This is a genomic window from Bacillus sp. THAF10 (assembly GCF_009363695.1).
Taxonomy (GTDB): Bacteria; Bacillota; Bacilli; order Bacillales; family Bacillaceae_I; genus Sutcliffiella_A.
Genome location: NZ_CP045403.1, coordinates 3,460,858 through 3,691,543, shown reverse-complemented (window position 1 = coordinate 3,691,543; position 230,686 = coordinate 3,460,858). Strand labels below are relative to the sequence as shown.

The 230,686-nt window shown below is 39.6% G+C and carries 194 protein-coding genes, 4 pseudogenes and 1 riboswitch (1 of these 199 cut by a window edge); of the genes and pseudogenes, 144 read left to right on the top strand and 54 right to left on the bottom strand.

What is annotated here, in order from left to right:
- The first annotated feature begins 165 nt into the window (after positions 1-165).
- From FIU87_RS21610 to FIU87_RS18855, 4 genes are all read left to right on the top strand, one after another.
- Positions 166-294: a hypothetical protein gene (locus FIU87_RS21610; RefSeq protein WP_301538639.1), complete on the top strand. Its 129-nt coding sequence runs from the start codon at positions 166-168 to the stop codon at positions 292-294.
- A gap of 79 nt (positions 295-373) precedes the next feature.
- Positions 374-1,447: a serine hydrolase domain-containing protein gene (locus tag FIU87_RS18865; protein WP_152446009.1), complete on the top strand. Its 1,074-nt coding sequence runs from the start codon at positions 374-376 to the stop codon at positions 1,445-1,447.
- Positions 1,448-1,569: 122 nt separating this feature from the next.
- A complete protein-coding gene (locus FIU87_RS18860; RefSeq protein WP_152446008.1) occupies positions 1,570-1,857 on the top strand; it encodes an AAA family ATPase in 288 nt (95 codons plus the stop codon).
- A gap of 88 nt (positions 1,858-1,945) precedes the next feature.
- Positions 1,946-3,223, top strand: coding sequence for a helix-turn-helix domain-containing protein (locus FIU87_RS18855; protein ID WP_152446007.1), 1,278 nt, complete (start codon positions 1,946-1,948; stop codon positions 3,221-3,223).
- A 1,966-nt stretch (positions 3,224-5,189) separates the two neighbouring features.
- On the opposite strand, the gene FIU87_RS18850 is transcribed toward FIU87_RS18855, so the two are convergent.
- Positions 5,190-11,828, bottom strand: coding sequence for a 5'-nucleotidase C-terminal domain-containing protein (locus FIU87_RS18850; protein WP_172971118.1), 6,639 nt, complete (start codon positions 11,826-11,828; stop codon positions 5,190-5,192).
- 1,071 nt (positions 11,829-12,899) lie between these two features.
- On the opposite strand from FIU87_RS18850, the gene FIU87_RS18845 reads away from it, so the two are divergent.
- The gene (locus FIU87_RS18845; protein WP_301538638.1) at positions 12,900-13,136 is read left to right on the top strand and encodes a tautomerase family protein; all 237 of its coding nucleotides are present in this window, start codon (positions 12,900-12,902) and stop codon (positions 13,134-13,136) included.
- Positions 13,137-13,182: 46 nt separating this feature from the next.
- Here FIU87_RS18845 and FIU87_RS21305 read toward each other — a convergent pair whose 3' ends face one another.
- The 4 genes from FIU87_RS21305 to FIU87_RS18825 all read right to left on the bottom strand — a co-directional run bounded on the left by FIU87_RS21305 (position 13,183) and on the right by FIU87_RS18825 (position 14,852).
- Positions 13,183-13,419 (bottom strand): hypothetical protein, encoded by a 237-nt coding sequence (locus tag FIU87_RS21305; RefSeq protein ID WP_152446004.1) that lies wholly within the window; start codon positions 13,417-13,419, stop codon positions 13,183-13,185.
- A gap of 290 nt (positions 13,420-13,709) precedes the next feature.
- On the bottom strand, positions 13,710-14,138 hold the full coding sequence (locus FIU87_RS18835; RefSeq protein ID WP_152446003.1) for an Imm26 family immunity protein: 429 nt from the start codon (positions 14,136-14,138) through the stop codon (positions 13,710-13,712).
- Positions 14,139-14,306: 168 nt separating this feature from the next.
- Positions 14,307-14,558, bottom strand: coding sequence for a hypothetical protein (locus FIU87_RS18830; protein ID WP_152446002.1), 252 nt, complete (start codon positions 14,556-14,558; stop codon positions 14,307-14,309).
- Positions 14,559-14,852, bottom strand: a complete 294-nt coding sequence (locus FIU87_RS18825) for a hypothetical protein (protein ID WP_152446001.1) — start codon at positions 14,850-14,852, stop codon at positions 14,559-14,561. It lies immediately after the preceding gene.
- Positions 14,853-15,200: 348 nt separating this feature from the next.
- Here FIU87_RS18825 and FIU87_RS18820 point away from each other — a divergent pair, with 348 nt between their 5' ends.
- The 14 genes and pseudogenes from FIU87_RS18820 to FIU87_RS18760 all read left to right on the top strand — a co-directional run bounded on the left by FIU87_RS18820 (position 15,201) and on the right by FIU87_RS18760 (position 33,369).
- Complete coding sequence (locus tag FIU87_RS18820; RefSeq protein ID WP_152446000.1) at positions 15,201-16,307, top strand: SLAP domain-containing protein; 1,107 nt, start codon at positions 15,201-15,203, stop codon at positions 16,305-16,307.
- Positions 16,308-16,467: 160 nt separating this feature from the next.
- A pseudogene (locus FIU87_RS18815) lies at positions 16,468-17,937 on the top strand (IS1182 family transposase); the annotation flags it as partial.
- A 592-nt stretch (positions 17,938-18,529) separates the two neighbouring features.
- Positions 18,530-19,600, top strand: a complete 1,071-nt coding sequence (locus tag FIU87_RS18810) for a CdaR family transcriptional regulator (protein WP_152445998.1) — start codon at positions 18,530-18,532, stop codon at positions 19,598-19,600.
- A 124-nt stretch (positions 19,601-19,724) separates the two neighbouring features.
- A complete protein-coding gene (locus FIU87_RS18805) occupies positions 19,725-20,867 on the top strand; it encodes a glycerate kinase family protein (RefSeq protein WP_152445997.1) in 1,143 nt (380 codons plus the stop codon).
- A gap of 12 nt (positions 20,868-20,879) precedes the next feature.
- A complete protein-coding gene (gene ilvC, locus FIU87_RS18800; protein WP_172971117.1) occupies positions 20,880-21,866 on the top strand; it encodes a ketol-acid reductoisomerase in 987 nt (328 codons plus the stop codon).
- Between the two features lie 178 nt (positions 21,867-22,044).
- On the top strand, positions 22,045-23,385 hold the full coding sequence (locus tag FIU87_RS18795) for a GntP family permease (protein WP_253905465.1): 1,341 nt from the start codon (positions 22,045-22,047) through the stop codon (positions 23,383-23,385).
- A 128-nt stretch (positions 23,386-23,513) separates the two neighbouring features.
- The gene (locus FIU87_RS18790) at positions 23,514-23,885 is read left to right on the top strand and encodes a VOC family protein (RefSeq protein WP_152445994.1); all 372 of its coding nucleotides are present in this window, start codon (positions 23,514-23,516) and stop codon (positions 23,883-23,885) included.
- 238 nt (positions 23,886-24,123) lie between these two features.
- Positions 24,124-24,261, top strand: coding sequence for a thiopeptide-type bacteriocin (locus tag FIU87_RS21135; protein ID WP_172971116.1), 138 nt, complete (start codon positions 24,124-24,126; stop codon positions 24,259-24,261).
- A gap of 91 nt (positions 24,262-24,352) precedes the next feature.
- Positions 24,353-27,304, top strand: coding sequence for a lantibiotic dehydratase (locus FIU87_RS18785; RefSeq protein ID WP_152445993.1), 2,952 nt, complete (start codon positions 24,353-24,355; stop codon positions 27,302-27,304).
- Positions 27,291-28,274 carry a hypothetical protein gene (locus FIU87_RS18780; RefSeq protein ID WP_152445992.1) on the top strand — a complete coding sequence of 328 codons (984 nt, stop codon included), beginning with the start codon at positions 27,291-27,293 and terminating at the stop codon, positions 28,272-28,274. The genes FIU87_RS18785 and FIU87_RS18780 overlap by 14 nt, the downstream gene beginning before the upstream one ends.
- The gene (locus tag FIU87_RS18775; protein ID WP_152445991.1) at positions 28,271-29,332 is read left to right on the top strand and encodes a hypothetical protein; all 1,062 of its coding nucleotides are present in this window, start codon (positions 28,271-28,273) and stop codon (positions 29,330-29,332) included. The genes FIU87_RS18780 and FIU87_RS18775 overlap by 4 nt, the downstream gene beginning before the upstream one ends.
- On the top strand, positions 29,329-30,897 hold the full coding sequence (locus FIU87_RS18770) for a YcaO-like family protein (protein ID WP_152445990.1): 1,569 nt from the start codon (positions 29,329-29,331) through the stop codon (positions 30,895-30,897). The genes FIU87_RS18775 and FIU87_RS18770 overlap by 4 nt, the downstream gene beginning before the upstream one ends.
- A 12-nt stretch (positions 30,898-30,909) precedes the next feature.
- Positions 30,910-31,971, top strand: a complete 1,062-nt coding sequence (locus FIU87_RS18765) for a hypothetical protein (protein WP_152445989.1) — start codon at positions 30,910-30,912, stop codon at positions 31,969-31,971.
- Positions 31,972-31,989: 18 nt separating this feature from the next.
- Positions 31,990-33,369, top strand: a complete 1,380-nt coding sequence (locus tag FIU87_RS18760) for an MATE family efflux transporter (protein ID WP_152445988.1) — start codon at positions 31,990-31,992, stop codon at positions 33,367-33,369.
- A gap of 54 nt (positions 33,370-33,423) precedes the next feature.
- Here the strand turns inward: FIU87_RS18760 and FIU87_RS18755 are convergent, their stop codons facing one another.
- Together FIU87_RS18755 and FIU87_RS18750 are read right to left on the bottom strand one after the other, a co-directional pair.
- Positions 33,424-34,323 carry a helix-turn-helix domain-containing protein gene (locus FIU87_RS18755; protein WP_172971115.1) on the bottom strand — a complete coding sequence of 300 codons (900 nt, stop codon included), beginning with the start codon at positions 34,321-34,323 and terminating at the stop codon, positions 33,424-33,426.
- A 417-nt stretch (positions 34,324-34,740) separates the two neighbouring features.
- Positions 34,741-35,307, bottom strand: coding sequence for an MEDS domain-containing protein (locus FIU87_RS18750; protein ID WP_152445986.1), 567 nt, complete (start codon positions 35,305-35,307; stop codon positions 34,741-34,743).
- Between the two features lie 297 nt (positions 35,308-35,604).
- Here FIU87_RS18750 and FIU87_RS18745 point away from each other — a divergent pair, with 297 nt between their 5' ends.
- Entirely contained in the window at positions 35,605-36,363 is a 759-nt protein-coding gene (locus tag FIU87_RS18745) for a transposase (protein WP_152445985.1), read from the top strand.
- A 115-nt stretch (positions 36,364-36,478) separates the two neighbouring features.
- Here FIU87_RS18745 and FIU87_RS21485 read toward each other — a convergent pair whose 3' ends face one another.
- From FIU87_RS21485 to FIU87_RS18715, 6 genes are all read right to left on the bottom strand, one after another.
- Positions 36,479-36,688 (bottom strand): hypothetical protein, encoded by a 210-nt coding sequence (locus FIU87_RS21485; protein ID WP_152445984.1) that lies wholly within the window; start codon positions 36,686-36,688, stop codon positions 36,479-36,481.
- A 367-nt stretch (positions 36,689-37,055) separates the two neighbouring features.
- On the bottom strand, positions 37,056-37,703 hold the full coding sequence (locus FIU87_RS18735) for a C40 family peptidase (RefSeq protein ID WP_152445983.1): 648 nt from the start codon (positions 37,701-37,703) through the stop codon (positions 37,056-37,058).
- 156 nt (positions 37,704-37,859) lie between these two features.
- Positions 37,860-38,345, bottom strand: a complete 486-nt coding sequence (locus FIU87_RS18730) for a hypothetical protein (RefSeq protein ID WP_152445982.1) — start codon at positions 38,343-38,345, stop codon at positions 37,860-37,862.
- A gap of 271 nt (positions 38,346-38,616) precedes the next feature.
- Positions 38,617-39,438 carry a phosphotransferase enzyme family protein gene (locus tag FIU87_RS18725; RefSeq protein WP_152445981.1) on the bottom strand — a complete coding sequence of 274 codons (822 nt, stop codon included), beginning with the start codon at positions 39,436-39,438 and terminating at the stop codon, positions 38,617-38,619.
- Between the two features lie 462 nt (positions 39,439-39,900).
- Positions 39,901-41,265: a sensor histidine kinase gene (locus FIU87_RS18720; RefSeq protein WP_152445980.1), complete on the bottom strand. Its 1,365-nt coding sequence runs from the start codon at positions 41,263-41,265 to the stop codon at positions 39,901-39,903.
- Positions 41,255-41,947, bottom strand: a complete 693-nt coding sequence (locus tag FIU87_RS18715; RefSeq protein ID WP_172971114.1) for a response regulator transcription factor — start codon at positions 41,945-41,947, stop codon at positions 41,255-41,257. Before FIU87_RS18715 ends, FIU87_RS18720 begins: the two co-directional genes overlap by 11 nt.
- Positions 41,948-42,124: 177 nt before the next feature.
- Between FIU87_RS18715 and FIU87_RS18710 the strand changes: the two genes are divergently transcribed.
- From FIU87_RS18710 to FIU87_RS18700, 3 genes are read left to right on the top strand one after another with little or no spacing between them, the layout of a single operon-like run.
- Positions 42,125-43,006 (top strand): S8 family serine peptidase, encoded by an 882-nt coding sequence (locus tag FIU87_RS18710; RefSeq protein ID WP_152445978.1) that lies wholly within the window; start codon positions 42,125-42,127, stop codon positions 43,004-43,006.
- 22 nt (positions 43,007-43,028) lie between these two features.
- The gene (locus FIU87_RS18705) at positions 43,029-43,604 is read left to right on the top strand and encodes a hypothetical protein (protein WP_152445977.1); all 576 of its coding nucleotides are present in this window, start codon (positions 43,029-43,031) and stop codon (positions 43,602-43,604) included.
- A gap of 29 nt (positions 43,605-43,633) precedes the next feature.
- Positions 43,634-43,906 (top strand): DUF3986 family protein, encoded by a 273-nt coding sequence (locus FIU87_RS18700; protein ID WP_152445976.1) that lies wholly within the window; start codon positions 43,634-43,636, stop codon positions 43,904-43,906.
- Positions 43,907-43,953: 47 nt separating this feature from the next.
- Here the strand turns inward: FIU87_RS18700 and FIU87_RS18695 are convergent, their stop codons facing one another.
- From FIU87_RS18695 to FIU87_RS18660, 8 genes are all read right to left on the bottom strand, one after another.
- Positions 43,954-44,178 (bottom strand): hypothetical protein, encoded by a 225-nt coding sequence (locus tag FIU87_RS18695; RefSeq protein WP_152445975.1) that lies wholly within the window; start codon positions 44,176-44,178, stop codon positions 43,954-43,956.
- Between the two features lie 309 nt (positions 44,179-44,487).
- Positions 44,488-44,796, bottom strand: a complete 309-nt coding sequence (locus FIU87_RS18690; RefSeq protein WP_152445974.1) for a DUF2651 family protein — start codon at positions 44,794-44,796, stop codon at positions 44,488-44,490.
- Positions 44,797-45,010: 214 nt separating this feature from the next.
- Complete coding sequence (locus FIU87_RS18685; protein WP_152446657.1) at positions 45,011-45,475, bottom strand: helix-turn-helix domain-containing protein; 465 nt, start codon at positions 45,473-45,475, stop codon at positions 45,011-45,013.
- Positions 45,476-45,613: 138 nt separating this feature from the next.
- A complete protein-coding gene (locus FIU87_RS18680; RefSeq protein WP_152445973.1) occupies positions 45,614-47,569 on the bottom strand; it encodes a cell wall-binding repeat-containing protein in 1,956 nt (651 codons plus the stop codon).
- Between the two features lie 147 nt (positions 47,570-47,716).
- Positions 47,717-48,562: a rhomboid family intramembrane serine protease gene (locus FIU87_RS18675; RefSeq protein ID WP_152445972.1), complete on the bottom strand. Its 846-nt coding sequence runs from the start codon at positions 48,560-48,562 to the stop codon at positions 47,717-47,719.
- A gap of 201 nt (positions 48,563-48,763) precedes the next feature.
- Positions 48,764-48,964 (bottom strand): hypothetical protein, encoded by a 201-nt coding sequence (locus FIU87_RS18670; RefSeq protein ID WP_152445971.1) that lies wholly within the window; start codon positions 48,962-48,964, stop codon positions 48,764-48,766.
- Between the two features lie 148 nt (positions 48,965-49,112).
- Positions 49,113-50,036: a S66 peptidase family protein gene (locus FIU87_RS18665; RefSeq protein ID WP_152445970.1), complete on the bottom strand. Its 924-nt coding sequence runs from the start codon at positions 50,034-50,036 to the stop codon at positions 49,113-49,115.
- 280 nt (positions 50,037-50,316) lie between these two features.
- Positions 50,317-51,030 (bottom strand): MerR family transcriptional regulator, encoded by a 714-nt coding sequence (locus FIU87_RS18660; RefSeq protein ID WP_152445969.1) that lies wholly within the window; start codon positions 51,028-51,030, stop codon positions 50,317-50,319.
- A gap of 577 nt (positions 51,031-51,607) precedes the next feature.
- On the opposite strand from FIU87_RS18660, the gene FIU87_RS18655 reads away from it, so the two are divergent.
- From FIU87_RS18655 to FIU87_RS18645, 3 genes are all read left to right on the top strand, one after another.
- Entirely contained in the window at positions 51,608-52,426 is an 819-nt protein-coding gene (locus tag FIU87_RS18655) for an Imm26 family immunity protein (RefSeq protein WP_152445968.1), read from the top strand.
- A 346-nt stretch (positions 52,427-52,772) separates the two neighbouring features.
- Positions 52,773-53,258 (top strand): hypothetical protein, encoded by a 486-nt coding sequence (locus tag FIU87_RS18650; RefSeq protein ID WP_152445967.1) that lies wholly within the window; start codon positions 52,773-52,775, stop codon positions 53,256-53,258.
- A 107-nt stretch (positions 53,259-53,365) separates the two neighbouring features.
- Complete coding sequence (locus tag FIU87_RS18645) at positions 53,366-53,809, top strand: hypothetical protein (protein WP_152445966.1); 444 nt, start codon at positions 53,366-53,368, stop codon at positions 53,807-53,809.
- Between the two features lie 150 nt (positions 53,810-53,959).
- On the opposite strand, the gene FIU87_RS18640 is transcribed toward FIU87_RS18645, so the two are convergent.
- Complete coding sequence (locus FIU87_RS18640) at positions 53,960-55,309, bottom strand: cell wall-binding repeat-containing protein (RefSeq protein ID WP_172971112.1); 1,350 nt, start codon at positions 55,307-55,309, stop codon at positions 53,960-53,962.
- 156 nt (positions 55,310-55,465) lie between these two features.
- On the opposite strand from FIU87_RS18640, the gene FIU87_RS18635 reads away from it, so the two are divergent.
- Both FIU87_RS18635 and rbsK read left to right on the top strand, forming a co-directional pair.
- Positions 55,466-55,648 (top strand): hypothetical protein, encoded by a 183-nt coding sequence (locus FIU87_RS18635; RefSeq protein WP_152445964.1) that lies wholly within the window; start codon positions 55,466-55,468, stop codon positions 55,646-55,648.
- Positions 55,649-55,898: 250 nt separating this feature from the next.
- Entirely contained in the window at positions 55,899-56,804 is a 906-nt protein-coding gene (rbsK, locus tag FIU87_RS18630; RefSeq protein ID WP_152445963.1) for a ribokinase, read from the top strand.
- A gap of 431 nt (positions 56,805-57,235) precedes the next feature.
- Here rbsK and motB read toward each other — a convergent pair whose 3' ends face one another.
- From motB to FIU87_RS18600, 6 genes and pseudogenes are all read right to left on the bottom strand, one after another.
- Positions 57,236-58,030, bottom strand: coding sequence for a flagellar motor protein MotB (gene motB / locus FIU87_RS18625; protein WP_152445962.1), 795 nt, complete (start codon positions 58,028-58,030; stop codon positions 57,236-57,238).
- Positions 58,023-58,817: a flagellar motor stator protein MotA gene (motA, locus tag FIU87_RS18620; RefSeq protein ID WP_152445961.1), complete on the bottom strand. Its 795-nt coding sequence runs from the start codon at positions 58,815-58,817 to the stop codon at positions 58,023-58,025. Before motA ends, motB begins: the two co-directional genes overlap by 8 nt.
- Positions 58,818-59,358: 541 nt before the next feature.
- A pseudogene (gene lsrF, locus FIU87_RS18615) lies at positions 59,359-60,141 on the bottom strand (3-hydroxy-5-phosphonooxypentane-2,4-dione thiolase); the annotation flags it as partial.
- 34 nt (positions 60,142-60,175) lie between these two features.
- The gene (locus tag FIU87_RS18610) at positions 60,176-60,532 is read right to left on the bottom strand and encodes a cupin domain-containing protein (protein ID WP_152445959.1); all 357 of its coding nucleotides are present in this window, start codon (positions 60,530-60,532) and stop codon (positions 60,176-60,178) included.
- 21 nt (positions 60,533-60,553) lie between these two features.
- Positions 60,554-62,113: an autoinducer-2 kinase gene (gene lsrK / locus FIU87_RS18605; RefSeq protein WP_152445958.1), complete on the bottom strand. Its 1,560-nt coding sequence runs from the start codon at positions 62,111-62,113 to the stop codon at positions 60,554-60,556.
- A gap of 1 nt (position 62,114) precedes the next feature.
- The gene (locus tag FIU87_RS18600) at positions 62,115-63,059 is read right to left on the bottom strand and encodes a sugar-binding transcriptional regulator (RefSeq protein ID WP_152445957.1); all 945 of its coding nucleotides are present in this window, start codon (positions 63,057-63,059) and stop codon (positions 62,115-62,117) included.
- 256 nt (positions 63,060-63,315) lie between these two features.
- On the opposite strand from FIU87_RS18600, the gene FIU87_RS18595 reads away from it, so the two are divergent.
- The 10 genes from FIU87_RS18595 (at position 63,316) to rarD (ending at position 75,445) form a co-directional block, all read left to right on the top strand.
- Positions 63,316-64,824, top strand: a complete 1,509-nt coding sequence (locus tag FIU87_RS18595; RefSeq protein ID WP_152445956.1) for a sugar ABC transporter ATP-binding protein — start codon at positions 63,316-63,318, stop codon at positions 64,822-64,824.
- Positions 64,821-65,852 carry an ABC transporter permease subunit gene (locus FIU87_RS18590; RefSeq protein WP_152445955.1) on the top strand — a complete coding sequence of 344 codons (1,032 nt, stop codon included), beginning with the start codon at positions 64,821-64,823 and terminating at the stop codon, positions 65,850-65,852. Before FIU87_RS18595 ends, FIU87_RS18590 begins: the two co-directional genes overlap by 4 nt.
- Positions 65,824-66,825, top strand: coding sequence for an ABC transporter permease (locus FIU87_RS18585; RefSeq protein WP_253905464.1), 1,002 nt, complete (start codon positions 65,824-65,826; stop codon positions 66,823-66,825). Before FIU87_RS18590 ends, FIU87_RS18585 begins: the two co-directional genes overlap by 29 nt.
- Positions 66,812-67,858: an autoinducer 2 ABC transporter substrate-binding protein LsrB gene (gene lsrB / locus FIU87_RS18580; RefSeq protein WP_152445954.1), complete on the top strand. Its 1,047-nt coding sequence runs from the start codon at positions 66,812-66,814 to the stop codon at positions 67,856-67,858. Before FIU87_RS18585 ends, lsrB begins: the two co-directional genes overlap by 14 nt.
- Before the next feature lie 484 nt (positions 67,859-68,342).
- Complete coding sequence (locus FIU87_RS18575; RefSeq protein ID WP_216647509.1) at positions 68,343-69,752, top strand: S8 family serine peptidase; 1,410 nt, start codon at positions 68,343-68,345, stop codon at positions 69,750-69,752.
- A gap of 186 nt (positions 69,753-69,938) precedes the next feature.
- On the top strand, positions 69,939-71,015 hold the full coding sequence (locus FIU87_RS18570) for a bifunctional glycosyltransferase family 2/GtrA family protein (RefSeq protein WP_152445953.1): 1,077 nt from the start codon (positions 69,939-69,941) through the stop codon (positions 71,013-71,015).
- Positions 71,016-71,068: 53 nt separating this feature from the next.
- Positions 71,069-72,853, top strand: a complete 1,785-nt coding sequence (locus tag FIU87_RS18565; RefSeq protein ID WP_152445952.1) for a hypothetical protein — start codon at positions 71,069-71,071, stop codon at positions 72,851-72,853.
- 252 nt (positions 72,854-73,105) lie between these two features.
- Positions 73,106-73,666 (top strand): C1q-like domain-containing protein, encoded by a 561-nt coding sequence (locus tag FIU87_RS18560; protein ID WP_152445951.1) that lies wholly within the window; start codon positions 73,106-73,108, stop codon positions 73,664-73,666.
- Between the two features lie 284 nt (positions 73,667-73,950).
- Positions 73,951-74,418 carry a GNAT family N-acetyltransferase gene (locus FIU87_RS18555; RefSeq protein ID WP_152445950.1) on the top strand — a complete coding sequence of 156 codons (468 nt, stop codon included), beginning with the start codon at positions 73,951-73,953 and terminating at the stop codon, positions 74,416-74,418.
- 91 nt (positions 74,419-74,509) lie between these two features.
- On the top strand, positions 74,510-75,445 hold the full coding sequence (gene rarD / locus FIU87_RS18550) for an EamA family transporter RarD (RefSeq protein WP_152445949.1): 936 nt from the start codon (positions 74,510-74,512) through the stop codon (positions 75,443-75,445).
- Between the two features lie 202 nt (positions 75,446-75,647).
- Here the strand turns inward: rarD and FIU87_RS18545 are convergent, their stop codons facing one another.
- Complete coding sequence (locus tag FIU87_RS18545) at positions 75,648-76,346, bottom strand: nucleotidyltransferase domain-containing protein (protein ID WP_152445948.1); 699 nt, start codon at positions 76,344-76,346, stop codon at positions 75,648-75,650.
- Between the two features lie 253 nt (positions 76,347-76,599).
- Between FIU87_RS18545 and FIU87_RS18540 the strand changes: the two genes are divergently transcribed.
- The 6 genes from FIU87_RS18540 to FIU87_RS18515 all read left to right on the top strand — a co-directional run bounded on the left by FIU87_RS18540 (position 76,600) and on the right by FIU87_RS18515 (position 82,542).
- Positions 76,600-77,577, top strand: a complete 978-nt coding sequence (locus FIU87_RS18540; RefSeq protein ID WP_152445947.1) for an HD domain-containing protein — start codon at positions 76,600-76,602, stop codon at positions 77,575-77,577.
- Positions 77,578-77,604: 27 nt separating this feature from the next.
- Positions 77,605-77,985: a nuclear transport factor 2 family protein gene (locus FIU87_RS18535; protein WP_152445946.1), complete on the top strand. Its 381-nt coding sequence runs from the start codon at positions 77,605-77,607 to the stop codon at positions 77,983-77,985.
- 327 nt (positions 77,986-78,312) lie between these two features.
- Complete coding sequence (locus FIU87_RS18530) at positions 78,313-78,879, top strand: RNA polymerase sigma factor (protein ID WP_152445945.1); 567 nt, start codon at positions 78,313-78,315, stop codon at positions 78,877-78,879.
- The gene (locus FIU87_RS18525) at positions 78,857-80,278 is read left to right on the top strand and encodes an anti-sigma factor family protein (RefSeq protein ID WP_152445944.1); all 1,422 of its coding nucleotides are present in this window, start codon (positions 78,857-78,859) and stop codon (positions 80,276-80,278) included. Before FIU87_RS18530 ends, FIU87_RS18525 begins: the two co-directional genes overlap by 23 nt.
- Positions 80,279-80,525: 247 nt before the next feature.
- Positions 80,526-81,092 carry an RNA polymerase sigma factor gene (locus tag FIU87_RS18520; RefSeq protein ID WP_253905463.1) on the top strand — a complete coding sequence of 189 codons (567 nt, stop codon included), beginning with the start codon at positions 80,526-80,528 and terminating at the stop codon, positions 81,090-81,092.
- A complete protein-coding gene (locus tag FIU87_RS18515; protein ID WP_152445942.1) occupies positions 81,073-82,542 on the top strand; it encodes an anti-sigma factor family protein in 1,470 nt (489 codons plus the stop codon). The genes FIU87_RS18520 and FIU87_RS18515 overlap by 20 nt, the downstream gene beginning before the upstream one ends.
- 71 nt (positions 82,543-82,613) lie before the next feature.
- Here the strand turns inward: FIU87_RS18515 and FIU87_RS18510 are convergent, their stop codons facing one another.
- The gene (locus tag FIU87_RS18510; RefSeq protein WP_152445941.1) at positions 82,614-82,871 is read right to left on the bottom strand and encodes a hypothetical protein; all 258 of its coding nucleotides are present in this window, start codon (positions 82,869-82,871) and stop codon (positions 82,614-82,616) included.
- A gap of 571 nt (positions 82,872-83,442) precedes the next feature.
- Between FIU87_RS18510 and FIU87_RS18505 the strand changes: the two genes are divergently transcribed.
- Positions 83,443-84,210 (top strand): class I SAM-dependent methyltransferase, encoded by a 768-nt coding sequence (locus FIU87_RS18505; protein WP_152445940.1) that lies wholly within the window; start codon positions 83,443-83,445, stop codon positions 84,208-84,210.
- 83 nt (positions 84,211-84,293) lie between these two features.
- On the opposite strand, the gene thrS is transcribed toward FIU87_RS18505, so the two are convergent.
- On the bottom strand, positions 84,294-86,198 hold the full coding sequence (gene thrS / locus FIU87_RS18500) for a threonine--tRNA ligase (RefSeq protein ID WP_152445939.1): 1,905 nt from the start codon (positions 86,196-86,198) through the stop codon (positions 84,294-84,296).
- A gap of 1,364 nt (positions 86,199-87,562) precedes the next feature.
- On the opposite strand from thrS, the gene FIU87_RS18495 reads away from it, so the two are divergent.
- Positions 87,563-88,177, top strand: a complete 615-nt coding sequence (locus FIU87_RS18495) for a hypothetical protein (RefSeq protein ID WP_253905462.1) — start codon at positions 87,563-87,565, stop codon at positions 88,175-88,177.
- A 421-nt stretch (positions 88,178-88,598) separates the two neighbouring features.
- On the opposite strand, the gene FIU87_RS21130 is transcribed toward FIU87_RS18495, so the two are convergent.
- A complete protein-coding gene (locus FIU87_RS21130) occupies positions 88,599-88,775 on the bottom strand; it encodes a hypothetical protein (RefSeq protein ID WP_172971111.1) in 177 nt (58 codons plus the stop codon).
- Positions 88,776-88,815: 40 nt separating this feature from the next.
- Positions 88,816-88,913, bottom strand: a riboswitch (cyclic di-GMP riboswitch).
- Between the two features lie 205 nt (positions 88,914-89,118).
- Between FIU87_RS21130 and FIU87_RS18490 the strand changes: the two genes are divergently transcribed.
- Positions 89,119-89,538: a DUF4064 domain-containing protein gene (locus FIU87_RS18490; protein WP_152445938.1), complete on the top strand. Its 420-nt coding sequence runs from the start codon at positions 89,119-89,121 to the stop codon at positions 89,536-89,538.
- Between the two features lie 49 nt (positions 89,539-89,587).
- Here FIU87_RS18490 and FIU87_RS18485 read toward each other — a convergent pair whose 3' ends face one another.
- The gene (locus FIU87_RS18485; protein WP_216647507.1) at positions 89,588-90,646 is read right to left on the bottom strand and encodes a YecA family protein; all 1,059 of its coding nucleotides are present in this window, start codon (positions 90,644-90,646) and stop codon (positions 89,588-89,590) included.
- 246 nt (positions 90,647-90,892) lie between these two features.
- On the opposite strand from FIU87_RS18485, the gene FIU87_RS18480 reads away from it, so the two are divergent.
- Together FIU87_RS18480 and FIU87_RS18475 are read left to right on the top strand one after the other, a co-directional pair.
- The gene (locus FIU87_RS18480; protein WP_152445936.1) at positions 90,893-91,213 is read left to right on the top strand and encodes a hypothetical protein; all 321 of its coding nucleotides are present in this window, start codon (positions 90,893-90,895) and stop codon (positions 91,211-91,213) included.
- 545 nt (positions 91,214-91,758) lie between these two features.
- Positions 91,759-95,043 (top strand): pullulanase, encoded by a 3,285-nt coding sequence (locus tag FIU87_RS18475; RefSeq protein ID WP_253905461.1) that lies wholly within the window; start codon positions 91,759-91,761, stop codon positions 95,041-95,043.
- Positions 95,044-95,457: 414 nt separating this feature from the next.
- Here the strand turns inward: FIU87_RS18475 and galE are convergent, their stop codons facing one another.
- Positions 95,458-96,471: a UDP-glucose 4-epimerase GalE gene (gene galE, locus FIU87_RS18470; protein WP_152445935.1), complete on the bottom strand. Its 1,014-nt coding sequence runs from the start codon at positions 96,469-96,471 to the stop codon at positions 95,458-95,460.
- 395 nt (positions 96,472-96,866) lie between these two features.
- On the opposite strand from galE, the gene FIU87_RS18465 reads away from it, so the two are divergent.
- From FIU87_RS18465 to FIU87_RS18455, 3 genes are all read left to right on the top strand, one after another.
- The gene (locus FIU87_RS18465) at positions 96,867-97,946 is read left to right on the top strand and encodes an acyltransferase family protein (protein ID WP_152445934.1); all 1,080 of its coding nucleotides are present in this window, start codon (positions 96,867-96,869) and stop codon (positions 97,944-97,946) included.
- Between the two features lie 129 nt (positions 97,947-98,075).
- Positions 98,076-99,433, top strand: a protein-coding gene (locus FIU87_RS18460; protein ID WP_152446459.1) for an IS1182 family transposase whose coding sequence is annotated in 2 segments (ribosomal slippage) — positions 98,076-98,649 and positions 98,649-99,433 — 1,359 coding nt in all. Because the reading frame shifts where the segments join, the coding sequence is not laid out codon by codon here.
- A 312-nt stretch (positions 99,434-99,745) separates the two neighbouring features.
- On the top strand, positions 99,746-100,228 hold the full coding sequence (locus FIU87_RS18455; RefSeq protein ID WP_152445933.1) for a VanZ family protein: 483 nt from the start codon (positions 99,746-99,748) through the stop codon (positions 100,226-100,228).
- Between the two features lie 38 nt (positions 100,229-100,266).
- On the opposite strand, the gene FIU87_RS18450 is transcribed toward FIU87_RS18455, so the two are convergent.
- Positions 100,267-101,646 carry a Glu/Leu/Phe/Val family dehydrogenase gene (locus FIU87_RS18450; RefSeq protein ID WP_152445932.1) on the bottom strand — a complete coding sequence of 460 codons (1,380 nt, stop codon included), beginning with the start codon at positions 101,644-101,646 and terminating at the stop codon, positions 100,267-100,269.
- 299 nt (positions 101,647-101,945) lie between these two features.
- A complete protein-coding gene (locus FIU87_RS18445) occupies positions 101,946-103,568 on the bottom strand; it encodes a sensor domain-containing protein (protein WP_152445931.1) in 1,623 nt (540 codons plus the stop codon).
- 179 nt (positions 103,569-103,747) lie between these two features.
- Between FIU87_RS18445 and FIU87_RS18440 the strand changes: the two genes are divergently transcribed.
- The 7 genes from FIU87_RS18440 (at position 103,748) to FIU87_RS18410 (ending at position 112,623) form a co-directional block, all read left to right on the top strand.
- Positions 103,748-105,664, top strand: a complete 1,917-nt coding sequence (locus FIU87_RS18440) for an EAL domain-containing protein (protein ID WP_152445930.1) — start codon at positions 103,748-103,750, stop codon at positions 105,662-105,664.
- Positions 105,665-105,827: 163 nt separating this feature from the next.
- Positions 105,828-106,781 (top strand): carbohydrate ABC transporter permease, encoded by a 954-nt coding sequence (locus tag FIU87_RS18435; RefSeq protein ID WP_152445929.1) that lies wholly within the window; start codon positions 105,828-105,830, stop codon positions 106,779-106,781.
- Positions 106,781-107,608 (top strand): carbohydrate ABC transporter permease, encoded by an 828-nt coding sequence (locus FIU87_RS18430; protein WP_152445928.1) that lies wholly within the window; start codon positions 106,781-106,783, stop codon positions 107,606-107,608. Before FIU87_RS18435 ends, FIU87_RS18430 begins: the two co-directional genes overlap by 1 nt.
- A gap of 75 nt (positions 107,609-107,683) precedes the next feature.
- Positions 107,684-108,952 (top strand): ABC transporter substrate-binding protein, encoded by a 1,269-nt coding sequence (locus FIU87_RS18425; RefSeq protein ID WP_152445927.1) that lies wholly within the window; start codon positions 107,684-107,686, stop codon positions 108,950-108,952.
- An 87-nt stretch (positions 108,953-109,039) separates the two neighbouring features.
- Positions 109,040-110,833 carry a sensor histidine kinase gene (locus FIU87_RS18420; protein WP_152445926.1) on the top strand — a complete coding sequence of 598 codons (1,794 nt, stop codon included), beginning with the start codon at positions 109,040-109,042 and terminating at the stop codon, positions 110,831-110,833.
- Entirely contained in the window at positions 110,814-111,566 is a 753-nt protein-coding gene (locus tag FIU87_RS18415) for a response regulator transcription factor (protein WP_152445925.1), read from the top strand. Before FIU87_RS18420 ends, FIU87_RS18415 begins: the two co-directional genes overlap by 20 nt.
- 19 nt (positions 111,567-111,585) lie before the next feature.
- A complete protein-coding gene (locus FIU87_RS18410; RefSeq protein ID WP_152445924.1) occupies positions 111,586-112,623 on the top strand; it encodes a Gfo/Idh/MocA family protein in 1,038 nt (345 codons plus the stop codon).
- Between the two features lie 223 nt (positions 112,624-112,846).
- Here the strand turns inward: FIU87_RS18410 and FIU87_RS18405 are convergent, their stop codons facing one another.
- Together FIU87_RS18405 and FIU87_RS18400 are read right to left on the bottom strand one after the other, a co-directional pair.
- Positions 112,847-113,719 carry a general stress protein gene (locus FIU87_RS18405; RefSeq protein WP_152445923.1) on the bottom strand — a complete coding sequence of 291 codons (873 nt, stop codon included), beginning with the start codon at positions 113,717-113,719 and terminating at the stop codon, positions 112,847-112,849.
- A 147-nt stretch (positions 113,720-113,866) separates the two neighbouring features.
- Positions 113,867-114,400, bottom strand: a complete 534-nt coding sequence (locus tag FIU87_RS18400) for a hypothetical protein (RefSeq protein ID WP_152445922.1) — start codon at positions 114,398-114,400, stop codon at positions 113,867-113,869.
- 310 nt (positions 114,401-114,710) lie between these two features.
- On the opposite strand from FIU87_RS18400, the gene FIU87_RS18395 reads away from it, so the two are divergent.
- A complete protein-coding gene (locus FIU87_RS18395; RefSeq protein ID WP_216647505.1) occupies positions 114,711-114,998 on the top strand; it encodes a hypothetical protein in 288 nt (95 codons plus the stop codon).
- Positions 114,999-115,117: 119 nt separating this feature from the next.
- Here FIU87_RS18395 and FIU87_RS18390 read toward each other — a convergent pair whose 3' ends face one another.
- Entirely contained in the window at positions 115,118-115,543 is a 426-nt protein-coding gene (locus tag FIU87_RS18390) for a hypothetical protein (RefSeq protein ID WP_152445920.1), read from the bottom strand.
- 227 nt (positions 115,544-115,770) lie between these two features.
- Here FIU87_RS18390 and FIU87_RS21125 point away from each other — a divergent pair, with 227 nt between their 5' ends.
- The 3 genes from FIU87_RS21125 (at position 115,771) to FIU87_RS18380 (ending at position 118,247) form a co-directional block, all read left to right on the top strand.
- Entirely contained in the window at positions 115,771-115,917 is a 147-nt protein-coding gene (locus FIU87_RS21125; protein ID WP_172971110.1) for a YwzD family small protein, read from the top strand.
- Positions 115,918-116,079: 162 nt separating this feature from the next.
- Positions 116,080-117,114: an SEC-C metal-binding domain-containing protein gene (locus tag FIU87_RS18385; RefSeq protein WP_152445919.1), complete on the top strand. Its 1,035-nt coding sequence runs from the start codon at positions 116,080-116,082 to the stop codon at positions 117,112-117,114.
- Between the two features lie 275 nt (positions 117,115-117,389).
- The gene (locus FIU87_RS18380) at positions 117,390-118,247 is read left to right on the top strand and encodes a processed acidic surface protein (RefSeq protein WP_152445918.1); all 858 of its coding nucleotides are present in this window, start codon (positions 117,390-117,392) and stop codon (positions 118,245-118,247) included.
- 37 nt (positions 118,248-118,284) lie between these two features.
- Here the strand turns inward: FIU87_RS18380 and FIU87_RS18375 are convergent, their stop codons facing one another.
- The gene (locus tag FIU87_RS18375; protein ID WP_152445917.1) at positions 118,285-118,713 is read right to left on the bottom strand and encodes a YwpF family protein; all 429 of its coding nucleotides are present in this window, start codon (positions 118,711-118,713) and stop codon (positions 118,285-118,287) included.
- Positions 118,714-118,969: 256 nt separating this feature from the next.
- On the opposite strand from FIU87_RS18375, the gene ssb reads away from it, so the two are divergent.
- The 3 genes from ssb to FIU87_RS18360 all read left to right on the top strand — a co-directional run bounded on the left by ssb (position 118,970) and on the right by FIU87_RS18360 (position 120,818).
- A complete protein-coding gene (ssb, locus tag FIU87_RS18370) occupies positions 118,970-119,443 on the top strand; it encodes a single-stranded DNA-binding protein (RefSeq protein WP_152445916.1) in 474 nt (157 codons plus the stop codon).
- A gap of 307 nt (positions 119,444-119,750) precedes the next feature.
- Positions 119,751-120,218, top strand: a complete 468-nt coding sequence (locus FIU87_RS18365; RefSeq protein WP_152445915.1) for a hypothetical protein — start codon at positions 119,751-119,753, stop codon at positions 120,216-120,218.
- Between the two features lie 72 nt (positions 120,219-120,290).
- Positions 120,291-120,818: a VanZ family protein gene (locus FIU87_RS18360; protein ID WP_172971109.1), complete on the top strand. Its 528-nt coding sequence runs from the start codon at positions 120,291-120,293 to the stop codon at positions 120,816-120,818.
- Positions 120,819-120,831: 13 nt separating this feature from the next.
- Here FIU87_RS18360 and FIU87_RS18355 read toward each other — a convergent pair whose 3' ends face one another.
- The 3 genes from FIU87_RS18355 to FIU87_RS18345 all read right to left on the bottom strand — a co-directional run bounded on the left by FIU87_RS18355 (position 120,832) and on the right by FIU87_RS18345 (position 126,072).
- On the bottom strand, positions 120,832-123,645 hold the full coding sequence (locus FIU87_RS18355) for a DEAD/DEAH box helicase (RefSeq protein ID WP_152445913.1): 2,814 nt from the start codon (positions 123,643-123,645) through the stop codon (positions 120,832-120,834).
- Complete coding sequence (locus tag FIU87_RS18350; protein WP_216647503.1) at positions 123,638-125,161, bottom strand: hypothetical protein; 1,524 nt, start codon at positions 125,159-125,161, stop codon at positions 123,638-123,640. The genes FIU87_RS18355 and FIU87_RS18350 overlap by 8 nt, the downstream gene beginning before the upstream one ends.
- Positions 125,162-125,535: 374 nt before the next feature.
- A complete protein-coding gene (locus FIU87_RS18345; RefSeq protein ID WP_172971108.1) occupies positions 125,536-126,072 on the bottom strand; it encodes a BsuPI-related putative proteinase inhibitor in 537 nt (178 codons plus the stop codon).
- A 167-nt stretch (positions 126,073-126,239) separates the two neighbouring features.
- Here FIU87_RS18345 and FIU87_RS18340 point away from each other — a divergent pair, with 167 nt between their 5' ends.
- The 4 genes from FIU87_RS18340 to FIU87_RS18325 all read left to right on the top strand — a co-directional run bounded on the left by FIU87_RS18340 (position 126,240) and on the right by FIU87_RS18325 (position 129,263).
- Complete coding sequence (locus FIU87_RS18340) at positions 126,240-126,929, top strand: N-acetylmuramoyl-L-alanine amidase (protein ID WP_253905459.1); 690 nt, start codon at positions 126,240-126,242, stop codon at positions 126,927-126,929.
- 253 nt (positions 126,930-127,182) lie between these two features.
- Positions 127,183-127,500: a hypothetical protein gene (locus tag FIU87_RS18335; RefSeq protein WP_152445909.1), complete on the top strand. Its 318-nt coding sequence runs from the start codon at positions 127,183-127,185 to the stop codon at positions 127,498-127,500.
- Between the two features lie 16 nt (positions 127,501-127,516).
- Positions 127,517-128,134, top strand: a complete 618-nt coding sequence (locus FIU87_RS18330) for a class D sortase (protein WP_152445908.1) — start codon at positions 127,517-127,519, stop codon at positions 128,132-128,134.
- A 358-nt stretch (positions 128,135-128,492) separates the two neighbouring features.
- Positions 128,493-129,263: a tyrosine-protein phosphatase gene (locus tag FIU87_RS18325; protein WP_152445907.1), complete on the top strand. Its 771-nt coding sequence runs from the start codon at positions 128,493-128,495 to the stop codon at positions 129,261-129,263.
- A 239-nt stretch (positions 129,264-129,502) separates the two neighbouring features.
- Here the strand turns inward: FIU87_RS18325 and FIU87_RS18320 are convergent, their stop codons facing one another.
- The gene (locus tag FIU87_RS18320; RefSeq protein ID WP_152445906.1) at positions 129,503-130,426 is read right to left on the bottom strand and encodes a polyisoprenyl-teichoic acid--peptidoglycan teichoic acid transferase TagU; all 924 of its coding nucleotides are present in this window, start codon (positions 130,424-130,426) and stop codon (positions 129,503-129,505) included.
- A 194-nt stretch (positions 130,427-130,620) separates the two neighbouring features.
- On the opposite strand from FIU87_RS18320, the gene FIU87_RS18315 reads away from it, so the two are divergent.
- The gene (locus tag FIU87_RS18315; protein ID WP_152445905.1) at positions 130,621-131,430 is read left to right on the top strand and encodes an SGNH/GDSL hydrolase family protein; all 810 of its coding nucleotides are present in this window, start codon (positions 130,621-130,623) and stop codon (positions 131,428-131,430) included.
- Positions 131,431-131,493: 63 nt separating this feature from the next.
- Here FIU87_RS18315 and FIU87_RS18310 read toward each other — a convergent pair whose 3' ends face one another.
- Entirely contained in the window at positions 131,494-131,868 is a 375-nt protein-coding gene (locus FIU87_RS18310) for a hypothetical protein (protein ID WP_152445904.1), read from the bottom strand.
- Between the two features lie 272 nt (positions 131,869-132,140).
- On the opposite strand from FIU87_RS18310, the gene FIU87_RS18305 reads away from it, so the two are divergent.
- Entirely contained in the window at positions 132,141-133,421 is a 1,281-nt protein-coding gene (locus FIU87_RS18305) for a nucleotide sugar dehydrogenase (protein ID WP_152445903.1), read from the top strand.
- Between the two features lie 139 nt (positions 133,422-133,560).
- Entirely contained in the window at positions 133,561-134,724 is a 1,164-nt protein-coding gene (gene wecB / locus FIU87_RS18300; protein WP_301538637.1) for a non-hydrolyzing UDP-N-acetylglucosamine 2-epimerase, read from the top strand.
- Between the two features lie 23 nt (positions 134,725-134,747).
- Here the strand turns inward: wecB and FIU87_RS18295 are convergent, their stop codons facing one another.
- Positions 134,748-135,524, bottom strand: coding sequence for a WecB/TagA/CpsF family glycosyltransferase (locus tag FIU87_RS18295; protein ID WP_152445902.1), 777 nt, complete (start codon positions 135,522-135,524; stop codon positions 134,748-134,750).
- A 171-nt stretch (positions 135,525-135,695) separates the two neighbouring features.
- Here FIU87_RS18295 and FIU87_RS18290 point away from each other — a divergent pair, with 171 nt between their 5' ends.
- The 4 genes and pseudogenes from FIU87_RS18290 to tagH all read left to right on the top strand — a co-directional run.
- Positions 135,696-136,862 (top strand): CDP-glycerol glycerophosphotransferase family protein, encoded by a 1,167-nt coding sequence (locus FIU87_RS18290; RefSeq protein ID WP_172971107.1) that lies wholly within the window; start codon positions 135,696-135,698, stop codon positions 136,860-136,862.
- A gap of 33 nt (positions 136,863-136,895) precedes the next feature.
- The gene (locus tag FIU87_RS18285; RefSeq protein ID WP_152446651.1) at positions 136,896-138,074 is read left to right on the top strand and encodes a CDP-glycerol glycerophosphotransferase family protein; all 1,179 of its coding nucleotides are present in this window, start codon (positions 136,896-136,898) and stop codon (positions 138,072-138,074) included.
- Positions 138,075-138,126: 52 nt separating this feature from the next.
- Positions 138,127-138,951: an ABC transporter permease gene (locus FIU87_RS18280; protein ID WP_152445900.1), complete on the top strand. Its 825-nt coding sequence runs from the start codon at positions 138,127-138,129 to the stop codon at positions 138,949-138,951.
- A 26-nt stretch (positions 138,952-138,977) separates the two neighbouring features.
- A pseudogene (gene tagH, locus FIU87_RS18275) lies at positions 138,978-139,766 on the top strand (teichoic acids export ABC transporter ATP-binding subunit TagH); the annotation flags it as partial.
- 72 nt (positions 139,767-139,838) lie between these two features.
- Here tagH and FIU87_RS21120 read toward each other — a convergent pair.
- Positions 139,839-140,552 (bottom strand): hypothetical protein, encoded by a 714-nt coding sequence (locus FIU87_RS21120; protein WP_172971106.1) that lies wholly within the window; start codon positions 140,550-140,552, stop codon positions 139,839-139,841.
- A gap of 94 nt (positions 140,553-140,646) precedes the next feature.
- On the opposite strand from FIU87_RS21120, the gene FIU87_RS18260 reads away from it, so the two are divergent.
- From FIU87_RS18260 to FIU87_RS18235, 6 genes are all read left to right on the top strand, one after another.
- Complete coding sequence (locus tag FIU87_RS18260) at positions 140,647-141,408, top strand: SGNH/GDSL hydrolase family protein (RefSeq protein ID WP_152445896.1); 762 nt, start codon at positions 140,647-140,649, stop codon at positions 141,406-141,408.
- 140 nt (positions 141,409-141,548) lie between these two features.
- The gene (gene tagD, locus FIU87_RS18255; RefSeq protein ID WP_152445895.1) at positions 141,549-141,947 is read left to right on the top strand and encodes a glycerol-3-phosphate cytidylyltransferase; all 399 of its coding nucleotides are present in this window, start codon (positions 141,549-141,551) and stop codon (positions 141,945-141,947) included.
- Positions 141,948-142,014: 67 nt separating this feature from the next.
- Entirely contained in the window at positions 142,015-144,159 is a 2,145-nt protein-coding gene (locus FIU87_RS18250) for a bifunctional glycosyltransferase/CDP-glycerol:glycerophosphate glycerophosphotransferase (protein WP_152445894.1), read from the top strand.
- Positions 144,160-144,659: 500 nt separating this feature from the next.
- The gene (locus FIU87_RS18245) at positions 144,660-146,513 is read left to right on the top strand and encodes a cell wall-binding repeat-containing protein (RefSeq protein ID WP_152445893.1); all 1,854 of its coding nucleotides are present in this window, start codon (positions 144,660-144,662) and stop codon (positions 146,511-146,513) included.
- A gap of 238 nt (positions 146,514-146,751) precedes the next feature.
- On the top strand, positions 146,752-149,028 hold the full coding sequence (locus tag FIU87_RS18240) for a cell wall-binding repeat-containing protein (RefSeq protein ID WP_152445892.1): 2,277 nt from the start codon (positions 146,752-146,754) through the stop codon (positions 149,026-149,028).
- A 146-nt stretch (positions 149,029-149,174) separates the two neighbouring features.
- On the top strand, positions 149,175-150,509 hold the full coding sequence (locus tag FIU87_RS18235) for a cell wall-binding repeat-containing protein (RefSeq protein ID WP_152445891.1): 1,335 nt from the start codon (positions 149,175-149,177) through the stop codon (positions 150,507-150,509).
- A 38-nt stretch (positions 150,510-150,547) separates the two neighbouring features.
- Here the strand turns inward: FIU87_RS18235 and FIU87_RS18230 are convergent, their stop codons facing one another.
- Positions 150,548-151,267, bottom strand: coding sequence for a PIG-L deacetylase family protein (locus FIU87_RS18230; protein ID WP_152445890.1), 720 nt, complete (start codon positions 151,265-151,267; stop codon positions 150,548-150,550).
- A 69-nt stretch (positions 151,268-151,336) separates the two neighbouring features.
- On the opposite strand from FIU87_RS18230, the gene FIU87_RS18225 reads away from it, so the two are divergent.
- The 11 genes from FIU87_RS18225 to FIU87_RS18175 all read left to right on the top strand — a co-directional run bounded on the left by FIU87_RS18225 (position 151,337) and on the right by FIU87_RS18175 (position 173,127).
- The gene (locus FIU87_RS18225) at positions 151,337-152,446 is read left to right on the top strand and encodes an acyltransferase family protein (RefSeq protein ID WP_152445889.1); all 1,110 of its coding nucleotides are present in this window, start codon (positions 151,337-151,339) and stop codon (positions 152,444-152,446) included.
- Positions 152,447-152,627: 181 nt separating this feature from the next.
- Positions 152,628-156,953 carry a S8 family serine peptidase gene (locus FIU87_RS18220; protein WP_172971105.1) on the top strand — a complete coding sequence of 1,442 codons (4,326 nt, stop codon included), beginning with the start codon at positions 152,628-152,630 and terminating at the stop codon, positions 156,951-156,953.
- Positions 156,954-157,160: 207 nt separating this feature from the next.
- Positions 157,161-161,747 carry a cell wall-binding repeat-containing protein gene (locus FIU87_RS18215; RefSeq protein ID WP_152445887.1) on the top strand — a complete coding sequence of 1,529 codons (4,587 nt, stop codon included), beginning with the start codon at positions 157,161-157,163 and terminating at the stop codon, positions 161,745-161,747.
- Between the two features lie 226 nt (positions 161,748-161,973).
- A complete protein-coding gene (locus tag FIU87_RS18210) occupies positions 161,974-164,052 on the top strand; it encodes a cell wall-binding repeat-containing protein (RefSeq protein ID WP_152445886.1) in 2,079 nt (692 codons plus the stop codon).
- Between the two features lie 59 nt (positions 164,053-164,111).
- On the top strand, positions 164,112-164,864 hold the full coding sequence (locus tag FIU87_RS18205) for a hypothetical protein (protein ID WP_152445885.1): 753 nt from the start codon (positions 164,112-164,114) through the stop codon (positions 164,862-164,864).
- Between the two features lie 14 nt (positions 164,865-164,878).
- On the top strand, positions 164,879-167,167 hold the full coding sequence (locus FIU87_RS18200; protein ID WP_152445884.1) for a SpoIID/LytB domain-containing protein: 2,289 nt from the start codon (positions 164,879-164,881) through the stop codon (positions 167,165-167,167).
- Between the two features lie 499 nt (positions 167,168-167,666).
- Positions 167,667-169,103 carry an oligosaccharide flippase family protein gene (locus tag FIU87_RS18195; RefSeq protein WP_152445883.1) on the top strand — a complete coding sequence of 479 codons (1,437 nt, stop codon included), beginning with the start codon at positions 167,667-167,669 and terminating at the stop codon, positions 169,101-169,103.
- Positions 169,104-169,115: 12 nt separating this feature from the next.
- Positions 169,116-170,225 (top strand): glycosyltransferase, encoded by a 1,110-nt coding sequence (locus FIU87_RS18190; protein WP_152445882.1) that lies wholly within the window; start codon positions 169,116-169,118, stop codon positions 170,223-170,225.
- A complete protein-coding gene (locus FIU87_RS18185) occupies positions 170,222-171,355 on the top strand; it encodes a glycosyltransferase (protein WP_152445881.1) in 1,134 nt (377 codons plus the stop codon). The genes FIU87_RS18190 and FIU87_RS18185 overlap by 4 nt, the downstream gene beginning before the upstream one ends.
- A 12-nt stretch (positions 171,356-171,367) precedes the next feature.
- Complete coding sequence (locus tag FIU87_RS18180; protein ID WP_152445880.1) at positions 171,368-172,285, top strand: glycosyltransferase family A protein; 918 nt, start codon at positions 171,368-171,370, stop codon at positions 172,283-172,285.
- A 44-nt stretch (positions 172,286-172,329) separates the two neighbouring features.
- On the top strand, positions 172,330-173,127 hold the full coding sequence (locus tag FIU87_RS18175) for a glycosyltransferase family 2 protein (protein ID WP_152445879.1): 798 nt from the start codon (positions 172,330-172,332) through the stop codon (positions 173,125-173,127).
- Between the two features lie 22 nt (positions 173,128-173,149).
- Here FIU87_RS18175 and FIU87_RS18170 read toward each other — a convergent pair whose 3' ends face one another.
- Positions 173,150-173,524: a hypothetical protein gene (locus FIU87_RS18170; protein ID WP_152445878.1), complete on the bottom strand. Its 375-nt coding sequence runs from the start codon at positions 173,522-173,524 to the stop codon at positions 173,150-173,152.
- A gap of 285 nt (positions 173,525-173,809) precedes the next feature.
- Here FIU87_RS18170 and FIU87_RS18165 point away from each other — a divergent pair, with 285 nt between their 5' ends.
- The 7 genes from FIU87_RS18165 (at position 173,810) to FIU87_RS18135 (ending at position 182,244) form a co-directional block, all read left to right on the top strand.
- Entirely contained in the window at positions 173,810-175,114 is a 1,305-nt protein-coding gene (locus FIU87_RS18165) for an O-antigen ligase family protein (protein WP_216647501.1), read from the top strand.
- A 12-nt stretch (positions 175,115-175,126) separates the two neighbouring features.
- The gene (gene galU, locus FIU87_RS18160; RefSeq protein ID WP_152445876.1) at positions 175,127-176,017 is read left to right on the top strand and encodes a UTP--glucose-1-phosphate uridylyltransferase GalU; all 891 of its coding nucleotides are present in this window, start codon (positions 175,127-175,129) and stop codon (positions 176,015-176,017) included.
- A gap of 28 nt (positions 176,018-176,045) precedes the next feature.
- Complete coding sequence (locus FIU87_RS18155; RefSeq protein ID WP_253905458.1) at positions 176,046-177,356, top strand: UDP-glucose dehydrogenase family protein; 1,311 nt, start codon at positions 176,046-176,048, stop codon at positions 177,354-177,356.
- Between the two features lie 75 nt (positions 177,357-177,431).
- Positions 177,432-177,932, top strand: coding sequence for a hypothetical protein (locus tag FIU87_RS18150; RefSeq protein WP_152445874.1), 501 nt, complete (start codon positions 177,432-177,434; stop codon positions 177,930-177,932).
- Between the two features lie 36 nt (positions 177,933-177,968).
- A complete protein-coding gene (locus FIU87_RS18145) occupies positions 177,969-180,023 on the top strand; it encodes a S8 family serine peptidase (RefSeq protein WP_152445873.1) in 2,055 nt (684 codons plus the stop codon).
- Between the two features lie 163 nt (positions 180,024-180,186).
- Positions 180,187-180,951: a glycosyltransferase family 2 protein gene (locus tag FIU87_RS18140; RefSeq protein WP_152445872.1), complete on the top strand. Its 765-nt coding sequence runs from the start codon at positions 180,187-180,189 to the stop codon at positions 180,949-180,951.
- 234 nt (positions 180,952-181,185) lie between these two features.
- Positions 181,186-182,244 (top strand): glycosyltransferase family 4 protein, encoded by a 1,059-nt coding sequence (locus FIU87_RS18135; RefSeq protein WP_152445871.1) that lies wholly within the window; start codon positions 181,186-181,188, stop codon positions 182,242-182,244.
- A gap of 136 nt (positions 182,245-182,380) precedes the next feature.
- Here the strand turns inward: FIU87_RS18135 and FIU87_RS18130 are convergent, their stop codons facing one another.
- Together FIU87_RS18130 and FIU87_RS18125 are read right to left on the bottom strand one after the other, a co-directional pair.
- A complete protein-coding gene (locus FIU87_RS18130; protein WP_152445870.1) occupies positions 182,381-183,361 on the bottom strand; it encodes an LCP family protein in 981 nt (326 codons plus the stop codon).
- 24 nt (positions 183,362-183,385) lie between these two features.
- Entirely contained in the window at positions 183,386-184,018 is a 633-nt protein-coding gene (locus FIU87_RS18125) for a YigZ family protein (RefSeq protein ID WP_152445869.1), read from the bottom strand.
- A 356-nt stretch (positions 184,019-184,374) separates the two neighbouring features.
- Between FIU87_RS18125 and FIU87_RS18120 the strand changes: the two genes are divergently transcribed.
- The 22 genes and pseudogenes from FIU87_RS18120 (at position 184,375) to raiA (ending at position 202,954) form a co-directional block, all read left to right on the top strand.
- Positions 184,375-185,517, top strand: a complete 1,143-nt coding sequence (locus tag FIU87_RS18120) for a sensor histidine kinase (protein ID WP_152445868.1) — start codon at positions 184,375-184,377, stop codon at positions 185,515-185,517.
- Positions 185,518-185,542: 25 nt separating this feature from the next.
- Entirely contained in the window at positions 185,543-186,262 is a 720-nt protein-coding gene (locus FIU87_RS18115) for a response regulator (protein ID WP_152445867.1), read from the top strand.
- Positions 186,263-186,308: 46 nt separating this feature from the next.
- A complete protein-coding gene (locus FIU87_RS18110; protein ID WP_152445866.1) occupies positions 186,309-186,674 on the top strand; it encodes a hypothetical protein in 366 nt (121 codons plus the stop codon).
- A gap of 132 nt (positions 186,675-186,806) precedes the next feature.
- Positions 186,807-187,649, top strand: a complete 843-nt coding sequence (locus FIU87_RS18105; RefSeq protein ID WP_152446650.1) for a DegV family protein — start codon at positions 186,807-186,809, stop codon at positions 187,647-187,649.
- Positions 187,650-187,719: 70 nt separating this feature from the next.
- Positions 187,720-189,210 carry an ATP-dependent helicase ComFA gene (locus FIU87_RS18100; protein ID WP_152445865.1) on the top strand — a complete coding sequence of 497 codons (1,491 nt, stop codon included), beginning with the start codon at positions 187,720-187,722 and terminating at the stop codon, positions 189,208-189,210.
- 28 nt (positions 189,211-189,238) lie between these two features.
- A complete protein-coding gene (locus FIU87_RS18095) occupies positions 189,239-189,910 on the top strand; it encodes a ComF family protein (RefSeq protein ID WP_172971102.1) in 672 nt (223 codons plus the stop codon).
- 61 nt (positions 189,911-189,971) lie between these two features.
- On the top strand, positions 189,972-190,382 hold the full coding sequence (locus FIU87_RS18090) for a TIGR03826 family flagellar region protein (RefSeq protein ID WP_152445863.1): 411 nt from the start codon (positions 189,972-189,974) through the stop codon (positions 190,380-190,382).
- Between the two features lie 40 nt (positions 190,383-190,422).
- Positions 190,423-190,710: a flagellar biosynthesis anti-sigma factor FlgM gene (gene flgM / locus FIU87_RS18085; RefSeq protein WP_367643898.1), complete on the top strand. Its 288-nt coding sequence runs from the start codon at positions 190,423-190,425 to the stop codon at positions 190,708-190,710.
- Positions 190,711-190,724: 14 nt separating this feature from the next.
- Complete coding sequence (locus tag FIU87_RS18080) at positions 190,725-191,189, top strand: flagellar protein FlgN (protein ID WP_152445862.1); 465 nt, start codon at positions 190,725-190,727, stop codon at positions 191,187-191,189.
- 12 nt (positions 191,190-191,201) lie between these two features.
- Positions 191,202-193,064, top strand: coding sequence for a flagellar hook-associated protein FlgK (gene flgK / locus FIU87_RS18075; protein ID WP_152445861.1), 1,863 nt, complete (start codon positions 191,202-191,204; stop codon positions 193,062-193,064).
- Between the two features lie 9 nt (positions 193,065-193,073).
- A complete protein-coding gene (flgL, locus tag FIU87_RS18070) occupies positions 193,074-193,952 on the top strand; it encodes a flagellar hook-associated protein FlgL (RefSeq protein ID WP_152445860.1) in 879 nt (292 codons plus the stop codon).
- 274 nt (positions 193,953-194,226) lie between these two features.
- Positions 194,227-194,820, top strand: a complete 594-nt coding sequence (locus FIU87_RS18065; protein WP_152445859.1) for a DUF6470 family protein — start codon at positions 194,227-194,229, stop codon at positions 194,818-194,820.
- A 12-nt stretch (positions 194,821-194,832) separates the two neighbouring features.
- On the top strand, positions 194,833-195,270 hold the full coding sequence (gene fliW, locus FIU87_RS18060; protein ID WP_152445858.1) for a flagellar assembly protein FliW: 438 nt from the start codon (positions 194,833-194,835) through the stop codon (positions 195,268-195,270).
- Between the two features lie 15 nt (positions 195,271-195,285).
- Entirely contained in the window at positions 195,286-195,513 is a 228-nt protein-coding gene (csrA, locus tag FIU87_RS18055; RefSeq protein ID WP_152445857.1) for a carbon storage regulator CsrA, read from the top strand.
- 166 nt (positions 195,514-195,679) lie between these two features.
- On the top strand, positions 195,680-196,735 hold the full coding sequence (locus FIU87_RS18050; protein WP_152445856.1) for a flagellin N-terminal helical domain-containing protein: 1,056 nt from the start codon (positions 195,680-195,682) through the stop codon (positions 196,733-196,735).
- Positions 196,736-197,073: 338 nt separating this feature from the next.
- A pseudogene (locus FIU87_RS21480) lies at positions 197,074-197,187 on the top strand (flagellin); the annotation flags it as partial.
- A 405-nt stretch (positions 197,188-197,592) separates the two neighbouring features.
- Positions 197,593-199,164, top strand: a complete 1,572-nt coding sequence (locus tag FIU87_RS18040; protein WP_152445855.1) for a DUF4046 domain-containing protein — start codon at positions 197,593-197,595, stop codon at positions 199,162-199,164.
- Positions 199,165-199,222: 58 nt separating this feature from the next.
- Positions 199,223-199,570, top strand: coding sequence for a flagellar protein FlaG (gene flaG, locus FIU87_RS18035; RefSeq protein ID WP_152445854.1), 348 nt, complete (start codon positions 199,223-199,225; stop codon positions 199,568-199,570).
- A 12-nt stretch (positions 199,571-199,582) separates the two neighbouring features.
- A complete protein-coding gene (locus tag FIU87_RS18030) occupies positions 199,583-201,337 on the top strand; it encodes a flagellar hook-associated protein 2 (RefSeq protein WP_152445853.1) in 1,755 nt (584 codons plus the stop codon).
- A 19-nt stretch (positions 201,338-201,356) separates the two neighbouring features.
- Entirely contained in the window at positions 201,357-201,758 is a 402-nt protein-coding gene (gene fliS / locus FIU87_RS18025) for a flagellar export chaperone FliS (protein WP_152445852.1), read from the top strand.
- Entirely contained in the window at positions 201,758-202,114 is a 357-nt protein-coding gene (locus tag FIU87_RS18020; protein ID WP_152445851.1) for a flagellar protein FliT, read from the top strand. The genes fliS and FIU87_RS18020 overlap by 1 nt, the downstream gene beginning before the upstream one ends.
- Before the next feature lie 279 nt (positions 202,115-202,393).
- A complete protein-coding gene (gene raiA / locus FIU87_RS18015) occupies positions 202,394-202,954 on the top strand; it encodes a ribosome hibernation-promoting factor, HPF/YfiA family (RefSeq protein WP_152445850.1) in 561 nt (186 codons plus the stop codon).
- Between the two features lie 155 nt (positions 202,955-203,109).
- Here raiA and FIU87_RS18010 read toward each other — a convergent pair whose 3' ends face one another.
- A complete protein-coding gene (locus tag FIU87_RS18010) occupies positions 203,110-204,585 on the bottom strand; it encodes a cell wall-binding repeat-containing protein (protein ID WP_152445849.1) in 1,476 nt (491 codons plus the stop codon).
- A gap of 246 nt (positions 204,586-204,831) precedes the next feature.
- Here FIU87_RS18010 and secA point away from each other — a divergent pair, with 246 nt between their 5' ends.
- The 7 genes from secA (at position 204,832) to FIU87_RS17975 (ending at position 213,598) form a co-directional block, all read left to right on the top strand.
- Positions 204,832-207,342 (top strand): preprotein translocase subunit SecA, encoded by a 2,511-nt coding sequence (gene secA / locus FIU87_RS18005; RefSeq protein WP_152445848.1) that lies wholly within the window; start codon positions 204,832-204,834, stop codon positions 207,340-207,342.
- A gap of 142 nt (positions 207,343-207,484) precedes the next feature.
- A protein-coding gene (prfB, locus tag FIU87_RS18000) for a peptide chain release factor 2 (protein WP_152445847.1) occupies positions 207,485-208,583 on the top strand; the annotation gives its coding sequence in 2 pieces (ribosomal slippage) (positions 207,485-207,556 and positions 207,558-208,583; 1,098 coding nt in all).
- Between the two features lie 213 nt (positions 208,584-208,796).
- Positions 208,797-209,666, top strand: a complete 870-nt coding sequence (locus tag FIU87_RS17995) for a YitT family protein (RefSeq protein WP_172971101.1) — start codon at positions 208,797-208,799, stop codon at positions 209,664-209,666.
- Positions 209,667-209,710: 44 nt separating this feature from the next.
- Positions 209,711-210,064 carry a cytochrome c551 gene (cccB, locus tag FIU87_RS17990; RefSeq protein ID WP_301538636.1) on the top strand — a complete coding sequence of 118 codons (354 nt, stop codon included), beginning with the start codon at positions 209,711-209,713 and terminating at the stop codon, positions 210,062-210,064.
- Positions 210,065-210,633: 569 nt separating this feature from the next.
- Positions 210,634-211,320 (top strand): cell division ATP-binding protein FtsE, encoded by a 687-nt coding sequence (gene ftsE / locus FIU87_RS17985; RefSeq protein WP_152445845.1) that lies wholly within the window; start codon positions 210,634-210,636, stop codon positions 211,318-211,320.
- On the top strand, positions 211,310-212,203 hold the full coding sequence (gene ftsX, locus FIU87_RS17980) for a permease-like cell division protein FtsX (protein WP_152445844.1): 894 nt from the start codon (positions 211,310-211,312) through the stop codon (positions 212,201-212,203). The genes ftsE and ftsX overlap by 11 nt, the downstream gene beginning before the upstream one ends.
- Positions 212,204-212,281: 78 nt before the next feature.
- Positions 212,282-213,598 (top strand): murein hydrolase activator EnvC family protein, encoded by a 1,317-nt coding sequence (locus tag FIU87_RS17975; protein ID WP_152445843.1) that lies wholly within the window; start codon positions 212,282-212,284, stop codon positions 213,596-213,598.
- A gap of 75 nt (positions 213,599-213,673) precedes the next feature.
- Here the strand turns inward: FIU87_RS17975 and FIU87_RS17970 are convergent, their stop codons facing one another.
- Positions 213,674-214,117 (bottom strand): CHRD domain-containing protein, encoded by a 444-nt coding sequence (locus FIU87_RS17970; protein ID WP_152445842.1) that lies wholly within the window; start codon positions 214,115-214,117, stop codon positions 213,674-213,676.
- A gap of 419 nt (positions 214,118-214,536) precedes the next feature.
- On the opposite strand from FIU87_RS17970, the gene FIU87_RS17965 reads away from it, so the two are divergent.
- The 12 genes from FIU87_RS17965 (at position 214,537) to FIU87_RS17915 (ending at position 228,155) form a co-directional block, all read left to right on the top strand.
- Positions 214,537-216,015, top strand: a complete 1,479-nt coding sequence (locus FIU87_RS17965) for a S41 family peptidase (protein ID WP_152445841.1) — start codon at positions 214,537-214,539, stop codon at positions 216,013-216,015.
- Between the two features lie 91 nt (positions 216,016-216,106).
- Positions 216,107-217,303, top strand: a complete 1,197-nt coding sequence (locus FIU87_RS17960; protein WP_152445840.1) for a PDZ domain-containing protein — start codon at positions 216,107-216,109, stop codon at positions 217,301-217,303.
- A gap of 228 nt (positions 217,304-217,531) precedes the next feature.
- Positions 217,532-219,151, top strand: coding sequence for a spore germination protein (locus tag FIU87_RS17955; protein ID WP_152445839.1), 1,620 nt, complete (start codon positions 217,532-217,534; stop codon positions 219,149-219,151).
- The gene (locus tag FIU87_RS17950) at positions 219,148-220,350 is read left to right on the top strand and encodes a Ger(x)C family spore germination protein (protein WP_152445838.1); all 1,203 of its coding nucleotides are present in this window, start codon (positions 219,148-219,150) and stop codon (positions 220,348-220,350) included. The genes FIU87_RS17955 and FIU87_RS17950 overlap by 4 nt, the downstream gene beginning before the upstream one ends.
- Before the next feature lie 2 nt (positions 220,351-220,352).
- The gene (locus FIU87_RS21300; protein ID WP_216647499.1) at positions 220,353-220,586 is read left to right on the top strand and encodes a hypothetical protein; all 234 of its coding nucleotides are present in this window, start codon (positions 220,353-220,355) and stop codon (positions 220,584-220,586) included.
- A gap of 47 nt (positions 220,587-220,633) precedes the next feature.
- Positions 220,634-221,740 carry a GerAB/ArcD/ProY family transporter gene (locus tag FIU87_RS17945; RefSeq protein ID WP_152445837.1) on the top strand — a complete coding sequence of 369 codons (1,107 nt, stop codon included), beginning with the start codon at positions 220,634-220,636 and terminating at the stop codon, positions 221,738-221,740.
- Between the two features lie 152 nt (positions 221,741-221,892).
- Positions 221,893-222,972 (top strand): endospore germination permease, encoded by a 1,080-nt coding sequence (locus FIU87_RS17940; RefSeq protein WP_152445836.1) that lies wholly within the window; start codon positions 221,893-221,895, stop codon positions 222,970-222,972.
- A gap of 4 nt (positions 222,973-222,976) precedes the next feature.
- Positions 222,977-224,443 (top strand): spore germination protein, encoded by a 1,467-nt coding sequence (locus tag FIU87_RS17935; RefSeq protein WP_172971100.1) that lies wholly within the window; start codon positions 222,977-222,979, stop codon positions 224,441-224,443.
- Entirely contained in the window at positions 224,443-225,609 is a 1,167-nt protein-coding gene (locus FIU87_RS17930) for a Ger(x)C family spore germination protein (protein ID WP_152445834.1), read from the top strand. Before FIU87_RS17935 ends, FIU87_RS17930 begins: the two co-directional genes overlap by 1 nt.
- A 322-nt stretch (positions 225,610-225,931) precedes the next feature.
- Entirely contained in the window at positions 225,932-226,366 is a 435-nt protein-coding gene (locus FIU87_RS17925) for an SRPBCC family protein (RefSeq protein ID WP_367643897.1), read from the top strand.
- A gap of 52 nt (positions 226,367-226,418) precedes the next feature.
- Positions 226,419-226,787, top strand: coding sequence for a DUF2750 domain-containing protein (locus FIU87_RS17920; protein WP_152445833.1), 369 nt, complete (start codon positions 226,419-226,421; stop codon positions 226,785-226,787).
- Positions 226,788-227,144: 357 nt separating this feature from the next.
- Positions 227,145-228,155 carry a DUF1646 family protein gene (locus tag FIU87_RS17915; protein ID WP_152445832.1) on the top strand — a complete coding sequence of 337 codons (1,011 nt, stop codon included), beginning with the start codon at positions 227,145-227,147 and terminating at the stop codon, positions 228,153-228,155.
- Positions 228,156-228,197: 42 nt separating this feature from the next.
- Here FIU87_RS17915 and FIU87_RS17910 read toward each other — a convergent pair whose 3' ends face one another.
- Positions 228,198-229,055, bottom strand: a complete 858-nt coding sequence (locus FIU87_RS17910; RefSeq protein ID WP_152445831.1) for a MurR/RpiR family transcriptional regulator — start codon at positions 229,053-229,055, stop codon at positions 228,198-228,200.
- A 173-nt stretch (positions 229,056-229,228) separates the two neighbouring features.
- On the opposite strand from FIU87_RS17910, the gene gnd reads away from it, so the two are divergent.
- Complete coding sequence (gene gnd / locus FIU87_RS17905; RefSeq protein ID WP_152445830.1) at positions 229,229-230,125, top strand: phosphogluconate dehydrogenase (NAD(+)-dependent, decarboxylating); 897 nt, start codon at positions 229,229-229,231, stop codon at positions 230,123-230,125.
- An 18-nt stretch (positions 230,126-230,143) separates the two neighbouring features.
- On the top strand, positions 230,144-230,686 hold the 5' portion of the coding sequence (locus tag FIU87_RS17900) for a GntP family permease (protein WP_152445829.1). It continues 801 nt past the right edge of the window; the window shows 543 of its 1,344 coding nt (coding positions 1-543); its start codon is at positions 230,144-230,146; its stop codon lies off the right edge, out of view.

The window sequence follows — 230,686 nt, the reverse complement described above, 5'->3', positions numbered from 1 at the left end:
TTTGTAACCATAAAAAGCAATGAAAATTGTAGAATAAAAATGGTTTGGAAATTTGATAAAAATTATATAAATTTGATAGATTAATCGCTCAAAAATCGATAATTTTCTCAATACAGAAAAGGTGTAATATTCCATATAATTAACTTAAGAAAGGTGGTGATAAACATGGAATTAGTTACAAGTGATTTAGTAGTATCTCCACAAGGAATGACTGGTCATATTGATCCGGGAAACGGAGGAAGTGGTGATAGAGGTGGTGGCGCTCGTCCTTATCCACCTGAAATAACCCGATAAGCTATTTAGAAAAAAGAAGAATAAATTATTGTTTTTCTATTATTATATTTTGTACTGAAAATTATTTAATGGGAGTTACATGATGAAAAAACCTCTGGGATTCATTCTGTTGCTTTGTTTAATCTTAATTGTAAGTTACCATTTTTTCACCAAAAAAGCCTCCAGCACGGTGGAAATTCCCTATCCTGAAGAAACCTGGGAAATTGCAAAAAAGGATGAATTGATTTTTCCTGAGGACAGGAAACAAGGCCTATTACATGCACTGGAAAAACGACCAGAGATATATACCATGCTTGTCATCAAGGAAGGAAAGGTCGTAGTGGATTACGGACATGGGTTAAATTCTAATGACTCGATTTATTCCGTTAATTCGATAACAAAAAGTGTTGTTTCTATCCTCATGGGAATGGCTATACATAACGGGCATATTGAAGATGTAGATCAGCACATTGAAGATTTCATCCCCGAGATTAAGGATATGGAAAATTACGGAACGCTTAAAACCCTTACCATAAAAGACTTATTGACGATGAGGTCTGGTCTTGAATGGAATCAAGACTTTGAAGTTGCAAGGTTTGGAGAAAGAGATATGATTGATTATGTTTTAACTAAACCATTTGTTCAAGAGCCTGATAAACTATTCACTTATAGCTCAGGAACAGCGGATATTTTAGCCATCATTTTAGAACGAGCAACTGGTCAAGGATTGTTAGAGTATGCAGAAGAAAATCTCTTTAGTCAATTAAAAATAAAGAAATACGAATGGGAAAAACATGGCGAGTACCATAGAGGTGGGAGAGGACTGTATATTACCCCTTATGATTTGGCTAAAATAGGCTACTTAATGTTACACGATGGCATTTGGAAAGAACAAAGACTCTTGCCAGAAGGTTGGGTAGAGGAAAGTACAAAAATTTATTCAAAGCATAGGGGCCCATACACAGACGGATATGGCTACCAATGGTGGGTAGGTAAGTATGCCGGTGGAATGGAATACTTCTTTGGCTATGGTGATAAAGGGCAAAACTTATTTATCATACCTGAAGAGGACTTAGTCGTCGTTTTTACAGCGCGAATTCTTGACAATGATGATAGCATTTACTTTGCACTAATGAGAAACTACTTGATTGACTATATAGAAATAAAGCAGTGAAGAGGTAGAGACGAATGATTGGGCTTTCACTAACAAAATAGTTAAGTCAAATGAAGATATCTTAAGTGCACGAGATGAATGTTTGACAATTATTCAAAACCTTAATCGTAATTTCGAAATGAATGAGCCTAATTTCTAGCTTTCAAAAAGATAAAGATTTGAATGATTTCTCAGGTGGTGAGAGGCAGCTGATATCTATCGCAACAGGAATAGCTAGTACACCAGAAATGTTAATAGTAGATGAATCCTTTTCAAATTTGGATTCCAATAGAATAAATGAGGTCATGGAGACCTTGAAGAGAATTAGCAGCTATATCACTATCATTATTGTTACGCATGATCAAAGTATTATAGAAAAAGCTGATAGAGTCGTAAACCTTTCGGAAGAAACCCTAATGTGCATTTCTTAAATACATGAAACTTCATTTTTTTACAAAATTAACCTTTAATTAGTGAAATAATGGTATAATTATTGAAAAATATGTAAAGGTGTTCTGTATGCATATAGGTGAAGTAATACGACATTACCGAAAAAAACAAGGCTTATCTCAAGAACAACTCTCGAATGGAATAGTATCCATTTCTTATCTTTCCAAAATAGAAAACAACAAGATTTCCGCAGATGATCTAGTAGTGGACTTATTATTACAAAGATTAAACCTCACAAGAGATTCATTACAAAAGTTCGACCATACTTTTTTTCAAGAACAGCTTTATAAGCTTTATGAAAGTGCGATAGCAGGGGATACTTCCCTTTTAAATGAAATATATCATTCCTGTCGTTCTGAAATCGAGAAGGAGGAAAAGCTACAGCATCCAGAGAACATCTTTCATTTTATGATAATAAAACTTAGATACTATTTGTATATGGAGAAAATGGCTGATTGTACAAGAATAGTAAATGACCTAAAGTCTCTTTCTATCAATCTACCATCCAGGTCAGAATATATTTTAGTTAGAACTTTAGCATTGTATCATTACCTTAATCAAAATTATTCACGTTCTATGGCCTTTTTGGAAAAAGCAGAAAACAAGGTAACTTCAAATGCCGTTAAAATCAATAGGAAAGATAGTGCGGATTTGTATTATCAGTTAGCCTTATTAAATAGTAAAACAATGAGGATTTATAAATCGATTTCTTACGCAGAAAATGCCTTGAAAATGTATCAATCCATCTATGACATGGAAAGATCTGCTGAATGCCATATGATACTCGGAATAAATTTCAGAAAATTGAAGGAATTTACCGAAGCAGAAGAATGCTACTACTCCGTTCTATCAATCTGCAAAATAAGCAAAAATGACTATTTAGAAGCAATGACCCTTCAAAATTTAGGAAATGTAAATTCTGACTTAGGGAATTCTAAGAAAGCAATTCAATATTATTTACGTTCATTAGAAAAAAAGAAGGAAGATGATGAGAGAACCTTGCATTCGTATCATTCTCTTGTAATTGAATATTATCACCTAAACGACTATATTTTGACAAAAGAGTGGGCTGAGAAAGGCTTAAAGAAGGCTCTTCAATTCCAAAATAAAGAATATGAAATACATTTCACCATTTATCTTCACCTAATATCTGATGCCGCTATTTTTGAAGAATACATAACAAAGGTAGGCATTCTATTCTTCCAAAACTCAGGAAGAAAAGAATATGTAATCAAATATACAAAAATCTTAGCTATGTATCTATTTTCTAAGAAAAAGTACAAAGCCTCCAGTGAGTATTTAATAAAAACAATAGAACTATCTAAAGACGCTAGCTTGTTAAAATAGGGTTGTTCAACACTATTATCAGACACAAATGAAGTAACTATTTTCTACTCTATTCAAAAAAGCTTAAGCAATAAATGAGGAGTAAAGACTGCAGACATGCAGCTTTCTTTACCCCTCTTTTTCTTACTTCAATCGAGTTTGGACAGTAAAATATCGAATGATTGCAAAGTAAAGAGTCGTTTCTTAGATGTTGCTATTTTAGGTTGGTGGGCAGTTATGGATCTATGAAATGCTGAAGGAAGCATGGCTCTTCCTGTTTGGAAATCTAGCATCAATGTTATTAGGACTGGAGGGTATTTGTATGGAACAACTTGTGACCCCAATTATTTTATCAATCTTAATAGTATTGCTTCTATACAAATTAATAGAAGGGCAACCCAGAAAAAAGGGAGAAAAGTATACGTACTATTTTCTGTTACTAATCTTATTCTTTTCACTAGCTTACATAAGATAACTATGTCTATATAATTCTTATTAAACAAACGTTAGTTAAAATCTGATTTTATGGTTGATATGTAGGTCCTCATTTACATTCGGGAATCCTCAACAATTTTCGCGTGGTATATTAGGAAAGTATTTGTGATGATGAAGTTTAGAAATTTTAGTAGGTAGTGAAAACATGCGGCGTAATAGGGTTTTTGGGGGAACAGGAGGGTACAAGTACAATAAGTAGAACATTTACTGATATAGCTATTTCTAAACAAACGTTCGATCAAGCGGCATTTTTTTGTTGTCAATAAAAGGGTAAATGCCGTTCGACTGCGCTCAACTTATTTCGCGTGGTATAGTTGTATAATTATTTAAGAGTAAACTTCATAGAGGAGATGATATGGAAGTGTCCTTCTTGTTAAAGGTAGCAATAACTATTATTTCATTAACCTTCATTATTGTTACTATACTTGTTTCTAATAAACTATTAACAATGTTAGAAAGAAGAATATCTAAGCAAAGGCTTAGAGGTTATTTATATATCTTCTATCTAATTTTCATGATTACAGCTTCTATAATAGTAGCTAACATTATCCAGTGGACTTTGCTAGAAACAACGTTCTTTTTGAGCCTCTGCTTTTTTATTATCTCCTGGTTTTCAAGTATTTCTTTACAAGCTAGTAAAAATTATAGTGCAACAATTAATAGATTTAACAGTAATGGAAGGGAAGAGTATAACATTAAGTCAACTTTATACAATTGGAAAAGTCCCTATTCGTTGGCTAGTGTTACCTTTCTGTTAGTAAGTTGGGGAGCATCTTTCATAGTATACTTTATATTGTGAATGAATGATTCGCCCAAATGTTTGTCATCAGAATAACTTCACAGTTTTTCTCTTGCAAAAAAAATCAGAACATAATATGATATTCTCAGTAGCACGTGAGTTCGTGCTATGCTTAAATGAAGCTTATATACTCCAAAGGGGAGTAGCTGACAGTTATGTCGACAATACGTGATAGGAATATCACCGGCTTAACTGGCAACGTTGACGTTGTTTGCGAGACCTTTGCCATGATGGTAAAGGGATATATCTTTGAATTTTCAACCTTTACCATGCAGTTGGTAAAGGTTTTTTGTTTTTTTTAAGGAGGGAAGGACCATCTAAACCAAAATTGCAAATACCATTCTAAATGAAAAAATTCAATCATGAAGGAGAAAATTGAAACTAATTGACACGCTTATCTAAGAAGAATTCATTAATCTGGTTAACCTTTATTGTTACGATGAAGTTGTATGCAATATCCATTTTAACCCTGGATCTTCACAACCCACCCAGATCCTTGGCATTGCCATCAACAGCCATTTAAATGAACCTTGGTTTTCAATATGGTCCTAAATAAATTGCAGGATTACCAATGAGGTTTGCTGCCAACTATTTTGTTGCCTTGCTTGAAAATTACACGGAGATAGTGAAATCAGCATTCTTAATGAATCCTCAAAAAAAAGAGACTCCTCACAGAGTCTCTTTTCATTAATATTAAGCTGCTTTTCTTCTATTTACAAAGAATACAACCCCACCAGCCACAACTAGTAATAATCCTATTAATAGAATCGTAAACGTATTTGTTGCTGTATTCGGAAGTTTATTGTCTTTGTCAGCTGGTTTTTTGCCTGGTTTTTCACCAGACTCTTCACCGTCGTCTGACTCTTTACCGTCGCCTGGCTCTTCGCCATCACCTGGTTCTTCGCCGTCACCTGGTTCTTCGCCGTCGCCTGGCTCTTCGCCATCGCCTGGTTCTTCGCCGTCGCCTGGCTCTTCACCGTCGCCTGGCTCTTCACCATCGCCTGGCTCTTCACCATCGCCTGGCTCTTCACCATCGCCTGGCTCTTCGCCATCGCCTGGCTCTTCACCGTCGCCTGGCTCTTCGCTTACATCGATGATTCGACCTTCCACTTCAGTTGGAATGCCGTCGCTTCCAATGCTCACTAAATGACTGCGGAAGTTTTCCCAATCAGATAAGCCTAAATCTGTTACACGGCCTTCTGCATAAGCTTTTGCAAAGACGTCGTATCCGTCTCCACCTTTTGCTGTGAATGCATTAGTAGCGATTGTGTAAGTTTCTTCATCTTTGATTTCCACGTATTGACCATTTTCATCAAGATATTTGATGGACACGATACGTTCGCCTGCAGGTTTCGTAGAATCAAACTCGATCTTTCCACCTGATACATGTAAGAAACCGCCATTTTCACCTGGATATTGACTGATGCTTCTTTCGAATGCTGCTTTTAGCTCTGCACCCGTTAAATCCATCGTTGCTAGTGTGTTAGCAAACGGAAGGACTTTGATAATTTCTCCAACCGTGATTGGACCTTTGTCGATTGCTGCACGGATTCCACCACCATTTTGCAATGCCATGATGACATTCTTACCAGTGAAATCTTTCGCTTTCGCAAGCATGCCGTCAGTAATTAGGTTACCTAGGATTGTTTCGTTTTTACGTACACTTGGCTTTGTGTTGTCGCCATCTGTTCTTGGGTTCTCTAACTCAATTGGAGTTGATACGCCGATTTCTTCATTTGCAACCGCATCAACTTGAGCTTTAAATGGTGCCAATACTTCTACTGCTTCAGGGTCCGCTGTTTTGCTGCTAACTGCAATTAATTGGCCTTCGTTTTCGATTACGACACCATTTTCATCAAATCTAACGTCTAGCAAACCAAGGTTGCTGTTTGCATTTCCAGTTTGTACGATGATCGTTGGAGTGTCATCAGTATCTACCACAACAGGCTTAGACAGTGCGGTATGACTATGTCCACCTACGATTACGTCAATGCCTTCTACTTCTTCTGCAAGTACTAAGTCATTATCAACTGCTGCATTGTCGTCATATCCGATATGAGTCAGTGCAATAATTTTGTTAATGCCTTGAGATTCTAGGTATGCAACTGCTTTTTCTGCTTCTTCCAGATAGTTTTCAAATGTAATGGAGTCTGGGCTTGAGATTTCTGCTGTTTCCTCCGTTGTTAAACCGAAGATACCAACTTTCTCTCCGTTCACTTCTTTGATGATTCCATTATAAATTTCACCATTTTCATAAGCTTCTTCAATGGAGTCATTGAATAGTCCGTCAAATTTCGCATCTTTTGAGAAATCAACGTTTGCACTTACAAATGGGAAATTCGCACCCTTCACAAAGTCAGCCAATGGTTGATGGCCATCTGATGAAGCACCTAAATCAAATTCATGGTTACCGAATGTCATTGCGTCAATGCCCATTAGGTTCATTAATGCAAGCTCAGCTTGACCTTTGAATTCATTGAAATATAGGGTTCCAGTGAATGCATCTCCTGCGTCAAGAAGAAGTGCATTCGGGTTTTCTGCTCTTATTTCTTTTATAGCTGTCACGGTCTTAGGCATGTTTTCTAATGCAGAGTGAGTATCATTTGTATGCATCACCGTTAGATCGAATAGACCTTTTACATCTGTAATACGTCCTTCAAGTTCTGTCGGGATTCCCTCACTGCCAAGACTTGCTAAATGATTGCGGAAGTTTTCCCAATCAGATAGACCTAAATCGGTTACACGGCCTTCTGCATAAGCTTTCGCAAAGACGTCGTATCCATCTCCGCCCTTCGCTGTGAATGCATTCGTTGCGATCGTGTATGTTTCGCCGTTCTTAATTTTCACATATTGACCATTTTGATTTAAATACTTGATGGATCTGATACGTTCTCCAGCAGGTTTGGAAGAATCGAATTCTACTTTCCCTCCGGATACATGTAAGAAACCACCATTTTCCCCTGGATATTGGCTTACGCTTCGTTCGAATGCTTCTTTTAGCTCAGCACCAGTCAACTCCATTGTTGCCAATGTATTAGCAAATGGAAGAACTGTAATGATTTCTCCAACTGTAATTGGACCTTCACTAATTGCCGCACGGATACCGCCACCATTTTGCAGGGCCATGATGACATTCTTACCAGTGAAATCTTTTGCTTTCGTAAGCATTCCGTCGGTAATTAGGTTACCAAGGATTGTTTCATTTCTACGTACACTTGGCTTCGTATTGTCGCCACCTGTACGAGGGTTTTCTAACGTTTTCGATGTCGTCACACCGATTTCTGTATTTGCTACTGCCTCTACATGTGCTTTATAAGGAGCAAGCACTTCTACAGCTTCTGGATCAGCGGCAATTTTGCTTGTGATGGCAATGACTTTACCATCATGTTTTGTAATAACCCCATCCTCATCAAAGTCCACGTTCAACACACCAAGGTTGTTGTTGGAATTACCCGTTTGAACGATGATCGTTGGAGTAGCATCTTTTGCTACAACAACAGGTTTTGTCAGTGTTGTATGGCTGTGTCCGCCTACAATTACGTCAATTCCCTCTACTTTTTCAGCAAGGACTAAATCGTTATCAACTGCGGAATTGTCGTCATATCCGATATGTGTTAAAGCGATAATGCGATTAACACCTTGTGTTTCTAAATAATCAACTGCTTTTTCCGCTTCTTCAAGATAGTTCTGGAATTCGATAGTACCAGGACTGGAGATATCGTGCGTTTCTTCTGTTGTTAAACCGAAGATTCCAACTTTTTCTCCATTTACTTCTTTGATGATACCATCATAAATTTTGCCATTTTCATAGGCGGATTCAATAGAGTCACTATATAATCCGTCAAATTTTGCGTCTTTTGAAAAGTCAATGTTTGCACCTAATAATGGGAAATTTGCTCCCTTAATAAAGTTAACCAATGCTTGATGGCCTTCATCTGAAGCACCTAAGTCAAATTCATGGTTCCCAAGCGTCATTGCGTCAAAGTTCATTAATTTCATCATGGCTAAATCCGCTTCACCTTGGAATTCATTGAAATACAAGGTTCCAGCAAATACATCCCCTGCATGAAGAACGAGGGAATCTGGAGTAACGGCTTTAAGCTCTTTTAGTGCTGTAATCGTTCTTGGCATCAAATCCAATGCAGAGTGCGTATCATTGGTATGAATGATCGTTAGGTCTGGTCCTGTTAAATCCAGTTGAACCAATACAGGATCATGGTCAGATGCCTGGCCTTGGTCTTCCGTAAAGTTCGCATTGATATGAATCATATCAACAGAAGTATAGGACACTAAATTATTTGAAACTAGAACGTGATCTAGAACTTGGTTGTTACCTTGGTAGAAATAAGAGAAACGATCCTTTGTAGGAACTAAATCTACCATATTCGTTAATACTCCGCCTTTAAGTGTTTCAAGTGCTGGTGTGAATTCAAAATCATTCATATCTCCAGCTACAACCACATTCAATGCAGGGTTCTTTGCAAGACCAGCATCAATGAAATTGTTAATTTCTTGTGCTAATTGGAGACGCTCACTTTCAGATCCCAATTCAGGAGGTTGATTTGCTCCCCATAGAGATTGGTCTCCACCTTTTGAATTTAGATGAGCTCCAATTACAACAACACGCTCACCTTGGAATTCAAATTCAGCAGCAATCGGTTTACGTGTATCAGAGAATGCATCAGGATTAATAACACCCGGATTAAGTGTTAAAGCACCTTCTTCAGACCATGCATTCGCTTGAGTTGCTGTACCTTTCGTTGCATCTACTAAAGATACACGGTCAGGGTTGTATAGGTAACCAACACGGATATTTCCGCCTGGTGCACCACCGTTTGAATTGTTTTCTGGTGCAACATCTGTCCATTTATAGTCAGGACCACCAGCAGCTTTGATTGCAGAGATTAAGCGCTCATAGCTCTCGGACGCATCTGTATTACCAGAATTCGTCTGGCCATCATTATCCTGAACCTCAACAAGCGTAATGATATCAGGAGATTTCATATTATCTACAAATGATTTTGCGATTCTTGCTACTTTTGCATCTGGTGTGTTTGCTGGGTTGTTTGAGAAGTTTTCAATATTGTAATTTGCCACCGTTAATTTTTCTTCTGCAGGTGCAATATGAGTCACTTCAGGTTCAATCGTTGATGGAATAACAGTAGGCAAGGTATCCTTATCTGTTACTAGCTGGTAGCCTGCACTTGCGTAAGAAAGGATACCAACGACATCGCCATCAAATTGATCGCCGGATTTAAAGTTGTTTCCAACATTATCAAGCATGATTTTCTCAGGATTGTAATCGTCTTTTGCGATATTTAATCCACCCATAACATTTATTTCGTTATTCGTTGTGCTGCCAACAATAATTGGAACATCACCAGCATATGGCGGTCCAACTACAAGCGCATCAGGGAAGGACAAACGCATATATTCAACAGATTCCCAGAAGTCAATGCCATCCTCATTTGGATCAAATGATTCTAATTTATCGTTATCGATAATTTTGTTTGGCGGAACAATGTCTTTCCCAACTACAAGAGGAGCAGGGAGGTCAGCTGTACCTGTTTTTGTTACTTCTGTGCCAGTAATTTGAGTTTTGGAGAGGTTAGAGCCTCCACCATATTCTTTTACTGTTCCGTTAACAGATACTTTATCTCCAACGGTAACGCCATGATTTTTTAGGTATACTTCAATTGCTTCAGAAGTAGCGCTATCCTCATCGGCATTCTCCACATCCTGCATAACAAAGCTACTTGTACCAAATACATGCGTTACCACACCTGTGATATTTGTTACAGAGGCTCCATCATATTCGGAAACATGACCTTTTCCTTGGATGTCATGGATAAAGATTCCTTCTGTATTCAGGATTTTGTAGGTAAAGCTGAATACGTCGCTCTCCGTACCTTCTGCAATTGCAATCGCTTTAATGGTCGTTTCACCAGTTTCTAGTGCAATTGGTTGAGTGTATTTTGTGCTATCTTTACTTGGAGCGGAACCATCCGTTGTGTAGAAGATTTCAGCACCTTCTGTACCGGATTTCAATTCCACTTTCGTACCCGCTGGAACAACTCCTTGTGCTTGAGTTGCATAAACAGCTGGCTTGTTTACTAAATCATAGCTTTCTAGACCAAGAGTTTTTAAATGATAGACATCATTTTTAATAGACCCAATTCCTGTTAGATGAACTTTATCTCCTTCTTTGTAGTGCTTGATTAGTTCATCGTAATTGGACCCTGTACGATTGTCGTGAATAACGGTAACGCTTTCTCCGCCTTCAAAGACCGCTTGGAACGTAGCAGTTCCATAAGAATCCTTTGTCATGTTAGAGATGGTAACGTTTTCAAATTTTAATAATTCACCTTGTGTACTTTCATCAACTTTTGTCACCACTTGAACAGCAGGAAGCTCATTTCCAGATGAAAGAATTTCTTGTTTCGTTGGTTTAATCTCCAACTCATTAGCATAAGTCACTAATTCACCGGTAAGCTTCACTTTATCTCCCGGTTTTACACTTGCTTTACTGTTATAAACAAACATTCCTGCAGTTGCATCTTGCATGTAAAATGAATCTCCGCCCCACAGGTTTGTATTCGTCGTTGCAATACCTTCAATCGTTACCGTTTTGCCAGCACCTAATTGACGTGCTTCAGCAAGAGTAATGGTTGGATCCACCGGCTCTGGCTCTGGCTCAGGATCGGTAGGCTCTTCAGGAGTTCCAAAGGTATGTTTACCGATATCAGTAAAAATATCTTTCCCTAGGTCAGTCCATTCCGTAGCTTTATCAAACGCATCATCAATGGTGGTATCTCCTGATGCAACATCACTGTTCCTAACAAGAGAAACATCTTTTAGGACATCAGCAACAGAGCCAACTTGGCCAATGGAATCTACCACTTGTCCATTCTTTTTCAGGACAACCTGGTCGTTTCCATTAAAGTTAATAACTAGTTTACTCTCGTCTAGTTTATCAGCAGCAGCAACAAGATCAGCATGTGCATCAGATCGAGAGATAACATATGTATCACCATTTGCAAGCTTTCCTTCTAATGATAATACCTTATCAGTTGTGGTCGTTCCTGTAGTAGCGCTCGAACTATTATTATAATGTTCAAGAGTATAGCCGCTAAGATCGACTTCTGCTCCTGTTCCATTGTAAAGTTCAATTGCTTTGTTAAAAGAACCGCCCTCAATATATTCGGAAATAATGAGATCAGTAGCTACAACACTTGCAGCTTTTACATTCGTATTAGCCACTGGCGCAAATAAACTTGTGATCAAGAAAATCAGCGTGACAATACTTATACTCCTTTGATGTCGCCTTTTCATTCTTTTCCCCCCATTTTGAAAATAATTAACCCGCTTGTGAAATCTTGTTGCCATCATGTTTCTTTCGTGCCTTTAGGGAATATTTGTTAGTTGAAAAAATCAAGCATATATGACTAAATACCTACTTTAGTTACACGCAACAAAGCCTCCCCATCGTTTATCATATAGGCCAATTATGAATCTAGTAATAATTTATTGTAAAAAATAGTAGAATTATCACAATATCAAAAAATGATAATTTTCAAAAATTAATAACTAGACTTCTAACCATACATACAAAAAACGGTGTGACTACACCAACATCGAAAAAAATCTGTATTTCGACTTTATTTAGTATTTTCAAACAAAATTCCCCCTTATTATTATAGTTTGGAAATAAATAAGTGTAAATACAATTTCTGCTTGTAAAACCTTCCTTATCCTTCCTTAGGTGGTACGAGGGGACAGGTCCCTTGTCCCGTTTTGGGGATGGAGTAAGTGGGAAGGGGGGCAGATCTCATAATCTGTTATATATATTCCTATAGTAATATTCAAACAAACGTTGGTTAAAATTTGTTTTTGAGGTTATTGTGTCGGGGCTAAATTGCATTCGGGAATTCTCCACTATTTTCGCGTGGTATATTGGGAAAGTTTTTGTGGGGGCACACGTACAAACAGAAGAAGTTTTTCCTCCATAGCTTTTTTTAAACGAACGTTCGATTAAGCAAGATTTTTTTGTTTTCAATAAAGGGGTGAATGAGGTTCGACTTCGCTCAACTATTTTCGCAGGGTATAGTTGTATAATTTATGTAGGGAAGCGATTCATATTGATTTACTGATGCGGAATCCACCTTAATTAATACCCGATCTCCTTCCATGATGGAGGGCTTAAGTGTTGGTTGGGTAAAGTTCTGATTACTACGAGTTGGTAAATTCAAGACAATCGATTAGGCTGTAATTTTATGACAATCTAATCTAAAAGTATAAATAAACATTTAACGCTAACACAGCGTCTGATTAAAAGGTGGCATAAATAAAAATCGTTCTATCCTTACTTCTTTCCTCTTTACCATTTATAATGTAGAAGTAAGAATGGAGCAGACTTATGAAGGAAAAGGAGGATGTAAAATGCCAGTCGTTCACTTACACATAACAAAAGGTGCGACACGAGCACAAAAAGAACAAATCGTTAGAGAATTTACCGACACTTTACAAAGGACCCTTGGAAAAAAGCCTGAGCATACTCATATGGTGATTCATGAAACAGATGAGGAAAGCTGGGGATTTAGTGGAATGCTAACGGATGAATTTAGAAAGAAAGATAAATAATAGTCGTTATCTTTACTTAGTAATACTACGGGATGTTAATCCATGTTCAAAGGCGCACTCTCTCCAGTCTTAACAACAAAAGGTCTACTTGTTGTTTTGAAAATTCAAGTTTAGAAAATTCATACCAATCAAAAGAAGTCTCTACTTGAAGGATACCACCATTAAGATCTAAGATATTCACGACATCAGCGTCAGTTAAGTCAGTATCAAAAAATATTTGTAATGTGTCAATCTCCTGTATCACAATCCCTATTTTCAATGAAGCTATTAAATTTATCTTCACGAGGATATAGTAATCTAAACTTCTTAGAAACCATCCTAATTGATGTTTGTGGTCTTGAAGAAGTTTTCATATTTAAGTTCCTTTTAATCTGTATCCTGTAGAAGTTGGACACACCTTCTGGTTCGCAACCTGATCCTTCGGTGTATCATTTTCATTTAACTTACTTACACTAACACAACTCTTAACTACAAATGGGATGGTTGCATACGCCATCCCCTTAATTCCATTTGGACATCTTTTACTTGTTATTTATCAAATGAATCTTTAAATGTATCTCTATGTTTAGCAAACTACTTTAAGGGATCCCTATGCCACTTATCATCTCCCATAATCCTGTCAATAATTTGACTACCTTCCCATACCGCTGCTATTTCAAGACCAACACATTCTTCTTTACCGGCATCTCTTATTTCACCCATATAGTAGATAGAATAATCACCAGTTATGGAATCGATGATGCAAGAGGGAGGAGGCCAGGCTTCCTCTTCATTATGAAATGGAAGAATCTCAATGTATGGCCATTCCCCTGATCTAAGTACATCTTCGTATACCCCGACAATAAATTGATAATCGTCTTGAGGGGGAGTATCTGCTAAAGATTTTCCAATATACTTGTAAATGGCGATTCCTGCATCTTTAAATCTCCTACCGAAGCAGTATTCACCATTAGGTAGGGGAACAGCAAATACATCTCCTAATTTAATTCGTTTACGTTTCATCTAGATTCTCCCAAAAAATAATTAATGTAGAAAATTTTATAATAATTAATGATATATATTCAATTTTTTCATTTTTTAATGAAATGGGTGAAAGGATAGGTCCCCCAGCTTACAAACGACCAAGGGACCTATCCTTATATTTTGTAGTTTAAGAGGGACAATGTATTCTTAGTAATCATCGTAGTCATCGCCATAACAGTCATAATCACCTTCATAATCACGTTCTTCGGCATACTCATTATAATTATCGTAATGATTGGTAGGTTCAGAGTTGTATATTTTCAATACCTCTTCAGCTCCAAGTCCGGTTAAAGCTCCTAATGAAAATGCTAAATAAGACCGCAACATATAAGGAATCTGATGGAAATAATCTAATTCATTATCTGCATTGAAAAATTCCTGATTTTTTTCTACATTCATTTAGAAAATAAAGGCTACTTCCTTTTCAGAAGGGTGGGTCATCTTATTGTAAATAGGAAGTAAATACGAATAGTACGTAGACTCTATTTTTCTAGTTTCATTTCGATAAGCAACTTCATTAAACAACGTTTCATCAGCAGGTACTTCATATTTATTATAAACTTTCTGCTTCTCATCACCTAAAGCATCATACACATTCAAAAACTCCATTAATAAATCAGATGCTGATCTATAGTCTTGTCTTTTTCTTATTACCTCTAATACATATAAAAGTTCTTTTACAGAAAACGTCATTATTTTACACCTCTATATATGTATGTGGAATTCCTGATGTAAAGTCTTAAGTAAGAGAAAAGATGTTACAAGTGAGAACTTGAATATATCTTTGGCTCTTTACCCTAGATACGTGCTGCCATCTATTATTGCAATGACTCTATTATTAGGTACATAACCACTATCTATTATTATTCTTATGCGTCCATCCACGGGACTAAAAATATAGCTTGGATTTGACATTGATTCCAACATATAAATTTCTAAAATTCTGCTAATCTATTAGTTGTATTTTCTTTATTTTCTGACACTTTAGGCCTATTTTATAGTATAATTTAACAGTATTTCTACATAATAGGGGGTTGAAGGGTGAAGAAAATACTATTTCCTTGTGCGGTGCTTTTGATTGGGAGTATGTTAGCTGCTTGTAGTGACAAAGAAAAAGTAGCGACGGAAGAGAGAGATAATACAGAGGTTGCGAGTGCAGAAGTAGAGACAGAGAAACCACCTGAAATAACGGAGGCTGATGCTTTGGCTGCGGTGGAGGAGGTTATTCAACAGCATTTCAAGCTGTTGGAAGAAGGAGACTCTACTGGATATTGGCAGTTGTTTGACGCGCCGCCAAATGAGGAGCAGGCGAATGTCGTTCAAAAGATGATGGAGTTCAAAACTACTACGTCTTTAACAAGGCAAATCAAAGTCCTCTATCAAAAAGAAAATGAAGTGTTGGCGACCTTTCGTTTGAAGCAAAATGCTGAGAAATATGATGTTATTTATAATTACAACCGTGCTGGGGAAGCGTTTGTTGTATTAAAGAAAGTGGACGAGGTCTGGAAAATAGACAAGTTAGACTATATCATGCTTTCCCATTTTAACCCTCGTGAGAAGCCAGAAAAAATTCTAGATGTGAATAACGTGTTCTTATGGTCCAAAGAGCTTGCAAAGTTGAAAAGGGAGAACTCTTTACTCCCGTCCGAATGGTCCGATTCCGTGCTTGCGGAAATCAAATCAATGGAGGATTCGAAACCTGATCAGCCACTCATGTACACGGATGCAATGCGGGACAACTTTTCTGAAGAGGAATTGAATCTCATGCAAAAAGTGTTGAATCAGTATGGTGATGTTCCAAAGGATTATATAACGATTAACAATTTTTCATTGTATAAAGAGAGTCTGTTGAGCGACAATGTCATTCTTCATGCTTTCATTCGCAACGGATTAGATATACCGATAAGCAATATTCATGGCACCTTGTCACTTTATTCTCCGGTGCTGGATGAAAACGATGAGCTGGTTGACTATGAATTAGCAAGACAAAACGTGGATTTTACTGATGTAGGAATTATTCAACCTGGTTCCTCTGGCTTTGCTACCATCAATTTCAGTCCAGACACATTCTTCGTCACTAATATGGTAGAGTTTCTGGCACATGGAGATTTGGAGATCTGGTCGGACTTGATTTATTCGGAAGAGTGAATTGGGACAGAGGGATGGGACGGAGGGACAGGTCGAGACCGCTGAAAAACTCAACCTAAAAAATGTAAAATGATAAATAAAAAAAAGAAAACCTTCCTAAATTTGATATAATTGAATCGACCAAGAACCAATTAATCAAAGAGAAGGAAGGTTTTCTTTTATGCTTAAAGACAAGGATATGCAATTAAGCATCTACTCAGTATTATACAATAAAATCCCTAAAAATCATAAACTCAAATTACTCAAAGACGAAATTGATTTCAGTTTTATCAATGAGGCTCTTGAGAAATCATATTGTAAATATTATGGCCGTCCTGCCAAAGAACCTGAACTTATGGTAAAACTGTTAGTACTTAAATATCTATATAACCTCTCAGATGAGCAAGTGATTTTAGATGCTTCTTTAAACCTTGCTTACATGTATTTCTTAGGTGTAAACCCAGATGATGATCTTCCTCATTCCAGTCTGTTAACAAAATTTCGTAAAAATAAATTAGAGGGCAACCTAACGGTTGATGAAGTTATTGTAGAGATAATAAGGCAATGCGTGGACAAAGGGATTCTAGAAGGATCTGGTATAAGCATTGATACCACCCATACAGAGGCAAACACTTTTAAGTGTACGGCTGAAAGAGTCATGAAAAGATTGGCAAAAAAGATTTTCAAGACGGTGGAGAAGGAATGTGGTGAAGTTCCGGAGGAAATTAATCAAGACATTCCAAACTATAAAGAGATAGAAAATAATAAAGAAGCTAAAGCTGTCATGAAATCCTACCTCGATGAAACTATTCAGAAAGTAGAAAAAACAATTAGTTTGGAGAATTCTCCAAAAGTTAAGGCACTACTTGAAAATGCCAAAGCTATCGTTTCGGACCCTAAATTTATGAAGCAAAAAGGCGTTCGGTCCATTGTAGACCAGGACGCTAGAGTTGGGCATAAGAGTAAAACCTCTCATTTTTTTGGTTACAAAACAGAATTTATGATTACAACAGAAGACCGAATTATTACAGCTGTTCATGTGGATGATGGAGCTTATGTGGATGGAAAGAACTTTGATGATTTAATAGAGTTAACGAAAAAGAGTGGCTTAAAGATAGAAAAGGTATATGGTGATAAAGCTTATTTTCGAAGACCGATACTCGATAAAATTAAAGAAATTGAGGCTAAGTCCTACATACCAGTCAGTGAAATGGCTTATAAAATTGATGAAGATTTATTTAGTTATAATAAAGACTCAGATGAGTGGTTCTGTGCCCAGGGCAATAACACTATACGAAAGCATCATAAGAAAGGTAAGCACCGACAGGCTTACAAATATTACTTTGAAAAAGAACAATGTCGACACTGTCCCATCCGAGAGGTTTGTATTACTGGTAAGACAATAGGTAGAGTATTAGAATTGGGAATAAATACTCCAGAATTTTATCAATACAGCCAGGAACAAAAAATGGATGAGTTTAAAGAAGAATACAGGAAAAGAGCTTGCCAAGAATGGAAAAATGGCGAGATGAAAAATTTCCATGGATTAGATCGTGCCAAATGGTACGATCTAAAAAGCATGGCCTTACAAGCCAAGTTAACTGCATTAGCCGTAAATTTAAAGAGGATAGCAGCAATACTATCCTCTAAAAAGGGACTAAGTCCCGGATTATTTTCCAATATATTGGTATTTCCTGTGAAAAAAAGTGAAAGACGAAACCGTTGTGCTTAACAGCTTATAAAAAAGCCCCTTTTTCAGTAGTCTCGGACAGGTCCCTTGTCCCGTAAATGAAACACCCCCCAACCAAAATCAACAATTTCATCCTGTATTCCATCGCTTGATTTTAGAAAGGATAGAACGGTGGAGACAGGTCGAGAAACAGAGCGTAGTGTATAAAACATAGCTTGTGTGATTCCTTTATCGGGGGGAAAACAGCAAAAATTAATACACCAAAAAACGCAAAATGCAGGAAATCGGTAAAAACGATCTCCTGCATTTTGCTATTTTTTCATTTACTGTAGGGACAATGCCCAGCGTTTTTGACGGTTATTCATTTCGATAAGATGTCACAAAAGAAGATCTTCACCGAATCCATGTTCTATCGTGCATCTCTCTATATCTAATCAATAATTCTAATAGTTGAATGTCTTTTGCAAATGCACCACCATTTTCGCGTGGTATAGTTAAAAATAAATGGGACAAGGGACCTGTCCCCCTGTTCCACAAGAAAGGTGACGGATAGATGCTTACGAAAGAGATTGCGGATGAGATTGTAGCGAAGACGATGAGTCAGTTGAATCATAATATCAATATAATGGATCAGACTGGATTGATTCTTAGTTCGGGTGATCAACAGAGGGTTCATACTTATCATGAAGCAGCTTTGGAAGTGGTTCGAACGGGGAAACCGATTGTGATTCATGATCGTGATGTTTCTGATTGGCAAGGTGTAAAGGAAGGGGTGAATCTGCCCATCCATTTTCAACAGAAGATTGTAGGTGTGATTGGTATATCAGGTGCTCCGAAAACGATTCGAGATATCGCTTCGTTAGTCGTGAGTATGACAGAACTAATGATTCAGCAGATTATTGTGATGAAAGAAGTAGATTGGAAATATCGAATGAGAGAGTTTTTATTAGACGAAATGCTGCATCGTTCACCAAACATTGAACGAATTACACAAAAATTGTTATTGCTAGATTACGAGCTGGAGTTTCCGTGTCATGTCATTATTTTTAAAGTGAAGAATACTAGTGTGATTGACATTCACAATATTTATCAACGAATAGGTGAGCGCATAGATGAAAGGAAAACGATCTATGGATTTGTAGATACAGAAACATTAGTTTTTATTGTAAGTGATTCTCAAAAAAGCAATTTAGTATCCATTATGAAACATTTAGATGAGGTTTTAACTTTGTATTTTTCATCTGTAAAAGGTGCTACTGGGTATGAGGTACAAAGTATTAATGATATTCATGAGGGATATTCTGAAATTACAGCTGCTATACAGTATTCAAATAAGCGCATTTCGACAGTGAAAGATTCAGAGGTTGCAGTACTATTAAATGAGATTGACATAAAAAAGAAAGTAAAAGTGAAAAAAAGAATTCAGTTGGATCTTAGTGAAGAATTGAAAGAAACGCTACATGTATTCCTCCAACAGGATTTGAATGTGAAGCAAGCAGCAGAAGCGCTATATATACACCGAAATACGCTTTTGTATAGATTAAACAAAATTGAACAAATAACCGGCTATAATCCTCGTAGCTTTTATGATGCAACAACATTGTATGTTTCAGAGTTGTTATGAATTATGTACAAAGTGCACAAAAAACATCATTTAATAATTCTGAATATTTGTATTTTATGCGGATTACTTTGTAAGAATTTTATCGATATACTTGTTCTGTAAGCGTAAACATGGAGGTTAAGAAATGAACATTTTAATTGCACCGGATTCGTTTAAAGGATCTTTATCCGCGTTACGAGTGTCGAATGCGATGGAAAGAGGAATTGCAAAAGTTGACAAAAGCGCACATGTGATAAAGATTCCTTTAGGGGATGGAGGAGAAGGAACAATAGAAAACTTTCTTCATTCAATGAAAGGAAGCAAATGTTTTGTAAGAGTTACCGATCCTCTTAAACGGCCAATAGATGCATACTACGGAATCTCTGGTGATAGAAAGACTGCAATCATTGAGGTGGCAGCCGCATCTGGACTCACCACTTTGAAAAAGGAAGAGCTGAGACCGGATTTGGCAACAAGCTATGGTACGGGAGAGCTAATTGTGGATGCTCTAAACAAAGGCATCCGATCCTTTATTCTTTGTCTAGGGGGAAGCGCGACAAATGATGGCGGTACTGGCATTTTAAAAGCTTTAGGCTTCCGTTTTTTTAAAGAAAACGACGAAGAATTAATGGACGGAGGCTTGTCGTTAAAAGAGCTATCTTACATAAGTAAAGAAGCTGTCGATAATAGGATCTATGAATCTACCTTTATTGCCGCTTGCGATGTAGATAACCCATTAACGGGAAGAAAAGGAGCTTCTTCCGTTTTTGGCCCCCAAAAAGGAGCGTCCCCTTCCATGGTAAAAGAACTAAACCAAGCTTTAGAGCGATACCAAGATGTTATTTTAGAGCAGCTTGGAGTAGATGTTTCTGTATTGCAAGGAGGCGGAGCAGCTGGTGGAATCGCTGCTGGATTGTATGCATTTCTTGATGCCGCTCTTCTACCGGGCATAGAGTTAGTCATGAATGGTTCCGGTGTTACTACTATTTTAAATGAGAAAAAAGTAGATTTTATCCTAACGGGAGAAGGCAAATTAGACAGCCAAACAGCTTCAGGAAAAGTCATTTCTGGGCTATGCAGATTAGCTAAAAAAAATGGAATTCCGATCGTTGCCCTCGCTGGAGAGGTAAGTCTTGAAGAGGAAATCCAAGAAAAAATGGGTCTTACTTCCGCATTTAGTATTGGAAACAAGCCAATGACGGCTCTTGATTCCATGAGAGATGCGGAGAGTTTAATAGAGAATAAGACAATGCAAATTGTTCGATTCTATAAAAAAATTAAATCGTAGGAGGAAATGAGCATGACAAACATTTATTACGACAAGGATGCGAATCTCGAACTATTACAAGATAAGGTCGTTGCCATTATTGGTTATGGAAATCAAGGTCGCTCTCAAGCATTGAACATGAGAGATTCTGGTTCGGAAAATGTCATTGTTGGTAGTGTTCGCGATACTTCTTGGGAAAAAGCAAATCAGGATGGGTTTGAGGCATTTTCGATTGAAGAAGCTTGTAAGCGGGCGGATGTCATTTTTATGCTCTTACCAGACGAAATAGCCCCTGCCATTTATGAAGAAAAAATAGCCCCATATTTAGAAGAAGGAAATGTGTTGAATTTTTCTTCTGGCTACAACGTTACTTACAACAACATTTCTTTTCCTGAACATGTAGATGTAGTAATGGTGGCCCCAAGAATGATTGGAAAAGCTGTTCGTGAGTTATATGAAAGTGGAGAAGGATTTCCCGCATTTTTAGCGGTGCATCAAGATGCTAGTGGCAATGCCTTAGAGTTAGCGAAATCGTTAGCAAAAGCAATTGGCTCTACGAAAAAAGGTGCCATTGAAGTAACATTCAACGATGAAACGTATTTGGATTTAATTGCCGAACAAATTACATGGCCTCTCATTATGAGCGTTATGTCTGAAATCTATAAAGTACAAATTGAAATGGGACATCCAGAAGAAGCCGTATTAATGGAGCTATATATGTCAAAAGAGCCAGCCATTATGATGGAGAAGATGGCAGATGTAGGCTTGTTTAAACAGTTACCATTTCACTCCACAACTAGCCAATATGGACAGTTAGCAGGCTTTAACCAAGTGGATACAACCTATATTAGAGACTTCATTAAGTCCAAGTATGAAAAAATTAGCTCAGGTGACTTTGCGAAAGAGTGGAGCGAAGAACAAGAAAAAAATCAGTCTGTAAACTTTAAGAAATTGGTGGATGGTGCTTTCTCTCATCCAATTAGTATCGCTGAAGAAAAGTTGAAAAGCCGACTGAAGTAATAATAGAAGGCTGTTTTCGGAAATTTTGTTGCTACTGGGTATAGTTTAGATACCCGTCATGAACGTTGGTGGAGGAGTTTTGAACACGTGGCAATTTTTCTTAGCTTATAGATTGGCAAAAGCAACAAGCTTTTAGAAAAGAGCTTAATAGAAAAAGAAACAAATGGGGGCGATTTCTTTGGGTTCTAGTACAGCATTACTGTTATATCTAGTAATATCGGTTGCGATCATATTGTTTAGCATCTTGAAACTGAAAATAAATCCTGCAATATCCTTAATCATAGGTAGTTTGTTTATGGGAATAGCATCAGGAATGGCATTAGACGAAACGATCCGAGCAGTTGGAAGTGGTTTTGGGGGACTATTAGGAGCAATAGGTATCCCCATTGGGTTTGGTGTTATTTTAGGGCAATTGCTATCTGATTCAGGTGGAGCTTACAATATCGCGCATACGTTAGTAAAAAAGACCTCCAAAGAAAAAGCTGTCTATGCGATAGGTTTATCCGCGTTTATCCTATCCATCCCTGTATTCTATGATGTTACCTTTGTCATTTTAATCCCACTTGGAATCGCACTGGCGAAGGAAACAAACAAGCCAATTCCTTATATTGTAGGAGCAATTGCCATTGGAGCGGGTGCTGCCCATACATTAGTACCTCCTACACCTAATCCATTGGCTGCAACAAGTATTTTGAATTTTGATCTAGGGTTAATGATGATGTTTGGTGTGGTATTGGGACTGCTCGCAGCTTTCGTAGCAATGAAACTTTATTTTGCCATACTGAATAGAGGCTTATGGAAGCCAGAAAAAGATGAAATTGAACTTGTAACCACGGACGAAAGTAGTATGGTAAAAGAAAAGGCACCTGGTTTCTTGTTAGCGCTCGTTCCTATCCTTTTGCCTATGTTATTAATTTTACTAGGAACAGTAGCGCAAGCCACCTTAGAAGAAGTTCCGACAGTGATTACCTTTTTAAGTGATAGAATTATCGCTTTACTAGTTGGAGTATTGGCAGCATATCTAATCGCTTCAAAATCTCTGAATAAAGTAGAGCGAGATAAATCTTCCTCTGTTGCTATGAAAAATGCAGGTATTGTTTTACTTGTAACGGGCGCTGGCGGAGCTTTCGGAAGTGTCATAGGTGCTACTGGAATTGGTGATGCCCTTGTTAATAGTTTTGCCGATGGCTCCCAGTCTGTGTGGATGATTATTTTTATGACATACTTCATTTCATGTATCTTAAAAGTAGCGCAAGGATCTGGTACGGTTGCATCCATCACCACCATGACCATCATGGCAGGAGTTGCTTCTGGAACCGACATCCACGGCCTCTGGGTCGCCATGGCTGCATTAGCTGGAGGAATAAGTATAGGGCACGTCAATGATAGTGGGTTTTGGGTAACCACCAACCTATCCGGCTTATCTGTTTCTGGTGGACTAAAAACGTACACCTTAAGTTTAGCCTTTGTATCGGTATTGATTTTAGCCATATCTGTAGTTGGGGCGTATATATTTTAATGAGATTGGATCGAGGGTGTACGCCTTCAATCTTTTTTATTTGCGAATCTAATGATTACAACTATTAGAAGGGGATTGAACTAGAAATATAGAAGTTATAAGTAGTCTATATTCAAGGAGGAACCAAAATGAAACTTGGCGCTTTTTCTATAAGTTTGAATGTAAAAGACATTCATCGATCAAAAGAGTTTTATGAGAACTTAGGATTTTCATCGTTAGGCGGCGACATTAGCCAAAATTGGTTGATCATGAAAAATGGAGATACGGTAATTGGCCTGTTCCAAGGGATGTTTGAGAAAAACATGCTGACCTTTAATCCAGGATGGGATAGCAATGCTGAAAACCTTGATGAATTTACTGATGTTCGTGAATTGCAAAAGCAGTTGAAGGAAAAGGGAGTAAGCTTACAACAAGAAGCAGATGAATCAACAGAAGGTCCAGCGTATATCACGCTTGAGGATCCTGATGGGAATCCGATATTGATTGATCAGCATAGATAGGTAAGGGTAGGGTCAGAGGGACAAGGTAGCCACATTTTTAGTGGTCACAACTTGTTCCTCTGACCTTTTTTATAGTAATTATAAATAAGATATATTCCTTATTTTTTTATAAAATGCTATTTTGGGAGTAAAATAGGACTGAAAATCGTATTTTATCTAATTATTTGGAAGATTCATATAATTTTTACTTATGTTATTATTCTTTCAGGGCCTAGTTTATAGGAGAGGAGGAATAATGATGAAAGAACTTAACTTAAAAGTTGAGGACTTCGAACTAGAGTTAGAGGTGTACGAAGTTTCTTCCGCTACAGTACTTGATACAATGGGAGCATCTCAAGGGCATAACTCTTGCTCCGTAGTTGTCACTCAAAAATAATTTCGTTTTTATACTTATCCTTTGATTGCTCAGTTCAAATTTGAACTGAGCTTTCATTTTAAATTTTCGCTTGAAGGGAAGGTCCTAAAGAATGTCAGTGATGGACAATTATTTAGTGAGAAGACCAGCGCTGAAAGTAGAGGTGCTGGATTCTATTTTTAATACGGATAAAGAGCTGGAAACCGTTTTATCCTTTTATTTAAGCCAAGATCAAATCAAAGAAAGAATTCTCATTGCAAGCCCAAGCCTCTATCAACAGCTTTTAGAAGGAAAGTTCACAGCGGGTGCAAGGTTATCACTAGTGAAATATTTATTGCGGATGTCGTCCAGAACGATGCCTTTTGGACTGTTTTCAGGGATAGCCATTGGGAAATTCTCAGATTCAGAACTAGAACAACATGCTGCAGATGAAAAAAAAGTAAGGCTGTCTATTAAATGGTATAGAAAATTGATAACGATGATAGAAGACTTACAAAACATTGAATCTGAGATGAAGGTTTCTTTAAATCCGTTGGTTGAAAAAAATAATCTGCATTATAGCTTGGATGTTATTCTTCAACATAATTTTCAACAAGTGAAAATTAAAAAAGGCCCTCTAATAGAATCCCTTGTTAACCATTCTATCTCCCCTATAAAGATAGTAGATTTAGTCAATCGTATTGTGCCTGAAGATACGGAGAAAAAAGAGCTTTGTTTGAAAACGATAAAAAATCTGTTGAAAAAACAATTTCTAGTAAGTGAGTTACAGCCTTCTGTTTATTATGACAAAGAGGATGCCCTAATACAAAAGCTTGTAGCACATCCAGAACTGTTGGGTGAGGAGCTCCATTGTGCAATTCTTTCGATCTCCAGGATGATAGAGACATATAAGGGTCTCAAGGTAGGAGAAGGAATAGCAGTATATAGGGATATTATTAGCAAAATGAAAGAGCTGGTAGAAAGTGATAAATACCTTGTCGTCGACTTTATCTACCGAAACCAAATAGATGAGGACACGGTAAGATCAGTAGATAGAAAAGAAATAGAGGCAATGGTAGAAAGCCTCTCTCTTTTAGCAAATCTCAGTCAGCAGTTTACAGCGAACACTTGGAATCATTATTATCTGCAGTTTATGGATAAATATGGATTTTTTAATGAAGTGCCATTAATGGAGATGCTGGATTGTGATAAAGGGATTGGTCTCCCGTCCTTTCAGAATCAACAACAATACGCGGAGCAAGATGAGGAATTCATGTCCTATATGCTGGATAAGTTTTGGAATAATCAAGGTGCAAACAAGCACGTGTTGGAGCTCCAGGAAGAAGACATGAACGCTATTTCCGCAATATATCAAAATGATCGTCAGCACAAGCTAAAAGATGGATATGATATGAAGTTTTCCATTGTGGAAGAAAACGGGCAGAAGCTCTTTCACTTAGGAGTAAATTCTTTCGGAAGCACAGCCTCTTCTTTTTCAGGCAGGCTGGACATAGAGCAGCATCAAAATACGGCACCTTATTATCATGATGACCACTATATCAGCTGTGAATTAAATGGGGTACCGATGAATTATCCGGATCTAGGTATTTCGTATAAACAGCCAGATTATGTGATTGATATCACCTGTAAAAGTGAAAAGCAGGACCATGTTATCATGCTTAACGACATTTATGTTGGCACAGATTCTGGTGGCTTCTATCTAAAAAGTAGAAAACACAAAAAACGATTATTACCAGTCTCCACTCATATGCTTTACTATAATAATTTTCTGGAGCAAAAGCCCCTTTTGTTTCTATCTCTGTTTGGCAAATACATTAGTGAAGTACCAACAAATATAGGGTTAGGGAAACTGAAAACGCTCCGTTACCTTCCAAGGATTCAGTTTAAAAATATTATTCTCTCTCCGCGAAGGTGGAATATCCCGATGAAAGAACTTAAAGGGAATCCAAGAACGCGCTTATATCAATTGATGGAAGAGCACTCCTTAGCTGAACGCTATGTGTATCTTCTTGATGGTGATAAAACCTTACCAGTCAAGCTTAACACAGCCATCGGTCAGGATTTGGTGATAGATGCCATGAAAAGGGCAGAAAAATACGGTAACTATCTCACCTTCATCGAAGCGCCAGAGCTAAATGACACCATTGTTCACAAACAAAATTATGTCAAAGATTACATCGTTACGGTACCCCCATCCACTCAAGGCACTCAAAGGAATGTCCCGGCAGAAGATGTGGGAACACATGAAAAGCTAATTGACCATGAATGGACATATTATAAGATTTATTACCATCAAAACCATAAGCAGGCGGTTCTAATTTCTTGTTTAGATAGTTTGTATAAACGTAATCATTCACAGGTTTTTTATATAAACTATCAGGATTTCTCAGGTCAGCCACACCTAAGAATTCGGTACAAAAAAGCTCTTGATACGAAGGATCCGCTAGCGGAAATCTTAGAAAATTTTCGAATGAACGAGCTAGTAAGGGATTATTCTATTCATTTATTTGAACCAGAGATTAGCAGATATGGTGGAAACACCATTTCCAACGAGGCTTATCAATACTTCTGTCACGAAACAAAGGTAGGTTTTGAAATGAATCTGCAAAAAGAATGGCAGATGAAGAACGAAACAGAACAAGGCATTATTTCGATGTTTTTTACATTATTTGATCTTCATGACAGCTATGAGGGGGCAGCTTCCTATCTTGAACAGCTGCATCGACATGCGAATACCGATGAAAATTTTTTAATTAAGTTTAAAGGAAACAGAGATTATTATACAGCGCTTGGAAATCGAGCATTCGAGCTATATAAAGAGCATCAGCAAGAACTCTTTAAGGAAAAAAAAGCAGCAGGAAGGCGTTATTCCCGCCTAGTTGAACAGAAATGTTCGCCAGAAAGAAGAGATTATATTTATAACAGCATCATTCATATGACCTTAAACAGGGTGATTGGAATCAATAAACAGCTTGAAGCGGAAGTGAATTGCTTAGTGAAATATATTTTCTACAATTTGAAATATCGACTGCAGATGAAAGGAGAATACGATGAACTTTTATGAAATAAAGATCTTCATGAATGAAGTGGACCATCATCCGATTTATTCATCCATCCTTGCTTTGTTGGAGGGGAAATCAAAGGTATCTCTCAAGAAAAGCTTTGAAAATGGCTTTCATCTATCGGTGTTTGGGTGGTTTACCCAACATGAAATAAGCAACATTTCCGCTGAATGTACCCGTTTACTCCTTACGCATCCAACAGAGAAGTATGACGAGGAAGCTTTCAGGGTCAAATATAAAAAGGTTGCAGAGGTGGCTTTAAAAGAAAAGGCACTCGAAGATATTCATCAAAACAAGGTTCTCGTTGCAAGAAGAGCGGATTTATTCGGCTTTCAGAATGAGGAGCAGTTACAAATATACATAAAGATCAATCAAATTTTTGATAGATGGTTTAGGAATCGTTATTGGAAAAAAGATAACCACATCCTTTCCATAACAAGGGATATTATTCCATTCAGCGCGTATCTGCCAGATACCGTGCTTTCTGAGGAACATGCGCTCTATTCCAATGGGTATGTGTCGCACCTTTCCCATTATCTTGGCCTCCTACACTCGTTAAATGAAAAAAGTAAGCAGGCAATTATAGGGAAATTTGAACAAGCAGGTGAAAAGGATAGAGAAAGTTTAATGGAATGTATGGAAAAGGATAATGCTCTGACGCGAGAGCTAAAAGTGCTGTTTCAAGATATGGAGGATGCTGTGCAACGAGACGTCCTAAACTTTTATTCCCCTCATGATGATGCACATATTGAAACGAAGGTGGCAGCATCCTCATCAAGGCACAAAGCTGCATTGGGGACTCCTGCGTTAAGTCAGTTGATCTTAAAGGATTCAGTCTTAATTACCAACCGCTGGATCTTAAATGTTCTATATGAAAAACTAGTGCTCCTTAACATCAAACCATTAGACAAGTTTTATATGAACTATTTACTAAGCACCATAAGGTTTAAGAAGGAGGAGGTATACGGATGAAGATGTTCCTTGACCCAACCATCTATATCATCGACACAGAAAATGACTTTTATATTTGTACAAAAGAAAAGAATTTAAAGCTGATGCTGAATGAAGCATTAAGAAAAAGAGTATATCAAATCATTCAAGCATTAAAAGTAGGAGATTTCATTTCATTTGAGAACAGTTTTGATCAGAAGGTTTTGCAATTATTGATGGAAAAAGAAATGGTGACAACGATTGAGAAGAGGCAGGAAATTTCCTTTGATGACTTCGCTCGTATTTCGGGTCCTTCCCACTTTATCGACGTTCTAAAAAGAGAATGTGGTCACACAGTTGAAAGGACAGATCAACAATCTTCCTTACTCCTTACAGATAGGATAGATAAGAATGAACTGCACATAACATTTTTTGATGATGAGATGTATATTTCCAACCACAAACTACCTACCAACACCTCAGAAGGATGGAGCAATGATTACTTAGAATATGCTGCCTATGTTTTTATAGAAAAAATGCAAAAGAAAACCTTTCTTTCTTCACAGCTTAACAAAGAAATCGTGGTTGTGGATTTATCTATCTATGAAAATACAGTAAGAATAATAGAACTTAACGATATTAACTTCAAGAATTTCAAATCGAGTTATTTTATGATGGAAACATTAAACAAAGGGCCGGTCGTGTTTGATTTTAAAACCTTTTTCCCTTTTGTTCGTCTATCCTTTCAATCAGAATGGCTCGGTAAAAAGCTTGTTTGCATTGGTTTTAATGAAGAGGATGCCATTAATAATTTGCTCCAGCTCCTTGCTCGGCATTTCCATATGGAAGCTACCATTGCGCTTCTACCTATTGAACAGGTCGAGACCGAAAAAATTGAAACACTGCTAAAAAAGTTATGGTTTATTAAATTTCAGGAAGAAATAGAAATAGAAGAAACGGAAGACTCCATGTACGTAACTATTAATAAGCTGAAGTATTCACATCCTAAGACTCCAAACATCAATCCAATCAGCTACTTATTAACCCTACATCACAATGAAATCACCGTCTCCGAGCAAAAAGAGGAGTTAGTAAGATGAACATCAATGAGGTAAAAGCTACCCTTAACAATCACCTTCCATCTGGTGAATACGGTCCTTACTACTTGTCTTTTGTCTCTGACTCAGAAAGTATTACGATACAAAGGGAGAAAAGAGGAGAGGAGGTGCCTGATAAGTCCATTATTTCAGGAGAGATACCTACCAGCTCCTACTCTTGCTCAGACATTGATAGCGTCGTGAAAAGTATTTTGTTTTTTAAAATAAATCTACACAAATATAAAGAATTAAAGCTGGATATTGCAAAACATACAGTAATTTTCACGTACGGATATGACCTAGAAAAGCAACCAATCAAGAAAACATCAAGTAGCAAGCGTATGCCGACCCACTTGCCACTAGGAGATTTAAAAAATGCATTGTTTCCTATCCATGGTGGATATGTCATAAGAGATACAGACTCATCCATTGCTGTTGCAAACAGAAAATACTTTACCATCCAAGGCTTTGGATTTGATTATGATCCATCCATAGCAACGAGAAAAGCGTTAATGGAATACACGGAAAGGTATTGTAGCATGCTAGATCTTCCGGATACCATTACGGGTTCTTACAATCAGATTAAGAACAAAGTAGCGGTCATCCATCCAGAAAAATTCGGTCTTTATCCTTCCGATATTCCTAAAGAAAGATATCAGTTGGTAACTTATCACCACGACCTGGAAATCGACTGGGTGAAGGCACATTCCCTTGTAAATGAGGAAGTTTTCTATGTTCCTGAACAAATGGTTCAATACTTAAAACCAGCAATGAAGAACAAATATACCATTGAAAGCTCTAATGGATGCGCCATAGGCAATGGAGACGAGGAAGCTGCGTTGTTTTCCACCCTGGAAGCCTATGAAAGAGATATCTTCTTCAAGTCATGGTTTCGTTCTGCGCCATTACTGAACATAACCGAATTAACAGGCTATGAAAGTCAAACACTATTTTTTGCTACCAAAGGCTATAAATTAGAATTCTTTGTGTTACCTAATGAAGCGCAAATCCCGGTTGTGTGGGCACTGATACGGAGCAATGACGCTCGTAATGCCATCTATTCCATCACAGGACTTGGCTGTCATCCGCAGCTAGAGCATGCGATAGAATCAGCCTTTCACGAATTATATAACGCCTACTTGAATTTAACAGGCCTAAAGGAAGAAAAGCTGACCAACTTGATTAGAGAGGTAGAAACAAAGGAGAGGCTAGATTCCATTGAAGATCATTTTTACTTATTTGCCTCTTATAAAGTAAAAGATTTACTCGAGAAGAAGCTAAGCAACGCTAGAGAAGAAGCGTATACTAACCTGTTGAAATGGTCGTTTTATACCGAGAATTTACAGGAAGAGCTCTCTTGGGTTGTAAAAAAAATCAGCACCCAATACGAGAACATTTTAGTTATTCATCAGGACAATGCACTATTAAGCTCCCTTTCTTTATCCTGTACAAAGGTCCTGCTCGTTGGTGCTATGCCTGTTGATTTCACCTCTGACCTTGTCAGGATAACCGGTATGCAAGAAGACGAAATAAGGTGGAAAGAGCGTAATATTCACCCACTGGCATAAGGAGGAACAGACATGAATTATTCAAAGTATGATTTTCTTCAAGAGTTAGCATACAATTCGCTATTTAATTATGAGGAGCAGATACTAGATTATCAGCTTGATCAATATCTCCTTTTGGATGATAACGTTGTCTGTGATGATCCTGTTCTAGAAACCATGACAGGATTAAACGATTACATCAGAGTAGAAAAAGACACGCATTTCAAGGTTCACAAAGGTTATCCTTCTCCTCGAAGCTTGTACCCAATAAAACTCTTTGTTGCGACAAAAGAGGGGGAATTCTTAACGAAACATGAACAATCGAAAAGGTTCCAGCTCTATGAAAATCCTACAAGATCAGGAACGGAAGGGGACATTTTACTTGAATATGGCAAAATTTATCCCGACTATTATAAGTCCATCAAAAAAAGCCTTCTTCTATTAGAAGCCGGCCATTTATTATTCAACATCAACTACGTCGCAACAACATGTGGGGAAAATTATAAAGTAAATATAGCAAACGGGTACCTTTTGTTAAAAAAAGAAAACAGCCAAAAGCAAGAATTTGATAAAGATAGATTGCAAAGATTTTATCATTTAAGCTCCATTAGAAACAGTGGTCCGTACTTACATCCAATAACAGCCTTTGATTATTTACCATTACTTGACGATGCGGCAGATTTCCAAAGACTTTGTAAACAGCTAGACACCTTATTTACCCAACCATTAAGAAAGAACGCCATTCAGTTAATCAAACTACAGAATGATGGCAATGGGAATTTCAAAGTACCTGAAAGTCAAACAATGGTGGACTATAAGCAGTTAAACAGTATTTATCCTTATATTAACTTTAAAGGTGTTTCCGGGATGTACCTTTTCACCATCGACAACCTAGTTTTTAATGAAGAAGAGTATGTTACCCCATACATTTTGGCAATCGGCTATCTCGCACAATATTATTGCATGATGTATGCATCAGAAGAGCATTATTGCCGACCAGTCAAAAGCTTTAACGTAGGTGCTTTCGAGAATTTACTAGCCATCAATGGAAACCAACGAACCATCATGTACAGTGTCATCATTGGGGCTAAATAAAAACTTGGGGGAAAAACAATGGATACAAAATGGAGAACACTATTAAAATTTTCTCTCCCTGTCACATTAATTGGAATAGCCGATTTGCTATTAATCTTAATAGATTTGCTTTGGATTAGAGTATTCATAGGGGATACGGACGCTTTGTCGGCACTCCGACTATCCACCACCATTATCACCTTTATCGAAATGGTACTCATTGCCGTCATTTCATCTTTATTAATTTTTATAAGTCAGAACTATAGTGCTGGTAACACAAATCAAGCGAAAGAAGGGATAAAAAACGCATTTTCCTTCTCCATCTACACGGGTGTAGTCGTAATGCTTGTTGGATTTTGCATTCTTCCATTTATTAAATATCTATTTGGAGTAAACACCGCTGTAAATGGCTACTTGAACAACTATCTACTCGTATATTTTGCCGGATACTTATTTTTCTCATTAAATAACTTTCTTTTACTCCTACCGAGATATTTTCAAAAGCTGAAAATAATCTTTATTAGCTTAGCTTTTGCCATTCTAGTAAATCTGCTCATCACGCCATTAGCAATGCTGCTATTTGATTATTACCAAATGTCGATGATGAGTGGTGCTGCAGCAGGTACCGTTTTGGCGAATGTAATCAGTACACTCTATCTGCTGTATAAAATATTCTATCAAGATTTTCTGAAAATAGGACTATCTAAAGTCATGATGTCATTTAAACCAACCTTTCAAATAATTAAAGAAAACAAAAAATTTGTAGGCTCCCAGATTTTTAACAGCTTCACCTTTAATTTATCTATGTTCTTGTATATAATCATTCTTTCCTATTACCCTGATGAAGCCTTTAATGTCTATGCCGTTGGGATGTATGCCTTTATGGTATTCGGGGTATTTGCACAAAACTTTGCAGCCAGTTTGATTCCCATTGTCTCAGGGTTTATCGGCAAAGAAGACATAGCCTCCATTAAAGCAACCGTCAAAAAGGTCGTCATCGTGTTGGCAGGCTATGGTCTCTTTGTAGTCAGTGTGATTCTTTTGTCGAGTAATGCACTTGCTCTAGCACTCTCCACAGACCCTGACATGATTGCAAGATTTAAAGAATTCTTTCTGCTTTATAGCATTCCTTGGGCACTAAACACAATTTCCTTCGTTTTTGTCTTTGTGGTGGCGGGATCTGGAGATTATAAAGGCGGCATGTACCTAACGATTAGCAATATGTATGTTATTGTCCTTGGAAGCTTACTAATTGTCCCTAATCTATTTGCCGATACGGTTTCAGGTGTCATATTTGCTGTTTCCCTTATCAATATTATGACGTTTATTAATTCTTTGTCCTATTACATTATCGGAAGATGGCAACGTGCCTCCCTAGTAAAAAAAGAAAAGGATGCGAAAGAATTATCTGCTTCGTGATTATAGAGGGCGACAAGCTTCAAGGTCATTCTTAGGTCTTGAAGCTTGTCTTTTTTAAACTTGAGCACATTCCAACTCTGAAATCTGCTTTTCTAGCTCTTTGATAAACTCCAAACTTTGTTGTTTTTTCGTTAACTGAAAAAGAAATTTCGCATTTACTATATAATCTTGTATTGTAATAGAATTGAATTTTCTTAGTTTAAACATACTTTGAGAAGCTTGAAGATATAGGTTACCTAACATTGATATATCCTCTAGTTCCTTTGACAGCTTTATGCCTTTCTCCGCTATCTCAATCGATTGTTCATATAACTTTTCGTAAAAATACAACTTAGAAAGGTTAAAGTATACTTTTAGTTTAAAACGTTGAAATGCTTCCAGTTTAATATTTGTATTCAATATATCATTATAATGTTTCTGTGCTTCCTTATAATCTCTATTTTCTGCACATACATTAGCAATGACATTTTTAATTCTTAAATCTTGGAAATGTACCTTATTTATCTCTTTACTCAAAAGCAGTTGCTTTAAATGTTCAACGCATTCCTCCCAAGAAATCAAACCAATTATCTGAGAGGATCTAAAGTAATGCCAATCAACAAATTGATTAAACATTCTACCAAGATCTCTCGCTTCTCTAAGCTTTCTTTCAAGTTTTGTAATCTCATAAACATCATGGTACTTTTTCTTTTTTACAAACTCTTCAATGCTAATAATGGTATCAGATATATAAGTTTGATTATTTTGATAATTTATTTGAAAAAAATAATCGATGGTCACATTCAATCTTAGTGCAATGTAATACAAAATATCGATACTAGGTAACGCTCGCCCCTTCTCAATACTGCTAATGGTGGTTTGGCAGCAAATTCCATCGGATAATTCCTTTTGAGATAATGACTGTTGTTTTCTTAACCTCTTAATCTCTTCCCCTAACAACTGACTGTCCATCATTTTGTCCCCTCCCAAAAATAAGACAAATATCATATATTATGCACAATTTATTACAAATTGAAGCAAAATACAAGACTTTCTCTGATAATGGTCCTACACGTCGAATTCATATTACATAAAAATATACTATAATTATACTAGTAGTAGAAATTGATTAGGAGGAATTAAAAATGAGAAAATTTTTGTATATTTGCTCTGCAATAACAGTAATTTGCCTCTCCCTAGGGTTTTCATCTACATCTTTCACAAGTACCGAAATGTTAAATTTCCAAGAAACTGCAACCCCTCACTACGACCTACCCAATGATCCAGATGACCCAACATTACCTTCTGAAGATTGATTTGTAAAACAGAGGGATAGCTTCTTTTTTCCTTATAGAAAGAGAGCTTATCAAAATTGATAAGCTCTCTTTTTTATCATTTTATAGTAGGGTGGTATGACTCTGATGCAACTAATTCATCTTTAATCCATATATATGGGTGCGTTTCTAATAGGATGTTTTTTAGGTATTCCGGTATTTTGACATCTTCATAGGCACAGACCAATGGAAATTCAAGGTGGATGACCGCTTCATCGACAATCCGCTCTAAATCTTCAATAATATGTAACGGTCCTTCCATCGTTGCCCATTCCACATGTGCCCATGTCCGGAAAAGGAGCCTGTCATCTACTAATGATTGCACGGTTTTAACAAAGTAGTTATAGATAGCAGGAGGATGATAGCTACCACTTGAAAAATAGAAATCAAAATTGTTTACCCAACAGACTAGTTTCATTTGATTTTCCGATAGTATTGTGTTTAACTTGCGTTCAATCATCCGATAAATTCGTTGATTCTCAATCAAAATAACATATTCTTCAGCAGCGACGCCTGATTGAATAAAATCTACTACCTTCTCCAAATATGCCTCTTTATTCTCATACGAATAAAGAACATGAATATTCCGCTGCTCGCTAAACAAATCGTTTATTTTACTTTTCAAGTGAATCACCCCTTCGTTTTCTATCTACCTATTATTTTAGTAGAAAAGTTTGGAAAAAGGGAGGGGTGTGTATCCCAAGTGTCTAATTTAAGGCATGAAATGGAGGTTTGGGACGGGGGGACAGGTCCCTCGTCCCATTCCTGTCCCTACCCATTTTATTGTTACCCCTATCAACTCTCTCGATTTTACTCCTGAAAATCCTGAACATATGACCACTGTTTGCATCGATCGTTTTCCCTTTCATTTTTTTGCAAAATCTGAAAATGTACTTATTCGTAGGAAAGAGGTGGTGTTTTTTTGCCTAGAAACCCCCGTAAGAAGAGCCGCACAGGAATTTATCATATTGTTTTTAGAGGCGTGAATCGCCAGACTATTTTTGAAGATGAGCAGGATAAAAGAGTTTTTCTTCGCACACTTGCTAAATTCAAAGAGAAAAGCTGTGTGGAGTTGTATGGTTATTGTTTGATGGATAATCATGTTCACCTCCTTGTGAAAGAGACAGAGGAGAGCATTTCGGATTTCATGAAGAGGGTTAGTTCGAGTTATGTATATTGGTACAATGCAAAATATAAGAGATGCGGTCATTTATTTCAGGGGCGGTTCTATAGTGAAAGTGTCGAGGATGCTAAGTATTTTGTCACAGCGTTACGGTATATTCATCAGAATCCGCTTAAAGCTGGGCTGGTCCGAAGCGTATGGGATAGCAAGTGGACGAGCGTGCATGAGTATGTGAGAAAGAGGCGGATAGTGGATATTGATAAGGGGTTGCGTTTGTTTTCTCCAGACAGAAAAGTGGCGCTAACGCGGTATTCCGATTTTATGGAGAGGGAGAATGATGATCAATGCCTGGAAGTTCATGAGAGAGTAACGCTTTCCGACGACGAGGTCAGGGAATATTTTCGGAAGGTAGGAGTCGTTAGTAGCAGCATGCTCCAGCAGATGGAAAGGAGCGAGCGGAATGCTCTGTTGGCCAAGGTTAAACAAGTAGATGGTGTGTCCATCCGGCAGCTCTCTAGGGTGACTGGAATTTCTAAGAGTGTGATCGCTCGGGTTTGAGGGGGACAAGAGGAGACAAGGGGACAGGTCCCACGTCCCACGCCCCACGCCCCTTTTTCCTGTTCCAACTATGAAAAAAAGCTCCAGAATCAACTGGAGCTTTTTAGTGAATCAATTATCGTGAAGCCTTTGGCGGCTGGCATACGTCACACTTGCGTTGGTGATTATTCTTGAATTTCGTGAATGTCTTTTCAAAATTGCTGCCACAAGCGCATTTAAATAATAATTTTTGAGAGAATCCATGGTATTCCGTGGATAAAAGTTTACAATCTGAATTCTTCTCAACAAATTCATGTATCTTTCCTAGGGTCCATCGTTTATTCATGTTCTAACACCTCCATCAGGTATCTCGTTGCGGAGGCATCGTACTAGCATCCGTTCTATAGAAGTATAACATATGGGACGATGGGAAGGGGTAACGGGTTGCTGCAAGTGTATTAGTACCGTGGTTTTTAGGAAGAAAGTTTGTTTGGAAAAAGTGAGAGGAACCTATTACAGCAATCATTTAGAGTTTCGCAATAACATCTAAATAACTCTCAAAAGTGCCGCAATTAGCACCAGTCATTCTTTAACTACTCTAGAAAACCGTTCAAAGAAAAGAAACATGCCAATACGACATGTCTCTTTTCCTTGTAATTTAATTGAGTGAGAAAGGGGCTGGGACGAGGGACCTGTCCCTCCGTACCGTTCCTTTAGAACCGCTTCGCTCCAATGTATTTATCCTTCCAGTAGCTACTGTCAAGTTCGCTCACTTTTACGCCATCTGTTGAGGATGCGTGGTAGAATTCACCATTGCCGATGTAGACGCCTGCGTGGCTCACGCCGTTTCCTTCGACGTCAAAGAATACGATGTCGCCAACTGCTGGTGACTCTACTTTTGTTCCTTCTTCATACATTTCTTTTGTCGTACGTGGAAGATCTTTGTTTTCTGCTTCATCGAAAATATAGTTTAGGTAGCCGCTGCAGTCGAAGCCCTCTTCAGGAGTTTCGCCACCCCACTGGTAAGGTGTGCCCTCATACTTTTTCGCCACTTCGACGATATTGGACTCGTTACTTTCCACACCTAAAGCTTTGAAAGTTTCCTCGTCGGCAGTTCCCGTTACCTCGATATCTTTATCAGCTTGAAATGCTTTCACAGCATCAGTCGTATAATCTCCATAGTATGTAGTTGTTTCGCTATATTTGAAATAACCTTTTTCATCTAAAATCTCCTGTAACTCTTTCACGTCTTCATGCCACATTCCAGGCTCAAGCGTTTGATCTCCTAATTCAGCATGACCGATCAATGGATTAAACGCCAACACTCCGGCTAATGCAAATCCTGCTACTAAATGTTTCAAACTATCATCCCCGTTTCTATAGAATCTGACCTGTCCCATACTAACAGGTGGAGATGACAGGGAGATTTTAGAGGGGTTACAGGGGGATAACAATTTTAAGGCTAAAAGTAATATTTAGTACTATGAAGAAAAAACGATATGGGGGGATTTTTGTAGTTATTCCAGTTCCTCCATAATAACAGTTACAACTCTATCCTCTTGAAAGCCAAACTCTATTTGCAACCTGTTATCTTTATCAAAATAACCCACCGTTTCATTGCCGCCTTCGACTCGTTCGTAGTAGTGTTGACCATACTCTCTGATGACTTTATCTTTTTTGTCTCCAATTGCTATCCCTTTTGAAGTTTCATGATTTCTTTGGAAGTGATATCGAAATACCTTGCTTTCCTTCAGTCCGAATTCTATATCATCGTAAATAAGGTATGTTGACTTTGGATCCTGAATTTCTTCTGTTGTGTCAGGTTTTCCAAAAACAGTCATGATCTCATTTTCGTTCGAGTGAATGGAAATAGATTGGACATGTTCCCTAGTGAGATTGGTGCTTTTTGTCGTTTGATAGAAGTCCATTGCTTCTTTTTCAAAAGGGTCGCAGCCGGTTAGAAAGAGAGTCAAAATAAACGTGAATAATAATAGCTTGTTCAAAGGATGTCCTCCTAAATGGCAATTATATGAATATTTTACCATATAATAGACCAGAAGAACCCCCTTCTATATAGCTGAAATAGATTGAAAGACTGGAATAGTATTTTTTGAACAAATGTTTGTTCAAAAGAAATTTTTGTGTTGTTAAGAAAGGGTTAAATAGCGTTAGACATTCCTCGACTATTTTCACATTGTATATTGAAAAAACTTTAAATTAAAAAAACGCAAGATCAGTGTTTAAAACTCTGACCTTGTGTTTCCATCATTATTGTTAATGGGTGTCCAAGAAAACACCTTTAACCCACGCTTTACCATGCTCACGAATAAATTTAATGTCAGTTTGGTAATGGTCATAGTGTCCTTCATCTATCATTTTTTGGAAAGCCATATCACCTTCTGCAGCTTTCCTTTTCATCGTTTTACAAAGGCCTTCTAATCGGAGTAATACCATTTCTATAAGGTCCTTCTCCAAACCATCGATGCCATACGCATCAAAAAACAATTTCACTCTATGTTTTTTACGGTCAGCATCCTTTAAAGGATCATAAAAGACAGCTTCACCTGATTCCGTATGATAATGTCTACTTAAAGGAACGCAGGTGTAAAGCGTGTAGGCGATATCCCAAAGTCTTGGGCCAGGACCAGCATTATCAAAATCAATAATTCCTACTGGAAGCTTATGGTTAAAAATAATGTTATAAATGGCAAAATCATTATGGCATATCACCTCAAATGGCTGAGGTGTGTTATCAATCGGTTGCCAGTTTTCATCTATAGGAAAATCACTCACAGCATCATGATAGCCGCGGAGCATTCTTGCGATTTCTTCCAAAGCTTCATCTGACCACATGAATTTTTTTAACGGATAGTTGCCTGCTTCTCCTTCAATAAAGGACAATATCTCTCTACCTTGTTCATCTATCCCTTGAAAGGAGGGAGCATTTTTGTAGCCTTTGTGATCAAGATGTTTTAGTAATGTGTGAATTTTTGTGCTTTCTGGTTTTAGTTCACGACGGACAGTAGCTCCTGAACGATAGACGTTTGTAACATTTCCACCTTCAAGCAGTTCTTCTTTTTCTTGCTGGTTTCTCATAAAAAATTCCCCCAATGTATAGGGACTCTATGATTGTGGCAATAGAGATGTATTTTTTTCCATAATAAAAAGCAGATATACAACGGTATCTGCTTGGTAATGGGAATTGAATTGTCCACACCATGTAGCCCTTGAATGATTTTAGATAGACAAATAGACGTATCCTTAGAAGGTAGGACCGTGCTTCTGTCTCTATCCAATTACATAATCATTTCAAGGTATTCCACATCGGTATAAATTCCCCTCTCTTTACATCTCTATAAAATATTTTACCAAAGATTTCTAGGTGTAACAATAGAAGAAGGAGTTTTCTAGCATAGTAATCTATAAAGATTTTTGGCATGCAGACCTAGATTACTAGACTGAAGGGATATATAAATGGGAACGTGGGGACAGGTCCCGCGTCCCGCGACCCGTACCTAGTGGGACGAGGGACCTGTCCCTCCGTACCTCCCTCCGTACCTACCCGCCCAGTGTAATGACAAAACGGCAGCCTTGGGTGTAGTTGGGATCAATGGTGATGGTGCCGTTTTGTTTGGTGATGATTTTTTTGGCTATGGCAAGACCAAGGCCTGTGCCGCCCGTGTAGGTGTTGCGTGATTCATCGACTCGGACAAATGGTTCGAAAATTTTGTCGTGATATTCTTTGGGTATGCCCGTTCCTTTGTCTGCAATGGTCAGTACAACATGATGCCGTTCTTTGGTTAACGAGAGAGCAAGGTGGTTGCCTCCGTGAGTAATGCAATTTTGAAGAAGGTTTGTGATGGCTCTTTCGAAAAGGTGGATGTCCATCTTCATCATTAGCCTGCAGTCTGGTATCTCTACTTCATAATGAATGCCTTTTGCCTCTAACTCGTCGACAAATGAGGTGAAAATGTCTCTGACTAATTCCGTCAAATTATGTTCTTCAAATGGTTGTTTATTCGTTTCCATATCAAGGTGAGAGAGGTCGAACAGGTCCTGAATGAGCCGGTTTGCTTTGGTACTGTTGGTCATGATGATAGATGAATATTGTTGGCGTTCTTCATGGGTAAGGGAGGGGAATTTCCATAGTGTCTCCGCATAGCCCTGGATATTGGTCAATGGTGTTTTTAAATCGTGAGAAATGTCTAAGATCAACTGTTTTCTAAGGTGTTCGGAACGCTCCTTTAGCGTGATTTCCTCCCCGATTTTAACAGCCATTCGATTAATGTTTTCCTTAAGATCATTTAATTCTTGGTTTGCTTGGAAATGGATGTTTGTATCGTAATTCCCTTGTGCAATCGAGTCTATGCCACTTAGAAGCTTTTCAACAGGCTGTATAAACTGGGTGGAGGTCCTTTTTACATACCAGCGCAAAATTATGATTAAACATATCAGGAAAAATAGTACGGTAAACAAGAACACATCAAGGAAAAAACGTTCCACAGGTAGATATAAGACTAGATAGTCCCCACCGTCATCTGGAATGAAGAGATCGGTGTCGTAGTGATCGATCTCTTTTAGAAACTTACGTAATTCATACTGATGGCCAATCTCATGCGGGCTGTTATATTGTTGTGTGATTTTGTAATCCTTATTCAAAAATTCAAGATATGCGTGGTCAGGTAGCTCGTGCTCTTTAAACGCTGCTTCCAATCCCTTCTTTTCCCCATCATGATAAAGCTTCTTCAAAAATGCTTCGTCGATATCCTCATACATTGATTCGACATAGATAGTATTCGCAATCAGGGTAATAACGCCTATGAAAAATAGAATGACAAATAACACGGTGTAGTTGAAAAGAAATTGTTTTTTTATCGGAAGGTTTGTCTTTTTGGATAGGGAAAATAACGTGTTAGCTTTCATGCTGTACCATCCGATATCCTAGCCCTTTAATTGTTTTAATGTAGATAGGCGATTTTGGGTTTGGTTCAATTTGTTCTCTAATTCTGCTGATATGCACCATAATGGTGTTGCTGTCACCAAGGTAGTCTGTGTTCCATACTAACTCATATAGTTGGGCCTTTGTGTAGAGCCGGTTAATATTGTTCATAAAAATAGAAAGGAGTTTGGTTTCTTTGGGCTTTAAGGTAAGAGCGGTGCCATTGACGGTAAACTCCTGATTAACTGTATCAAAGGCAAGGTCGCCATTTTGAATAAATTCTTGCTCAGCGGTACCATAATCTGTGCACCGACGAATGAGTGCGTGCACCCTTGATAGCAATTCCACCATACTAAAAGGTTTGACTAGATAATCATCCGCCCCAATTTTAAATCCTGCCACTTTATCGCGATCTTCTCCTCTTGCAGTCAGTAGCATGATTGGAACCTTGGAGTACCTCCTCACCTGTTCAATCACCTGTAATCCATCGATACCAGGCATCATTAAATCCAATATCAACAAATCGGGGACCCTTTCTTCCAATTTCTTTAGTACTTCTTCTCCGCTATAAGCCTGTTCTACTTGATAGCCGTCCTTTTTCAAATGAATAGAAAGCAATTGATTTATGCCATAATCGTCTTCAGCGATGTATATCCGTTTTTGCATGATGTACTCCTCTGTTCTCTGGGTTTCTATCCAATATTTTATCATGAATTTAGAAATAGGATTGACAATTTAAGGATTATTTAAGGTTCTGTTAAGCTTCTGTTTACTTTCTTTTTTTATAATCAAAAAAGAGAAAGGAGGGAGGGACATGGAGGCACACATGTTAGTAGGAAATCAATGAAACTACTAAAATTCATGTCAATTCTTGTTTGTTTTGTATTGGTTTTCTGCCTTTACTTTCTATATGAAAAACAGGAGAGAGAAAAGTTTTATAGCGAAAACTGGGGTTATCAGCTTTTACAAATTAATAAACTGCACCAAAAGTATGGTTTAACAGGGAAAAAAGTAAAAATAGCACTAATTGATACCGGTGTTTCTTCTTCCATCCCTGTCAATGTAGTAAAGAGTATCAATGTCATAGATGGTTCAAATGATGTTCGCGATGATCATGGGCATGGTACTCATTTGGCAGGAATCGTTGGCTCAAAAAGCTTAGGTGTTGCTCCCGATTCGGAGTTGTATATTGTTAAAGCATTAGATCATCAGCTTCAAGGGGACATTTCCACGATTATTAAAGCGATCGAGTGGTCCATCGATCAAAGGGTGAATATTATCTTGATGCCTTTTGGTACATTTGAAGATTCTAGTGAATTAAAACAAGTGATCGACCTCGCAAACTCTCACCAAATTATCATCGTTTCTTCTGTTGGCAATTATGGATTAAAGAAAGACGTAGACATTACCTACCCGGCAAAATATGACAATGTTATTGCTGTTGGAGCTTTAAACAAAGAAGGTGAAGTGTGGAAAGGAACCACTTTAGGAGAGGAAATGGATGTGCTTCTACCAGGTCAATATATCAACAGTTATTCCCTTTCAGGTGGTTCCTTTGTCAGTAGCGGCACGTCCATCGCATCTGCCTACATGGCAGGAGTGCTCGCACTTTATCTTGAAAATAATAACGAATTTACGATTGATAAAGTGTTAGAGGCTATGAAAAATCAAAACCAGCAAACGGAGGGATACATCATTATGAATCCCATCCACTTTATAAATTAATGTAGAAGAGAGGAATTTTCCTATGAAAAAAAGTATTCTATTACTATTAAGCTTTGTGCTAATTTTTTCTACAATTAGCCCATCCATTTCCTTAGCTTTGGAAAAAGAAGAAGATTTACAGCTTGAACATGGTACTCTTGAGGAAGTAAAAGAACTAACAGGTGTGGATGTTTCGGAGGTAACGCTAGAAAACTATGATGAAGAGTTTGATTTTCTACTGGAGGATCCGGTTTTTCATCAACTTGAGGAACATCTACTTCTATCAGAACAAGATGTGGACAGCTTGGAAACGTCTGTTCAAGGTCAATGGGTACCCATTGCAGCGGCAGCTATTCGTTTGTTAACTTCTAAAGTAGGAAGAGAAGGAATGAAGAAAGGCTGGGCTCTAGCAAGACCTTATGTGGATAAAGCAATTAAAGCGCCAAACACGTACATATTGGAAGGTGCTGGAGGAGGCGGAAGAATCATTCAAGTACGCTTGAGAAAAACAGGTTCCGTCGTCTTCCGATTAGATTACTTCCCAATCAAAACAGGCGGACCCAATGTCTTGCACTACCACGTACCACCAAACTTAAAAAAGCATTATGAAGTATTCTAAAACCTTTTATAAAAAGGAGTGGGCAAAAAATGCTATTCGACGACCGTTATCACATGCACGCAGGCTACTATAAAGACGGCCATGATCTAGAAGCTGTCCTTTTCAAAGTAAAAAACAAAGACATGTGGTGCATGTTCTTTCAAAACGACCTCTACCAACTGAACATCACAGAACAAAGCTACCCCTCCGTCCAAAATTTTGGCCTATTGGTAGGCATCTACACCATAAACACCAATGACCTAACGGAAGAAAAAGCTACTGAACTACTAGAAGCCTTTTTGAAAGAACAGAAGTTGATTTGAGTGGGACGGAGGGACAGGTCCCTCGTCCCGCGGAAAGTGGGGGACGGTTACTTGTCACGCACCAGAAGCAGGGGAGAGGGTTCCCCTGCTTCTTTTGGTTTCGTTGTCTGGTCACTGGCACCCACCCACTTTAAAAAAAGTGTCGCAATAACTTCAGAAAGTGTCACAATAACTCCGGAAAGTGTTGCAATAACTCCGGAAAGTGTTGCAATAACCCCGAAAAGTGTCGCAATAACTCCGAAAAGTGTCACAATAATCTTCAAAAGTGTCACAATCAGCTCGTAAAGTCAACAACTGCCAAGGAAGATTCGCAACGTTCTCGCAGAAATCCCTCATATTTCTATTCAAAATGAGCAAATCCCCAAGAAACGCTGCTAAATTCTCATGAAACCACCAAATGTGAGCCATCTACCCAAAAATTTCGCCCTACATCCCCATTGAAAACAGTAACATTAGTTGCCACACTGAAATAGCAAGGGGAATGATAGATACTAGTTGCACCCACGCTTTCTTTGTTGTGAATCCTACCAATAACAATAGCAATCCTACAATAAGCACTCCAATAATGGTTAAGAATGAAATTATCCAAACTCCCCTTTAACATTATCTGGAAAAACTTGTTTTTGTTTTCTTATGTCAGCAATTATCGAAGCAATTATGAGTGAAATCAGCGGAAAGATAATATTCCAAGATGTGAAGCTGAAATCTGAAGAGGAAAAATAGATTTTCATATACATAACTTCATACAACGCATTGAGGATCAGTGTTACGAGTGGCGCAATGTAAAACTTTTTCACAAAAACAGAAGCTAAAACGCCAATACCAATGACGATAAATGGTACAATAACTAATTGCATCACGAATGGGTCGATAGAATCCAATAATTCCATTTTTACATTCTCCTTTTTTGGTGGTAACCGAATCTTTGCTTACTTCCATCTCCACAACAAAGTAAGCGGTTATAGACATGAATAGAGGAATAGACATGGGACGAGGGACCTGTCCCCCCGTCTCTAATGATCCAACCTTTCAGACAAGTAACATGCGGCCAGAAAAACGGGGCAAAGGACGACAATGAGGAGGATAATGTTTATTTCCATTGGTTTATTTTCCTTTCTTGTCCGTAGTGAGTTCCGTTAGCCGTTGAAGGGCGTCTTCCTTTTGAAAAGAGCTGTACCAGCGAAAATCAAGGTCATCAAGGATGCGATAGTGCTGGCTGATGACGTTTTGTTGGAGGCGAAATTCTCCTGCCTTTTTCACGTCTTTCCACCACACCTTCCCGCCCATCGTTTTATCTTTCGGGTGGTCAATTTTTTCGTGTGCGATTGTTTCGATGACTTCTAAAGGGTCTGGTCCCAGGATGGAGGAGAGGATTTCGCTTTCTCGAAAAAGTGTGCAGGTGGCAACCGTCAATGTCCAGCCGGCGGGATTGCGACCTTTTTCAATTTGTACAAGAGTTTTCTTTGAAATACCTAGAATCTCTGCCATTTTGTCCTGCGTATAGTCATGTTCAATGCGAATTAACTTTAGTTTGCTAGATACGAGATGAATAACTTCCGTTTGATCCATATTAATCATTATGCTCCTTTTTATCTTATATGTGTAATTTTACACTTTTAGGAATGGTATTACAATAGTAATTCCTTTTTTCAGGTAAAAAAAAGCGGAGGAACTGTTTAAACAGTATCTCCGCTTTCTTTAAATTGCTTAAAATCCGTTAGTGATAGCTCCGTTATACTCATAAGGAATTTGGAGGTTTGGGGCAGTAGAGCCGTCTCCTTGTTTCTTCTTTATCTCAATTCCTGTTATAGGTACAGTTGAGTCATCTTCGTAAAAGTGGGTGACGATGACAATGTCGTTCTTGTTTTGTAGTAGTGTTTGTACATCTCCGTGTGTGGACAGGGTGTCGTAATGTTCAAAGTCTTCTATGCTGTGGCCGAGTAGCAGTCCGTTGCGGCCAAGGTAGAAGGCATTGTCGTAAAATAAAACATCGGTGAAGTTATACTTTAGCTCTTCATGAATTTCCAAGCTTGGAGCCTTGAACACATGGCCAGAGCTGTTAAACACGAAATTTCCATCTGCAGATACTCTAATTTTTGTTTCTAAATTAAAGTCACCATGATAAGGAGAATCAGAATTTCCAGTAATGATGCCATCTCCCGAAAGGTGGTAAACGGTTAGATCTCTAGGTGAAATTACCGTGTCCACTGCATATATTTTATCCTCACCTGGTGCAAGCTCGATGTATGTTCGTTGGTATATCCAATCACTTGAAAGAAGATTTCCGTTGGCATCATAGCTATTTAAGTTGGAATGCTGTCCGGATCCGCTGGCTACATACATAAAACCTTTGCTGTCAACCACGATGTCGAATGGGTCCAACTTGATGTCTATTTGTTTCTCGAGAGTAAATGTTTCGCCATGGATTACTGCGATGGCACCCTCCTGATCTTCTTCCCACCAGTAGCTACTATGCTCGCCTTTTAATAAGGAAACATAGAGCTTATTATTGGCAAAATAAATGCTTTCTGCCTTCAAATCAAAGGTAATGGTGCTTACTTCTCCAGTTTCATAGTTTAATGCTTTCACGGCTTTTCGTGTATTCGTATAGTAAACAATTGGTTTTGTAGGGTGTATAGCTGTATCGATCATTTTCTCTTCCACAAATTGTTGGATGTCGGTGTCAACAAAGGCAGAGGTTTCCCATGCTACATCAGAAGAAACAGCGCTCTCTCCACCAATTACAATAATATTGACATAACGATTAGATGCAAAATGATCTTCTGCTTCTGGGACAACCTTTGTAGGGTTGGTTAATATCATGTTTGCTTGAAGAATCTTCGCAAGACCAGAGGCGGTTACAGCATCAGGATAATCCTCTTTCGTTTTACTAACAGATGTCCCTCTGACAATCAGGACATTTTCTTTTAAACTATCATCTAAAGACATGATGTTGGTTTGATAACGATTCGCTCCTGCGAGTCGAGTCACATTTAATCCTTTATTTTTGAGATCATTGAAAACGGATTTACCAATGACCTTTTCCCCGCCATAAATGGTAACTTCCTTCACATTGTCTGGCAGCGCAACTGGTAGTTTATTATCGGTTGCTAGATAAATCGGAATGCCGTTAATGGCTGCGGCGCTGGAGGCGGATATAGCATCTGCCACCGTATAGCCGTTCACGACAATTGCTTGTGTATTTTTATCTGTTCCTGCCACTTTGTTTATTTTTGCAGCCGTCTCAAAACGATTGCTTCCTGAGACACGTTCTACAAAATAACCTTCTTTCTTCAACGCTTTATCGATGTCTCCACTAATTGCGGCAGTTCCACCAAGGATAATCACTTCACTTGCATTCAAGCGATAAAGTTCTTGAAAAACAATACTCGGAAGTGAATCTGTAGGAGTTAGCAAAATAGGAGCTTCTAACGTCCCAGCCAAACTTGCAGCAGCTAAAGCGTCTGCAGGGTTATTTGAACGTGCCAAAATCACGATATCTGACTGCTCCCAGCCAGCTTTAGATATTTCTATAGCCGTAGAAATTCGATCCATTCCAGAAATGCGGTAATACTCACTCACAGCTCCGGCCTTACTTGGATAACCGCTAAAAATCCCTAAACCAACAACAAACACAACCACCAACGATAAAAACTTTCTCATCCCTTTTCTTTTCCCCTCAACTTCCTTTATGTAATTGTAAAAAAATTCAATCTAATTTTAATTATAGTTTCAATTATTTTATTTGTCTTTACTTTTTTTGGGACGGGGGGGACGTTTCTCCTGGATCATTCGTTCCGTCTCACTGTATTAACCCCTCCATTTCATATCCGCTATTTTTCTATAAGATTTTGATTTTACTATTAGAGAAAGTAAGAATCCAATCAGTGCTGCTGATAAAAGTGGGTAGGGGCTAAACAGCACTCCAAGCAAGAAATAGTGAGCTCCGAAATAAATGGCAAAAGCACCTGAAACCCACCATGTTCTCTGTTGTACTATTTTCCGATTTTTTTGCACCAACAATCCCACATAAACTCCCATCAATCCAGATATACTCCCAGATAAAGCATGCACGAGTGTCTCTTGTTGGAACGGAAAAACAAGAAAGCCAGGAATGAAAAAAAGTGCAACGAATTTTGCTGAGCCGTATAGCTTTTCAAGAGGAGGTGCGCTTAGGAAGAGGATAAAAATACTTAATAACAGCAGAAGAAACCCCTCAGCAAGGCCTAGCTCGCCTTTAATAGCTTGAACAGTGTTTGTAGTGTATGAGAAATCTTGAATGAATAATTGATAGATTAGATAAAAAATTAGCATAATGACAATCATTAAAGTTGCAGGGGAGGTTGTGGCTCTGAATCTGCTCGGAAAGGCGATTTTTACCTGTCTTTTACCTGAATGTTTAGAGCTAGTCCGCTTTAGGTGTTGAATTAATTCCATCATTATTAACCTTTCGATTTGGGCATCATCAAATTTATCCCACACTTTATGATTTCTTAAGCTAAGCAGAATTTTCTCTTTTAAACTATTCACCAACGCATGATTAATAGAGCCATTTGCGTCATATTCTTTTTTGATATGCGCCATTGATTTCGGATGTGAACGAAAGTGCCGTAAAATCTGACTTCTTAGGTTTTTTTCAGGATTATAAATTCCCATAGGTAGGGCTCCTTTTGTAATCAAGACATATACATATTATACCAATAGGAAACGACATAGGGAAAAATACCTAAAAAAAACTGATTCAAATTTTTAGGATTATTTTGTAAAATAGTATTAGATTGGAAGGGGGGGCTTTGGTGTTATGTTTGTGGAAATGATCATGTTTGCAGTACTAATGTATCTCTATCTACACATAATCTACATAGCGTTTAATAAAACAACAAGGTACACAAAAAAGTACTTTAATGATTTTTTTATCATTGTTTTACCCGGCTGGTTACTCGTATTTCTTTCTTCTAGTCTCATTCTTACTTTCGCAAACGACTTCGTAGGCGCCTTCATCATAAAAATGGTCTTCACCTTTTCATTACTGGTTACCTTCAGCTGTACTTTTTTCATCTTTATTCTCCAACCCATTCACAAAAAGTCCTATCGTTTTGTGCTGGATAAGGTTCAGGAATTCTATAAAGTGTAGTGGGGCGGAGGACGGTTCTTTTGGTTCATACATTTCGTAAAAAGTATGAATCGGTAGAACCGTCCTCCTGTTTTACCTTGAAACGGCAGGCTCGAGTATGGTCAATGTGTTATTCATAGTATCGAGCCGGGCGGAGGAGCCGATGGGGATAGTGGCTTTAAATGTGCCGTGGCCTGTGGCGAGGTTGGTCATGAGGGGTTTGCCCAAGGGTACAAGCATGATGTTAATTAGATCTGCATAAGGGGTGTTGTAGGAGATTGCGCATGTTGTGCATTCTCCCATCACAATCCCGATGCAGTCTTTAAATTTGCCCGCCATCTCAAGCTGGGTGAAATATCGGAAGACCATGTTTGTAGGTGCGTGAATGTCTTCTAAGAATAGAATTTTTCCTTTCGTATCGATTTCATATTGCGTGCCAAGGGTATTTACTATGGAAGTTAAATTCCCACCCACGATAGGACCTGTTACATTCCCTGGCACAAGACTTGTAAGTGGCATTTCTGGTGGGTTTTGTATCACCCGCGGTGCAGTCATGGTAGAGGTCGCTGCAAAAAATTGATTGAAATTGTACGGTGGAGTTTCCGCACGAAAATCAATGAGCATGAGGCTATGAAAAGTGATGAGATCACTAAACTGATAGAGACTGTTCAGCAGTACCGTTATGTCGCTATATCCGGAGAGGATCTTCGGATTATTTTTTATCACATTAAAATCAAGAAAGGGAAGAATGGTTTGAACACCTGTGCCCCCTCGAGTTGGGAGAATCAGCTTTACAGTCGGATTTTCAAACATCATCATGATATCTTCCGCACGTTGTTGTGCTGGAGCCGTCACAATTCCATCAAAGGAATAAACCCCTTTACCAAAAATCACATTGAATCCCATATTCCTCAAAAATTCTACTCTCGCATCAATAATCGTTGCATCCAGAGGGCTGCCCGGAGCAACCAAGCCAATCGTATCGCCCCTCTGAAGTATTGGTGGTTTTATCGCCATCTTATCCCCGCCCCCTAAATAAATCGTTACGATACAAATGAACAGACATTACTATTATGTATATGATGGGGATTTTTTTTTGAGAAGTGGGAAGTGGAGGTGGGGTGGAGAATCATCCAATATTTAAAAATTATGTCGGGAATGTCGGAAATACGGAGGATATTTCTCGGGAAATTTGTTGAAAGCTGAAACCAAAACAGAGAGAATGTAAAAACAAGTCATATCGCCGTACGATATGCAAAAAAAATAGGAAGCGGAGGGGTAGGTTCTCCTGCTTCCTTTATTTTTTAAACAGTGAAATTAGCCATCCCCAGCTTCCATTTCCGTTTCGCTTATGTAGTTCTTCTTCGAGTCGTTTGTTGAAATCATTTTGGGAGACCCATTCTTGCTTTTGCTCTTCCCGAATTTTTTTTAGTTCTTCCTGCAGAAGCTCTGCTCTTTCTTGTTCCTGAGCTAGTAGCGTTTCGTATTGATTTTTTTGCTGCTCTGAAAGTTTTTCGATCTTCGCATTTGTTCGTTGTGAAGAATTTCCAATGCTAGAGCTAATAACATGGTGGTCCTGCTGGAGCTGACCGAGCGTGTTTTTCAAGACAGCCATATCGTTTTTGAGCTGAAGGTTCATTTCACGAGTCGCTGCAAGCTCGTTGATTAAGTATTTAAAGGCCTCTTTTAATTGATTCGGGTCTTGTGGAAGTAAGTCATCCGTATCGGGTAGCGCTATGTCCGTTTCCTTCATTTCTTCAAATCTATCTTTTTGTTGAGATACAATAGCTTTTGCCGTACTATCTAGTGGTTTGTCTGTATCGCGTAACGCTACAAGCGCCTTGATATCCGATTCAACAAATATTCTCCGATCTCCATCCTTTAAAAACTCATACCCGTTCCGCTCTAAAATTTGGCCATACTTTCGTACAGTGGGTGTGGCAATTCCTACTTCTTCGGCCACTTCCTTTGTGGAATATGCACGTTCGTTCGCTTGTATATCGTTTCGCATATCGCACCTCCTGTTTTCAATATGAGGGTTTTCGACTATTTTTGCAAGGGGTATATCGCTTATTTTCAAAAGAAACCGATACAGTGGGAGACGTGAGATGAAATTAGTCGACAAGCTATCGAGTATAAAAAGAGGAGGATGTTATAGCGGGTGGCGATACAAAGGAAATGGTCAAATTTAAATTGTTTTGGGAGTAAAACTTTTTCCAAACAAACGTTTGTTCAAATCAACTTTTACCAAAGGATTAATGCGGCCTCCATTTCATTCGGGAAATTTAAGCAATTTTCGCGCGGTATATTGAAATAGCTTGAGGGAGAAGGGAAATTCCCAAAGTTCCGTTTTGAGATCCTGTTCTAATAAATCACATTGAGACTCACATAGGAATTGGCATAGGTCAGTATCAAATAACCTAGTCAATTTTATTCGTCAATTGATACAAAAATTGTAAAATCGGCAGTGTAACCTATGGTAAAATAAGGATAGGTTAAGATAGCGATTATTCCAATAAGGGTAGGATTGTGGAAGAATTAATATAATTTATATATTTGAGGGGAAAATTCCTATAAATAGTTGGTAGGTGAATAAATTGAATCAGAATATTATAAAGGATTTATCTGTGAATATTGGATTTATTAAAGTTCATCTTCCTGATTATACAATGTCAACCTTTATGATTGCTCAAAGCATAGCAGATGAATTTGGGGTAGAAACAAACCAACAAGCTATAAAGAAGCTACGCGGAGTTCTTAAAAATTCAGAAAATGATTTGTATAAGAAAGTAAAAACTGATTATGAAAGCGGCTCAATATTTATCCATACGAGTTCAAAAAAAGGGCCGGAAATTCTTCAAGTTGCTCTCATTATCAATGACCTTGCAATAGAACCCTATCGTCAAGAACTGGTCCCTGAAGATATATGCAAGATTAAGAGCATATTAGAAAATTGGAAACGCCCTAAACCACAAAAGTGGAAAGTTGGTGATGTTTTTACGTTTCCTTTAAGTGACGGTACGTATTCTTTCGGTCAAGTTTTATGGAAGACGAACAATTCCCCTAATTGTGCCCTTTTTGATTGTAGAGGTAATAAAAGCCTTCCGATTGAAACAATTACTTCCTCACCAGTAATTTCAGTTTTAAATATTACTGCAAACTGTATTGATAGTTTTAAATGGAAAGTAATTGGTAATACACCAGTTGAAATTACTAAAAATGATGTTCCTAAAAAGCATCAGGGTGAAAGTATCATTGGTTCACTCTCTTTTTCATCTGCAATTTTAAGTGAATTGGCAGAAGTATATTATGGACTAAAACCGTTGAATTCAGCTTATAAACAAGATTTCTATGATGAATTACTTATGCCTAAAATAAAAAGACCCCAAAATATAATTATCAAATAGCAGTTATTTTCTCTTAGACCATATCAGTTTTTTAGACAATCGGGGGCTTTTCTGTAATACAAAAGGTTTGTAGTATGGTGTAATAGAGTACTAAAAGGGGATGAATGTATGTTGTTGATTCTTTTATTTTTTGTTGTTATAGGTATAGGCACAATAATAGGACTACTTAAGGAACAATCAAATCAAAACAAAAGAATCATAGAGCTTCTTGAAGAGAGAAAGAAGAATGCAGAGTAATGCTTTTAATTATATGGAGCGCTAAATGAATAAGGGTTAACGCTCCTTCTTGCTGAGATCTATTAGACATTTTGATCCATTCTATACCTTCCAAGGAGGGATGATGTTTTTGGAGGAGATTTTTAAAGAAGTTAGTTTAACTGATATTACAAAGGTTCAGATTTGGGAAGTAGAACAAGAAGTTCAGCAAATAGCTTTCGAGGTAGAGGAACAATTTCAACACATTTTTAAAAGTCAATCATATACATTGCAGATAGATTTTAATAGATTTGATGTAAGTGCTAAGTCTTTTCCAGAATGCCCAAAATTATCGAAAGAACAATGTATGCAACCACATTATTGTTCTGCGATTTCTGTTGCTGTAACAGATTTAGATGGGAATTTAATTGGAGAGGAAGAAGAAGGTTATTTAATTGGTGAAGGTCTGACAATCTGGGAAGTGGATAAATCATTTTTAGGCTTTGTGGTTAATGAAAAATTTCCTTTTGGCTCTTCAAAAGGTTATATACTATCTATTTCTCACACTGAAATTAAGAAACTATTAGAGGATGACGTCTACTACTTGGCACAAGAGTTAAATATAGAAGTTAGTTAGGCATTGTTATAACACCATCGGGGGAGACTTGTTGAATAAGCAAGGGGATCCATACATATCAAGAGCAGAATATGATACGCATTTTATAAAAATTTGGAGGTGAAAAAATGAAGCCACACTTAGTGCTAGTAATACTTTTATCTTTCGTATTTTTACTTGTTGGTTGTGATGAAGTTAGTAAAAAAACAGTTTACTTACCAGAAGATGCTTTGAAAACGATTGAGGCTGAAAACGTGGATAGAGAAATAACGGTATATGGTTCTCATAAAGTGAATGAAGAGTTATTCTTATTTGTCTTTAGAGGGGTAATGAACGATAAGGATGTCTGGGTTGCTGAGATTCAAAAAAATAATGGTCAATGGGAAGCTAAAGAAGTAGTTCAAATGAATGGACCATTTGAAGGAATGAGTGACACTCAAACGGTAATTACGAATGATGATTATGGATATGAAGTAGGTTATATGGAAAGTAATATCCCGGTTACAGATAATTTGAAGGTTATTGAAATAGAAGGTATTGAAGAATGGAAAATTTGGATTAAACAATCTTAGTAGAACCATTGTTTTTGCTATGGCAGTTCATTACAAAACAAAAAGACTCGTCAATCGACAAGTCTTTTTACTTTTTATAGCTGCCTATGGGTGTCAAATGGGTGTCGTAAAGGGTTCAAGTACCTCAAAACGGAACCACCCAATTTCTTTTTATCGTATAAACATTTGTGTCCAGTAGTGTTGGTAGCCTTTGCTTCCTTTGTGGTGACCTACTCCGATATGGGTGAAGGAGGTGCTTAGGATGTTGGCTTTGTGATCAGGGCTGTTCATCCAACCGGTCATGACACTAGACGGACTTGTCTGGCCAGCTGCGATATTCTCGCCTGCTGATTTATAGGTGATACCGAATGTTTTCATCATCTCAAACGGTGATCCATAGGTTGGTGAGGTGTGAGAGAAATATTCGTTATCGTGCATGTCTTTTGATTTGATTCTTGCTACTTCACCAAGGTAGACATGGAGTCTTAGAGGTGCAACTTTATGTTTTTCCCGTTCCTTGTTGACGATTTTGAAGACCTCCCACTCGTTGCTACTTACTTTCGAGATGTCTCCGTCAACAAGTGTCAAAGCAGTTAGATCGTTGAATGCCATGCTAGATACAGCACTTTCCCCACCAAACACGAGGATGTCAGAGTAGCCTTGCGTTGTAATGGTTTGACGAACAATGTGAGGAACATTTGTTGGATCCGTGAGATGAATGGATGCTCCTTGCTTTGCTGCTAAAACAGAACCCGCTAAGGCATCTGCAAACTGTTTGCCAGTAGCAACATATATCGTTTCGTTTGGCATGGGAAGGTTCGTTATGACCCGATGTGCCGTTTCGTAGCGATCTTTCCCACTGATTCGGGATGCGTTTGGTAGGTTCTTTTTTACCGCATCGCTAACGGCACTTGTTCCCCCGATAATGGTAGTTTTAGATTTTCCTTTTACTGCTTGATTCGTTTCAGATGGCAGAGAAGTAGATTTGGTTAGTAAAATCGGAATCCCATTTTTTGCAGCGTACGGGACAACAGCCAAAGCATCTGGAAAATTACTCCCGTTTACCACGAAAACCTGCGAGGATTTTAGCTGTTGTGCAATCTTAGCGGCCGTATCGTAGCGGTTGCTGCCAGCGATTCGGTCTACCTTGATTCCCATCTGTTCTAACTCAGTTGCCACATTACTTGATATGGCAGCCGTTCCTCCAAGAATAATCGCTTTTTTCGCGCCTAATCGTTGGATTTCTTTTTTCGTTTCAGTATGTAAGCTGTTTTGAGGTGTCAGTAAAATGGGTGCATGGTGAGTGTACGCTAATGGACCGCCGGCAAGTGCATCTGGAAAACTATTTCCCCTTGCAAGTACGACAACCTCGGCACTCTTCCAGCCTTTATGTGAAATTTTTACCGCCGTACTATACCGGCTGTCTCCTGATATCCTCTCAGCAGCATCAACCTCTCTAACTACCAGCAAGCTAGCAAACACTATCACGACTAATAACAGTAAACGTTGCGGAAGCTTCATGATCATTCACTCCTTTATCTGTTGTATTTTTATTTTAGCAGATAAAGAGAAAATCCCTCTGATTCGAAAAAACTAAAGACAATAGACCTATAAAACTGTAAAATTATTGATATTACGTTATGCAGCATACGATAACTCAACAGAAGGAATGATTAAATGAAAGAATACGGTCTGTTTTTTGTTGGATTTTTTCTAATTGCCTATGTTGTTTTGATTGTTATGGGACTGGGGGAGACCATCACAAGCATAGGGGAGCTTTTTATTTTGTCACTCATAATGGTAATCGTGAAGTGGATGGGGGACAGTTTTTTCGCGGCATCAAAGAGTAAAAGTAAATAGGGAAACTGGGGGGATGGTTTTTTCATCTCACTTGCTTCATTCCCCTAAAACACACATAATAAAAGAAAGCTATTTTCGTAAACTTTGTTGCTACTGAGTATAGATAAGACACCCGTTATCAATGTTGCTATCATGTTCTTTTTGTGGAGGGAAATTTAAACATGTGGCAAATTTTTTTCGCATTGGAAGAAGTCTTAATTGCAACAATCTTTTAGAAAAGAGCATAAAAGAACGACGGTAGGTGATACGTGTGGCAAAGATCGTTGTAGTGGGTAGTTATGTCGTGGATTTGACAGCACGAACTCCTCATATGCCAAAGGCTGGGGAGACTGTTTTAGGTGGGCCGTTTCGAATGGGGCCAGGTGGAAAAGGTAGTAACCAAGCAGTTGCTGCGGCACGTTTGGGCGCTAAGGTTACGATGGTAACAAAGGTTGGAAAGGATCTTTTTGGAGAGGATGCTCTTCGGAATTTTACAAAAGAGGGCATAGAAACTAAGTACATCTCTCAAGTAGAAGAGGAGTCGACTGGCGCGGCTTTGATTGCAGTAGATGACGAAGGGGAAAATATGATTGTCGTGTCACTCGGCGCTTGCGGAACGATAACGGAGCAGGAAGTGTTGAGAGCGGAAGACGCATTTTTAGACGCTGATATGATCATGCTACAGCTAGAAACCTCTCTTGAAGCCGTAACCTCGACAATTAATCTAGCAAAAAAATTAGGAAAACCGGTTATTTTAAACCCTGCACCTTACCAAAACATTTCAGATGATTTACTCAAAAAAGTTACCTTTCTAACACCAAATGAAACCGAAGCGGGGCTGTTAACCGGTGTGGAGGTTACAGATGAAACCACTGCTCAAGAAGCTGCAGCCATCTTGCTTTCAAAAGGGGTAGAGGTGGTCATCCTTACGCTTGGCAAAAAAGGCTGTTATCTTCTAAAGCAAGGGGAAGAACAAGGAAAGCTCATTCCAGGTCATGTGGTCAAAGCAGTTGACACCACCGGAGCTGGAGATGCCTTCAACGGTGCCTTCGCTCATTTTCTAGCGGAGGGCTGTACGATTGAAGCTGCCTGCGTAAAAGCAAACAAAGCAGCAGCCCTCTCCGTCACCAAACACGGCACCGCACCAGCGATGCCGTACTTGACAGATCTTGAATAGGAGCGGCGGTGACGGTTTTCGTTTAATCCCAGTAAGACAAAATCAGTAAGATACATTTAATGAATTCACGCATGTCTTCCACCTCCGTTTCTGGACTTACCTGCATCAGAGCGCTACTTCGTCCAACTACCTGTTTTGGTACGGCTGCGTTCTTGACCATAGGTTGGTCCAGTTTTGATAAGAGGAACTTTCCCTGTGCCTCCAAAAGTGCTGTCACTATACTTACCCATCCTCATAACTCCTTTCTCCTTGTTAGGTTCGATTGCATTATGACCTAACTTTTCTGGTGTCATTCCGAGGGAAAAGGCGGTTATCAGACGGGAGCAATTAGTCTTTAATGGTAAACGTCTGAAAAAAATAATTTTCGACACAATCAAAAAAAGGAGTGTGAGCATCTGCTCAAACTCCTTTCTTTATTTTTACCTCATCAATTAATTTCCCGGCGGTGACCCACCAGAACCGTCCCCTTGCTTCCGTGGCATGATCAAAATTTCGACACGGCGATTTTGGGCTTTGCCTTGTTCGGTGGTGTTGGGTGCGACAGGCTGGTGTTCGCCAAAGCCTTTGGCGCTAAACCATTGAGGGTCAAGGTTGTCGTTTGCGAGCAGTATTTTCATAAAGTTGATGGCCCGCATGACGCTTAGTTCCCAGTTCGATTCAAAATCGGCATTGCCAATCGGCACGTTGTCGGTGTGCCCGCTGATAATGATATTACGTGGAGGATTAATCTCTAGCAATCTAGAAATTTCGTTCGCAATTCCAAGGTCCTCATTTCTCACCTGGTCGCTACCGGAGCTGAACAATACATTATCACGGATGAGCAACAGCAGCCCCTCATCTGATAACGATGACTCCAGCATGTCACCCAAGTCATTTTCGGCAATATAAGTATCTATTTTTTCCTGAATCGTCTTTAACTCCTGCATATCAGCAGCTTGATCATATTCCTGATCTCGTTCCTCGTTGCCCTCCTGCTGATCCTCTTCCTCCAGCGTAACGGCGTCATCCTGGTTAACTGGACTTGGATATTCGAGAATCCCAGTTCCTTTTGTAAAAACATCATTGAATACTTCCGAAAGTGCCTGGAACTTTTTTGCATCAATCGAGCTCATTGAATACAGAACAATGAATAAAGCTAAGAGCAGGGTTAGCAAATCAGCATAAGGAATGAGCCAACTCTCATCAATATGTTCGTCGTGATCGTGCTTTTTGCGACGCTTACTCATTGGCTGGTTCTTCGCTTTCTTCTAAAATTTTCTTGCGCTCACTCGTTGGTAAATAAGAACATAGCTTTCTCTCGATATTTCGTGGCGATTCACCCTGCTGAATGGAGAGAAGTCCCTCAATCATCATGTATTTAATATCGGCCTCAAGCTTTGATTTTCTTTTTAATTTATTGGCAAACGGGTGCCATAAGACATACCCGGTAAAGATACCAAGCAAGGTCGCCACAAATGCCGCACTAATGGCAAGTCCTAATCCATCAACATCATTCATATATTTCAAGGCAGCGACAAGTCCGATTACCGCACCTAACACCCCAAGCGTTGGTGCATATGTTCCTGCCTGTGTGAAAATAAGCGCACCAGCCTTATGTCGATCCTCCATCGCTTCAATTTCCTCTGACAAAACATCGCGAATAAATTCAGCACTCTGTCCATCGATGACGAGGGAAATGCCATTTTTCAAAAAGTCATCCTCCACATCACGAGAGGAAACCTCAAGCGCTAGCAAGCCTTCCTTTCTCGCAACTTGCGCCATTTCGGAAAAGTTCTTAATCAATTCCACGCGGTCCGTCAGCTTTTTTTCTTTGAACAACACACCAAAAAGCTTCGGCACTCTTTTTATTTCAGAGGTTGGAAAGGCAATCACAACAGCCCCAACGGTCCCGAGCAAAATAATCAACAATGCAGCAGGATTCACCAGCGCAACCGGACTAACTCCCTTCATAAACATCCCAACCCCAACAGCAAGAAACCCAATAATTAACCCAATCAACGATGTCTTATCCATCTCACACTCACCTATCTCTCCAAAACTATAACACTACTCTTTATTTCGACAGATTTTGAAAAATGTAAAGAGCTTGAGTGGGGTGGGGGGAAGGTTCTCATGGTTCACATAACGTAGGATTGGCCTGTAAACGGATGGTTTTTTGGGGGATAGCAGGGGAGAGGTTTATAGTGTTGTACATACAAAAATAGGTATTTTTTTTGTTTTTTTTAAATCTAGTGGTGAACGGCAATGATCTGCGGGTGGCACATCTCATAAATGTTTGTAGTTTTGGAGGGGGAGATTCTGACCTTTGATGGTAAGCCGCGAATCTTTGATGGTAAGATGCGGATCTTTGATGCTACCGGGTAAACCTTTGATGATAAATCAATTACCTTTCGAGCAAAACCCAAAACCTTTGGAGATATTGCTACCCCGCCCCCGAATTCCCCCAATCTCCCCGCACCGCTCCCGCATCCAACATCAAAAAACCGCACAGGCTGCTTGCTTCCTGTACGGTTATGATTGCGACCCGTATCCCTTAGGTCAGTCGCGTCACGTTTTATCCAACACAGTGCTCGTAAAGCTGTACTGCTTCTTTTACACTAAAGCCTTCTTTCACAATGGCATGAATGGCGCGGATCATGGCTTCTGGGTGAGGGGATTGCCAAATGTTACGGCCCATGTCGACACCGGCTGCGCCTTGGTTCATGGCGTTGGCGGTGATTTGCAGGGCTTCCTCAATGGTATCGAACTTCGGACCGCCCGCGATCACAATTGGGACGGGACACTTGCTTGTTACTTGCTCGAAGTTTTCGCAGTAGTAGGTTTTCACGATATCGGCACCCATTTCGGCTGTAACCCTTGAAGCTAACGCTAAAAAGCGAGTATCGCGTTTTTCTAATTCCTTGCCAACCGCGGTGATTCCAAGAACCGGTAGCCCGTAGTCATGCGCCTGGCTAACGACATGTGCGAGATTTGTGATCGTTTGCGTTTCATATGCCGAGCCGACAAACACAGAAACGCCAACGCCCACAACATTATGACGAATGGCTTCCTTCATGTTCGTCACGATGGTTTCATTTGAAAGGTCATTTAAAACAGTTGGTCCGCCGGAAACTCGAAGCACCATTGGCTTTTCTGTGTCTTCTGGAATGCAGGATGCAAGTGTTCCGCGTGTTAAGTAGAGTGAATCCGTATAGGGGAGAAGATCCTTTACCGTTTCACCGGGGCGTTCTAAGCCAGATATGGGCCCAAGGAAATAGCCGTGATCAATGGCTAGCATCACCGCTCGCCCATCAGGCAAAATTTTATTCAATCGATTTTTGAATCCCCATGTCATTTTGCACCACTCCTTCTTTAATGTTCAAAAAGCGTGTTTATTTTATCGACGGTTTTTCTATCACGACCGAGTCATTTCTACCAATGTGCGGTGACTTAATGAAGACGGCTTTGAAGCGCTCGGTGGACTGATTGATTAAGTAGTGGGAGTCACCTGGTCTGCATTGAATCATGTCGCCTGGTTTGGCCTCGACTTTTTCTCCATTAATGTAAAAGTCAATTTCGCCCTCTAAAATATAGAAGATTTCCTCGCATTCGGTGTGGTAGTGATTCGGAAAATCCTGGCCAGGCTTTAGCACTACAACACCTAAATCCACATTTGGTCCCTTGGTCAAATACTTCGGTCCATTATCGCCAAACCTGTATTCAAACTCCCTCTCGTTCACTTTCTTCATTTCTTCACCTCCTCTCAAACCTTAAAGTCCTGGAGCCTTCCACATATGTGATGTGAGGCCGATGTCGGCAAGCTTTAATTGTTCGATATACACCTTGCGCCATTTTTCATAGATTTCTAGATAGGTCTTATGATTCTCTAAATCTGGCATGTATGTGCATTCCCATTCGACCACGGTTGCAGCGGCTTCCTCAATGGAAGCAAACATTCCAGCTCCTAATCCAGCGAACATCGCAGTCCCAAGTGCTGCAGCTTCCTTCACGACAGGAACCCTTACAGGGACACCAAGCACATCTGCTAGTGTCTGACTCCACAGCTTGCCTTTTGATGCTCCACCTACGAAAATAACTTCTTTTGGAAAAAAGCCTGTGGACTCTCTAATGAGAAGCAGATTTCCGAGTGTTACTAATGCAGCGTTTTCCTGAAGCGACTTGAACATTTCCATTTTACCGGTGCGTTCGGCATCTAAGCTGAGGTTCAAAAAGGATGGTGCCGCGTGACGCCAGGCGATATAGTTCATCGTGTCAGAAAAAATGGGGAGGATGCCGTTGGAACCAACTGGTACAGTCCGTGCTTTCTCCTCCAAAATTTCATAGGCATCTCGACCCGTGAAACTTGCTTTTTGCTTTTCCTCCTGACAAAAGGCATCTCGGAACCATCTCATCACAAGACCGGGGAAAAAGCCGATTGCTTCCAGCTGCCAAAGACCTTCAACGGCATGGCAATTCACACGAATACGGCCGGATTTATCGACCAAGGGCTCCTTGATATTGACTTCTTGCTGCCAAAAAGAGCCGCCGGAAACGACGGTTTGTTCGTTGGCGATAGCCCCAGCGCCAACTGTAGCCATCTGTGCATCGCCACCGCCTGCCACGACTAGGGTGGAAGGGGAAAGTCCACACCGTGAAGCTGCTTCCTCTGAGACTGTACCAATCACCTTCCCAGCTTCATGAACTGGAGGGAAGATAGTAGCTTTCAGCCCGCAGCGTTCGGCAATTTCTACCTTCCAGCCTCGACTCTCTAAGTCAAACAATCCTGTTGTACAGCCGTTTGATGGGTCCACCTGTAGTACCCCTGAAAGCCGATAGAGAATCCAGTCATTAATCATGGTCATGCAAGCCACTTTTTCATAGATTTGTGGCTCATGTTTTTTTAACCATAAAAGACGTGGAATAGCGCCGAGGGCATAGGTTTGCCCAGACATATTATAGATATCGAGCTCCATGTGCTCATCGCGTTCCTTTAATTCCTTTACTTCGTATCCGGCACGAGCATCGACATTGGCACACGCCCAAACTTCCCGTCCGTCCTCGTCATAGAGCACCAAGCCCTCTCTCATGCTTGTGGCACTTAAGGCTTTTATGGTGGAAGGGGGGATTCCTGTCGTTCGAAGCACTTCCCTAATGCAGTTCACTACCTTTTCCCAGTTCGCTTCCCAAGCAAAATCCATCGAGCCCGGATAGCGAGGGTCCGCATGGTGGGTCCATTCCTGTTGAGCTACACCGAGTTGCTTTCCTTCCTTATTGAACAATACAGCGCGGATGCTACCGGTTCCCGCATCTAGTGATAAAATGTGCTCCATGCTACACTTGCACCTCCATTTTTAATAAGGAGTAAGCCGTTTCTTCATCGGTAACGAGAGTGTGGACATAGCCGCCCTTAAGCGCACCATAGATCGCTTCTGTTTTTTTCTCGCCGCCAGCGACTGCAATGACATTTTTTCTTTTAGCTAAATCCTTTAGTGACATGCCTATCAATCTTTTGTGATGAGGAAGAGGAAGCACCTCCCCGTTTTTATCAAAAAATTGTCCTAAAATATCGCCAACAGCTTGCTGCTGTTTAATGAATGTCAGCTCATTCCATGTCATTTTTTCCTCTTGAATAATCGTTGCCTCTGGACAAACACCGCCAATGCCAACAAGGATATATTTACTCAAGCGGCCAAGTGACAGAATTTCTTTAATGGAGGGCTCTGCCAGTAAGCTTTCCGCCATTTCTTCAGAGGAAGCGAGAAAGGGAGCTGGAATGACGTGGATGTGGCGGAATTTTTCCATTCCTCGATCCTGTGTTGTCCGGTTATGAAGATAATAGTTGACACCCCCGGTTAAGGTAACAACAGATACGGCGCTGGTTGGCTCCATAGAAAGGTAATCGATGGTTCGGGATACGGCTTTTCCCCAGCCAAGGCCCACAAGGTCATCAGGTTCCAGCTTATGATTAAGAAATTGCGAGGCGGCACGGGATAAGCTGTCGCTAAGGTTATCACGATCAGGAGGGGTAGGAATAATGAATGCATTGGATAGTGCGAAGGCTTCTTGGAACTCTTTCTCCACCTTTAAACCATTTGTCTCCATGCCTCGTATTTGAAACTGCACAACCCCCTCTAAACGTGCTCGCTCTAATAAGCGAACCACTTTGGTACGGGAGATTTCCAGTAGTGAGGCTATTTCATTTTGGGTCATATTTTCCTTGTAGTAATACCAGGCGACCTTAATAAGTAAGTTTTCTGTGTAGCGATCTTGTATCATCTGTTCTACACTCCTCCACAAATGTGCGCACAGGAGAAAATTGTTCGCGCTTAATCCAAAATATATCCACCGCTTCTATAGAAAAGAACTAGAAATCCTTTTTTAGAAAAAGAAAAGAACAGAGGAATACTTGCGGATATGCCTGTGTAATAAATTTTCAACCCTCGCATATCTGTGAACATATTTGTGCCATGCTGACATATGTTTATGTTGTAAGCGCTTAAAAAAATTGACACACAAGGTGGTGAACAAAACCATGGAGGCAAAGAATGCTCCACTCCTTGAAATAGAAGAGATGTTTAAGCAATTTGCGGGCAGTAAGGTGTTAAATGGGATACATTTTTCTGTCTATGCAGGTGAAGTTCAAGCAGTGGTTGGCGGAAATGGAGCGGGCAAGTCAACTCTGATGAAAATTATCACGGGATTCTATTCTGCGGACCGAGGAAGGATGACGGTAAAGGGGAAGCGGGTTCGGTTTTTATCCACCTCTGAAGCGCATCAGCATGGCATCTACCTTGTCCCCCAGGAGCCTCTTATCTTTCCGAACATGACGGTGGAAGAGAATATCACCATTGGCCTACCAGGAAAAAAATCAGTGCTAAAAGCTAAAATAAAGAGCTTGATCAAGAAGCTTGGTTGGAAATTAAACCTAGAAGAAACGGCATTCTCGCTTTCGATTGCAGAGCAGCAGCTTGTGGAAATTATCCGCGGCTTGGCTCGGGAAGCAGACATTCTCATATTAGATGAGCCGACTTCCACCTTAACCTTTGGGGAAATTGACAGCCTCTTTCAAACAATAAAGCGGCTTACCAATGAGGGCATTGGCGTCATCTATATCACCCACCGCTTCTCAGAAATTTTTCGCATTGCCGACAGTGTTTCTGTTCTGCGCGACGGTGTTATTTCTGCACAAGGGCCGGTGTCAGCATTTACTTATGAAAGGCTGCTTGCAAGCCTGATGCCAGAGGGGGCAATCAAGGAAAATGGGCAGGAATCTCAAGTGGAAACAGAATGTGACCGCGAGACTGCTCCCATTTTAAGGCTTGAAAAGCTAACTTCACAAAAGTTCCACGACATCAGCTTCTCCTTATTTTCTGGAGAAATCCTTGGAGTTGCTGGAGTAGTGGGGGCCGGAAGAACAGAGCTCGCACAAGCCATTACCGGTCTAAGTGGCATCGAAAATGGTGAAATCATCCTACACGAGAAAAAAGTTCAGCACTTATCTGTCAGAGAGCGGTTGGATCAAGGCCTGATTTATGTTCCGGAGGACCGTCATAAACATGGAATTTTTGCACTCACTTCTATTCAATCCAATATTTCCTCTACTATTCTTCATCACCTCACGAACTTTTTTCTGCCTTTTTCAAAGGAACATGCTCTTGCAACAAGCTATATAAAGAAGTTTCAAATTAAAGCCTCCTGTAGCAAGCAGGAAGTGCAAAACCTCTCTGGAGGAAATCAGCAAAAGGTAGTGCTGTCCAAATGCCTGGCCGCTTCCCCGCGGGTCATCATTCTTGATGAGCCGACGAGGGGAATTGATGCTAATGCAAGAAAAGACATTTATCAAATCATCCAGCAGCTAAAAAATTTGGGCTTAGCGGTTATTCTCATCTCCTCTGATATGGAAGAGATTGTGCGCTTAAGTGACCGAGTGATTGTTTTATATGAAGGAAAATTGGTCAAAAGGTTTGACGTGCGTGAAGACATTACCCCAGATAACATTGCGTCCTTTGCTTTTGGTGTAGAACAGGAGGTGGGGAAATGACCTTCCTCATGAAAATGCTAAAAGCAAGAGAATGGTCCATTGTGCTTTTGTTTGTCGCGTATGTGCTGTTTGTCACAAGCCTCAATCCTTCCTTCTTTTCCGCCGCATCCCTTTCGCTGCTAGTAAAAGCAAGTGTCATTCTGTTGCTTATGGCAGTTGGTCAATCCTTCGTGCTTCTCACAGCCAATATAGACGTGTCTGTGGGATCCATCATGGGTTTATCGGCAGCAGTATGCGGTGTCTTGTTGGTTGGGGGATACAGCCTTTGGGTAGTGATTCCTGCGGTGCTTATCGTTGGGGCAGTGGTTGGTCTAGTGAACGGCATCGGTGTGTCCTACCTTCGCGTACCTTCTATTATTATGACACTAGGAATGCTTGGAATCATTCGAGGACTTATGCTTATTTTTACAAAAGGAATGTGGATCGAAAACATCCCCAATTTTTATAAAAAATTATCTGGAGTGACCTTCGTTGGCTTGAATTTACCCGTATGGATTTCGCTTGGACTTTTGTTGGCTGCGCATGTTTGGTTAACGAAAAGCCGTTTTGGCCGCTACTTTTTTGCTGTTGGGGATAATGCCGACGGTGCGCGACTTGTCGGAATACCCGTACGTAAGGTAACGGTACTTGCCTTTATTTTATCAGGCGTGTCCGCTGCACTTGCCTCTCTTGTATTTGTCATGAACATCGGATTTGTTCCCAATCAAACCGGAACAGGTCTAGAGCTTCAGGTTATCGCTGCAGCCGTGCTTGGCGGAGTGAGTCTGACTGGCGGGATCGGAACCGTTATTGGTGCCGGCTTAGGTGCAATCTTCCTCACTTCTATCACCAATTCCTTAGTTTTTTTAAAAATACCAGCCTATTGGAACAATGCCATTTTCGGCTTTCTATTATTGATTATTGTAGTAGGCGATTCGCGGTTTCAGGCGTTTGTAAAAAAAGAGAGCAAAATAAAACGGCAGAAAGTGTTGGGGCCGCTAGAAAAAGGAGGGTCTGCCAATGGCAAGCAGCTGGACGATGTTACGTAGATGGGAAGCGGTTCTTGTCCTTTTCGTTGTTTTGGAATGCATGCTGTTTAGCATCCTCTCCCCAGGGTTCATGCGGCTCGATAACTTACTCTACAGCATGAATGATTTCGCGTTTATTGTGCTAGCTGCTATTCCTTTGACCTTTGTCATCATCACAGGTGGCATCGATGTATCCGTTGGTTCGGTGATGGGCCTGACCTCCATTGTCGTTGGGGTGCTTTGGATGAACGGGATGTCGGTGTGGCTCGCTTTGATGGTGGGCTTGTTGGTGGCAGTGATAGCAGGAGGGGTGAACGGGTCGCTTGTTGCCTTTACTACTGTCCAGCCGCTTGTCGTCACACTTGGAACGATGTTTTTATTCTCAGGAATCGCGCTTGTCATTTCAGGTGGCTCCAGTGCCTCTGGGTATGAGGGGATCAGTGGATTTCCAGCAAGCTTTGTCGAGCTCGCAAATGGAAAGGTATTAGCTGTCCCAAACCCGATATGGCTGATTGTAATAAGTGTTATTATCTTTGGGATCTTACTCCATTACACACGCTACGGGCGTAACGTGTTCCTGGTGGGGATCAATATAAATGCAGCTGCTTTTAGTGGCATTAAAACAAAATGGACTGTCATGAGTACGTATATGCTATCAGGTCTTGGAGGTGGTATCGGGGGAATTGTGCTGACATCCTATTTTAGCTCAGCACGTTCTGATCTTGGTGCTGAAGCAGTACTGCCCGTCATTACGGCAGTAGTACTTGGTGGAACAAGTATTTTTGGAGGGCGAGGCAGTGTGCTAGGTACTGCCATTGCTTGTGTGTTCATTGGTTTGATGCAATACGGTCTTCAGATGAGTGGGTTATCGAGCCCGCATATCAGTGTGGTCATAGGCAGCATCCTGATTCTTGCAGTAATTCTGAAGTATGCAAAATGGCACGCAATCTTAGGGTTATTTTACAAGGGGGATATGACAGATGAGAAAAGCTAGACTGATTTGCTTATTGGTGCTTGTGCTTGTGTTGGGAGTGTTCATGGCAGCTTGCGGAGGTGGCGACGAGGCAAAAGACGCTAAAGATGTAAAACTCGCCTTTATTCCGAAGCTAACGGGTGTAGGGTTCTTTACGTCTGGTGGTCAAGGTGCGAAGGAAATGGCCGATTCGCTTGAAGTGGACCTAAAGTATGATGGACCAACGGAGGCCACAGTTGCAGGACAGGTACAGTTCATCAACAACTTTGTAAACCAGGGATATGACGCCTTGATGATTTCATCGGTGTCCGTGGATGGCTTAAGTCAGGCATTACAGCGTGCCAAAGATAAAGGGGTAAAAATAATTACATGGGATTCCGACGTGAACCCAAAAGACCGCTCCTTCTATATCAATCAGGGAACACCAGAACAGCTTGCAGAGCTATTGATCAAAATGACGTCTGACCAGATTGGGGATACAGGCAAAGTAGCCTTCTTCTATTCCTCCCCAACGGTAACAGACCAAAACCAATGGGTAACAAAAGCGAAGGAAATTATTGCAGCTGATTACCCAGGCTGGGAAATTGTGACCACCCAGTTTGGTGAAAATGATGCCCAAAAATCGTTATCGGTTGGAGAAAGTATCCTGCAAACCTATGAAGACATCGACGCCATCATCTGCCCAGACGCAACCGCACTACCAGCAATGGCACAGGCTGCAGAAAACTTAGGCAAGGACGGGGAAGTGGTCATTACAGGATTCTCCACACCAAACGTTATGCGCGACTATGTGAAGCGTGGAACCGTGGAGCAATTCGGTCTATGGGATGTGAAACAACAAGGCGCACTAGCAGCTTACGTGGCCTACCTGATGACTGTGGAAGGCAAGGAGCTTAAAGTCGGCGACGAATTCGACGTTCCTAACATCGGTACCGTCAAAATCGAACCAAACACCATCCAAGGCTACGACTACACCGCCGACGACAGCGGCATCATCCTATTGCCAGAACGTGTTATCTTCACCAAAGACAACATCGACAACTATGACTTTTAATATGAGTGGGGCAGGGGGGTGGTTCTCCTGCCTTTTTTTCTTTAAACTAACCACCCACAAAAAAAAATCCACCCCCAAGTAGGCTTTTTCTATGTCGATTTTTCATATTCTAAAAAACTATCCCCTTTTATCCTCGAATAATATTTTTCAATCAAACGTTCCATCAAATGAAATTTTCACATGAGGAAACCAGCGCAAAATGAAAAGTGACATTTTAAAGCAATTTTTTCGCTTTATTTTAGAATAGTTTTCTATCCCTGGTTATCATTACCTTTGAATAATATTAGCCTTTTTAATAAAATGGAATCGAAAATACATAGAAGATTCAAAATAGTTATAAAAGGGTAGGAGTCATTTACAATATCATAAAAAGTAGACGAGACGAGGGATAGTGGCAGAATTGGGAGCTTGTGAAATGGCATGAGAAGTCAGGAGCAAGTGGAGCCACCAGAACCGTCCCCCTGCTTCACAAGGAGGCATATTGATGAGTGGCTTGGTAGGGAAAAGGTTGTTGGCAGTATTTTGTGTGTTGGTGTTGGTGATGCCGGTGTTTTCGTCGGTGAGTGCGAGCACGAGCACGAGTGGGAATGTTGTAGAGGATAAGGTTTGGAGTAAGTTAAAGAGTGAGAAAGGTCCCGTTGAAGTGATTGTGACGTTTCATGGGGACGATAAGCCAACAGCTGCAAATCTTGAGTTGTTAGAGACGCTTGGAATTTCCAAGGCCGTTTCGTTGAAATCCCTACCGATGGTTGGAGCAGTGGTAAGCAAATCTCAAGTGGAGGAGCTATCACAGCAGGAGGAAGTGCGTTCTGTAGTTTTAAATGAAAAATTGACTTATTATAATGCCGAGTCCACAGAGTACACTGGTGTTGACAGAGCAAGAGCTGATGAAAATTTTAAACAGCAGAATGGTGGCTTGCCTGTTACAGGTAAAGGTGTGGGCGTTGTAGTGAATGACAGTGGTGTAGACGGTACACATCAGGACCACCAGTTTGGAAAAAATCTGGTGCAAAATGTGCTTGGATCAGCGAATTTGCAGAGTCTCACTGGTATTGTGCCGGTGCCTTATGTAGAGAATGTGCCAAACACGGATACGAATTCAGGGCACGGTACGCATGTGGCTGGAACAGTTGGTGGAACTGGGGCAATGTCTGATGGTCTTCACGAAGGTGTCGCACCTGGAGCGGACTTAATTGGTTATGGTTCTGGGGCTGGGCTGTTTATTTTAGATGGCATTGGCGGATTTGACTATGCGCTTGAGAAACAAGATGAGTACAACATTAAGGTGATTACGAATTCTTGGGGTGGCAGCGGAGATTTTGATCCGAATCACCCGATTAATATCGCGAGTAAAAAAGCGTATGATAGTGGAATTGTTGTGTTGTTTGCAGCTGGAAATGAAGGTCCAGATGAGAACACCCATAATCCATATGCAAAAGCTCCATGGGTAATCTCAGTTGGAGCTGGTACGAAGGATGGGGCGTTAGCTGACTTTTCTTCGCGTGGAACGGAAGGTGTCGGCGGAACCTTTGAAATGGATGGAAAACAGTGGACATGGAAGGATGAGCCAACCGTTGTCGCACCAGGTGTGGACATCATTTCGACAAGAGTAATTGCGCCGCTTTCCGGCCTATCGGCACCAAAGGATATTCAGATGATTGCTCCTGAGCATCTGCCATTCTATACCGTGATGAGCGGAACATCGATGGCAACGCCGCATGTCGCAGGAATCACGGCATTGTTGCTGGAGGCAAATCCAAACCTCACACCAGACCAAGTGAAACAGATTATTCAAGATACGGCGACTCCGATGGCTGGTCATCAATCATGGGAAGTTGGAGCAGGATATGTTAATGCGTATGAAGCAGTGAAGGCAGCATTTGCCTTGAAATAATATGGAAGCGGGGGACGGTTCTCCTGGTTCATTCGAACATGGAATGAATCGCTAGAACCGTCCCCCTGTTTTATTTTTACATACTTTTTACTTTTTTTATTAGTGATTTAATTATAAGATAGACGGGTAATGAATTTACATATTTGTCATTTTTATAGATGAAAGTAAGTAATTGGAGGAGTTAGTTTGCATAGTTTGAGTAGTGTTGGGGTGTTAATCCCGGCTTATAATCCAGATGGGAAATTACCAGAATTAGTGAATTCTATTGTAAAAGAAGGCTTTGACAGAATTATTGTGGTGAATGATGGCAGTAATTCGGAGTGCGACCAAATATTTAGTAGTTTAACGAATATTAGCGAATGCACGATTCTCAAGCATGAGGTAAACAAAGGGAAAGGGCAGGCATTAAAAACAGCCTTTGCTTATTTTTTGGATACGTTTGCTGATTCACCAGGCTTAGTTACAGTGGATGCCGATGGACAGCATGCTGTAAAGGATATGAAAAAGGTTGCGAAAAGGCTTTGTGAACGCCCAGAAAGTCTAGTACTAGGTGTACGGGATTTTTCTGGTGAGGATATCCCCTTTCGAAGCAGATTTGGAAATGTATTGACAAAAGGTGTAGCCCGGTTTGCTTGTGGACTGAAGATTTCTGATACACAAACAGGCTTGAGGGGGATACCAGTTCGTTTCCTCGAAAAGCTGCTTCATGTTGGTGGGCAACGCTATGAATTTGAAATGAATATGTTACTAGAATGCAAGGCTAATGATATTGATATTGAAGAAGTCACCATTGAAACGATTTATATAGAAGAAAATAAGTCTTCTCATTTTAATCCGATCATTGATTCCATCAAAATTTATTCCGTTTTCTTGAAATTTGCCGTTTCATCGGCGCTATCATTTGGTTTGGATGTGTTACTATTTGCCCTATTTGTAATGTTGCTTAATGGGGTGTTTGTGGATACTTATATTATTTACGCAACAATCCTTGCCCGTGTATTATCGGCATTATTTAATTTTATGGTTAATCGAAATGTTGTGTTTAAATCTGCCTCTCCACGGGCTATGGTGAAATATTTTATCTTAGCAGTTGGGCAAATGCTCACTTCCGCTGCAGCAGTATATTTAATCTTTCAACTTATCGGTTTTGGTGAAGTGGGAATCAAAGTTATCGTGGATTTCCTACTGTTTTTAATGAGCTTCGTCATCCAGCGTGAGTGGGTTTTCAAGAGGCAGCAAATAAAGATAGGTGAAACTCAGTGATCAGTGCTCTTTTTTCTTTTGGAATATTATTTCTGTCCTTCGCAGGATGGGGAATGCTTGTTTATGATAAATGGCGCGTCCACCCGGCTGTTATTCCGCTAGTTATTTTTTCTGGAATAACTGCCGTTGTTTTTGGGGCGGGACTTTTGAACATCATGCCTTTCATGGTATGGGTTATTTTTTTGCTTGGCTTATTATTAGCCTTGTACTATCTTTTTCTTTTCGTCAGAGGAAAGGTTGTACTTCTTCCCCTTTTCACTCCAGCAACGGTTGTATTTCTTGCGTCTGTTGCTGTTATTTTACTGACCTTCCAAGGGGTGATTCATTCTCATTATGATGATTTTAGCCATTGGGGGCTTATTGTAAAAGAAATGTTTCAGGTTGGGGGCTTACCAGATGGAAGAACTACCATTGGCTTTAAAAATTACCCACCAGGAAGCGCCACGTTCCTTTTTTACATACTTACTATTGTTGGATATGCAGAGAGTTATGCGTTGATGGCGCAAGCATTCTTCATTGCAGCGGCACTCAGTGTGTTATTTATTTTCGTTTCATGGAAAAATGCTGGGGGTGCCTTGCTGGCATTCGGTGCAGCATTGTCCATTCTTGCCATGAACGGTAACTATATATACACCTTGTTAGTGGATGGATTACTTGGTATGGTCGCTCTCGCCATCACCGTTATCGCTTTTTATTATCGGGAAGATTGGCGTAAAAGTGTCGCTGTAAATGCACCTATCCTAATTTTGTTGCTACTTATCAAAGATAGCGGAAAATTATTTTTCTTGTATAACATTTGTTTGTTGCTTTACTTTGTAATACAAAATCAACGAAAAGATCCAACTATTAAGGGGAATTTTCTGAAAGCGCTGGTACGTGTTGTGCTGGTTGTCATCGTTATTCCGCTTTCCTGCAGTTTTTTGTGGGGCAAATACGTGGACAAGGTTTACCAGGAGCCAGCCTATCATAAGTTTGATATTAACCGTTCGAAAATACTAAATGTACAGGAAAATAAATCAGCAGAATTTATCCAAAACCTTGGGCCGATGCTGATAGATTCCTCCCTGAACTTCGATACGCCAGCCATTCAAGCATTTTTTATTCTGAATGTCTTGGTATTGGTAAGCATTCTTTATTTTGCCATTGTTCACAAAAGAATCGCTAAGGTACTCCTGGCGAGTATGATTTATGCAAATGCCGCCTATGTTTTCTACCTATTTACGCTATATTCGATGTATTTATTTTTAATGCCAGAAAACGAGGCTGTGAGATTAGCAGGATTTCTAAGGTATTTAGCAACGATTATCATCTATTGTGCGGGAGTTTTAATGGCCGCCCTTGTGTATGAATGGTCAAAGAATTTCCATGTTAAAAAAAATACCATGGTGCAAGGCTTGATTATCGTGTTGCTAAGTTTGGTCATGGTCTATCCTTTAAAAGATAGCTTGCGAAAAATTGTGATGGAGCGGCCTGATACAGAAGACTCAATCAGACTGGGAATAAAAGATCAATATCAAAAGCTGCTGAATGCGAATGCTCACAGCGCAAAGGTTCTTTATTACAGTCCTGAAAGCTTGGACGACAGGGGCTATTTAGATTTTATTCTGAAGTATGTGCAGCTTAATCGAAACTTTACTATTGCCCGCAGTATAAAAACAGACGAGGAAATGAATGAGTTTCAAGAAAAACTAGAAGCCGCAGACTACCTAGTAATTGTGGACCAGGACCATGACATCACAGGTCACATCGCTGGTTTCCAATCCGGAACAAGCAGCACAGGCATCTATAAAATAATGAAAACAAGTGAAACTCAAATTACTTTGAGTCCAATAGAGTAAGGGGAGGGGGACGGTTCTCCTGGCTCATCGCCACACGCGAGGAAGCCAAGAGAACCCGTCCCCTTTTTCGTTCCGCCAATAATTCCACACTCTACAAGTCATTTCCCCAAACACTCTACTAATTTTTTCATAGAATAATAGAGAAAAGAAGGGGATGAGTGCTTCAGGGAAGTTTCCTGTTTACTAGATAGGTGGGATGGCCTGGGGTAAGGTCGCCTTTTTCTTAGTTCCTCGAAAATGAGGTGATAAACAATGAGTGATGAGTATATCTATTGTTGCCATACGGTTGCGAGGTATGTAGATCTTCCGAAGGCTGACTGTAAGTGCAAGACGAATGTTCATGTGAAGGTAGAGTGTGATGATCGTAGTGGAAGAAGGGAAACTGCAGCATTTCGTGCCGTGAATGATGCGGTTCAAAGAATGGAAGCTGCGCGTGAATTTTATAAAGTGCTGTTTCAAAATGAACAGTTTGATATTGGTAAAATTTATGATGCAAATGAATCTACTTTTATCCCACGTAAAGACGGCGTTTATTATGTGGCAGGAACCGTTACTTTTTTTCCAGATGATGATAGTATTCCATATCGTGTGCGTCTAGAAATTCGTGTAAACGGTACATCCGTTGCTGCCGACAACGACTTTTTCTCTTCAATCAACGAGCTTCTAGTCGGAAATACAATCAACGTCTCCACCGTTCTCCAGCTTCAAAAAGGAGACTTGGTTGAAATTTACGTTACCAGCACAACCCCAGGAGCAATTTCAGAAAACAATCCATCCTTTAGCACGCGCTTTGAAGCAGCGAAATATAGATAGAAGTGTCAATTTCAGTCTGATGTGGACAAAGTCATCAGACTGTTTGTTTTTATTGAAGGCTGTTTTCGTAAACTTTGTAGCTACTGCGTATAGATAAAACAAACGTAATCAACGTTGAGGTCGTGCTCTTTTCGTGGAAGAAGATTTAAACATGTGGCAATTATTCTTCGGAAAAAGATAGGAAAAAGCCTTAAAGTCGACTTTTTCCAAGTTAATAGCAACAATCTTGAAAGGTGATACCGGGTGGATTGGCGAAATAGTAGAAGGGTTTAGGAGGGTATTTTATGAATAATAATGGTTTGATTTTAGTACCAGTTCAATCGGAAAACTGGCGTGAGATAATAGATTTAAAGGTGAATAAAAGTCAGGAAAACTTTATCGAGCCCAATGAAATTTCCTTGCTTGAGGCTGCATATGATAAGAAACATGACTGGAAGTGCTTTGGACTCTACTTGGATGGGCTGGCTGTTGGGTTCGTGATGGTAGGAGCCTTGAAGGAGAGATACATTTGGTTAGATCGATTTATGATAGACAGGAAGTTTCAAGGACGTGGTCTAGGGAAAGAGGCATTGGAACTGGTGAAGGAGCACATCTCCCATACATACGAGGTAGAAGAAATCGTAATTAGTATATTAAAAGAAAATCAACGCGCGAAAAAGTTTTATCAGTTCAACGGGTTTAAGGATACTGGGATTGTTGATTCAGATAATGGGGAAGAGTTATTCGTTTATGCGTTTGATGGAAAGTGGTAGCTTCTTCCGATTTTCGAAACATTTTCGTTGCTTTTTTCCGATAGCGGGCCTACACTGGTTACAAACATGATGAAATCGAGGTAGCTGCGCGATGAGTGATACAGCAGGAAATAAAGAGTTTGGAATTGGCATCTTGTGTGCAGGGTTATCGTATATATTGTGGGGCTTTCTCCCATTGTTTTGGAAGCTGGTGGATGATGTACCAGCTGGGGAAATTTTAGCGCACCGAATTGTTTGGTCGCTTGTTTTTATGTTGTTGATTTTGGTCGTGATTCGGAAAGTGCCAACGTTCACCTTTGAGTTAAAAGCACTTGTGACCAATCGGAAGCGGTTTTTTGCCATATCTTTAGCCTCGATATTTATTAGCATAAATTGGGGTCTCTACATCTGGGCAGTAAACGCAGACCGAGTGATTGAGGCGAGCCTTGGTTACTACATCAACCCGCTTGTTAGTATTTTACTAGCCGTCATTGTCTTGAAGGAGAAACTCTCAGGCTTGCAAACTCTTTCTATTATTTTAGCTGGAGTTGGCGTGCTGGTGTTGACGATTAGCTACGGAACGTTTCCATGGGTAGCCATCATGCTTGCGGTGAGCTTTGCTTTTTATGGATTGATTAAAAAAATGGTCCAGGTTGGCGCATTGGTTGGGCTTGCGATTGAAACGCTACTCATTACGCCGTTTGCGTTGATTTTCCTAACGTATGTGCATCGAAGCGCAGATGGAGCAGGTGCGTTCGGGGAGAGCTTCGGGCTCACTGCGTTACTTATGTTTGCTGGAGTCGTCACAGCCATCCCGTTACTGCTTTTCGCAACGGGAGCCAAACGCATTCCACTATCGATGGTCGGTTTGCTTCAATACTTTGCTCCAACGATTAAATTAATTCTCGGAGTCTACCTCTTCAACGAACCATTCACAAATGCGCACCTCATTGCATTTACCTGCATCTGGAGCGCACTCGCTATCTACACGTTGAGCTTGCGAAAATGGAGGCGGAGGGACGGTTCTCTTGCCTCGGTGAAGGGATGAATATGGAGTAAAAAGTGCTGCCTAAACGTTGGCAGCACTTTTCTTTTGTCACGGGCGTAATTTGTTTGTTAATGTCGAGTGGCTGAATTGTTCCTCGTTTTGGCTGAAAAAGCTATCGCATCGGCTGAATTATTGAAAATCCGGCTGAAAAAATTCCATTTCGGCTGAAAAAACAAAGCCACACATCTTCCCCAATCCCCTTCTACCGCTTAAACCCATCAAACACCGGCCCACCAAGAGGCTCATAGATTTCATAAATCAACTCTACAAAGGGTTGCTTGTTATTTTCTTGATAAAATTCTTTCAAACTGTGAAAATAGCGCTCTGCCATCTCTTGGTCATAAGCTTTTAATGCCCTCACTAACCCCTTCCCCCTGCCAATCCACTGCCCGTTGTAGCGAAGCAAAAATTCAGCAACCTGTGTGGAAAGTAGGTTCAATGTGAACAATGCTTCCTCCTCATTTTTCGCATCAACAAAGTCATCTACTAGATCAAAAGTAAAATATCGAGAGGCTTCTATATAAGCAGGTGTTAACGGCTCCGGACCTTCCTGCAAATAACGGCCTGCATACTCTTTAACAGAACCGATGGCCGGGCTATCCTTTAAAATAATGCCTTCGTTTATCATGTTTGCCAATACAGGTCGCCCAGTTTTTCTCTCCATTGCAAAAAATTCTTTATAGGAAGCGAAGTTATGAACGAAAGACTCGATTTTCCAATTGTATCGCTCATAGCTTTCCCGCGTGTTAGGCTGACTCTCATAAAATACCAAAATATCTAAATCAGAACTCTCTGTCGCTACCCCTTTCGCAGCACTTCCGGCAAACAGGGCAAACTCACAATCCGGATGATACTCCTCAACAAAACGCTTCGCTGCATCCATTGGCGCTAATCTCATCATAAAATCCTCCAACAATTGAATGATTACTTTTTTCTACTTATACTTTATTATAGACTGTTATCTCAAACTTTGTGGCTATTGTGTATAGTGAAGCTTTAAGCTACACGAAATCAACGTTGCTGTAATGCTCTTTTCGTGGAGACAGTTTTAAACATGTGTTTTAAGAAGAGGCGGGGGAGCGGTTCTCTTGTCTCACTTGACGCCAAAGCGAGACACGAGAACCGTCCCTTTGGTTCAAACAAAAGGAGGACCTATGTTACTTTATGACGAATTATATGGAGAGTATGTAATTGAGGATGTTTTGGCTGAACTGGTGAGAAGCTTGCCAGTTCAGCGGTTAAAAGGCGTGCATCAGGGCGGTGCGTCGTATTTGGTGAATCCAGATTGGAATGTGACGAGGTATGAGCATTCCATTGGAGTGATGCTGTTGATTCGTAGGCTTGGTGGTTCGGTAGAGGAGCAGATCGCTGGACTGTTGCATGACGTTTCGCACACGGCTTTTTCCCACGTCATTGACCTTGTTCTTGACTATCCGGAAGAAAACTATCATGAATTAATTTTTCAAAAGGTGATTGCGAACTCGGAGATTCCTTCTATTCTAAATAACTATCATTACCGGGATAAAGACATTCTCCATGATGACTCAAAGTGGACCCTGCTCGAGCAATTAGCACCTGAGCTTTGTGCGGACCGCATTGATTACACATTAAGGGATATGTACCAGTACGGAAAGATAACGCTTCAAGAAGCACATGAATTTTTAGAGCAGCTCACCGTCATCAATGGCCGAATTTACATAAAAGACATCCAAGCAGCCGAGTGGTTCGTGGAGACCTATTACAAGGAAGTTATCGATTTCTTTATGAATCCGTTGAATGTTTATGGCTATGTCATGCTGACAGATGTCCTGAAAACGGCCCTTGCTCAAAACGTCCTTAACGAAGAGGATTTTCTCGGCACAGATCAAGAAATTTTAGCAAAAATAAAAGCAGAAGGTAGCGACCGCCTTCCATCTCTACTACAAAAAATATCTGAAAAAGTGATTTTGGAGGAAAACCCTAAGGATTACGACATTCATCATAAAGGAAAGGTCAGACTGATTGATCCTTCTGTTGTTACAGAACACGGGTTAGTGAAGGCTTCAAAGCTTTCAGAAAAAATCCGCAGCCAAGGAGAAGCTGCTCGATGTAAGGCTGTGGAAGGCATTTTCTTAAAGGTGCAAAAACAGTAGAGTTTACTACCCAATACATAGGAAAGGATGAAAACAATGAACGCAAACAAGGATCAAGCCATTTCATTTCTAACATTAATTGTGGAGGGAAGAATTTCGGAAGCATTTGAACGCTATTCTGGCCCCGATTTCCTTCACCACAATCCATATTTTAAAGGTGATGCTCACTCTCTAATGGTGGCAATGGAAGAAAACGCAAAGGAAAGTCCGAATAAAACGATGGAGATTCACCATGCTGTTGAAGAGAATAACACCGTCGTTATTCACTCCCACATTAAACAGCACCATGAGGACCTTGGAGCCGCGGTGGTCCACATTTTCCGTTTCCATGACAACAAAATCGCCGAAGTCTGGGACACAGGCCAAGCTGTACCTCAAGACTCCCCAAATGAAAACGGGATGTTTTAGAAGACAGGGGGACGGTTCTGCTGGTTCATTCAACCATTGAATGAGTCGCAAGAACCGTCCTTTTTTCTTTTTTGATAGGCTGTTTTCGTAAACGTTGTTGCTCCTGCGTGTTAGACGTTGCTGTCGAATTCTTTTCGAGGAGGAAGTTTTAAATATAAAGCAACTTTTCTTCGAATAATGACTAGGAAAAAGTCTTAAAGCCGACTTTTTCCTAGTTTATAGCAACAATCATATAGAAAAGAGCTTTTTTTGAAATTTTGTGAAATTATTCCTGTTCCTCGCACGTTATAATGGATAGATAAGGAAATTAAGAGGAGGGGGAAGGATTTGGAGCAGGATGATTTGTATTATGTGGATAGTGTGCTTAAGGGGAATAAGCAGGCGTATTCTTTTATTATAAATCGCTATAAGAATAGGCTTTACGCCGTGATTCTGCGTATGGTGAAGAATCCTGATGACGCGCAGGATTTAGTGCAGGAGTGCTTTATTAAAGCATATGAACAGCTTGCTAAATACGATCAGAAGGGAAGCTTTCCGGGCTGGCTTTACCGAGTTTCTGTGAATCATTGTATGGATTATTTTCGGAAAAAGAAGCTAGAAATGGTGGAATTCTCAGAGGATCATGGGGGAGTAAATGTCACTCCAGAAATTGCTTATCTACAAAAGGAAAAATACATGCATTTGGAGAAGCTATTGGCCCATTTATCTAAGGAGGATCGCCTCATCATTCTTTTAAAATATACAAAAGACTTAACCTATGAAGAGATAGGACAATTGCTTGAAATTCCTGTTCAATCTGTGGCAAATAAAATTCACAGGGCGAAGAAAAAAATGAGGGAGAAAATGGAGCAGAAGGAAGGAGGGTATTTTCATGAAATGTATCACATTCGATAAGCTTGCAGCATTTGTGGATGGTTTGCTTTTACAAGAAGAAGAAAAACAAATTAACGAGCATATTGAATTCTGTCCTGCGTGCCTTGAGGTAGTGAAAGCCTTACGAACAGAGGATGCTTTTCTTGAAGAAGCCATTCACTCGCCTTTTCTCCCCGATGATTTTGATGAAAAAGTCTTAAGTAAACTGGAGCCTTATCAACCTAAAAAGAGAAAACGTAATTGGGTTTATCCTGTTATAACTGCCGCTAGTCTCCTTTTAGCACTCAGTTTGTTTGCAGCATTTTACACTGCATTTAAGGACGGTCCTCCAAAATCTACTGACCAAACGCCAATAGAAGAAAACAATGATAACCCGATTGAGGAGACAGAAGAGATTACAGAGGAAGAGGATTTAGAACCACCTGCTCCTCCTCTCCCTGAAGAAGAAGAAGAGGAGCCCGAAGAAGAACCTTCTGAAACGACCCTGTTAACGGATGAGGAAATTTCTGAAACTATTATTAGATTAACTGAATCGATTAAACAAACTTTTTTTGATTTAGGTCAGCAATATCGTTGGACAAATCAAAAAAATCCTCCTGACTATTCCATTTTGCGTGCAGAACTAGAGCCGTATGCCACAACAAGCTTTTTAGATGGAGAACTGAAAAGGGTATCAGAACTTGCTTATTGTGAATGCGACATTAAGTTGTTTCCAGAGCCAGATTTTGATATTAGAATGCAAATCGAAGAAAAAACTGAAAATCGTATTACTGTGTCCTCTGTCTATCTAGAAAATATGCTTCACATAGGATCTACTTCTATTTTTACCATCGTAAAAGAAGATGGAAAATGGGTGTTTGATCATTGGGAGTCCGTAGCAACGGAGGATCGGAAGATGAACTTAACCGCTGCTGAGTTAGAGATAGCTTACAACTGGAATGATAACGGTAGCGAAATCATTAACACAGTGGAGGATAATGGACGGAAGCTCTATATTCTTTATACTCCGAATGATTCAGAGGGAACGAAGGTGCGGGGAGTATATGCGGATAATTCTAGAATAACCTTTGATGTGAAAGAAAGTTGGATACCACAAGTTTATTCTGAAGATCCATCTTTTAAAGTGGAAGGATTGTGGACGGAAGAAACGGCAAACCATGAGCTTCAGATTACAAACAGCACAAAGGAGGGCTTTCAATTCTCCATAAATACAGAATCAGATGGAATCCCCGTTGAAATGAACGGGGAAGCACATTACATCAAAGAAGAAGTGGCCCTCTTTTACGACAATAGTAGCTGCAGAATAGCATTTACAATAACAGAAACAGGAATAGAAGTAGACGAAACCTACGCGTGTTCCTCCTATCATGGTTCTGTACACTTTTTTGAAGGGATATACGGAAGAGTAGAGGAAGAATAAAAGCCTGGAAGCAGGGGGAAAGTTCTCCTGCTTCCTTTCTGTTTATAGAGAATAATATTTAAACGAACGTTCGATCAATTCCAAATGAAATACTACCAATCCAAGGCTAAAATTCATTCGGGAAATTGTAGCAATTACTGCAGTGTATATTACTATAAGATTGGAATTTTTTTAGATTTTCTGAAATTTTCTAACCATACTTCACGTTATTATTGGCAGAGGTACTTGTATGAAGGGGGTTGTAGTTTTGCAGCAGCAGGATGATGGTTATTTTGTGGAGCAGGTGCTTGCGGGGAATAAGCAGGCGTATGCATTTATAATAAATCGGTATAAGAACAGGCTTTTTGCGGTGGTGCTAAGGATGGTGAAGAATCCAGAAGACGCAAAGGACCTTGTGCAGGAATGCTTTATTAAGGTGTATCAGCAGCTTGATAAATTTGATCAAAAGGGGAGTTTTTCTAGCTGGTTATACCGGGTTTCCGTAAATCATTGTATGGATACCTTCCGAAAAAAGAAGCTAGATGCGGTCGAATTTATTGATGAAAAAGAAAGCAGCAGCCTCACGCCAGAAGTGGTTTATCTTCAAAAGGAAAAATACAAGCACCTTGAGCAGCTCTTGGCTATTTTGCCAAAGGAAGATCGCCTCATCCTTCTTCTAAAATACACGAACGACTTAAGCTATGAGGAAATTGGAGAAATGCTTGATATCCCGGTGCAAACCGTGGCAAATAAAATTCACCGAGCGAAGAAAAAAATGAGAGACAGTATGCAGCGCAAGGAAGGGGGCTATTTTCATGAAATGTATCGAATTTGATCAGCTTGCAGCCTATGTGGACGGCGTACTGGATCAAGAAGAAAAACTCAAAATCGAAAAGCATCTCGAATTTTGCCCTTCTTGCCGAGCTGTGGTAGAAACCTTGCAAAAAGAAGATAGTTTTCTCGAACAAGCCATCAACTCTCCAGTGCTCCCCGCAGGATTTGATGAGGAAGTGTTAAGCAAATTGGAGCCTTACCAACCGAAAAAGAAAAAATGGAACTGGCCCTATCAGCTGATTACTGCAGCGAGTATTGTGCTGGCATTTGGTGTAGGAGCGGCATTTTATGGGGGAATTCAGCAGGAATCTGGGGGGAGTGCTTCAAAGGTTCCTGTTGAGGCAGAGAAAGAAATCCCTTACCAAGATCAAATCATTGTAAACGCTAAAGAGGTTAGTGCAAGTCCGTTAAAGATAGAGATTTTCTATGAAGTGAAACCGAGTGAAGCGGTGCTAGAGGAATTTTTGAAAAAAAATAAGGTGACCCATCTTAGTCAGGTGAACAAGGAATATTGGCCGTTTCCTAGAATTAAGCTCACGGATGGAAACGGTTTGGAATTGCCGATGGCGGAAATTTCATCATATGATCAAGATTCATTAGTGCTCAAGCCTGCAGAAATGGAAAATCTTCCAGACAAAATTAATGTTGAAATGGAATTCAAGGAATTATATATGACTAGCGGAAATTGGAAAGTGCAGGTTCCGATTGATCTAACGGAGAGCAAAGCAACAGTTTCCAACCAATCAATCCAAGAGAAGTTTGAGTTTGATACGTTCCAAGCTGAAATTTTAGAATGGAAATACGCACATAACTCTAACAGAATATCCGTGCAAACCTCTTACACCGAAGCGGAAAAAGAGCGCCTGCAAACTATTCTCCAGGCTCGGGGAGATGAATCTAAATTTTATCCATTTATTGAACCGGAAATGTTGGTTATGACAGAAGATGGGAAGAAGTTGGTCATTGGTGGAAGAGTCGTACATTCAGAGAGAGGGAAAGCTTTTAGAACAGAGTTTGAATTTCTCAACCGCACGGAGGGAATAGCGTTAAACGAAAACATCGAATTGGAGGAAAAACTGCTGCTTCGGCTCGAGGGCTTCCGTCTTCAAGAACCGGAGAACACGCAGTTTGACCTAACAGATCAATCAAAAAATGTGCAGGTGAATGACTGGACCATTGATTCTGTCACGACAAAACCAGGAAACGGTAGCACAAAGGTTGTCACCATTAAAGGAAAAACAACCATCCAGAGCATCGAAACCATGATAACCGAAATCAAAACCGACAAAGAATGGGTATCACCAGACATTCTCCCAATCGTAGTCGAACCAGATGGGACGTTCACCATTGAAACCACCCTGCCAAACAGCACCACCATATACTTTTTAGACATCCAAATCCTTAACATATGGAAACCTGTTGATGAAGAGGTTTTCGTGTTTAAAAGATAGTGAGGCGGGGACGGTTCAAGAGGAATAGAAAACGAACGAAAAGCAGAGGAACATTCCGCTGCTTTTCTTGTTCATATCTCCCGGCCGTTAAAAAGAATAATAATTTGCCGGCAGCGTCTTCTTTCAAACAAGAATTGGTTGAACGCTTGAATGGAGTAGATTGTTAGAAAGTACAATATGGCAATACCGTTTAATTGTAGGCGAAATTGCAAGAGTGCTAGCGGTTCATACAAGCTGCTTACTAGGAATGTTCCCACCCATGTCGCAACCAACATAATAAAGCCAGTTACATACCACTTTACGTAGCTATCTAACTGATTTTGATGCATCTAGCTTCACCCCCAATTTGATGGTGTGAATGAAAACCGTCTGCTGACTACAAGAGTATGTGAGGGGGGCAGAAAAAAGAACAGATAATAAAATTTAATCAAACGTTCCATCAAATCGGCATTTTAAAGCGATGATATGGGGATTCGGGAAACTTCTGCTATTTTCGCAAGCTATATTGATATAACACACAAAAGCACCCCTAATTCACCTATAAAACACCCTAATCCCTACTCCACCATAAGAAAATTTAAACAAACGCTCGATCAATTCCAAAAACATTGTTACTCCTCTTGACCCAATTTTCATTCGAGAAATTTAAGCAATTTTTGCGGGGTATATTAATATAGCGATTGTACGAACGATTTTTGTGTCTCTACTTTTCCATTGTGCTAAAGATGAAAAATGGAAAAATATGATATAATTTATAGTTGAATAGATAAATAGTAAATGAAGAGGAAGAGTACTAGGAAAAAAACGATACATAGAACAATACGGCCATCGCCACAATCTTTATCTCCAGTGTGAACCCGGCCGAAGTTGCCTAGATTTTACTCCAAAAGGAGATTTGTCATGAATGTAAAAAATGCTCAGGAATACGATAACCCAACTCTGTATGATATAGAGAATGATTCATACCTTCCAGAACTGGCCCTGCTTGAGAAATGGGCTCGCATTCAAGGTGGTCCAATCGTTGATTTGGCTTGTGGAACAGGCAGGGTAACCATCCCTTTAGCCAAAAAAGGATTTACTGTTATCGGAGTAGATATTCACCCAAAAATGCTCTTGCAAGCTAAAGAGAAAGCCATTAGCCAAGAGTTGAACATAAATTGGGTAGAGCAGGACTGTACAAAACTACATCTGTCCCAAAAATGTAATTTCATATTTTCAGTGGGAAATTCGTTTCAACATTTCTTAACAAACGAAGAGCAAGATGGTTTCTTAGCGTCTGTCAGTAAGCATTTGAAACGAGGTGGGGTGTTTATTTTTGGCACCCGTTTTCCAAGCAAAGAAGAGCTGATGCAGCCGACTACAAAGGAGTTTTGGAAATCATACATAGATAGCGGAACTCAGCAAAAAGTCGATCTATTTACTATTAGTGACTATGACGCTCTCACCCAAATTCAACACTATATTACTATTAGGAATTTTCACAATCAGGTTGGCGAGTTAACCCATGAGCAACGCACCACCATCAGTCTTCGTTACACCTACCCTCAGGAGATGAAGAGATTGTTAGATCAGCATGGTTTTGAGATGGTCGCTCTGTATCAAGATTGGAATGAAACCCCCATAACATCAGAGAGTTATGAGATGATTTATGTGGTAAGGAAAAAATAACAAGGAACAAGCTTAGGGGAACGGTTTCTTCTAGCTACCTTAGCACTGTTGGTGGAAGCGGCAGAACCGTCCCCCTGCCTCCTTTACCCTCGCTCTTTTATTTGCTGAACCACACTAGAAATGAATTCACTGAGTGAAATACTTTGTGATTTTTTTTCGCCGTATTTTCGTACATTTACTTGACCAGCTGCAGCTTCGGCATCCCCAACCACCAATGCATAAGGAATTTTTTGCACCTGAGCTTCGCGGATTTTATAGCCCAGTTTTTCATTGGAAGCATTCACCTTCACGCGAACTCCTCGTTCTGCTAACGCTGCTTTCACCTGTAAGCAGTACTCCAAATGCAGCTCTGCTACTGGAATAATTTCCACCTGCACTGGCGCAAGCCATACCGGAAATGCTCCAGCAAAGTGCTCCACCAAAATCCCAAAGAACCGATCAATCGACCCAAACACCGCCCTATGAATCACCACCGGTCGCCTTTTCTCCCCTTGCTCATTAACATAGGCCAAATCAAACTTCTCCGGCATTTGAAAATCAAGCTGAATTGTTGCGCATTGGTGACTGCGCTTTAGGGCATCTTTTATATGAAAATCAATTTTTGGTCCATAAAATGCACCATCGCCCTCGTTAAGATGATAGGAAACTCCTAAGCTCTCTAGCACATTTCGTAGAGCAGACTCTGAATGCTCCCAAAGTTCATCCTCGCCAAGCGAATCTTCTGGTCGTGTCGATAGCTCTACCGAATAGTCAAATCCAAAAGTCCGATACACTCGGTCGATAAACCCCATCACCAGCTTAATCTCACTCTCCATCTGATCTTCTCTCACAAAAATGTGCGCATCGTCCTGGCAAAATGTCCGTACACGAAGCATTCCATTTAATGCTCCGCTGAATTCATGTCGATGGACCTGCCCAAACTCTGCCATCCTTATAGGCAAATCGCGATACGAATGCAGTTTATTTTTAAAAATAAGCATATGTCCCGGACAGTTCATGGGCTTTAATGCATACTTTTTTTCATCCACTTCTGTAAAATACATGTTCTCTTTGTAGTGCTCCCAATGCCCCGACTTCTCCCAGAGCTGCTGGTTTAACATAAAAGGAGTGCGCACTTCTTCATACGAGGCCTCGTTCTGCATGTCACGTGCAAACCTCTCTAACTCATTGCGGACTATCTGCCCCTTTGGCAAGTAAAACGGCATACCAGGTGCTTCCTCTGAAAACATAAAAAGCTCAAGCTGTTTGCCTAATTTGCGGTGATCCCGCTTTGCTGCTTCCTCCATAGCCTCCAAATATTCCTTCAGTTCAGCCTTAGTTGGAAAAGCAACCCCATAAACCCGCTGCAACACATCATTATTTTTATCTCCTCGCCAATAAGCCCCAGATACTCGAGTAAGCTTGAAAGCTTTTACCATCCCAGTGGAAGGGAGGTGCGGACCCCGACATAGGTCAATGAACTCCCCTTGTTGGTAAATGGAGATTTTTTGTCTAGGATCGAGTTCTTGGAGGATCTCCAATTTGTAGGGCTGATCCTTAAAGATACTCATTGCTTCCTCATAAGAAATCTCCCTGCGACTAATTTGAAAGTTCTCCCCAACAATTTTCATCATTTCTTTTTCTATCGCATGAAGGTCGTCAGGTGCCAAGCTTTGTTCTAATTTCATGTCATAGTAGAAGCCATTCTCCACTACAGGACCGATTGCAAGCTTCACTGTCTCGTCTCCAAAAATCCGCCTAACTGCTTGAGCAAGTACATGAGCCGCAGTATGCCTCATCATTTCTAGACCTTCCGGAGAATCTAAAGTAAAAATCGAAACCTCCACATCCATCACAAGCTTATGATGCAAATCCACCACCTCACCATTCACCTTTCCACCAACCGCCTTTTTCCCCAAACTACTTCCAAGGGCCGAAGCCACCTCCGCCAATGATACTCCCCTCACAAACTCCCGGTACTCTCCATTTGCCAATTTAACCTTTATCATCACTCATTTCTCCTTTTTGAGGGAATTGTTCCCCAGCACTTTGTCATATCAAATAAAAAAACACACTCATCCCAACAATAGGGACGAGTGTGTTAACTACCCGTGGTTCCACCCAAATTCCCATCAGCAAGGCATGTGCCTGCAAATGGCTCTGGCGCTGTAACGTAGCGTGGCCGGCATTGGATACTTTTTCATGTTCCCCAACGCAGCTCCAAGGTGGTAAAAAGCTTTCCAGTACTGGGAGAATTTCAGCTTACATCTCCCTCTCTGTATGTCCGAAAAAGCCTTCCATGTCCTTATCATCGCAAGGAGACGAGAAGATGGTTTTGAACCATCCGACTGCCTCGAAAATATAAAAAACACACCCATCCCAACAAAGGGACGAGTGTGTTGACTACCCGTGGTTCCACCCAACTTCCCACAAGCAAGGTCACTCCTGCTCATGGCTCTGGCGCTGTAACGTAGCGTGACCGGCATTGGATACTGTACGATTTCCCCAATGCAGCTCCAAGGTGGTAATAGACTTCTCTGTACTGGGAAGATTTCAGCGTGTTCCTCCCTCTCTGTGTTCCAGAAGAAAATCAATCAGGTCCTTGTCATAGCTTCTAAAAATTGTTATTTCTGATATTACAATATATTCCTCCTTCGCGCAACAGGTTTTTGTAAAATTTAAAATATTATCTTTATATAATAAAACTCAAACAAACGATTGATCAATTTCAAAAAGTTTTGTCCCTCTCTAGGACCGAAAATCAATCGGGGAATTGTAGCAATTTTTGCAATGTATATTGAAATAATATTGAAGAAAGTTGATAAAAAGCCCCAATCCAATGCTTTTTTTTCTTTCAGAATACCTATTTTTAAACAAACATTCGATCAAGAAGAAATTTAAAGTTGGTATGGTGGGGACGGATTCCATTCCCTATAAACCGACTATTTTTTCATGGTATTTTGAAATAACTTTTTTAATCTGTGAAGTAAAGGGGGTATGTACATTGAAAAAAGTGAGCAGTCGAGAAAAAGAGACGTCTAGAGGGTCTCTCTACCTCAAAAAAAGCGAGCAGCCGAGAAAAAGTGTCATCTAAAAGTGGTCACAACCTCCTTACCAGTGCTTCCAAAATTTTATCAAGTACCCTCTACCATTAACCTATACAATCTAGCAATGCCTTCATAGAATAATAGAGATAGAAGGAGGTGATGAGAGAATGAAAAAATGCTACTCCTATGTAACAACGACGACTAGTTCTCATTTCAATCATAAACCGGACAACCATAAGAAACACTGCAAAAAATGTGAAGAAAAGCTGCACATTAAATTTTGCTGGTGGAGTCTAAAATGGGAAAGGGATTGCAGCTGAGAAGAAATGCTGAATGTGGAAGCAGTAGAGTCATCCCCCTGCTTCCGAAATAAAAATGAAAAGGTGAAAATGATGAAATGCGAGTATAGGTTTACGCATTTTCCAAAAGTGGAAGTAAAGCAAAAGTGTAAGACAGATGTAAATATTCATGTTAAGTGTCATGGGGAAAATGGTAACAGTGGGGATGAGACAGCGGCATTTCGTGCAGTGAATAATGCGAATCAACCCATAGATATGGCCAATCAGTTCTATAAAGTATTGTTTCAAGAGGAGCAATTTGACATTGGAGACATTTATAATGCCAATAACTCCACATTCGTTCCTCGCCAGAGCGGTGTGTATTATGTTGCAGGTACGGTAACCTTTATTGCAGACGATCAGACCATTCCTTACCGTGTTCGTGTAGAAATTCGTGTGAACGGGACAACCGTAGCGGCAGATAATGATTTCTTTAACTTTATTGACCAAAGCTTTGTTTATGTAAATGCGATCAATGTCTCCACTGTTCTTAATCTTCAAGCTGGCGACCTCGTCGAAGTTTTCCTCACAAGTACCACTCCAGGCTTTGTGGACCAGGATAATCCAGGTTTCAGCACTCGTTTTGAAGCTTCAAAATTCTAACATTCCATGAAAAAAGGAACAGCTTGTGGTGCGGTTCCTTTTCTTGTTCATGGCTGTTTCCAAAGAAAATTATAGGAGAAAGTATTTGTAGGAAAGTGAGGCAACAATGATACAAGAGGTTTTTAGTAGACATGTTAGATTGTTTATGCACCAATTTTACCCATAGATTGCCTGCTGATCGCTTTTAAAATAAACATCTTATCCTGCGCCGTTAGCAGCCTCCAGCTTCTTACTTTTATTTTCATTTTCATCCGCCCCTTTGTAAAAATACTATCTAGTAGAAAAATACCTCCATTTTACAGGGGATAAACAACAAAAAAACCAACAATTTCCGCATGGGTGCTGGTGTAATTTGTCGAAATTAAAACCCAGACATCAATTGGCTACCCTCGGTAAACCAAACAATTCTGGGTTTTTTGTATTAACAAGTTATATTTTGAGTTTTTGCCTTGCATTGAAGAGCTTCAAGCTTGTGCATGTCGGACTTTTCCTCTAACTGCATTTTGAGTTTTTTGTCTAGACAGCCCTCTGCCATGGCAGCAAAGTAATTGGCTCTCCATTGATGCCAGAAAAATAGAAAGTGGTTTACCATTTTCATAGCATATCCTCCTTTATCATCATAAATCAACGGAGGTTGTTGGGGTAACTGGCTGACTGGCCTGCTTTTTCACTTGAGTAGGCGGTAGTCCCTGTAGTTTTGCGTCACTAGCTTTCACTAGCTTTGCCTTTTTCCATGATTTATGAAAAGAATAATATATAAAATACTCCTTTATTATAAGCTTACCAATAATAACCATCATGGGTCTTAAGGTCTATTACTAGGCACATTTCCTCGACAAAAAACTATTAAATTTGTTGAAAAAACTACTATTCTGCTATTTTATTCCATCATTTCGTGGTAAAATATATACTAGTTTCTACATAATCAAGGAGGTATTTCAATGAAACGTACAACAGAGATAGTTTTATCTGTCATTGCGGTAGTGTTAAGCGGCTTAACGGCATTGATGGGACTGTTCTTTAATAGCATGTTTGGGGACCCAGAAATGCGTGACATGATGGAACAGGAAATGAGTGCAGATCCAGCTCTAGAAGGTCAAGATATGACGGCCATCATGGATATGATTGAAATGGTCGGACCATCTCTTCTAATCGTTGGTATTCTATCACTAGTACTTGGAATTATCGGAATCATCGCTATTAAAGGCAACAAAAAGCCTATCCTAGCAGGCGTGATGCTTATCCTTGCAGCACTTATTATCGGTATTGGAACCATTGGTGTCGCATTTATTCCAGCTATCCTATTCTTAATCGCAGGTATCATGAGCTTAGTGCGTAAGCCTAAAACAGTAGAAATATAAAAAAAAGTGCGGGAGAGATTTCCTGCACTTTTTTATTCCGTTTTTTTGGTTAATCACCGCAACACTTTTTGAATTTTTTGCCGCTGCCACATGGACATGGATCATTTCTGCCAACTTTTTGCCTTGATTCGAAACTCACGACATTATTAACAGGAGTGCGAGCTGCTTTTTTATCGTTGCTAGAACTCAATTCATCCGGTGAATGCCCTTTTAAACTCCATTGCTTTGTGCTGTGATAAAAGGGGAGGAGGAAATCGTCTAACAAATTCCGAATATCACTTTCTTTTTCAAAAATAATCTCATTTGCTATCATGTGCAATCCACTATTAAAATCATCACCAAACCGGTAACTCCACGAAATTTCAGCTACTATATCTTCAGCATCACCTTTAGATAGCGAGCCATTTTTCTGCAAAAACGACACTAATTTCAAATATTGCGAGGTTCGATCCACATAGTCATCACTACTGCCCGCTCGAATAAGTTCTTTTTTTGAAAAAGGAAAGTAGGGAACATTTGCGCGGATTGCGTGTTCTTTCAATACTTCTGCCGGATCGGAAGCAGAAACTTCTGCAAAATAACCGTCTCTTATCTCGTACTCATCATAAAACATCTCACCCTCATGCACGACATCAAGGAAAGCTCGTAATTCAGAAAGATCTAATTCGTACCTTTCTATCATAAAGTCGAATAGGGTGCCTGACTCTAGTGCTCCATAGTAGAATAAGAGCCCTTTCACTATTTTAATCCACTCAGTATTTCGCTTGATTACCTTCCGAATCTCGTTATCACTCTCTAGCTCTTTTACCTTTTCTACGAACTCAATAGGTAAAACAAGCATTTTTTTCTCCTTCTCATAGATAGGAAAAATTATTCCGGAATCTTTAAGATAGAACGAGGCAGCGACATCTGTTACCTTCGTTGTCATCTTCCCATTGTTTTTAGCCAGTTTAACTAACAAGTCAAATCGTTTGTCGTCCCATTTCTTCACAAGGACTGGTAAGTTCTCAGGTACTTCTTTTGCTAGTAAGTTCACTAGCTCCGCTTTTTTCAGTTTACTAGCATTCCCAATATCCCACTTTCTACGGATGGAATGTAGCTTCTCCATTGTGAATGTGGAGAGTAAATACTTATAAGAGCTTGTACTCTTTACGTTTATATAAATTTCGTCCATTAATGTGTCCATCCTTCATCCCTCACATATTCAGAAGTTGTTCTTAGTATAACTAAATTTACTAGATTATAAAACTTGCTTACTTTTTTTAAGAAATTAGAAAAAATGTCACATAATATGAGACAAAAGCGCTATAATGATTATGTGTTAATTTTTAGCTTAAAAGGAGGTGTTTGGAAAATGTCACCATCAAGAATCTTGAAATGGGTAACAGGTGGTTTAGAGGCAATTTTAGGTGTACCTGTATTAGGTGCTGCCATCGTCTTAAGTTTATTATGGATTCCTCTTGCAATTATGTTAGTTTTACATATTATTACACTAGTGCTTACGAAAAAAGATGGCGGATCTACAACTGGAAGCATTCTAGGTATTGTTACTTCTTGTATCGCATGGATTCCATTTGTGGGAATGATTATGCACATTCTATCTGCTATTTTCCTTATGCTCGACGCTGCGAAAGCAGACAAAAAATCAGAATCTCTTACAAGCGAGACAGTTTAAGCTTGAGAGAAGCAGGCCTACTGACCAAATTGGGGTTAGTGGGTTTTTTTGTGTTTGAATGATGGGGGGAGGGGCGCTATTTAACTGATTGCGCAGGGGGGTGTGTGTCGTTTTTTGTCGAATGGCCTTTATCTGGGTTCAAATGGACAAAAAAATGAAAAAGTGGCTTAATTATTACCCAAAGTCGCTTAAATAATTAAAAAGTGGCTTAATTATTCGCAAAGTGGATTAAATATCAAACAACCGAACAGAAAACACACCCCAAAGTCTTGATGCCCCCCCTTAAATAGAAGCAGCAACTTCTAATTGCCTCTCCAACTAAGCCATTTTACCTAAAAATCACCCAAGATTGCGAAGTTTATTGATAATTTAGAAAGATAGTAGTATCTTTATGATAGGAATAAATGGTAGCGCTTGCACAACCTTCTAAACTCGGAGGGGATTGCTGTGTGGTTGCACAAAACTAGAATTCGCTATCTATTTGTGCAAACGGTTTCACAAAAAGATTCACCAACGCTACCAAAAAAATTGAAAGGGGAACGACCATGAGGAGAAGCTTTCAAAGGGGTATGGCGGCATTTCTATCTCTACTTCTAATTGTTTCAATGTTTGCTGGATTCACAGCAAGTGCTAGTGCAGTCAATGGAGACAAGCAAGGACAGACACAGGTGCAGCAAACGGATGAATCTACACAAGAAAACATCAGTAACGCACAAATGCAAAATGAACCAAAAGAAGCTGGGGAAATACCAGAAAACACGTTGCGGATTCATTATCAACGAACCGACAACAGCTACGAAAACTTAGGTCTCTGGCTGTGGGGGGACGTGGCGGCACCTTCTGAAAACTGGCCATCAGGGGGCACCTCGTTTAAACCGGACCAAATGACAGACTATGGCACGTACCTGGATATTGAGCTGAAGGATGGCGCACAAAATGTTGGTTTCCTTGTTCTTAACACAACAAACGGCGACAAGGATGGCGGCGACAAAGCACTAGAAATTTTTACGCCTGAGCTCAATGAGGTTTGGATAAAAGAAGGCTCTGATGAGGTTTCCATTATTGAACCGGCGGAGATCCCAGCAGACACCGTTCGAATCCACTATGAGAGAACGAACGCGGACTATGATGGCTGGGGATTATGGAATTGGGAGGATGTTGAAAGTCCTTCCGATGGTTGGCCAAATGGAGCCGCAGATGCAGCAGGAGTTGGCAAATATGGTGCTTACTACGATATTAAGCTGAAACAAGATGCGAACAAAATAGGTTTTCTGTTTGTGAACAAACAATCAGGAGCGCAAACTGGGGATATGACATTTGATATGCTAACACAATACGATCAACTTTTTGTAAAAGAAGGGGAAAACAAGGTTTACACGAACCCTTACGGAACGGTACCAATCGCACTTTTAGCAGGTGAGGTTTTGTCAGATAAGCTTTTGGCCCTGACTTTTACCAAAACAGAAGGCTTAAATGCCGCAGAATTAAAAGAACAATTGGCTATAACCGATAAGGAAGGCCAAGCAGTGGAAGTTGCCGATATTACCATTGAGGACACGCAAACCGTCCATGTGCATGGTAGCTTTGACTTAGAAAAAGTGCCATTTGAGGCGACTTATGGCGACCGAACCATTCCCTTAAAAACAGGCTGGAAGCTTATAGACGAAATGTACGGCTATGATGGGAAGCTTGGTGCTGAACTTCATAAGAACGGAAAGGCTACATTAAGAGTTTGGTCTCCAAAAGCCGACCATGTTTCGGCTGTCATTTACGATAAGAAGGACCAGAATAAAGTAGTGGCTACGGTGCCAATGACATTAGGAGACAGCGGAGTCTGGACAGTCAAGCTTGATAAAAAGAATACCGGAGTGAAAAAGCTGAAGGGCTACTATTATCACTATGAGATTACGCATGGTGAGGAAACGAAGCTGGCACTAGATCCTTACGCCCAATCGATGGCTGCTTGGAATAGTGATGCGGGTGTTCCCGTTGGAAAAGCCGCGATTGTGGATGTAAGCTCGATCGGTCCTAAGCTTGATTATGCCAAAATTCCAGGCTTTGAAAAAAGCGAGGATACCATCATTTATGAGGTGCATGTGCGCGATTTTACCTCTGACCCGAATATCGCAGAGGATGTAAAGGCACGCTTTGGTACCTTTGCTTCGTTTGTGGAAAAACTGGATTATATTCAAGATCTAGGAGTTACGCATATCCAATTGCTACCGGTAATGAGCTATTACTATAGTAATGAAATGGCAGCTGGTGAACGAATGCTGGACTATGCTTCAACTGGTACGAACTATAACTGGGGCTATGATCCACACAGCTACTTCTCGCTTTCTGGGATGTACTCGGAGAATCCTGAGGATCCGGAGCGAAGAATTAAAGAATTCAAGAATTTGATAAAAGAAATCCATAAACGCGATATGGGTGTGGTTCTCGATGTGGTCTACAACCATACAGCTCAGGTTTCCATTTTTGAAGACCTTGTACCAAATTACTATCATTTTATGGACGCCGATGGCACACCTCGAACAAGCTTTGGTGGCGGCCGTCTTGGTACGACCCATAAGATGTCTCGACGGGTGCTAGTTGACTCCATCAAGCATTGGGTGGACGAATATAAGGTCGATGGTTTCCGTTTTGACATGATGGGCGATCATGACGCAGAAAGCATCCAAATTGCCTATGACGAAGCAAAAAAATTAAATCCAAACATCGTCATGATTGGCGAAGGCTGGGTAACCTTTGCTGGAGATGAAGGAGAGCCAGTCCAAGCAGCCGACCAGCAGTGGATGCAGTACACCGAATCTGTTGGAAGCTTTTCTGACGAATTCCGAAATGAGCTGAAATCAGGATTTGGCAGCGAAGGGCAGCCGCGTTTCCTCACAGGTGGTGCGCGCAATGTCCAGCAGATTTTTGACAATATTAAGGCGCAGCCGCACAATTTTTCAGCGGATGACCCAGGCGATGTGGTCCAATATATTGCAGCACATGACAACCTAACCCTTTATGATGTTATTGCTCAATCGATTAAAAAAGATCCTGAAATTCCTGAGAACAATCTTGAAATTCATAAACGCATCCGACTTGGAAATGCCATGGTGTTAACCTCTCAAGGGAAGGCATTCCTTCATGCAGGTCAAGAATTCGGACGTACCAAGCAGTGGAGAACAGAAGCATCAACTGCACCATACAAGTCCACCTATATGACAGATGCGAGCGGTGAGCCTTTTGTGTACCCTTATTTCATTCACGATTCTTATGATTCTTCGGATATCATTAATCGTCTGGATTGGGAAAAGGCAACGGATGCGGAAAAGTATCCTGTAAACCATGTGACAGGGGAGTATACAAAGGGTCTGATTAAGCTGCGTCGTTCCTCCGATGCCTTCCGCCTTGGAACGCGTGAGTTAATTGAAGAAAACGTCACATTACTTAATGCTCCTGAAATGCTGGAGCAAGATCTAGTTGTCGCATACCGCAGTGTTTCTACAAGCGGCGTGGAATACTACACGTTTGTGAACGCAGACACGAAAGCTCGAACATTAACACTAAGCACCGATCTGACGGATGGTGTGGTTGTGGTCGATGGAGATGAAGCTGGTGTAGATGTTGTTTCGGAGCCAAGTGGATTTGAACTCACTTCTTCTGATATCACTCTTGAGCCACTGACTACTGTTGTGGTACGGGTTGGTGAGGAGCCAGGAGCTTGTAAGGGCAAAGATGATGACGATGATGAAGACGAAGACGATGACGAAGACGATGATGATGCCAATGAAGATAAGAACAATTGTAAGGGCAAGGGCAAGCACAAGGATAAGGACTAAGACTTATAATCCCACGTGGTAAAAGGGGAGAGATTCCAGGGTAAGGAAGTCTATAGAAATTATGTTAACCGTACAGGAGGGGGAATTCCTGTGCGGTTTTTTTGTGTATGGGGGTGCTGGCATGAGGGGAATGGATGGCGATTTTTGCAGAATTGTGTCGAATGGCCTTTATATGGTGAAAAGGCGCAAAAAAAAGTCCTAAAGCCGCAAAAAAAACGAAAACTCCGCAAAAAAAACCACCGAACCCGCAAAAAAACCCACCGAACCCGCAAAAAAAAACCAAAACTCCGCAAAAACCCCCCCTCCAAGCTCCCCCCACCACCGAAATGGCACCCCAATCCCCAAGGATTTTCTCAAAAAAACCATAAAACCGCCCAGCAAATTAGCTGGGCGGCCCTTAATTACATCAATATGCTATATATTAAATCCATTTGGGTTATTTTTTTGCCATTTCCAAGAGTCCTCGCACATTTCTGCCAAGCCTTTTTCTGCTTTCCAGCCAAGCACTTCGCTTGCCTTCGTCGGATCAGCGTAGCACTCTCCGATGTCGCCAGGTCTTCTATCAACTATATCATAAGGTACGTCTTTTCCTGACGCTTCCTCAAAAGCTTTGACCATCTCAAGTACACTGTAGCCTTTGCCTGTCCCAAGATTAAAAGCGTCCACACCTTGTGTGCTCATCACTTTTTCCAATGCCTTCAAATGTCCCTTTGCCAAATCGACGACATGGATGTAATCGCGAACTCCTGTGCCATCGACCGTATCATAATCGTTGCCAAACACCTGAAGCTTCTCCAGCTTGCCGATTGCAACTTGGGTAATAAATGGCATGAGGTTGTTTGGAATGCCATTTGGATCCTCGCCAATTCGGCCGCTTTCATGTGCACCAATAGGGTTGAAATAACGTAGGAGGGATACACTCCACTCAGAATCCGCGACTTGAAGGTCACGTAAAATTTGCTCGATCATTAGTTTTGTTTGCCCATAAGGATTCGTTGCACTTAATGGGAAATCCTCAGAAATGGGTACACTTTCTGGTAACCCATAAACGGTGGCAGATGAACTGAAAACCATCTTCTTTACGCCATGCTTTTGCATTACTTCGCACAGGTAAAGTGTACCGGTAATGTTGTTATGGTAGTAGAACAATGGCTTTTCTACCGATTCTCCAACAGCTTTTAACCCAGCGAAATGAATCACAGCATCAATGGAATGCTCATTAAACACGTTATCAAGGGCTTCTTTATCTAATAAATCTACCGAATAGTAGGGAAAGTCTTTTCCTGAAATTTCTTTTATTCGTTCTAGCGCTACCAGATTGCTGTTAGCAAGATTATCTACAATGACAATTTCATATCCAGCATTTAAAAGTTCAACGCAAGTGTGGCTCCCAATATACCCAGCGCCACCTGTGACTAAAATAGACATTCCGTTTTCCCCCAATAACATACTAATTTTCTCCAATCGTATCACAATTTTTCGCTAGAATCACTTAATATATGACGGAGTGCAAAGAACAGCGAGAAATGTATTGATATTGTAAATTCAAAATTTCATTAAGATTACTTTCCTATTACAAACAATCTATCCCACTATTATTCGACAATATACATGTTAAACTGGAGATTGTTTTTAAGTAACGCTGTTTTCGCACACTTTTTACAGGGTATAACTAAGTCACGAAGCAACGTTACTGTCGTGCTCTTTTTGTGGAGGAATATCGAATCTCCTGACGATAAAATTGAAAAAGTCTTATAGCCGACTCTTACCTGGTTATTGGCAACATTTTTTGAGAAAAGAGCCATAAGTATAGGAGGGTGAATATGAAAAAACAGATTAGCGAAGTCTATTGGATTCGTGGACTAGCTTGTCTCAGCGTCGTTTTCATTCATGCTCTAACTAGAACTATGTCTAACTATGAACTACCAGCATCAACGGTTGAAATATTGAAGATTGTTCAGATATCTCTCATGTTTGCAACACCAATGTTTATCCTGATTTTTGAGGTTATTCTTGGAAATGCTTATTGGGACCGGATCCCGAATAAATTTTTTAGAAAAAGATTTTCGTTTTTATTTTTACCTTATCTTACTATTCCTTTTATCTATGCCATTTTTGATATTGTAACAACAGATACAAATGCAAAAGTGGTGGTGGATGAGACGTTAACGAATATTCAATATGCGTATTGGCATGGATATTTTATTCTTATTATTTTACAATTCGTTTTGATTCATGCTGTATTTGTTAAGTTTCTTAAAAATGTCCCCGCATGGATTATGCTGGTCATTACCTTTATTATTAATGCAAAATATTTGCATACCGCAAATTTTCATTTTGAAATGATGCCACCGATTATGCATGATTGGTATTCTTTAGTTCGTGTACCATTTCTCGGTTGGATTTTTTATTTCACTGTTGCCTATTACGTAGGAAAGTATTTAAAACAAGTAAAGGACAGCAGGAAGTGGGGGTTCCCGTTAGCGCTTATTGCAGCAGCGGGTAGCTTGTATTTTGTGTTGAACAATTATACAGATGGTACCTTAACGGATATTTCGTCCGTTCGATATGATATTATGTTCTACACGGTTTCCTTATTTTTTGTATTATACTATCTGTTTTCATTTGCAAAAAAAGTACCAAAAATCGTGATGTTCATTAGTAAGTACTCGTTTCCCATCTACTTGCTGCATTATATCGGTTTTGATTTAATCATTCCGTTGCTACCAAAAATGAACATGGGATTGTATATCATTCTCTTGTTTGTTGGTGGAGTGTTGATTCCTACAGGTATCGCGAAAGTATTTAACCTTCTGCCATTTGGGAAATACATCGTTGGTCAGCTTCGAAATGTACCAAAAAACGTCGGTCAGAAGGATAAAAAAGAATATAGGACGGCATAAAAAGGAACAGGTTGTAACCACCTGTTCCTCAGGCTGTCGAGAAAGTCTCGACAGCCATTTTTATATTCAATAACTTCAACAAATTACCGCGTTAATATGTTATAATATAGTTAATACATATAGGCGGTGATTCTATTGTTTAATACAAGAAATACAACGCAAAATGAAGTTGAGTTTGTCTCAATTGAAGACCTCGTTCCCCAAGATCATCTACTCAGGAAAATTGATAAGTACATTGATTTTTCCTTCATCCTAGAACGCGTTCGCCCCTACTACTCTGAAGATAATGGACGTCCCTCTTTAGACCCTCTCGTACTTTTCAAAATGATGTTTATTGGCTACTTTTATGGAATTCGCTCCGAAAGACAACTTGAAAAAGAAATTCAAATGAACATCGCGTACCGTTGGTTTTTAGGATTACGTTTAACCGACCCTGTTCCTCACCACTCCACAATTAGTTGGAATCGACGCAAACGTTTTAACAAGACGAATATTTTCCAAGAGATATTCGATGAAATCGTCCTTCAAGCCATGAACCACAAAATGGTTGGTGGACGCGTATTGTTTACGGATTCTACCCATTTAAAAGCAAACGCCAATAAGCATAAGTTCACAAGAAAAACCGTTGAAGTAGAGACACGAGAATACATAGAAGAATTAAATCAAGCTATCAGCGAGGATCGAGAAAAGAACGGAAAAAAGCTCTAAAAGAACGGGAGGAGGTGAAAGAGACCAAAGAAATCCGCAAAAGTTTAACGGATCCGGATTGTGGCTTTATGTCACGAGATCAAAAGCAAGAAATGTTCTGTTACCTTGACCATCGTACGACGGATATGAAATTTAACATCATTACTGATGCCTTTGTGACTCCTGGAAACGTTCATGACTCTGTTCCTTATCTCTCACGTATAGACCGCCAAATGGAACGCTTTGAATTTAAAGTGGAAGCTGTGGCACTTGACTCTGGTTATCTTACCAATCCCATTTGTAAGGGATTATCGGATAGGAACATCTTTGGAGTAATCGCACATAGAAGGTTTCACCCTATCAAAGGTCTCTTTCCAAAATGGAAATTCACCTATCAACCAGAGAACAATCAATACATTTGCCCAAACGGAGATGTCTTAACCTATCGAACCACCACGCGCGAAGGCTATCGAGAGTATAAATCGGATCCTTCGAAATGTAAGGTTTGTCCTTTACTTGATCAGTGTACACAATCCAAAAATCATCAAAAAGTGGTCACCCGTCACGTATGGGAAGATCATAAAGAACAGGTTCGATTAAACAGGCTTTCTAAGTCTGGAAAAATGCTTTATAAATACAGGAAAGAAAAAGTGGAGCGAAGCTTTGCAGATTCAAAAGAACTGCATGGGCTTCGCTACTGTAGGTTGAGGGGAGAAGGCAATGTGAGTGAACAAGTGTTACTCACAGCAGCCTGCCAAAACATGAAGAAGATTGCCACACACCTAGCCCGGCTAGGCTAGGTGTGTGGGAACCTTTTTCTCTCAAGTGTGATGCAAGATAATATCACATGGTCCACCAAAATAAAAAAGCTTGTAGAGAAAAACATAGGGTTTCTCTACAAGCTGAGGAACAGGTTGTAACCACCTGTTCCTTTTTGTTGCTTCTTCCTGTAAATTTCTCGGGAAATGGTAGAGAATTTTGTTTTTTGCGTCGAATGCTGACAGCGTAATTCTAATCATCTGCAGAGGTTCCTAAATTTCTATCGTGACAGGCATGTTGGAATGCTATACTATATATCTAGTTAAATTTTAACAGTTTCAAGGAGAGATTGGATGAGTAAAAGAAATTTTTGGTGGATGTGTGTTTCTTGGGCATCCGTTCTTGTTTGGATGGGAACCATTTTCTTCTTATCTGCTCAGCATGGGGATCAATCTGCTGATTTAAGTGGAGGAATAACGGAAGCGATTAATGAAATTCTTCAAAATGTGGCCCCTGATGCAAGCTTAAATATAGAATCGATTAGTTTTTTTGTAAGGAAAAATGCCCATTTTCTTGCGTATCTAGTGCTTGGACTATTAACTTTTTTTGCATTTCGTAAAAGTGGTGTGGGGCATAAAAAGGGAGCAATACTAGCGTTTATAGTATCTATTCTGTACGCCGTTTCTGACGAGGTCCACCAGCTGTTTGTGCCTGGGAGAAGTGGGCAGGTAAGCGATGTGGTGCTGGATAGCGTTGGGGCACTAACTGGAATCGGCATTTATTTTATGGTGGTTGCGCTTTGGAAAAAGAAGAAGGGCGAGGTTGACGAACAGTAGTCCGTCTCTCCTCTAACCCTCACAAGTCTTTTCCTTTTTCAGTACAATTTTCCCTGTCTAAATAAAACCGTTGATAGCTTCATCACTGAATGGATGTAACAGTTTTGTCTTAATGGAAACGGGTCTCCAAAGAAAACAGGTAAGATAGTTTCAAAGGTGTGTGTCATTTTCTCGATCAGAAGCTTATACACCTGTTCTTCTGTGTAGAATTGCGTTTCACGGCCTTGAATCCATTCAAAATAGGAGACAATTACTCCGCCTGCGTTAGCAAGAATATCAGGAATGATGATAACCCCTTTCTCGCTAAGGTAGTTATCCGCTTCACTTGTAATAGGAGCATTGGCACCTTCCACGATGATGCTTGCTTTTATTTTTTCCTTGTTATCATTGTGAATTTGGTCTTCAAGGGCAGCTAAGATTAGAACATCTACCTCGAGCTGGAGAACCTCGTCGCGATTTCGAATCTCCGCTTTAATCTCTGCATCTAGCAGTTGCTGTTCTGATGTTGGCAGGTCACCCCCGCTAACAGAAACAAATTTCACAAGCGCAGGAATATCCAGGCCATCTCCATTATAGAGGGTGACATTCCGATCGCTGACAGCGACTACTTTGTTTTGGAGGTGTTGGCACTGGTAGGCTTCTAAAGCAGCTACTGATCCGACATTTCCAAAGCCCTGCACGGCAAGCTTTAATGGCTTCTCCTCAAATTCAAGCGCCGTTTTTGCAAAAATATTGCTAGTGCCGTTTAGGAATTTTCTTTGCTGTTTGACAAAGTCATGGAGCAAATAGCGGAAGCTAAAGTAGACCCCTTTTCCCGTTGCCTCTCGCCTGCCTAAGGAGCCTCCATTCACCACGCTTTTTCCAGTAAAGCTTCCCTTGTAGACCTGTCCCGGGCGAATGCTTTTGTATTCTGCCATCATCCAGTCCATTTCGCGTTCGCCAGAGCCTACATCAGGAGCAGGTATATCCTTATCCGGTCCAAGAATATCGCTAAAGTATTGGACGTATTTTTTGCAAATCAAGTGGAGTTCTTTTTCTGAGTAGGAGCGAGAGTCGATGACAATGCCACCTTTTCCACCGCCGAATGGGACATCATGTAGTGCATTTTTTAACGTCATTAGGGAAGCAAGGTTGATTACTTCCTCTTCGTTAACTGATTCATGAAAGCGAATTCCACCCTTGTATGGGCCTAGCGCGTTATTGTGCTGAGCACGAAAAGCAGGAATCCTGACAACGCTTCCATTTTCAAGGGCAATTCGCAGGAATGATTTATGTAAGTGGTTTGGTGTGGAAAGAATGGCGCCAAGTGACGTAAATGCTTGTTTTCTGGCAGCATCCTTTAGAGAAGGAAGAAAGGTGGTATCCTCCATCAATGCATCGAGTGATTCCTGAACAATGAATCTTGTTTGATTAGACATGTTTTTACCTCCTAAATTCTTAGTGAAAAAGAACCTTCTTCTATGAGCACCAGTATAACATTAGAAAAAATAAAAACCACCTCATAAGTCTTTAGCTTGTGGTGGTTTAAATAACGCTGTTGATTTCCGCAAATGAATCGCGTCCTGCATGGGGATTTGTAAGTCTCCTCGGGCTTTGCCCTGTAGGGTCTCCAGTCCATCGCTTCATCCCCGAGGGAGTCTTCCGCCTTTGCTCCAATCAACAGCTAAATATTCTCATGATCAACAATCTTCAATCTACAATTTCGAAACTATAAACGTCAAGCACTGCTGATGCAAAACCCGTTTTTGCCTGAATTTTTTACAGAGTAGAGGGCTTGGTCCGCTTTTCTGAAAAGCTGTTTGACCGTGCTTCCGTTGGCAGGGTAGGTGGAAATACCAATGGATGAGGTGGAAGCAAACTGTTGCCCTTTAATGCTGTAGGGCGCATTTAAGGTTGCAAGAATGCGGTTTGCCACTTTGTCAATCATGTCCATTGTTTCAATGTCATGCAAAAGGATGACAAATTCATCTCCCCCAAGGCGTGCCACCATATCACGATTTCGTATGCATTTCTCCAGGCGCTTAGCATAGGCAACAAGCAAATCATCGCCAACCTCATGACCAAATGTATCATTTACTTTCTTGAAATGGTCGCAGTCAAGAAAAAGGAGCGCAAGCATTTTTCCGCTTAGCTGGGCTTCGATAATGGCTTCTTCCAATTTGTCCTCTAAAAGTCGGCGGTTCGGAAGGTTGGTCAAGCTGTCATGGTAGGCAAGGAAGGTCAGCTTTTCCTGTAGCTTTTGTCGCTCGTGTTCCACCTCTCGTTGCTGTGTAATATCCTGTGCAATTACATACATCCCTTTAATATCTTTTTTTACGATGATGGGCACATGAGTGACATTTAGATATAGGTCCGCACCTGTGGCAGTCATGATGTTGAGCTCGTAATTTGTCACCTTTTCGTCCAAGGCGAGGTGTAAGCCAGGCAATTCATTTTTTACATAGTCGATGAAAGGAAAGCCTTTTATGGCGACTTTTGAAAAGCCAGTGATCTGTTCGCATGCCTTGTTCACATTGACAATTTTTCCTTCGGTATCAAGCATACAGATTGCGTTTTTATGATAGGAAAATAAGGATTTATATGCTTCATTACTCTCCTCAAGCCTCGCCTCTAACACCTTTAAATGTTCAATGTCACGATAGATCATGGAGATTGCGACTACTTCTTCTTGTTCATTCCGAATGGCAGAATAACTGATTGAAGTATGAACAGGTTGTCTTCCTTTTGTTAGTCTTATGGTTTCTTGTGAGGAAACAGAGGTGCCTTGCTTTAGGCGCTTCATTGTTTCTGTTGATTGCGCTTTCAAACTATCTGGAATGATTTGAATATTTTCCCAATACTGGCCCATCAGCTCTGGTGGTCTCCAACCAAATTGCTGGATAAATGCCTCGTTAAATCGTAGGATGACACCTTTTGTATCAATAACAAGCATCGCATCTACGGTGTTATGTACTAATGATTCTAGGAATATGTAATCTTCTGTTTTTTCTTTTAGGGCGTTGACATTTTTTGTGATGGCAAGCACATAGGTTTTGCTGTTTTCTTCTATGAGCGTAAGACTCGTTTCTGAAGCTGGGAGGTTCGCTACAAACAGGTTAAGGTCAGAGTAATTGACAGGCTCTTTCAGACGCACACAGGATAAATAATGAGGATTTAACGTTTGAAATATGGAGGAGGGCAGAACATCCACAAGCTTCTTGCCTACCATTTCTATCCCTAATTTATTCTGAGCGGAAGGATTAACTTTTGTATACCAAAATTCGTCATTCTTCCACTCTACGAGAAAGACCATATCAGCCATCTGGTCAAAAAATAACGAAAATTGCTGTTCAATATTCATGGAACTCCTTCTTTTCTAATGAGATTTAATGGTGAATTTCTTCCATTATAGCAAAATAATTGAATAAACTGAAAGATTTATAGATAAGTATATTATACTATTTGTAAAGGGATTAAAAAAATATTAATATTAAATTATTAAATGTAATAATAGTGAAATGTCCTTGATGGGAGAAAATAATGAAAACAATAAATGGTTGGAGTGGAAATTCGAAAGAAGAGGAAGGTTCCAACGAGACGCATTTACATCAAGAAGAACTCTTTCATCAATTGAAAAAGGAGCTATCGCAAAAAGAGGAAGAGCTAAAGAACATGAGTGAAAGCTTGGAGAGGCAAATTATGCATCAGGCGAATCATGATTATCTAACTGGTCTTCCAAACAGAAAACTCCTAAAGGAATCGATGGAAAAACTAATGGAAAGTGATGAGAAGAATCCAGATGAGTTTGCGGTTCTTTCTATTAATCTTGACCGTTTTAAACATACAAACGATACTTTAGGGCATGGGGTAGGAGATGCCCTGTTGCAGGAGGCTGCGACCAGGCTGCAACAGCTTGAGCATGAACATTCCCATTCGTTCGTCTTTCGAGTAGGCGGAGATGAATTTATCCTTCTTTTTCAGGCACAGAATGTACTTGAGAGGGTAAAAGAGCTTGCAAAAGACGTGATGGACTCTTTAAAAAAACCATTTCATATTAATAACCACGAGCTGTTTATCACGGCATGTGTCGGTGTAAGCCTTTATCCAAATGATGGAGAAAGTGTGGACATGCTGCTGAAACACGCAGATGTTGCTCTTTCTCGTGCGAAAGAATTGGGAAAGAACTATTTGGAAATTTACACCCCAAGCATTAGTGTACAATCCTATCAGGAGTACACGTTAGAACGGGATATGCACAAAGCAATAAAAGAGGAACAGTTTGAGGTGTATTTTCAAGCAAAGGTCCTTGCAAGTTCCTACAAAATTGTTGGGGCAGAGGCACTCATCCGTTGGAATCACCCGATTTGGGGGATGATTTCGCCTGTGGAATTTATTCCCCTAGCAGAAGAATACGGGATGATCAATGAAATAGGCGATTATGTGATGGAAAAGGTACTTAAGCAGCTTAGCACTTGGAAACGGCAGGCTTTACCATTAGTTCCGATTTCTATAAATGTGGCTCCACAACGGTTCTTGCGGAAAAATTACTCTAATATGGTAAAGAGAATCATTGAGCATTATGAGGTGAGTCCAAGTTTATTGGAGCTAGAAATCACCGAGTCTACCTTTCTTCAACAATCAGAAGATGTCTTGAAAATGGTCCAGGATTTACGTGAATTTGGTGTAAAAGTGGCGCTCGATGATTTCGGTACCGGCTACTCTTCGATGACCAGATTAACCGAGCTTGATATTGATGTATTGAAGGTAGACAAGTCGTTCGTAAAAGATGTAGAAGTGAATCGGAAAAATGCCGTTATTCTTGAGTCCCTCATTGTGATTGCGAAAGAGCTGAAAATGGAATTGGTCGTAGAAGGCGTTGAAACCATCGGCCAGCTGCAGTTTATGAAAGAAAAAAACTGTGATATCATCCAAGGCTTTATTTTTAGTAGACCAGTGCCTGTGTCAGAGTTCACAGAGCTATTAGAGATTGGAAGTCTGGAACCAAAAAGTTTGGAAGAGAAGAAATCGTTAGAAGACCAAAGGCAATACTTCAGAATGGAGCTTCCGCAGCCAATTCGAGGAGATATAACGATTCGTAAAATTAAGGATAAAGAGGTCAGCCTTGGCCGAACAGGAATTGTTATTGATAATATTGGACCGGGTGGGTTACGCTTCTTATCTCATATTCAGTTTCCAGTTAGGGAGGATGTCATTCTTTCTATTGAATTCAAGCTCCTAGGTGAGCATAAATCGTTAAATGGACGGATCTTTTGGAAAACGGATGTGAAGGAATGCTTCTTCGGGTACGGCCTCGCGTTTCTATTAGATGATAAAGAAAGAGCCGAGGTAACAAAGCTCTTAAATCATACAGCGATTCACTTAAGCGGCAACAAAATTTTGCCTGACAGTCAGGTCCTTGATGAACCTGTAGAGGCATTTTTAAACAGAATGAAATAAACAGACTACCTTCTTTGTAGCGAATGCTATCACAAAGGGGGTAGTTTTTTGTTCTGTTGCTCATTCATCAATTCTCTACCCCTAACAGGTCAATTCAGTTACCCCGAAAAAAAGCAAGCCCAGCATATAATGGAAGAAAGCGTTTACAACAGGTGGTGGGAGAATGGAAACGAAATTGGAGCCTGCGGTGAAAAGTACCTCAGGGAGAACAAAGCTTCGGGATGTAAAAGGAAAACCTGGAAAGATGAAATGGAAAAATATCTTAACGTATACGGCGTTTGTGGGGCCGGCCTTACTCTTTTTCCTTGTGATTCAAATCATTCCGTTTCTAATGGGAATCTATTATTCTTTTACTTCATGGAATGGAGTCAGCTCGGTAGTGGAATGGGTGGGACTGGCAAACTACAAGAAGATTTTTACGAATGATGATGGGTTCTTTCACTCATTTATGTTTACCACAAAATTCATGTTTGCAGCAGTAATCATCAGTAATTTGATTGGTTTTGGCCTTGCCTTATTGCTCAACGCCGCGCTAAAAACGAGAAACATTCTGCGGACAGTTTTCTTTATTCCCAATGTAATTGGTGGACTATTGCTCGGTTTTATCTGGCAGTTTATTTTTGTCAGAGGGTTTGCAAGTGTTGGAGAGTTAACCGGCCTTTCGTTTTTCCAGCTACCTTGGCTTGGAGATGAAACGACCGCGTTTTGGGGAATTGTCATTGTGTTTGCTTGGCAGATAAGTGGTTATATGATGATCATTTACATTGCAGCCTTGCAAGGGGTGGACAATTCTTTACTAGAAGCGGCCCGTATAGATGGAGCTTCTAACTTCACCCTAATTACAAAAATCATCATACCGTTAATTTTGCCAGCTTTTACGATTTGTTTTTTCTTAACGATTGCGATGGCATTCAAGATATTCGATTTGAATTTAAGTTTAACAGGTGGAGGGCCTTTCAATTCCACGCAGTCAGTAGCGATTAATATTTATCAGGAAGCCTTCCAAAATAACCGCTATGGCTTAGGGACAGCAAAAGCCATTATCTTCTTTGTTGTCGTAGCTATCTTTACAACATTCCAGGTCATGACGACCAAAAAGCGGGAGGTGGAGGCATAATGGACCAAAAGTATACGAAGAAAACCTTTGTGCTGGAGGTTCTCGGAATTCTACTCGGCCTTCTCTTTTTGATACCGTTTTATTTTGTCGCCATTAACTCGGTAAAAAGCTTTAGTGAAATATTGGTGGATGCAGCTGCATTCCCAACAGAAATATTGTTCAGCAACTACGTTAAGGTATGGGAGATTATCCAATTTCCTCGAGCGTTTTGGAACTCGCTTGTGATCACGGTAATCAGTAATATCGGAATTGTGGTTATTAGTTCGATGGCGGCCTGGAAAATGGTCCGCACACCAGGAAAGTTTAGTAAACTATTATTTGTCCTAATCGTTTCGGCGATGGTTATTCCGTTTCAGACAGTGATGATTCCTCTAATGAAGCTTGGAGGTACCTTAAATCTCATTAATAGCATTCCAGGGATCATTATTATGTACTTCGGTTTTGGGGTACCGCTTTCCTTATTTTTATATCACGGCTTTGTCAAAACAGTGCCGCTTGAGATTGAGGAAGCAGCCAGAATTGACGGGTGTAGTCAGTTTGGAGTGTTCTGGAGAATTGTATTTCCGTTGTTAAAGCCAATAACGGTTACAGTGGTTATTTTGAACACGCTTTGGATTTGGAATGATTACCTGCTTCCATTGCTTGTGCTTCAAGCGCCAGAGCTACGAACGATTCCACTTGCAACAAGCTCCTTCTTTGCACAATACACAAAGCAGTGGGATATGGGGCTAGCAGCCTTAGTGCTCGGGATTGCTCCCATTATCATTTTCTTCTTATTTCTACAAAAGCACATTATTAAGGGAATTGCTGCAGGTTCCGTTAAGTAATCTTTTACGAGACTGCCTAGCGGTTCTCGTAAAATTACTATATAATTTTCAACTAAAACAAGGGGGATTATTCTAATGAAACGAATCGTACTTCTTTTCTTATCGTTGTCCTTAGTGATAGGAATTTTCGCAGGCTGCTCAAGTGACAATTCTTCAGGCGACAAATCGAAGGATGGAGATGTTGTCACATTAAATTTGTTCCAATTTAAAGTGGAAATTGCAGACCAACTTCAGGCACTTATTGATGAATTTGAGGCTGAGCACCCTAATATTAAAGTGAAATTAGAAACAGTTGGTGGCGGTGCGGACTACGGCGCTGCGTTGAAAGCGAAATTTGCATCTGGCGAACAGCCTGATATTTTCAATAACGGTGGGTTTAAAGAGCTTGAGCTATGGAAGGAACATTTAACTGATCTTTCTGATGAGCCTTGGGCAGAGCACGTTCTTCCTATCGGAAAGGTACCAATGACTGATCCTGATGATGGGAAATTGTATGGTATGCCAGTAAACCTTGAAGGTTATGGATTTATTTATAACAAGGATCTTTTTGAAGAGGCTGGCATTAAAGAGCCACCAAAAACAATCTCCGAACTTAAGGCTGCTGCGGAAAAATTAAAAGCAGCGGGAATTACACCTTTCTCTGCTGGTTATGCAGAATGGTGGGTAATTGGGCAACATTTACTTAACCTTGGCTTTGCACAACAGGATGATCCAGAAGCATTCATTGCTGGTTTATATGACGGATCTGAAAAAATCGTCGGAAACAAAACGTTCGAGGAGTTCCAATCTGTTCTAGACACTGAAATCAATTTCGGAAACGCAAACCCGTTAACTACAGACTACAACACACAGGTGACACAGTTTGCTAGTGGAAAAACGGCGATGCTTCAACAAGGTAACTGGGTAGAAAACATGATTTATGAAATCAATCCTGACATGAACATGGGCTTCCTCCCAATTCCAGTGAACGATGACGCCGATGCGGACCGACTGCCAGTTGGCGTACCAAACAACTGGGCAATCAACAACAAATCAGAGAACATAGATGAAGCAAAAACATTCTTAAACTGGATGGTTTCCTCTGAAACTGGTAAGCGATACATTACAGAAGAGTTTGCCTTTATCCCTGCATTCGACAATATCGAGCCAACGGGACTTGGTGACCTTGGGCAATCCATTCTCGAATATTCTACAGAAGAAAAAACGGTTCCTTGGACTTGGTTTATGTGGCCAGATGGGGCAAATAAAGAATTTGCTGCCACGATCCAAGAATACGCTGCAGGCAGAATCGACTATGACACAGTCCTTGAGCGCTTCCAAACTACATGGGATAATTTAAAGTAATACATTTACGAAAAGCATGTCTCTTAGCAGGCATGCTTTTCTGCTATAATGAATAAAAGGGAAGGGAAAAGCATTTGGGGGTGAGCAATGTTTCGCAATAGTATCCGCAACAAACTGATTATCTTATTAATGATCATCACCATCCTGCCTTTTGGAACATCCATCATTATTACCTACTATCAATCAAAGGAAGCCTTCAAGGATTTGGTTGTTCAGGAAAACAGTAATCTTCTTTATCAAGGGAAAATAAATCTTGAAAGCTATTTAGCGGAGCTTAACAATCTTTCTCTATCACTCTATAATAATCCTGAATTTATTAACTATATGCGGGCACCAAACAAAGAGGACAACTACCTCACTATCGGCATTGTCCGAAATGTATTACAGACGATTCTTTATGCGGAAGATAATATTACGAGAGTACAAATTTCCTTTGAAGAGGTGAACAGAGGCATTACTGCTTCCAAGCGCTCGACGGTTGTTTTTTCTGATAGAGTTACAGACAGCTATGAAGACGCTTATAAAAAAGCCCAGCTCAGTCCTTACTTGTTCCACATCGATACAGAACAGCTTCAAAAGGGAGGAAATGTCCTTTATGTACACCGGGCACTAACGAATGTACCTTCCGAAAAAGTGCTTGCTTACATTACCCTTGTAGTAGGCTCAGAAAAAATTTTAAGTTTAAGTGAAAATCTTTTTAACAGGCAAACCGAGGAGCTCTTCATCCTTTCTCCAAACGGTGAATTCATTTATAGTTCCAATCCGATGGTTCAGAAATTACCGGATGAGCAAAAATGGATCAAGCCCATCCTCCAATCCGAAGCTACAAGCGGAACGATGGAATGGGAAACCGGCGAGTTCCAGGGTGTGATGATGTATGACCGCACAGACCTTTCAACTGGTGGTTGGATTCTTGTCAAACGGGTCCCGTATGCAACCCTTTATGACAACGCTTTCTCTGTGACGAAAATTAATATCCTATTCGGTGTTATTGGCCTATCTCTCGTTATTCTAGCTTCCTTAATTGTATCTTTTAAAATAACAAACCCAATTCGTGTACTTCTCCAAAATATTCAACAGGTCAAAGAAGGAAATATGAGGGTGCAATTTCAAACGCTTGGTAAGGATGAGATTGGACTTTTAGGCATACGATTCAAAGAAATGGTGGAGAGAATAAATCTGTTGATTAACCGCGAGTATAAGCTTGAAATCGAAAACAAAAATAATCAGCTGAAGGTCCTTCAATCGCAGTTAAATCCTCATTTTCTATATAATGCCCTGCAATCAATTGGCACGTTAGCCTTAAAAAACAATGTACCGCAAATCTACAAGCTGCTCACCGATCTTTCTAAAATCATGCGCTATGGCATGAATATGGAGGAAGACATGGTACCTCTAAATCGGGAGATAAATTATTTGAAGGCTTTCTTGCTATTACAAAAGGAGCGGTTTGGAGAGAGCTTTGATTATCATATCCAGGCAGACGAGGAAGCACTTAAGGTAAAAGTGCCGAAAATGCTCTTACAGCCCATTGTGGAAAATTATTTTAAACACGGCTTTGACCGTCGTGAGGATATTGGAAGAATAGACATAAAAGCAGAAACAGACGAAGAAAAGCTGACCATTGTTATCCGTGATAATGGGACAGGAGTGGATGCTGAGAGACTGAAAGAAATTAATGCTCTTTTATGGGAAGGAAAATCTTTGCAGCATGGAGAAGAAACAAATATAGGCTTACGCAATATTCAAGCACGCATACAGCTTTACTACCAACATTTAGCCTCCCTTCATTTAGAAAATCATCCAGATGGTGGCTTTATGGTAACAATAAAGCTGCCGCTTGAAGCTGGGGGTGAAGAGCATGAAAGCAATAATCATTGACGATGAACAGCATGTAAGGGAAGGCTTGCAATTGCTTGCTAATTGGAATGAGTTTGGTATAGAGACAGTGCTAGAGGCCGGTGATGGCGATGAAGCGATCAGCCTTATAAAACATCATCAGCCAGAGATTATTTTTACCGATATGCAGATGCCTAAGCGGGATGGGATTTCCCTCTTAAAATGGCTAGCAGAATCAGAGCTTGCAGCAATAACCATTGTGGTTAGCGGACATGATGATTATAAATACATGCGTAACGCGATTACTTACAAAAGCTTTGATTATATTTTAAAACCGATCGATCCAGAGCTACTGAATGAAACCTTAGGGCGTGCTGTTAACAGGTGGAAGGAGAATGCCCTAATAAAACGGTCTACGTTGGATGTGGAACCGATTCCTTCTTCTGCTGAAACGGAATCAAGTATGCAACAAATTGAAGCTTTCTTAAGGGTCAATTATAAACAAGAGATAACGCTTCAGGATATTGCCGACCAGTTTTACTTAAGCAGAGAGCATATCTCCCGCAAGTTCAAGCAGGAGTATCACGAAACCATTACAGATTATGTGACAAGAATCCGAATGGAAAAAGCGAAGGAGCTCCTTGGTAATCCGAATTTAAAAATTTACGAGATTGCCTATCATGTGGGCTATCAAAATGAGAAGTATTTTAGCAAGGTTTACAAAAAATTCTTCCATTTGACGCCAAATGAATATCGCAACAAACTAGTAAAATGACTGCTAAGAGGTGTGTAAAATGAAACGTATCAAAATGGGTATTATCGGAGTGGGCGGAATTGCCCAAAACCGCCACATTCCAACTTTCTTATCAATGAAGGATAAAGTAGAAATCGTTGCCATTAGCGATGTGAATGAAGAAACGGCGCAATCTGTTGGCGAGCGTTTTGGAATTCCTCACGTGTATACTCACTATGCAGATATGTTTGCTCATGTGGATGCTGTGACGATTTGTACCCCAAATAAATTTCATGCAGAGATTTCGGTTGCCGCTCTAGAAGCTGGCTTGCACGTTTTTTGTGAAAAGCCAATGGCCATGCGACCTGATGAGTGCGAGGCGATGATTGCCGCTGCAAAAAATAATGAGAAGCAGCTTGCCATTGCCTATCATTACCGTTTTATGAAAGAAGCGATCGCCGGAAAACGCGTCGTGACAGAAGGGGAAATCGGCCGTCCAATTGTTGCCCGCGCCAAAGGCATTCGCCGCCGTAAAGTACCTGGGTGGGGAGTGTTTACAAACAAAGAGCTGCAAGGTGGGGGAAGCTTAATTGACTACGGCTGCCATTTATTAGACCTCTCTTTATGGTTGTTAGGAAATCCAAAGCCAGTGGAGGTAATGGGCAGTACGTACAACGAATTGAGTAAGGTTCCTGGCCAAGTGAATCAGTGGGGCAGTTTTGATCATGAAAGCTTTGAAGTAGATGACCACGTCACCGCCTATATCAAATTTGAAAACGGGGCTTCATTGCTCTTTGAAACCTCCTGGTCGGCTAATGTGAAAGGAGACGAAGAGTCCATCAGCATCTCCGGTTTAGAGGGTGGAGTTGATTTGTTTCCATTCCACTTAAACCAGGTGAAGCACGGCATGCTCCTCAATACAGAAGCCGATTGGATTCCTGGGGAAGATGACCCAAGTCTGCCTCAAGCGCAAAACTTTATTAACAGCTGCCTTGGGTTAGAAGAGCTTGTTGTAAAGCCAGAGCAGGCGATGCAGGTGTCCCAGGTAATCGACGCAATCTACCGCAGTAGTGAGACGGGTAGAAGCGTTAGTTTATAGGATGGGGCAAAACTGCCGGATGCTTCTGATAGTTTACATTTGCGGACAACCCGAAGGAAACCCGGAGAGTGAAAGTCCGCATAGTCGATGTAGGAAGACAACCGAAATGAAAACCCAAGTCGTGGAGTCCTCCTATATTGTAAAATTCTAAAATATTCTCCATCATGCAAAAAGAACTGCCAAGAAAGTGGCTAACTACAACTTTCTTGGCAGTTCTTATTTGTTATTCTCCAAAAGGCTTTCTCCCCTGACCAGGGCTTTCGTCTGTTACCGTTTTCTCAACTCGTAATGAACCATCTTCCATCACTCGTTTGTCATACACATCTTCCTCTTCTGGCTCTGTCATTTCAAAGGGTTGTCCATGGTGATAACGCAGGGCGGTTTCCACATCAGTATCGGTAGCGTTTTCTGCATACTTTTTCCCGTTATTGTATCTGCTTTCTCTTGTAGCACTCGCTTCTCCACGAACGGCTCCTACTTCTTCTTCCATATAGACACGCTCGGCATCACCCAATGTGTCACTGCGGAGTAATTGCTCATCAAGTGGCAGTGAGGAATCAATGTTTTCATCTGGCATAGGACGATTAACAGATGTCACCTTTGGCTCTGGAGGCTTCTCAAAGTTTCTCTCAATTTTTGCTTCTTCTTTTTCTTCCATTAGCACTGCTGACTCGTATTCCGCATTATAGCGATCCTGTCTGCTAAAAGTCTTCTCATGCTTCTCGCCGGGCACCTTGTCTGCTACTATCAATATCTTTCCAACCTTCACATCAAATTCATAACGATAGGCATCCTCTTTGCCGACACCTAAATCCATTAAGGTAGCTGACACACTTTTCATCTCTGGATTAAGCAGGCTACCAGGGGAAACGAAATTGCTTTCAGACTGCAGACTATCATAGGCTTGCTCGTTATCGTTCCATCTATTATCACGTGTGATTGGTCCATCCTCTAAAGGCTCCAACACGCCACGGCGGTCGCGAATTACCCAAATTTGATCTGCGGTGTATCCTTCATCCTTTAACCAATTCACCTTATTCATCGCATCTTCTTCCATCAAATAAGAACCAATGATTTCTTTCGGTTGCAGTGTCATGCTTTTTCCTCCTCTATCGTTCTTTACTCCCTACATACCCTTTATGGAAAAAAAGCTAAACCAAACTAGAAATTTTTTCAAATGATAGATGCGTGCAGGACAATAAAAAACCACAATGGTATTGTAGACCATTATGGTTTGTTTGTTTTATTCATTCGAATGTTTTTTGGCAGAATTAGGGGCGAAGGTGATGGCAGTGAGGGAGCGGTCCTGAATCTCGACACTATCAATATTTTGATCTGGAAGCGTGATATGATTAACTTCTACCAAATACGTATACGTGCCTGGGGTAGGAACGATGTCTGTCCAGGTTATTTTTGTTGTGTTCATGATTGTTTTTTCACAATCCGGTTGGCCAAGCTGATTGATCATTGCAAAGCTCTCACTTGTGATGGGGGTGGTTTTTCGCAGTAGGGAAAACTCAACAATAAAGCTAAAGTTTGATTCTAAACCTGTAAGGATGAAGGTTTCAAACATGGAATCTAATTTAACAATGCTATTTGGAACATGAGTGGTTACCTCAATTTCGATAGCGCTTGTCGGTGTATCAGGCAGGATGGTCAACATTTCATCAGACTGATTAAAAAAATACTTTTCTTTCCCTTGCATGGGTGGCAGGGTTTCGCAATTACAAGCCTCCCTGCAGCCACAGCTTTTTCTCCATTCAAAATACAAAGACATATAAAATGCCTCCTTTAAACTTACTATCCATTCCATACCATATGCATGTCTATCCCCTTTGGCGAGGGTGAGTGTCCTATTATTAAATGTTGAATTTAGGAAAAGGTTAAACATTCTGCGGTTAGGATGTCTTAAGTAAGGAGAGTTGGGACAGAAATTGGCGATTGAAAGGAAAAGAGGTCTTGAGCAGGGGCATCAAGGACAAAAATTGGCGTGTGAAGGGAAAAGAGGTCTTGAGTGAGGTCATTTCGGACAAAAATGGGCGCTTGAGGGGAAAAGAGGTCTTGAGCGAGCGGATATCGGACAAAGTTTGGGTGAATGGAAGAAAAGAGGTCTTGAGCGAGCGGTTATCGGACAAAGTTTGGGTCAATGGAGAAAAAGAGGTCTTGAGCGAGCGGTTATCGGACAAAGTTTGGGTCAATGGAGAAAAAGAGGTCTTGAGCGAGCGGTTATCGGACAAAGTTTGGGTCAATGGAGAAAAAGAGGTCTTGAGCGAGCGGATATCGGACAAAGTTTGGGTCAATGGAGAAAAAGAGGTCTTGAGCGAGCGGTTATCGGACAAAATTTGGGTGAATGGAAGAAAAGAGGTCTTGAGTGAGGGCATCAAGGACAAAAATGGAAAAAAGGGGGCTGGCACTAATTAACTGCCTTCCCCCTGATTAGAACAGTCCCAGGCTTGCACCTGCAAAACCAAAGCACCTCTACCTTTAGCTTCCCCTACCCATACAACTCTTGATATATAATTGCTTTCAATGCTAGAAGCTCTTCCTCGCTCAGCTTGTGTTCGAACTTTTGGATCAGTTCAAGAGCCTCCTCATCTGTCATACCATTAGCAGCTTGTGCTTGGATTTGCTGCATTTCTTGAAGTGTGAGCTTTTGCATCACAAGTCTTGTTGCCTCTTCTCGAGTTTGGAAAGGTAGCTGACTGAGATCAGCATCTGCCCCTTCTGCAATATAGGACTTTAATGCAGGGGAATTATCGACGTATTCCCTCGCAGCTGCTATGTCATTGGACGTAGCAAGGTCCTTTTCTACATACTCAACTGCTTTGTTTTCGATAAATTTATTAAATATAAAGTAACCGCCAAAGCCAAGTAGACCTAGAACAACGGCTGTTATGAATAAACCTTTGAAAAATTTCAAATGAGTCACCTTCTTTCTACATTACTATATAAAATTTGTCACTTTAACGCAATTTTACCCACAAAAACAGGTTTTAAACCTTCTGTTAGTGGCTATGGAAGAGTATGAAGAATTGGTGACATTTTTCCCTGTGAATTGTGAATTTTTTCAAAAAATGCTTGTATTTTTGGTATAAAATAGTAGAATTGTAATATATTTTGGTGGATTAAGGTGGTGAAATCTTTGAAATGAGCGATTTTAATAGTATAAATAGCGAGGATGAAATCATTAAAGTTCTCCAATATGCTTACCAGCAAGGGGTAGAGCGGGAGAATATCTCCATGATGGAGTTAGTGAATGAAATGAGAGAAAAACTACAAATGTTGATTAAATAAGACATTATTGGTCTTTTATATAATAATAGATTCTTAGTTTACACTTCTATTTTTAATAGAGGTGTTTTTATTTGGCTTTCTCACTGGTACAAGAAGTATGTTAGAATAAAACTCGTTGTCTTAAATGACAATCAACTATGAAACTACAAACAAGGTGATAGAATGATTGGAAGAAATGAACCCTGTCTTTGTGGCAGTGGAAGAAAATACAAGAAATGCTGTGAGAAAAAAGAGAACATGCTGGAAAAAGTACTAGAGTCTGAATTAATGGGCTTGCAGGTCGATATTATGCGGTTTGCTTATGATAAGTATGCAACGGAGCTTCAGGAAGTCAGTTCTAGGTACATAACCAGGTTTTCCTTTGATGAAATGAAGGCAGAAGCATACCAGGAGCTCCTGCATCTTTGGTACATTTTTACGGTAAAACTGAAAAATGAAAAATCGATTTTTGAAGAGTATGTATCGACAAATCAAGAAAAGTTTCAACGGTCTCAGCTACGCGATTGGGCAGAAAGCTGGCAAGGGGCGTCTCCTTCCGTCTATAAAGTAGCGAACATTCGCGGGGAAATGTACACGATGGAGGATTTTTTCACGAAAGATAAAGTAAAAGTAACGTATATAGGTAGGGAAGATAAACTGCAGAAGAACGAGTTAGTGGTTGGAATGTTCGTGCCATACCAACAGGCGAATGTGGTATTTATGTCAACCTTTGAGCGAGGTACGCTAGAAGCAATACGGATAGAGGAAATGCTTCAAGAAATGGAAGGAGATTGGAATAAAAATTCCTTCCCTGAGCTTGCAGGTCGAGTAATTGAATTTGAATTAAGGGAAGAGGATGTTCAAGACCTTCCTGTTCAAGATGAAGCGCAAGAGCAAGTATTGGCGCTCCTAACAGAGGCGTCAGCAAAACGAAAATATCCAAAAAAGCTCCTGCAATTTACCCAAACGCTTTGGTCCATTTATTGCATGAAGGAAAGCCCAAGTATACGTAATTCGCAAAACTATGCAGCAGCGATGATCTACTTTTTGGACAGTCACTTTATGAAGGAACAAGTGGAAACGCAAAAGGCGCTATCTGAGGAATTTGGGGTGTCTCCTGGAAGTGTGTCCTCTACCTATCGTAAGCTTGAAGAGGTATTACAGCCTGTCCTGGAGACGTTTGCGGACGATATTGAAACAGCATTTAATGCTTCATAAGAATAGGCTCTTTTCAAAAAGATTGTTGCTATCAACTAGGAAAAAGTCGACTTTAAGACTTTTTCCAATCTTTAAACAAAGAAAAATGGCCATAAACTAAAAATTTTTCTAAGTAAAGAGCACGACAGCAGCGATAATTACATTACGTGTATCATCACACAGCTTAAAAATAAAAAGCAGCCTTTTCTTATAATGAAGGCTGCTTTTTGTATATATTTCCCATGCTTGCACATCCTACTAGCAAAGTGATGTGAAACAATTACGGGAGGTTTGTCATGATGAAGCGTTTGGTTATGTGTGTGAGTTGTCTTGTTTTCACATTATGCTTAGCTATTCCTATAGAGGGGAATGCTGCACCATCTGAGGATGAAGTGAATGCCTACTTAAAGGAGATTGGTTGGACGAAAGAGGATTTGCAACGCTATTTGTCTTTTTATGAAGTGAAGCTAGAGAACTTTCAAGATATTTCCCATTTGAAAGAAGAGCTAGGAACTCCGATAAATGAAAAGAATTTGCATGATATGTTAGAACGCTACGAGTTGACAAAGGAAGAGCTGGAAATTTTGCTTTCGAAAGTGGGAGAAAAAGTTCAGGATTATACTTTTCTTGAGGACCTGGAATTGGCTGTGGACTTTTATTTAACTCACGAAGAGGAAATAGCAAGGGCAGAGGATTTTTTTGTATCCATGGGCTTTAAAGAAAAGGAAGCACATCAAATCTTTGAGCATATTTTAAGTCTGCCAAAGGATGTATTAGCTGATGAATTAGCTAGACTTGAGGGGAAATTGAAAGAAGAGCCAACCTCTGTTGATCAGATTTTTACACTGTGGACGGAATTTATGGAGGCCTTTCAGGTGGATGCGAATTTACATGTAAACGACAGCGATGAAACAAAGGTGTCTCAGCAGGAATTAATGCAACCAGGCTGGCTGGAAGGCAAGGAAGTGCATTTGGATTTGTATAGTAATGATGGCACTCATTTGGCTTCCACGGTAATGGATGAAAAGGCAGTTTCCCCAACCTATGTAAAGAAAACAGGTACAGAGCTAGTGCATTTAGGGAAGGTTGGCGTAAAGATGAGTGATGAATTATATCAAAACAGAATGCCGGAAACTGCCCCGATGACCAAATAGTAAAAAGCCCCGTAGTCAACCGTACGGGGCTTTTTACTTACTTATTTTTTTCTAACACAGGCTTTTCTTTTACTTTGTTTTTGAAGGCATGAACGAGGTCTTCGCCGGAATACCCTTCCATTACTAGTCTTTCTAATAGCTTTTCGTGATAATTGGAATTTTTGCGGAAGAGCTCGCCTTCAAAGAGAATGCTCATTCGATCCTCTAATACTGCAACATTCCGGATGACAACCTCAAAGGAAGCAGGGTCGTTTGTTGGTTTGGAAATAGTAGCTTGAACATGAAGGAGTTTGCCATTTTCCTGAAACGTTTGAAATTTTTCTGGCTCTACTTTTGGCAATAGAACTTCTATCAACCAGTTCTCTTTTCCGTATTCTCTATTAATGATTAATCCATCTTGTAAATCCAGCTGTTCCACTTCTTCACCATGTACAAGGGATAGGGCTACAAGTTTGAATGTTTTCATGTTATTCCTCCAACGGTTATATTCTCGCACAAGTATATTAATAGTTTGTATTATAGCATATAAAAAAATTCAAATGGAGGGAAAGATTGTAGTTGGTTTGTTAGAACTGGATGAAAAATGGTTTTTTGTTTTAGATAAAACAATCTTTTAGCACTAAAAACTACTAGAAAACGATGGGATGCTGATTTTACGTGTCGAATGAAGGCGGTTTATGATAGCGATGTAGCATGAAATTTGTAGAAAAGGAGGGAAAAAAATGATTAATGAAGTGGTGCTTGTTGGTCGAATGGTGAAGGATCCGGAGCTTCGTTATACAGGAGAAGGTACTCCTGTTGCCACCTTTCGTTTAGCGGTAAACCGAAACTACAAAAATCAAGAGGGCGTCATAGAGGCAGATTTTGTGTCGTGTACGGCATGGAGAAATCTCGCAAAGACTACTGCTGATTATTGTCGCAAAGGCCAGCTCGTTGGAGTGACAGGCAGAATCCAAACAAGAAGATTTGAGGCCAAGGACGGTACAACCGTGTATGTGACAGATATTGTCGTGGATAATGTTCGATTTCTCGAGAAGAAAAGAGACGCAAAGACCAATGCTTCTGCAAGTGGGAAAGAAGTCAAGGCTCCTTCCGCGGAGAATCAGGAATTTCCACCACCACCACAAAATCCTCCACAGGAACAAGCAGAACAACCTGTGGAGCAAGTAAGAACGCCTGAAAAAGTTGGTATGTAGCTAACTCAAATTTTAGTAAAGCAAATGGGCTCCCCTCCCTATATGCTTTAGCCTTTCTTATAAAGGCAGCCTGTTCCATACAAGTTGCCTTTTCTTTTTGCTTATTCTCAGTTAGAGGATAAGCCCTCTGTTTTCTTCATAGAGACCTTGCCCCGTGGGTTCTCCAGTTTTGTTGGTGCCAGCCTTACCGGTTGGCCTTTTTCAATTATTTTTATTAACTAAGGGTGGTTTTCCTAACTTTGTTGCTACTGCTAATAGTTAAGCAACACGTAATCAATAAATCATCTGTTGGAGGAGTGTGATAGTAGTGGATTATAGGTTAAGCTCGGTAAACTTTCAGCCTAGTCAGTCCAAGAATGTACAGGAAAATGAGATTTATAGCGTCTATATAAAGGAATCGTTATCCTCAAGTGAAGAGCAAGGACTCTCTTTTTACGATGCGTTGGGATTTTTTAAGGAAGAACCTCCCTTAGACCATGAAGAGTGGCGCTGTATTTCTACCAAAAACAATCAAGCTCTAGAATTACATTTTCGTTCTCACTCGGAAAAACGAATAATCGCTGTAACCATTGACCTCTTACACTATCACCTTGATATATCCTCTTTCGTTTGGTATCAACACAAAAAAGCATTTCTTAAAATTGATTACCCAGAAACCTTAGATAGCAAGCTTATAGAATTACTGCTGCAAAGAATTCTTATCAAATATAAAGGAAAGACAGCCTTTCTATCAATGAATGAGATAAGGGGCGGCGTTACTAGCTGGAAAATTTAACTTAGCAAGTGTATAAGGTATCACAGGAAAGGACACACCGTTAATAAGAAGAAAATACGGTGGTGGCCTCCATTGAAAAAGAAAAATGTTTTCTATTATTTGTTTATAGCTGTTGGATGGACGCTTTTGCTTTTTTACTTGTCGTCTATGTCTTATTCAGAACAGACCATCCGTCCTTATTTGCAGGTGCTTGTAACGGAGCAGCAAATTGAGCTTGTTTTTTCCAAGCTTCCTTTTTACATAATTAACGATAAAATTACCATAGAAAATTTAGGGGCTTATGGTCTTGTGGAATATTTGATTCGAAAAGGGGCTCATCTGTTTTTCTACAGCGTGTTAGGCTATACCATTGTTCGTTATTTTACCTGTTCGATTGGATTAAAAATAAGGAGGTTGCTTTTCTTAAGTATTACCACACTGCTTATCATTTCGATGATGGATGAATTTCTCCAGCACCTTCATCATGGTAGAAGTGGCCAATGGTCCGATGTATTTTTAAATGGCATGGGCGGAATCAAGGGAATGATTACCGGGCTCATAGCAGGATATCGAATAAAGCATGCGGCTACAAAACAAAAAAGCGCAAACCCAAATTTATAGGGTTGCGCTTTTTTCATCTCAACGTTAACAGGTCTTCTAATTCTGCGTTTGTTAGTTCGGTAATCCAGCCTTCACTTGTAATGATTTGATCATTTAATGCTTGTTTTGACTCAATCATGGCATCAATTTTTTCTTCTAGGGTTCCAGTGGCGATGAACTTGTGAACATGAACGAAACGGTTTTGACCAATTCGGTACGCTCTGTCGGTAGCTTGGTTTTCTACTGCTGGGTTCCACCATCGATCATAGTGAATTACATGATTAGCAGCAGTGAGGTTAAGTCCTGTTCCCCCAGCTTTTAGGGAAAGAATCAAGATATGAAACTTGCTTTCCTGAAAATCGAGAATAAGCTGGTCTCTGTCTTTTTTCACCACACTGCCATTAAGGAATCTTCCTTTTTCTCCAAGCGCCGTTTCTAACGCCTCCATAATCATGTTCCCCATGGATATATACTGTGTGAAAATAAGACAGCTTTCCCCGTTTTGGCGAATTTGATCCACTAATTCCACAAGCTTTTCCATTTTACTGGAGCGGGATAAAATTTCGTGTGGCGTTTCTTCCTTAAGATATAATGCTGGGTGGTCGCAAACTTGCTTCAACTGACCAAGCATTTTTAATACAAGTCCACGTCTTTGGATGCCACCTAACGTTTCCACCTTATCCAAGGTTTCTTTTACAAGCTGTTCGTAAATAGACGCTTGTTCAATAGTTAGAGGACAATATTCCTTTTGCTCGAGCTTCTCAGGTAAATTTAGAGCTACCTGTTCGTCCTGCTTTGTTCGTCGTAGTAAAAATGGCTGAATTAACGTTTGCAATTGTTGAATTTTCTTTTTATCCTGGTCCTTTTCAATCGGTAAAACAAATTGCTTTTGAAAGGATCCGAGTGACCCGAGATAGCCTGGATTAACAAAATCAAAAATCGCCCACAGCTCTGTTAGCCTGTTTTCCATCGGTGTCCCCGTTAAGGCGATATGATGTTCTCCGCTTAAATTGCGAACTGCTTGAGATTGCTTTGTGTCTGCATTTTTAATATTTTGTGCTTCATCAAGGCAAATGGTATGCCACTTTATACTAGCCAACTCATCTTCGTCTAGATGTGATAAGGCATAAGAGGTTAATACAACGTCTGCACCAAGAATGGATTGACGGAACAAAGAGCCCTTTTTCCGTGAAGGACCATAATGGAGCATTACCTCTAAGCTTGGTGCAAACTTTTCCAGTTCTTTTTGCCAGTTACCAAGAACAGATGTTGGGCAAATAATGAGAACAGGGGAGCTGTTGTCAGGCTTACTTTTGCTTGAAAGAAAATAGGCAATAAGCTGAATGGTTTTTCCTAGTCCCATATCATCTGCCAAGACAGCACCAAACCCATGTTTTCGCAAAAATAACAGCCATGCTGCTCCTTGTTCCTGATAAGGACGAAGCTCTCCTTTAAAGGTGTCAGGAGCTTCAAAAGAGGGAAGTCCCTTTCCTTGATACAGCTGCTCCATTAGTTTTTGAGCAGAGCCTGTAAGCTCGTAGGTGATATCCTCTACAGCGTAGCTTTCCCCTTCTTCGCCATTAGTGGGTAGTTCTGTATCGGGAAAGCTTGCTGCATTGCTTTTTAGAAGATCCTCGATTCTAATGCCACTTTCCTCTGCGGTTTTCATCATTCTTTTTATTTCTTCAATGAAATGAGGGTCGAGTGCCACCCATTCTCCTTTAATCTGAACGAGGCGCCGGTTTTGTTCAACAAGTGACAAAAACTCCTCCTCGGAAATTTCGGTATTTCTGGTGGAGAACCGCCATTCGAAGTTTACCAAAGATTGAAGTCCGACAAATGATGGGGAATGACCTCCAGATTTGGAGCTATTCACTCTTGCTTTTACCTTCAATTTAGAATTTTTGACAGCATGCCACCAAGGAGGTAGATGAATGAAGCTCCCGATAGCAAGCAATCTCTCACTGCCGTCGATGAGAAATCTCCAAGCATCCTCCTCTGTAAGCGCCTCTCTAATTTGTCCATTTGAAAATAAAGAAGGGGTAAGAAGCTGCCATTTTTTGAAGCCTCTATGAATTTCCTTTTCATATTTCTCAAATGCCGTTGGAAGAGCGTCTGTCTGCCAGTTGTATAGCTTTTCTGTTTTCTTATCCATCAGTAACGTTTCAAGCTGCCAATCTTGCTCTTCTTTTGATGGTTCTAAGAGTCTTAGTCCCATCTTAAATGGAGTGGTATCTTTGTTCCAGCCAATATCACGTAACCAGTCTTCCTCATCTAAGAAGGTCTGAAAGATTTCTTCTTGCTCTGAAGTAGATGGATAGGCATGATAATCCATCCAGTATGTTTCTAAATGCTCCCACTTTTCATTATGCTGCCAATCTTTCATCATTGCGTCAATCCAGCTCTCCATTCGTTCCTGATGAGCCGGTAAGAGTGGATTTTTTTCTATGTATGCCAAGCCTTCTTGCGTTAACTTAAACGCGAGCTTCCCTTCCTGGTAAGAAGAGTAGCTTGGTTGGAAGGAACGTTGGTTTAAAATATGGGCAACGGCAGGAGCGATTAAGCGATACTGTTCTGATTGGTCACACCATTCTAACTCTTGAAAGGAGTTTTCTGTGTTTTGGGCGAATAGCTCCAAGGCTTCCTCAGGATTCAAATAAACGCCGGTTATCCCGTTATAGGAAGCTTCTTGTAGAAAAGTTCCAAAAAATGAACTCTCGTGCCATGTGAAAACATGGGGGATAAAACGAGAGGGAGGCAGCACCGATGATTTCCGTTTTACATATAGGAAAAACTGGTTTTTCTCTTCAATAAATATGGAATTAGCATGAAGTGCATCATTAATCATAGCTGAATCTTCCCTTTTTTAATTCTTCCTGGAAGGAGCGTAGGCGTTTGGTGCTTTCTTTTAGGTGTTGAAAATAACGAATCCAAACATCCTCAAGCTTTTCTTTTTTGTAGAGTGAATGCAGCGTTTTTAAAAGTGCTGCTGCTTCTTTGTAGGCCGCTTTGTTTCGGTTTTCCAAGGCTTTTTGAATGGCCGTGTGATAGAGCGGAAACAAGGTGAACGGAGCGGTCTTTTTTATTTCTTTTAACTTATAGGATTCAAGTCCATTTATCTCAAAGCCCATCCAAAGCTGAAGCTCCACCCATTTACGGTAGTTCTTTGTCTCAAAAAGATACCATTCGTATTCTCCGTAGCTGTAGGGCATTAAAACCCTCATTGCTTCTATGTAGATGGCATCGTGCTTTGTTTCTAATGCAAAGTCGGTCAGAAGCTTTAACAGGTGCTTCGTTAATTGTCTTTTGCGATCGTAAGTAGCTTCAGCGTGAATATAGGCTGATAGAATCGGAAGAGCAACGCTGAGCCAGCTTTCTAACCGGTGTCTTGCCTTTGCAGAAACCAAGGTTTGAATCCAATGAAAAAGGTAAGGAGCAAAGTCGCTCCCATGCTGTTTAACGAGTTGGATTGCTTGTTCATCCTTTTTTTGTAAAAAGAACAGATGAGTTTTGGCTAGATCTCCTTGAAGGGAATTTATGTTTTCTAAATCCTTCAATTCTGCAGTCATCCAATTGCGCCGCTGAAACACATCGTTCCACACAAACTGATAGACATAAAAGATTTCCCGAACAAATGGCTCCTTTTGATTCAGAAGCTTTGTGCGGATTATCTGTCTGCTTTCTTTTAGAAGAGAATCTAATTGAAAGGCGATGGCACTGTGAAACAATCCTTTTGCTTCTTCCTCCACTATATCTACAAAGCGATGAACGATGTCTGAAATATACTGATAGGGCTGAGTGTTATCATAGCTATCTATGACTTTTTCCATGCAAAACAAGGACGCATGCAAAAGAAACAAAGGTCGTATCTCAGCTTTTTTAGGTGCTTTTAGCTTTAATTTTGGGAAAAATGCATGCGTTAAGCCAGTTAAATAGGTACTTTTCGTTGGGATGGATTGTTGAAAGTGAAGGTGCTGGTTTTCCACAAACGCTAACCAACTCGACAAGGAATCCTCCTCATAGGTTTCCTTATTTTTCTTCACTAAAAGCATATCCGTTCTATTTGCGTTTCCTGTTTCTAATTTCCATTCATCAATTAGTGAAGCGACTGTTTTTGATTCGGACCAAACGGAGAGAAAGGCTGCAAGCTGGTGAGAGCATAGTTTTTCCAAGCCGCATGTGCATCTGCTAACGTCTCCAATTTCTAAGTCAATTAGCACGTGCTTTGGACCATTGTCCTGCACTTTTCCAGTGATGCTTGCTTCTTCTTTGTAGGCATTAATGACGTTTCCTTGCCTAAAAAGCTTTAAGCCCTGCTTGAGCATTTGTCTGTTTTCTTCATCAGAGAGCGGATATGTTTTCATTAGCCATGCTGCGAAATGCTCCATTTAAGTCACCATCCTCTTTCACGTAAACCTATGTATGAATATCCATTAAATAGCAAAAGGCCTACAACGTGGGTAGACCTTTTTCAGAAGGCTGTTATTTTTATCGCCGCTGTTGATTTCGCAAAATGGCTCATCATTCAACGGACCGATGCTTGAGCCACTTCTGCTTCGCCTGTGGGGTCGCTTCATCCATGAAGGAGTCTCCACCCATTGTTCCAATCAACAGCTAGATTACTTCTATTTGTAAGCATTGCTTTTAAAAATTAGTTAATATTATTTAACGGAAAAATCTTCTTCTTTCTATTATAGTTTTTTTGTAGTTCAGTTACAACCTTATGCGAGGGAGTTGCTTATTCAACAGTGAATTCCTCTTCCGCCATCGCAAAGTGATTGGTGTCGGTAAAGGTGAAGTGAATTTTATATGTTCCTGGTGAGAGATCTCTTGCTACTTCCTCGTAGGCAACTGGATACTCTAGTGTTTCCCCCGGTTGTAAAATAAGTTCTTTCGTTGCTTGGATAAACATCGCGCTTGCAGAAAGCTGTTTCACCGTCGCTCCAGATTCATCAAACACAACATAATCATATTCCTGACCAGAGGTGAAGAATATCTCTGCGTCTTCCTCATTATTATTCGTTACAGTAAACAAAAATTCGTTGTTGGGGGTTAGTTCCAGCTGACCCTCAAGCTCTCCTTCTTTAAAATTTTGGTCTAGCCCCTTTTCTTTTTCTTCTTCATTCTGCTCTTCTCCATTTCCTTGCCCATCCCCTCTTACATTTTCCTCCGAGTTGTTATTCGTGTCTCCGGTTTGATTTTGCGAAGAGTCTCCAGCAGTTCCACAAGCAGCTAATAAAAGAAAAACAGATAGAAAAGCAATAATTTTATACATATTTGTACCTCCAAATGGTTTAAATTTTCTTATCGAACGGCTCATTTACTACTCTTATTCCCCTGATAAACGAAGAAAATCCTTCTTTGTAAGGTTAGACGGAAAATTATATAAAAGGTTACGGGAGGTACAGTGGAAGTATATAGTTCAAAAAAATAGCAAAAGAGGTGGAAGGATTGAAAATAGTGTTAGATGCAGGTCATGGTTATCAAACTCCAGGAAAACGGACCCCAGATGGAATGAAAGAATATGAATTCAATCGGGTTGTCGCAACTTATGCTAGAGAAGAATTGCTGCAATTCCCAGACGTAGATGTCATGTTCACTCATTCAGACAAGCTTGATGTGCCCTTACAACAAAGAACAAGTAGGGCGAATCAATCTCAGGTGGATGCTTTTGTATCCATCCACGCTAATGCCTTTGGAAATGGGGGATGGAATTCAGCGCATGGTATAGAAACCTATACACCATTAGTTGAGTCCCCAAATTCCAATAAGTTAGCAGCTCTCGTACACCAAAAGCTGATTAAAAAAACAGGAAGAAAAGACAGGGGAATAAAGTCTGCGGATTTCCACGTGCTTCGTGAAACGAAGATGGCTTCTATTCTTTGTGAATGTGGGTTTATGACCAATATGGAGGAAGCTCAGTTGTTGAAAACAGATCGTTATCGGAAAATCTGTGGGGTAGCGATTGCAGAGGGGGTTGCAGAATACTTTCAGTTAAAGCGAGAGCATATCCCAAAAGCAGCAAAAAGATTGTATAAAGTTCAAGTAGGGGCGTTTCACACAAAAGAAAATGCGGAAAGGCTTGCACAAGAACTTCAGCAAAAGGGATACCCAACCTTTATCCAGTTTTAATCGCTATTTATAGTTAAACACGGAATCAACGCTGCTGTCCTGCTCTTTTCGTGGAGGAATCTTCCTGTATGTGGCAACTTTTCTTCGAATAATAACTGGAAAAAGCCTTAAAGCAGAAAAGAACTTTTTAAATAGTAGGAGGGGGACACCCCTCTCTACAAATATATGACAAAAAAACAGGAAATTTGTCCTTGTTTAGCGAATGTAATGAAATAAAGTTATAATTATCGTATATTTAGGAGGAGAAAGATAGATGGGGAAGTTTACATTGGGGCCAAGAATGAAAGGTTTCCTAAACTTTATTTTCTTTGCATTATCATTGCTATTATTAATTTATAACATTAGTATTGTTGGTTTTTTCTATTTGCTCGTTACCTATGGAGAAGCAGATGGCACGCTATATTATTCGTTAATTAGTGTTACTGGAATCGTGCTTATTTTAATACCACTGGTTTTTCGACTTGCAAAAAATAAGTTTTATCATGTTGCATTAATCGTTTTACATTTGTTTGCATCACTGCTACCAATGTTGATGAAGAATATGACCGTGATTTTTGATAGAATATTCTAAAAGGGGACGGGACAAGTTGAGAAAGGGAATGTTTGCTGCCATTGTGCTGATAATGACAGGACTTGCGCTCATTGGATATGGTTATTTTGAGAAAATAACGATGGATCGGAAAATGGAAGCCGCAAGAAAGGATGCTGTAGCTATTACGAAACAGGCTGGTAAACTAGGAGTATCGGAAAAATCAAATCCAGATAAAACTCGCCCTACGAAACCAGATGATTTTCAACCCACCACTGGTGAAGTAGTTGGCATGCTAGAAATTCCAAAGCTTGAGGCAGAGCTGCCAATTGTGGAAGGAACAGATCCTGCTGAGCTAAAAAAAGGAGTGGGACACTACAAAGGCGCCTCGTTTCCTGGTGAATTAGGTCAAATCGTTTTCTCGGGGCATCGTGATACAGTATTTCTCCGTTTAGGGGAGCTTGAGATAGGAGACAGGTTTTTTGTATCAATGCCTTACGGAGAGTATATGTACGAAATTTATGATACAAAAATTGTAGATGAGGATGATCGAACGATTATCACTCTGCAAAAAGAGAAAGAGGATTTACTACTTACAACCTGTTACCCTTTTACGCTAACAGGTGCTGCTCCAGAGAGATATATCTTATATGCGAAGCCAGTAGATTCAAGATAAGACATATTTTTACCATTTATGTCAAATAGTTCCTTATGTCTACAAAAAAATAACGCCTGATTAGGTGTATTTTTTTTATCAAATCCCATTCGACAAAGTATTGAAAAAGTTTATAGGAAAAAAGTAGTTTTTTTGGAAAAATATTATGATTGTTTTGTTCGCATTTTCCAGTATAATGTAGTGGTTTGAGGTATTTTAATATAATAAAAGTGAAGATTGATAGTAATTATATTGGTGTAAATAGTGGAAAAAGACTATTTCGACAAAATACACCCATTTCTCAAAGTAATATCGTGTGATAACATAATAATAGATGAAAAGAGAATAGTGTAAAAGTACTATTTTTGGAGGGGATAACATGATAGATATACATTGCCACATTCTACCTTCTGTAGATGATGGAGCTAGACATATGACAGAAAGCCTAGAAATGGCACGAGCAGCAGCAAAAGAGGGAATTACAGCAATAATCGCAACCCCGCACCATAACAATGGACAATTTATGAATCCAAAGGAAGAAGTTCTTGAAAAAGTGAAAGAACTTAATAATCGAATTGCTAAAGAAGGCATCGATCTTACTATACTTCCTGGGATGGAATGTAGAATTTCTGGTGAAATGCTTGAACAGTACGAAAAGGGAGAATTATTAACCTTAAATAATATGGATAAATACATCTTTGTTGAACTTCCTTCCAGCCAAGTCCCTTTGTACACGGAAAAAATCATTTATGATATTCAGTTAAAGGGCCTTACACCCATTATCGTTCACCCTGAGCGTAATGCGGAGCTAGTGGAGAACCCGGAGAAGCTATATCAGCTTGTGAAAAAAGGTGCCTGTACACAGATTACCGCTGCAAGTGTGGCAGGTAAATTTGGCAAAAAAATTAAGAAGTTTTGCATAGACATGATTGATGCAAACTTAACTCATTTTGTTGCATCGGATGCACATAATTTGAAAAATCGAAGCTTCCAAATGAAAGAAGCATTCAAGGTGATTGAGAAGGAATGCGGAAGTGATGCTACTTACTTTTTCATGGAAAACGCAGAATTGCTTGCTGAAGGTTCTATGATTATGAAAGAGATACCTGAGAGAATCAAAAAGAAAAAGCTTTTTGGGATTCTTGGCTAATATTTAGGCTATCTAAAGAAGACTGTTGATAAATTGAGTTTTTTAGCAGTTGATTGGAGCAAATGGCGGAGACTCTTCTCGGGAATGAAGCGAAAGACTTGTGACCCCGCAGGGCAAGCCCGAGGAGGCTTACAAATCGCAGCGCGGACGCGGAGCCAATTCGGCGGAAATCAACAGCGAAGTTTAACAAAGTCATTATTAAAAGGGCTAACCATAAATGGTTAGCCCTTTTGCTATTGTTAATTCTTCGCTACACCAGAATCAAGCTCTAAATGTTCTTTTAACAGGTTGGAAATATTTAAACGATCTTCTTCTGTTACCAATAAATAATAGATGTCGTCAATCATGGTCCCAGAACCTATAATTTGATGTTGTGTTAAGTTGTGACGGGCATTTTTATAGTTGGCTTGAATGTCAACCATTTCCTCAAAGGTTAAATTTGTGCGAACATTGTTCCCAAGCACATCAAGGATATCATCAAATTTTGTAACAGATGAAATGGAAGCTCCCTTCTCAATAACTCCTAGGATTACCTCGCGATGTCTTTCCTGTCGTCCGAAATCACTATCTAGTTTCCTCATTCTTGAATAAGTTAAAGCGGAATCCCCATCTAGTTGAATTTCCCCAAGCGGGAAGTCATGACCTCCGTGGCTAAATGCAAGCTGATTATTAACGGTAACACCACCAACGGCGTCCACTATATCTTTAAAGCTTTCCATATTAACTTGAACAAAGTAGTCAATAGGAATGTCGAGGAAGTTTTCAACAGTTGCAATCGACATTTCTGGGCCGCCAAATGCATAAGCGTGATTTATTTTATCATCAAAGCCTTTTCCGATGATTTGCGTTCTCGTATCACGAGGGATACTAACCATTTGCATTGATTTTTTGTTTGGGTTTACTGTCAGTACAATCATGGAATCGGAGCGTCCTTTGTCTCCAGGTCTTTCATCCACTCCCAAAATCAAAAAGGATAACGGGTCTTGTTTATTAAAATCTACTTCTGAGTTTCTTCGTTCAGAATTGTCTCGATCCAAAGGGGTATGCATATTAGCTGCTGTGTTTTCTAAAGATTTATAGACATTGAAGGCAAAAATGCCAACAACAATTGTTGCTATTCCAAGGAAACTTACTAATAGGAGAAACCATTTCTTTTTAAACATAAATACACTCTTCCTTCTTATAATCATTAATTTTGATTATATTGGCATTTCATCTATTATACAATCATTTGTTTGCAATTTTCTGCATGAGCATGAAAATTATTGAAGTTTTTTTACAAATTTCCTGTAAATATGACAAACCTGCCTTTGATAAATGATAGAATAGTAGTATATTTGGTAAGAGGTGGTAATGTATGAGAGCTCTATTGACAATCGTTATCTTAGTCTGTATAGGTTCAATTGTATATGGAAATTATCATTGGAAAGATAAAGTTGCTTCAGCAGGTGATAGCAGAAGCGGTATGCAGGTGGAAAGTAAGGCGGATGCTAGTGAAAAGTCCTCCAAGGAACAAGACGAAGATGAGAAATTAGAGTCAACAGCTAGCAGCTTCCCAAACCTTCCAATGGACCTTGCCGATTTTCTAATTCAAAAAGAAAAAAATGAGGAATCGGTTGAATTACTATTAATAGGTTCGAGTGTGCTTGAAAGTGGAGAAGCTCCTTGGACTGCTCTTTTTAAGCAAGAGTTAGAAAAGACATTTGGAGATTTTTTTCAGATAACCGTTCAATCTATTGCTGGAGAAGTGTATACGAGTGATGTTGTGGAAAAAGATTTGTTATTACATAATGTAAGTGTGAAGCCTGATATTGTTATTTTGGAGCCATTTCTTTTAGATAGCAATGGATATATTTTGATTGAAGATTCGTTAGATAATATTGAGATCATGATTGAAGAAATTGAAGCTTTAAATCCTGATGTGTATTTGTTTTTGCAGCCAGGACAGCCAATATATAATGCTAGCTACTACCCAAATGATGTAGCAGCATTAAAGGATTTCGCAAACGAAAAAGGGGTCACCTTTATTGATCACTGGACAAGCTGGCCTGATTATCAGGATGAGGTATTTAATGAATATATTATTCCTGATAGCTATCTCCCAAACGAAAAAGGGCATGAATTATGGGCAGGGCATCTAGTAGAATTATTTGTAGCAACAAATTAAATTGTTGAAAAAGAAAAAGCGCTTGTTGGTATATAAACCAATGTAGCGCTTTTTTTTGTTTGGTTATAAAGGAACAGCAAAAATCCAAATGATATAGCTAACCAGCAATAGACCCGCGTATACGAAAGAGGCAATGATTCCAAACTTAGACCGATTGGTTAGATGCTGAATAAATAATGTTGGTATGACTATCCATGGAATGAGCAAAATAAGAGCAAGGAGAAATCCTGTGAAAGAAGCAGCTTCGATTGCTAGATTTGTTGCGAAAGCAGGGACGATTGTTAATATGGGACATAAACATGTCAGAAAAATTAACCGGAATCCAAAAGCATTCATGACAGCATGAATTTCTGACCAATTCCAGTCAGGTCTCATGCTTTTTATATGTGTTACTTTGCTCTTCATCATGGGAAGCAATTTTTCGTTAATAGTATGCATGATAGTTCCCCCTTTTCCTCCATTCTATGATTTCATTGCCTAATCTATGAACGCTTGAAATAGAAAACTTTGTTTTATATACCCGAATGTAAATAATAGTTAAACATTATTACAAAAAATCATTTTCACGTTGTAATTTGATTAATAAATATTACTTTCCAGTTACATCCTATGTTGTAAGTGGATTTTCTAAATATCCGTAATTATAATTGGGGATTAGTAATGAGCATTTTACATAAGGTTAGCTTTTATCCAAGGAGGAAGCACGAATCATGAATAAAAAGATTGCGGTAGTTGGTTTAGGCTACGTTGGTTTACCAGTTGCAGTTGAATTCGGAAAAAGCCAGAGAATTATTGGATTTGATATTAATGAACATCGTATAAATACATTAAAGAATGGAATAGATTATACAAATGAAGTAGCTTCCGAAGAGCTAGTGAAAGCGGATATTGATTTTACGACTAATCCTGCAAGCTTAAAAGAAGCAGATTTTATCATTGTTGCGGTGCCAACTCCCATTAATCAAAACAATCAACCAGATTTAACACCGCTAATTAAAGCATCTGAAACGGTTGGTAGTAATTTGACCAAAGGTACTATTGTTGTTTATGAATCAACGGTTTACCCAGGAGCTACCGAGGAAGAATGTCTCCCTATTTTAGAAGAAAAATCAGGCTTAAAGGGTGGAGTGGACTTCTTTATTGGTTATTCACCAGAACGTATCAACCCCGGTGACAAGGAGCGCACGTTCAGAACTATTACCAAGGTTGTGTCTGGTCAAAATGAAGAGGTGTTAGAAGTAATTGCTGCAGTTTATGGCTCAGTGGTGGAAGCTGGAGTATATCGAGCGAGCTCAATTAAAGTGGCAGAAGCGGCAAAGGTAATCGAAAACACGCAGCGAGATGTGAATATTGCCCTAATGAATGAGCTGGCATTAATTTTTGATAGGTTAGACATTGACACGGAGGAAGTTTTAAAAGCAGCTGGAACCAAATGGAACTTTCTTCCTTTTTCTCCGGGGTTAGTAGGGGGACACTGTATTGGTGTCGATCCCTACTATCTTACGTCTAAAGCGGAAAGTGTCGGCTATCACCCTGAGGTCATACTTTCCGGACGAAGAATTAATGGGAATATGGGCAAATTTATTGCAACATCATTAATTAAGCAAATGATTCATAAGAAAATGACGATTCAAGGAGCGAAAGTGACCATTCTTGGAATAACCTTTAAAGAGAATGTTCCAGATCAACGCAATTCAAGGGTCATTGATGTTATCAATGAGCTGAAAGAGTTTGGGATTGATGTGCAGGTAACAGACGCTTTGTCTGATAAAGAAGAAGTTTACAAGGAATATGGTGTAGAACTTGTGGACTATGAAAAGCTTGAACCAGCAGATGCGGTTGTCTTTGCCGTTCCACATCATGCTTATGTGGAAAAAGGCTGGAGTCAATTTACTAGGCTGTTAAAGAATGGAAATGGTGTGGTGGTCGACATCAAGAGCAAGCTTCCGAAAGAAGAATGTCCAGAAGGAGTAACTCTTTGGAGATTGTAAAAAATTCAAAATAAGATAAAGCCTTAGTCACCTTTTATCGTGACTGAGGCTTTTTGATATACAGGAGAAAACTTTACGCTTTCCTAATAATTCGAATACAAGTAGAATAAAGAGCATTGAGAGAATAGAGGTGTACGTGGTGAAAAAAATAAAAGTAATGACCGTATTTGGAACAAGGCCAGAAGCGATAAAAATGGCACCTGTCATTAAAGAGCTAGAAAAGAATACAGACGTGTTCGAATCTATTGTAGCGGTAACTGGTCAGCATAGAGAGATGCTTGATCAAGTGTTAGAACTGTTTAACATTAAACCTAATTATGATTTGAATATCATGAAACAAGCGCAAACATTAGTAAATATCACTTCCAAAGCTTTAGAAGATTTAGATAGAGTAATAAAAGAATCCCAACCTGATATCATTCTTGTTCATGGAGACACCACTACGTCTTTTGTAGCAGGATTAGCCGCGTTTTATAATAAAATTACGCTTGCACATGTGGAGGCTGGTTTACGAACAAATCATAAATATTCTCCATTTCCAGAAGAAATCAATCGAAGGCTGACAGCGGTAATGGCAGATATTCACTTTGCACCAACCAAACATGCCTCCTTCAATTTACTTTCTGAAGGATATATAGAAGAAAGCATCTACGTTACAGGTAACACGGTCATGGATGCATTAAAAACGACAGTAGCTGCAGAATGTACTTTACCTGTACAGGAAGAGATAAACGATAAAAGGGTCATATTATTAACTGCTCATCGAAGAGAGAACTTAGGAGAACCTTTGCGAAACATCTTCGCTGCAGTAAAAAGAATTGTTTCTGACTTTGAAGATGTAAGGGTCGTTTTCCCCGTTCATAAAAACCCGGAGATTAGAAAAATTGTCCAGGAAGAACTATCTGGATATCCAAATGTCATTCAAACAGAACCTTTGGATCCCATTCAATTTCATCAATTATTAAAGCTTTCTGATCTGGTATTAACAGACTCGGGTGGGATTCAAGAAGAAGCCTCCTATTTTAATAAAAAAGTCATTGTATTGAGGAAAAATACGGAAAGACCAGAAGGAATTGAAGCAGGCTTTTTAAAGCTAGCTGGAACAGACCCAGGTGAGGTATATGCTGCAGTTGAGGAAGCACTAAGTGAATCTAAGGGTCATGGCACAAACCAGAAGCGCGTATTAAGTCCTTATGGAGATGGTTTTGCATCGGAACGAATCATCGAAGTTATTAAATACCATTTTGGAAAAATACCGAACAGACCTATGAACTTTGAATGGGAGAAAAACCCTGAAGAATAGTTTCTCTTCAGGGTTTTCCATGGCTAGAAATTTTTATTTTGGTTATTTTTGATTTTATAAATATTCTTCTTGGTTAGCTTAGAGAAAATTTTCACGATAAAGACAGGTATGGCAAGTGCTCTTTTTATCCGAATCGGCTCTTTAATGATTCTGTAAGCCCATTCTAAATGAAGATCCCGCCAAAGCCTCGGTGCCCTTTTGGTTACGCCGGCCCAGATATTAAAGCAACCGCCAAGCCCAATAAACATGCCTTTATCGAATTGGTGGATATTATCATAAATCCACTTTTCCTGTTTAGGAAATCCTAATCCAACTAAAACAATGTCAGGCTTCTCGGTTCGTATTTTATCCAGGATGGCTTTTTCATCCTCTCCGCCAGCTTCAAAGTAACCGTGGTGGTATCCTGCGATTTCAATGTCAGGAAACCTTTCTTTAATGTTTTGGGCAGTTAAATCTATTACATTTGGTTTTGTTCCTAAAAGATAGATACTATATTTCTGCTTGTTGGAAACATTCAATAGTTCCTCCATAAAATCGAATCCGGTTAATCTTTCTTTTAAGGGAGTTTTGAATAGTTTGGAGGCCATAACAATGCCAACCCCATCAGGGATAATATAATCGGCACTTCTCAATACTTCCTCATACCAAGCATTTTTATTTGCAAAGGTAATAATCTCAGGATTTGCGGTTACAATAACGGTCTTTTTGTTTGAATTAATTCTTTCAACCGAATGATCGACAAACTCATCCATTGTACTATTTACAAAGTTATATCCTATCACGTTTTGATAATTAAGCATTTTTGTACTCCAGTTGTGACATCTTAAAGTAATATTCTTTACAAAATATATATTTTATCTTTACATTTATATCATTGTGCCATATTTATGTGGATATATCGATACCTTTTTATGTATAAAATTTTTACAATTTATGCACAGATTTAAATGCTTAGAGGAAAGAGGGATAATATGATACGAGAATTGATAGTAACCGTGTACCTTTTCCTATTTAAATGTATCTATATGTTCGCTAGTTTGCTTCCACTGAAAAAGAAAGTGGTAATAATTGCCACTTTTGAAGAGAATGCTAACTTTCTACTTAGGGAGTTTAAAAACCAGGAAAGTTTGGGTAACGTTATTTTGCTGCATGAGTACACAAAGAGAGATTGCCAAGACAACTCCCCAACATGTATCCATTTTAGCAACAAAAAACCCTTGGACTTGATAAAAGCTATCTACTATATTGGAACCTCTAAAACCATTATCCTTGATAATTACTTTGCGTTTTTATCTGTGATAAAGGTAAGAAAAGGGGTAGAGTTTATTCAAATCTGGCATGCGGCTGGGGCAATCAAGCATTTTGGTTTATTAGATAAATCTGTTGTAACTAGGAGTCAAAACGCTAAAAATCGTTTCATTCGTGTTTATGAAAAATTTGACAAGGTTGTCGTAGGGTCTGAAAAAATGGTCGAGGTGTTTAAGGAAGCTTTTCAAATAAATGAGGGGAAATTTCTACGAACAGGCGTCCCAAGAACAGATATTTTCTACAACCATGAGATAAAAGAACTTACTACATCAAAACTCTATGAAGAATATCCGCAATTACAAGGCAAGAAGGTTATTCTTTATTCTCCGACCTATCGGGATGGTGAGCTCTCCTCTTTTAAATTAAAGCTCGACTTAAAAAAAATGAAGCAGTTACAAGAGAAAAACTATTTTCTAATTATGAAGTTGCACCCTGCGATTAAACATGAAAAAGGGACCCTTATGAAAGACCACCCTGACTTTATTTTGGATCTTTCTCATTATAGGAGGATGAATGATTTACTGCTCATTACAGATATATTAGTGACAGATTATTCCTCGATTCCATTTGAATTTGCATTACGGAATAAGCCGATGGTGTTTTTCCCTTATGATCTGAAGGAGTACCAATTGAAAAGAGGGATCTTTGGAGATTATCTTACGTCTGTGCCTGGTCCTGTTGCATATACAACAGAGGAATTAATAACGATAATCTTGAATGATAACTTTCCATATGAGATGATTTCAAAGTATTCTGAGGAATGGAATACGTATTCAACAGGGAATTCAAGCAGAAATCTTGTTCATTATGTACAAAATAGAACCAACTAAGAATGGGCAGGGAGGCTACGTACGTTGAAAAGAATGTTAGGGAAAACCAAAATAATACAATGGATTTATAAAAAACTATTTGATATTATTGCAAAAGTGCCAGCTAAAAAGAAAATCATTGTTTTTGAGAGCTTCATGGGGAAACAATATAGTTGCAACCCGCGAGCTATCTATGAATACTTAAAGGTACAACCATCAGATTATGTTATCTTTTGGAGTGTAGATAAAAGATATAGAAACGACATTAAAGAAACAGATTTAAACATCTTATCGAGATTTTCTCTTCAGTGGCTTTGGATTATGCCAAGGGCTACCTATTGGGTAACGAATTCCCGTTTACCAGAATGGATAAAAAAGCCTAAAAATACAGTTTACTTGCAAACTTGGCACGGGACACCATTGAAAAAGCTAGGAGTAGATATTGAAGAGGTGGTCATGCCTGGTACTACCACGGAGAACTACAAAAAGAATTTTCTCAAAGAAACAAAGAAATGGGATTATTTAATAGCTCCTAATCAGTATTCTGCTGAAATTTTTCAGCGAGCGTTTGGCTTTGAAGGAAATATGCTTGTATCTGGCTATCCAAGGAACGATTATTTGATCAATGAAAACAATCAACATACAATAGAGCAAATAAAAAAGAAGCTGGGTATCCCTTCCTCCAAAAAAGTGATTCTTTATGCGCCAACCTGGCGTGATGATCTTTATTATGAGGTAGGAAAGTATAAAATGAAGCTTCAACTTGATTTGGAACAAATGTACCACGAGTTAAAGGAAGACTATGTTATTATCTTAAGAATGCACTACTTGGTTTCTGAAAATTTGTCGGAGTATATAGATAAGTTTAAAGGGTTTGTTTATGACACCAGTAATTATGAGGATATCAAGGAGCTATACCTTATTTCTGATTTGCTCATTACTGACTATTCTTCTGTGTTTTTCGATTACTTATGCTTGGACAGGCCCATCTTGTTTTTTACGTATGATTTTCAGAAATATCAACAGGAGATTAGAGGCTTTTATTTTGATCTTCATACAGAATCTCCAGGCCCGCTTTTAGTAAATACAGCCGAAATCCTAGCGGCAATACGTGGCCTAGAAGCAAAGAATTTTAAGGTTGAAGAACCACATTTTACATTTAAGCAAAAGTTCTGTGAGTTAGAGGATGGACATGCTACTAAAAGAGTAGTGGAAACGGTGTTTAACACGTAACACTTTCTTGCTTTATTATTCATGTACTTTTGTAAACAGGAAGGGCTAAACTATGCGTTCGTTAATGAAGGTTTTGAAGGAACATAGTGATAATCTATACTTGATTAACCGATTATCCTTGTATGAAATGAAAAGTTTAAATAATAACACATTTCTTGGATTTTGGTGGGAGGTTCTTAATCCACTTATTTTAATATCCATTTACTGGTTTGTTTTTGGTTTTGGAATCTTTAGCAATCGGGGAAATATTGAATTATACGGAACTGAAATAGATTTTTTACCTTGGATGCTGTCAGGAATTGTGGTCTGGTTTTTTATTAGTCCAGCAATTTTGCAATCCTCCAAATCCATTTATTCTAAAATTAAGATTATCTCAAAAATGAGTTTTCCAATGAGTGTCATTCCTACTTACGTCATTATGTCGAAAATTTATCAGCATATTGTGTTGTTACTCATCATAATTGTTATGTTGATTTATTTAGATTTTCCTATTAACATTCACTACTTGCAATTACCATACTTTATTTTTTGCACCGTGATCCTTTTAATGGCGATAGGGTTTATTACCTCAACATTAACCACCTTGCTTCGAGATATACAAATGGTTATTCAGGCCATTGTGCGGGTACTAATATATATGACACCGTTTCTTTGGCCGCCTTATCACATGAAGCCGGAGATTATCGTGACTATCATGAAGCTTAATCCGCTCTTCTACTTAGCGGAAGGGTACCGAGCATCGCTGCTTGGTTTAGCATGGTACCCTGTAGAGCATTGGCAATATACCATATATTTTTGGGTTGTTACCATCACTCTATTAATGATGGGATCGTTTTTACACCTGAAATTTAGAAAGAGATTTGTGGATTTTTTATAAAAGGCTTTTAAAAATGGAGAGAAATCATGAGCGCAACAGTCATTTTCAAAGATGTTGAAAAAGTATACAAAATCTATAAGAAAAACATTGATAAAATCATTGATATTTTCCACCCAAGTGGCCATGGAAAAGAGTTTTACGCTTTGCAAAACATCAACTTTGAAGCGAATGAAGGGGATGTTATTGGTGTGCTTGGAGTAAATGGAGCAGGTAAATCTACCTTATCCAATTTAATTACAGGTGTCATTCCTCCGACCAAAGGATCGATAGAAATTAAGGGGAAGGCTTCCTTAATTGCTATTTCTTCTGGCTTAAACAATCAATTGACTGGCTTGGAAAATATCGAGTTAAAATGTTTGATGCTTGGGTATTCCAAGAAACAAATAGAAAAACTACTGCCTGAAATAATTGACTTCGCGGATATTGGAGAGTTTATTGATCAACCAGTAAAAAACTATTCCAGTGGGATGAAATCAAGGCTCGGATTTGCTGTATCGGTAACAATGGATCCAGACATAATTGTCATTGATGAAGCCTTATCTGTTGGTGATCAGGTATTTGCGGAAAAATGCTTTGATAAAATGAAAGAATTTAAAAGCAGTGGGAAAACCATCTTCTTTATAAGTCATTCTATAAAACAAGTGAAGAAATTTTGTGATAAAGCTTTATGGCTTGAAGGTGGGGAAATAAGGGATTACGGTAGCTTGGAAACCGTTGTACCGGAATACGAAAAATTCGTAAAACATTATAAAAAGATGTCAGTGGATGAACAAAAAGAGTTTAAACGAAAAATTGCTGAAAAAAGAGCAGGGAAAAAGGCGTCATCAGTAAAAGGCTAGTAGCTGCTACTAGCCTTTTACACGGGAAAAGCATCTAGAGATATTGTTTTATTGTTTACTTTCCTTAAGCTCCTTAATGTCTGAAACGATTTTCTCACAATCCCATTGCTCTGATGCAACATTCTCAAAAAAGGATAACATTTGGTTAATCTGAGTGATGGATAATTTCTTCTCGAGCTCTGATGGAGCTGTTTTCATGCCTTTTGCAAGTTCAGTGGAACGCTTGTTTTCTAACAATATAGTCATAACATTTTCAAAAATATAGCTATCCATAGTAGGGATGGACTGGTGTTCATCGAAAAAGCTCACTAGCTCTTTAACTTTTGGTTCTTGTTTTTCCATTACTTCTGATTCTAACTCTTCTTCTGGCGTTTCGTTGTTAGAAGTTTGCTCTTGTGAAGACTGATTTTCCGTTTGAGGCTGTGACGGAGTGGTGTTCGTATCTGTTGGTGGTTCCACTACAGGATCGGGTTTTTCTTTAGGAGGATTTTCTTCGTCAGGATTTTCCTCTTCTGGCTCTTCAGGCACCTCTGGCTTCTCAGGTTCTTCCGGCTCTTCCGGTTCTTTAGGTTCCTCAGGATCGTCAATTGGTTCCTCTGGGTTTTCTATCGGTTCAGGGTCAGGCTCTTCAATCGGATCTGTAATTGGTGGCGTTGTTTGATTGGTAAAATGGTAGTGTTGCGCGGAATAAGCCACGTTGCTTCCGCCAATTAAGACCAATAAAAGTGATAAAATAAGTAAAATATTACTTTTCTGTCGCATAAACGCCTCCAAAATAATTCATTTTTGCAATAATTTTAACACACTTATAAATATAGAAGATTAGATTTAATACAAATTTTAAACTTGGGGGTTTATGATGAAGAGAGTGCTTGTAGTATCTTTTTGCTTGCTCGGGGTACTCCTGTTAATGATCGGAAAGTCACATTACGACAAAAAAATCCAAAGCTTTAGGGTGGAAGCCGGTAGCAATGAAGCAACATGGAACAGTAGTTTACTAAGAAACATGAGCAAGGACGTTAAGGAGAAAATAGAGGATGCTGACGAAGCAGCAAAGTTACCAGTTAAATTGCTCATTATCTCTTCATCATCTAATAAGACTGACAAGGAAAAAAAGCTAACATGGCCTCTACAGTTACAATCTGAATTAGAAAAAGAATATGGAGAGAGCTTTTTTTATGTGGAAGTTCTTGATATTAAAAATAGTAGTACTGCCTATTTGGTTGAAAATAAGTTTCAAAAACAAATCATTTCTAAAAGCCCAGATATCATCATAATGGAAGCACCGCTACTAAATGACCACGGATTTATTAAATTAGAAGATAGTTTTAAAAATATTAGTAAAATAGTAATGGATGTTCAGAAAGATTTAAAGGACTCTCATCTAATCATCCAGCCTAGTAACCCGGCTAATGGTTCAGAAGATTATGCACAAAGCGTGGAAGAACTGGAAGCTTTAGCAGCAGAATTAAGGGTGGAGTATTTAAATCACTGGGAAGCTTGGCCTGATATGGATGATCCAGAATTAAGGAAGTACCTAGATAACATGTATCCCAATGCTATGGGACAAGAGCTTTGGGCAAGCTATTTTATTGGGTATTTCACAGGGAAAAAATAAGAAATAAAATAATCTTACACATATAGGTGTGAATTATGAAAAAAGTATGGTAATATTTTACCTGTTGATTTTTAGCAGATTATGAGACTACAATATAATTTAAATTTAAACCTGACTATTTGACAGGGAGGAGAATTTTCATGACGAAGGTTTTGACTTATGGTACATTTGATTTGCTTCATTGGGGGCATATTAATCTTTTAAAGCGAGCTAAAAGCTTAGGAGACGAACTCATTGTTGCAATCTCTACAGATGAATTTAATACATTGAAAAATAAAGTATCCTACCATTCCTATGAAAACCGTAAAATTATTCTGGAATCTATTAAATATGTGGATAAAGTAATTCCTGAAAACACTTGGGATCAAAAAATCAGTGATGTTGTAGAAAACAATATTGATATTTTTGTTATGGGTGATGACTGGAAAGGGAAATTTGATTTCCTTAAAGAGTATTGTGAAGTAGTTTACTTACCTCGTACAGTCGGTATTTCAACCACTCAAATAAAGAAGGATTTACTCGCTGTTAACAGGGCTTAATTTTGCAATGTGATGGGGAATGAGCGAAAACAGCCTAGAACGTGTAAGTAAGGGAGCCGCATGAACAATGAAGTTAGTAAGTATTATTATACCTGTATATAATAAAAGCGACTATTTAGATAGATGTATAAATTCTGTCTTATCTCAAACGTACAAAAATATAGAAGTAATTATAGTAAATGACGGCTCAACGGATGATAGCAAAACAATCATTAATGATTATTGCGTAGATCATCCTTTTTTTCAGTGCTATCATTTCGATGAGAACAGTGGAGTAGGGAAAGCTAGGAATTTTGGACTAGGGAAAGCAAGTGGGGAATATATCTACTTCCTGGATGCGGATGACTTTTTAGCACCCTATACGATTGAGGTTATGTTAGAACATATTGAAGAACATGACGCAATTGTTGGTCCGCTATCTAAAAGAAAAGCAATTATTCCAGCAGAAATCGAAAGCATCCATGTTAAGAAAATTACCTTAACAAATGGCAAGAAAACAAGGGCGCTTCGAGGAAGAAGTGCTGTTAATTTCTTAATAAAAACAAGCTTTGTTAAAGAGAACAACTTAGCCTTTGATGAAAGCGTTAAATTTTTCTCAGATATGGCTTTTTCCATTCCTGCCATCTTGAATTTGGAAACGATACCTATGATAAAAAAGCTGCCTTTATATATTAAAGGAGAGTGCTTTGATCCTATAGATAACCCTTCTCTATCTTTAATAGATGAAGAAGAGAAAATTGAAGATTTCCTTTACTTGTTTAATAAGTTAAAGGATACGTATGAACATAACACAAGCATCGCCAATTATCTTGATCGCCAAATGATTAATTTTTACTTTTGGAAAATGAAAAAGAATAAAGAGCGAGAACTGTCGACTATCAGCAATTGGTATGAAGAAATAAGCGACGCGATGAACAGGGTAAACGAATCAAGCCTTCGCAAACGAACATTCTTTGAAAAGATGGAGCTAAAAACCATCATGAAGAAGAAAAAGAACACAACTTTAAGAATTGCTAAGTTTAAAACGTCGATGAAGAGCTGGAAAAAAGCGTTTAAATCTAGACAATCCTTGTACAAGGAGCTTTATTCCAAATTTATGATAAAGATGCCTATTCGTACAAATCGTGTTCTATTCGAAAGCTTTGCTGGGAAAAGCTATTCTGATAGTCCGAAAGCTATTTATGAAGAGCTACTAAATGAAAAGCAGAATTATGATTTAATCTGGGTTTTTAATGATACCTCTAAACAAATTCCAGGTAACGCGAAAAAAATCCAAAGAAACAGTTTAGCTTATTACTATTATTTAGCTACTTCTAAGTATTGGGTTATAAATGCAAGAATGCCTAATTTTGTGATTAAAAGAGAAGAGAATGTTTATTTGCAAACTTGGCATGGGACACCATTGAAGAGATTAGCCTCTGATATGAAAGAAGTTCGGATGCCAGGAACGACGACCGAGCGTTATAAACGCAATTTCTTTAATGAAACACAAAAATGGGATTTCTTAGTATCACCTAACTCCTATTCAACAGAAATCTTTAGAAGAGCCTTCAAGTTTAATAAGGAATTTCTTGAGTTTGGTTACCCGCGAAATGATTCGCTATATTTAGAAAGTGAACAGAAAGCAGCAAGAACCTCAGAGTTAAAAGACTCCATTGGGATACCTAAAGATAAAAAAGTGATCCTATATGCACCTACTTGGAGAGATGATGAATTCCATTCAAAGGGTAAATACAAGTTCGAAATAAAGTTAGATCTTCAAAAAATGCAAGAAAGTCTTGGCGAAGACTATGTTGTTATTTTACGAATGCATTATCTAATCGCAGAAAACCTAGATATAAGTGAGTTCAAAGGATTTGCTTATGACTTATCCACTTATGAGGATATCGCCGAGCTTTATCTAATATCTGATCTTTTAATTACCGATTATTCCTCTGTATTCTTTGACTTTGCTAATTTGCGAAAGCCAATCTTATTTTTCACCTATGATATTGAAAAGTACAGAGATACTTTAAGAGGTTTTTATATGGATTTTGAAGAAGAAGCGCCAGGTCCTATTTTAAGAACGGGCGAAGAGGTATTGGAAGCGATCCTAAACATAGATGAGATTGAAGAACAATATCACGCTAAGTCCTTAGACTTTTATAACAAATATTGTGAGTTCGATAATGGCCTTGCATCTAATAACATCATCAAGCAAGTATTTCATTAAAACTCTTTTCTAGAAGTTTGTTGCTAAAACCTAAGAAAAAGTTGGCTTTAGAAAGAAAGAAAATTTGTCACATACTTAATTCTCCTTCAACGAAAAGAGCACGACGGCAACTTTGATTACGTTAGATTTATTTATACGCAGAGCAACAAAATTTGCGAGAATAGTGTAAATTAAAAAGCTTGCAGCACACCCAAATAGAGGGAGTGCCTGCAAGCTTTTTTCATTCTAACAAGTACCCTTGTAAAAAGAATCATGGTCTACAAACGAGATACATATTTAGAATTTATATAGATTAGCAAATGTTACTGCTATTCTTGTAAAATTTTGTTATGATAATAAATGGAAAACACTAACAAGGGGAATAGGATTAACTCTAGCAAATGAGGAACGGTATTCAAAGCCATCGTTTGAAGAGATAGATAGTTTGCTAATAACAGAGGCTCTTGCTAAGGACATTCCACCTGAAGTGGGTAAAGCAATTTTTAAAGGAGGACATTTCTTTGAGAAAAGTTAAATTTATGGTAGCGCTACTAACATTCGCTCTACTATTTCCGCAAACACATCTCGTTAAAGCAACGAATGAATGTACACAACCGACTACAAGAAACGAAATAGATCGTTTATTAACAAACGAAGCGTTAAAGCAGGGCGTGCCTCCTGAGGTGGTAAAGGCCGTCGCTTTTGCAGAATCTAAAGGCTGGAAGCATTGTGATAACAAAGGAGAGGTTCTCGTATCTGGTGATGGTGGAATCGGAATTATGCAAGTAACTGACCACGAAAACGAGTATGGCCTTGATAGAGAAAAGCTAAAGGATATCGACTATAACATAGAAAAAGGGGTGTATATTCTTAAGCAAAAATTTAAGCAAAGCAATCTGCCAAAAATCAATGATCATAATCCAGCTATTATAGAAAATTGGTATTTTGCAGTAATGGCATATAATGCACTTGTTCCCATTAACAGTCCTATTTACAAAAATGATAAGGAAAAAGTAGGGCAAGTCAACACTGGTTCCTATCAGTACAAAGTATTCCAAGCTTTAGTGGACAATAATCCGGGCATGGATCTGAATCTTGTCGCACAGCATGTTAATGTAGAAGATTTGGAGTATGTACCTAAAGGAAATTCTGAGTTTGTCCGCTTTAAGAAACTCCAATATTCGTACGATGGCCCTTTTCATTATTCTAGTCATCGTTTTCAGGTGAATGACCTGGTAAGACTTGATGATAAAGTGAGTAGAAGACCTGAACCAAGAACAGACAAAAAGAGTTATACCACTGGTTTTTCACCAGGAGTGTTAACCATTGAAAGCACCTTGCATACGGATTTAACACCAAAGGACCATTTAACGTCCTTTAATCATTTCGGCTGGTATGAAGCTTCTGATGGGATAAAAGGTGGGTTATCTGGTTATGTTGCTTCTTCTTATTTGCAACCATTTGGAAAAAGACTTTCAGGTGCTGATCGCTTTTTAACTGCTTCAGCAATTGCGCAGGAAGGCTGGGATACAGCAGATACCGTTGTTTTAGCAAACGGTAGTAACTTTCCTGATGCGTTATCAGGGGCACCATTGGCTTATAAATTAAACGCACCAATTTTGTTAACTTCTGGGAAAAAAGTAGAGTTAAATTTGGATACTAAGGATAGAATCAAGCAGCTTGGAGCGAAAAAGGTGATTATTCTCGGCAGTGAGGCTGCTGTTTCCGCACAAGTTGAAAGCACACTAAAAAAGGAAATGAAGCTTGAGGTAGAGCGAATTGGTGGAAAGGATCGCTACGAGACAGCTGCTCTTATCGCCAAGAAGTTGGGAGGAAAGCCTGAAAAAGCGATCATCACTAATGGTTCTAAATATCCAGATGCCCTTGCGATTGCACCTTACGCAGCCAAACATGGCTATCCTATCCTATTGACAAAAGGTCAAGATAAAAATAATAAAAGGTATGATTTGAATTCTCATACTGCTAAGCTTTTGAAGGAACTAAATATTTCTACAACCATTGCATTAGGGGGAGAGTCGGCGGTAAGTCCCCAAGCTTACAAGGCTTTGCCTGGAGCAACTAGGATTGCCGGAGAAAATCGCTATGAAACTACGACAAAAATTATTGAAGAACTAAATCTCTCTACAGAAACTTTATATATTGCTAGAGGAAATGATTACCCTGATGCACTTACAGGTTCTGTTTTAGCAGCAAAAAGTGGATCTGCCGTGCTCCTTGTGAAGGAAAATGCAGATGAAGATATTATAAATCTGCAAAAAAATCTTTTAACGAAAAAGCCAGCTCATACCTTTATAGCTTTGGGTGGAAGTAATGTAGTAAGCAATGAATTATTAGCTAGCCTCATCATAAAATAATCTTCTTGAAATTTGCAGCTTTTTGCGGAAACCAATAGCGTAGTATGAAAGAATTTTCTAAATAATGGCATCAAATGGACAATGGTCTATTTGATGCTTTTTTTGTAGTTAATAACATAAATGCGACAAAAAAGTAAAATTATAGACAAATTACCTATTCATGATTATGTAATAATTTTGTTACTATTATTATCGTAATGAAATAAAAGTTATATATTTTTAAGGAGGAAAGCGTTTCGTGCAAAAATGTATTATTGCTGCAAAGTTGTGTTTGCTATGGATGCTGATACTGACTGTGGATAAAGGATATGCGGAGTGGAATGTGAAGGAACATTCTTTAAGTCCAGTTGAATCTAGCAAAATTACGCTTAGTGATTACGAAATATCCATTGTTAACGGAGAAAACTCAACCGCCACTGTAAACTATGCTGGTAAAGAGCTGGAAAAAATAGATATAGATTTTGCTAGTTTCTCTACTGTCCATACCTGGAATGTGAAAGATAAAGTGTATGTTTTGTTTGAAAATAAGAAGCAGGGTACTGGAGGATACACTCAGTTCTTTGTAATGGAACTAGCAGAAGGTCATGCAGAGCAAGTGTATCTTTCTGAAGAATATCCCTCTGGTATTGTGAAGCTTAATGAGGATAAGATAGATGTAACTTATATGGATGCAAATACTAATCAAATAGATCGTGTTAGCTTCCTTAAAGATACATATCACCAAAAACAAGATGGGACAATCACACGAATTGCAACTGGTGAGAAGGCAGTAGCTCCTCAAGAATGGACACCTCAAGCTTATAGCTTCCAGTCTGCAGGAGCATCGATTAAAGGAGAAAACCCAACTGTTTCTCAATTTAATTCGATGTTAACCGAAGAAGCCATAAGTGCAGGTGTTCCTCCAGAACTTATCAAAGCAATTGCTTGGCAAGAGAGTACCTGGAAGCAGTTTCGCACCAATGACGAGCCATCTGGCCTTTGGAAAAAAGGTGACCCTATCGTTTCCTTTGACGGTGGAATTGGAATAATGCAAATTACCGAGCCTAATATGAAAGCAGACCGCGAAAGAAGGCTTAAAGAAGACATCCGTTATAATATTCAAGAAGGTATTCGAATCCTTAAGGAAAAATGGAGCTATAGCAGTTGGAGCCGTATACCAAAAATTAATGGTAATGATATGAATGTTTTGGAAGATTGGTATTTTTCTGTGATGGCCTATAACGGTATTTCACGTCGAAATGATCCTCAATACTATCCAAATAATACGTATCAGGATGTTGTTTATCGACATATAGAAAATTACGCACAAATGAGTGTCACCAAATTTCCTGTCACACAGCTTCAACAAGATATTTATTATAATCCTTCTGGCTCCTTGCTTTTTAGAAAAGATCATTATCATATTAGTGGTCCTTATAAGCAATCAAAGCATGCCTTTGAGAAGAATGAATTGGTAAAAGCAACGGAGAGTGGGGTAAGATTAAGAAATGCTCCAGAAGGGTCGCAAGTTAGATTGACTGTTGCGGGGGAAGTACTTCAAGTGGTTGGGCCTTATCAGGCAGGCTCCAATAGTTCGAATCATTTTGTCTGGTATCCTGTGAAGGATATGCAATCGAATGAAGTTTACTATATTGCCTCCAGTTACCTTGAAAGTGTTCGTATTTCTGGCGCTAATCGTTATGCAACTGCAGTAAGTATCTCAAAGCAAGGATGGGATAAGGCTAATACCGTTATACTTGCACGTGGAGATAACTTCCCTGATGCATTAGCTGGAACGCCTCTAGCATATAAACTGAATGCGCCTATCTTGTTGACGAGAGGAAATGACATACCAGAAGAAACACGCAAGGAATTAATTCGATTGAACGCAAAAAATGTTATTATCCTTGGAGGAACTGGTGCTATTTCTAATTCTGTTTCAAACACCGTTCGTGACATGAGTATCGAAGTGAGAAGGATTGCTGGACAAAACAGGTTTGAAACGGCAAAGTTAATTGCCAATGAACTAGGGAAAAAGTTTGACACGGTTATTGTTGCTAATGGATATGGGTTTCCTGATGCGTTAGCCATTGCTCCATATGCAGCAAGAAATGGAATTCCTATTTTGCTAACAGAAAAAAGTTATATTCCCGGTGCAACAAAAACCATCCTTCAATCAGCAAATAAAACAATTGTTGTTGGTGGAGGAGCTGTTGTTAATCAAAGTCTATTAAAAGGAATGCCTAAAGCTTCCAGAATTTCAGGCAACACGAGATATGAAACTGCCTATAAAATAGGGACGCAGTTTAGCTTTGAAGCTGGGGAAGGTTTTGCAGTGAATGGAACAGATTTTCCTGATGCTCTTACAGGATCTGTCTTGGCAGCAAAACGAAACACCCCTTTATTACTGATGAACCCATCGTATCTTCCAACAGAAACACTGAGCTTAGCTAGAAACAAGTCGTTTAATCAGCTATCTGTATTTGGGGGCACTGCTGCAGTGCGTACAGATATAGTCCTTCCGTTAGTCCGTTAAATTAGATAATCTTTAACAAAGAAACAGAGTCTATTATATTACATAATAGACTCTGTTTTGTTACATATCTTTAATATTTCTCTTATTTTTATAATGTTATAATAATGAAGTAAAATATGTAACAATATGTAGATTTAGGGGGAAACATGAATATTCTTACACAAAAACGATCCTTTGTTGCTTTAGTTTTTGGATTGATCTTACTACTCTCCTTGCCATCTATAGGCAATGCCAGTGGTTTTAATGTTGACAGAATCAGCGGTGATACTAGATATAAAACTGCTGTAGAAATATCAAAAAAAGGGTGGAGTAGCTCCAACACCGTTATCATTGCTGCAGGAAATCAATTTCCAGATGCATTAACAGGTACACCGCTTGCTTATTCACTCAATGCACCAATACTGTTAACACAAAACAAATCTTTGCCTGCGGAAACAAAAAATGAAATTACAAGATTAAAGGCAAAGCGTGCTATTATTCTTGGAGGAACAAGCGTAGTAACTGATGCCGTACATAATGAATTAAAAAATATGGGACTAACTGTGGAGAGAATTCATGGAACAGACCGTTATGAGACTTCTGTAAAAATAGCGGAGGAGCTTGCAGGTCAAACGGATACAGCGATTGTTGTTTACGGTAAAAATTTTCCGGACAGTTTATCTATTGCTGCATATGCTGCCCAAAAAGGCTACCCAATTCTATTAACAAAATCTGATACACTTCCAGCTGCAACAAAGAAAGTGTTATCCAAATATAAGAATACCATTGTGGTAGGCGGAACAAGTGTTATTTCACAATCACAATTAAAGGACATGCCGAATGCAAAACGACTTTCAGGAAATGATCGCTACGATACATTATCCAATGTTATTAGCGAATTGAATATTAAATTTGGTGAGGAAGTCTATGTGGCAACAGGTCAAAGCTTCGCCGATGCATTGACGGGCTCGGTTCTTGCTGCAAAGAGAAATTCCTCTCTCGTCTTAGTAAAGAAGGAAGCAGTTCCTGGTAAGGTGCAAACCATTCTAAGTAATGTAAACTCTGAAAAAGCCTCTATTATTGGTGGAACAAGTGCCGTGTCAACACAGGTTGAAGAAGCATTAGGTTTTAACATGGGAGCGCTAATCAACACAGCAAAGCAATATCTAGGTGCCCCTTATCAGTACGGAGGAGCAACACCTTCAGGATTTGATTGCAGTGGCTTTATCCAATATGTGTTCGCTAAACATGGATTAAGTACTCCTCGAACTACTTCAGATTTGTATGCTGGAGGCAAGTCAGTATCTAGTCTTGAAGCTGGAGATATCGTATTTTTCAAGACAGATCCGTCTAAGAACGGTGCTTCTCATGCAGGAATTTATATTGGAGACAATAAGTTCATTCATGCAAAATCTGCAGGCTCTAACATTGGAGTCACAATCGATGAGATGTCTAATGTATATTTTGCTCCTAGATACCTTGGAGCCAAACGATATCATTAATCATAAAAAAACCGACGCGTTTGCGTCGGTTTTTTGTATTAATGATGATACTTACTTTCAAAGCTTTTTCTTGCAGTTTGAAAGTATTTTGGGACCGAGATTTGACCAATGGAATAATTCTTATTTTCCGGCTCCCAAACACCGTACGCATCTAATGCCTTTAAAACCCTCTGTCTTTCTTGTTTTGAAGAAGCTTTTGCACTGTCCTGGTAAGGCAGCTTATCATGCTCTTGGATAGGAAGGTAAAATTTACCGTGTTCCACAACTTTATCATGCAATAATTGCCTTAAGGCTTCTCCTGTAGCCGCATGGTCAGAATGCGGATCCAGATCAGACATAACATGATGTATGACATGATGATGCTCTTTTTCTTTCCTCATCATTAGTTCATTTATATCCTCTTTTGTGATCTTTCCATCTGGAAGGTCCAAAATGGTGATAGAACTTTCCTTTACACCTAATGCTTGGACAGCGTCTTTAAATTCTTGAACACGAGCTTGACCGAACTCAGCTGTGTTGAGTGAGTCAATTCCTTCTTCGTCTAGTCGTTTATTAATGTTATGAATGGCTTTACTCGCCTTTCCTTCTGAGAGCAAAATAATATGTATATTCTTGCTTTCATCTATGGCTTTCACTATAGCAGGACCCATACTAAGCACTTCATCATCAGCATGCGGGACATAAAACACTTCCAAAACGTCCTGTTTAGCACCACAGCCCGTAAGAAAAACTAATATTAAAATCAACAGGTATCTCATTGCCTTTTCCTCTCTACTAAACTATTATGTTACAATTATTCTAACAAATTATGCAGGAGAAAGTTAGAAATGATGAGAAAATCTACTATCGTTCAGAGTAAAAGATATAGGTCAATAGATGTTACTAGGGGTATTGTAGTATTATTAGCAGTATTTGTTAGTGCACTCCCTGGTGGTGGCTATGAGTATTTCCGTCATGCATATTGGTATGGAGTTACGATTACCGATCTCATTTTTCCTGCCTTTTTAACACTGTATGGGCTTGGGCTGTCGATTGCTTATCGAAGAGGTGTGAATTGGAAGGGGTTATTTCGCAGAACGGTGTTACTGCTTGTTTATGGGCTTCTATTTAACTTTGTTGCCGCGTGGAGCTTTGACTTTGACACCTTAAGGTTTACTGGAGTGTTACAGCTATTTGCGATCACTGGATTGGTAGTAGTGGTGATTAGCAGAACATTTCGAAACTGGAAATGGCCAATAGCCGTTGGAATTGGGATTGCGATTGTTTACACAGCTTTTCTGGTTGTTAGTAGTGCACATTGTGAAGGTGGCGTACCTCGGACAAGCTGTAATTACTCTGGCATTGTAGATTCCTTCGTGTTTGGGGAAAATCATATGTATGCAGATGGAGAGCGCGGATTTGATCCAGAGGGTATCTTTTCAATTATAAGCGCACTTTCCAATGTTTTGTTTGGCTATGCTATCGGAATGGTGATCCTGAGTAGAAAGCATATTAAAAGGACACTTCTAACAAGCGCTGCTGGACTTATGGTGCTTGCCTTTGTTTTACAGCAATTTATTGATTTTAACAAAAGATTATGGAGTCCGTCTTTTGCGCTGCTTGCAAGCTCCATCACTTTTTTCCTATTGGTCATGTTGTTTTATTTAATCGATGAAAAAAGGAACCATTCCAAGCCTTGGAAGGCAATGATTTGGTATGTAGAGTCTTTTGGTAGAAACAGCTTGCTTATCTATTTTGGGAAAATGGTTGTATTTATTATTTTTGCTAACCTTACTATCTCCATCCTTGGATTAGAAGGTACGCTAAGGGATCTATTTTTCCGCTTTTTAAGTGAAAGCATCTCTTATCCACATTTATTCTACAGCCTATTCTTTGTTTGTATGTGGTCGTTTGTTGCAGTTATTTTACACTGGAAGAAAAAGTATATAAGAGTTTGAGGGCATAACAGAGGTTATGCTCTTTTTTTGTTTGTTAATGTTATCAGGCAAAAAAAAAATTAATTTTTAGTATCTTGTTCATAGAAAATACTGTTATAATATTCTAGTATTTAGTAAAAACTTCTAAATATTTCTAGTTATGCAGTTTTCTAATTTAACAGAAGGAAGAGAGGAAATTGTAATGAAGCGCTGGGGAAAATGGAGTAAAGCTGTTATACCGCTTGCCATTACTGCTGTAGTAGCATCTTCACCTCTACAGGCTTTTGCCTATACAGGTGGAGAAAAGCATGTCGAAACAGACTATAGTGCAATGGTAAATCACTTTAAGAGAATAGCCGGAGAAAATGTCGAGAAGAACTCTTATCAAAAAGTAAAAGATGTCGAAGAGGTAAGTGATAATACCTTTGTTGTAAGGTATAAGGAAAAGCTTACAGCACTTGACCACAGAAACGCAGGTGCCACGCTTGTAAAAAGCTATTCCAAGCTTGGATATGATGTTGTCAGAGTGAATGCAAAATCTAACTTATCAAAAACGTTGCAGGCTTATGAAAAATCAAACAAAGTTTTATCGGTAACACCAAGTGTTCTTTATAAAAAGCTTGGAACAGTGGATCCGAAAATAAATGATATGTATCATCTAGAACAATTAGACATTCTTAAAGCACAAGGGTTAGTTGGGGATGATGGTGTTAAAGTAGCTGTCATTGACACTGGTTTGGATAAAAATCACCCTGAACTAAAAAATAGAGTGGTGGAATCAGTAAATATTGTCGATCCGATGAGAAAGCCAGTACCAGATTTACATGCTACTCATGTGGCTGGAATCATTGCTGGTGAGAAGAATAATGGTGTTGGAGGAACTGGAGTTAATCCTAACGCAGAAATTCTTTCCATTGATGTATTTAATGGAGATCTAGGTGCCTATGATTTTGCAATTGCAGAAGGGATTGTGTATGCAGTCGATCATGGTGCAAAAGTAATCAACATGAGTTTAGGTGGATTTTTTCCTTCTACTATCATTGAAGAAGCTGTAAACTACGCACTTGCTTCAGATGTAGTAGTGGTAGCAGCAGCAGGTAACTCATCTACTAATATGAAAGAATATCCTGCTTCCTATAAGGGTGTTATTAGTGTAGGAGCGACAAATGAAAACAAGGAACTTGCATCCTTTTCTACGTATGGCGCATCGGTTGATGTTGTAGCACCTGGTGAGGATATTTATAACGCAGCCTACATCAATGGGGAGTCTACGTTTATGAATTTGAGTGGTACGTCGATGGCCTCACCAGTAGTAGCTGGTATTGCTTCATTATTACTGGCAAAAAATCCGGATCTTACTCCATATGAGATAGAATACTTGCTGAAATCAACAGCAGAGGACTTGGGGAGTAAAGGGTATGACACTACCTTTGGATATGGATTAGTCAATCCTTTGGAAGCTTTAAAAGCAGATGTTTCTAAAATTCCAGCAAACCCTATTATATATGAAGAAGATATACTAGACCAAGCAAAGAAGCTAACCTTCTCCCAAAATCAAGCGGTTGTTTCTGATACTATCACGCAAGCCTATCAGCAAGAATTTTTCAAGACTACGGTAAAAGAAGGGGAACTTACACAAATCTTCTTAGAGACACCTGTTAAGCATGACTATCAAGTGGATGTTCGTTTTTATCCTGAAGGCGAAGATAGCTACATTGACATGTTTACCATAAACAATGCAGATATTGGACAACCAGAGGGTTATTTATTTGAAGCTTATATGGATGGTACGTTAGTCATTGGTGTTTCTGATGTAAATGATAATGCAGGTAAAAATACTACTCCTTTCACTTTAAAAGTAGAGAAAGCGACAGAATGGAAAGAGGATGGAAATGACTGGGAAAATCCACACGTCATTACAAATCTCCCATATGAAACATCTGGAGAAGCTTATCTAACTGGAGGAGAGGGAGACCAGGATTTTTATGATGTTGAAGTAGAAGAAGCGCAAACGGTTAAAGCGAAGGTGAATGGTGTTCCAGGCTTAGATATTGGTTTAAACCTCTATATGTACGATGAGGTGGAAGAAGATTGGTATCTGATGGAATATAGCAATAGGAATGGTTATAGCCAAGGCGAAGCACTTATTTTTGAAGGAATTCCAGGTGGCAAATATCGAGTAGAAGTAACAAGTATGCCAGAGTATTTTGATGAATTTTTTGGCATGTGGTTTGAAGGAGTAGCATCGTTCTCTTCCCACCTTCCTTATACACTTTCTATAGATGGAAAAGTGTTACCAGCTGACGAAGACGGTTTTCCTCATGAGTTTTGGGAAGAGGAAGAAGAAGTAGTGGACGATAAACTGTCCGTTAAGGAATATGCAAAAAAACATTTAGCGAGAAAATCTGAGGAGTTCGAACCAATTGGTGAGGATATTCAAGAAGAAGAGATGGAAGATATCCTTTGGGAGGCGGCAATTCCTTTGGAAATTGGTTCCTCTGCAACTGGATATATGCAGTATAAGGATGATATAGATATATTTAAATTTGAAACAACATCATCCGGCCTCTATCATTTTGAAATAGACACTCCAGAAGACATGACTGCTTTCTTCGAGTTGTATGAGTATGATGAGTTGTTTGGCTGGTGGCCAGTTCAAGCTAATATAGGAATGATGAGTCTCGAAAATTATATACAATCAGGCTTGAAGGAAAATAAAAGATATATGCTTATGGTTTATAATGATCAAATGCAACCAGCATTTGAGCCGTTTACTATCAGCTCTAAAATCCTTCAAGAAGGCACAAATGATCCAAACGAAAGCAATGATACGGAAATGGAAGCGACGATCCTAAATGGAGAAACAATAACAGGAAACTTTGACCTTACGAACGATGTCGACATGTTCTATATCGAGCCGAGCGAAAAAGAAGAGATTTATGGTTTTTATGTAGATGTTCAAAAGCGTAGTGAAGTAAAAGGGTATCCAGATAACTACAAAATGTCTGCGATTGACCCAATGGTGTATATTGTGGAAGATACAAATGGCAATGGAGTAATGGATGAAAATGAGTACGATACCTTTAGAGCATTTGACAGAGGCTGGGATTTTGAAGGAGAGCATGGTTCTTTTACAAAGAAAATGGATGCAGGCTACTTTATTGTGCTAATGAATTATACGTGGGAAATCAATAAAATTCCTCTAGCATCTTATGACTTGATGGCTGGCCCAGTTGATAAAGTGGATGAGGACAAGGATTCTGTTGTGAAAAACAACATCCCATCTAAACCTCTTAAAATGGAAAAAATTCAATCCCAGGAATGGCAAGCAACTGGCTATTTCAACTATAATAAGAACAGTGAAGACACAGACTGGTATGTTGTACCTGCGTGGGCAAATAGTCATATGGAAGTAAAACTTGATGTGCCATCTGATATTAATGGAGAGCTGAAACTCTTTGATAAAAATGGCAAGCTTCTTGCACAATCAAGCTACTACGGATATGGAGATGCAGAAATTATTCATGGTGTTGGCAAAGCAGCAGGCCCTTACTATCTCGCTGTTTCCAGTGCAGACGGTAATCCAAGCTTAAAGCCTTACCAACTATCAGTTAATAGTACCATCCTTCCTAAAGAAGGAAATGTAGAACGAGTATCAGGCCCTACAAGATATGAGACTGCTCTTGCATTTTCATCTAAAATAGCAGATCACTCGTTGGATCGAGTTATACTAGCGAGTGGGAAAAATTTCCCTGACGCACTTTCTGGAGTGGTGTTGAATCAAGCTCTAAATGGAACCGTGCTACTAATCAATGATGATGCAGCAGTTCAGAAAAAAGTGGTAAATGAAGCCAAAAGGCTATTGAAAGAGAATGGCAAAATTATCATTTTAGGTGGGGTAAATGCAGTTACAGCAAGCACTGAGGCCCATTTCAAGAAGCATTTCAAAGTAGAAAGAATTTCTGGTGCAACCCGCACAGAAACCTCTATTAAAATAGCAAATGAAGTTGTCTCAAAACCAGAAGAAGTTATTGTAGTATCAGGTTTGACCTTTGCAGATGCGCTTTCCATTGCACCATATGCAGCGGAAAATCAAATTCCAATTCTACTTAACACTTCCAAAACAGCTCTCACAAAGGAAATTAGTGATTACTTGAAACAAAAATCAGTCAAAAAAGTGACTGTGATAGGTGGAGCTGCAGCTGTAACAGAAGAAGCCGTGAAACAAATGAAACAAGCTGGAGTGAAAGAAGTAAATAGAGTTTCAGGAAAGAACAGATATTTGACCTCTGTAGAGATTGCAAAAAAATTCTATCCAGAAGCTTCTGTAGTTGGTGTTGCTAGTGGTAAAACATTCCCAGATGCACTAAGCGGAAGTCATTTCGCTTCTGAGAATAGCATGCCAATTGTCCTAGTGGATGGTAAAGCAATGACAGCAGAATTAAAGGAATTTGTAAAAAAATCTAACATTAAACATTTTTACCTCTTTGGTGGGGAAAAAGCCATTAATGGAAATATAGTAAAATAGTTTTTGAAAAGGGACCTCACGTCAAAAGAGGTCCTTTTTTGCTGTCGAGAAATAGTATTCTAAATATTATAAATATAAACAATTGACTAAAAAGTAACGCAGTTGTAAAATTATAGTGTAATTTGAAATGTTATGTAGGAGGAAAGAATTAGCGTCTTTTTACACAATACTTCATTTACAAACAACATTCGGGGGAGGTTTTTGTAAGTGCAACTACGTAAGTACTTTATAGGGTTCGTTGCTTTCTTACTAGTTTTCTCCAATCTGCAATTTGCAGTTGGTGCACAAACAGTAACGAAAACAACTAACGGAGCCGATCTTAACGAAGTAAGAGAAATGCTGTCCGAAAGGCAAAAGTTTGAAGGGGCCGCTGAGGCAGCAAAATCTGATTTTGCCGCAACAGATAAAGTTCGTGTAATTGTTGAACTGGAGGGAGATGCTCCAATTCAATATGCAACAGAACAAAACGTGCTTTATAAGGATTTAGATGAATCCACAAAGAAATCCTTAACAGATGCAGTAAAAAAAGAACAATCATCTGTTAAAAATGCGATTGCTTCTAAAGGGGTAGCAATGAGCTATAACCACCAATATACTACTGCATTCAACGGATTCAGTGGAGAAGTAGCGTTTGGTGACATTGCGAAAATTGAGGCAATCAAGGGTGTTTCTAACGTATACTTAGCGAATGAGTACAACCGCCCTGTGTTTGAACCTAATATGGATACAAGTCATGACTATATCCAATCCATGCAAGTATGGGCAGATGCTCATTTTAAAGGGGAAGGAATGGTTGTCTCCGTTATTGACTCCGGAGTAGACCCTTCTCACAAAGATTTCGTGTTAAGTGAAGACACGGAAGAATACTTAACGGAAGATCTTGTAGGAGATATGGTAAGTTCTGAAGGACTTAAAGGGAAATTCTATACAGAAAAAGTACCTTATGGCTATAACTACTACGATCAAAACGCTGAAATTAAAGATGTAGGACCATCTCCATCCGAGCACGGAATGCACGTTGCTGGTACTGTTGTTGCGAATGGAGAAATCATGGGAGTTGCTCCTGAAGCGCAAGTACTAGGGATGAAGGTATTCTCAAACGATCCAAACTATCCATCCACATGGTCTGACATCTACCTAGCAGCAATCGATGATTCTATTAAACTAGGTGCAGATGTACTGAACATGAGTCTTGGTTCTACAGCTTCTTTCTATGAAGTGAATAGCGCTGAGGATGTTGCAATTACTCGTGCAGTAGAAAACGGTATCGTTTCTTCTGTATCTGCTGGAAACTCCGGTCATATTGGCCGTGGATGGGGCAACCCATTCTTCAAAAATCCTGATATTGGGGTTGTAGGAGCTCCTGGTTTAAACAAAGATACCATCCAGGTAGCTGCTTCTGGAAATACAGCATATTTGTATCAGCATGAATTAACAGTTGATGGAACTGACTTCTCAGGCGTAGGTTTTGGTATTGATAGCTGGGAAGGTTTAGAAAATGTTGAATTAGTTCTAATCGGAGGCTTTGGTCGTCCAGCTGATTATGAAGGTGTTGATGTTGAAGGGAAAGTGGCAGTGGTTTCTCGTGGACAATTGTCATTCTTCGATAAAACTCAAAACGCTGCAGCAGCCGGAGCAGCTGGAATCGTTGTTTATAACAACTCCGCTTCTGGAATCTTCTACAAGGATCAAGGTGGCTGGGCTGTTCCATTCATGAAACTGAGCTACGGTGACGGTCAAAAGATCCTTCAAGCCCTTGAAGGTGGAACTGGAACAGGAACTGTTGCTCCATTAAATCAAGAAGAAAGTCCAGAAATGGGCCGCATGACAGACTTCACTTCTTGGGGTACTACTCCAAGCTTAGAGTTAAAACCAGAAATCACTGCGCCGGGTGGTAACATCTATTCCACTCTTAATGATGACAAATATGGGGTGAAAAGTGGTACTTCTATGGCTGCTCCTCACGTAGCTGGTGGAGCTGCACTTGTTCAACAATATTTGAAATCAGATGAAAGATTTGCAGATCTAAACGCAGAAATGCGTACAAGATTGGCAAAAGCTTTAATGATGAATACTGCAAAGAGCATTGTTGACTTAAATGGTAATGATTTCTCTCCACGCCGCCAAGGAGCTGGAATGATGCAATTGTTTGCAGCTGTAGATACACCAGTGGTAGTGGTAGAAAAGAATTCTGGTGAAGGTAAAGTAGAATTAAAAGCTTTTGATTCTAAAACAATTAGCTTCACACTTACAGCTAAAAACATTCAAAACTATGACGTGACTTACACAGTTGACACTTCTGTGTTAACGGACACGTTTGCAGAGCGAAAAAATGCCCCAACTCTAAATGCGTTAACAACTGGTGCTCTAGAAGGAGCAACGGTTAATGCGCCGAAAGAGGTAACGATTGGTGCAGGCGAAGAAAAAGATATCGTTGTAACAATTGATCTTACAAATGCTAAGATTCCTGGTTTCGATGCTGACGGAAATGCAAAAACGATGGATCTAATGAAAGATATCTTTGTAGAAGGTTTTGTTACACTTTCTCATGAGTTAGAAGCTGATCTTTCTGTTCCATTCTTAGGTTTCTACGGTGATTGGAGCGAGCCTTCTGTATTAGACGGCTTCCAAGTATTTGGAGAAGCAAAGTACTATGATTTAAGTAGTAGAGGTTTCAAGGACGGATTGGACGACCGTGGCTACTTTATGGATTACTTAACAGATGGGGAAAACAATAATTTCTATGCCATTAGTCCGAATGGTGACACATACAATGATGGAATCAACTTCCTCACTGCTTACCTTCGTAATGCAAAAGAAGTTCAATACAATGTATTGGATGAAAATGAAAAACAAGTACGTCGAATCCTCACATCTAATTATGTTAGGAAGAGCTACTATAATGCAGGGAATGGCTCTAACTATTCTTATGTGGATGCAAGAACATGGGATGGTAAAGTAGGAGGCAAAACTGCTGCTGACGGTAAATACTTCTACGAAATCAAAGCACTTGTAGATGGCACAGACAAATGGCAATCCAAAAAGATTCCAGTTGTTGTCGATACAACTGCTCCTGAAGTAGAAATCACTTCTTTTGACGAGGAAACTGGTGAACTTACTTGGACTGCAACTGATAGTGGAGTAGGCCTAAATTCAATCGTCGTATCTGTCAATGGAGAGCTTATAACACTTCCTGCAGATGCAACAAGCACTGTATTAAAAGATGCTGAAACAAATGACATTGAAGTCCTAGCTGCTGATAAAGTGATGAACATTGGTTTTGATACTTTATTAACAGGTGATTCCACCAAACCAGTACTATTCTTGCCAGCTGGTGATGAGGAAGGAATTCCTGGTACTCCAGAGCCATTTGGAGCTTATAACACGAACGACATTAAAGTAGCAGGTTATGCAACTGATGATGTACGTGTAGAAAAAGTATTGGTAAATGGAAAAGAAGTTGCTTTAACTACCTCAACGGTAGAAAATGAAACTCGTTATAACTTCGATACGTATGCTACCTTCAATAAAGATGGCTACCATGATATCATCATCACTGCCATCGATGGAGCAGGTAATGAGTTCGGTATCTCAAGAAAAGTATTTGTCGATACAACAGGTCCAACACTAACTGTTGATGTACCGGAGTTTGTTGACATGGATGTAGAAGAAGTAACTGCTTCTGCACTACTAGAAGACAACTTTAACTATGTATCTCTTTATGTGGATGATAACCATGAATTCGAACAGCCATTTACTAGCCCAGTAAAAGTCATGGAGCCAGCAAACTTTGAGCATGAAACTACATTGAGCTTAGAGCCTGGTCATAACCAATTTGTGTTTACATTAACAGACCTTGGTGGAAACACTGTAACAAAAGAAGTAAATGTTTACCGTAATGAAGTTGCAGAGCGTGTGGATCGCGTAAGAGGAGCGGACCGTTATGCTACTGCAGTGGAGTTAAGTAAAGAAGGTTGGGAACAGTCTGATGTTGTAGTAATTGCTCGTGGAGATAACTATGCTGATGCACTTGCTGGTGTACCGCTAGCTCATAAACACAACGCACCATTACTATTAACGAAAACTTCTTCTCTACCAGATGCAACAAAAGCGGAGATTGAAAGATTAGGAGCGAAGAAAGTTTACATCCTAGGTGGCGAAGCTGCTGTAAGTAAGGATGTAGAAAAGATGTTCAAAGCTCATGGTCTTGAAGTGAAGCGTTTATCTGGTCCTGATAGATGGTCTACTGCTGGAGCAATTGCTACTGAGGTTGCACCAAATGGAGCAAATGGAGTCGTTGTCGTAAACGGCAAAAACTTCCCAGATGCATTATCTGTTGCTTCTTATGCGGCTCAAAATGGTATGCCAATCCTATTAACAAATAAAGATGAGTTACCGAAGCAAACAAATGCAGCATTAATCTCACTAAGCCCGAAAAAAGCAATCGTGGTTGGTGGAAACGCAGCAGTTTCTGATAACGTATTGAAATCTCTTCCAAATCCTATGAGAATTGGTGGAAAAGATCGTTATGAAACAGCAGTAAATGTTGCGAAGCATTTTGACCTTGATACAAACCATTACTATGTGGCAACAGGCAAACAGTTTGCTGATGCATTAGCTGGTGCTGCCCTAGCTGCAAACCACAACACAGGTATTCTACTTGTAGGTACAAGTGTTTCTGGACATGTTCAAGGATTCTTAACTTCTGAAGAGGTTGATACTTTAACTGTAATTGGTGGCGAAAATGCAGTATCTGCTTCCGTACTTGAAGCATTAGCAAAAATCGTAAAATAAGCTAGATAGTGAGAACTAGCCACCAGAGGGGCGATCCCCTCTGGTGGCTTTTTTAGGTCTATATTCCCCTTTTTTGTAACAAACATCTGATTATAGCAGTATCACCAACACTGGTTTTTTTTGTAAATTAAAATCTTGTAAAAAACGACACAATTCTGTAATCTTCGATGGTATAATATAACAAGATTCGATAAATTTATCATTCTTGGGAGGTATAGTACTAATTGTGAATTATTATAAGATTTGTAGCTTGCTAGTAATCCTGTTTTTTATGGCTCCTATTGTCTCTTTTGCAGAAAAGGTACTGGTAATCGATCCGGGTCATGGAGGAAAGTTTTCTGGTACATGTGGCTTTTCCGGAAATCAAACTGGATATTGTGAAAAACATGCTAACTTAGACGTGTCCCTTCGCCTACAGGAATTACTGAAAAACACTGATATCAAAGTGTATATGACCCGTGAAACAAACAGCAAAGATTTTGCTGCTACTGTTAAAGAAGATTTAATTAACAGAATGGTGGTTGCTAATGACTTTGTGAGAGGCAATAATAACGACAGCCTGTTCCTTTCCATTCATCACAACGCACACCCAAGTAACCCTTTAACTAGAGGGTTTGAAACATACTACTATAACTACAATGCCATGAGCGAAACCGAAAAGCAGTATCCACCAGATCCAATCCAGGTTGGGTTAGCTGAAGAGAGTGGAAGACTTGCTCATTTAGTACATAATGCAACTCTTGAAAAAATTAAATTCCTAGACAGAGGTGTCCGAAACAATCAGGCCTTTTTTGTTATCAGAAATGCACAAATGCCTGCGGTTCTTTTGGAGTTAGGGTTTATGACAAATAAAGACGAAGAGAAAACGATTAAAACATCTTCTTTCCATCAAAACTCTGCAGAAGGAATTGCTGCAGCAGTCATTCAATATTTTAAAATCTTTGAAGTTTTTGATCAAAACGATAAAAAGCTTGCTACCTTTGACAAACGTGAAGATGCCTTAAACTATGCCAAAAAACAAACGAAATTTGCAAAGGTTTGGGATAAAGATAAGCAAGAAATTATTTACACAAGCGATAAATTTAAAGCCTACGATAAGATGGATGGCTTTTTAAAGGAATTCTATACCTTAGAGGATGCAATTAAATATGGAAAGACTCACAGCGACATAAGAGTTGTTCAAGATAAAACAGACTTTATTGTCTGGTCAAACTATATTTCTCAAAAATATGAAGTCTATCATAAAGACTCTTTAGTTGGTAAATATTTTGACTATGAGCATGCGCTAAGTGTTGCACAAACAAACAAAAGTGCAAAGGTCACTACGCTAAATAAAAAAGAAGTCATTTGGACGAACATCAAGGGTATTCCAGTTGATAGAAATGTAACAGTAGATCGACTCTCAGGACCTGACAGATATGTCACAGCTATTGAAACGTCTAAACAGGTTTATCCAGATGGGTTTGCAAGTGACAAAGCACAAAAAACGGTCATTTTGGCCACTGGAAGTAAATTCGCTGATGCACTTTCAGCAGGACCACTTGCCTCGAAACTAGATGGTGCGCCAATCCTATTAACAAAAGCAACTGAGCTTCATCAAGGCGTGCTAGAAGAAGTAAACCGTCTTGGAGCTGAAAAGGTAGTAATCATTGGCGGAAAAAGTGCAGTACCAAAGAATGCTGAATCTATTTTCAAATCGAAGGGTCTAAAGGTTGAGAGAATTTCAGGTGAAGACCGTTACGCTACTAACAGAGCCATTTTAGAAAGATTAGGAGAGATGAATGGTGTATTCCTAGCATCTGGACAAGGGTTTGCAGATGCGCTTGCAGCTGCACCTATTGCTGCAAAAAAAGGCTGGGGAATTCTTCTTTCTGAACAAAGCTGGATCTCTCAACAATCCCTTCCATATGTAAAGGGTGAAGAAGTAGTCATTGTAGGAGGAAATGCTGCAATTTCAGAAAACGTTGAAGACTCACTGTCTGGAGCTGCTAAAGTTACTAGATTATCTGGTTCTGACAGATATGAAACATTAGCCAAGTTACTTTGGGCCTTCTCAAGCGATTTACAAGGAGAATCAGTCCTTGTTTCTACAGGAAGTAACTTCCCGGATGCACTAGTATCTGCACCGCTAGCAGTTCACTATGATGCTCCGCTTGTGCTAGTAGGGAAAAATCGTAACAGAAGCGTAGAGTCATTCTTAATGGCGCATACGAATGATGTTCGTGTCAATCAGATTGCAGCAATTGGTGGCACTGGTGCGATAAATGACACTCAAATTTCAACCATATCTTATAAACTAAAATAACAAAAATAGACAAAACAGAGGACTCGATAAGAATTATTCTTATCGAGCTTCTTTGAAAGGTGATTGATTTGCAAAAAATTATTCTAATTTTCCTAACAGCATGCTTGCTTTCTTTTATCTTGGGATGTTCCAAAACGGAGCAAAAAGAAGTATCCAACACGAACGAAAATGAAATGGAAAATACAACTGGAGAAAACGATTCAGCGGTAGATAATGAAGACCCAGAAGAAAAAGAAGAAGAAACAAACGAGGAAACAAAGGCTTCTGAAGAAGAAAAAGAGGAAGAACCTGAACAGGATCCAGGACTAACTGTTTACCGTCCAGAAGTAGGCAGTATCAAGAAATTCTCTGACGGAGAAGACATTGTTCTTACAGAGGAAGTTATTGCAAGTAATGACCAATATGTACAACTGTCCTTAACTCTTGGAGGCAATCAATCTATTCAAATATATGAATGGACAGCAGAGCGAATTTCCCTTGTTTATGAAGAAGTTTCTGTAGCTGATTCCAAACAAAATATTTTAGATTCCTTTACCCCAAAGAATGATAGCGAGATCTTGCTTTCTGTCAATGGAGAAAGTTCAATGTGGGAAGTGAAGGAAAGTGGAGCAAAGCTTGAGCTTTCAGTCGGTAGTTATGAAGAAGTTTATGTGCTGCAAAAAGTTACAGATGAAGTACAAGGAGAAGACACCATTTATACCCGCTATTATGCGCCGGGCGTAGGTCTAATTAAAGAAGAATTTGAAGTGACTGGGGAGTATGGTTATACCGGTGAAATGGAAGTAGCAACCATGGAAAATAAAGAGGAATAACTGGGGGGAGTAACGTGAAAAAATTTATTACGATGGTGCTTGCAGTCTGTCTAATTTTAGTACCAAGTTTATCAGGTTTAAACAACGCACATGCAGCAGGTACAATACCTAATGAGGTTTCTGTTAAACTGAAGTATCATCTAAAAGACAAAAAAACAATTCCATTTGAAATTAAAGGAACGTATCAACAAGCTGGAAACAGCGATCGTAAACTAAGCAATACAAGCTTTGAAGTAAAAGTGAATGGTAGTGTTATAGAGTTATATGAAAACGGCAAGAAGATTGCAAGCTATAACAACCAATTTGAAATTAATCCCGTTAAATACGGAAAAGAAAATTACATTAGGTTGAACGGACGTCCTTATCTGGGTAGTATTCGCTTCACCATTGAAAAAGGGTACTTGGTTCCGGTGAATACATTACCGATGGAGGACTACCTTAAAGGAGTACTACCTAGTGAGATATATCCAAGCTGGCATATGGAATCGTTGAAGGCACAAGCAGTTGCAGCAAGAACGTATGCGCTTAAAAGAATTCACACAGTAATGACAGACGATGTAGGCTCTCAGCGCTATGATGGCTATATTTGGTGGGATAAAACAAAATATGCAAACACCAATGAAGCGGTTGATACAACAAAAGGACAAGTTCTTACCTATAAAGATTCACTTATCGATGCTGTGTTCAGCTCCAACAACGGTGGCCACATTGAAAGCAATAAAGGAGCTTGGCCAGGTGGTAGTCAGCTTGACTATTTAAAAGCAAAAAAAGATAATTACGATCCAGCATTTGATTGGGGCCTGCAATTTAAAGAAACACAAATCAATTCAAAGGAACTTGATTTGACTAAGCCACAAGAGTGGTGGAACGTTACGACTGAGGCTGGTTTTAAAAAGCCACTCGAAAAAGAAGCCAATGTTTTAAACAACCTGAAGAACAACATTAAAACCAACCATGCTGCTTTAAAAGATGCAGATATTAAAATCGTAGCACTTCAGGATGTGGCGGTATCCAATACCTATACTCCTGGACAAAGAAGAACGCACGGAAACTATACGATCAACTATTTTGTTAAAAATAAAGATGGAAGCTTCGTGATGGAAGAAGTCGAAGTGAACGGGAAGAAAGTAACTCAGCTCAAGCTGCATTCTTGGAAGCAAGAACTAGTTCCAATCGCAACGATGCGCAATGCTTTTGGGCTGAATGACTTTAAAAGCCATTTTGTTACCACGATCAATCTTAAAGACGGAGTATATGATGTAAAAGGTAAAGGCTGGGGCCATGGTGTCGGAATGAGTCAGTATGGTGCCAAGGGAATGGCGGAAAAAGGGAAGACTTATAAAGAAATACTAGCATTCTACTATGAAGGAACAGCTTTCACAAACTATATTACAAGTCATGTTAATAATAGTTTGAGTGGAGAGAATCGCTATGAAACAAGTGTAGCCATTGCAGAATATGGTTGGGCTAACTTTCAGAATGTAGTAATTGGACGCGGAGATAATCCAGTTGATGCCTTGACAGGAAGTGTTTTGGCGAAAAAGCATGATGCACCATTACTTTTAATTAAAACAGATGAAATTCCTCAAGCAGTTAAAGAGTTACTCTCTAAGCAAACCATACACGAGATTTATGTGCTTGGTGGTCAGGCAGCGATCTCCAATGGAACAGTTAGTGAACTAGAGAAGTACGCAACAAAGGTAACACGAGTGAAAGGCGCAAACCGATACGACACTTCTGTAGAGGTTGCTAAGAAAATTGGAAGCACAAAGGAAGTTATTATTACTTCCGGTAAATCTAATTCACCAGATGCCTTATCTATTGCGTCGCACGCGGCATTAAATCAGGTGCCAATCCTTTTCACAAAAGCAGAGGAGCTTTCTACAAATGTGAAAGCCTATTTAGCTGAAAACAATATTAGTACAGTAACCATTATCGGTGGTAAAGCTGCAGTTTCAGTTGAGGTAGAAGAAGAGCTTAAAACCCTAGCAGGAAATGTAAAGCGTGTAAGTGGTGCAGACCGTTATGCAACAAGTATCGCTATTGTAAATGAGTTTAGCCTCGACCCGCGCAATTTGTTTTTTGCAAGAGGAGAACAATTTATTGATGCTCTTCCTGGTTCTGTACTTGCAGCCAACATGGAAGCTCCTCTTATCTTAACGAAAAAAGATGAGCTGCCAGATGCGGTAAAAGAATACCTAGATGAAAGCATTCATTTTGTACCAGCCATTCACTATCTTGGTGGGACAGGTGCCATATCAACTGATACAAGGCAAGCAATTCAGAATGAAATCTTAAAGTAATAATGCTCTTTTCTAAAAGATTGTTGTGATTATCCAGGAAAAAATCGGCTTTAAGACTTTTCCAATCTTTCGTGGAAGAAAATTGCCATATATTTTAATCTTCCTCCACGAAAAGAGCACGAGAGCAACATTGATTACGTGTATGTTAACGATACCCAGTAGCCTTACGGTTGCGACTACAATCAATAATAAGAAGCAAGGCTCGTAAAGAAAAATCGCGAGCCTTGCTTTTTTGTTTTAATGGAAGTTTATAGCTGTGGATTGTAGCAAGGGCGAAGACTTAAGCGGGAATGAAGCGGTTGACTTGAGACTTCACAGGCGTAGCCGAAGCATCGCCTCGTGGACGCGGAGCCATTTGGGGAAGGCAACTGCGGTGTCTAACAAAGTTGGCCTAAAAGACATTATACAGCATTTTCCTAAAGTTTTCGTAAACACTCGAATTATGTATAATAAGGAAGGTATGCACTAATTTTGATTCAAGTTATGGAGGACCATATGTATGATGTCTAAGCATGCTTTTGCATATTTTTTATCGCATGGCGTACCTGCACTCGTTAGCTTCGCAAGTATTGCTATTTTCACAAGGATGTTATCACCAGAAGAATATGGAATGTATGCGTTAGTTTTCGCAATTGCAGGGATGATAAACGCAGTCGTTTTTGAATGGCTGAAGCTAAGTTTGCTTCGTTACTATCCAAGGTATAAAGAAGATATCCGCTTTTTTGAAACCATAAAGCTGTCGTTTCTTGGATTAGTGGCAGCAACGCTTGTGGTTGGTGTAGTGACGATGTTCTTTTTTCAAGGAAAAGACTTTTCACCTGTCTTTATCCTGTTAACCTTATTGTTTTCTTGGACACAGTCATGGAATTCCCTGAACCTAACATTAATGCGAGCGAAGCTATCTCCAAAATCTTATGGAATGCTGGCTTTTAGCAGAACAACATTAGGACTTGTGTTAGGAACGGCTTTTATTTATGCCGGCTTTGCAGAAATAGGTTTATTGGTTGGATTGATGGTGGCGTTTTGGATCACTTTATTAAGACCAACCTTGAAATATTGGAAGCTTGGAATCAATGTTCAGGCCTTCCAAAAAGAGTATATGCAGCAGTTTTTGAAATATGGAATGCCTTTGACCATTACATTATTGTTAAGTGTGGTTATTCATAACTCAGATAGGCTGATCATTGATTATCTACTAAATACTAGTGCCACGGGTATTTATTCTGTTACATACGACCTATCAGAGCAAACGATTTTTACGTTAATGATGGTCATCAATTTAGCCGCTTATCCTATTGCAGTAAAAGTAATGGAAGATAAAGGGGAATTGGCTGCATATGAACAAGTAAAGAAGAATACAAGCCTTATATTTTTGGTTGCGATTCCAGCCGTGACGGGCTTTGTTTTAATATCAGCCAATGTGGCAAATCTTTTCCTTGGGGAATCCTTTCGGGAGGATGCGCTAACACTCATCCCCTATATTGCCATTGGAGCTTTGTTAAAAGGCTTTAAATTGTATTGTGTCGATATTATGTTCCACTTAAAACAGAAAACGGCGCTCCAAATCTATCCTGTTATTGGAGCTGCTTTACTAAATATTGGACTGAATTTTTGGCTCATTCCTCAATACGGAATAGAGGGCGCAGCAATGGCAACAGTAGCGGCGTATGCAGTGGCTGTTATAATTAGTTGGATCATCGTTCATATTCAAATTCATTCATTGCCTTTTCCAGTTATAGATTTTATCAAGGTTATGATTGCCTCGATTATCATGGGACTTGCCCTGTGGCCATTACAAGATAATATCGGTGTGTTAGCACTAATTTTGCAACTTGCTTCTGGCGGAATTGCCTTTGTGTTGGCTGCAATCCTGTTAAATCTTATGAATGCGCGCAATATAGTATGGAAGAAATGGAAAAAACAAACTGGAAGATAAGAGGGATATTACATGGAGAAAATGAGAATTGCCTTTATTTTAGCTAATCTCCGTGGCGGTGGGGTTGAGAGAATGACCCTAAATCTGTCAGAGGAGTTTGTCCATCGTGGTTATGAAGTAGACTTGTTAGTTGCTGAGGCGGAAGGTGAATACAAAGACCTTGTTCCAGCAGGTGTGAATTTAATTGATTTGAAGAAGCCTAGGCTGATATCTTGTATTCCAGACATCCGTAAATATATGTCTGAACAAAAACCCGACGCGTTTATTTCAGCAAAGGATTATATCAACTTAACTGTTATCTTTGCCAAGCTACTGGCGAGATCTAAAACAAATCTCATTGTCAGTACAAGGGTGAACATAAGCAGACAATTGGAGGTACTAAACTCCCGTAATTTCAAGGTTGTTGCTAAATTAGTAAAGCACTTTTATCGTTTTGCAGATCATGTGGTGGGTGTTTCTAAAGGTGTGGCAGATGACCTTTACAAAATTACAGGAATAGATAGAAAGAAAATTCATGTTGTTTATAATCCGGTTGTTACAGAAGGGCTTCTCGCTAAAGCAGAGGAAGAAGTGGAACACCCTTGGTTCCATGAAGAGGTTCCTGTTGTTGTTACAGTAGGGCGGTTTGACAAAGCGAAGGATTATCCAACTTTATTGAATGCATTTCGTGTCCTGCAGGATAGTAAGAAGGCGAGGCTGATGCTGGTGGGTGACGGACCGGAAAGAAGTCATTTAGAGTCGTTAGTAGAGGAATATAAATTGCAGGATGTTGTAGATTTCATCGGTTTCCAATCCAATCCTTATCCATTTATGAAAAAAGCAGATCTGTTTGTATTATCTTCCGCCTATGAGGGGTTTGGTAACGTAGTAGCAGAAGCACTTGCAGTAGGGACGCCCGTTGTTTCAACAGATTGCCCAAGCGGTCCGGGTGAAATTTTAGATAGAGGAAAGTATGGAACATTAGTAAGAGTGGGGGACTATATTGGACTGTCCAAAGCGATCAAAGAGACGTTAGAAAACCCTCTACCTAAAGAGAAGTTACTAGAACGCTCGTTATTTTTCACGATCAAAAATAGTGCTGACAGCTATGAACGCTTGATTTTAGACAAAGGTAAAGAATGAGCATGCATATTTCCTTGTTTATTCCAGTGTTAACCTATGGTGGGGCAGAAAAAGTGGTCATCACTATCGCGAATGGTTTAGCAGAAAAAGGCCATAGAGTGGACCTTGTTTTGGTTAAACGGGAAGGGGCTCTCATCGGACGGGTATCTCCAAGGGTGAATCTGGTCGATTTAGGGGCGAGTAAGACCTTTTATAGTATCTTTAAACTTCGCCACTATCTTCATTCCGAGCAGCCTGATATCTTCGTTTCTGGATTAGATAATGCCAATATTGTTGCAAGTATCGCCATGAGGATGTCGAAGGTACGAACGAAGCATATCATTACGTTTCATACTAATTTAAAGCAATCTTATCAACATCCTCGGACAAAGCTACACTATCTTTATCCAAGCGTGATGAGAAGATTGTTTAAGAAGGCAGATGGCTATGTTGCGGTATCAGAATGCGTGGCAAAAAACGCTGCAAGTTTCTTAGGTTTACAAAGGGAAAAAGTGAACGTTATCTATAATCCTGTGATAGACGAGAAGATAAAAGAGTTGGCTAACGAACCAGTAAAGCATCCATGGTTAGAAGATAAAAGCTTATTTACGATAGTGTCTGCTGGGAGACTATTTGAAGCAAAGGACTATCCCATGCTGCTGCACGCTTTTAAAAAAGTGCTAACTTCTGCTCCGCAGGCAAGGCTAATCATTTTGGGAGATGGAAAGAAAAAAATTAAGGATGAAATGGAGTCTATCATTTCAACGGAAAAAATGGACCATGCAATTGACATCCATGGCTTTGTAGATAATCCATATGCCTTCATCCATCGTGCCGACCTGTTTGTTCTGAGCTCTAAATGGGAGGGCTTTGGTAATGTTCTAGTAGAAGCATTATACGTAAATACTCCCGTAGTTTCGACAGATTGTGAATGTGGCCCTGCGGAAATTCTAAATGCTGGAGAATTTGGAACGCTCGTTAAAGTAGGGGATTCTAATGAAATGGCTGAAGCAATACAATCCCATTTGAACAAGAAGCAATTAGTGGAAGGTGAGGCACTTTCCAGACATTTAAATCAGATGGAAAATAAGTTTGTTGTAGATAAATATGAAACTGTTATTATGGAGAGAGTAGGAGAAATGAAGGGTTAAGGTGATAGGTTTATGAACAATATTTCTGTCATCATCCCTACGCATAACAGGCCGCATCTTTTGCTTCAAGCCTTACAGAGTATAGAGGAGCAAGTAGAAAAGCCGGATGAAGTTATTGTTGTGATGGATGGTGAAAATGAGGAAACGGAGAAGTTTCTGTCTAGTTATAAAACAAATCACTTTGCTTTCCAATACATGAAAGTTCCTAACAGTAAAGGGGCATGCTTTGCAAGAAACCTCGGTGCTGACAAAGCATCCGGTACTATCTTGATGTTCTTGGACGATGATGATACGTGGGAGAAGAAAAAAATACAAAGTCAAAAGAAGCTTTTTGAGCTGCACGATGACGTTGGATTAGTGTATTCGGGGAAACTGGTTGTGTATAATACCAACCGTAAGAAAGTGATTAGAAAAATTCCGGCCACCGTAAAGGGGAATTTATATCCGAAAATATTTGAAGATAACTATATTGGTACAACATCTTCTGTGGCGGTAAAAAAAGAAATCTTCCTTAAGGCAGGAGGATTTGATGTTAATTTGCCTGCCATGCAGGATTATGATCTGTGGATACGGTGCTGTGAGCTCACTAGGGTGTCACATGACAATGAGTTTAATGTAAGGTATACAATTAGTAAAAACGCCACCAATCAAATAAGTGGAAAAAGTGAGAATCATCACCGAGCATTGAGCTACTTGTTTCATAAATACTCGGATGTTTTAGGACATAAGGATGAATCCTTACAAAAAAAGTTTAAGTCATCAAGGTTTTTGCATTTATCCAAAGCTGTGCATCGGACGAGCTATGCTTACTCACTAAAGTATTCATTAAAAAGTTTTTATTATTATCCAAACATAAAGGCGATGGCGTTACTCTTACCGCCGTCCGTTCTTGCACTGCTTACAGTTTTCCAACCTGGTTATCGAAAATAAATCGGGATTTTAGGATTTAATAAAGAATGGTGAGGGCGATATAAATGATTAGTGTTGTAATTCCTACACTAGGAACGAGAGAAATAGAGCTAGAACGACTATTTCAAAGTCTCGAAAATCAAACATATAAAGATTTCGAAGCGATTGTCGTATCACAAGATAACCATGATAAAGTGGAGTCTTTGTTAAATAAATTTACTTTTCGAAAACATCATGTCTCTTTAACACGAAAAGGCTTGTCTTATTCGAGGAACGAGGGAATAGGGTACACGAATGGTCAAATTGTCACCTTTTCCGATGATGATTGCTGGTACGAGCCTAACGCTTTTCAAGAAGTGAGTAACTTTTTTCAAACTCATTCAGCAGGCATTGTCTGCTACCAAATATATGACCCAGATAAAAAAGAATATTATAAGGACTATCCATCAGGAGAACAGGCTTCCTTGCGCTTTCAAGATTTATTTAGAAAATCTTCCATCGAAATCTTCTTAAACCTAAATGTCGTGGATAAAGAAAAGGTGGTTTTTGATGAAGATTTTGGTCTTGGCGCTACCTATCCAAGTGGAGAAGAGAACATCTTCCTTCATATGATGTATAAGGAAGGGTATGAAATTAGCTATGTCCCTAAAATCGTGGTGTATCATGGGAAACCAAGCATGGATACAAGGTTAAACTATAAAGCGTTTTTAAGTAAGGGACCATTGTTTAAAAGGATCTTTAATACTCCTATCGGTTTTGCGATGCTGACATTTTTGTTTCTGAAAAAATACCGTCATCTCGAAAGACCTTTCCCTTTTTATATTGACTCAATAAAGGAAATGTTCAAATACAAAAAAAAGTAGAAAACGGCCTTTCGGCTGTTTTCTACTCCATATTTCCAGATGCATCATAGTTCGGAAAACCAAGCTCTTCTAATTTATAAACACCGTTTTCTTCTTTCCAATCGGTGTAATAGACCATTTTTCCATCCGTGTTAAATCGATATAACTCATTAGAAACCATAATGTAACTGGTTTTTTTGTTAACTTCTAAGGTTGTTTTTAGCTTTTGGAAATCTTCTTCTTTTATGTCACTATCACTTGCAATCATATCAGAAAAATGCTGCCAATTAAGAGACTCCATATTACTTCTAATATAATGATCTCCTTCAAGTGGTGTGCGGACAACTAAGACTTGATTTCCACATGCGGTTACTAGTATGGTGATCATTGCTAACAGACAGATTAATTTCAACTTCATGTTTTTCCCCCACAAGTAGTATTTTTTAGCCGCACTATTTGTCCGGATACATAATATTCTTTCCATATTATATAGTTTTTTTCCCATAAATCAAATGAGTTATAGTAATATGGGCAAACTATTTAAGTGTTAGGAATACATGTGCTATTATATCTAATTAGGTGAGTAGAAAAAAGTTTAAAAAGAAAAGTAAAGGATTGGTATGATTAAATGGGTTCTCTAATTACAGCCTTGAGGCAGCATAAGGAAAAGATAATTCTCCTCATTATGGGATTATTCATGTTATTGGCACCTTACTCAGTTTATGGGGTGTATCAAAAGCTGACACCAGTACTTCCAACTTCTGTTTTCGTGACTTTTTTAACCGCAGGTGTATTGTTCCTTTTGTTCCTTGTCCATTTTAAAGAAAGAAAGCAACTGCACCCATTAGGAATTGAACAAAAAGTATATTTAAGTGCAATTTACATACCTGGAATTGTAGCGATATTTGCTGCATTCTTTAATTTAACGGTCATGCTGTCTGTTCATTATGTGGACTACATGACACAGGCGATGCCAAATAGAATCATTAATCTCACATTATTTTTAATGGTATTTTATTTTTTCTTTAAATTTATGTCAATTTTAAGTAAAGAAACATTACTATCCATTTCGAAATGGTACTTGTATGGTGTAATGTTAATAACAGCTATCGGAATCTGGCAATTCCTTCACTTTATGTTTGGGTATCCGATGGTTGATTTGAATACTAGATCCTTTGTTCACAGTGTAGAATCCAATGTACTCTTTAATTTCAGATTAACATCGATTACGGATGAGCCTAGTTATTTAGTTCCTTACCTAATTGATGCCATGATAATAGGATTAATGATTTATGCGAGCAAAATGAGGTATTTCATCCTGATCTTTATCCCATGTTTGTTTGTATTAATTTTCTCCTTCTCTGTAAGTGGTTATGCTAATTTGGCGTTACTCATAGGCGCACTTATGGTGATCTTTTTAACAACAAAGGTTGAAAATAAGAAAAAAATTCTAAAAATCACCCTGTTGTTGCTTATACCAATCGCTATTTTTATGGTCGTCCAGTGGGACTTTGTATTAAGAATGTTAGAGCCAATCACTGGTCGCTTTGACACTTTGTTTGATATACATCGACACAGCAGATTGTATATGCTAGTGATGCCGTTGTTCTGGTTATTTGATTTCTCTTGGGTGAACAGTGTATTTGGCTTCGGTCCAGGAAGCTACTGGTTCTTAGCGCAAACGAAATTTTTACATCATCAGGGACCACTTAGCGTGACATCGAATAATATATTTATTGATTTGTTATTTGAACACGGGATATTTGGCTCGCTAGCCATTATGCTCATGTTCTTGTTTGTAGCATATCGATTGTTCAAGGTAAGAAATGAGCATAAGTATTTCCTATATTCGCTAATTTTATGGATTCATCTTACGATTACATCGATGTATCGATCTGACTTTGTATCTCCGAGATTCTGGGCAATTGTTATCATTATCTTTATTTTTGTCGAACTAGGGAAAAGAGAGAAAGGCATGCGTTCATTAACGTTAAAAAAATTGGAATAGAGGTGTTTGGGAATGAAAGTGAAAAAGGCAATTATTCCAGCGGCTGGATTAGGCACAAGATTCTTACCAGCAACAAAAGCCCAACCAAAAGAAATGCTACCGATTGTTGACAGACCAACGATACAATATATTATCGAGGAAGCTATTCAGTCTGGTATTGAGGAAATTCTGATTGTAACGGGACGAGGCAAGCGTGCAATCGAAGATCATTTTGACCGTTCCTTAGAGCTAGAAGAATCCTTATCAGCTAAGAAAAAGTTTGACCAATTAACAGAAATTAAAAACATTTCCGATATGGCGGATATCCATTACATCAGACAAAAAGAACCAAAAGGCTTAGGTCACGCTATATGGTGTGCACGAAAATTTATTGGGAATGAGCCGTTTGCTGTAATGTTAGGGGACGATATTGTCGTTTCCCAAAACGAGCCTTGCCTTAAGCAATTAATCAATGAGTTCGAATCGAAGAATGCATCTGTCATTGGAGTTCAAGAGGTTCCGGAGAAGGATTTATCCAGCTACGGAGTGATTGCGTACAATAAGAGTGAAAGCGGAAAAGATTCCTTTAAAGTAAACGCTCTTGTTGAAAAACCTGCAATTGAGGACGCTCCATCCAACTTGGCAATTATGGGGCGCTATGTGTTAACACCTGAAATCATTGATATTCTTGAAACCATTAAACCAGGAAGAGGCAATGAAATTCAGCTAACAGACGCACTACAGGAGCTAACAAAAACCCAAGATGTTTATGGCTATCATTTCAAAGGAACAAGGTATGATATTGGTAATAAATATGGATTTATCCAGGCTCAAATTGAGTTTGCTTTAATGAGAGATGACCTGAGAGGTCCTGTTATTAACCTGCTTAAGGATTTAGTCGGGAAATTAGACAACCAAGAATAACAGCCTAAAGAATAGCGAGCGAGGGATTATGATGAATATTTGTGTTATTGGAACAGGATATGTTGGCCTAGTTTCCGGTGTATGTTTTAGTGACATTGGCAACAAAGTAACATGTGTGGATATTGATGAAAACAAAATCAATAACTTAAAAAAAGGAATCATTCCCATTTATGAGCCGGGTTTGGAAGAGCTAGTTCTAAAAAATATTAATAAGAAACAGCTGTTTTTCACAACGGAATTAGAAGAAGCGATGGAGGATGCTGACATCATTATCATTGCTGTTGGAACGCCGCCAAAGGAGAATGGCGACGCAGATCTTCGCTTTGTGGAAGCAGTTGCTACCTCCATTGGTAAACACCTGACTGACTACAAGGTCATCGTAACGAAGAGCACGGTGCCTGTTGGAACAGGTAAATGGATAAAAGGTATTATTGAGAAGGAAGCAGGACATAGCAACTTTGATGTAGCTTCCAATCCTGAGTTTCTAAGAGAAGGCTCTGCCATTTATGACACAATGAATATGGAACGTGCTGTCATTGGCGTCGAGAGTGAAAAGGCAAAAGATGTGTTAACAAAGCTTCATGAGCCATTCCAAACAAACATCGTAGTTTCTGATATCGAAACTGCTGAAATGATTAAATATGCCGCAAATGCATTCTTGGCAACCAAAATCAGCTTTATTAATGAAATTGCCAATATATGCGAATTAGTAGGCGCTGACGTCACAAAAGTGGCAGAAGGCATGGGCTATGACAATCGTATTGGAAAAGCATTTCTTGCCGCTGGAATTGGTTATGGTGGTTCTTGCTTTCCTAAAGATACGAATGCGCTCATTAGCATTGCAGAAAAAGCAGGCTATAACCTTCGAATCGTGAAAGATGTAGAGAACGTGAATGCTAACCAGAGATTCCGCATCTACGATAAAGTTAAAGAAGCCTTTGGAGGAGATATTAAGGAGAAGAAGCTTGCCGTCTTAGGTCTTGCATTTAAACCAAACACAGACGACATGCGAGCAGCACCTTCTCTTGATATTATTCCAAAGCTTCAAGAAGAGGGAGCCAACGTTATTGCCTATGATCCTGTGGCAAGTAAAAATGCTCATAAAGAAATTCCCAATCTACAAACAGTCGATAGCTATGAGCAAGCTGTTCAGGATGCAGATGCAGCCATCGTCCTTACGGATTGGAAGGAATTTAAGGACATGGATTTACATGCGTTAAAAGGCAAGCTCAAACAACCGATCATCATTGACGGTAGAAATATGTTTACTCTTGATTTAATGGAAGAACTTGGTTTTTATTATTCATCCATCGGGAGAAAAACAGTAAAAGGTAATTAAGGATAACAGGGAGATGTGCATGTTTTATGCACATCTTTTGGTCATTATATAAAAGGGTAATGAGGTGTGCTGGAGATGAGGCGTTGGAAATCCATCTTGTTCATTATATTAAGCGTCATTTTTGTGTCAGGCTTTTTCTTTTTAAATAGTGAAGAAGTACTGTACAACAGAGAAGTAGAAGAAGAATTAGACATTAGTCCAGGACAGAAGAGAAATATCATGTCCTATATTGAAATAGCGAAATTCAAGTTCCACAATCTTACAATGGACGACGATCAACCAGACCCAGATTTGATGACACGCAAAGAGCTTGAGGACTATCTGTCTAACTATTTTGCAGAACCTATGCTATCAGAGTTTGTTGATTACTGGTCTGGCGATGAACCTGAGTTACAATCATTTGTAGAGCAATTCACTACACTGGACTCAGATATAGAAGAAGAACCTGAGTATATTCCAATAAATGAAAAAGAAGTGCTTGTCCGCTGGGTTGATTCTCGGTCTAACATTGAGGTATCTGTGATCGTAGAAAGAAACGGAAACGGCTGGATTATTAAAGACATGCAGTTCATATAAGAGGCCACATAAAAGGGGATAAAGGGAGAAAAGAGAATGAGAAAATGTGCAGGAATTCTGCTTTCGGTACTGCTAATATTTCTTGCCCTATTCACACATCACGAAAATGTAAACGCATCACAAATCGGGGAAAATGTTAGGGTAATAATCAAACATAAAAATAAAGAAAAACAGCATACCTTTGCAAATCATGGCGAAGACTTCGAGGTAAAGAACGTTTACCGTAAAGATTTGTCAAAGATAAAAAAACAGTATGAAAAAAGTAAAGAAGTGGAATATGTGGAAGAAGACTATCGGTATCACTATACAAAGGTGAACGATCCACATTTTCATTACCAAGAACAATCGTTTGAATCAATGAACATACAGCAGGCTTGGACAGGCTATACACCTACTGATCAAGTAACGGTGGCTGTGTTGGATTCAGGAATAGATCATACACACCCAGATTTAAAAGATACGATTTTCAAGCCATACAACGTACTTGCTCCTGGGAGCTTGCCACATGACGAACTTGGTCACGGAACACATGTAGCAGGAATTGTAGGAGCGAAAACAAATAATGGTATTGGCATTGCTTCCATTGCACAAAATGTACGCATGATGCCTATAAAAGTTGGAGATCAGCACGGTGCATATGCTTCTGACATCGCAAAGGGAATAGAGTATGCCGTTAGTAACGGTGCAGAGATTATTAACATCAGCATAGCAGGTCCAAAAAGCCAGGCGGTACAGGATGCTATTCAACAGGCTTTGAGTAAAGGAGTTTTAGTAGTAGCAGCTGCTGGAAACAAGACAAGTGAAACGGTCGAATACCCAGCAGGTTTTCCAGGAGTACTCTCTGTTGGAGCAAGCACGGCTTCTGGTGCTCTTGCAAGTTTTTCCAACTTTGGCGAGTCTGTTTCAGTAGTGGCAGTTGGCTCTAATGTTATTAGTACGTACCCAACAAACAAAAGTTCTACCCTTGAAGGGTATGCATGGATGGATGGAACCAGCATGGCAGCACCGATGGTAGCATCCCATGCAGCGCTTCTCAAGGGAATCGACAAATCGTTAACTTCTGAGCAAATCATAGAAATTATTGAGCAATCTAGTGTAAATCAAGACGTGTTTCCTGTTCAATATGGATCAGTCGATGTAGCGAGTTCTCTTGACTATTATCATAATAAAAGCAGAATTTATGGTGCAAACTCCTTGGAGACGGCTGTGAAAATTGCAGAGCAGGGTTGGAGCAATGTCGAAGAATCGACCCTGTCTAATGGTACAAGAAAATGGACAGGCAGCTTTGCAATCTTAGCTAGTAGCCAGCAATTTGCTGACAGTCTTGCTGTTGCCCCGTTAGCCTATAAATTAGATAGTCCGATCTACCTAACGGAAAAAAATTACCTTCCATCATCCTCTATTCAATCCATGAAAAAACTTGGAGTGAACAAAGTTTTATTAGTTGGAGGAGAGCAGGCCATCAGCTCCCAGATAGAAAAGAAGCTCAAAGAAAATGGACTAGAAAGCATAAGAATTTCAGGGAAAACAAGATATGACACAGCTGCAGAAATTGGCAAGTTTTTAAATACAAAAAATGGGGAAGTTTTGATTGTAAATGGCAAAAGCTTTCCTGATGCCTTGTCTGCTTCGGTTGTGGCTGCTAATAGAGAAATACCGATTTTATTTGTAGAGAACAATTGGATCCCAACCTCGTCAAAGGAATTTATTAGCAGTAAGAAATTTTCCAAAAAATACCTTATTGGTGGTACAGAAGTAATAAGCACGAATCTCGAAAAAAGCTTGAATGCCATTCGAATCTCTGGCACCAACCGTTATAAAACAAATATTGCAGTTGCAACTTTCTTCCCATCCGAAAAGAATGGTTATTATTTTGCAACGGGGTCAGATTTTAAAGATGCCCTTGCTGGTGGATTGCTTGCTGCAAAAGAGCATAAAAATCTGTTGTTAATTAAGCGCAATGGGTTAGACGATGCTACAAAAGCCTATTTACAGCAACATCAGTCCGAATCATATCAAATACTTGGCGGAAGAAAGGCAATTGAATCAGAAGTGATATGGAAAATTGACAAAATTCTTTATGCCAATTAGTATGTAAGAATCGTAGTTTTGTAGAAAAAATGGCTATCGTGTAAATTCGATAGCCATTTTGAATATTCTTGTCATTTTTGACAATTTACTGCAGAATTATAAATATAAGGTTAGGTAACGCTAAATAGTATCATTGCTCATTTTTGTAGGAGGAAATAAAATCATGAAAGAAACTGCAAAAACTCCTTTAGTTTCCATCGTTACACCTGTATATAATGCCGAAATGCATATTGCAAGCTGTATCGAATCGATTTTAAGCCAAACATACGAAAACTGGGAGTTAATTCTTGTCGATGACCAATCCACTGATAATAGTTATGCAATCATCAATCAGTATAAAGAAAAAGATGCTCGAATTCGCATCATACAGCTTGATCAAAACAGTGGGGCTGCTGTTGCCAGAAATACCGCAATAGATGCAGCTAAAGGAAAGTATGTCGCCTTTTTGGATAGTGATGATTTATGGGTGCCTACCAAATTAGAAAAACAGGTTGCTTTTATGGAAGAGCACGATGTGGCATTTTCGTTCACAAAGTATCTCATCATTGATGAACAAGGTAACGATTTAGATAAGGTGGTCGATGTTCCAGAAAAAATCGATTATGAAGGCTATCTGAGAAATACGATTATCGGTTGTTTAACGGTCATGTTAAATATAGAAAAAATCGGAAAAATGAAGATGCCTCTTATCCGAACAAGACAGGATTTTGCTTTTTGGCTTTCCATCTTGAAAAAAGGCTATATTGCCTATGGCATTCAGGAGCCTTTAGCAAAATATCGTTATGTTCAAGGGTCAATTTCCAGTAATAAATTTAAAACTGCGAAACGAAATTGGTATGTATATCGTCAAATAGAGAGACTGAGTTTTTTCAAGGCAGCATGGTGCTTTGTAAATTATGCCTACAATGGGGTTAAAAAAAGAGCATAACACGAAAAATGTGAGGATTTGACACGAGTCGACAATCTTTGTTAATTTAGCGTAAAAACCCTATTTCAGTTATATTATGCTTGTGTTAAGGTTAGATAATTTGTATTTTCATCTGGGTACTTATTTGATAAAATGACTAAGGGTGCTAAACAAGCAATTGGATAATTAAACTAGACATGATTACTTTCATTAAATGAAATGCTAAAAATAAGAACAAGAAATTAGGTGACGACAATGGATTTTCAGTTAGTACTCGCATTTTTAGTGTCATTCATCACCGTCCTCGTTATTACGCCATTGGTTATAAAATTTGCACACTTTATTGGTGCAACAGATAAACCGAACATTCGGAAGGTTCACCAAAAGATTATGCCTCGATTAGGCGGACTCGCCATTTTCATCGGTGTGGTTGTAGGTTATATCTTTGTTGGACTTTATGATCAACGAATCACCGGGATTACCATTGGGGCACTTATCATCGTCCTAATCGGTATTTTTGATGATAAATATGAATTAAAAGCAAGAACAAAGCTTTTCGGACAAATAGCAGCAGCAGGTATTATCGTTTATACAGGCCTTAAAATTGATTTCATCACGATTCCATTTATTGTGGAACGAATTGACTTAGGCTACCTTTCCATCCCAATCACCATTCTTTGGATTGTTGGCATCACCAATGCCATTAACTTGATTGATGGCCTTGATGGGTTGGCAGCTGGAATCTCTACCATCGCGATTGGAACAATTGCTGTCATTGCAGGTATGGGCGGAAAAGAACTTATCTTAACCCTTTCCATCATCATTTTAGGTAGTACGATTGGTTTTCTTTTCTACAACTTCCATCCAGCGAAGATCTTTATGGGAGATACTGGTGCATTGTTTTTAGGATATTGTATCTCTGTGCTTTCCCTATTAGGATTGTACAAAAGTGTAACGTTATTCAGTTTTGTCATTCCGATTATCATCCTAGGTGTTCCAGTTTTTGACACAGCTTTTGCGATCATTCGCAGGGTTTTAAACAAACAGCCGATTTCCGCACCAGATAAAAGCCACTTGCACCACAGGCTTTTAGCATCAGGATTGTCTCACAAAAACACGGTTTTAGTGATATATGGATTTGGTATTATCTTTGCAGCATGTGCAATTTTCTTAACCTCAGCTACCATTTGGGGTACGATTCTAATCACCTTGTTGCTCATCATCCTGATTCAATTCATTGCAGAGCTTGTAGGAATATTTAAGGAAAACAAACCGTTTATGAAATTTTACCGAAAAGTATTTGGCCGTCAATAACTCATTAAAACGACATTCCTTTCTCAGGAAAAATTAATAGTTTAATAGAAAGCACTTACCCATTCATGTGGTAAGTGCTTTTTTAATACATGAAAAAAAGACTTTGGGTTCCGTTTAGGTCCCAAAGTCTTGTAAGTTATTCTGCTGTAGTAGTGTCTTCAATTTCTAAGTGTTCTTGCAGTTTAGCTCTAACTTCCAGTATGCTCTCTTCATAAGGAATGAAATAGTAAACACCTGTGCTATTGTCGTCGGCACCTTCAAGTGTTAAATTCTCCATATTAGATGAATTAAATCCTGCATACAATCTGCTTAGCCCAATACCTTCTGACACTTTAATGTTAGTTTGAACATTGTCGCCCATTTCTTTCGCGATATCATCTACCTTCAACAGGTTGCCTGGAGATAATACCTCACTTACAGCTGCTTGAATGATTTGCTTTTGACGATCTCCTCGGCCAAAGTCACCACGAGGATCTTGTTTTCTCATACGTGCATAAGCTAAAGCTTCTTCACCGCTTAACTTCATTTTTCCTTCTGTAAAATAGATGGTCGAGTTGTCGACATCTGATTTCTCCGTAAAGTCAAATGGCACTTCTACTTCTACGCCGCCAACGATATCGACCACGTTTTTAAATCCTTCAAAATTTACGGTTGAATAATAGTCAATGGGAACCTCTAAAAGCTCCTCGACTTTTTCAATGGTCATTTCTTTACCGCCATATGCATGGGCGTGATTTATTTTCGAATTATAACCAAGATGTTCATAATACACTTGTGTATCACGTGGAATGCTTAATAATTTCATGGTCTTTTCTTTCGGGTTTAGCGTTGCGACAATCAATGTATCTGTTCTACCGTTTTCCCCGCCTGTTGAGTAATCTTCAATACCCATGATTAGCACGGAAAAAGGATCTTTATTGATTTTAACTTCCTTCTCGCGATATTTTGATTTTTCCCTGTCCAATTCAGTGTAAGCTTGATTTGCTGCTTGAAATGTTTCATAAAAAAGGTATCCACCATAAGCTACAACTACTAAGAAAAGAATAAGAAAAGTATATAGAATACGTTTTAGTCGTTTTCTTTTCCTGTTCTTTTTTTCATATCTTGAATTAACCAATGTTTTGTCTCCTCTTTCAAAAATTTACCTATCCTGTTCCAAGTAAACGGATTCTCCTGTTGTGAATTGCGCTTTTCCGTTTGTAAGATCAGTAATCCAATCTTGGTACTCCGTGATGCTCTTTTCCTCCACGTAAACCTCAAAAGTTACATCTTCCAAGTATTGTATATTTTTAATCATATATACGGAAGCTCTTAGTTCATTCTCTATTTTCCCGAGCAAAGTATATTCAACGGTTGTATGCATAATTTGCACTAATTTACGTTCAACCATTCCTATTGCATTAATTCCTTCTGAAGTTGATTTTCCATATGCGCGAATTAGGCCGCCGGCACCAAGTTTAATTCCTCCAAAGTAGCGGGTAATGACAACTACTGTGTCCTTTAAATGTTTTTTCTTTAGGACTTCTAGGATAGGAACACCCGCAGTGCCACTTGGTTCCCCATCGTCATTCGCTTTTTGGATTTGATCACGGTCGCCAATCAAGTAAGCTGAGCAATTGTGTGTCGCATCCCAATGCTTCTTTTTTATTTGTTGGATGAAGCTTTGGGCTTCTTCTTCCTTTGTTGCTCTAGCAATGTGGGCAATGAAACGTGATTTTTGAATGGTTATTTCATGCTCTCCTTGCCCTTTTACGGTATAGTAATGAGGTAGCACTCTGACAACTCTCCTTTATAGGCTGGCGACAATTGTATAGGCATTAAAAAGCCATACTCTTTCTATTATAAAACCTCAGGGGAAGTACATCAATTAAAAACTAGTGCATTCCTCCTCTTTCTGCAAAAAACGACAAAGTTTAATGCGATTGTAATGCCTATGTTATACAAGTAAAACTTTCGTCCGATATAATCAAAGGGCGAACATTTTTCGACAAGTACCCCCAAAAACGATTGGAATATTTTGAATGATATAACATATAGTCTCTTTTGTGTTTTTGGGTATAATGCACTATATAGATAAAGAAGTATTCCTGTTATTCTTTTAAGAATACCGGGTCTTTTGGGGGATGTCCTATGTCTCGGAAAGTTATAAACTCTAAACAATTAGACATGATTATTGAACAAATGGTAAATGCAGTTGAAGCGAGTAAGGACGAAATTTTTGAAATAGGGGAAAATTCCCGTAAAGAATTTGAAAGCCTTGGCAGAGAGCTGAATGAGGTGAAGCTGGAAGTAACCCAGCAAATCCAAAAGCAGGATATGCTAGAAGGCCAAGTCCGTAAAGCAAGAAACCGTTTGTCGGAAGTAAGCAGGCAGTTTAAAAACTACACAGAAGAGCAAATACGACAGGCTTACGACCATGCTCATGAATTGCAATTAGAGTTGCACACCACTTCACAAAAAGAAATGCAACTTAGAAACCGTAGAAATGAAATTGAACGCCGCCTTTTAAATTTGGAAGAAACGATCTCAAAGGCAGATCGGTTAGTTAGCCAGGTCTCTGTCGTTTTAAATTATGTGACAAGTGACTTGCAGCATGTGGGACAAATGATTGCCGATGCCTCTGAAAAACGAGAATTTGGCTTTAAAATCATGGAAGCTCAAGAAGAGGAGCGAAGACGTCTTTCACGAGAGATTCATGATGGGCCAGCACAAATGCTAGCCAATGTCATGATGCGTTCTGACCTCATCGATCGTACATACCGGGAGAGAGGACCAGGGGAAGCATTATCGGAAATTCGTGCGCTAAAAGTAATGGTTCGCTCCGCATTATATGAAGTAAGAAGAATCATTTATGATCTTCGCCCTATGGCACTTGATGACTTAGGTCTTGTGCCAACCTTAAAAAAATATATTTCGACTATCGAGGATTATCATAAAGGATATCCTCGGATAGAATTTTTTAACCTTGGAGTGGAGCACCGGCTGTCCGCCAACTTAGAGGTAGCAGTGTTCCGCCTAGTGCAGGAATCCCTGACAAATGCAATCAAGCATGCGCAGGCGAGCTCCATCCAGGTAAAATTGGAAATTAAGCCTACCCATATTACTGTCATCGTAAAGGATGATGGCGTAGGATTTGACACGACAGAAAAAAAAGAAAAGTCGTTTGGCTTGATAGGTATGAGAGAAAGAGTACAGTTAATCAGTGGGGAGCTTGAAATACAATCCCAGCCTGATAAAGGTACCACTGTTTTCATCAAAATACCGCTAAGCTGAAGATGTATTTGGGAGGATGAGAGGAATGGATACGACAAAAATCGTAATTATTGATGATCATCAGCTTTTCCGTGAAGGTGTAAAACGCATTTTGGACTTTGAATCCAACTTTCACGTAGTAGCGGAAGGGGACGACGGCGATGAGGCCATGGACTTAATGGCCCAGCATGATCCGGACGTCTTTATCATGGATATCAATATGCCGAAAGTAAATGGAGTCGAAGCTACTCGAAGATTGGTCGATGCCAATCCGGAAGCGAAGGTCATTGTTCTGTCCATTCATGATGATGAAAACTACGTCACGCACGCGCTGCAAACTGGTGCACGCGGGTACTTGTTAAAAGAAATGGATGCTGACGCATTGGTGGACGCTGTGAAGGTAGTTGCTGACGGTGGATCCTATCTTCACCCGAAAGTAACCCACAACCTTGTGCGCGAATACCGCCGCTTGTCAGAAAATGGTGCCGGAAGCATGCGTAATGGTAACGGTAGTGGCGGCTCTGCTTCTGCAACCTATCAGCAGGTCGAAATTCGTCGCCCACTTCATTTGTTAACACGCCGAGAGTGTGAGGTGCTTCAACTGTTGGCTGACGGAAAAAGTAATAAGGCAATCGGCGAGGCATTGTTCATCAGTGAGAAAACCGTGAAAAACCATGTGAGTAACATCCTTCAAAAAATGAATGTAAATGACCGTACCCAGGCGGTAGTTGTTGCGATTAAGAATGGCTGGGTAGAGGTAAGATAGCCTTGGAGATTTTTCTCCGGGGTTTTTTTTGTGGGGGAGGTGGAGGGTGGAGAGTAGGGCAAGCCGGGGAGCCTGGGGTATAGCAGGGAGTGGGGGGCGAAATTTGTCACTGGGTGTCGAATGGCCTTTATCTTGCTTCAAATGGACAATAAAAAGTAAAAGTGGACAAATTATTGCTTCAAATGGACAAAAAAATGAAAAAGTGGACAAAATATTGCTCGAAGCGGACAAAATAAATGTTCACACCCAATCATCTGGCACCTTGCCCCCAAAAATCTCCCCCAAAACACCTTCAATATCTACTTTCAGCAAGACCAGCTCCAATTTCACCTGCTTTCATCACTTGAAATGCTCAAAAAAGTTATCTAAAAAGCAAAACAACCGCCCATCCGACGAAAATCTAAACAAATGATGAAACTTCCAACAGATTCATGTACAATCTAAGGTAGACGGTTTTTCGAGTCCCGGCGTCCGGGTGCTGACGGAAATCCATGCGAATGCCCAATGGACAAAAGAAATTATGTATAAGGAAGGTCTACACGATATGAAAACGGCGATTGTTACAGATAGTACAGCCTATATCTCTAAAGAGCTACGCGAAAAGCATAACATACATATGATTCCACTTAACGTGATTTTCGGAAATGAATCCTACCAAGAGGAAGTAGAAATAAAAGTCGAGCAATTTTACCAGGAAGTAAAGAACAATCGCGAGCTGCCTTCCACCTCGCAACCAGCAATTGGGGAGTTCGTGGCGCTTTATGAAAAGCTTGGAAAGGAATACGACGCTATTGTCAGTATTCACCTATCAAGTGGTATTAGTGGCACCTACCAAGGAGCTGTCGCTGCAGGGGAGATGGTGGACGATGTAAATGTTCATGTATTCGACTCTGAAATCAGCTGTATGATTCAAGGGTTCTTTGTGTTAGAGGCTGCGGAACTGGCGGCAGAAGGCAAGAATCCGGAAGAAATTTTAGAAAGACTTAACAAGATGAAGGAAACCGATCGCGCGTATTTTATGGTAGATGATTTATCTCATCTTCAGCGCGGAGGTCGTTTAAGTAGCGCACAAGCCATTGTTGGCAGCCTGCTGCAGGTAAAGCCTGTTCTCCATTTTGTGGACACGAAAATTGTTCCTTTTGAAAAAATCAGGACACGTAAAAAGGCGGTAAAACGCGTGCTTGAGCTCTTTGATGAAGATGCTTCCGAGCAAGTGCCAATGCGCGCTGTGGTTATTCATGCCAACCGTGAGGCTGAAGCTGAGGAGTTGAAAGCAGAGCTAACACAAAAATATCCGCATGTAGAATTCTTTCTAAGTTATTTTGGTCCAGTTATTGGTACTCACCTTGGAGAAGGTGCGTTGGGACTAGGCTGGTACAAACGTTAATCACACCCATTAAACCCACACCACGAGCAGAAGAACGTTGCTTGTGGTGTTTTTTATAAGGAGGAAATCAATGCTCTTTACGTTGAAAAATAATATTCTCTATCTCAGTGAACAGCCTGATGGTAAGCGAATCAGTGACTTCGCTATCTTGCCTCACCCGTCCCAATCTTCAGATTACCCACTGAACACCGACCTTCAACATTACCTCTCCGGTAAACGACTTCTTTTAGATGAACTTCCTTTTCCACCAGAAACCATTCACGAACATTATCAAAAAGGATATATAACTCTCCAACATGGTGTCACTAATTCAAACAAAGGCTATCGATGCACAAGGTGTGCAAATAAGGATCAGGGACTATTTTATTCGTATGCTTGTGCCCGTTGTCAGAAGAAGTGTGCGTATTGCAGAAAGTGCATTATGATGGGGCGGGTAAGTGAATGTACACCCCTTTTTAGCTGGAGTGGAAAGCACACGGTGCAGCAGTCATCACATGCATCAGAACTTACTTGGAACGGCATCCTTTCTAAAGGCCAAGCTCTTGCTTCTGAAAAGGTGGTCCAGGCTGTTCAAGAGAAATCCAATTTACTTGTTTGGGCCGTTTGTGGAGCTGGGAAAACCGAGGTGCTTTTTGCAGGGATCCAAAAGGCGCTCACCCTAGGGCAGCGTGTGTGTATTGCTACACCAAGAACGGATGTTGTCCTCGAGCTTGCCCCACGCCTGCAGGAAGTGTTTCCTAACATGGAGGTGGCTACGCTTTACGGAGGCAGTGAGGATCGTAGCAAAAATGCACCGCTTACGATTGCGACAACACATCAGTTACTACGGTACTATCAGGCGTTTGACCTGCTGATTATCGATGAAGTGGATGCATTTCCTTATTCTATTGATGCCACCCTTGAATATGCAGCAAATCAGGCTTTGAAACGCATTCATACGTTGGTGTATTTGAGTGCTACTCCATCTAAAAAAATGCAGGTTTCAGTCAAATTGAACAGGTTACAGGCTGTGATGATACCTGCCAGGTACCATCGGCAGAAGCTTCCTGTGCCAATTTTTGAATGGTGTGGGCGCTGGGAGAAAAAAGTGAGTAAGGGGAAGCTTCCAGCGAATGTTTTGTATTGGGTGAAAAGGCATGTTCAACAAGGGCGGCCACTTTTTTTATTTGTACCGGATATCAAGCTGCTCGAAAAAATCACGGCAATTTTACAAAAAGAGTTTGGGGAGCTTGTGGCTGGAGTGCATTCGAAGGATACGAAACGGAAGGAAAAGGTGGCAGAATTTCGAAGAGGGGACATAAGGGTGCTTGTGACTACAACGATATTAGAGCGTGGCGTAACCGTTGAAAATGTACAGGTGGGAGTTCTAGGAGCGGAGGATGACGTGTTTACAGAGAGTGCGTTGGTGCAAATAAGCGGAAGAGCGGGACGAAGCAAAGATTTTGCAAATGGGGATGTTCGCTTTTTTCATTTTGGAAAAACAATGGAAATGGTGGCGGCAAGGAAGCAAATTGTCCGGATGAATGTTCTAGCGCGAAAGGAAGGATTGTTGGATGAGTAGTTGCTTTGTCTGTCAGGAGGAAATCGTGGTGAGCATTGGTTGGGGAGAATTTCTTGGAATCGCTGCAAAGAAAGTCCCCTTGTGTGAGGAGTGTGACCAAGCTTTTGAAAAGATAGATGGCGAAGTGTGCAAAGGATGTGGGCGGCTTTGGAAGGATGTGCTACCTGCGCACCGCCGTGAGGAGCATTGTTTGGATTGCTTTAAATGGGAGGGAAAACCAGAAACGAAGGGGCTGCTCGTGATGAGCCGTTCCGTTTATACATATAATGAGCCGATGAAGAACGTGTTGGCTGCGTTTAAGTATCGGGGTGATGCTGCGCTAGCAGAGATTTTTGAGAAGTCGCTTTGTGAGGTCTATCAAAAATATTATAAAAAGGACTTTCCGGTGGTGGTACCCGTTCCCCTTGCAACAGACCGACTTTATACCCGTGGATTTAATCAGGCGCTTTTACTGGCAGAACTGCTAAATATGAAAACAGAGGAGGTGCTGGGGCGAACGGAATCCACAAAGCAATCAAAAAAAGGACGTTATGAACGCTTGCATCAGGAGAACCCCTTTTTTGTCACTAAATCTGTAGAAAAAAACATTCTTTTAGTAGATGATTTGTACACAACCGGTACGACATTGCGGTTAGCGGCGGAAGTTTTGCGGGAGGCTGGTGCCGAGAGAGTAGCTTCTTTAACATTAATTCGCAGTTAACATTTCTCCCATTCTTACGATATAAAGGATAGAAACTTATTGTTCGAAAGGGAGTTGCGTTATGTCTCAACTAGATAATTGCCCAAACTGCGGGGAGATTTACGTGCAAAATGCGTTTAGGGATGTATGCGAAGCGTGCTATCGAGAGGAAGAAGGAAAATTTCAGAGTGTATATGCATTTTTAAGACAGCGAGCAAATCGAATGGCTACGATGGAACAGGTCGTGAGCGGGACTGATGTTTCAGAGAGTTTGATTACGAAATTTATCCGAAAGGGAAGAATTCAGCTTTCCCAGCTTCCGAATTTAGGGTATCCGTGTGACAGATGTGGTACGATTATAAGAGAAGATCGGTTATGTTTACCTTGTAAAAAAGACATTAAAGGACAGCTTTCCGAGCTTGATCGGGAAGAGGAACGGAAAAAAATGAAAAACCAAGTAAAAACCTACCATTCAGTTTACAAGAAGTTTTAATTAACATTTTTAATATTTTGCCGATAAGAAGGATAGAAACTTGAACGGAAAGGAAGAGATGGCAATGAAGATTAATAACATTGGTTCTTCAAAGGTGAATCCATATTTGAATCAGATGAAGCAGCAGCAGATTCAATCACAGCACCAGCCAAAAGCAGATCAGCTGGAAATTTCCAGTAAAGCAAAAGAGATGCAAGAGCAATCCCAATTTGCCGCAGCTCGTCAGGAAAAAGTTGCCAGTTTGAAAATTTCAGTGGAAAACGGAACGTACAAGGTAGATACGAAAGCAGTAGCTACCAAGATGATGGATCACTATTTCAATAATTAAGCTAAGGAGCGGCTATGTCTCACTCAACACTTATATCTGTACTTGAAAAGATGGTTACCTTGCATTCCTATCTCTATGAATTGACGACCAGGAAAGAAGAGATTGTGAAGGCAAACAAGATGGATGAGCTTCAGGAAGTTACACGCGAAGAAAAGCAATATACAAGGGCGATTGTGCAGCTTGAGCAGCAACGGAAACAGTTGTCTGGAGAAAAGACGATTTCAGAGCTTGCAAACAACAGCAATGCAGAGGAAAAAGAGCGCCTTCTTTCTTTGAAAGAGCAGTTGACCGATATTATTTCAAACATTAAAAAGCAAAATGAGCTCAATCAGCTTTTATTAGAGCAATCCCTTCAATATGTCACCATGACCATTAATACGTTAAACCCTCAGCCGGCTGCAGTAAATTACGAAAAGCCTGCAAACACAAAGAAAGCAACAGGTGCCCCTGCGCGCTCCATGTTCGACTCAAAAGCTTAGGAGGAAGACAACATGCGTTCAACATTTCATAGTCTAGAGGTAGCAAGGCGAGGTCTTGTAGCCCAGCAAACAGCTCTTCAAACAGTTGGTCACAATATCGCCAATGCCAATACCCCAGGCTATACGAGGCAGCGAGTTAACTTTGTGCAAACCGAGCCATTTCCAGCTCCATCGTTAAACCGTCCGCAAATACCCGGACAGATTGGAACGGGTGTGGAAGCTGGAAGCATTCAGCGAGTTCGAGAAAGCTTTCTTGATGTGCAGTACCGAGGGGAAAACAACAAGCTTGGTTATTGGGAAACACGTGCCGATGCGCTGCAAAAAATGGAAGAGATCATGAATGAACCATCTGAAACAGGCCTATCGACAACCCTTGATCGCTTTTGGCAGGCGTTTCAGGATCTTGCAGTTAATCCGACCAATGCTGGTGCCAGATCGGTAGTAAGACAGCGTGGATTAGCGGTAGCGGAAACGTTTCGGTATTTATCTGATTCCCTTTCATCTGTTCAGGGCGACATAAAAAATGAAATGGATGTCACGCTAAAACAGGTGAACGCCCTCACACAGCAAATTAATAACGTGAATAAACAAATTGGTGAGCTTGAGCCGCACGGATATTTGGCCAATGACCTTTATGATGAGCGAGATCGTTTAGTGGACGAGCTGTCACAGCTTGTGAACATTAAAACATCTCGAGTTGGAACTGGTGGGAGCCCAAGCAGTTTGGCAGAGGGCAAGCTAACCATTGAGATGGTGGACGATACTGGCCGCAGAATTGGCACGCTTGTGGATGGTAGCGGGTTAAGGGTGAATAACATTTCCTTAGAGTACCGTCATGACACTGGCTTAGTGGATGGTTTCAGATTAGGTGATACGAGCTATGGCGTAGAGAGCCTGCAAGCATCAGGCAAGCTGCGAGGCCTTATCGATTCTTATGGTTTTATGGACGGAGACAAGGAAAAAGGCCTTTATCCCGATATGCTTAACCACTTGGATACAGTTGCCTTTGAATTTGCCGAGGAGATTAACCGCGTTCATGAGTCCGGTTGGAGTATATCCAGCATGAAAACTGGGGAACACACAGCCTTTAAATTCTTTGAATTCCAAAATACTGCTATCGCAGCAGACAACAAGAAAAATGCTGCGAAGTTATTTACGGTCGCCGGCGACATTATGCAATCCTTAGATAATATCGCAGCTTCCGGATACAACCAAGGGGTTGTGGCTACTGGTGATTTTTATGGCTATAACGGAGTGGAAAACATTGCGGTGACGGTACAATCTACCGTCGATGCTGCAGGTGTACAGCAATTTACGTACAGTATCCATGATGCGTCTGTAACGCCGAAACAGGAGCTAATGACATCTGGTAATTTTATTAGCCTAGAAGAATTAAGTTCAGCCTTATCAGAGGAATTCACAGATGAAAACGGGGATCCTTCGGTGAACTTTAATATGGAAAATGTTCGGTTAGAGGATGTGTCCAAAGGAAATTTCATCACCATTTCTATCCCACAAACCGGCGAAGTAGCAGGGAGAGTGGGAGATGGTAGTAACGCAGTAGCCCTTGCGGAAGTTAAATCACGCTCTTTGCAGCTGAACGGGGTATCGACAACGTTCCAGAACTATTACGAAAGTGTGATTGGTGGTCTAGCGGTAGATGCACAGGAAGCAAACCGACTTTCCTATAACAGTGAAACGCTTAGGTTGTCTGTGGATCAGCGCCGACAATCGGTAAGTGGCGTATCCTTAGATGAAGAAATGACACAAATGATCCAATTTCAACATGCATACAATGCGTCCGCACGAATGATTACGTTAACGGATGAGCTTTTAGATAAAATAATTAACGGCATGGGCCTAGGTGGAAGGTAGGTGTAAAAAATGCGCGTCACACAAAGCATGCTAACGCAGAACTCCTTGCGTCAGCTTAGCACAAGCTATAGCAAAATGGGGAAGCTCATGGAGCAGCTTTCCACCGGTAAAAAAATCTCCAAACCATCCGATGATCCAGTCGTTGCGATGAAAGGGATGTACTACCGCACCAACTTAACAGAGCTTGAGCAATACAAACGAAATCTTAGTGAATCTTACGCTTGGATGGAGAATTCCGAAGCGGCTCTAGACCATGTACAAAGTGTTATGCACAGAGCGCGTGAGCTGGTTGTTCAGGGTTCAAATGAAACGTACTCACCGGAAGATCTGCAGGCAATTGGGAAAGAGATTGAGCAGCTTAAACACGATTTTGTACAGGTAGCCAATACGCAGGTGGCAGGGAAGTACATTTTTAATGGAACGGCAGTAGATAAGCCAAGAATAGTGGACGCTAATAACCCTACCTCGGTGAGTAATGAGAATTCTCCTTTTGAGGTGGAGGTATCTCGTGGAATTAAGCTGCAGTCGAATATCAATTCGGACAATGTTTTCAGTGAAGAGATGCTTGGAGTATGGAACGAACTACAGGCAGCTTTTGAGAATGGCGATACGGATGCATTGGGAGATTTGATGGGTAGGCTGGACGCTGGTGCGGATTTAATTTCTGCAGAACGTTCTGAGCTCGGTGCCCGCTATAATCGCTTAGAGATGATTGATAACCGCATTGGCTATCAGGAGGTTGTAGCAACACGAATTCTTTCGGATAACGAGGATGCTGATATTGAAAAAGTTATTACGGATTTGACTTCACAGGAAAGTGTCCACCGTGCATCTCTTGGCGTTGGCGCTCGAGTGATTCAACCATCATTATTAGATTTTTTACGATAGGATAAAGGAACTGTCTTAGAGGAGACTGTCTAGCTGGCAGTCCTTTGGGGCGGTTTTTTTTGTATATAAGCTCATTAGACGCCGCTGTTGATTTCCGCAAAAGACTAAGCTTTCCGCGGGGCGACCTTGAGCCTCCTCGGATACGCCTGTGGGGTCTCAAGATTGTCGCTTTATTCCCGCAGGAGTCTACGTCTTTTGCTACAATCATCAGCTAGAAACTGCTCATCAACACTCTTCTATATAATATCCTAGAGTAATGAAAGGGGTGTCCGCCATGCTTTTTCCACAAATACGATTGCAATCGACTTCTGCCCAAACACAGCTTCATATTCAAAAACCAACACAGGAAATTCAGCAGCCCAAAGCCGAGCTAAGTATTGAGCAACCTAAGCCAGAGCTAACGATAAATCGGACTCCTTCCAAATTAACCATCGACCAAACACAAGCGCGTGAGGATATGGATTTAAAAAGTGTCGGACGAAGAATAGAAGAAGCCGCCCAGTTCGGTTATCAAGATTGGCTGGAGGGACTTTCGCGTGTGGCACAAGACGGAAATGAATTAATGCGGATTGAAAACGGCGGTGGTGCGATTGTTCGCCAAGCAAAGCGAAATAGCGAGGGGCCAGAGAAGCAATTTAATATTGGCTGGATTCCTTCACATTTTAGTGTGAAAATAAACTATGAGCCGAGTTCAGTGGATATTCAGTGGCAGGAACGCAGACCGATTATTGATGCGCAAATTAATAAACCAACACACCACTATACTCCTGGCTCAACTGAAGTGAAGCTAGCAAACTATGCCTCACTCGACATTGATTTTGAGAATTTACGTTACGTCGGAACAGGCGGCTATGAACAAAAAATTTAAGGTTGTGATGAGATGAAAATAGAAACAAAATATCATGGGTTAGTAGAATGTAACGCTGAAGAGTTTGTACAATTTCCTAGTGGACTTCCTGGGTTTCAGGAGGAAAAAAAGTTCTTAATTCTGCCTTTTTCAGATGACGGTACCTTTTTTATTTTACAATCTGTTTCGACACCTGGGTTGGGGTTTGTGTTAACAAATCCATTTCCCTTTTACCCAGAATACGACTTTAAGCTTGATGAGCAAACTGTCGAAGCGCTAAAGCTGGAATCGGAGAAGGATGTTGTCGTTTACACAGTACTTACTATGGCCGATCCATTCCATTTAACCACAGCAAATTTGCAAGCACCAATTGTCGTGAATACGAAAAAGAAAATTGGAAAACAGGTTATCTTAACAGGTACAAGCTACCAAACTAAGCACAAGTTATTTGTAGAAAAGCTAGCAAAATAGAGAGGAGGAGAAAGCATGCTCGTATTAACTCGTAAAACAGATGAAGCCATCAAAATTGGAGATGATATTGAAATTACGGTGCTAGGAATTAGCGGTGACCAAATTAAACTCGGAATTTCGGCCCCAAAGCAAATTGAGATACATAGAAAAGAAGTCTACCTTTCCATCCAAGAAGAAAACAATGCCGCAGCCCACTCCTCTCTGGATATGTTAAAGGCCTTATCAGACCAACTAAAAAAATAATTTGTAACTTTTTCTCCAATCCTCTATAAACACTTGTCGAGAGAGGTCGATATAAAACATGTAAGCAGCTAGAATCGAAAGGCGGCCGACTTTTGAACTAACTGCAAATCTAACACCGATTACACAAGGATGTGAAATCGGCGACCATTCAAGGAGGAAAAGTGAAATGAGAATTAATCACAATATCGCTGCGTTGAACACGCACCGTCAACTTGGTTCTGCTAACAATGCGCAAATGAAGTCTATGGAGAAATTATCTTCTGGGTTACGTATTAATAAAGCTGGGGACGATGCAGCTGGACTAGCTATTTCTGAGAAAATGAGAGGGCAAATCCGTGGGTTAGATATGGCTGCAAAGAATGCACAAGATGGTGTGAGTTTACTACAATCTGCCGAGGGTGCTTTGAACGAAACACATTCTATTCTTCAACGTATGCGTGAACTTTCTGTTCAAGCAAATAATGATACTAATACTAATGATGACCTTGGAGAATTACAAAAAGAATTTAATCAATTAAAAGATGAAGTTACTCGTATTGGTGAAAAAACAGAATTCAACACTAAACCATTACTAACAGGTAGTCTTGGGGTACAAGCAGCTGCTGGTGATGGAAGTAACAATACATTTACAGGTGCTGGTATTTCTATTGATGTATCAGGAGTTGCATCAGGAGAAACTTTAACATTTGCTGTTGATGAAACTGCTAATGAAATAACTGTTACTGGTACAAATAGTGGTGTTTCTCAAACGTTGTCTGTAACTGAAGTAAATACGATGAGTGCAGGTCAGACATTAAATTTTGATTCATTAGGGCTAAAATTAAACTTCTCTGCTAATACGGATTTTAGTAATGCAACTTTTGACACAGAAACAATTGTGACATCTGGTAATCAATTAAGTTTTCAAATTGGTGCTAACGGTGGTACTACTCTTGATATAAGTATTGCGGATATGAGATCAACTGCATTAGGAACTGGAACTTCTGTATCTGGAACCGTTGCTAGTATAAACGATGTTAATTTAACGTCTGCTGGCGCAGGATTTGATTCGAATATAGAAGTTATTGATAAAGCAATAACTCAAGTATCTGCAGAGCGTTCAAAACTTGGTGCATACCAAAATCGCTTAGAACATACAATCAATAACTTAGGAACTTCATCTGAAAATCTTACTGCTGCGGAATCTCGTATCCGTGACGTTGATTATGCTTTAGCTGCCTAAGCAGCAATGAGCACAGTCGTCCTAACTGGTAACGGTTAGTGATAATTATCGGGTGAATTGCTGGAAACCCATAAGAGCTTTTCTTGCCACAACGTAGTTGGAAACGACAGGCGTGAAGGTCCAAAAAAAGAAAAGATTTGGCAATCAGCAGCCAAGCTCCTGTTCCGAAAGGATGGAGAAGGTTCAACGACTAGGATAAACCATCTAAGGCAAATGCTATGATGATGAAATCCGTAGGTGAAACAATGTACATCAGCATTGTGAATCCGAAGTGCCCGACCCCTACATTAGAGGGTGAAGATATAGTCTGGTCATTTGTGAAAGCAAATGTTCGCACGATGGCGAAAGAAATGATGAATCAAACTAAAAACTCTATTCTTTCTCAAGCTGCTCAAGCTATGTTAGCTCAAGCGAATCAGCAGCCACAGGGAGTATTACAACTTCTTCGTTAAAATCAGCTTTAAAAGAGACTCTAGATTTACTAGGGTCTCTTTTGCATATGATTTGGAAAGGATTTAGAAAAAAGTATCTTTCTAAATTAAGTGAGGAATTATATGGTCGCTATGATGCATATGTTATTGAGCCAAAGTATGGATTCAGCACCATTTCTTTTATAGAAGTTAGTGGTTAATGCTGAACAGCAAAGGAATGTTGTAAAAAATCTTTTTACTTCTTGCAGTATCACTCCGCAACATACAAATCCTTGTTTGGGAAAGAGTATTGATATGAAAACATAATGACACTTTTTTAATTGAAGACCCTCTAAGTTTAAGAGGGTCTTTATATTTATTTTCAAAATAAACACTTCAACTAGAACGTGTGTTCGTTTTGTGTTACAATATTTGAGAGGTGATTTTATGGATGAATTAGATAAATACCGTAATATAAAGACGAACTTGTTAAGCGAGCAAAAAATAGTTTTAGTCTTTTTAGAAGTATTATCTGGAAGAAAAAAATCATTCCCGTCAGGTACATGGTTAAAAAAAATGAATATAATCATTGTTGTTCGATTTTTAGTGGAACAAAAGCTAAAGTTAAATAAGAAAGAGATTCCTAAAGTTTCTAGACAAGTATTATGTGACAACAAATTATTAGGAATTCTGAACCGTTTTTCATCTATACGTATGTTAATAATGTTTGTGTATAAAGATTGTTATAATGAAACAGATTTTGGTAGAGTTTCTAAGGGCTATTGGTCAATAAATGAAAACATCAAGAAACACTTTGAAAAATGCATGCAACGATATGGCTATACAAAGGAAAATGTTATCAAAAACATAACAATGGAATTAATATTAGAATGGGGTATGTCAAACGCACTTAAAAGAAATGGAAATTCACTTTTTAAATTAATTAATGCCATTTATCCAGGTGAATACACAGTCTTCGATTTTAAGAGTGTTCCTCAAGGTTTTTGGGACAATGCAGAAAATGCAAGAAAGAGAATTTTTGAAATGATAGAGACTGAAGATATTAGTTTTCATGAGATACCTACTAAGGTAACCCAAGAACTGTTAATTCGTTACCATTTTGGTACCCTTTTAAAAAGACACAAAGGCTCCTCATCTCAATTAATCTGTTCCTTATTCCCCGCTGATTTTAGCAAAGCACAATTCCGTAAAACTAATAGATATTGGAAAGATATCCAAAATGTAAGAACCACTATCAACTCTCTTCTAAAAGACCACAACATCCCTCATCAAGACATTCCAAAATATTTCACTAAGGCATTTTTCCAAGAACAAGGTCTATACGGTCTTATTCAAGAGTTTAATGCATCTCCCATTGAACTGGTTAACAAACTGTACCCAGGGCAATTTGAGGTGACAGAGTTCCAAAGAGTTCCTAATAGATATTGGTATAGCAAAGAAAATAGGATTCAAGCATTACGAACTTTTTGTGTCAAAAGAAATATCTACAGGGAGAACATTCCCAACTTAACACGTTCATATTTTCGTAAGGTTTTTCCTAGATTCATCAGTTTGGTTGATCGGCATTATGATAGTAAATTTCACCTGTGGATTATTGAATCGTTTCCGGAATATTCGTTTTCTCCTGAAGAATTTAGATTACATGTGGGAGTAGATGGTCAACTATGCGATTCAATGGAAGAGTTACAGATACACAATTTTCTATTGGAATGGTTAAAGGATGCGGAAGTTACAAGAGAAAAAACTAAATTCATAAATTCTGTAAGTGGTGAAGGATATTATCCTGATTGGATTATAGAGTTACAAGAGCAATCTATTATCGTTGAATATTTCGGCCTATTTCATAGTGATAAATACAAGGGGTATAAAGAAAAGTCTGAAAGAAAAATGCAATACTTTCAAAATTTAAAGGGGTATAAATTCCTTCCCATTTTTCCTGAAGACATCAAGAATATTGGGTATGAAAGTATAAAGAATAAATTTAAATCTTTACTTTAACTTTCAATAGTTCTTCCGATATTACTACTAGAGTAAACATTTCACGGAGGGGACCCGTATGCACATTTCGCCAATAGGTAGCATCTTAGATCCCGCATTCAAGGTACAAGTTAAGCAAGAAACGGTTTCAACAAAGATTGTAGATTCAATTACGGAAACGAAAAAGACTCATCCAGAGCAAAGTAAGCAACAGATGGAAACGATTGTGGATGGCATGAACGAGTTTATGAAGCCAATGAATGTTTCGGTTCGTTTTCAGCTTCATGATGAGTTGGAGGAATACTATGTGACAGTGGTGGATATTGCCACCGATGAAGTCATACGCGAGATTCCTTCGAAGAAATTTTTAGATATGTATGCAGCGATGACAGAATATATGGGGTTATTTGTAGATAAAAAGATTTAGGTGGTGAAATATATGCGTTTAACTGGATTTCAGAGTGGGTTAGATATTAATCAAATGGTAACGGACTTGATGAAGGCCCAGCGCATGCCAATGAACAAACTGACTCAGCAAAAGCAGTTGCTAGAGTGGAAACGAGACGAGTATCGCGAGGTAAATAGGCTCCTGAATGAGTTTAGCAATCAATCCTTTGATATGACTCTTCAGCGTACTTACTCTCAAAAGCAAGTCACATCAACGAATGATAAGGTGTCAGCAACAGCGGTTTCTAGTGCATCCAATGTTTCCTATACCCTTTCGAATGTTCAGGTTGCAACGGTCGCCACCAATGCATCAGCTTCATCTATGATGAGTGGAGCGGAAAAGCTTGATACTTCGAAAAGCTTATGGGAGCAGCGTGGAAATATTGCTAACTATAATACGCTTTCTCCAACCCTTCCACCAACTACTTTGGCAGCAGCAACAGACCGGATTCAAGTTGGAACAGGACTAGACCCTGCGGATATGTCATTAGTGAAAGTGAAAAATGTTGCAGGGGAAACCTTAACCTATACGATGGTCGATAGTATGGACAAGTTTGAGGCTGGAAAAAACCAAGCATTTTATGATGAAGCGACAGGTGACATCATTTTCAATAACACAATAGATGCTGGAACGGAAGTAGAAGTACCTGCAAACTATCGCTTCACGATTACCACCTATAATCAGGCTGGAGAGGCGGTTGATAACGAATTTAATTTCCATGCAGATACCACAATGGACGAAATCGTTTCAAAAATTAATGCTTCTCCTCTAGGATTAACTGCATTTTATGATGAGCATAATGGTGGATTAGTGTTAAGTAAGGGAGAAGCTGGCGATTTTAATAGCTCAGGGAATGAAATAGCGTTTCAAGGGGTATTTTTGACTGGTGTAATGAATCTCGATGAAACGAGAGAAAACGGCGGAACCGCTGCAAGTGTTACCATCAACGGAGTCACTACAAAGCGTAACTCTAATACCTTCACGATCAATGGTGTTACATTTAACTTAAAAGAAAACACGGCTGCTGGTGAGTCTGCTGTCATTAATGTAGCAAACGACACCGATCATACCTTCAACGCTGTGAAGGACTATTTAACAAAATACAATGAACTTATTGAAAAAATTAATGGTAAAATTGGTGAACCGGTTTACCGCGATTATAAACCTCTTTCTGATGAAGAGCAGGAATCTCTTTCAGAAAAACAGATCGAACAGTGGGAAGAAAAAGCAAAGAGTGGGATGCTGCGCAATGACTCTATCCTTTCTTCTGGGCTCGGGAAAATGCGGAATTCTCTCTATGAATCTGTTTCAGGGTTAAATGGGGCATTCAGTCAGCTTGCACAAATCGGTATTACGACAAGTGCAAACTATCTTGAAAAAGGCAAGCTTGTTATCGATGAAGACAAGCTTCGTACGGCAATTGCCGAAGACCCAAATTCAGTAATGCAGCTATTTACATCGAATGGGGAAAATGGCTCTGACCTAGGGATTGCTAGAAAGATGCGTGACGCGGCACGATCTACCATCAGTAGTGTTGAAGCGCGTGCAGGAAATGCCACCAGAACACAACAACAGTTTACCATTGGCCGCGAGCTCTTAAATGTCGACCAACGAATTTCCGCATTTGAACGTCGCATGCAAACAGTAGAGGACCGCTACTGGCGCCAATTCACTGCAATGGAAAAAGCCATCGGACAAGCAAATCAACAATCCACACAATTAATGAGTCAATTTTTCAGTGGCTGAACATAAGGAGTGAACAACAATGGCAATGAAAAATCCATATCAAGCCTACCAACAGAATTCAGTTAACACCGCTTCCCCTGGGGAGCTGACATTAATGCTATATAACGGCGCCTTAAAATTCATGAAGATGGCAAAAAAAGGGATAGAAGAAAAAAACATCGAGATGAAAAACACCAACTTAATTAAAGCGCAAAAAATTATTCAGGAGCTTATGGTGACGTTGGACACCTCCCAAGAGGTTGGTAAATCAATGATGATTATGTATGAATACATGCTCCGACGGTTAATTGATGCAAATGTTAAAAATGACGTCAAGGTTGTTGAAGAAGTCGAGAGTCATATGACCGATTTCCGTGACGCTTGGAAACAGGTAATTCAGACTTCCCGTCAGCAAGCTTTTGCGCAAGGTGGCCAAGCCTAATGGGCGTGGTAAAAAATTTAGAAAAAGTAACAATACATCTTTTAACTCTTTTAGAACGTCCGTTACCAAGTGAGGATGAAAAACGAGAATCCTTTATTGAAGAAATAGACAAAGTGTTGGAGCTTAGAGACCAACTCATTTCTACACTTTCTCCTCCTTTTTCTGAGGAAGAAATGATGATCGGTAAAAAGATTGCCTTAGCTAGTCAATCTATCCCCTCAAAATTGGAAGCATACCAAAAGCAGCTAAAAAAAGAATGGGGACAGGTCCAACAGTCTCGAAAATCAGTTCGTGCCTATGGGAAACCCTACAATGCTCCGACTGCTGATGGAATGTACTATGATAAACGGAACTAAAACCCTTAAAATTTTTTGAGGGTTTTTTCTTTTTAATCAAGAAAGTTTTACCAATGTCCTGCATATATTTGTTTCACCCCATCAGAATAGGCTTTTGACGGGTTCTTAAAATCTTCACATAAATTTTACGTTTAGGCAGGAATTCTGTTGGGTATTGTAGAAATATGTTTACATAGCTTTTAAATAAGCTTAACCTTCCGTTAACATTGGAAGGAATTTGTAGGCTGAATGTTTGGCGAGTTTATTGTCCAGACAGGAACAAAAGGAGGAGTTCGATTTATGAAGTACAACGTTCGCGGCGAAAACATTGAGGTAACTCCAGCAATCCGGGATTATGTAGAAAATAAGATCGGAAAGATTGAACGCTATTTTGATTCCACTGACAATGCAGAAAGTAAAGTAAACTTGAAAGTTTACAACAACCAACAAAAAATTGAAGTAACCATTCCTATGACAGGCCTTGTCTTACGAGCAGAAGAAAGTCACGAAGATTTATACGCAGCGATTGACCTTGTCGTAGATAAATTAGAAAGACAAATCCGAAAACATAAAACCAAGGTGAACCGTAAGCTGAGAGATACGGGATCGCCTAAATACTTGTTTAACGAAGTTATTGATAACGGTGCTCCAGCGAGTGTAGCGGTGGCGGATGAAGAAGACGAAGCAGATTTAGTTCGTACGAAGCGCTACAACTTGAAGCCAATGGATAGCGAGGAAGCCATCCTACAAATGAACTTACTTGGTCACAACTTCTTCGTATTCCTGAATGCGGAAACGAACGAAACAAATGTGGTGTACAAACGAAATGACGGAAAATATGGTTTAATTGAATCCTACTAATAAACAAGGGACCCTAACTATGGGTCCCTTTTAATATGGCCCTTGCTATGGTCCTTGCAAAATTTGCCTATGAATCATTTGTCTAAATTTCTTAGGAAATAATGTCGAAATAAAAAACTCTGCCACCTAAATAGGAAGCAGAGTTTTTTCAAAAATTATCTTAAAAGTTGCTCAACCACAAACTCAGGTACAGAAGCTTCTCCACCAAGAATCGTAAAGTTGTTGATATTGTAAGCTTCTACTACATCCATAGTAGCTTCAGGAGCTTCGTCAGGATTTACCAATAGTAAAGGAGATTCAAACATGCCTGCAAGTACAGATCCTGTTAATGCATCGGCAAATCCACGACCGTTCGCTACGTAAACGTAAGTTGGGTCCATTTCTAATTCTTCCATAACTAGCGCAGCAGTTTCATAGCGGTTTGCACCAGAAATACGATATGGATTTTTGAATTGTTTTTCTAGGCTTTTACCAACAGCTGCGTAACCACCAATTACAAGTGTGTTAGATGCATTTTTTAAAACTGTTTTTGTTGAAGCAGGAACCTTATCAGGAGCAACCAACAAAATTGGTAGATTATTCATTGCTGCATAAGGTGCAATGGAAAGAGCATCAGGGAAGTTTCTGCCACTTACGACTACTACTTCCTCATGTTTTGTGCCCATTTCATCTGCAATTTTCTTTGCAGTTTCATAGCGGTCAGCACCGGCAATACGTTTAACAGACATGTTTTTGCTTAATGCTTTTAGTTGATTTTCAACTTTTTTAGAAATTGCTGCCTCGCCACCAAGGATGACTACATTTTTTGCACCTAGACGTAGAATCTCGTCCTTTGTTGCAGCGTGCAAAGAATCTGGGCGAGTTAATAAGATTGGTGCATTTAGAGAGTAAGCAAGTGGTCCACCTGCAAGAGCATCAGGAAAGTTTAAACCGTTTGCAATGACAACTGTATCAGCTTCAAACCAAATAGATTCTGAAATAGCAACTGCTGTTTCAAATCTAGATTTACCTGAAAGGCGGTCAACGAATTTAGAACCATCATGGAAAATGGTTAAACCATCCTGATTCTCAAGTTCCTTAATAAGTGCAAGTGACGCTTCATTCAATGGATTTTCTGAAATATCAATGAAACCTTCTTTTACATCTTTCAATGGAGAAAGGTCTGTTATGTTGTTTCCGGAAAGGTCAAGTAAAACAGATTTTTTCCCTTTAAAAGCTGATAAATCTGAAATGTTGTTGTATGACAAGAAAAGGAATGTTTCAGAAAGACCAACCAATGGTTTAATGTTCTCGATAGCATTAAAGGAAAGGTCTAAAAATCCAATATTTGTTAGTTTTTGAAGAGGTGAAACATCTTTAATTTTGTTATTATCTAATGATACATACTCAAGGTTTGTCCCACGAGTCTCTAAACCTTGTAAACTAGTAATTCCATAATCCGTTGCATTTAGCTCGAAAAACTCAGCAAAGCTTTCCTCCGTTAGTGTGTCCACATCAAGGCTGTCTTTTACAGCAGTTTCGAGGTTCGCATCAGCAAAGTAAGAGCTGCTTGCATGGGTATAAGTTGCCCCCAAAGATGATAAAGCAAAAACAAAGGCTAGAACAACGACAAAAAATTTGCTTTTCAACACGTTTTGGTTCCTCCGATTTTGTCTAGTATTTTTTATGACAGATTGATTATAAAGGGAGTTTACTAAAAAAGGAATACAGAAAATTTTCTATCATTCGACAAAAATCTTCTTGACAAGTTCTAATTACAATGAAATATAGGACTTTGTGGGGCTTAGACTTGGCAATATGTTGTACCTCCCCCTAATAAGTGTTAAAATTTATATATTAAATTGGCTATACGACTATAGTTACAGAGGAGCGTTTGTATGCTTGGTTTACTGAATAAAGTATTTGATATGAATAAGCGTCAATTAAAGCGTTTGGATAAGATGGCAGATCAGATTGATTCCCTTAGTGGTGATGTAGCAAAATTAAGCGATGAGCAGCTACGTGAAAAAACGGCTGAATTTAAAGGTCGCTATGAAAAAGGGGAAAGTCTTGATGATTTGCTTGTGGAGGTTTTTGCGGTAGTCCGTGAAGCGTCTAAGCGTGTGTTGGGGCTTTATCCTTATAAAGTTCAGTTAATGGGGGGCGTTGCCTTACATGAAGGGAACATCTCCGAAATGAAAACTGGGGAAGGTAAAACGCTAACGGCGACCATGCCTGTTTACTTAAATGCAATCACTGGAAAAGGCGTCCATGTTGTTACGGTCAACGAATACTTGGCAAGCCGTGATGCGACGGAAATGGGACAGCTTTATGAATTCCTTGGTTTAACAGTTGGTCTTAACCTAAATGGTCTTTCCCGTGATGAAAAAATTGAAGCCTACAAGGCAGACATAACTTATGGAACAAATAACGAATTTGGCTTTGACTATCTTCGTGACAATATGGTGCTGTACAAGGAACAAATGGTACAACGCCCGCTTCACTATGCCATCATAGATGAGGTGGACTCCATTTTGATTGATGAAGCACGTACGCCATTGATTATTTCAGGTAGTGCTCAAAAATCAGCCAAGCTCTATCTGCAGGCAAATGCGTTTGCTCGCACGCTCGGGCAGGATGTGGACTACACGTATGATGTAAAAACAAAGGGAGTACAGCTAACAGAGGACGGTATTACGAAGGCGGAAAAAGCATTTGGTATTGAAAACCTTTATGATATTTCGAATGTTTCCATCAACCATCATATCAATCAAGCATTAAAAGCGCATGTCACGATGCAAAACGATGTGGATTATGTTGTTCAGGAAGGCGAGGTTGTCATTGTTGACCAGTTTACCGGTCGTTTAATGAAGGGACGTCGTTATTCTGATGGTCTGCACCAAGCAATTGAAGCTAAAGAAGGCTTAGATATCCAGAACGAAAGCATGACTCTTGCAACGATCACGTTCCAAAACTACTTCCGTATGTACGAAAAGCTTTCAGGGATGACTGGTACAGCGAAAACAGAGGAAGAAGAGTTCCGTAATATTTACAATATGAGCGTTGTTGCCATTCCTACAAATCAGGAAATCATTCGTGATGACCGTGCAGACCTTATCTTCAAAACAATTGAAGGTAAATTTAATGCCGTTGCCGATGATATTGCTGAGCGTAACAAAAATGGTCAGCCAGTACTAGTTGGTACCGTAGCGATTGAAACGTCGGAAGTGATTTCAAAATTACTTACGAAACGCGGCATTAAGCATAATGTTCTAAACGCAAAAAACCACGCACGTGAAGCGGATATTATTTTAGATGCAGGGCAAAAAGGTGCGGTCACCATCGCGACCAACATGGCCGGACGTGGTACCGATATTAAGCTTGGCGAAGGTGTGAAGGAAGTAGGCGGTCTTGCAGTTGTAGGTACTGAGCGTCATGAGTCCCGCCGTATTGATAATCAGCTTCGTGGTCGTTCTGGTCGTCAGGGAGACCCTGGTGTTACGCAATTCTACCTTTCAATGGAAGATGAGCTGATGCGTCGCTTTGGCTCTGACAACATGAAAACGATGATGGAACGTTTAGGGATGGATGATACCCAGCCTATCCAGAGTAAGATGGTGTCTCGTGCGGTAGAATCTGCTCAAAAACGTGTGGAAGGAAATAACTTTGATGCACGTAAGCAGCTTCTGCAATACGACGATGTTCTGCGTCAACAACGTGAAGTAATTTACAAGCAGCGTTTTGAAGTACTCGATTCTGAAAACCTTCGTGAAGTGGTGGAAAGAATGCTTGTTTCTGCTATTGAGCGTCAAGTGGGTCTTTACACGCCGAAAGATGAGGTGCCAGAGGATTGGAACCTGCAAGGAATCATCGATTATGTGGATGCAAACCTTCTTGAAGAGGGCGATGTTACACTAAACAATATTCGTGGTAAAGAGCCAGAGGAAATTTCAGAAATTATTATTGAAAAAGTTAAGATGCGCTACAGTGAAAAAGAGCTTGAGCTTTCTCCTGAGCAAATGCGCGAATTTGAGAAAGTTGTTGTCTTGCGTGCAGTGGATAGCAAGTGGATGGATCATATCGATGCGATGGATCAGCTTCGTCAAGGTATTCACCTGCGTGCATACGGACAAATCGACCCGCTCCGTGAATATCAATTTGAAGGCTTTGCAATGTTTGAAGCCATGATTGCAGCGATAGAGGAAGATGTGGCGAAGTATGTGATGAAAGCGCAAATCCGCAACAACCTAAAGCGTGAAGAAGTGGCGAAAGGCCAAGCGGTGCAACCGAAAGAAGGCGGCGGAGAGCCTCCTAAGAAAAAGCCAATGAAGAAAGCAATGGATGTTGGCCGTAATGACGCATGCATTTGTGGAAGTGGCAAAAAATATAAAAACTGCTGCGGCAAATAACCAAAGCAGCTAAGAAAAGTGGGGCTAATTAAGCTCTGCTTTTCTTTTTCCTAGGTACTTTTTTATTTCATTTAAATACGATATGATAAGGTATTAGTTGCCCTGTCAGAAAACACAGGAAAGAAATTATGAGGTGAAGGAAATGGAATTAGTAGAAATTCGGCACGAGTTAGAAAAAATGGCTAAGCGATTAGTTGAATTTAGGGGGTCCCTTTGACTTAGAGGCAAAGGAACGCCGTATTGCAGAGTTAGATAATGAAATGTCCAATCCGGAATTTTGGAACAATCAAAATGAGGCTCAAGCGATAATTAATGAAGCAAATGCAATGAAAGAACCAGTAGCGCAGTTTCATGAATTAAGCGAGAACTATGAAAACCTGCAGTTAACATATGAGCTTGTAAAAGAAGAGCCAGATGCTGACCTTCAAGCAGAACTGGCAAGTGAGATAAAAACGGTAGCTGAAGATTTTAATAAATTTGAGCTTCAATTATTACTAAGTGGCGAGCATGATAAAAACAATGCCATTTTAGAACTGCACCCAGGAGCAGGTGGTACGGAATCGCAGGACTGGGGCTCCTTGCTCCTTCGCATGTACACGCGCTGGGCAGAGCGTAAAGGCTTTAAAGTCGAAACACTCGATTACCTTCCAGGTGATGAAGCTGGTATCAAGAGTGTTACCTTGTTAATCAAAGGGCATAACGCCTATGGATATTTAAAAGCAGAAAAAGGTGTACACCGCCTTGTGCGCATCTCGCCGTTTGACTCCTCCGGGCGCCGTCATACTTCCTTTGTCTCCTGTGAAGTAATGCCGGAATTTGATGACAATATTGAAATTGATATTCGCACAGAAGACTTGAAAATTGATACGTATCGCGCAAGTGGTGCGGGTGGACAGCACATCAACACCACCGACTCTGCTGTTCGTATCACTCACACGCCAACAGGAGTAGTCGTAACCTGCCAAACGGAACGTTCGCAAATTAAGAACCGTGAGCGTGCGATGAAAATGTTGCAGGCTAAACTTTATCAAAAGAAGCTGGATGAGCAACAAGCGGAGCTCGATGAAATTCGTGGCGAACAAAAAGATATCGGCTGGGGCTCGCAAATCCGTTCTTACGTGTTCCATCCATATTCTATGGTAAAAGATCATCGAACAAGTTTCGAGGTCGGTAATACGCAAGCAGTGATGGACGGCGATTTAGATCCATTCATTGATGCATATTTGCGTTCAAAATTGTAATAGGAGATATAACACCCTTTAGCATTTTGCTTAAGGGTGTTTTTTCTGTCTTCGCATATCCCCACTTCAATAGGAAAAACTAAGTACAAACCATCACAACCCTTATTATTTAACGCTTTACCACGTTATATCAATGCCATTTACACCCGCATGAACCCGTGCTATACTCTTGCTCGTTATGTGTTAAAAATGCTTCTTTGGAGGTTCATCAACGTGAGTCGTAAAAATAGAAATGGGTATACAGTAAATCCTCTATATCAGCGTGTAAAAGAATATACATATGTTATCCTCGGTTCTGCCATTGTGGCTTTGGCGTTTAACTTGTTCTTGCTACCTAACAGGGTTGCTTCTGGTGGAGTAAGTGGAATCAGTACCATACTCGATGCTGTCATTGGCTGGGAGCCAGGGATTGTGCAATTGTGCTTTAATATTCCTCTTTTCTTAGCAGGGGTATTTTTATTAGGAAAGCAGTTTGGACTAAAGACCTTAGTAGGAACCATTACTTTACCGCTCATCGTTCTTTGGACAAGTGGAATGGACCCTGCTACAAAGGACCCGCTACTCGGTAGTTTATTTGGTGGAATCGGGGTCGGACTCGGTTTAGGTCTTGTTTTTCGTGGGCGTGCATCCACTGGGGGAACAGACCTTGCTGCGCAAATCATTCACAAGTATACAGGCTTGACGCTTGGTGCATGTGTGGCAATTATTGATGGCCTTATCGTCATTTCATCTGCATTTGTGTTTAATTTAGAGCTTGGAATGTATGCATTGATTGGTCTCTTTGTGACAAGTAAAACGATTGATTTTGTTCAGGTAGGTCTTGGTTATTCGAAAATGGCAATCATCATTACCAAGCAAGAAGCAGAAGTAAAAGCTGCAATTCTTACGAAAATTGACAGAGGAGTTACGAAGCTCTCTGCATATGGCGGTTATACAGAAACGGAACTTCCTGTTTTAATGTGTGTGGTGGACCAAACAGAATTCACAAAATTGAAACAAGTGGTGCGCACCATTGACCCGTCTGCCTTTGTCGTTGTAACGAACGCTTCTGAGGTACTTGGAGAGGGTTTTAAAAGAGAGTAATTAGGTTATAATATAACCATTCTTGGTAATAATTACATCTCTGAATGGGGGACTTATCTTTGAAAAAGTACTTTATGGCATTTGTTTTAGGCACATCCTTAATTACTTTAGCTGCTTGTGGTGGCGGTGGAAATGAAGGCAAGGAAACATCAGGTGACGGCGAGTTCGCGATGGTAGAAAATGCTGAAGCAGAAGAGCTGTTTAATCAAAGCTGTATTGGCTGTCACGGCGGAAACATGGAGGGTGGTAGCGGACCAAGCCTTCAAAAAGTCGGCAGTAAATATAGTGAGGAAGAAATTAAAAACATCATTTTAAATGGTAAAGGATCTATGCCGGTAGTAATTAATGATGAAAATGAAGCGGCAACACTTGCAGGCTGGTTAGCAGAGCATAAATAAGCGAAAAGAATGGACTTTCCGACAAAACGGAAGGTCCTAATTTTTTTGCTTCGCTTTTTTCTAAAAGCTTGTTGCTATTAAACTAGGAAAAAATCCGCTTTTAGACTTTTTCCAGTTATTATTAGAAGAAAAGTTGCCACATAATTAAAACTTCCTCTACGAAAAGAGCACGACAGCAATGTCGATTACGTGTTGCTTAACTTTACGCAGTAGCAACAAAGTTTACGAAAACAGCCTTTTGCTTGAATGAAACTCTCTCTCTTTTTCCGTTGAAAACCGACATTATATTTCGACACCTTTCCTAAAAACAGGAAACAACCCCCTCTATTTCCAATGTTATATCAGAAATGAAAAGAAACTGTAATAATAAATACTCTTATTTTGTCGAAATAGATGCTATAATAATAGAGTGAATTTATGCGGAAATTTTAGTTTTAATATACATACGCAATGACGAAATGCGGTATATGGAGATTTCCCTTATTGCTTTTACATACATCCCAAGGAGAAAAATGTCGAAACGCTGGGATTTGCAATGAGATTCAAATTTTTACCCAAAAGGTGATTAAATGATTGAAATGCAAGATGTTTTTAAAAAATACCCAAACGGCGTACAAGCTGTGGATGGTATCAATATAAAAATTAAACCAGGCGAGTTTGTTTATGTAGTGGGACCGAGTGGAGCAGGAAAGTCCACCTTCATCAAAATGATGTACCGTGAAGAAAAACCAACTAGCGGAAGCATTATTATAGATGGAGTAAATCTTTCAAAGCTTAAAGAAAAGCGAGTTCCAATTTTAAGAAGAAACATCGGAGTTGTCTTTCAGGACTTCAAGCTTTTACCGCAGCTAACGGTTTATGAAAATGTAGCTTTTGCGCTTGAGGTAATTGAAGAAAGCCCGAAAAATATTAAGAAGCGTGTAATGGAAGTGTTAGACCTTGTAAAGCTCAAGCACAAGGCCCGTCATCTTCCAAATGAGCTTTCAGGTGGAGAACAGCAACGTATCTCTATCGCACGTTCCATTGTAAATAACCCAAAAGTGATGATTGCCGATGAGCCAACAGGGAACCTTGATCCTGACACATCATGGGAAATTATGAGCATATTTGAAGAAATCAACAACAAAGGCACAACAATAGTAATGGCTACGCACAACAGAGAGATTGTTAACACCATCAAGAAGCGTGTAATTGCAATTGAAAATGGAAGGATCGCGCGTGACCAGGCAGAGGGGGACTATGGTTATGAAGCCTAGAACTCTGTCAAGGCACCTAAAGGAAAGCGGAAAAAGCTTGGCGCGTAATGGCTGGATGACCTTTGCATCCGTCAGTGCTGTAACGGTAACACTTTTGCTTGTTGGTGTATTTCTTGTCCTGATGATGAACTTGAATAATGTTGCATCTGAAATTGAAAATGATGTACAAATCAAAGTTCATATTGATCTAACGGCAGAAAAAGCTGATCAAGACAAATTGAGAGAGCAAATCACCAATTTATCCGAAGTAGAAACAGTAGATTTCTCTTCTAAAGAAAATGAGCTAAAAAGCTTAGTGGACAGCTTTGGTGAGGATGGCAGTGCGTTTGAACTGTTTGAACAGAATAACCCGCTGTACGATGTCTTTATCGTAAAAACCTCCACTCCTCAAGACACCATAAAGGTTGCAAAAAAAATTGACAGCTTTGACCATACCCATAAGGTCATTTATGGAGCGGAAACGGTAGAAAGACTTTTCAAAGTGTTTGAGATTGCAAGAAACATAGGACTTGCCCTCATTCTTGGCCTTGTTTTTACCGCGATGTTCTTAATATCCAACACCATTAAGATTACTATTTTTGCAAGAAGAAAAGAAATTGAAATTATGAAGCTTGTTGGAGCAACAAACGGATTTATCCGTTGGCCATTTTTCTTAGAAGGGTTGTGGCTGGGAGTTCTGGGATCTCTTGTTCCTATTGGACTTATCCTAACATCCTACTATTATTTAATAGATTTAATACAACCAAGAGTGCAAGGCACATTTATTCAATTACTTCCTTTCTACCCATTTGCATTCCAGGTCATTGCCATACTGGTGGCGATTGGAGCATTTATCGGTGTTTGGGGAAGTATGATGTCTGTTCGCAAATTCCTAAAGGTATAGATTTATCAAATAAAAAGAGATTCTTCAGGGGCGGGGTTGCTCCTGAAGAAGGGATTTAAGCTTAGGGGGAAGTAAGGGATGAGAAGAAAGTTTGGTATCGTTGCTATTGCCGCAGTTATTGGCTTTTCTGGATTTTTCTCTTCCGGTCTAACAGAAAAGGTATCTGCCAATGAAATGCAGGAACGACTGGAAGATGTAAAAAAGCAAAGATGGAACAATGATTCTACTAAATCGAAAAAACAAGAAGAGGTAAAAGAGCTTGAAGCTGAGAAAAAAGATCTCGAGCAAGAAATTAAGCGCTTAGACCTAGCTGTTTCTGAGACAAAAGGTAAAATCAGTGCCAAAAAAGAAGAAATCGACACAACTCGTAAGGAAATTGAAAAGTTAAAAGAAGAAATCAAGGTCCTTAAAGAAAGAATTGAAAAGAGAAATGAGCTTCTAGAAGATCGCGCTCGTTCCTTCCAAGAGGGTGGAGGAGCCGTAAACTATTTAGATGTTTTACTAGGTGCACAAAGCTTTGGTGATTTTATTGACCGTGTTGGAGCGGTAGCAACCATTGTACAAGCAGATCGTGATATTCTAAAAGCTCATCAAGATGACTTGAAGCTACTTGAAGAAAAAGAGCAAGAAGTCCGGGAACAATTATTGTCCCTTGAACAACAATTAGTCGATTTAGAAAATATGGAAGCTGAGCTGCAAAGCCAAATCAAAGAAAAAGATAAAGTAATGCACAAGCTTGTTATTAAAGTGGAAGAAACACAATCACAAATTTATGAATTAGAAAACGAAGCAGAAGTACTTGCTGCTCAAGAAAAAGCAATTCGTGCGGAAATTAAGGCAGCAGAAGAAAGAGCGAGAAGAGAAGCAGAAGAGCGCAGAAAAGCAGAAGAACGCAGAAAAGCGGAAGAAGCTGCAGCACGTGCCAAACAAGCAAACTCTGGTGGTTCTTCAAGTCCAGAAACAGTTTCTTCTCCACCACCAGCACCATCCAATAGTACGTGGATTCGTCCAGCTACAGGCAGAGTATCTGACTCATTTGGTACTCGTGGAGGAAATCACTTTGGAGTAGATATTAGTAAAAGAGGTCAACCAGGCGCTGTTCCTATTGTAGCTTCAGCTCCAGGAACGATCTTCCAATCCTATTATTCTGACTCCTATGGATATGTAGTATTCATCACGCATTACATCAATGGCCAAACGTGGACAACTGTGTATGCCCACTTGGAAGCTCAAGGCTTACCAGCTGGTACAAGCGTGTCACAGGGTCAAACAATTGGATATATGGGGAACACTGGTTTCTCCACAGGTCCTCACTTACACTTTGAGCTTCACAAAGGCTCTTGGAACGGATCAAAATCCAACGCAGTTAACCCTGCTCACTACATTAATTTCTAATATTGTGTTGCCAAAAGCACGATTAACAAAACACAACTTTGTCATACCGAGTGACAAAGTTGTGTTTTTTTTTGACTAACAGTGATGGAATTTTAAAGGAATAATTTGGCCTCTGATTTCCCCACCCAGATTTTGTTCCGTATGAACATTTACATACGTTTTCTTTTTTTCCATAGCTTTGATTAAATCTTTTACAGAATCGATTCCTTCATCGTTTGGTACAATGTCCTCATCTGTGATTATTCCGGTAACAACCCCTCGTCGTGTCGAAATGCCATTTTGTTCCGCAAGTGTAGCCAAATCAGCGCCAAAGAGGAATGCTAGGACAGGTCCATTTACTCCACGATTTCCAAAATGGATGTGTGCCTGGACAAAGTTTTCTATATCATTAACTTCCAGATAAAACTTCAATTTATCTCTTTTTTTATTGGCCACAAATTTTGCAATACCAAATGCTCTCGTTCGAACAGGTGGCACTTCTTCTTCGCCTCTCAATCTAGCAATAAAAAATTTCAGCATAGAATCACCTCCATTCTGGTAGATAATATAGTTTATGTAAGTAGATTTGATATGTATAGGTGTAGATACTAGTACTAGTGAATATCTTATTTTTTTGCTATAGAAAAGAAGACTTGGGGAAATGCTAAGAACGGATAAAATGCATCAAAAATGGTTTTATTTAAAAAAGAAAAAGAGAGTTAATAGTGTTTTGTTACTAGTTAGTGTAAAAGCATAATATTGTACACATAATACGTACAAGCATCACATATAATAGCCATTACAAAGGCATTACACTAATCTGTGTAATGCCTTTTGTTGCAATTTGAACGTGGCCAGAATCCCTACATAATATAATAATTTCCAACCATCAACTTGCTATGGTACAATTGCGTCATATCAAATGTTCGGTATGTGGTAAAGGATGAGGAGGAGCTTTCATGAATCGCAAACTAGTTGCAGTATTAATGGTTTTATCAATTTTTATTGGTGCAGCAGGGATGTATGCTGGTATTCAGTGGCTTGGGCATGACTCAGCAGCTGCCGTGCCAACGGAGCAAAATCCCTTAACAAACGACTCGGAGCAGGCAGCCCCAAAGGAATCGCCAAAACAGATAGCCGAGAACATGGAAAAAATACAAAAGGCCTATGAAATTATCTCTTCTCGCTATGTGGAAGAAACAGAATCAGATAAGTTAATTGAAGGTGCCATTCAGGGTATGGTTGACCAACTAGAGGACCCATACTCTGTTTATATGGATAAAGATACAGCCGAGCAATTCACGCAGTCACTGGAATCCTCCTTTGAAGGTATTGGAGCAGAGGTTGGCATGCAAAATGGGAAGGTCACCATCGTCTCACCATTTAAGGGCTCACCTGCTGAGAAAGCAGGGTTACAGCCAAACGATCAAATACTAAAAGTGGATGAGGAAGATATTGAAGGATTAGACTTGTATCAAGCTGTTTTAAAAATACGAGGCAAAAAAGGTACAGTTGTTACCCTTCAGATTCAACGTCCAGGTGTGCAAGAGCCTTTTAATGTGGAAGTGACCCGTGATACCATTCCAATTGAAACAGTATACTCTGATACGTACGAACAAGATGGGAAAAAGGTAGGCTACATCCAAATTACCTCCTTCTCTCAAGATACAGGGGAAGATTTTAAGAAGCAGCTAGCCGCTCTTGAAGAGCAAAATATTGATGGGCTTGTCATTGATGTGCGCGGAAACCCAGGTGGACTTTTAGATCAGGTCCAAATGATGGCTTCTGAGCTAGTTACAAAAGATAAGCCATATGTGCAAATTGAACAACGTGATGGAGAAAAGCAGCGTTTCTTCTCTTCGCTAACAGAGAAAAAGCCATATGAAATTGTCACGCTTATTGACAAAGGTAGTGCATCCGCCTCTGAAATCCTTGCCGGTGCTTTAAAAGAAGCAGGGGGATATGATATCGTCGGGGAGGCATCCTTTGGTAAAGGAACCGTCCAACAAGCACTAGACCTTGGAGACGGAAGCAATTTAAAGCTAACACTCTACAAATGGCTAACACCTGACGGAAACTGGATTCATAAGGAAGGTGTCAAACCTACCGTTGAAGTGAAGCAGCCGGAATACTTCTATGCAAATCCGATTAGCTTGGAAGAGGATGAAGTACTAGCGCTAGATACAAACAGTGAAAAAGTGAAAAATGTCCAGGTGATGCTAAAGGGCCTTGACTTTGATCCAGGGCGTGAGGATGGCTACTTCAATAAAGGAACAGAAGACGCCGTGAAGAAATTCCAATCAGAAAATGACCTCACACCTTCAGGAAAGGTCGACAGCAAAACAGCTGAACAGCTACAGGCAAAGCTACTGGATGCCGTGCGAGCGAAGGAAAACGATGTTCAGCTACTCGAAGCAATGAAGACACTCTTTAAATAATTTGTTTCATGCCAGTCCCGCCTATGTTGGGGCTGGCTTTTTTATGATAAAATAATAAGAAAAGTTTGCATGTTTAGGTGGTGATTCACAAATGGAATCATGGTTATGGGAAGCACTTATAGGGATAGGCCGTTTCTTTATCCACCCTGTTGTATATGTCACGTTGGCCTTAGCAGTCATGCTTGGCTATTATCGTGTAAAAAGAGAACGCTATGATTTTCATATTAGAATAGAATACGGACTCACAGAGTTCCAAAAAGCATGTAAAAGTCTCATAGTGGGACTAGCCCTTTCAATAATCACAATAGGACTTGGCGTGATTCTTCCATTTGGGACCATTGCTATCATAAGCATCTTTACGATTGTATTTACTCTTTTCATTAAGCCTCGTTGGCTGTCTACCGCATACATATTTGGATTTAGCTTATTTGCGGTTATTTTGTTGCCGAGCTTGAAGGTTAGCAATTCATTCCTACAAAGTCTCTTCGCTTCAATTGAAGAAACACATTTACCAACCTTTGTAATATTGTTGGGAATTCTCATGGTTGTAGAAGGTATATTGATTCGAAAGCAAGCACCGTATCAAACCTCGCCAAAGCTGTTTCGAAGTAAGCGCGGACTTCCTGTTGGGGCACATATAGTCCAGCGTGTATGGGTTTTGCCATTGTTTTTATTTGTTCCAGTTAGCAATAACGGCGTGGAATCTGCTTTCACCTGGTGGCCGGTGCTTCAGATGGGTGAACATACGTTGGCAGTTTGGCTTGTCCCATTTAGCATGGGCTTTTACCAACAGCTAAAAGCAAGCCTACCAGTGCAAGCTGTTCCAGCAATGGGAAGCCAGCTTATCCTTTTAAGTGTACTTGTGCTACTAACTGGGATTGGTAGTTACTGGTGGGAAAATGCAGCCATTTTAGCTGCTGTTCTTGCTGTTTTCGGCCGAGAGTGGCTTTATTACAAAGCAAAAGCTGCGGATGATAAGCAAAACCCAATTTTTGTTCAACGAGATCATGGCTTAGTCATTCTCGGAGTCATTCCTGGAACGCCTGCAGAAAAAATGCATCTCCATATTGGCGAAATCATAACAAAGGTAAATAATGTTCCTGTCAATAGCGTCACAGGCTTTTATGAAGCACTTCAGCATAACAGAGCATTTTGTAAGCTACAAGTCGTCGATACAAATGGCGAAGCACGTTTCGCACAAACCGCACTTTATGAAGGTGATCATCATGAATTAGGACTTCTCTTTGTTCAAGAAGGGAAGAAGTGGAAACGAACGGAAGTAAGTTAAAAGTAAAGAATTAGAAAAATTCTCTTTTCAGATTATCAATTAAACGCGGCGGGCGCTTGAACCAGCCGCGTTTTTTTATGTTTATGGAAACTATACTGGCAGCTAGATTTTCAGCAATAAGGTTAGAGTAATTATCATCATGTTTAGAATGGAAAGTTCTGCTTCTGAAATGGAATAAAAAAACAGCACCAAGGCAAACTACAAAGAAAATGGCCTGGAGTGGATGGTATGTCTTTTTTTAAACAGAAAACAAGAAAACTAAAACCTATCAAATCCACAAATCAGTCCACAAATGAGTCAGAGATGGAGGATGCGAAAGAAGCTTCCTCATTAATCGATAAGCTTTTATCAAAGAATATTGCCAACATCAAAGCTGCTTACGGGAACAGCTCTGACCTTGGAATCAGACAAATGAAATCCGAAAAAGGCTTTGTTGCCTGTATAGCGTATATTGATGGACTTGTAGATAAAAAGGTAATTGAAGGCATCTTGGAAGATTGGATGTACAAGCTGGATAATTTAGAGTCTGGTGCAGATGGGTTAACAGATGAAGAAATGGTCAAGTTGATACAAAACTCCTTTCTTCCTTTTGGTGAGATAGGCATTATCCATACCAACCATCAAATGGAAAGCGCAATTCTTAATGGCGAAGCACTTTTGATAATGGATGGATACTCTCTTGGGATTCAAATTAATACGGTTGGCTTCAAAGGAAGAGGGGTTTCGGAATCTACAACAGAAAGTGTGATAAGAGGACCGAAGGAAGCATTCACTGAAACCATCCGAACTAACACCGCGATGGTCAGGAGGAAGATTAAGGACACTTCCTTTAGAGTGGAAGAATTTCAAGTAGGAAGAATTACAAAGACCGTTGTTTCTGTTGTACATTTATCAGGCATTGCCAACGAAAAAATTGTCGAAGAGGTCCGTCAGCGGATACAAAGGATAGATATTGATTCTGTTCTCGAGAGCAGCTATATTGAAGAGCTGATTGAAGATGAAACCTATACCCCTTTTCCTACCGTCTTTAATACTGAACGGCCAGATGTCGTTGCTGCAGGACTGTTGGAAGGAAAGGTGGCAATCTTTATCGATGGAACGCCGTTTGTATTAATAGTACCAGCCTTGTTTACCCAATTCTTCCAATCGGCTGAAGACTATTACCAAAGGTGGGATATTGCAAGTATGTTAAGGGTCCTCAGGGTGATAGCATTCTTCATATCTATTCTCGGACCCTCCCTTTATATCGCACTCACGAATTTTCATCAGGAAATGCTCCCAAGCACATTGTTGATAGACTTGGCGGCACAAAGGGAGGGTGTTCCTTTTCCGGCAGTAATAGAGGCTTTAATCATGGAAGTCACACTGGAAATCCTAAGGGAAGCAGGGGTGAGGCTTCCAAAAACGATTGGTCAAACCATCTCCATTGTTGGAGCGTTGGTTATCGGTCAAACAGCTGTAGAGGCAGGAATCGTTTCAGCAGCAATGGTGATTGTTGTTTCTCTTACCGCCATTTCCAATTTTATTTTGCCATCCTTTAGCATGGCGATCTCCGTTCGAATTATCAGGTTTGGGTTCATTATTTTTGCAGCGACTTTTGGATTGTACGGAATCACCCTTGGATTATTCATTCTTTCCCTTCACCTGTGCAGCATCCGTTCATTCGGGGTACCTTACATGACCCCTATAGCTCCTTACGTAAAAGAAGATCAAAAAGACACCTTATGGCGGAAGCCCACATTCAAAAGGTTTACAAGGCCACGCCTCGTAAACGGGGGGAATATTTGGAGAGAAAGTGAACAAACTGCAAGGAATGTCCAACCGGGGAAAAGGAGCGAGGAAACATGAACAAGCGTTGGATAATCCTTTTATCAATTGGTTTTTTGCTCATCTCATCAGGATGTTGGAATAACAGGGAGCTTGGAGAATTGGGAATTGCAGCTGCTCTGGGCATTGACAAGGACGGAGATCAATTTATAGCAACTGTCCAATTAGTGAATCCAGCAGAAATATCTAGCCTCAAGGGCAGTGGTACAAGTGCACCGATTATCGTATACAGTGAAAAAGGCAAGACGCTTTTTGAAGCAATCAGAAGATTGACCACTACTGCTCCGCGCAAAACCTTTTATCCACATTTGAGAGTTGTGGTGATTGGAGAGGAATTGGCAAAGGATGGCTTTAGCAAATCGCTGGATTTACTTGTTCGAGACCAAGAGTTACGTACCGATTTTTTCATTTTGATAGCAAAAGGTGGAAAAGCGGAGGACATTGTTTCTATCATGCCTCCTGTCGAAAAAATTCCTGCACAGAACATGTACACCAAGCTGGAAACTTCGGAAAGGGCATGGGCGCCGACACTGGCAATTACTCTGGCGGATTTGGTTGAACAGATGGTTGTTCCAGGAGTGCAGCCCGTCATCACGGGTGTGGAAATAGTTGGAGATGCAGAAATTGGGAAAAAGATGGAGAATGTCCAATCCAGTGATCCGGCTTCCCGACTTCATTTCACGAGCTTCGCTATATTTAATAATGACAAGCTTCAAGGATGGTTAAGCGAGGCTGAAAGTAAAGGTGTGAATTATATTAACGGAAAAGTGAAAAGTACGATTGTTGTGGTTCCTTGTCCCAAAGGGGAGGAAGGAAACATATCAATAGAGCTTCTCCGCACAAAAGAGAAAAGGAAAAGTACTGTATCCGGAGGTCAGCCCCAAATTAATATTACATTGAAAGCGGAAGGGAATTTAGGGGATACTAGCTGTCCGATTGACTTGACCAAAGAAGACACCATTAAGGAGATAGAAAAACTTGCGGGAGAGGATATCAAAATGAAAATGACCGAAGCGGTTCAAGTTGCAAAGGAATATCAGTTGGACGTATTTGGCATCGGTCAGGATATTCATCGATCCAATCCAAAATATTGGAAAAAGGTAGAAAAAGAATGGGATCAGCAATTTGCCAGTATGCCCATTGAGCTCAAGACAAAAGTAGCGATTCGGAAAATCGGAAAAAGGAGCAACTCCTTCATCAGTGAGTTGGATGGTAGATAAATATGTGGGGAATTATCATTGCGATCGTGATAACGATAGCTATCATTCTAATTGACGGGAGAAAGATTTGGAAAAACAGAAAGAAGAATAAGATGGAGTTTTCTATTTTTTATCTCACGTTGAGCGCAGGATTCCTACTGTGGGTCGCATATAGCCTAGATTACGAAATAACCACTCCCCTTGATGGAATCAAATTGGTGCTTGAGCCATTGAGTAAAAAGTTATTGAACTTCTGACGACGCCAGGGGAATAAAAAAATCAGCCTTTGTAAAAGAGGGATAGTATGATTGAAAAAGGGAAGATCAGCAATCGACAATTTACCATATTAGTATCCTTATATACAGTAGGTACTGCCATTTTGATCATTCCCTCCTCTCTGGCCTTTAGTGCAAAACAGGACAGCTGGATAGCTGGGCTGCTTGGGTTGGCTATTGGGCTTCCGTTTATTTGGTTATATAGTAAGCTTGCAAACCGTTTTCCAGGCCTCAACCTTGCTCAAATCTTTGAAGCTTTACTAGGAAAATGGATAGGAAAGTCCGTATCTTTTGTCTTTTTTAGTTGCTTTGCCTTTTTACTGGCAAGCTTCGTCTTACGTGATATTGGAGATTTCATGACAACTGTTATGTTGGTGGAAACCCCAATAGATGCAATCCTTCTCATCTTTCTTGCTGTCGTTCTCTATGCGGTACGTCTCGGGCTTGAGGTGTTTGCAAGGGTGACGGAAGTGTTCATTCCTTTTGTTGTCATCCTTTTTCTCGTTTTATTTCTAAGCATCTCTCCTAAAATCGACATTCAAAATATCCAGCCAATCTTTGAAAATGGTGCAAAGCCTATTTTCCGGGGAGCCATATCCATCCTTACGTTCCCATTCCTCGAATTGTTTGTGTTTTTGATGATCATCCCTTACACCAACAATCCGAGGCAGTCACAAAAAGGCTTTATTCTAGGGACCATCATCGGAGGGGGGATCTTGATCATCATAACCCTCTTATCTGTCATGGTAATGGGAGTCAATGAGACAGCGAGAAGCATTTATCCAAGCTATGATTTGACAAAGGGAATCAATATCGGAAGATTTTTTCAACGTATCGAGGCAATGATGGCTTTGATTTGGTTCATCACCGTTTTTATGAAGCTGACCATCCTGACATACGTCACTGCATTAGGATTGGCACATACCTTCAACTTGAAGAACTATAAGAGCATGACCTTTCCAATAGGCATCCTATTGTTTCTGCTTTCCCTGATCATCTTCCCTAACTCTTCTTATTTAATTGAATTTACTCCGACCTTTGAATTGTATACGTTGATATTCGGATTCGTTCTTCCCATATTCCTATTTCTGATGGCAATTATAAGGAAGAAAAAGACGGAATCTATGAATGGATAGGTCATTATTCCTTATGGGAGAGCGAGGGTAGAGTAATCATTAACACTTAGTAGATTACCTATGTAAGTTAACAAGAAGTGAGAAAAGAAAGAGGTATTTTTTCTTTCGTATTGTAAACCATAACCATAAACACAGATAAATAGGGTGGAAAGATGAATAGTGAAAGAATAAATCCTTTAGAAGTAATAATGATATTACTCCTTTCCATTGGATTACTAAACCATGTCATAATTATTCCCATGTTACTAGACAGAGGTGGCAGAGATTCTTGGATTTCGGTATTTGCAAGTGGAATTCTGCTACTTTTTTTTTCTATCATTGTTTTCTTCTTGATGAAATGGTCAAATCAAGAGAATTTATTTGTTTATCTAAAAAGAAATTACAGTCCTATCGTTGCTTGGATTGTAGTAATTCCGTTATGCATTTATTTATTGGTAAGCGGATTTGTTACTTATAAAGATACTGTTTCATGGGCCATTACATCTTATTTACCTCAATCTTCAAGCTTTTTACTTGGATTATTGCTAATGGTTTTGTGTTTCTATGCTGCATTTTTCGGTATCAGAGTTATAGCCGTTACTTCTGGTATTGTTTTACCTATTGTTGTTATGCTAGGTTTTTTTGTTATGACTGCTAATATCTCTAAAAAGGAATACTCTCTTCTAAAACCGTTTTTAGAGTTTGGTGTAGACCCAGTTTTACAAGGTATGGTAATAGCAGGAGGAGGGTTTATAGAAATTATACTGCTACTTCTCATGCAACATAGAATAAAGAAAAGTATTAAACTTTACCATGTGCTAATTCTAGTGGTATTTCTGATAGGCTTAACCTTTGGACCATTAACCGGTGCGATTTCCGAATTTGGACCTGAATTAGCAAAAGAGTTTCGCTATCCAGCTTTTGAGGAATGGAGATTGGTCACACTAGGAACATATGTGGAACATCTCGATTATTTCTCTATTTATCAATGGCTAAGTGGAGCATTTATTCGAATATCATTAGCCATTTTTTTAATACCAGATTTATTAAACATTACAGATACTAAAAAAAGAGGAATAATCCTTCTTGTTGTATCCTTGCTTTTTTTATCTTCAAATCTGTTCCCTTTTTCAGATATATCATTTTATACATTTATCAAAAATTATTTATTACCTTCTCAACTTACCATCTTAATCGTAGTTACTCTATTGATTTCAATATTGGTCATTATCAAGAAGAAAGAAAGAAGGTAGTTTGGTGTATCAAAAATCCTCTCAAAAAGATGAAAATATTTTAAGTGAAAAGCAACTAAGGGAAATATTTATCAATTGCCATGATGTGAGTTTTAAACAAATTCCGGTTAATTCAGAGGGATTATTTCAAAGTTTGTTACTTTTTTATTGCGACGGACTTACAGACGAACAAGCAATTCAACAAGTAGTTTTTACAAAAGTAAAAGATCTATATGATCATCATTTAGGCGAACATGATTTATTGAAAATTTTTCCACAGTTTCAAAAAGTGGAATCACCACTAACTGAAAAGGAAATTGTAAATCGTGTTTTCTTCGGAGAAGTATTTTTGTTTTTTGAACCTGCTAACATTCTTCTTTCAATTGATTTATCAGATTCACCAAAACGATTACCTGAAGAGCCAAATACGGAGGTATCCATCAGAGGACCAAGAGATGGTCTAATAGAGGATATCTCTACCAATGTATCACTTATTCGTAAACGACTAAGAACAAATGATCTTTGTTATGAACAATTCTTCATTGGTGATCGAATGAAAAATAAAGTAGGTCTTCTTTATGTTGAAAGTAATTGTGAACCAGAAACAATTGAACAAATTAGGTCTAGAATAAAAAGTATTTCTAGTTCAGACATTGACTCCACCATTCAATTAGAGGAAGTTCTGACACAGAAGAAAAAAACCCTATTTCCTTTATTTGTTCATACAGGGAGACCAGATTTTGCTGCGAAAGCTCTTCTAAATGGGCGATTCATCCTACTTTTGGATGGTTTACCAAATGCCATTATAGCACCAATAAACTTTACATTTTTATTGAATACCCCAGAAGATGCTAATACCCATTTAGCATTTGTTTTTCTTGAAAGAATCTTGAGGATATGTGGGTTTGTTTTCTCTATTTTTTTACCAGGGTTTTGGGTTGCAATTACCACGTTTCATCAAGACCAAATACCCTATACTTTGCTCTCGACTATCGTTTTAACAAGGCAGGGTGTTCCATTTAGTGCAGGCTTAGAGGCGGTCATAATGCTCGCCATTTTTGAAATTTTTAGAGAAGCTGGAGCAAGACTGCCACAAGCAATAGGTCAAACTTTATCTGTTATTGGAGGATTAATCATTGGACAGGCTGCTATAAGTGCAGGTTTAACTGCACCGGGAGTACTGGTTGTTGTAGGGATATCTGTTGTCAGTAATTATGTATTAGTCGATCAAACTTTAGCTGGTTCAGTCACATTATTGAGATTCTTTGTGCTATTCATTTCGATCTTTTTTGGATTGTATGGGTATTTAATCTCGTTTTTCTTCATTTTAGTTTATATGGCAAACCTAAAATCGTTTAATATTCCATATCTATCCCCAGCCTCTCCCTTTATTTTGAAAGAGTTTAAAAGTATTTTTGTCAGAACACCAAATGGTCAAAACCAAGATAAGCCCGCTATCCTTAAAAATGATGGACAAGGAAGTAATGATTAATGAAGCAGAATGGTTGGATTAAATTCTTAAGTTGTTTCTTCATCCTGTTTTTACTTACAAGTTGTGTAGGCAGAGAGTTAGAACAAACACTTTATGTTCATGCAATTGGCGTTGATTACAAGGACGATAAGTATGTAGCTTACGTACAATTTATCGAATTTGGTGCTATAGCAAAACAAGAAGGAGGTAGAAAGGATACTACTTCGAATTGGATTGGAAAAGAAGAGGGTTTTTCCTTTGATATGGCAACAGATAAACTATACGAAACCACCCAACAAAAAGTAAGTTGGGGACATGTCAAATCTTTGGTGTTTACTGAAAATGCACTAAAAAAAGAAGGATTAGTAGAAGATGTTGTAGATGTATTGAATCGTTATAATGAAATACGACATACCATTTATACTTTTGGGACACAGTCAGAAATTGAAAGCATTTTTAACACAAAACCTATATTAGGTATCTCACCTTTTTATTCAAAACTAAGTGATCCTAAAGATATTTATGAACAATATTCTATTATAGAGCCGATTATGTTACATCGATTGTTAAGCTATTGGTATGACCCTAGTAGAACAGTTATTTTTCCTTATATCGGAACTACCAGCGAGAATTGGCTAGAAAATGAAAAGCCCTACCCAGCTCTTGAGATTAATGGGATAGCAGCCATTAAGAAAGGCGATTTTCTTAGTTTTTTTAACCACGAACAGTTGCTAGGTCTTCGGTGGGTTTACCCAGGCACCGTAAGAACTCCTGTTTATTTATTTGAAGACGATAAATTGGTTTCGTCACTTGTTATATCTAATCCAAAATCAGATATAAAGATAGTGGAGGAGGGTAACAAAGCACAATTCCATTTATCTGTGGAATGTAGTGCATCCATTATTGAGTTGAGAGAACCTGCATCCATAAAAAAACTAACAAAATTGGCAAAAAAGCAGATAGAAAAGGAGATAAAAGATACCTTCTTAGCTGGTTTAGAAGAAAACAGTGACTTATTCAACCTATCTTATGAATTGTATAAAGAAAATCCAAAGCTTCTGAAAGAGCTTAAAAAAGATAACAATTTCTTTTTAAATGAAACAGACCTTGCAAAGATCAATGTCGAAGTACAAATAGAGACCTCTGGTAAATCAAAAATGAAAACCCCTAGAAATAGTTCATATTAATTGTTTTTAGAAGAGGGCGCAATCCTGTAACAAGGATTAGCGTTCTTTTTATATAGCTCTTTTCTAAAAGATTGTTGCTAAAAACCTAAGAAAAACCGGCTTTAAGACTTTTTCCATCCATTACTCGAAGAAAAGTTGCCACATTTTTAAAACTTCCTCCACGAAAAGAGCACGACAGCAACGTTAGTTACGTGTTGCTTAACTATACCCAGTAGCAACAAAGTTTGCCAAAACAGCCTTTTATTTTGAGCCTGAATGAAAAATAACTTATTGTAGGAATTTTTAGATTATGAAATAATTGCTAGTAGGTTAATGAGGGGGAGTGGATGATGGTATGAATAACTTATCTCAAATGAGAATTAACAAGGCCGCACATGAAATTTTTGAGGCATTTGTAAATCCTGAAAAAATAGGTAACTTTTGGTTTTCTTCAAGTTCACAGAGGTGGGAGGAAGGAAAGACGGTTACGTTAAGATATGAAGAATATGATGCACAAGGAGATATAAACATTAAAGAAATGATAGAGGACAAGAAGATTGTCTTTGAGTGGGCCGGAAATCATAAGGTAACAATTCTGTTCGTTCAAGAAGAAAAAGGTGGTACAATTGTACAAGTTAAGGAAGAAGGGTTTGACGTGAACAACGATAATCTTATTCCTCAATTATTGGACAACAAAGAAGGTTGGGTTTATATGCTTACATGTTTAAAAGGATACATGGAGTATGGAGTCAATCTTAGAGCATCATTGGTTAAGTGAAACAGCAAGGAATGAAAGATAATTTCTACTATATTGTAAAGGAATTACCCATATGAAATTAATTAAACGATTTATTTTAAACCGTCCTCCTGAAAAACGACTGGCATATTTTTATGGGATGGTTGCAACGGATGAACAAGTGTGGTTACTACGTGATGAAAATGGCGATTTATTGCTTTTAGAAGAAGAAGATGACTTTTCATTTCTACTTCCTGTTTGGCCAAGCCGAAGCTTTGCTGAAATGGAGGCTGCCAAATTAGATGATCCATTCGAAGCGTTCAACATGCCAATTTCAACTTTTATAGACGATTTACTAGTTGATATTCAAAGTGACGGTGGCGCAGCAGCAATATTTCCTAACGGTAATGATACAACCATTCAAAAACGTGAGGAAATAAAGGAAATGCTTCGCCATTTATAACGTGTCGAATAAACCAATTATTGTAAAAAAGATACAACCTTATCCGAGAACGGCAAGTAAAATAGAGACGCTTTAGTGAAACGATCGAATCGTTTCTCTTTTTTTTGATTTTTTATTAGTAAATCAAGAAGATAACCACAAAAATTTCTTTAGTAAGGTTTATCTCATAACTTTTATTAGTCTCATGATGGAATAAATGCATCATAAATTTTATCGTTAATTTTCTAAGGTATAGGGGGAAGCCTCTATACCTTTTGCATGTTTCTAAGTGCATGTTTGTCCTTTTTCTGCATATACATGAATCGTTATCTTTCATTTTTAATTCATAATTATAACAAGGTAGCGGGAGTGTAATGAATGAATATTGGACTAATGCTAATATTTCTACTTGTACTGCTAGGACCATTACTGATGAAAAAAGTAGAGGAAAACCTTGAAATGTTCTTGCTTGCTATGGGCGTGTTAGCTTGTGTGGTAAGTGGGGTGTATAGTGACAAACTGTTTTTAGTGGCGGCGACAGACCCTATTTATATATCTGTTGCAGTTTTGGTTGCAGGACTTGTCTTCAAACAATTGCAAAGACCAATGAGTCATGCCATTCGTTTTATCAAAAGAAAGACCCCTTTTCGAATCTTTGTTTTTTTTATGATATTGTTGCTGGGGCTTATTTCAAGCGTCATAACAGCCATCATTGCCGCCCTTATTTTAGTGGTCATTGTGAAGGAGCTGGGCCTAAACAAGCATAATACTACCCTTTTAACGGTCCTATCTTGCTTTTCCATTGGACTTGGAGCAGCATTGACACCGATTGGAGAACCGTTGTCCATTGTCACCATTAGCAAATTAAACGAGGATTTCTTCTTTTTAGTGCGGTTACTCGGGACAGATATTGGTTTTGCTCTTCTCATTTTTGCCGTGGTTGGAGCGGTTTTGGTAAAAGATACACCTGATGAGCTTCTACGACTTCGTGAAAAAATACCAACGGAAAGCTATCAGGATATTTTAGTGAGAGGCTTGAAAATTTATTTTTTTGTGATGGGATTAACGTTTCTCGGAGCAGGATTTGAGCCGTTTGTTTCCACCTATTTCTTAGAGCTCGATCCTTCCGTTTTATACTGGTCTAACATGTCTTCGGCAATTTTGGATAACGCGACATTGGCGGCAGCAGAAATTAGTCCGGATTTAGATCCCTCTGCGGTTCATATCATCTTGATGGGACTGATGATTAGTGGCGGCATGCTTGTCCCAGGCAACATTCCAAACATTATTGCTGCTGGGAAGCTCGGAATTTCCAGTAAAGACTGGGCGAAGGTGGGTTTACCGATCGGTTTATCGATTATGATGTTGTATTACCTTATCTTGTTTTAATTAATAAAAGGAGCGCCATTATAAAATTGGCCGCTCCTTTTCTTATATTCTTTTCACTGATATCGCTGCGCGTACCTTTTGCAGTGCTTTTTTTCCGTCTTCTTTTTTTGCCATCAGCACGTTTACGTAAATGGCATCGATCATCGCAAGCTGTGCGATTCTTGATGCTAGTGCCTCTGAACGGTAATCCGTTTCCTCAGACACGGTGTACAACGCGGTATCCACCGCCTGACTTAAAGGCGACTTGGCAAAGTTGGTGATGGCAATTACATGCACCCCGTTCTCCTTCACTACCTCTAAAATGTGCATCATATCCTTTGTAGCACCAGTATGGGAGATGATAATGGCAACATCATCCTTTGTGAGCTGGCTTGCAGACATAAGCTGCATATGGGTGTCAGCTTGGGTACTCACAGAAATTCCTGTACGGATTAGCTTGTGATAAGCGTCCATGGCAATGACGTTTGAGCCGCCGCTTCCGAATATCTCAACCTTTTTTGCACGAAGAATGGCGTCTATGACCTTCTTGAAAGCTTGCTCATCTATAATTTTCAACGTGTCCTCCAAGGTTTTTAAATTGGAGCGAAACACCTTTTCGGCGATGGTTTTTTCATTGTCGTCTTCCATAATGTTTTCATGGATATCCTGAATAGGCTCGACTATTTCAGTAGCAAGGGCAATTTTCATCGCTTGATAGCCCTTGAAACCAATCCGTTGGCAAAAACGAAATACGGTGGAATCCGCTACTCCTAAATCGTCGGCAACCTGGTTAATGGTGCTGTGAACAATTTTCTGTGGATTGGTGAGGATATAGTCCGCAATGACTTGCTCCTTCCCCTTAAACTGCGGATAGTGGGAACGGATGCGCATCATGCAATATTGTGTTTCAAGACTGTTCATGGTGCGACCTCCAAATTTAGTAATCTATTATCTATATTAAAGAGGTTTTGAAAAAAAAGAAACTATTTTTTGATAACGCTTGCATTTTGGGGAATTTTTTTTCATAATAGGTACAGGTTAAAAAATATTTTTCCGAAACAGATAATGCATACATAGAAAGGGGTTTCACAGCGATGAAGCTTGCCATGATAGGGTTAGGAAAGATGGGGTACAATTTAACATTAAATTTAATAGATAACAAGCATGAGGTGGTCGCTTTTGATGTGGATCGTGAAAACGTTCTCAAAAGTGAAGGTGCTGGAGCAATCGCTGCTTACACCATTGAAGAAGCTTTAAGCAAGCTGGAGTCACCAAAAGTCGTTTGGATGATGGTTCCTGCTGGGGAGATTACCGAAAACGTACTTTCCGAGGTTAGTAGTTTCGTAACAGAGGGTGACATCATTATCGACGGTGGCAACTCGAACTATAAGGATACACTTAAGCGAGCAGAAGCCCTTGCCGAAAAAGGCGTTCACTACCTAGACGTAGGCACAAGTGGGGGAATGGATGGCGCACGCAACGGTGCATGCACCATGATAGGCGGAAACGAAGGGGCATTCAAGCATGTCGAAGGGATCTTTCAAGATATTTGTGTCGAAAATGGCTATCTTTATGCAGGAAAATCAGGTAGCGGTCATTTCTTGAAGATGGTGCATAATGGGGTCGAGTACGGCATGATGCAAGCTATCGCAGAGGGCTTTGATATTTTAGAAAAAAGTGACTTTGATTTTGACTACGAAAAAGTGGCAAGGGTATGGAATAATGGGTCGGTTGTTCGTTCTTGGCTAATGGAGTTGACCGAAAATGCCTTCAGTAAAGATGCCCGTTTGGATGGAATCAAAGGTGTGATGCATTCTTCTGGTGAAGGCAAATGGACAGTCGAAACCGCACTTGATTTGCAAGCAGCAGCACCAGTAATTGCCTTATCACTAATGATGCGATATCGCTCCCTTGAGCCAGATACTTTCTCAGGAAAAGTAGTAGCAGCACTTAGAAACGAATTTGGCGGACATGCCGTCGAGAAAAACTAACAAGAGGAGGAATGTAACATGTCAGGATCGATGCTAATTCTTATCGCCGCAGCTGCGATTTTCGTGCTATTATTCTTGGTTATCCGTACAAAGCTGCATGCGTTTGTCGCACTTTTACTTGTGAGTTTACTTGTTGGTATTGCTGCAGGTATGCCGCTTGGTGAGGTCATCACCTCCGTTCAAAATGGGATGGGTGGCACGCTCGGCTTCGTCGCAGTCGTGGTCGGGCTTGGTGCGATGTTTGGTAAAATGCTAGAGGTATCAGGTGGTGCAGAACGACTTGCACAAACCTTGATGAAGAAATTTGGCGAAGAAAAATCGCAATGGGCTCTCGGTATCACAGGGTTCCTAGTCGCGATTCCCGTATTCTTTGATGTTGGCTTCATTATTTTAGTACCCATTGTGTACGGTCTTGCAAAAAAAACAGGAAAGTCGCTGTTGCATTACGGAATTCCGTTGCTAGCTGGCTTGGCGGTAACTCACAGCTTTATCCCACCAACACCAGGACCAATCGCGGTTGCTGACCTTATTGGTGCAGACCTAGGTTGGGTTATCCTTTTT

Coding starts and splice junctions, on each gene's coding strand:
- FIU87_RS18860 (WP_152446008.1), top strand. CDS start 1,570: ATGAGCCTAATTTCTAGCTTTCAAAAAGATAAAGATTTGAATGATTTC.
- csrA (WP_152445857.1), top strand. CDS start 195,286: ATGCTCGTATTAACTCGTAAAACAGATGAAGCCATCAAAATTGGAGAT.
- FIU87_RS17910 (WP_152445831.1), bottom strand. CDS start 229,055: ATGAACAGTCTTGAAACACAATATTGCATGATGCGCATCCGTTCCCAC.
- FIU87_RS18540 (WP_152445947.1), top strand. CDS start 76,600: ATGTTACTTTATGACGAATTATATGGAGAGTATGTAATTGAGGATGTT.
- FIU87_RS18405 (WP_152445923.1), bottom strand. CDS start 113,719: ATGACACTGCAACCGAAAGAAATCATTGGTTCTTATTTGATGGAAGAA.
- FIU87_RS18420 (WP_152445926.1), top strand. CDS start 109,040: ATGTTTCGCAATAGTATCCGCAACAAACTGATTATCTTATTAATGATC.
- FIU87_RS18345 (WP_172971108.1), bottom strand. CDS start 126,072: ATGTATAAAATTATTGCTTTTCTATCTGTTTTTCTTTTATTAGCTGCT.
- FIU87_RS18080 (WP_152445862.1), top strand. CDS start 190,725: ATGTCTCACTCAACACTTATATCTGTACTTGAAAAGATGGTTACCTTG.
- FIU87_RS18250 (WP_152445894.1), top strand. CDS start 142,015: ATGAAGTTAGTAAGTATTATTATACCTGTATATAATAAAAGCGACTAT.
- FIU87_RS18780 (WP_152445992.1), top strand. CDS start 27,291: ATGAACTTTTATGAAATAAAGATCTTCATGAATGAAGTGGACCATCAT.
- FIU87_RS18235 (WP_152445891.1), top strand. CDS start 149,175: ATGAATATTCTTACACAAAAACGATCCTTTGTTGCTTTAGTTTTTGGA.
- FIU87_RS18535 (WP_152445946.1), top strand. CDS start 77,605: ATGAAAACAATGAACGCAAACAAGGATCAAGCCATTTCATTTCTAACA.
- FIU87_RS18825 (WP_152446001.1), bottom strand. CDS start 14,852: ATGACGTTTTCTGTAAAAGAACTTTTATATGTATTAGAGGTAATAAGA.
- FIU87_RS18805 (WP_152445997.1), top strand. CDS start 19,725: ATGAACATTTTAATTGCACCGGATTCGTTTAAAGGATCTTTATCCGCG.
- FIU87_RS18855 (WP_152446007.1), top strand. CDS start 1,946: ATGCATATAGGTGAAGTAATACGACATTACCGAAAAAAACAAGGCTTA.
- FIU87_RS18180 (WP_152445880.1), top strand. CDS start 171,368: ATGAACAATATTTCTGTCATCATCCCTACGCATAACAGGCCGCATCTT.
- FIU87_RS18310 (WP_152445904.1), bottom strand. CDS start 131,868: ATGCATACTATTAACGAAAAATTGCTTCCCATGATGAAGAGCAAAGTA.
- FIU87_RS18845 (WP_301538638.1), top strand. CDS start 12,900: ATGGAGCAGACTTATGAAGGAAAAGGAGGATGTAAAATGCCAGTCGTT.
- FIU87_RS17950 (WP_152445838.1), top strand. CDS start 219,148: ATGAACAAGCGTTGGATAATCCTTTTATCAATTGGTTTTTTGCTCATC.
- FIU87_RS18465 (WP_152445934.1), top strand. CDS start 96,867: ATGAAAAAACAGATTAGCGAAGTCTATTGGATTCGTGGACTAGCTTGT.
- FIU87_RS18435 (WP_152445929.1), top strand. CDS start 105,828: ATGGAAACGAAATTGGAGCCTGCGGTGAAAAGTACCTCAGGGAGAACA.
- rarD (WP_152445949.1), top strand. CDS start 74,510: ATGAGTGATACAGCAGGAAATAAAGAGTTTGGAATTGGCATCTTGTGT.
- FIU87_RS17915 (WP_152445832.1), top strand. CDS start 227,145: ATGAATATTGGACTAATGCTAATATTTCTACTTGTACTGCTAGGACCA.
- raiA (WP_152445850.1), top strand. CDS start 202,394: ATGAAGTACAACGTTCGCGGCGAAAACATTGAGGTAACTCCAGCAATC.
- FIU87_RS18830 (WP_152446002.1), bottom strand. CDS start 14,558: ATGAATGTAGAAAAAAATCAGGAATTTTTCAATGCAGATAATGAATTA.
- FIU87_RS18350 (WP_216647503.1), bottom strand. CDS start 125,161: ATGAAAACATATCCGCTCTCTGATGAAGAAAACAGACAAATGCTCAAG.
- FIU87_RS18565 (WP_152445952.1), top strand. CDS start 71,069: ATGCTTGTTTATGATAAATGGCGCGTCCACCCGGCTGTTATTCCGCTA.
- FIU87_RS18700 (WP_152445976.1), top strand. CDS start 43,634: ATGCTATTCGACGACCGTTATCACATGCACGCAGGCTACTATAAAGAC.
- FIU87_RS18320 (WP_152445906.1), bottom strand. CDS start 130,426: ATGTTTAAAAAGAAATGGTTTCTCCTATTAGTAAGTTTCCTTGGAATA.
- FIU87_RS18725 (WP_152445981.1), bottom strand. CDS start 39,438: ATGAGAAACCAGCAAGAAAAAGAAGAACTGCTTGAAGGTGGAAATGTT.
- FIU87_RS18505 (WP_152445940.1), top strand. CDS start 83,443: ATGAATGTAAAAAATGCTCAGGAATACGATAACCCAACTCTGTATGAT.
- FIU87_RS18305 (WP_152445903.1), top strand. CDS start 132,141: ATGAATAAAAAGATTGCGGTAGTTGGTTTAGGCTACGTTGGTTTACCA.
- FIU87_RS18635 (WP_152445964.1), top strand. CDS start 55,466: ATGAAAGAATACGGTCTGTTTTTTGTTGGATTTTTTCTAATTGCCTAT.
- thrS (WP_152445939.1), bottom strand. CDS start 86,198: ATGATAAAGGTTAAATTGGCAAATGGAGAGTACCGGGAGTTTGTGAGG.
- FIU87_RS18560 (WP_152445951.1), top strand. CDS start 73,106: ATGAGTGATGAGTATATCTATTGTTGCCATACGGTTGCGAGGTATGTA.
- ilvC (WP_172971117.1), top strand. CDS start 20,880: ATGACAAACATTTATTACGACAAGGATGCGAATCTCGAACTATTACAA.
- FIU87_RS18220 (WP_172971105.1), top strand. CDS start 152,628: ATGAAGCGCTGGGGAAAATGGAGTAAAGCTGTTATACCGCTTGCCATT.
- FIU87_RS18545 (WP_152445948.1), bottom strand. CDS start 76,346: ATGATGAGATTAGCGCCAATGGATGCAGCGAAGCGTTTTGTTGAGGAG.
- flgL (WP_152445860.1), top strand. CDS start 193,074: ATGCGCGTCACACAAAGCATGCTAACGCAGAACTCCTTGCGTCAGCTT.
- FIU87_RS18720 (WP_152445980.1), bottom strand. CDS start 41,265: ATGAAAGCTAACACGTTATTTTCCCTATCCAAAAAGACAAACCTTCCG.
- FIU87_RS18175 (WP_152445879.1), top strand. CDS start 172,330: ATGATTAGTGTTGTAATTCCTACACTAGGAACGAGAGAAATAGAGCTA.
- FIU87_RS18440 (WP_152445930.1), top strand. CDS start 103,748: ATGAAAACAATAAATGGTTGGAGTGGAAATTCGAAAGAAGAGGAAGGT.
- FIU87_RS18225 (WP_152445889.1), top strand. CDS start 151,337: ATGATGAGAAAATCTACTATCGTTCAGAGTAAAAGATATAGGTCAATA.
- FIU87_RS18675 (WP_152445972.1), bottom strand. CDS start 48,562: ATGGGAATTTATAATCCTGAAAAAAACCTAAGAAGTCAGATTTTACGG.
- FIU87_RS18325 (WP_152445907.1), top strand. CDS start 128,493: ATGATAGATATACATTGCCACATTCTACCTTCTGTAGATGATGGAGCT.
- FIU87_RS17940 (WP_152445836.1), top strand. CDS start 221,893: ATGAATAGTGAAAGAATAAATCCTTTAGAAGTAATAATGATATTACTC.
- FIU87_RS18640 (WP_172971112.1), bottom strand. CDS start 55,309: ATGAAGCTTCCGCAACGTTTACTGTTATTAGTCGTGATAGTGTTTGCT.
- FIU87_RS18835 (WP_152446003.1), bottom strand. CDS start 14,138: ATGAAACGTAAACGAATTAAATTAGGAGATGTATTTGCTGTTCCCCTA.
- FIU87_RS18850 (WP_172971118.1), bottom strand. CDS start 11,828: ATGAAAAGGCGACATCAAAGGAGTATAAGTATTGTCACGCTGATTTTC.
- FIU87_RS18775 (WP_152445991.1), top strand. CDS start 28,271: ATGAAGATGTTCCTTGACCCAACCATCTATATCATCGACACAGAAAAT.
- FIU87_RS17960 (WP_152445840.1), top strand. CDS start 216,107: ATGGAATCATGGTTATGGGAAGCACTTATAGGGATAGGCCGTTTCTTT.
- fliW (WP_152445858.1), top strand. CDS start 194,833: ATGAAAATAGAAACAAAATATCATGGGTTAGTAGAATGTAACGCTGAA.
- FIU87_RS18485 (WP_216647507.1), bottom strand. CDS start 90,646: ATGGAGAAGCTACATTCCATCCGTAGAAAGTGGGATATTGGGAATGCT.
- FIU87_RS18100 (WP_152445865.1), top strand. CDS start 187,720: ATGCTCTTTACGTTGAAAAATAATATTCTCTATCTCAGTGAACAGCCT.
- FIU87_RS18140 (WP_152445872.1), top strand. CDS start 180,187: ATGAAAGAAACTGCAAAAACTCCTTTAGTTTCCATCGTTACACCTGTA.
- FIU87_RS18335 (WP_152445909.1), top strand. CDS start 127,183: ATGGGGAAGTTTACATTGGGGCCAAGAATGAAAGGTTTCCTAAACTTT.
- FIU87_RS18450 (WP_152445932.1), bottom strand. CDS start 101,646: ATGTCTAATCAAACAAGATTCATTGTTCAGGAATCACTCGATGCATTG.
- FIU87_RS17955 (WP_152445839.1), top strand. CDS start 217,532: ATGTCTTTTTTTAAACAGAAAACAAGAAAACTAAAACCTATCAAATCC.
- FIU87_RS18595 (WP_152445956.1), top strand. CDS start 63,316: ATGGAGGCAAAGAATGCTCCACTCCTTGAAATAGAAGAGATGTTTAAG.
- FIU87_RS18670 (WP_152445971.1), bottom strand. CDS start 48,964: ATGAAAAAAGTACAGCTGAAGGTAACCAGTAATGAAAAGGTGAAGACC.
- galE (WP_152445935.1), bottom strand. CDS start 96,471: ATGTCTATTTTAGTCACAGGTGGCGCTGGGTATATTGGGAGCCACACT.
- FIU87_RS18705 (WP_152445977.1), top strand. CDS start 43,029: ATGAAAAAAAGTATTCTATTACTATTAAGCTTTGTGCTAATTTTTTCT.
- FIU87_RS18475 (WP_253905461.1), top strand. CDS start 91,759: ATGAGGAGAAGCTTTCAAAGGGGTATGGCGGCATTTCTATCTCTACTT.
- FIU87_RS18355 (WP_152445913.1), bottom strand. CDS start 123,645: ATGATTAATGATGCACTTCATGCTAATTCCATATTTATTGAAGAGAAA.
- FIU87_RS18495 (WP_253905462.1), top strand. CDS start 87,563: ATGCTGAATGTGGAAGCAGTAGAGTCATCCCCCTGCTTCCGAAATAAA.
- FIU87_RS18790 (WP_152445994.1), top strand. CDS start 23,514: ATGAAACTTGGCGCTTTTTCTATAAGTTTGAATGTAAAAGACATTCAT.
- FIU87_RS18865 (WP_152446009.1), top strand. CDS start 374: ATGATGAAAAAACCTCTGGGATTCATTCTGTTGCTTTGTTTAATCTTA.
- FIU87_RS18755 (WP_172971115.1), bottom strand. CDS start 34,323: ATGATGGACAGTCAGTTGTTAGGGGAAGAGATTAAGAGGTTAAGAAAA.
- FIU87_RS18660 (WP_152445969.1), bottom strand. CDS start 51,030: ATGCGAAACGATATACAAGCGAACGAACGTGCATATTCCACAAAGGAA.
- FIU87_RS18030 (WP_152445853.1), top strand. CDS start 199,583: ATGCGTTTAACTGGATTTCAGAGTGGGTTAGATATTAATCAAATGGTA.
- lsrK (WP_152445958.1), bottom strand. CDS start 62,113: ATGGAGCACATTTTATCACTAGATGCGGGAACCGGTAGCATCCGCGCT.
- FIU87_RS18445 (WP_152445931.1), bottom strand. CDS start 103,568: ATGAATATTGAACAGCAATTTTCGTTATTTTTTGACCAGATGGCTGAT.
- FIU87_RS18665 (WP_152445970.1), bottom strand. CDS start 50,036: ATGGCGATAAAACCACCAATACTTCAGAGGGGCGATACGATTGGCTTG.
- FIU87_RS18415 (WP_152445925.1), top strand. CDS start 110,814: ATGAAAGCAATAATCATTGACGATGAACAGCATGTAAGGGAAGGCTTG.
- FIU87_RS18195 (WP_152445883.1), top strand. CDS start 167,667: ATGATGTCTAAGCATGCTTTTGCATATTTTTTATCGCATGGCGTACCT.
- FIU87_RS18135 (WP_152445871.1), top strand. CDS start 181,186: ATGGATTTTCAGTTAGTACTCGCATTTTTAGTGTCATTCATCACCGTC.
- FIU87_RS21125 (WP_172971110.1), top strand. CDS start 115,771: ATGAGCGATTTTAATAGTATAAATAGCGAGGATGAAATCATTAAAGTT.
- tagD (WP_152445895.1), top strand. CDS start 141,549: ATGACGAAGGTTTTGACTTATGGTACATTTGATTTGCTTCATTGGGGG.
- FIU87_RS18155 (WP_253905458.1), top strand. CDS start 176,046: ATGATGAATATTTGTGTTATTGGAACAGGATATGTTGGCCTAGTTTCC.
- secA (WP_152445848.1), top strand. CDS start 204,832: ATGCTTGGTTTACTGAATAAAGTATTTGATATGAATAAGCGTCAATTA.
- cccB (WP_301538636.1), top strand. CDS start 209,711: ATGGGGGACTTATCTTTGAAAAAGTACTTTATGGCATTTGTTTTAGGC.
- FIU87_RS18590 (WP_152445955.1), top strand. CDS start 64,821: ATGACCTTCCTCATGAAAATGCTAAAAGCAAGAGAATGGTCCATTGTG.
- FIU87_RS18260 (WP_152445896.1), top strand. CDS start 140,647: ATGATGAAGAGAGTGCTTGTAGTATCTTTTTGCTTGCTCGGGGTACTC.
- FIU87_RS18050 (WP_152445856.1), top strand. CDS start 195,680: ATGAGAATTAATCACAATATCGCTGCGTTGAACACGCACCGTCAACTT.
- FIU87_RS18185 (WP_152445881.1), top strand. CDS start 170,222: ATGAGCATGCATATTTCCTTGTTTATTCCAGTGTTAACCTATGGTGGG.
- ftsE (WP_152445845.1), top strand. CDS start 210,634: ATGATTGAAATGCAAGATGTTTTTAAAAAATACCCAAACGGCGTACAA.
- FIU87_RS18555 (WP_152445950.1), top strand. CDS start 73,951: ATGAATAATAATGGTTTGATTTTAGTACCAGTTCAATCGGAAAACTGG.
- FIU87_RS18575 (WP_216647509.1), top strand. CDS start 68,343: ATGAGTGGCTTGGTAGGGAAAAGGTTGTTGGCAGTATTTTGTGTGTTG.
- FIU87_RS18425 (WP_152445927.1), top strand. CDS start 107,684: ATGAAACGAATCGTACTTCTTTTCTTATCGTTGTCCTTAGTGATAGGA.
- FIU87_RS18785 (WP_152445993.1), top strand. CDS start 24,353: ATGTCAGTGATGGACAATTATTTAGTGAGAAGACCAGCGCTGAAAGTA.
- FIU87_RS18760 (WP_152445988.1), top strand. CDS start 31,990: ATGGATACAAAATGGAGAACACTATTAAAATTTTCTCTCCCTGTCACA.
- FIU87_RS18645 (WP_152445966.1), top strand. CDS start 53,366: ATGAAGCCACACTTAGTGCTAGTAATACTTTTATCTTTCGTATTTTTA.
- FIU87_RS21135 (WP_172971116.1), top strand. CDS start 24,124: ATGAAAGAACTTAACTTAAAAGTTGAGGACTTCGAACTAGAGTTAGAG.
- FIU87_RS18525 (WP_152445944.1), top strand. CDS start 78,857: ATGAAATGTATCACATTCGATAAGCTTGCAGCATTTGTGGATGGTTTG.
- flgK (WP_152445861.1), top strand. CDS start 191,202: ATGCGTTCAACATTTCATAGTCTAGAGGTAGCAAGGCGAGGTCTTGTA.
- FIU87_RS17945 (WP_152445837.1), top strand. CDS start 220,634: ATGATTGAAAAAGGGAAGATCAGCAATCGACAATTTACCATATTAGTA.
- FIU87_RS18020 (WP_152445851.1), top strand. CDS start 201,758: ATGGGCGTGGTAAAAAATTTAGAAAAAGTAACAATACATCTTTTAACT.
- lsrB (WP_152445954.1), top strand. CDS start 66,812: ATGAGAAAAGCTAGACTGATTTGCTTATTGGTGCTTGTGCTTGTGTTG.
- FIU87_RS18710 (WP_152445978.1), top strand. CDS start 42,125: ATGAAACTACTAAAATTCATGTCAATTCTTGTTTGTTTTGTATTGGTT.
- FIU87_RS17965 (WP_152445841.1), top strand. CDS start 214,537: ATGAATCGCAAACTAGTTGCAGTATTAATGGTTTTATCAATTTTTATT.
- fliS (WP_152445852.1), top strand. CDS start 201,357: ATGGCAATGAAAAATCCATATCAAGCCTACCAACAGAATTCAGTTAAC.
- FIU87_RS18290 (WP_172971107.1), top strand. CDS start 135,696: ATGATACGAGAATTGATAGTAACCGTGTACCTTTTCCTATTTAAATGT.
- FIU87_RS21485 (WP_152445984.1), bottom strand. CDS start 36,688: ATGAATAAACGATGGACCCTAGGAAAGATACATGAATTTGTTGAGAAG.
- FIU87_RS18090 (WP_152445863.1), top strand. CDS start 189,972: ATGTCTCAACTAGATAATTGCCCAAACTGCGGGGAGATTTACGTGCAA.
- FIU87_RS18770 (WP_152445990.1), top strand. CDS start 29,329: ATGAACATCAATGAGGTAAAAGCTACCCTTAACAATCACCTTCCATCT.
- FIU87_RS17930 (WP_152445834.1), top strand. CDS start 224,443: ATGAAGCAGAATGGTTGGATTAAATTCTTAAGTTGTTTCTTCATCCTG.
- gnd (WP_152445830.1), top strand. CDS start 229,229: ATGAAGCTTGCCATGATAGGGTTAGGAAAGATGGGGTACAATTTAACA.
- FIU87_RS18380 (WP_152445918.1), top strand. CDS start 117,390: ATGATGAAGCGTTTGGTTATGTGTGTGAGTTGTCTTGTTTTCACATTA.
- FIU87_RS18120 (WP_152445868.1), top strand. CDS start 184,375: ATGTCTCGGAAAGTTATAAACTCTAAACAATTAGACATGATTATTGAA.
- FIU87_RS18515 (WP_152445942.1), top strand. CDS start 81,073: ATGAAATGTATCGAATTTGATCAGCTTGCAGCCTATGTGGACGGCGTA.
- FIU87_RS18690 (WP_152445974.1), bottom strand. CDS start 44,796: ATGGAATTATTGGATTCTATCGACCCATTCGTGATGCAATTAGTTATT.
- motB (WP_152445962.1), bottom strand. CDS start 58,030: ATGAGTAAGCGTCGCAAAAAGCACGATCACGACGAACATATTGATGAG.
- FIU87_RS18410 (WP_152445924.1), top strand. CDS start 111,586: ATGAAACGTATCAAAATGGGTATTATCGGAGTGGGCGGAATTGCCCAA.
- FIU87_RS18765 (WP_152445989.1), top strand. CDS start 30,910: ATGAATTATTCAAAGTATGATTTTCTTCAAGAGTTAGCATACAATTCG.
- FIU87_RS18295 (WP_152445902.1), bottom strand. CDS start 135,524: ATGCTTAATTATCAAAACGTGATAGGATATAACTTTGTAAATAGTACA.
- FIU87_RS21120 (WP_172971106.1), bottom strand. CDS start 140,552: ATGCGACAGAAAAGTAATATTTTACTTATTTTATCACTTTTATTGGTC.
- FIU87_RS18190 (WP_152445882.1), top strand. CDS start 169,116: ATGGAGAAAATGAGAATTGCCTTTATTTTAGCTAATCTCCGTGGCGGT.
- FIU87_RS18170 (WP_152445878.1), bottom strand. CDS start 173,524: ATGAAGTTGAAATTAATCTGTCTGTTAGCAATGATCACCATACTAGTA.
- motA (WP_152445961.1), bottom strand. CDS start 58,817: ATGGATAAGACATCGTTGATTGGGTTAATTATTGGGTTTCTTGCTGTT.
- FIU87_RS18455 (WP_152445933.1), top strand. CDS start 99,746: ATGAGTAAAAGAAATTTTTGGTGGATGTGTGTTTCTTGGGCATCCGTT.
- FIU87_RS18600 (WP_152445957.1), bottom strand. CDS start 63,059: ATGATACAAGATCGCTACACAGAAAACTTACTTATTAAGGTCGCCTGG.
- FIU87_RS18065 (WP_152445859.1), top strand. CDS start 194,227: ATGCTTTTTCCACAAATACGATTGCAATCGACTTCTGCCCAAACACAG.
- FIU87_RS21300 (WP_216647499.1), top strand. CDS start 220,353: ATGTGGGGAATTATCATTGCGATCGTGATAACGATAGCTATCATTCTA.
- FIU87_RS18480 (WP_152445936.1), top strand. CDS start 90,893: ATGTCACCATCAAGAATCTTGAAATGGGTAACAGGTGGTTTAGAGGCA.
- FIU87_RS18715 (WP_172971114.1), bottom strand. CDS start 41,947: ATGCAAAAACGGATATACATCGCTGAAGACGATTATGGCATAAATCAA.
- ssb (WP_152445916.1), top strand. CDS start 118,970: ATGATTAATGAAGTGGTGCTTGTTGGTCGAATGGTGAAGGATCCGGAG.
- FIU87_RS17920 (WP_152445833.1), top strand. CDS start 226,419: ATGAAATTAATTAAACGATTTATTTTAAACCGTCCTCCTGAAAAACGA.
- FIU87_RS18150 (WP_152445874.1), top strand. CDS start 177,432: ATGAGGCGTTGGAAATCCATCTTGTTCATTATATTAAGCGTCATTTTT.
- FIU87_RS21610 (WP_301538639.1), top strand. CDS start 166: ATGGAATTAGTTACAAGTGATTTAGTAGTATCTCCACAAGGAATGACT.
- flaG (WP_152445854.1), top strand. CDS start 199,223: ATGCACATTTCGCCAATAGGTAGCATCTTAGATCCCGCATTCAAGGTA.
- FIU87_RS21130 (WP_172971111.1), bottom strand. CDS start 88,775: ATGAAAATGGTAAACCACTTTCTATTTTTCTGGCATCAATGGAGAGCC.
- galU (WP_152445876.1), top strand. CDS start 175,127: ATGAAAGTGAAAAAGGCAATTATTCCAGCGGCTGGATTAGGCACAAGA.
- FIU87_RS18315 (WP_152445905.1), top strand. CDS start 130,621: ATGAGAGCTCTATTGACAATCGTTATCTTAGTCTGTATAGGTTCAATT.
- FIU87_RS18385 (WP_152445919.1), top strand. CDS start 116,080: ATGATTGGAAGAAATGAACCCTGTCTTTGTGGCAGTGGAAGAAAATAC.
- FIU87_RS18810 (WP_152445998.1), top strand. CDS start 18,530: ATGCTTACGAAAGAGATTGCGGATGAGATTGTAGCGAAGACGATGAGT.
- ftsX (WP_152445844.1), top strand. CDS start 211,310: ATGAAGCCTAGAACTCTGTCAAGGCACCTAAAGGAAAGCGGAAAAAGC.
- FIU87_RS18105 (WP_152446650.1), top strand. CDS start 186,807: ATGAAAACGGCGATTGTTACAGATAGTACAGCCTATATCTCTAAAGAG.
- FIU87_RS18375 (WP_152445917.1), bottom strand. CDS start 118,713: ATGAAAACATTCAAACTTGTAGCCCTATCCCTTGTACATGGTGAAGAA.
- FIU87_RS18680 (WP_152445973.1), bottom strand. CDS start 47,569: ATGAGAAAGTTTTTATCGTTGGTGGTTGTGTTTGTTGTTGGTTTAGGG.
- FIU87_RS18685 (WP_152446657.1), bottom strand. CDS start 45,475: ATGGATCAAACGGAAGTTATTCATCTCGTATCTAGCAAACTAAAGTTA.
- FIU87_RS18040 (WP_152445855.1), top strand. CDS start 197,593: ATGGATGAATTAGATAAATACCGTAATATAAAGACGAACTTGTTAAGC.
- FIU87_RS18430 (WP_152445928.1), top strand. CDS start 106,781: ATGGACCAAAAGTATACGAAGAAAACCTTTGTGCTGGAGGTTCTCGGA.
- FIU87_RS17970 (WP_152445842.1), bottom strand. CDS start 214,117: ATGCTGAAATTTTTTATTGCTAGATTGAGAGGCGAAGAAGAAGTGCCA.
- FIU87_RS18585 (WP_253905464.1), top strand. CDS start 65,824: ATGGCAAGCAGCTGGACGATGTTACGTAGATGGGAAGCGGTTCTTGTC.
- FIU87_RS18230 (WP_152445890.1), bottom strand. CDS start 151,267: ATGAGATACCTGTTGATTTTAATATTAGTTTTTCTTACGGGCTGTGGT.
- FIU87_RS18510 (WP_152445941.1), bottom strand. CDS start 82,871: ATGCATCAAAATCAGTTAGATAGCTACGTAAAGTGGTATGTAACTGGC.
- FIU87_RS17975 (WP_152445843.1), top strand. CDS start 212,282: ATGAGAAGAAAGTTTGGTATCGTTGCTATTGCCGCAGTTATTGGCTTT.
- FIU87_RS18285 (WP_152446651.1), top strand. CDS start 136,896: ATGTTAGGGAAAACCAAAATAATACAATGGATTTATAAAAAACTATTT.
- FIU87_RS18490 (WP_152445938.1), top strand. CDS start 89,119: ATGAAACGTACAACAGAGATAGTTTTATCTGTCATTGCGGTAGTGTTA.
- FIU87_RS18610 (WP_152445959.1), bottom strand. CDS start 60,532: ATGAAGAAAGTGAACGAGAGGGAGTTTGAATACAGGTTTGGCGATAAT.
- FIU87_RS18400 (WP_152445922.1), bottom strand. CDS start 114,400: ATGTCTTTGTATTTTGAATGGAGAAAAAGCTGTGGCTGCAGGGAGGCT.
- FIU87_RS18115 (WP_152445867.1), top strand. CDS start 185,543: ATGGATACGACAAAAATCGTAATTATTGATGATCATCAGCTTTTCCGT.
- FIU87_RS18145 (WP_152445873.1), top strand. CDS start 177,969: ATGAGAAAATGTGCAGGAATTCTGCTTTCGGTACTGCTAATATTTCTT.
- FIU87_RS18280 (WP_152445900.1), top strand. CDS start 138,127: ATGCGTTCGTTAATGAAGGTTTTGAAGGAACATAGTGATAATCTATAC.